At 63.1% G+C, this 166,874-nt stretch carries 160 protein-coding genes and 2 tRNA genes (1 of these 162 only partly in view); 82 read left to right on the forward strand and 80 right to left on the reverse strand.

The genetic code is table 11. The features are described from left to right. Positions 1-261, reverse strand: the 5' end (the start) of a protein-coding gene (locus tag ABD842_RS01000) for an amino acid--tRNA ligase-related protein (protein ID WP_345108762.1). It extends 774 nt beyond the left edge of the window; the window shows 261 of its 1,035 coding nt (coding positions 1-261); the start codon lies at positions 259-261; the stop codon falls past the left edge of the window. A gap of 696 nt (positions 262-957) precedes the next feature. Between ABD842_RS01000 and ABD842_RS01005 the strand changes: the two genes are divergently transcribed. Beyond that, positions 958-1,536, forward strand: coding sequence for a DUF4468 domain-containing protein (locus ABD842_RS01005; RefSeq protein ID WP_345108765.1), 579 nt, complete (start codon positions 958-960; stop codon positions 1,534-1,536). 538 nt (positions 1,537-2,074) lie between these two features. Here the strand turns inward: ABD842_RS01005 and ABD842_RS01010 are convergent. Together ABD842_RS01010 and ABD842_RS01015 are read right to left on the reverse strand one after the other, a co-directional pair. After that, positions 2,075-2,959, reverse strand: a complete 885-nt coding sequence (locus ABD842_RS01010; RefSeq protein WP_345108768.1) for a DNA/RNA non-specific endonuclease — start codon at positions 2,957-2,959, stop codon at positions 2,075-2,077. Positions 2,960-3,465: 506 nt separating this feature from the next. Continuing rightward, positions 3,466-5,688: a hypothetical protein gene (locus tag ABD842_RS01015; protein WP_345108771.1), complete on the reverse strand. Its 2,223-nt coding sequence runs from the start codon at positions 5,686-5,688 to the stop codon at positions 3,466-3,468. A gap of 341 nt (positions 5,689-6,029) precedes the next feature. Between ABD842_RS01015 and ABD842_RS01020 the strand changes: the two genes are divergently transcribed. The 3 genes from ABD842_RS01020 (at position 6,030) to ABD842_RS01030 (ending at position 12,123) form a co-directional block, all read left to right on the forward strand. Beyond that, positions 6,030-7,400, forward strand: a complete 1,371-nt coding sequence (locus ABD842_RS01020) for a sigma-54-dependent transcriptional regulator (protein ID WP_345108774.1) — start codon at positions 6,030-6,032, stop codon at positions 7,398-7,400. Between the two features lie 24 nt (positions 7,401-7,424). Further along, positions 7,425-10,994, forward strand: a complete 3,570-nt coding sequence (locus ABD842_RS01025; protein WP_345108777.1) for a PAS domain S-box protein — start codon at positions 7,425-7,427, stop codon at positions 10,992-10,994. Between the two features lie 64 nt (positions 10,995-11,058). After that, a complete protein-coding gene (locus ABD842_RS01030) occupies positions 11,059-12,123 on the forward strand; it encodes a flavin-containing monooxygenase (protein ID WP_345108779.1) in 1,065 nt (354 codons plus the stop codon). A gap of 379 nt (positions 12,124-12,502) precedes the next feature. On the opposite strand, the gene ABD842_RS01035 is transcribed toward ABD842_RS01030, so the two are convergent. Beyond that, positions 12,503-12,874: a T9SS type A sorting domain-containing protein gene (locus tag ABD842_RS01035; RefSeq protein WP_345108782.1), complete on the reverse strand. Its 372-nt coding sequence runs from the start codon at positions 12,872-12,874 to the stop codon at positions 12,503-12,505. 174 nt (positions 12,875-13,048) lie between these two features. Here ABD842_RS01035 and ABD842_RS01040 point away from each other — a divergent pair, with 174 nt between their 5' ends. The 3 genes from ABD842_RS01040 to ABD842_RS01050 all read left to right on the forward strand — a co-directional run bounded on the left by ABD842_RS01040 (position 13,049) and on the right by ABD842_RS01050 (position 16,035). Further along, on the forward strand, positions 13,049-14,167 hold the full coding sequence (locus tag ABD842_RS01040; RefSeq protein ID WP_345108785.1) for an NAD(P)/FAD-dependent oxidoreductase: 1,119 nt from the start codon (positions 13,049-13,051) through the stop codon (positions 14,165-14,167). Between the two features lie 61 nt (positions 14,168-14,228). Then, positions 14,229-15,341, forward strand: a complete 1,113-nt coding sequence (locus tag ABD842_RS01045; protein WP_345108788.1) for a type III polyketide synthase — start codon at positions 14,229-14,231, stop codon at positions 15,339-15,341. Then, positions 15,334-16,035 (forward strand): methyltransferase domain-containing protein, encoded by a 702-nt coding sequence (locus tag ABD842_RS01050; protein ID WP_345108790.1) that lies wholly within the window; start codon positions 15,334-15,336, stop codon positions 16,033-16,035. The genes ABD842_RS01045 and ABD842_RS01050 overlap by 8 nt, the downstream gene beginning before the upstream one ends. Here ABD842_RS01050 and ABD842_RS01055 read toward each other — a convergent pair. Together ABD842_RS01055 and ABD842_RS01060 are read right to left on the reverse strand one after the other, a co-directional pair. Beyond that, positions 16,032-16,937, reverse strand: a complete 906-nt coding sequence (locus ABD842_RS01055) for a histone deacetylase family protein (RefSeq protein ID WP_345108793.1) — start codon at positions 16,935-16,937, stop codon at positions 16,032-16,034. The genes ABD842_RS01050 and ABD842_RS01055 overlap by 4 nt on opposite strands. A gap of 73 nt (positions 16,938-17,010) precedes the next feature. Then, positions 17,011-17,085 (reverse strand) — tRNA-Val (locus tag ABD842_RS01060). A 202-nt stretch (positions 17,086-17,287) separates the two neighbouring features. Between ABD842_RS01060 and ABD842_RS01065 the strand changes: the two genes are divergently transcribed. Both ABD842_RS01065 and ABD842_RS01070 read left to right on the forward strand, forming a co-directional pair. Continuing rightward, positions 17,288-17,995, forward strand: coding sequence for a porin family protein (locus ABD842_RS01065; protein WP_345108795.1), 708 nt, complete (start codon positions 17,288-17,290; stop codon positions 17,993-17,995). A 77-nt stretch (positions 17,996-18,072) separates the two neighbouring features. Beyond that, positions 18,073-18,591, forward strand: a complete 519-nt coding sequence (locus ABD842_RS01070) for a DUF6992 family protein (protein ID WP_345108798.1) — start codon at positions 18,073-18,075, stop codon at positions 18,589-18,591. A gap of 71 nt (positions 18,592-18,662) precedes the next feature. On the opposite strand, the gene ABD842_RS01075 is transcribed toward ABD842_RS01070, so the two are convergent. The 8 genes from ABD842_RS01075 to ABD842_RS01110 all read right to left on the reverse strand — a co-directional run bounded on the left by ABD842_RS01075 (position 18,663) and on the right by ABD842_RS01110 (position 26,306). Next, positions 18,663-19,235, reverse strand: a complete 573-nt coding sequence (locus ABD842_RS01075) for a type 1 glutamine amidotransferase domain-containing protein (RefSeq protein WP_345108801.1) — start codon at positions 19,233-19,235, stop codon at positions 18,663-18,665. Positions 19,236-19,337: 102 nt separating this feature from the next. Continuing rightward, on the reverse strand, positions 19,338-19,853 hold the full coding sequence (locus tag ABD842_RS01080) for an acyl-CoA thioesterase (RefSeq protein ID WP_345108804.1): 516 nt from the start codon (positions 19,851-19,853) through the stop codon (positions 19,338-19,340). A gap of 115 nt (positions 19,854-19,968) precedes the next feature. Further along, positions 19,969-21,072, reverse strand: coding sequence for a DUF3616 domain-containing protein (locus ABD842_RS01085; protein ID WP_345108807.1), 1,104 nt, complete (start codon positions 21,070-21,072; stop codon positions 19,969-19,971). A gap of 97 nt (positions 21,073-21,169) precedes the next feature. Beyond that, positions 21,170-22,399, reverse strand: coding sequence for an efflux RND transporter periplasmic adaptor subunit (locus ABD842_RS01090; RefSeq protein ID WP_345108810.1), 1,230 nt, complete (start codon positions 22,397-22,399; stop codon positions 21,170-21,172). Between the two features lie 43 nt (positions 22,400-22,442). After that, on the reverse strand, positions 22,443-23,717 hold the full coding sequence (locus ABD842_RS01095) for an ABC transporter permease (RefSeq protein WP_345108813.1): 1,275 nt from the start codon (positions 23,715-23,717) through the stop codon (positions 22,443-22,445). Between the two features lie 70 nt (positions 23,718-23,787). Then, positions 23,788-25,029: an ABC transporter permease gene (locus tag ABD842_RS01100; RefSeq protein ID WP_345108815.1), complete on the reverse strand. Its 1,242-nt coding sequence runs from the start codon at positions 25,027-25,029 to the stop codon at positions 23,788-23,790. A 58-nt stretch (positions 25,030-25,087) separates the two neighbouring features. Beyond that, positions 25,088-25,591, reverse strand: coding sequence for a DUF2059 domain-containing protein (locus tag ABD842_RS01105; RefSeq protein WP_345108818.1), 504 nt, complete (start codon positions 25,589-25,591; stop codon positions 25,088-25,090). 46 nt (positions 25,592-25,637) lie between these two features. Next, entirely contained in the window at positions 25,638-26,306 is a 669-nt protein-coding gene (locus ABD842_RS01110; RefSeq protein ID WP_345108820.1) for an ABC transporter ATP-binding protein, read from the reverse strand. Between the two features lie 303 nt (positions 26,307-26,609). On the opposite strand from ABD842_RS01110, the gene ABD842_RS01115 reads away from it, so the two are divergent. Beyond that, the gene (locus ABD842_RS01115) at positions 26,610-26,855 is read left to right on the forward strand and encodes a hypothetical protein (RefSeq protein WP_345108823.1); all 246 of its coding nucleotides are present in this window, start codon (positions 26,610-26,612) and stop codon (positions 26,853-26,855) included. 15 nt (positions 26,856-26,870) lie between these two features. On the opposite strand, the gene ABD842_RS01120 is transcribed toward ABD842_RS01115, so the two are convergent. The 3 genes from ABD842_RS01120 to ABD842_RS01130 all read right to left on the reverse strand — a co-directional run bounded on the left by ABD842_RS01120 (position 26,871) and on the right by ABD842_RS01130 (position 31,102). Then, on the reverse strand, positions 26,871-27,290 hold the full coding sequence (locus tag ABD842_RS01120) for a hypothetical protein (RefSeq protein ID WP_345108825.1): 420 nt from the start codon (positions 27,288-27,290) through the stop codon (positions 26,871-26,873). Positions 27,291-27,394: 104 nt separating this feature from the next. Then, complete coding sequence (locus ABD842_RS01125) at positions 27,395-29,437, reverse strand: FAD-dependent oxidoreductase (RefSeq protein ID WP_345108828.1); 2,043 nt, start codon at positions 29,435-29,437, stop codon at positions 27,395-27,397. Between the two features lie 219 nt (positions 29,438-29,656). Then, positions 29,657-31,102 (reverse strand): aldehyde dehydrogenase family protein, encoded by a 1,446-nt coding sequence (locus ABD842_RS01130; RefSeq protein WP_345108831.1) that lies wholly within the window; start codon positions 31,100-31,102, stop codon positions 29,657-29,659. 196 nt (positions 31,103-31,298) lie between these two features. Here ABD842_RS01130 and ABD842_RS01135 point away from each other — a divergent pair, with 196 nt between their 5' ends. After that, positions 31,299-32,447 carry an acyltransferase family protein gene (locus ABD842_RS01135; RefSeq protein ID WP_345108834.1) on the forward strand — a complete coding sequence of 383 codons (1,149 nt, stop codon included), beginning with the start codon at positions 31,299-31,301 and terminating at the stop codon, positions 32,445-32,447. 51 nt (positions 32,448-32,498) lie between these two features. After that, the gene (locus ABD842_RS01140; protein WP_345108836.1) at positions 32,499-33,974 is read left to right on the forward strand and encodes a DUF5723 family protein; all 1,476 of its coding nucleotides are present in this window, start codon (positions 32,499-32,501) and stop codon (positions 33,972-33,974) included. Between the two features lie 9 nt (positions 33,975-33,983). Here ABD842_RS01140 and ABD842_RS01145 read toward each other — a convergent pair whose 3' ends face one another. Beyond that, positions 33,984-35,231, reverse strand: coding sequence for a tol-pal system protein YbgF (locus tag ABD842_RS01145; protein ID WP_345108838.1), 1,248 nt, complete (start codon positions 35,229-35,231; stop codon positions 33,984-33,986). 211 nt (positions 35,232-35,442) lie between these two features. Between ABD842_RS01145 and ABD842_RS01150 the strand changes: the two genes are divergently transcribed. From ABD842_RS01150 to ABD842_RS01160, 3 genes are all read left to right on the forward strand, one after another. Then, positions 35,443-36,615 carry a DUF922 domain-containing protein gene (locus ABD842_RS01150; RefSeq protein WP_345108840.1) on the forward strand — a complete coding sequence of 391 codons (1,173 nt, stop codon included), beginning with the start codon at positions 35,443-35,445 and terminating at the stop codon, positions 36,613-36,615. A 337-nt stretch (positions 36,616-36,952) separates the two neighbouring features. Next, on the forward strand, positions 36,953-38,017 hold the full coding sequence (locus ABD842_RS01155) for a sensor histidine kinase (protein ID WP_345108843.1): 1,065 nt from the start codon (positions 36,953-36,955) through the stop codon (positions 38,015-38,017). Between the two features lie 44 nt (positions 38,018-38,061). Beyond that, on the forward strand, positions 38,062-38,769 hold the full coding sequence (locus ABD842_RS01160; protein ID WP_345108847.1) for a LytR/AlgR family response regulator transcription factor: 708 nt from the start codon (positions 38,062-38,064) through the stop codon (positions 38,767-38,769). 9 nt (positions 38,770-38,778) lie between these two features. Here ABD842_RS01160 and ABD842_RS01165 read toward each other — a convergent pair whose 3' ends face one another. Next, positions 38,779-38,967 (reverse strand): hypothetical protein, encoded by a 189-nt coding sequence (locus tag ABD842_RS01165; protein ID WP_345108850.1) that lies wholly within the window; start codon positions 38,965-38,967, stop codon positions 38,779-38,781. 107 nt (positions 38,968-39,074) lie between these two features. On the opposite strand from ABD842_RS01165, the gene ABD842_RS01170 reads away from it, so the two are divergent. The 3 genes from ABD842_RS01170 (at position 39,075) to ABD842_RS01180 (ending at position 40,576) form a co-directional block, all read left to right on the forward strand. Continuing rightward, positions 39,075-39,284, forward strand: a complete 210-nt coding sequence (locus ABD842_RS01170) for an alkylphosphonate utilization protein (RefSeq protein WP_345108854.1) — start codon at positions 39,075-39,077, stop codon at positions 39,282-39,284. Beyond that, positions 39,285-39,902, forward strand: coding sequence for a pseudouridine synthase (locus ABD842_RS01175; protein WP_345108856.1), 618 nt, complete (start codon positions 39,285-39,287; stop codon positions 39,900-39,902). Positions 39,903-40,120: 218 nt separating this feature from the next. Then, positions 40,121-40,576, forward strand: coding sequence for a cold-shock protein (locus tag ABD842_RS01180; RefSeq protein ID WP_073110927.1), 456 nt, complete (start codon positions 40,121-40,123; stop codon positions 40,574-40,576). A gap of 232 nt (positions 40,577-40,808) precedes the next feature. Here ABD842_RS01180 and ABD842_RS01185 read toward each other — a convergent pair whose 3' ends face one another. After that, the gene (locus ABD842_RS01185) at positions 40,809-41,909 is read right to left on the reverse strand and encodes a M23 family metallopeptidase (protein ID WP_345108864.1); all 1,101 of its coding nucleotides are present in this window, start codon (positions 41,907-41,909) and stop codon (positions 40,809-40,811) included. 181 nt (positions 41,910-42,090) lie between these two features. Here ABD842_RS01185 and ABD842_RS01190 point away from each other — a divergent pair, with 181 nt between their 5' ends. Next, the gene (locus tag ABD842_RS01190) at positions 42,091-42,945 is read left to right on the forward strand and encodes a DUF5694 domain-containing protein (protein ID WP_345108867.1); all 855 of its coding nucleotides are present in this window, start codon (positions 42,091-42,093) and stop codon (positions 42,943-42,945) included. A 127-nt stretch (positions 42,946-43,072) separates the two neighbouring features. Here the strand turns inward: ABD842_RS01190 and ABD842_RS01195 are convergent, their stop codons facing one another. From ABD842_RS01195 to ABD842_RS01205, 3 genes are all read right to left on the reverse strand, one after another. Then, on the reverse strand, positions 43,073-43,333 hold the full coding sequence (locus tag ABD842_RS01195; RefSeq protein ID WP_345108870.1) for a hypothetical protein: 261 nt from the start codon (positions 43,331-43,333) through the stop codon (positions 43,073-43,075). 45 nt (positions 43,334-43,378) lie between these two features. Continuing rightward, on the reverse strand, positions 43,379-43,786 hold the full coding sequence (locus ABD842_RS01200) for a hypothetical protein (protein WP_345108872.1): 408 nt from the start codon (positions 43,784-43,786) through the stop codon (positions 43,379-43,381). 142 nt (positions 43,787-43,928) lie between these two features. Next, positions 43,929-44,516 carry a YdeI/OmpD-associated family protein gene (locus ABD842_RS01205; protein WP_345108875.1) on the reverse strand — a complete coding sequence of 196 codons (588 nt, stop codon included), beginning with the start codon at positions 44,514-44,516 and terminating at the stop codon, positions 43,929-43,931. Positions 44,517-44,586: 70 nt separating this feature from the next. On the opposite strand from ABD842_RS01205, the gene ABD842_RS01210 reads away from it, so the two are divergent. The 5 genes from ABD842_RS01210 to ABD842_RS01230 all read left to right on the forward strand — a co-directional run bounded on the left by ABD842_RS01210 (position 44,587) and on the right by ABD842_RS01230 (position 49,429). Next, the gene (locus ABD842_RS01210) at positions 44,587-46,251 is read left to right on the forward strand and encodes a hypothetical protein (protein WP_345108878.1); all 1,665 of its coding nucleotides are present in this window, start codon (positions 44,587-44,589) and stop codon (positions 46,249-46,251) included. Between the two features lie 204 nt (positions 46,252-46,455). After that, complete coding sequence (locus ABD842_RS01215; protein WP_345108881.1) at positions 46,456-47,001, forward strand: helix-turn-helix domain-containing protein; 546 nt, start codon at positions 46,456-46,458, stop codon at positions 46,999-47,001. A 151-nt stretch (positions 47,002-47,152) separates the two neighbouring features. Then, positions 47,153-47,572: a hypothetical protein gene (locus ABD842_RS01220; protein WP_345108884.1), complete on the forward strand. Its 420-nt coding sequence runs from the start codon at positions 47,153-47,155 to the stop codon at positions 47,570-47,572. Positions 47,573-47,807: 235 nt separating this feature from the next. Further along, complete coding sequence (locus ABD842_RS01225; protein WP_345108887.1) at positions 47,808-48,266, forward strand: DUF2147 domain-containing protein; 459 nt, start codon at positions 47,808-47,810, stop codon at positions 48,264-48,266. A 92-nt stretch (positions 48,267-48,358) separates the two neighbouring features. Continuing rightward, the gene (locus tag ABD842_RS01230; protein ID WP_345108889.1) at positions 48,359-49,429 is read left to right on the forward strand and encodes a DUF6268 family outer membrane beta-barrel protein; all 1,071 of its coding nucleotides are present in this window, start codon (positions 48,359-48,361) and stop codon (positions 49,427-49,429) included. Positions 49,430-49,605: 176 nt separating this feature from the next. Here the strand turns inward: ABD842_RS01230 and lpdA are convergent, their stop codons facing one another. From lpdA to ABD842_RS01245, 3 genes are all read right to left on the reverse strand, one after another. Continuing rightward, positions 49,606-51,012, reverse strand: a complete 1,407-nt coding sequence (gene lpdA, locus ABD842_RS01235) for a dihydrolipoyl dehydrogenase (protein WP_345108892.1) — start codon at positions 51,010-51,012, stop codon at positions 49,606-49,608. Positions 51,013-51,218: 206 nt separating this feature from the next. After that, positions 51,219-51,683: a MaoC family dehydratase gene (locus ABD842_RS01240; protein WP_345108895.1), complete on the reverse strand. Its 465-nt coding sequence runs from the start codon at positions 51,681-51,683 to the stop codon at positions 51,219-51,221. 54 nt (positions 51,684-51,737) lie between these two features. Continuing rightward, complete coding sequence (locus tag ABD842_RS01245) at positions 51,738-53,399, reverse strand: M1 family metallopeptidase (RefSeq protein ID WP_345108898.1); 1,662 nt, start codon at positions 53,397-53,399, stop codon at positions 51,738-51,740. 184 nt (positions 53,400-53,583) lie between these two features. On the opposite strand from ABD842_RS01245, the gene ABD842_RS01250 reads away from it, so the two are divergent. Together ABD842_RS01250 and ABD842_RS01255 are read left to right on the forward strand one after the other, a co-directional pair. After that, a complete protein-coding gene (locus ABD842_RS01250) occupies positions 53,584-54,495 on the forward strand; it encodes an EamA family transporter (protein WP_345108901.1) in 912 nt (303 codons plus the stop codon). Between the two features lie 244 nt (positions 54,496-54,739). After that, positions 54,740-55,129: a group III truncated hemoglobin gene (locus ABD842_RS01255; RefSeq protein ID WP_345108904.1), complete on the forward strand. Its 390-nt coding sequence runs from the start codon at positions 54,740-54,742 to the stop codon at positions 55,127-55,129. A 96-nt stretch (positions 55,130-55,225) separates the two neighbouring features. On the opposite strand, the gene odhB is transcribed toward ABD842_RS01255, so the two are convergent. From odhB to ABD842_RS01270, 3 genes are all read right to left on the reverse strand, one after another. Continuing rightward, positions 55,226-56,926 (reverse strand): 2-oxoglutarate dehydrogenase complex dihydrolipoyllysine-residue succinyltransferase, encoded by a 1,701-nt coding sequence (gene odhB / locus ABD842_RS01260; protein WP_345108907.1) that lies wholly within the window; start codon positions 56,924-56,926, stop codon positions 55,226-55,228. A gap of 118 nt (positions 56,927-57,044) precedes the next feature. Then, positions 57,045-59,960, reverse strand: a complete 2,916-nt coding sequence (locus ABD842_RS01265) for a 2-oxoglutarate dehydrogenase E1 component (protein WP_345108910.1) — start codon at positions 59,958-59,960, stop codon at positions 57,045-57,047. 212 nt (positions 59,961-60,172) lie between these two features. Then, positions 60,173-61,321, reverse strand: a complete 1,149-nt coding sequence (locus ABD842_RS01270; RefSeq protein WP_345108913.1) for an SMP-30/gluconolactonase/LRE family protein — start codon at positions 61,319-61,321, stop codon at positions 60,173-60,175. 622 nt (positions 61,322-61,943) lie between these two features. Here ABD842_RS01270 and ABD842_RS01275 point away from each other — a divergent pair. Next, on the forward strand, positions 61,944-62,366 hold the full coding sequence (locus ABD842_RS01275; RefSeq protein ID WP_345108915.1) for an RlpA-like double-psi beta-barrel domain-containing protein: 423 nt from the start codon (positions 61,944-61,946) through the stop codon (positions 62,364-62,366). Positions 62,367-62,385: 19 nt separating this feature from the next. On the opposite strand, the gene ABD842_RS01280 is transcribed toward ABD842_RS01275, so the two are convergent. Both ABD842_RS01280 and ABD842_RS01285 read right to left on the reverse strand, forming a co-directional pair. Then, on the reverse strand, positions 62,386-63,390 hold the full coding sequence (locus ABD842_RS01280; protein ID WP_345108918.1) for a hypothetical protein: 1,005 nt from the start codon (positions 63,388-63,390) through the stop codon (positions 62,386-62,388). A gap of 176 nt (positions 63,391-63,566) precedes the next feature. Then, positions 63,567-63,968, reverse strand: coding sequence for a hypothetical protein (locus ABD842_RS01285; RefSeq protein WP_345108921.1), 402 nt, complete (start codon positions 63,966-63,968; stop codon positions 63,567-63,569). Positions 63,969-64,106: 138 nt separating this feature from the next. Here ABD842_RS01285 and ABD842_RS01290 point away from each other — a divergent pair, with 138 nt between their 5' ends. Further along, on the forward strand, positions 64,107-66,071 hold the full coding sequence (locus tag ABD842_RS01290; protein WP_345108924.1) for a WG repeat-containing protein: 1,965 nt from the start codon (positions 64,107-64,109) through the stop codon (positions 66,069-66,071). A gap of 69 nt (positions 66,072-66,140) precedes the next feature. Here ABD842_RS01290 and ABD842_RS01295 read toward each other — a convergent pair whose 3' ends face one another. Further along, positions 66,141-66,551 (reverse strand): DUF6799 domain-containing protein, encoded by a 411-nt coding sequence (locus ABD842_RS01295; RefSeq protein WP_345108927.1) that lies wholly within the window; start codon positions 66,549-66,551, stop codon positions 66,141-66,143. 200 nt (positions 66,552-66,751) lie between these two features. Here ABD842_RS01295 and ABD842_RS01300 point away from each other — a divergent pair, with 200 nt between their 5' ends. From ABD842_RS01300 to ABD842_RS01325, 6 genes are all read left to right on the forward strand, one after another. Then, positions 66,752-67,012 (forward strand): hypothetical protein, encoded by a 261-nt coding sequence (locus ABD842_RS01300; RefSeq protein WP_345108930.1) that lies wholly within the window; start codon positions 66,752-66,754, stop codon positions 67,010-67,012. 236 nt (positions 67,013-67,248) lie between these two features. Beyond that, positions 67,249-67,992 carry a hypothetical protein gene (locus ABD842_RS01305; RefSeq protein ID WP_345108933.1) on the forward strand — a complete coding sequence of 248 codons (744 nt, stop codon included), beginning with the start codon at positions 67,249-67,251 and terminating at the stop codon, positions 67,990-67,992. 37 nt (positions 67,993-68,029) lie between these two features. Continuing rightward, complete coding sequence (locus tag ABD842_RS01310) at positions 68,030-68,638, forward strand: hypothetical protein (RefSeq protein ID WP_345108936.1); 609 nt, start codon at positions 68,030-68,032, stop codon at positions 68,636-68,638. 131 nt (positions 68,639-68,769) lie between these two features. After that, positions 68,770-68,988 (forward strand): CsbD family protein, encoded by a 219-nt coding sequence (locus ABD842_RS01315; protein ID WP_345108939.1) that lies wholly within the window; start codon positions 68,770-68,772, stop codon positions 68,986-68,988. Positions 68,989-69,105: 117 nt separating this feature from the next. Then, positions 69,106-69,669, forward strand: coding sequence for a DNA-binding protein (locus ABD842_RS01320; RefSeq protein WP_345108941.1), 564 nt, complete (start codon positions 69,106-69,108; stop codon positions 69,667-69,669). A 61-nt stretch (positions 69,670-69,730) separates the two neighbouring features. Beyond that, on the forward strand, positions 69,731-70,564 hold the full coding sequence (locus ABD842_RS01325) for a DUF1206 domain-containing protein (protein WP_345108943.1): 834 nt from the start codon (positions 69,731-69,733) through the stop codon (positions 70,562-70,564). A 56-nt stretch (positions 70,565-70,620) separates the two neighbouring features. Here ABD842_RS01325 and ABD842_RS01330 read toward each other — a convergent pair whose 3' ends face one another. Further along, entirely contained in the window at positions 70,621-71,835 is a 1,215-nt protein-coding gene (locus tag ABD842_RS01330; RefSeq protein WP_345108945.1) for an NAD(P)-dependent oxidoreductase, read from the reverse strand. 209 nt (positions 71,836-72,044) lie between these two features. Here ABD842_RS01330 and gcvP point away from each other — a divergent pair, with 209 nt between their 5' ends. Beyond that, positions 72,045-74,963: an aminomethyl-transferring glycine dehydrogenase gene (gene gcvP / locus ABD842_RS01335; RefSeq protein ID WP_345108948.1), complete on the forward strand. Its 2,919-nt coding sequence runs from the start codon at positions 72,045-72,047 to the stop codon at positions 74,961-74,963. Between the two features lie 96 nt (positions 74,964-75,059). Here gcvP and ABD842_RS01340 read toward each other — a convergent pair whose 3' ends face one another. Then, a complete protein-coding gene (locus ABD842_RS01340; protein ID WP_345108951.1) occupies positions 75,060-75,353 on the reverse strand; it encodes a hypothetical protein in 294 nt (97 codons plus the stop codon). A gap of 216 nt (positions 75,354-75,569) precedes the next feature. Here ABD842_RS01340 and ABD842_RS01345 point away from each other — a divergent pair, with 216 nt between their 5' ends. Then, positions 75,570-76,169 (forward strand): DUF4136 domain-containing protein, encoded by a 600-nt coding sequence (locus ABD842_RS01345; protein WP_345108953.1) that lies wholly within the window; start codon positions 75,570-75,572, stop codon positions 76,167-76,169. 71 nt (positions 76,170-76,240) lie between these two features. Here the strand turns inward: ABD842_RS01345 and lipA are convergent, their stop codons facing one another. The 7 genes from lipA to ABD842_RS01380 form a co-directional block, all read right to left on the reverse strand. Beyond that, positions 76,241-77,143: a lipoyl synthase gene (gene lipA, locus ABD842_RS01350; RefSeq protein ID WP_425553130.1), complete on the reverse strand. Its 903-nt coding sequence runs from the start codon at positions 77,141-77,143 to the stop codon at positions 76,241-76,243. Positions 77,144-77,317: 174 nt separating this feature from the next. Beyond that, positions 77,318-78,103, reverse strand: coding sequence for a hypothetical protein (locus tag ABD842_RS01355; protein WP_345108958.1), 786 nt, complete (start codon positions 78,101-78,103; stop codon positions 77,318-77,320). A gap of 321 nt (positions 78,104-78,424) precedes the next feature. Continuing rightward, positions 78,425-78,769 carry a bacillithiol system redox-active protein YtxJ gene (ytxJ, locus tag ABD842_RS01360; protein ID WP_345108961.1) on the reverse strand — a complete coding sequence of 115 codons (345 nt, stop codon included), beginning with the start codon at positions 78,767-78,769 and terminating at the stop codon, positions 78,425-78,427. 13 nt (positions 78,770-78,782) lie between these two features. Beyond that, a complete protein-coding gene (locus tag ABD842_RS01365) occupies positions 78,783-79,109 on the reverse strand; it encodes a hypothetical protein (RefSeq protein ID WP_345108963.1) in 327 nt (108 codons plus the stop codon). A gap of 112 nt (positions 79,110-79,221) precedes the next feature. Further along, a complete protein-coding gene (locus tag ABD842_RS01370) occupies positions 79,222-79,542 on the reverse strand; it encodes a hypothetical protein (protein WP_345108966.1) in 321 nt (106 codons plus the stop codon). Positions 79,543-79,639: 97 nt separating this feature from the next. Further along, complete coding sequence (locus ABD842_RS01375; protein WP_345108969.1) at positions 79,640-81,619, reverse strand: alpha-ketoacid dehydrogenase subunit alpha/beta; 1,980 nt, start codon at positions 81,617-81,619, stop codon at positions 79,640-79,642. A gap of 272 nt (positions 81,620-81,891) precedes the next feature. After that, positions 81,892-82,368 carry a hypothetical protein gene (locus ABD842_RS01380; protein ID WP_345108972.1) on the reverse strand — a complete coding sequence of 159 codons (477 nt, stop codon included), beginning with the start codon at positions 82,366-82,368 and terminating at the stop codon, positions 81,892-81,894. A 432-nt stretch (positions 82,369-82,800) separates the two neighbouring features. Here ABD842_RS01380 and ABD842_RS01385 point away from each other — a divergent pair, with 432 nt between their 5' ends. Then, complete coding sequence (locus tag ABD842_RS01385) at positions 82,801-85,311, forward strand: TonB-dependent receptor plug domain-containing protein (RefSeq protein WP_345109239.1); 2,511 nt, start codon at positions 82,801-82,803, stop codon at positions 85,309-85,311. An 88-nt stretch (positions 85,312-85,399) separates the two neighbouring features. After that, on the forward strand, positions 85,400-86,680 hold the full coding sequence (locus tag ABD842_RS01390; RefSeq protein ID WP_345108975.1) for a M16 family metallopeptidase: 1,281 nt from the start codon (positions 85,400-85,402) through the stop codon (positions 86,678-86,680). A 72-nt stretch (positions 86,681-86,752) separates the two neighbouring features. Here ABD842_RS01390 and ABD842_RS01395 read toward each other — a convergent pair whose 3' ends face one another. The 3 genes from ABD842_RS01395 to ABD842_RS01405 all read right to left on the reverse strand — a co-directional run bounded on the left by ABD842_RS01395 (position 86,753) and on the right by ABD842_RS01405 (position 88,430). After that, positions 86,753-87,166, reverse strand: a complete 414-nt coding sequence (locus ABD842_RS01395; RefSeq protein ID WP_345108978.1) for a hypothetical protein — start codon at positions 87,164-87,166, stop codon at positions 86,753-86,755. 258 nt (positions 87,167-87,424) lie between these two features. Further along, positions 87,425-87,769: a hypothetical protein gene (locus ABD842_RS01400; protein ID WP_345108981.1), complete on the reverse strand. Its 345-nt coding sequence runs from the start codon at positions 87,767-87,769 to the stop codon at positions 87,425-87,427. 70 nt (positions 87,770-87,839) lie between these two features. Continuing rightward, a complete protein-coding gene (locus ABD842_RS01405) occupies positions 87,840-88,430 on the reverse strand; it encodes a hypothetical protein (protein ID WP_345108984.1) in 591 nt (196 codons plus the stop codon). 219 nt (positions 88,431-88,649) lie between these two features. Here ABD842_RS01405 and pheS point away from each other — a divergent pair, with 219 nt between their 5' ends. From pheS to ABD842_RS01425, 4 genes are all read left to right on the forward strand, one after another. Then, positions 88,650-89,690 (forward strand): phenylalanine--tRNA ligase subunit alpha, encoded by a 1,041-nt coding sequence (gene pheS, locus ABD842_RS01410; RefSeq protein WP_345108987.1) that lies wholly within the window; start codon positions 88,650-88,652, stop codon positions 89,688-89,690. 83 nt (positions 89,691-89,773) lie between these two features. Beyond that, a complete protein-coding gene (locus ABD842_RS01415; protein WP_345108990.1) occupies positions 89,774-90,214 on the forward strand; it encodes a Rieske (2Fe-2S) protein in 441 nt (146 codons plus the stop codon). A gap of 97 nt (positions 90,215-90,311) precedes the next feature. After that, positions 90,312-90,385: transfer RNA gene (locus ABD842_RS01420), tRNA-Asn, on the forward strand. Positions 90,386-90,560: 175 nt separating this feature from the next. Beyond that, the gene (locus ABD842_RS01425; protein ID WP_345108992.1) at positions 90,561-90,731 is read left to right on the forward strand and encodes a hypothetical protein; all 171 of its coding nucleotides are present in this window, start codon (positions 90,561-90,563) and stop codon (positions 90,729-90,731) included. 548 nt (positions 90,732-91,279) lie between these two features. Here ABD842_RS01425 and ABD842_RS01430 read toward each other — a convergent pair. The 5 genes from ABD842_RS01430 to ABD842_RS01450 all read right to left on the reverse strand — a co-directional run bounded on the left by ABD842_RS01430 (position 91,280) and on the right by ABD842_RS01450 (position 95,647). After that, positions 91,280-91,960, reverse strand: coding sequence for a sterol desaturase family protein (locus tag ABD842_RS01430; protein ID WP_345108995.1), 681 nt, complete (start codon positions 91,958-91,960; stop codon positions 91,280-91,282). A gap of 78 nt (positions 91,961-92,038) precedes the next feature. Continuing rightward, positions 92,039-92,560 (reverse strand): shikimate kinase, encoded by a 522-nt coding sequence (locus ABD842_RS01435; protein ID WP_345108998.1) that lies wholly within the window; start codon positions 92,558-92,560, stop codon positions 92,039-92,041. A gap of 120 nt (positions 92,561-92,680) precedes the next feature. Next, on the reverse strand, positions 92,681-93,736 hold the full coding sequence (locus tag ABD842_RS01440; protein ID WP_345109001.1) for an ABC transporter permease: 1,056 nt from the start codon (positions 93,734-93,736) through the stop codon (positions 92,681-92,683). A 128-nt stretch (positions 93,737-93,864) separates the two neighbouring features. After that, entirely contained in the window at positions 93,865-94,965 is a 1,101-nt protein-coding gene (locus ABD842_RS01445; RefSeq protein ID WP_345109003.1) for a BT_3928 family protein, read from the reverse strand. Between the two features lie 127 nt (positions 94,966-95,092). Next, positions 95,093-95,647, reverse strand: a complete 555-nt coding sequence (locus tag ABD842_RS01450) for a DUF1599 domain-containing protein (RefSeq protein WP_345109004.1) — start codon at positions 95,645-95,647, stop codon at positions 95,093-95,095. A 215-nt stretch (positions 95,648-95,862) separates the two neighbouring features. Between ABD842_RS01450 and folP the strand changes: the two genes are divergently transcribed. Both folP and cdaA read left to right on the forward strand, forming a co-directional pair. Then, entirely contained in the window at positions 95,863-96,687 is an 825-nt protein-coding gene (folP, locus tag ABD842_RS01455) for a dihydropteroate synthase (RefSeq protein ID WP_345109007.1), read from the forward strand. Further along, positions 96,684-97,517 (forward strand): diadenylate cyclase CdaA, encoded by an 834-nt coding sequence (gene cdaA / locus ABD842_RS01460; protein ID WP_345109010.1) that lies wholly within the window; start codon positions 96,684-96,686, stop codon positions 97,515-97,517. The genes folP and cdaA overlap by 4 nt, the downstream gene beginning before the upstream one ends. An 18-nt stretch (positions 97,518-97,535) precedes the next feature. Here cdaA and ABD842_RS01465 read toward each other — a convergent pair whose 3' ends face one another. Together ABD842_RS01465 and ABD842_RS01470 are read right to left on the reverse strand one after the other, a co-directional pair. Continuing rightward, on the reverse strand, positions 97,536-98,378 hold the full coding sequence (locus ABD842_RS01465) for a DUF6671 family protein (protein WP_345109013.1): 843 nt from the start codon (positions 98,376-98,378) through the stop codon (positions 97,536-97,538). 94 nt (positions 98,379-98,472) lie between these two features. Continuing rightward, complete coding sequence (locus tag ABD842_RS01470; RefSeq protein ID WP_345109016.1) at positions 98,473-99,435, reverse strand: L-threonylcarbamoyladenylate synthase; 963 nt, start codon at positions 99,433-99,435, stop codon at positions 98,473-98,475. 295 nt (positions 99,436-99,730) lie between these two features. Here ABD842_RS01470 and ABD842_RS01475 point away from each other — a divergent pair, with 295 nt between their 5' ends. Further along, positions 99,731-99,952 carry a diadenylate cyclase gene (locus ABD842_RS01475; protein WP_345109019.1) on the forward strand — a complete coding sequence of 74 codons (222 nt, stop codon included), beginning with the start codon at positions 99,731-99,733 and terminating at the stop codon, positions 99,950-99,952. A gap of 228 nt (positions 99,953-100,180) precedes the next feature. Here the strand turns inward: ABD842_RS01475 and kbl are convergent, their stop codons facing one another. Continuing rightward, positions 100,181-101,428, reverse strand: a complete 1,248-nt coding sequence (gene kbl, locus ABD842_RS01480) for a glycine C-acetyltransferase (protein ID WP_345109022.1) — start codon at positions 101,426-101,428, stop codon at positions 100,181-100,183. 188 nt (positions 101,429-101,616) lie between these two features. Here kbl and ABD842_RS01485 point away from each other — a divergent pair, with 188 nt between their 5' ends. Continuing rightward, on the forward strand, positions 101,617-102,618 hold the full coding sequence (locus ABD842_RS01485; protein ID WP_345109025.1) for an NAD-dependent epimerase/dehydratase family protein: 1,002 nt from the start codon (positions 101,617-101,619) through the stop codon (positions 102,616-102,618). A 39-nt stretch (positions 102,619-102,657) separates the two neighbouring features. After that, positions 102,658-103,386, forward strand: a complete 729-nt coding sequence (locus ABD842_RS01490; RefSeq protein WP_345109028.1) for a DUF3891 family protein — start codon at positions 102,658-102,660, stop codon at positions 103,384-103,386. Positions 103,387-103,406: 20 nt separating this feature from the next. Here the strand turns inward: ABD842_RS01490 and ABD842_RS01495 are convergent, their stop codons facing one another. Then, entirely contained in the window at positions 103,407-104,222 is an 816-nt protein-coding gene (locus tag ABD842_RS01495; RefSeq protein WP_345109031.1) for a hypothetical protein, read from the reverse strand. A gap of 160 nt (positions 104,223-104,382) precedes the next feature. Here ABD842_RS01495 and ABD842_RS01500 point away from each other — a divergent pair, with 160 nt between their 5' ends. Continuing rightward, positions 104,383-105,351: a YihY/virulence factor BrkB family protein gene (locus ABD842_RS01500; RefSeq protein ID WP_345109033.1), complete on the forward strand. Its 969-nt coding sequence runs from the start codon at positions 104,383-104,385 to the stop codon at positions 105,349-105,351. Positions 105,352-105,358: 7 nt separating this feature from the next. On the opposite strand, the gene ABD842_RS01505 is transcribed toward ABD842_RS01500, so the two are convergent. The 5 genes from ABD842_RS01505 to ABD842_RS01525 form a co-directional block, all read right to left on the reverse strand. Next, positions 105,359-108,460, reverse strand: a complete 3,102-nt coding sequence (locus tag ABD842_RS01505; protein ID WP_345109036.1) for a lantibiotic dehydratase — start codon at positions 108,458-108,460, stop codon at positions 105,359-105,361. A gap of 288 nt (positions 108,461-108,748) precedes the next feature. Then, positions 108,749-109,096, reverse strand: coding sequence for a hypothetical protein (locus ABD842_RS01510; RefSeq protein ID WP_345109039.1), 348 nt, complete (start codon positions 109,094-109,096; stop codon positions 108,749-108,751). A 14-nt stretch (positions 109,097-109,110) separates the two neighbouring features. Continuing rightward, positions 109,111-109,260: a hypothetical protein gene (locus ABD842_RS01515; RefSeq protein ID WP_345109042.1), complete on the reverse strand. Its 150-nt coding sequence runs from the start codon at positions 109,258-109,260 to the stop codon at positions 109,111-109,113. Between the two features lie 133 nt (positions 109,261-109,393). Then, entirely contained in the window at positions 109,394-110,560 is a 1,167-nt protein-coding gene (locus ABD842_RS01520; protein WP_345109045.1) for a sensor histidine kinase, read from the reverse strand. Next, positions 110,557-111,378 (reverse strand): LytR/AlgR family response regulator transcription factor, encoded by an 822-nt coding sequence (locus ABD842_RS01525; RefSeq protein WP_345109048.1) that lies wholly within the window; start codon positions 111,376-111,378, stop codon positions 110,557-110,559. The genes ABD842_RS01520 and ABD842_RS01525 overlap by 4 nt, the downstream gene beginning before the upstream one ends. A gap of 179 nt (positions 111,379-111,557) precedes the next feature. Here ABD842_RS01525 and ABD842_RS01530 point away from each other — a divergent pair, with 179 nt between their 5' ends. Further along, positions 111,558-111,809 carry a helix-turn-helix domain-containing protein gene (locus ABD842_RS01530; RefSeq protein WP_345109051.1) on the forward strand — a complete coding sequence of 84 codons (252 nt, stop codon included), beginning with the start codon at positions 111,558-111,560 and terminating at the stop codon, positions 111,807-111,809. Between the two features lie 125 nt (positions 111,810-111,934). On the opposite strand, the gene ABD842_RS01535 is transcribed toward ABD842_RS01530, so the two are convergent. Further along, complete coding sequence (locus ABD842_RS01535) at positions 111,935-114,067, reverse strand: TonB-dependent receptor (RefSeq protein ID WP_345109054.1); 2,133 nt, start codon at positions 114,065-114,067, stop codon at positions 111,935-111,937. 699 nt (positions 114,068-114,766) lie between these two features. On the opposite strand from ABD842_RS01535, the gene ABD842_RS01540 reads away from it, so the two are divergent. From ABD842_RS01540 to ABD842_RS01590, 11 genes are all read left to right on the forward strand, one after another. After that, the gene (locus ABD842_RS01540) at positions 114,767-115,747 is read left to right on the forward strand and encodes a TOMM precursor leader peptide-binding protein (RefSeq protein ID WP_345109057.1); all 981 of its coding nucleotides are present in this window, start codon (positions 114,767-114,769) and stop codon (positions 115,745-115,747) included. Between the two features lie 3 nt (positions 115,748-115,750). Beyond that, positions 115,751-117,061 carry a YcaO-like family protein gene (locus ABD842_RS01545; RefSeq protein ID WP_345109059.1) on the forward strand — a complete coding sequence of 437 codons (1,311 nt, stop codon included), beginning with the start codon at positions 115,751-115,753 and terminating at the stop codon, positions 117,059-117,061. A 64-nt stretch (positions 117,062-117,125) separates the two neighbouring features. Continuing rightward, positions 117,126-118,004, forward strand: a complete 879-nt coding sequence (locus ABD842_RS01550; protein ID WP_345109062.1) for a SagB family peptide dehydrogenase — start codon at positions 117,126-117,128, stop codon at positions 118,002-118,004. Beyond that, positions 117,991-118,851, forward strand: coding sequence for an ABC transporter ATP-binding protein (locus ABD842_RS01555; protein WP_345109065.1), 861 nt, complete (start codon positions 117,991-117,993; stop codon positions 118,849-118,851). The genes ABD842_RS01550 and ABD842_RS01555 overlap by 14 nt, the downstream gene beginning before the upstream one ends. A gap of 12 nt (positions 118,852-118,863) precedes the next feature. Then, entirely contained in the window at positions 118,864-119,592 is a 729-nt protein-coding gene (locus ABD842_RS01560) for an ABC transporter permease (protein ID WP_345109066.1), read from the forward strand. Positions 119,593-119,597: 5 nt separating this feature from the next. Beyond that, positions 119,598-120,056: a hypothetical protein gene (locus ABD842_RS01565; protein WP_345109068.1), complete on the forward strand. Its 459-nt coding sequence runs from the start codon at positions 119,598-119,600 to the stop codon at positions 120,054-120,056. Positions 120,057-120,101: 45 nt separating this feature from the next. Beyond that, the gene (locus ABD842_RS01570; protein ID WP_345109070.1) at positions 120,102-120,896 is read left to right on the forward strand and encodes a hypothetical protein; all 795 of its coding nucleotides are present in this window, start codon (positions 120,102-120,104) and stop codon (positions 120,894-120,896) included. Between the two features lie 117 nt (positions 120,897-121,013). Beyond that, positions 121,014-121,697 (forward strand): hypothetical protein, encoded by a 684-nt coding sequence (locus ABD842_RS01575; RefSeq protein ID WP_345109073.1) that lies wholly within the window; start codon positions 121,014-121,016, stop codon positions 121,695-121,697. 78 nt (positions 121,698-121,775) lie between these two features. Continuing rightward, complete coding sequence (locus ABD842_RS01580) at positions 121,776-122,927, forward strand: sensor histidine kinase (RefSeq protein ID WP_345109075.1); 1,152 nt, start codon at positions 121,776-121,778, stop codon at positions 122,925-122,927. Continuing rightward, entirely contained in the window at positions 122,866-123,621 is a 756-nt protein-coding gene (locus tag ABD842_RS01585; protein ID WP_345109078.1) for a LytR/AlgR family response regulator transcription factor, read from the forward strand. Before ABD842_RS01580 ends, ABD842_RS01585 begins: the two co-directional genes overlap by 62 nt. Positions 123,622-123,909: 288 nt before the next feature. After that, positions 123,910-124,572, forward strand: coding sequence for a spondin domain-containing protein (locus ABD842_RS01590; protein WP_345109081.1), 663 nt, complete (start codon positions 123,910-123,912; stop codon positions 124,570-124,572). A gap of 31 nt (positions 124,573-124,603) precedes the next feature. Here the strand turns inward: ABD842_RS01590 and rlmN are convergent, their stop codons facing one another. Further along, positions 124,604-125,680, reverse strand: coding sequence for a dual-specificity RNA methyltransferase RlmN (rlmN, locus tag ABD842_RS01595; RefSeq protein ID WP_425553131.1), 1,077 nt, complete (start codon positions 125,678-125,680; stop codon positions 124,604-124,606). A 157-nt stretch (positions 125,681-125,837) separates the two neighbouring features. Between rlmN and moeB the strand changes: the two genes are divergently transcribed. After that, entirely contained in the window at positions 125,838-126,929 is a 1,092-nt protein-coding gene (moeB, locus tag ABD842_RS01600) for a molybdopterin-synthase adenylyltransferase MoeB (protein ID WP_345109086.1), read from the forward strand. Between the two features lie 14 nt (positions 126,930-126,943). On the opposite strand, the gene ABD842_RS01605 is transcribed toward moeB, so the two are convergent. Beyond that, on the reverse strand, positions 126,944-127,426 hold the full coding sequence (locus ABD842_RS01605) for a thioesterase family protein (RefSeq protein WP_345109089.1): 483 nt from the start codon (positions 127,424-127,426) through the stop codon (positions 126,944-126,946). A gap of 45 nt (positions 127,427-127,471) precedes the next feature. Here ABD842_RS01605 and mnmC2 point away from each other — a divergent pair, with 45 nt between their 5' ends. The 4 genes from mnmC2 to ABD842_RS01625 are packed head-to-tail and all read left to right on the forward strand — an operon-like array spanning position 127,472 to position 130,205. Then, on the forward strand, positions 127,472-128,146 hold the full coding sequence (mnmC2, locus tag ABD842_RS01610; protein ID WP_345109092.1) for a tRNA (5-methylaminomethyl-2-thiouridine)(34)-methyltransferase MnmC2: 675 nt from the start codon (positions 127,472-127,474) through the stop codon (positions 128,144-128,146). 34 nt (positions 128,147-128,180) lie between these two features. Beyond that, on the forward strand, positions 128,181-128,423 hold the full coding sequence (locus ABD842_RS01615) for a hypothetical protein (RefSeq protein WP_345109095.1): 243 nt from the start codon (positions 128,181-128,183) through the stop codon (positions 128,421-128,423). Between the two features lie 35 nt (positions 128,424-128,458). Beyond that, positions 128,459-129,673: a DUF2157 domain-containing protein gene (locus ABD842_RS01620; RefSeq protein ID WP_345109098.1), complete on the forward strand. Its 1,215-nt coding sequence runs from the start codon at positions 128,459-128,461 to the stop codon at positions 129,671-129,673. 4 nt (positions 129,674-129,677) lie between these two features. Further along, on the forward strand, positions 129,678-130,205 hold the full coding sequence (locus ABD842_RS01625) for a GDYXXLXY domain-containing protein (protein ID WP_345109102.1): 528 nt from the start codon (positions 129,678-129,680) through the stop codon (positions 130,203-130,205). Positions 130,206-130,305: 100 nt separating this feature from the next. On the opposite strand, the gene ABD842_RS01630 is transcribed toward ABD842_RS01625, so the two are convergent. The 9 genes from ABD842_RS01630 to ABD842_RS01670 all read right to left on the reverse strand — a co-directional run bounded on the left by ABD842_RS01630 (position 130,306) and on the right by ABD842_RS01670 (position 137,582). Next, a complete protein-coding gene (locus ABD842_RS01630; protein ID WP_345109105.1) occupies positions 130,306-130,812 on the reverse strand; it encodes an ExbD/TolR family protein in 507 nt (168 codons plus the stop codon). Between the two features lie 115 nt (positions 130,813-130,927). After that, entirely contained in the window at positions 130,928-131,506 is a 579-nt protein-coding gene (locus tag ABD842_RS01635; RefSeq protein ID WP_345109108.1) for a 5-formyltetrahydrofolate cyclo-ligase, read from the reverse strand. A gap of 79 nt (positions 131,507-131,585) precedes the next feature. Continuing rightward, on the reverse strand, positions 131,586-133,178 hold the full coding sequence (gene bshC / locus ABD842_RS01640; RefSeq protein WP_345109111.1) for a bacillithiol biosynthesis cysteine-adding enzyme BshC: 1,593 nt from the start codon (positions 133,176-133,178) through the stop codon (positions 131,586-131,588). A 197-nt stretch (positions 133,179-133,375) separates the two neighbouring features. Next, entirely contained in the window at positions 133,376-134,692 is a 1,317-nt protein-coding gene (gene rimO, locus ABD842_RS01645) for a 30S ribosomal protein S12 methylthiotransferase RimO (protein ID WP_345109113.1), read from the reverse strand. Between the two features lie 244 nt (positions 134,693-134,936). Beyond that, on the reverse strand, positions 134,937-135,914 hold the full coding sequence (gene ftsY / locus ABD842_RS01650; RefSeq protein ID WP_345109117.1) for a signal recognition particle-docking protein FtsY: 978 nt from the start codon (positions 135,912-135,914) through the stop codon (positions 134,937-134,939). 246 nt (positions 135,915-136,160) lie between these two features. After that, entirely contained in the window at positions 136,161-136,322 is a 162-nt protein-coding gene (locus ABD842_RS01655; protein ID WP_073105196.1) for a DUF4295 domain-containing protein, read from the reverse strand. 7 nt (positions 136,323-136,329) lie between these two features. After that, the gene (gene rpmG / locus ABD842_RS01660; protein ID WP_073105198.1) at positions 136,330-136,512 is read right to left on the reverse strand and encodes a 50S ribosomal protein L33; all 183 of its coding nucleotides are present in this window, start codon (positions 136,510-136,512) and stop codon (positions 136,330-136,332) included. A 342-nt stretch (positions 136,513-136,854) separates the two neighbouring features. Further along, positions 136,855-137,094 (reverse strand): 50S ribosomal protein L28, encoded by a 240-nt coding sequence (gene rpmB / locus ABD842_RS01665; protein WP_044015540.1) that lies wholly within the window; start codon positions 137,092-137,094, stop codon positions 136,855-136,857. Positions 137,095-137,426: 332 nt separating this feature from the next. After that, positions 137,427-137,582, reverse strand: a complete 156-nt coding sequence (locus ABD842_RS01670; RefSeq protein ID WP_345109151.1) for a C1orf53 family protein — start codon at positions 137,580-137,582, stop codon at positions 137,427-137,429. A 161-nt stretch (positions 137,583-137,743) separates the two neighbouring features. Between ABD842_RS01670 and ABD842_RS01675 the strand changes: the two genes are divergently transcribed. The 7 genes from ABD842_RS01675 (at position 137,744) to ABD842_RS01705 (ending at position 143,967) form a co-directional block, all read left to right on the forward strand. Further along, positions 137,744-138,892 carry an acyltransferase family protein gene (locus ABD842_RS01675; protein ID WP_345109154.1) on the forward strand — a complete coding sequence of 383 codons (1,149 nt, stop codon included), beginning with the start codon at positions 137,744-137,746 and terminating at the stop codon, positions 138,890-138,892. A 74-nt stretch (positions 138,893-138,966) separates the two neighbouring features. Further along, complete coding sequence (locus ABD842_RS01680; protein WP_345109156.1) at positions 138,967-139,476, forward strand: DUF2314 domain-containing protein; 510 nt, start codon at positions 138,967-138,969, stop codon at positions 139,474-139,476. 80 nt (positions 139,477-139,556) lie between these two features. Beyond that, entirely contained in the window at positions 139,557-140,813 is a 1,257-nt protein-coding gene (gene rocD / locus ABD842_RS01685; protein ID WP_345109158.1) for an ornithine--oxo-acid transaminase, read from the forward strand. Between the two features lie 242 nt (positions 140,814-141,055). Then, entirely contained in the window at positions 141,056-141,268 is a 213-nt protein-coding gene (locus ABD842_RS01690) for a hypothetical protein (RefSeq protein WP_345109162.1), read from the forward strand. 162 nt (positions 141,269-141,430) lie between these two features. Next, complete coding sequence (locus ABD842_RS01695) at positions 141,431-141,958, forward strand: hypothetical protein (RefSeq protein WP_345109165.1); 528 nt, start codon at positions 141,431-141,433, stop codon at positions 141,956-141,958. A 133-nt stretch (positions 141,959-142,091) separates the two neighbouring features. Then, positions 142,092-143,084, forward strand: a complete 993-nt coding sequence (hemB, locus tag ABD842_RS01700; RefSeq protein ID WP_345109169.1) for a porphobilinogen synthase — start codon at positions 142,092-142,094, stop codon at positions 143,082-143,084. Positions 143,085-143,457: 373 nt separating this feature from the next. Continuing rightward, a complete protein-coding gene (locus ABD842_RS01705) occupies positions 143,458-143,967 on the forward strand; it encodes a GNAT family N-acetyltransferase (protein ID WP_345109172.1) in 510 nt (169 codons plus the stop codon). A gap of 187 nt (positions 143,968-144,154) precedes the next feature. Here ABD842_RS01705 and ABD842_RS01710 read toward each other — a convergent pair whose 3' ends face one another. The 3 genes from ABD842_RS01710 to ABD842_RS01720 form a co-directional block, all read right to left on the reverse strand. Next, entirely contained in the window at positions 144,155-145,252 is a 1,098-nt protein-coding gene (locus ABD842_RS01710) for a glycosyltransferase family 4 protein (protein ID WP_345109175.1), read from the reverse strand. Between the two features lie 155 nt (positions 145,253-145,407). Beyond that, positions 145,408-146,403, reverse strand: coding sequence for an NAD-dependent epimerase/dehydratase family protein (locus ABD842_RS01715; RefSeq protein ID WP_345109177.1), 996 nt, complete (start codon positions 146,401-146,403; stop codon positions 145,408-145,410). A gap of 248 nt (positions 146,404-146,651) precedes the next feature. Next, on the reverse strand, positions 146,652-148,031 hold the full coding sequence (locus ABD842_RS01720; RefSeq protein ID WP_345109180.1) for an APC family permease: 1,380 nt from the start codon (positions 148,029-148,031) through the stop codon (positions 146,652-146,654). A 96-nt stretch (positions 148,032-148,127) separates the two neighbouring features. On the opposite strand from ABD842_RS01720, the gene ABD842_RS01725 reads away from it, so the two are divergent. From ABD842_RS01725 to ABD842_RS01740, 4 genes are all read left to right on the forward strand, one after another. After that, the gene (locus ABD842_RS01725; RefSeq protein ID WP_345109183.1) at positions 148,128-149,060 is read left to right on the forward strand and encodes a cation diffusion facilitator family transporter; all 933 of its coding nucleotides are present in this window, start codon (positions 148,128-148,130) and stop codon (positions 149,058-149,060) included. 54 nt (positions 149,061-149,114) lie between these two features. Beyond that, positions 149,115-150,053: a cation diffusion facilitator family transporter gene (locus ABD842_RS01730; RefSeq protein ID WP_345109186.1), complete on the forward strand. Its 939-nt coding sequence runs from the start codon at positions 149,115-149,117 to the stop codon at positions 150,051-150,053. Between the two features lie 82 nt (positions 150,054-150,135). Further along, positions 150,136-151,353, forward strand: coding sequence for an amine oxidase (locus ABD842_RS01735; protein ID WP_345109189.1), 1,218 nt, complete (start codon positions 150,136-150,138; stop codon positions 151,351-151,353). Between the two features lie 4 nt (positions 151,354-151,357). After that, complete coding sequence (locus ABD842_RS01740; RefSeq protein WP_345109192.1) at positions 151,358-152,083, forward strand: phospholipase D-like domain-containing protein; 726 nt, start codon at positions 151,358-151,360, stop codon at positions 152,081-152,083. 78 nt (positions 152,084-152,161) lie between these two features. Here the strand turns inward: ABD842_RS01740 and ABD842_RS01745 are convergent, their stop codons facing one another. Next, on the reverse strand, positions 152,162-153,667 hold the full coding sequence (locus ABD842_RS01745; protein ID WP_345109195.1) for a PA14 domain-containing protein: 1,506 nt from the start codon (positions 153,665-153,667) through the stop codon (positions 152,162-152,164). A 316-nt stretch (positions 153,668-153,983) separates the two neighbouring features. Here ABD842_RS01745 and ABD842_RS01750 point away from each other — a divergent pair, with 316 nt between their 5' ends. Then, positions 153,984-154,451: a methylated-DNA--[protein]-cysteine S-methyltransferase gene (locus tag ABD842_RS01750; protein ID WP_425553132.1), complete on the forward strand. Its 468-nt coding sequence runs from the start codon at positions 153,984-153,986 to the stop codon at positions 154,449-154,451. A 54-nt stretch (positions 154,452-154,505) separates the two neighbouring features. Here the strand turns inward: ABD842_RS01750 and ABD842_RS01755 are convergent, their stop codons facing one another. Beyond that, complete coding sequence (locus tag ABD842_RS01755; protein ID WP_345109201.1) at positions 154,506-155,384, reverse strand: alpha/beta hydrolase; 879 nt, start codon at positions 155,382-155,384, stop codon at positions 154,506-154,508. Between the two features lie 184 nt (positions 155,385-155,568). On the opposite strand from ABD842_RS01755, the gene ABD842_RS01760 reads away from it, so the two are divergent. Together ABD842_RS01760 and ABD842_RS01765 are read left to right on the forward strand one after the other, a co-directional pair. Then, positions 155,569-156,291, forward strand: coding sequence for a tetratricopeptide repeat protein (locus ABD842_RS01760; protein ID WP_345109204.1), 723 nt, complete (start codon positions 155,569-155,571; stop codon positions 156,289-156,291). A 77-nt stretch (positions 156,292-156,368) separates the two neighbouring features. Continuing rightward, positions 156,369-157,109 (forward strand): outer membrane beta-barrel protein, encoded by a 741-nt coding sequence (locus ABD842_RS01765; RefSeq protein WP_345109207.1) that lies wholly within the window; start codon positions 156,369-156,371, stop codon positions 157,107-157,109. Positions 157,110-157,271: 162 nt separating this feature from the next. Here ABD842_RS01765 and ABD842_RS01770 read toward each other — a convergent pair whose 3' ends face one another. Then, the gene (locus ABD842_RS01770; protein WP_345109210.1) at positions 157,272-159,695 is read right to left on the reverse strand and encodes a M4 family metallopeptidase; all 2,424 of its coding nucleotides are present in this window, start codon (positions 159,693-159,695) and stop codon (positions 157,272-157,274) included. A 283-nt stretch (positions 159,696-159,978) separates the two neighbouring features. On the opposite strand from ABD842_RS01770, the gene ABD842_RS01775 reads away from it, so the two are divergent. Further along, positions 159,979-160,749, forward strand: coding sequence for an SDR family oxidoreductase (locus ABD842_RS01775; protein WP_345109213.1), 771 nt, complete (start codon positions 159,979-159,981; stop codon positions 160,747-160,749). Between the two features lie 230 nt (positions 160,750-160,979). On the opposite strand, the gene ABD842_RS01780 is transcribed toward ABD842_RS01775, so the two are convergent. Together ABD842_RS01780 and ABD842_RS01785 are read right to left on the reverse strand one after the other, a co-directional pair. Beyond that, the gene (locus ABD842_RS01780) at positions 160,980-161,861 is read right to left on the reverse strand and encodes an ATP-grasp domain-containing protein (protein ID WP_345109216.1); all 882 of its coding nucleotides are present in this window, start codon (positions 161,859-161,861) and stop codon (positions 160,980-160,982) included. Positions 161,862-161,932: 71 nt separating this feature from the next. Further along, the gene (locus tag ABD842_RS01785) at positions 161,933-163,234 is read right to left on the reverse strand and encodes an amidohydrolase (protein ID WP_345109219.1); all 1,302 of its coding nucleotides are present in this window, start codon (positions 163,232-163,234) and stop codon (positions 161,933-161,935) included. Between the two features lie 105 nt (positions 163,235-163,339). Between ABD842_RS01785 and ABD842_RS01790 the strand changes: the two genes are divergently transcribed. After that, a complete protein-coding gene (locus ABD842_RS01790; RefSeq protein ID WP_345109222.1) occupies positions 163,340-164,008 on the forward strand; it encodes a phosphatase PAP2-related protein in 669 nt (222 codons plus the stop codon). A gap of 25 nt (positions 164,009-164,033) precedes the next feature. Here ABD842_RS01790 and ABD842_RS01795 read toward each other — a convergent pair whose 3' ends face one another. Next, the gene (locus ABD842_RS01795) at positions 164,034-164,819 is read right to left on the reverse strand and encodes an SDR family NAD(P)-dependent oxidoreductase (protein ID WP_345109225.1); all 786 of its coding nucleotides are present in this window, start codon (positions 164,817-164,819) and stop codon (positions 164,034-164,036) included. Between the two features lie 84 nt (positions 164,820-164,903). Then, positions 164,904-165,719 carry a phytanoyl-CoA dioxygenase family protein gene (locus tag ABD842_RS01800; RefSeq protein ID WP_345109228.1) on the reverse strand — a complete coding sequence of 272 codons (816 nt, stop codon included), beginning with the start codon at positions 165,717-165,719 and terminating at the stop codon, positions 164,904-164,906. 207 nt (positions 165,720-165,926) lie between these two features. Here ABD842_RS01800 and ABD842_RS01805 point away from each other — a divergent pair, with 207 nt between their 5' ends. Further along, positions 165,927-166,730, forward strand: coding sequence for a WG repeat-containing protein (locus ABD842_RS01805; protein ID WP_345109231.1), 804 nt, complete (start codon positions 165,927-165,929; stop codon positions 166,728-166,730). Positions 166,731-166,874: the final 144 nt, after the last annotated feature.

Here is a 166,874-nt window from a genome sequence, read left to right on the forward strand (position 1 = left end):
GAACATTTTCTTGCCGTCGTACCAGTCGATGGTGAACAGCGTATCGGTGTTTTCGCAGGCGCCGGTTACGCCCACAATGTGCGGCATGTTGTGGATGCCGATAAAGCCCTCCGACTCTACGTACTTGCGGGCGCCGCGGATCATGGCATCCCATACTTTGATTACGGCCATCCGCTTGGGGTCCGTGCTCAGGTTCACGTTGCGGGTAGCGACGGGAGCGGCGGCTACCATCTGCTGGGCGAGGGTGGTGGTGTCGTTCATGGGTTTACCAGTATGGGTTGAAGGATTAGAAAAGGCGGGGATGCGAGACTGCCCGGGCCGAACTGGCCGGGCATAAAAAAACCGCTTCGGAAACCGGAGCGGGAGACGGGGCAAAAACCAGAAAAACAGAAAAACTAACGGGGGAAATGACCTTCCGGTCATCTCGCAGGACGTCGTTATGTCGAGTCCCGCGCTTCATTAGTTGTGGGCGTTGAGGTGAAGCACGTCGCAAAAGTACTAATTGTTACCAGCCCTACCCGATTGGTAACATTAACTTTGTGTTACCAAAATGTTACCACCTCCTTTAGGCCGGCCAATCCCAGCTTAGGGATTTTTCTGCCGGCTTCAGATAGTATAGAGCTGACTATCAAATGATTTTGTCTTATTTCAATTTTTCTGATTTATTTCAATAACAGGCACTACCTTTGTATAATACAGTTAATTAACCTCTCCAAAATACCGTTTGTTTCCCGGCTGATACTTGAATAAATTCTATATCAATTTGAATCATCAGAAATTCCTGCCGACGTTTTTGCTCGATTCTCCCTGTTTTCCCGCCCCCACCCGTCTGCATCCTGGATTTTGTAGGTTCTCTCTGACCATAACATATTCATAATTGCCTTTCGGGGGATCCATTATGGCCTGGGTCCTATCTTTGTCACCACACATTGCCTCCTTTTCCAACCTCCTTCGGTTATGAAAAAAGTGTTACTCGGATTCGTTTTTGCCTCTCTGCTGCTGGCGGCTCCGGTGGCCCGCGCCCAGGATGCGGCCTCCGCAACCATTGAGTACAGTGAGCAAGTACCCGCCGACGACCAGGGACGCGACGCCCTGTACCGCCGGGCTCTGGACTGGACGGAAAACCATTTCGCCTACGGCCCCACAACCGAGCTTAAGTTTGATCCAGCCACCGGAAGCGTCCGCGTGACGGGCACTGGCAAGGTAAAGCCCGTTACCCCCGCAGGAAAAGAGCAGGTGCAGGTCGTGCGCTTCACCTTCACTTTCCGCGCTACTGATACGGGTTATACCTACAGCGTCAGCTCTTTCAAGATGGTGCCCGACCCTAAGAAGCCGGACGAGGTTGTGCAGATGGCCGACTATCTTACCCAGCTCAGCCTGGAAAAAGCCAGCAGCCGCACCTTCAACGAGCGGCGGGTAACGGCCCAGGCCAACGCTTTGGCCAGTGAAGTAGCCATGAGCTTCCGGTCTTATATGAACAGTATTCCGGCCGGGGCGGAAGGAACAGTGGGCCTCCCGGCTACCGACAAAGACTAGCTCGCTTGCGTACAAGCAACAAGGCCTGCCGGAAATTCCGGCAGGCCTTGTTGCTTTATGGTCCTGCCCGCCGCCCGAAATCCGGGCTGTAAACAGGCTGCCAGGACCGCTGGTGATACCTCCTGCGCAGCGTCAGGTTGGCACGTTACGGAAGAGCGCGGCACTCACCGGGACCGCGCCGGCAGGGGCAGATACCGGGACTGGCCGGCTACGATAACTGGCTGAAGACTAAACCGGGGCCAAATGCGAATTTGGGGCAGTTTTACCTGCTCAAGCTGAAACAATTGAAAATCAGCGCCGCAGCTGATACTGCCCCAAAACGCAGGAAGCCGCGTTGCAGCGCGACTTCCTCAGTATTGCTCACTTACCTACGGGTTCACTCACTTCTAAATATACGAGTTAGCCCGAACAGATACACTATCAACTCTTATATAAGACTGCATTAATATGAGGCCGGCACCCCAACCAACAAAATGCCCCGGCTGCTAAGCAAGCAACCGGGGCATTTTACAGGCAGCTGAGCGCCTAGCGGGCCAGATTAGTTGGTTGGACCGGTATCGACGCGTGATTCGATAGAGCTCTGCACGGTAGACGACACCGCCGACAGCAGGTTGTAGCCGGTAGCCGCTTCAATGGCATCAACCGTGGTGCGGTACGTGGCCCAGTTGGTGTTTACCGTTTGCGTGTTAGGAGTGTTAATGGCAATGACGCGGGTGGCCGTCGTTACGCGGGCAGCGTCGCCGCTGCCGTTGGGCAGCACTACTACTACTTTCCAGCAGTTGCTGGGCACCGTGATTTTGCCACCGGCAATGGTTGTGGTATAGCCATTGAGGCCCGTGCCGCCGGTACCGTAGCTACCGCAGATGATGTAGAGCTCGTTGCCGGCATCGGCCAGGGTGCGGCAGTAGGTTTCGAGGCCGGCCCAGGTGCGCTGGTTGTTATTGGCGGCCTGGGGCATCATGTTGGTCATCACGAAGGTAGCCGAGTTATCGGCTACTGAGCCGGTGCGGTCAGCCGAAGGGCAGTTGTGGCCCCGGTCGAAGCCGGACCCGGTGTAGCTGCTGCTGGTAGCGCGAAACCAGCCGCTGGGCAGCGTGGCATCAGCGGCGAAATTATCCTGGCGGGGCGTGCTGCCCACCCAGGCGCTGCTCAGGTGCCAGCTCACCCAGTTTGGGATGCCCCGGTCGCGGTGGTAGGAGGCCGAAAACTGGCTTTTGGTCAGCAGGTAGTTGGTGTAGTTGGTGGTGCTGGTAGTGGCCCCACTCGGATTTCCCAAGGCAATGTTACTGTCGCGGGTGGCGGTAGCATCGGCAGTCTGCGAAACGGCCTGCGGGCCCGGCTTCACAGTTTCATCCTTAGCGCAGGACACGGCCAGGGAGCCAACCAGACAGAAACTCAGTACTCGGTAAAGGGTACGCTTCATACGAAAGGGAAATGGAGTGGGAAAGTGAACAAAAGGTAAAAACGGTGAGAAAGCCCAGATCTGCGGCAAAGATGGCCAACAGGCTAATGAAACAGGTTACCGGAATATTACCATTGTCAAACCAACACTCGTATCGACCAAAGCATTAGCAAGATTAGGTTAATACTGGACATTAATTACATAATATTATGTCATTCTCATGGCCCCTCCCAAATCGTCCGGGCTGCTCAATAACAGCACCGGGCGCTACAGTCGACTGCCCGCTAAGTTCAACGGCCGCTCGAATCCGGGCGCAGCCGGCAGGAGAGCCTGGCCCCGCCTGGCTCAGATAAGGGGCTCCGCAATGATGCAGGTCACGGGCTATGTCTGGCTCTGCATCTGTGTCCTTGCTGGCAGAGATAGAGGGCGGCGGCTTGGCAGCAGCGCAAAAAAGCCCCGCCAAACTGGCGGGGCTTTTAGTTGCTACTGCACTCTGCTCTTTATTCTAACTCTGTTTGTGGGCGGCCTTAGCGAGTGGCTACCGCCAGGCGCTGGGTGGCCATCCGGCGGCCGGCCGCATCGGTCAGCACCAAGTAGTACAGGCCGGAGCGCAGACCCGCCGTGGGCAGCACCACGAGCTGCGCGGTAGCCGGCTGGCTGCTTAGCTGCTCACCCCGGACCCCGTACACCTGAAGTCTAGCGCCCAGGCCAGGCTCACCGGGCAAGCGGACCTGCACCGGGTCGGTGCCGTTGGCCGGATTCGGATACACTGCCATCTGCGCCAGCTCCGGGCTTTTCATTCTGACGGCCGCCACCGGCGACACACTTTCTTTCCCATCCGTGTCTACCTGCCGGAGCCGATAATACAGAACGCTCACACCCTGGTCCGCAGCCTGTTCATCAGTAAACTGATAGCTGCGCTGCTGGGCGCTGGAACCGGCACCGGCGACCTTGCCAATGGCCCGGAAAACGGCATCAGTCCCCGCTGCCCGCTCAATAGTAAAGTGGCGGTTGTCCTTTTCGGAAGCCGTGGCCCAGGTCACGCTCACGGCTGCTCCAACGGCTTTGGCCTGAAAGGCTATCAGCTCAACCGGCAAAGGCGCCGGCGCGGTGATAATGGAAGGAAAACCCGTGGGCCGGTCTTCGGCAAAGGCGTAATACACCCGGGTCCGGTCCAGCAGACTCAGAGTATTGTCGACTTCCAGCTCGACCCGGCTGAAGTTCTGAGTTGTTAGAAACGACAGCTCAACCCGGCCATCGACCAGCAACCCCTGGCTGATCAGGTTGGCGCCGCTGGCGGTTTCCAGCAGCTGGTTGCCATCGACGCCGCCGTACGTTTTGATGCGGATAGCCCCGAGCAGCTGCGTATTCAGCAGGCCACTCCCCTGGTTCAGTATCACTCCGGCCGTGTTGCCCGCCAGACCCGGCCCGTTCAGGCTCATGCGCAAAGCAGTGGAAGTCACCGCGCCCAGCAGCCCGGTCCGGATTTCGGCGTAGTCGGTGACAGAGATGTTGCTGTCGGCGGCCCGCTCGGGGTTTTGCACGCTGGCGCAGAGCACGCACAGCAAGCCGTTGGAGTACACATCCGCTTTGTTGGTAGCGTCCGCAAAATTCGACAGCACCGGCATCTGGTCGGCAAAAACCCGGGGCTCGAGACCAAAGCCGTAGAACACGCTCAGGTTGTCCAGCACGCTCAGCAGGCTCGTACGGGTCAGCTCCACCGAATCAAACTCCTTGGAAGTGGCAAAGCTGATTTGCTGCTGTCCGTTGGGCAGCACCGTGAGCCGCAGCAACTGGCGGCCAGCCGCCGACTCCTGCGCCACTCCGTTCTTGTAGGTAGTGACGCGCAGTCCCGCCAGGGCGCTGACATCGAGCAGGCCCTGGCTGCCAATGACAAAGCCGGCGTAATAGCCCGCCGGCGCCGGCGCCTCCAGCCGCGTCCGCAGCGTGGTCGGGCAGCTGATGTTGGCCATGGTCCTGAACGTGGCATGGTTGGTCAGGGTCTGGTCCGTGGCCCGCTCCGGATTGCTTACCTCATTGTTGATGCACACGGTAATGCCATTCTCAACGACGGTGGTGCTGTAGTCGGTGCCGGCCACGGGTGTGTCGAAGCGCGTCAGTACGCCGGTGGCCGTGGTGACCAGGTTGGCATCGATGCCGTAGGCGTAATGTACATTCAGCTGATACCCCAGGCCGACCAGCGAGCCGGCCACGATTTCGACCTGGTCGAAGGGCTTCTTCGTCATGAATTCCACCCGTATTCTGTCGCCGTTACCACCAAGTATAATCTTGGCGACTTCTGCACTCACCAGCATTTCTTCCTGAAACTGGGAGCCGCCGCCTACTTTCTGATAGGTGCGCACCACCATGACGCCGGCTACATTCAGGTTTAGCAAGTCCAGGAGCCGGCCGGCCCGGCTCACTACCACGCCGGCCCGGTAGAAAGCGTCAGCGCGCCGCGACAAGTCCATTCGCAGCCCAATCGAATTCAGGCCCAGCGAAAGGGGCACATTGATAGTAGCGGCCGTTTCCAGGCTGGCATCGGTCGCCAACTCCGGGCGGGTCACGGAGCCGTAGCAGGTAGTGATGAACAGTTCGGTGACGCAGTTCTGAACCACCTTGGAGGCGTCGGAGGCGCCGGTATTGGAATAAATCGGCGCGCTGGTAGCGTGGGCCAGTTGCTGGCTTAAGCCCAGCAGCACCAGGAACAGCGTGGTGCGTACGATACGAGAGTAGTAGTGCAGTTTCATAAGAGCGTAGAGTTTAGACGGCTGTTCGTACAGCCTGGTACCCGCCCTGTGCAATCCGGCACCCAAACTGGCATACCCTATCTAGTATTCTTATTATCAGTTAGTTGTACATATATAATATTCTAAATATCTTCTCATGCCGGGACTTCCCTTCCTAATTTGAGAAAGTTTGGCAAAACCCGATTTTACCTCTATACTCGTAGCCTGGGCAGCATTTACCGGTTTCCCGCGGCCCAAAATCACTTCGCTGAACCTAGATAATTTCCGGCTGGTTGGTTTTTCCCGATTTGATTCTGCCTCGTATTTTTACCGTACATACTAGCCACGCTACTCCCTACCTTATGGCTACTTCTAATATTGTCAGTATTTTTATCGTTGAGGACAATGCCTGGTACGGCGAGCTACTGGAATACCGGCTGGCGCAAAACCCGGATTACCTGATTCGCCGCTTTACCACCGCCCAGGCCTGCCTCGACAACCTGAGCGCCAAGCCCGACCTTATCACGCTCGACTACTCGCTGCCCGACGGGCAGGGCGACCAGGTGCTGCGCCAGATCAAGGAAAAGCTGCCGGAGGTGGCCGTCATTGTGATTTCGGGGCAGGAAGACGTGCGCACTGCCATTGCCCTGCTCCGCCAGGGCGCCTACGACTACTTAGTGAAAGACGAGGAAACGGCCGACCGGCTCTGGAACGCCGTGGGCAACGTGTACCAGCAGCTGCGCCTGCGCCGCGAAAACCGCTGCCTGCGGGAGCAGATCGGGCAGAAGTATGACTCCCAGCAGGCCATTCTGGGGGAAAGCCCGCAGATCCGGCAGCTGCACTCTCTAATTGAAAAGGCGGCCCGGGCCAACATTTCCGTTTCCATCAGCGGGGAAACCGGTACCGGCAAGGAGCTGGTGGCCAAGGCCATTCACTTCCGCTCCGACCGGCGGACCGGACCCTTCGTAGCGGTAAACGTGGCGGCTATTCCGCGGGAGCTGCTGGAAAGTGAGCTGTTTGGCCACGAAAAAGGCGCCTTCACCGGGGCCGTCAGCCGGCGCGTGGGCCGCTTTGAGGAAGCCAACAAGGGCACGCTGTTTCTGGACGAAATTGCGGAGCTCGACCTGAGCCTGCAGGCCAAGCTGCTGCGGGTGCTGCAGGAGCGCGAAGTGAGCCGGGTAGGCGGCGGCGGCGCCATTGCCTTCGACGCGCGCCTGATGGTGGCCACCCACCGCGACCTGACCCAGGAAGTCAGGGACGGCCGGTTTCGCGAAGACCTGTACTACCGGCTGCTGGGGTTGCCCATTCTGCTGCCGCCGCTGCGCGAGCGGGGGCAGGATATCCTGCTGCTGGCCCGTACGTTTCTGAATAATTTCTGCCACCACAACAGCATGATGCTCTGCCAGCTGTCGGAGTCGGCTCAGCTGCTGCTGCTGCAGTACCCCTTTCCCGGTAATGTGCGCGAGCTCAAAGCCGTGGTCGAGCTGGCCGCCGTGCTGGCCGAGGGCGAGGAGATTCAGCCCCAGGACCTGTCGCTGCGCGGCAGCGCCCCGGGCCTGCCCAGCCTGGCGGCACCCACCGCGGATGAGTCGCTGAAAGCTCAGACGGCTCTGATTGTGCAGCGTTACCTCGACCTGCACCAGGGCAATATTGTGCAGGTAGCGGCCCGCCTGCAAATCGGAAAGTCTACCATCTATCGTATGCTTCAGCAGCAAGAGGTACGCATCAATTAATTTTTCAGCTAGCCGTGTTCCCGCATGACCTTGATCAGATATCGACAGCTGCGGCAGCAGCTCCGGCAGGCTCAGCGGGCGCAGGCCGACACCCAGGCCGAGCTGACGGCGCTGCAGGCGCAGGTAGCCCAGCAAACGACGGCCGCTACTCACCAGATAGCGACCCTGCTGCGGTCCATTCCCACGGCGCTGCTGGCCGAAGATGACCAGCAGCGGGTGGTGCTCGTCAACCAGCCCCTGTGCGACATGCTGGGGCTGCCCGGGGCCCCAGCGGCGTACCTGGGCCGGCCCTCCGCCGACATGATGGTCCAGGCCACCGTGCCGTTCCGGGATGAAGCCACCGTTCAGGCGCGCTGCCAGGCCGTGCGGGCCGCCCAGCAGCGCGTGAAGGGCCAGCTGCTCCGGCTCACCAACGGGGTAATCCTGCAGCAGGATTACCTGCCGGTCTTACAGCACGGCGCCACCACTCTGCACCTGTGGAGCTACGAGGACGTCACGCAGCAGCAGCAGCAGCAGGAACGGATGCGGGAGCTGTCGCGGCTGCCCGAGCAGAATCCGCAGCCGATTCTGCGCTGCAACGGGGCCGGTGAGGTGTACTATGCCAATCAGGCGGCCCACTCGGTGCTCACGCTGCTCGAGCAGCCGCAGGAACGGGAAAGCCGGGACTTTCTGCAGCACGAAATCCGGCTGGCGCTGGAAGAGCAGCAGACCCGCATCAGTGAGCGGCCCCTGGCGGGCCAGTTCTACCTGTGGACGGTGGTTCCTTTCGCCCCGCAGAGCCAGTGCAACGTGTACCTGACCGACATCACCACCCGCCGCCGCGTGGAAGTGGAGCTGCGCCGCACCCAGCTCTTCACCCAGCGCATCAACGACACGGTACCGACGCTGGTCTTCGTCTTCGACCTCGAAACGCTCAGCATCTCGTACTGCAACCAGCAGTGCCGGGCACTGCTGGGCTATACCGAAGCCGAAGTCATGGCGGCCGGCCCCCTGATTTTGCCCCGGGTTATGAGCCGGGAAGACTGGCAGAACTGGCAGCACCGCATCCCCAAGCTGGCCAGCCTGGCCGACAGCCAGACGCTGACGGCCGAGTACCAGGCCCGGCACCGCAACGGGCACTGGCGCTGGCTGCACGTCAAGAGCACCGCCTTTACCCGGCATGCTGATGGCACGGTCCGGCAGCTCGTGGTGGTGGGCGAAGACATCACGGACCGCCGCACCACCGAAGAAGCGCTGCGCCAAAGCCGGCTGTTTGTGGAGCGGGTCGCCAACACGGTGCCCAACCTGATTTATATCTACGACATCCAGCAGCTGCGCAACGTGTACTGCAACCGCTACGTCGAAACCGTACTGGGCTACTCGCCCGACGAGATGCAGGCCATGGGCACGCAGGTGCTCACCAGGATGATGCCCGAGCAGGAAGTCGGCCGCCTGCAAGCCCACTTTGAGGAAGTAACCCAACTGGCCGATGGTGAGTCGCGCGACATTGAGTACCACCTGTTTCACCGCAACGGCTCGGTGCGGTGGCTGCGCGTGAGCCACACGCCGTTCGAGCGCGACGCCGAGGGGCGGGTGCGGCTGCTGGTGGGGGCAGCCGAAGACGTGACCAACTGGAAGCTGGCCGAAGAGCAGCGGCGCTCCGCCAACCGGCGCCTGGCCGAGCAAAACCGGCTGTTCCGCCAGGTTATCGACACCACGCCCCACCTGATCTACCTCAAGGACGGCCACGGCAACTACCAGCTGGCCAACCAAGCCACCGCCGACCTTTACGACCTGAGCATCGACGAGGTGCTGCATACGGCCCCGGATAAGCTCCCGGGCCGGGCCGCCGATATCAACAGCTTTATCCAGACCGATCAGCAGGTTATTGCCACCGGCCACGACATTACCGAGGAAAAGGCCTTCACCCGGCCCAACGGGGAAGTAGTATGGTTTTACAGCATCAAGCGCCCCTTTGTGCTGGCCGACGGCACCGTGCAGGTCCTGGGCATCGACAGCAACATCACCGAGCTGAAGGGCACCCAGCAGGCGTTGGGGGCGGCCAAGGACGCCGCGGAGGAAAACACCCGGGTCAAGCAGGATTTTCTGGCCAACATGAGCCACGAGATTCGCACCCCCATGAACGGCATTCTGGGCCTGGCCGGGCTGCTGGCCAAAACGCCTCTGGATGAGCAGCAGGGCCAGTACCTGAGCCATATCCGCCACTCCGCCGAACAGCTGCTGGTTATCATCAACGATATTCTGGCCATGACCCAGCTGAGCTCCGGCAAGCTGCGCGTGGAAAACACCGCTTTCGAGCTGCAGGACGTGCTGCGCGCCTGCCACCAGCTGCTGCTGCCCCGGGCGGCCGAAAAAGGCATTGCCCTGGAGCTGGAGCTGCCACCCGGGGGCCGGCCCACCATCGTGTACGGCGACCCGTACCGGCTGCGGCAGATTCTGCTCAACCTGCTCAGCAACGCCGTCAAGTTTACCGAGCAGGGCAGCGTGCGCCTGCGCTGCCGGCGCCTCACCGACGCCGACGAGCAGGCCATCTTCGAGTTTGGCGTCAGCGACACCGGCATCGGCATTCCCCAGCACCAGCTCGGGCAGATTTTCGAGTCGTTTACCCAGGGCTCGGCCAGCACGGCCCGCGAGTACGGCGGCTCGGGGCTGGGGCTGAGCATTTCCTACGGGCTGGTGCAGCTGCTCGGCGGCGAGATTATCGTGGAAAGCACGCTGGGCGAAGGCAGCAGCTTTCACTTCAACCTGCCCTTCGGCACTGCCCAGGCCAGCGACGTGCCGACCCCGCCCCGCCCCGCGGCTCTGAACTACCGCAGCCTGGGCGCGCGGCGGGCGCTGCTGGCCGAGGACAACGCCGTAAACCAGTTTCTGGTCAAAACCCTGCTCCACAGCTGGGGCTTCCACGTCGATACCGCTACCACCGGACCCGAGGCGCTGGTCTGCTTCCGCCAGAATGCCTACGATGTGGTGCTGATGGACATTCAGATGCCGGGCATGGATGGGGCGGCAGCCACCCGGCTGCTGCGCCAGCACCCCGATCCGCAGCGGGCGGCCACGCCGGTGCTGGCCCTCACGGCCCACGCCATGCGCGGCGAGGCCCAGCGCTACCTGGCCGCCGGCTTCAATGCCTACCTCTCCAAGCCCTTCCGGGAAGAGGAGCTGTTCCGCATTATTGCCGACCTGCTCCAGGGCCGCGCCTTTGTGGTCCCCCCGGCGCTGGCAGCGGCCGAAACGCCCGCCCCGCCCGCCATTGTGCTGCTCTATGATCTGAGCGGTATCCGGCGGCTGGCCAACGGCAACGAGGACTTTGTGGGCCGGCTGGTGCAGCTCTTTATCCAGACTACGCCGCCCATTGTGCGCGAGCTGGAGCAGCACCTAGCCGACCAGCAGTGGACCCCACTGGCTTCTACCGCCCACCACCTGAAAAGCTCCCTCGATGGCCTGCACATCCGCTCCCTGCATGCGGTGGTCCGCGAGCTGGAAGCCTGTGCCACCACCGCAGCGGATCCGCAGCGGCTGGCCCGGCTGGTAACCCAGGTGCGGCTGGTGACGGACCAGGTAATCGGGCAGCTCCAGCAAGAATTCACAACTTAACCCCGCGCTATCCGCTTTAAGGGTGGTGTCAGCGGCAGTTTCCGCGGTTTCTCTACTTTCTTCTATGGCTCCTCGGGTTGAACCTACGGTTGATACCATCGTCATCGGCGCCGGGCAGGCGGGGCTGGCGGCGGCGTATTACTTGCAGCAGCACGGCGTCAGCTTCGTCGTGCTCGACGACCGGCCGGCCGTCGGCGAGGTCTGGGCGGCGCGCTTCGATGCCCTCACGCTGTTTTCGCCGGCCTGGGTTAGTGGCCTGCCGGGCTACGGCTGGTCCGGCAACGCGCTGCGCTACCCCAGCAAGGACGAAGCCGCTCAGTATCTGCGCGACTATGCTGCCCACTTCCGGTTTCCGGTGCACCTGCAGCAGCGCGTGATGCGCGTGGCGGCCCTGCCTGCGGGTGGCTACGCCGTGGATACGGCCGCTGGCCGCTACTACCGAAGCCGCGCCGTCATCATTTGCACCGGCGCCTACAATGCGCCCCGGCAGCCCGCTTTCGCCGCCGAGCTGGCTTCCTCCGTGGTGCAGCTCCACAGCCGCGACTACCGCCGCGCCTCTCAGCTGCCGGGCCACGGACCGGTGGCCGTGGTGGGCAGCGGCAACTCAGCCCTGCAGATTGCCGCCGACCTGGCCGCCACCGGCCGGCCCGTGTACGCGGCCTACGATGAGCAGACGCCGGCCCTGCCCAACAACACCGCCATGTGGTCCTTCCTGACCGTTACGGGCCTGTTGCGGGCCTCCCGCCACTCGTCGCTGGGCCAACGCCTGCTGCACCGCCCCGAACCCGTCGTCAGCAGCGACCTGGCGCGCCTGCACCGGTTTGCCAACGTGCACTTCATCGGCCGCGCCCGGCAGGTGGCTGGCCAGACTTCCCTGCAGGGCACCGAGCTGACCACGCCGCCTTTGGAAGCCGTGGTGTGGGCTACCGGCTACGGCCCCGCTTATTCGTGGCTGGCCGTGCCCGTGCTCGACGCGGCCGGGGAGCCCCGGCACCACCGGGGCCTGAGCCCGGCGCCCGGCCTGGCCTTTCTGGGGCTGCCCTGGCTTAACAGCCGCAGCTCCGCCCTGATGGGCGGCGTGGGCCGCGACGCCCGGTTCGTGGTGGAGAGCCTGCTGAAAACAACATAATTATACTGAAACCCAACCGCTGGTTTTCAGGTTGATAGACTTGTAACCAATGCCTAGACGCCCACTGTTCAAATCCTGGTTGTTGCCGCTGGTTTTCTTTTCGTCTTTAACTCCCTACTCATGTCCTTCCTCCTCTTCACGGGCTTAGTGGCCGCCACCGCGCTGCTCATTCTCAATACGTTCGATAGCCTGAAGAAAACGCTGCAGCCCGTGCCGGTGCGCGTGCGCAACAACCGCTAGGCTTGCCTGTAAACGGCAAAGACGACGCCCCCATTCGGAGGCGTCGTCTTTTTTTGGTAGCCCACGACTTTCGGCAGCCCCGTAAAAACTAAAAGCAGCCCTGACGAGCTGCTCTTGCTTATTTTCAGGTCGTAGCCTTTCAGTGAATGACCAGCTTGCGCATTTCACTGGCGTTTTCGGCTTCCAGCTTGACATAGTACAGGCCGCTGGCAAACTTGGAGAGGTCCAGCGTTTTGGGGCCGTTCAGCTCCGTGATGGTTTCGCGGTAGATGACGGTACCGATGACGTTGAGAATGCGCAGCTCCATCTTGCGGCCTTCGAAACCGTTGATGGCAATGTGCACGATGCCGTTGCTGGGGTTCGGATACACCAGAAACGACTTCTCATCGGCCGGACGGGCCACGGCGGGACGCGGAGTAGCCACCTGCGCCGAGGCCGCCGACAGCGGGGTGGATATGGCTCCCAGGCAGAAAAGCGAGAGCAGGAAAGTCAGGCGTAAGCGTTGTATCATAGCGTACTGTAGCGTGAAGTCGGAGCCAGGGTCGAATAAATTGCTTAACGACAGGCACCGGATTAGGTTTGCAAAGATAATACGGAATATTAAGCAGAATCGATAAATATAACTGGTCTGCTTTAAATAAATCATCTACTCGCTGTTTCTCACCTTCTTACTACCTGAATCAAGTTGGACGTTCTCATTATTGGCGGCGGGCTGGGCGGACTCACCGCGGCCCTGGATCTGCGGCAGCGCGGCTACGCCGTGACGCTGGTGGAGCGCAAGCGCTACCCCTTCCACAAGGTCTGCGGCGAGTACGTCTCCAACGAGGTGCTGCCCTACCTGCGCCGCCTGGGCGCCGACCCGGCCGCGCTGGGGCCGGCGGCCATCACCCGCTTCCTGCTCAGCTCGCCCCAGGGCCGCACGCTCACCGCGCCGCTCGATCTGGGTGGCTTTGGCGTCAGCCGCTACGCCCTCGATTATTTCCTCTATCAGCAGGCCAGCGCCTTGGGAGTGGAGTTTGAGCAGCAGGCCACCGTGACGGACGTAACCCTCGATGCGGCCACCGACCGGCACGAGGTAACGCTGGCGGATGGCCGCCGGCTGCGGACCCGGACCGTGCTGGGGGCCTACGGCAAGCGGGCCAACCTCGACCGGCAGCTGCAGCGCGACTTTTTTCAGCGCCGCTCCCCTTACCTGGGCGTGAAACACCACCTGCGCCTGCCCGACTTTCCCCGCAACCTGATTGCCCTGCACAACTTCGCCGATGGCTACGCCGGCATCTCGGCCATTGAGGACGACAAGCTCTGCTTCTGCTACCTCACCACCCGGCAAAACCTAAAAACCCACGGCACCATCGCCCAGCTCGAAGCCCGGGTGCTGGCCCGCAACCCCCACCTGGCGCACATTCTGGACGCGGCCGAGATGCTGTACCCGCAGCCTGAGGTTATCAACGCAATTTCGTTTGCGCCCAAAAGCTGCGTCGAAAACCATGTGCTTATGTGCGGCGACGCGGCCGGGCTGATCACGCCGCTCTGCGGCAACGGGATGGCCATGGCCATGCACGGCGCCGAAATAGCGGCCCGCCACCTCCACGAGTTCCTGGGCCGCCGCACCACCCGCCCCCAGTTGGAGGCTGCGTACCGGCGGGAGTGGCAGCACCACTTCGGGCAGCGCCTGCGCGTGGGCCGGGCGGTGCAGGGCTTGTTTGGGCGCCCTATTCTGAGTGAAGCGGCCGTGGGCGGGCTGCGCTTTCTGCCGGGCGTGGTGCGGGGCCTGATGCGCCAGACGCACGGCCCGGTATTTTAACCCTGATTTTGTACTCCTCCCCAGCAAGCCGCAGCCGCGGCAATTGCGTATACTGCGCTCAATGACCAGCTACCTGTGTGCCATTGGCACCGCCACCCCACCCCACCGTATTGCCCAGCCCCAGATTGCCAGCTTTATGGCCCAGGCGCTGCAGTTTGACGACGATAATGCCCGCCGGCTCCGGGCGCTGTACCGCGTCACCGGCATCGGCCACCGCTACTCGGTGCTGCCCGACTACGCCCGCGAAAACGGCGACTTCACGTTCTTTCCCAATACGCCTGGCCTGGAGCCTTTTCCCGGCGTGGGCCAACGCATGGCCGTGTACCGCGAGCATGCCCTGCCCCTTTCCGTAGCCGCCGCCCAGAATTGCCTGCGCCAGCTGCCCGAGGTAACCATGGACTCCATTACCCACCTGGTCACGGTGAGCTGCACGGGCATGTACGCCCCGGGGCTGGACATCGAGCTGGTGCAGGCGCTGGGCCTGCCTTCGAACATCCGCCGCACCTGCGTCAACTTCATGGGCTGCTACGCGGCTTTCAATGCCCTGAAGCTGGCCGAAGCCTTCTGCCAAGCCGATGCCCAGGCCCGGGTGCTGATTGTGTGCACCGAGCTGTGTACCATTCACTTCCAGAAAAACCCCGAAGACGACCACCTCGTTTCCAACGCCCTGTTCGGCGACGGGTCGGCGGCGGCGCTGGTGCAGGCCGTGCCAGCCCGGAGCGGGCCCAGCCTGGCGCTGGCCGCCTTTCACTGCGGCCTGGAGCCCGACGGCCACGCCGACATGGCCTGGCATATCAACGACTTCGGCTTCGAAATGACCTTGTCGTCGTACGTGCCGCGCATGATTCAGAAGGGCATCCGCAAGCTCACCGAGGATCTGCTGCAGAACCTGCCGGTGCAGCTGCGCGACATTCACTCGTTTGCCATTCATCCGGGGGGACGCAAGATCCTGGAAACCATCGAGAAGGAGTTGGGCATGAGCCCCGAGGACAACCGCTTTGCCTACCAGGTGCTGCGCGAGTACGGCAACATGTCGTCGGCCACGGTGCTGTTTGTGCTGCGCGAGCTGCTGGCGTCCCTGACCCCGGCCGACGCGGGCGCGCCGGTGCTGAGCTTTGCCTTCGGCCCGGGCCTGACGCTGGAAGCCATGCTGTTGCAGGTGCAGTATGCCTGATTTCACCACCCGAGCCCGCGAGGAGGAGCTGATGGACGACCTGACGCTGGCCTCCGACGCGCTGCGCCAGAACCTCGACGAGCTGGAAACCATCAACACCTGGCTGGGTGGCTACCGGGTGGTGCTCAACGCGCTGAGCCGCCTGCAGCCCCGCTTCCCGGCGGGCCGCGCCCTGCGCCTGGCCGACCTGGGCAGCGGCGGCGGCGACACGCTCCGCCACATTGCCCGCTGGGCCCGGCGCCGGCAGGTGCCCGTGGAGCTGGTGGGCATCGACGCCAACGCTTTCATGATCGGCTACGCCACCGAAAAAGCCCGCGACTTTCCCACCATCAGCTTCCGACAGCAGGATATTTTCTCGCCCGGGTTTCGTCGGCAGCCCTTCGACGTCATCACCTGCAGCCTGTTCTGCCACCATTTCAGCGACGCCGACTTAGTGACCCTGCTGCGCCAGCTCCGGGAGCAGGCCGGGCTGGGCGTTATCATCAACGATCTGCACCGCCACCCGCTGGCCTACTACAGCATCAAGTGGCTGACCCGGCTGCTGGGCGGCTCTTACCTCGTGCAGAACGATGCGCCCCTGTCGGTAGCCCGCGCCTTCACCCGCGCCGACTGGACCGCGCTGCTGGCCCGGGCCGGCATTGAAAAGTACGAGCTGCGCTGGCAGTGGGCGTTCCGCTGGCAGGTTATCTTTTAGAAATACAGCTCCTGGGCTACCCGAAACGTGTTGGCGTGGGCTTCCACGATGTCAGCAATCCGTTCGGAGTAGCCGCCGCCCATGCCCACGACCACCGGAATTTCGTGGCGGTGGCAGAGGCCCAGGACCAGCTCGTCGCGCTGCCGGCAGCCGGCCCGGGTGAGGCCCAGGTGGCCCAGCTTGTCGGTAGCCAGCACGTCTACGCCGGCCAGGTAGAACACGAAATCGGGCTGCACCTCGTCGAGCAGGCGGGGCAGGGTGGCGCCCAGCAGCCCCAGGTACGCCGCGTCGTCGGTGCCGTCGGCCAGCGCCAGGTCCAGGTCCGACTGCTCCTTGCGGTGGGGGTAGTTGCGGGCTCCGTGCATGCTGAAGGTGAACACCCGCGGCTCGTGCCGGAACAAGGCCGCCGTGCCGTTGCCCTGGTGCACGTCGAGGTCCACAACCAGAATTTTCTGCACCGCCGGCTCGTGGGCCAGCAGGTAGTTGGCCGCTACGGCCTGGTCGTTGAGCAGGCAGAACCCTTCGCCCCGGTCGGCAAAGGCGTGGTGGGTGCCACCGGCAATATTGAGGGCAATACCGTGCTGCCGGGCCCGGCGCACGCACTCCACGGTGCCTTCCAGAATCGTTATTTCCCGCTCAATCAGCGGCGCCGACCACGGGAAGCCGGTGGCCCGCTCCTCGGCGCGGGTAAGCTGGCCCAGCTTCAGCCGCTGGTAGTAGTCGGCCGCGTGGGTGCGCAGGATTTCGGCTGCGGGCAGCGGCGGCGGCCGGAACAGGCTGGCTTCGGTGATGGTGCCTTCGCGCAGCAGCTGCTCGGGCAGCAGCTCGTACTTGAGCATCGGAAAGCGGTGGCCGGCGGGCAGCGGGTGGGCGTAGAGCGGGGCCCAGGCAATGGAAAGCATAGGCAGGTGGTACGGCCCGGACGCCAAAACAGCCGCCCGGCAAGGCAGCTGTTTTGGGGTTGGGTACTTGATGTGGGACATACTGGGCTCGAACCAGTGACCCCTACCTTGTCGAGGTAGTGCTCTGAACCAACTGAGCTAATATCCCATCATACGCTTCTGGTGGCGGCCGGAAAGGGCCAAAGATACGGGCCGCCTCCAAATATTCGACTTATGCCCGTAAGTTTTTTTTAAGCCTGTGCGGCTTCGGGCGCAACTTTCTCTGCGGGGCAAAGTATAGCGCCTTACCAATGCACGATACCGCGGCTATTCTCGCGGCCCTATCTCTGACCAAACCACTGCTTGCAGCCATGAAAAAAATCACTCTACTCTTGGCCCTGGCTCTGACCAGCGTTGCCGCCTTCGCCCAGGAAATTGACAAAATCGGCGCCCGCGCCTCCTCCGACTACGCCGGCGGCTCCGGCGGCCACGACTCCCGCAACACCGGCTTCGGCATCAAAGGCGGCCTGAACTTCGCCGACATCTACGGCGACAATAAGAAGAACTATACCGACGGCTCCAACTACAAGTCCTTCCACGCGGGCATTTATGGCCAGTACGGCTTCAGCGACAAGTTCTCGATTCAGCCCGAGCTGCTGTACACCCGCCAGGGTTTCAAAGGCGGCTCCACGTACACCAACGGCACCACGACCACAACCGTAAACGAGCGGCGCCTGGACTACGTGCAGGCCCCCGTGCTGCTCGTGTACAACATCCTTGACAACGTGAGCATCCACGCCGGCCCGCAGTTTTCGCTGCTGACCAAAGTTGTGGAAGATGGCAAAGAGCGGAAGATTGCCAATGAAGGCAACACCTATGGCTACAGCTACAGTAGCATCGACTACGGCGTTTCGGCCGGCGCCGAAGCCCGGGTAGGCCCGGCCCGCGTGGGTGCCCGCTACACGGCCGGCTTTGCCGACGTAATCAACAACCAGATTGCCGTAGCCGGCAACAAAGCCATTGAGGACGTCAAAAACAGCGTTTTCCAGGTATATATCGGTGTGGGCTTCGCCCGCTAGCCTCCTGGCTTGAGCACAAAAAAAGGAAGCCTGCGGGCTTCCTTTTTTTGTGTCCGGATTCTGCCACCTTTGTCCGTATGCTGACGTTTCTGCCTTTCTCCCTAGCGGCCGTGCTGCCCCTGATCAACCACGACCGGGAACTGCTGGCCGAGCGCGGAATGGCCGTGCTGGCCACCTGGGCTCTGCTGAATCTGGTGGTAAGCGGCTATTCCCTGGCCCGCACCAACGGCCGCACGCCCGCCCACTACTTCCACCAGATGAACGTGGGCTGGAATTTTGTGAATGCCGTGCTGGCCGTGGTCGGCATGGTGCGCGCCCACCCCAACCAGGTGGCCGGCCTGACGCTGGCCGACAGCCTGACGGCGCAGTTTGACTTCGAGAAGATCCTGCTGCTGAATGCGGGGCTCGACGTGGCCTACCTGTGTATCGGGAGCTGGCTGCGGGCGCGGGGGGCCGTAGCTGCTCAGCGACCCGAGCGGCTGCTGGGGTTTGGCCGCTCCCTGTGGCTGCAGGGAGGCTTCCTGCTGCTGTTCGACCTCAGCCTCTACTTTGTCTACCACCAGTATGCCGCCCCACTGCTGAAGCTGGTGCCGTAATCTTCGGGCACAAAAAAGCTCCCCGCCGGCCGTGCAGCCAGCGGAGAGCTTACGGATAGTAGTGCCGGCCTCTACGCCTGCACCGCCGCCTTGGTCAGGGCTTCTTTGATCTTCTCATTGAAGTTGGGAATATCCTGCGGGTTGCGGCTGGTGATGAGGTTGCCGTCGACAACGACGGTTTCATCCACCCAATGGGCGCCGGCGTTGGTGAGGTCGGTTTTGAGGCTGGGCCAGCTCGTCATTTTCTTGCCGCGCACCACGTCGGCTTCCACCAGCGTCCAGGGGCCGTGGCAGATGGCGGCCACGGGCTTGCCGGAGCGCACAAACTCGCCGATGAAGCTTACCGCTGCCTTCTCGGTGCGCAGCACGTCGGGGTTCATCTGCCCGCCGGGCAGCACCAGCGCGTCGTAGTCGGCTACCTGCGCGTCGCCGATAACCTTGTCGACGCTCACTTTGTCGCCCCAGTCTTTGGCCGGGCCGTCCCAGCCCTTGATGGAACCGCTTTTCAGGGAAATAACGTGGGTTTCGGCGCCCTCGCCCTCAAGGAATTTCTTGGGGTCGTCCAGCTCGGACTGCTCGAAGCCGTCGGTGGCGAGGATGGCTATTTTCTTGCCTTTGAGGCTGTCACTGCTGAAGATACTCATGTCGTCGGGGTTTGGGAAAGAATAGAACGGAAAGCGAAAAGCCAGCTTCGCGCGGCGAAACTGGCTTTCTCTTAACGTAGCCCGCCGACCCGGGTTGGTACATTATTCCTCCTTCCGGTCGCGCTTAAGCTGCTTGCGCAGGTGCTTCACCCGCTCGTCGAACCCATCGGGGTCGTAGCTCACGCCCTCCACATCGAGCTGGTCGAGCAGGTCCATCACGGCGTCGGAGTGGTCGGTGCGGGTACCGGACTGCACGCGCACAAAGGCCATTTCCGACCACAGCACCGCCTTCAGCCGGCTGCCGTCCTCGCTGAACATCAGCATCTCCACGACCAGGTTGGAGTTGTCGAAGTGGATAAGCTGGGTGCGGATCCGCACGGTTTCGCCGTGGTTGGCAGGCCGCAGGTACGCTAGGTGGTGCTTGGTAATCACCCAGCCCGCGCCTTCTACCTGCGCCATCTTCCCCAGATTCAGGGCGTAGTGCTGGGTGGTATGGTCCTCGCGGGCATTAAGGAAATAGTCGAGGTAGCGGGCGTTGTTGAGGTGGCCCAGCATGTCGCAGTCCTGGAAGTGGATGCGGTGCGTGGTTTCGGGCGTCTGGAGCAATGGGGTGGTCATGGGCAAGGCAGGAGCAGAGAACCGCAAAGCTCGCGGTATTGGTCCAGAGTAACAGCCAAGCCCCGGAGCGGTTTTACGGTCCGGGGCCATAAGCAGGCCGGATGGAGGAATCAGGCTACGGCTTCGGGAGCCGGAAGGAATCGGCTACCACCTGCTGGGCGGCAGGCTTGCGGGCATCAGCCGGGCTGTCGAACACGATGAGCACCTGGTTGCCGTCGAGCACGGCCATGCCCTCGGCCCGGTCTTTACCGGCGGCAGACCCATGCCCGTGGGGCACGTCGAAGTAGCGGTGAATTTTATCGGGCCCGATCAGGCTGTCCTCGGCCTGGTTCAGGGCATTGGGCCAGCAGAACACGGCAATGGTGCCGTCGAGGTCCATGGTGGGGCCGGCCAGCAGGTAAAGGTCGTCGCCGGCCAGGCGCAGCTCGCGCAGGCCCATGCCGCCCAGGTCCAGGAAGTGCTTTTTGTAGTAGTGCTGCTCGCCCCCGATTTTGCCCAGGCGCAGGCGGCCGTGCTTATCGAGCTCGGGCAGCAGCTCCAGCACCAGGGCCCAGCCACGCAGCACGGGGCCGCGCAGGCCCACAAACAGGCGGCCATCGGGTGTGGCGGCCAGCCCCTCGATATCGAAGCCGTTGTCTTTGCCGGGCAGGGCCATAAAGGGCTTTAGGTGCGGGTCCTTAACCAGCAGGTCCATCAGCTCGTTGGAGTCGTCGTCGCCGTGGAGCTGGGCAGCCTGCAGCGTCACGTCGGCTTTGGTGGGGTGGGCAGCGGTTTTGTGCAGTTCAAAGTCGCCGGTTTTCTCGTTCAGCAGCAGCGGAATGCGGGCCAGCAGGTAGCGGTTCGGGTCGCTTTCCACCTTCGCCAGCTTGGCAATCTGCTTGGCCACGTTTTCGTGGTCGGGGTCGGGCTGCTTGCGCTTGAGGCTGTGCGAGCCAATCAGCCATAGGTAATGGTCGGTGGAGGCTAGCCCTTCGATATCGATTTCACTTTCCGCGTCAGCGGGCAGGTCGAGCAGCTCCGTCAGCTGATACGAGGTGTGCTGGCCGTATTCCCGCAGGCCGGTCAGGCGCAGGCGCTCCACGCTGGTGCGCTCGTCGCAGCTCAGCCACAGGTTTTCACCGGTGCAGAGCACGGTGGACAGGCCGTCGCGCACGTGTTTGCCGGCCGCGTTGAGGCTGAGCTTGGAGTTGAAATGCAGCGTGTAGGATTGGGGGCGCATAAGCTGGATCGGGACGAAGGGTAGAAACCGTAACGGCCCCGCCCGGGGCAGGGTTGGGCCGTTGGCAAGGTAAGACAGGCTTCGGAAAATTTGCCGGCTACTCTTTCTTTTCCCCGTCGGCGGGCGGCCCCAGCACCTTCACCTTGTCGGCTTTCGCCAGGCCCGAGGTTATTTCCACGTTGATGCCGTCGGAGAGGCCGGTCTTGACCAGGCGCTTCTGGAATTGCTGGGGCGCGGTTTCGACCTCCACAAATACGCTGTCCTTGTTCACCTTGCCGAACTGCAGCAGACTTTCGCGGATGGCCAGCACTTGGTTGCGCCGGCCCAGCACGATGTCGCCGTTGGCCGAGTAGTTGGCGCGCAGAAACTGGCCGGGCTGGAGCCTGAGCCGGGCCCGTACCTGAAACTTGATGGCGCCTTCCTCGGCCAGGCCCTTGGGCGCAATGTATTCGAGCGTGGCCGGAAACGACTGGTTTTCCAGCGCCCCGATGGTCAGATTCAGGTCCATACCTTCACGCACCTTGCCCACTTCGCTCTCGTCGATTTTGCCCTCAAACACCAAGCTCTGCATGTCGGCAATGGCGGCTATGGTGGTGCCCTCGTTGAAGTTGTTGCGCTCCACCACCGACGAGCCCACCTTGATGGGCACATCGAGCAGCAGGCCGGTGATGGTGGAACGGACCATGTTGGAGGCGCCGCCGGTGTTGCGGGAAGCCCCGCGCTGGGCAATCTGCAGGTCATTTTCGGCCGCGTTCAGGGCCTGCTTCCTGGCCCGCACGTCGGCCAGCAGGCGGTTGAATTCCTGGGCGGCAATAACCTTCTGGTCGAACAGCGGGCGTTGGCGGTCCAGCTCCATCTGGCTGGTTTCCAGGGCCACGCGGGCGGCCTGGATGCTGTTTTGGGCGTTGTTCACGTTGCCCGCGTTGGCCACGGTGCGGATGCGGGCCAGCAGCTGGCCTTGCTTTACCGGCTGCCCGGCTTCCACAAACAGCTCCTCCACAATACCCGACACCTGGGGCTTGATCTGCACCTCGCGCCGGGGCACGATGCTGCCCGTGGCCACCGTCTTCTTCACGATGTCCGTCACGAAGGGCGTTTCGGTTTTGTAGGTGATGGGGTCGGTGTGGGCCTGTTTCCAGAAATAGCGGGCCAGCCAGCCGAAGCCGGCGAGCAGTGACAAGAGCAGCAGGCCGAGAAAGATTCGTTTCATAGTAATGCGGGGTGGTTTGGGCGGCTGATAGGGCACGTGGTAGGCCTGCCCCGGACGAGCCATGACCTGCACGGGCTCCACGTCGATGGCTTCTTCAGGTAGGGCTTGGTGGTTCATAGCCGGCCCCTTGCGGGGATTAAGGTGAGAGAAAACAGTCGGATTATTCATCTTTCAGCGCTACCACGGGCTGCACCTGCGCGGCCTTCATGGCCGGCACCAGGCCGGCCACGGCGCCGGCCACGACCAGCAGCGCCACCGCCGTGGCGGCCACGCCGATGTCGACCTGCGGATTAGCGAAAAAGCCCACGTTCTGGCCCGCAATCAGGGCGTTGATGCCCGCCATCAGGGCCGTGCCGAACAGCAGCCCCAGCAGGCCCGCGGCGGCCGTGATGACGATGCTTTCCTGCACAATCAGGCTTACGATGCTCCAGGGCGTGGCTCCCAGCGCCTTGCGAATCCCGATTTCCTTGGTGCGCTCCTTCACCACGATGAGCATGATGTTGCTCACCCCGATGATGCCGGCCAGGATGGTGCCGATGCTGACCAGCCAGCTGAACCCCGAAATGCCGGTAAACAGCCCCTGTACCCGCGCGTACTCCTCCTCCACGTTGGCCGAGCCGAAGGCCCGCTCGTCGGTGGGTGCCACCTTATGCTGCCGGGCCAGCACCTGCTTGACCTTGGTTTCGACCAGGGCCGCCGGTACGCCGGTCTTCGGCAGGAAGGCGAAGTAGCCCACCTGGTTGACCTGGTTGAAGGTAACCTGCAGGGCCGTGAGCGGAATAATGATGGTCTGAGCCCGCTCCTGGGCATTTTCGGGCTTGCCTTCGCCCTTGAACAGGCCCACCACCCGGAAGAAGATGCCCTTGATGCGGATTTGCTGGCCCATCGGGTTTGCCGCGCCGAACAGCACCTCCGCCACCCGGTCGCCGATGACGGCCACCTTGCGCCGGTCCCGGATGTCGATGTTATTGATAAACCGCCCGCTGGTCAGGTGCAGCGCCTCCACCGCGGGGTAGCCCGGGTACTCGCCATTGACGGAGAAAGACGAGCTTTTGGTGCCGTACTGCACCGTGAAGGTGCCGTCGAGGGAGCTGCGGGGCAGAATAACGGCGGCCTCGGGCACTTCGCGCTCCAGCGTGGCCACGTCGTCGTTGGTCAGCTGAATGAAGCGGCCCACCTTCAGGCCGGCGTAGGGCACGCTGGTGCGCTGGGTCCAGACGAACACCGCGTTTTTGGCCACGTTGAACTCGCCTTCCACCCCGTTGCGGAAGCCCTTGCCCGCGCCCAGCAGTACCACCAGCATAAAGATGCCCCAGAACACGCCAAACGCGGTGAGCCCCGTGCGCAGCTTATGCCGCCGCACCGTGGCCCAGATTTCGCTCCATTTATCGAGGTCGAACATTGCGGTAGCACGAAGTTTCACTTCGCGGGTCATTGAACAGAATTAGAACAATTAGGTAAAGAGGGGCCGACGGCGCGGGGGCTTTGCGAAGTAGAACTTCGCGCTACTCCGCCCTCAAGGCCTCGATGGGTTTCACATTGGCCGCCTTCATGGCCGGAATCAGCCCGGCCACGGCCCCCGACACGACCAGCAGCGCCGTGGCACTCAGTGCCACGCCCAGGTTCACCTCCGGGTGGTCGAAGTAGGAAGTGGTGCCGCCGGCTTTTTCCAGGGCGTAGCGCACCGCATCCAGCAGGGCCACGCCCGCCAGCAGCCCCAAGTAGCCCGACAGGCTGGTAATGACCACCGACTCCTGCACGATCATGCTGATGATGCTCCAGGGCGTGGCCCCCAGCGCCTTGCGCACCCCGATTTCGCGGGTGCGCTCCTGCACGATGATGAGCATGATGTTGCTGACGCCCACCACCCCGGCCACCAGCGTGAGCACCCCAATCACGCTCACAAACAGCTTGATACCGCTGAACAGGCCCTCGAAGCGCTGCACTTCCTCCTCGTTGTTGTCCATTTCCAGCGCCTGCTTGTCGGCCGGGTCGAACTGGTGGCGGCGCGCCAGCAGCTCCCGCACCTGGCTCTCCAGCTGCTTTACCGGCGTGCCTTTGGTGCTGCTCATGCCGATGCGCTGCACCTGGTTGTACTGGTTGAACACCGTTTGAAAGGTGCTGAAAGGCACGAAGGCGCGCTCCTCGTTGCGGCCGTTGTTCTGGGTGTTGGTGAAGGTGCCCACCACTTTGAAGAACACGCCTTTCACCTGCACGAACTTGCCCAGGCCGCTGCTGTCGCCGAACAGCACCTTGCGCACCTTCTCGCCCAGCAGCATCACCTTGCGCTGCTCCATGCCGTCGAGCGGGTTGAGCAGGCGGCCCGAAGCCAGCTTCTCGCCGTTGAGCTGGAAAAACTCGGCGTTGGCCCCGAACACCTGGTAGGAGCCGTTTTTGGGGCCATTCATGATAGTATACTCGCCAAACAGCCGGTTGCGCGAGGCCAGCAGCTCCACGCCATCCACGTGGCGGCGGATGGCCTCCAGGTCGTCGTTGGTGAACTTGATTTCGCGGCCCGGCTTGAGCCCCTGCCAGGGCAGGGACGTTTTGCCGGCACTCACGAACAGGCTGTTCATGGCCCCGCCGCCAAACTCCTTCCAGATTCCGTTTTCCATGCCCTTGCCCGCGCCCAGCAGCAGCACCAGCATGAAGATGCCCCAGAACACCCCGAAGGCCGTCAGAAACGTGCGCAGCTTGTTGCGCTGCATCGTTCCCAGAATCTCCTGCCACTTATCGAGGTTGAACATGAGGCTGTAGTAGTACTTGATATTTGGATAACCAATCCGGGCTTCGCCGCGGAGCAGCTTAGCGGCCGCAGCTCTGGCGCAGCTTTTCCAGGCGGCGCACCACGTCTTTTACCGTGGCTTCATTGGTAGTGTACAGCGCCAGGTCGAAGCTCATGCTGCTGCCTTTGCGGCTCTTTTTGATCTTGATCTGGTAGTGCTTCTGGCCGTCGTCATCGGTGTCGGGCGCGTAGGTCAGCGAGGTCACGTCGGCCCACTCGAAGGCCAGCTTCATTTCAAACACGCCGTCGTCCATCTTCACGGCCCAGCCCGAGCTGCCGCTGTTGTAGCTCACGGCCAGGGGCTTGCTGGTCTGCACGTCGGCGTCCCGGTCGCGAATGACCTGCTCGGCGTGGCAGCCGCTGAGCTTCAGGTACACGTCCTGCCTGGGCTTGTGCGGGTTGTGCATCAGCTGGGCCAGCTGCTTGGCCAGGGCCTGGGTTTCGGCGGCCGATACCTGGGCGGAAGCGGCCGGCCCGAAGCAAAAGCCGGCCAGCAGGGTGAGCACAAACAAGGTCGTTTTCATAGCCGAAGGAACAGGAGTGAAAAGGTATGGGGAGGCCCGGAGGCATTTACTCATTTACAATCAGCCCGTCGCGCACCCGGATCATGCGCTGGGTCTGGGCGGCAATGTCGTTTTCGTGGGTCACGATGACCACCGTCATGCCCTGCTGGTGCACCTGCTTGAAGATGTCCATCACCTCCTGGGTGGTCTGGGTGTCGAGGGCGCCGGTGGGCTCGTCGGCCAGAATCAGCTTGGGCTGGCTGATCAGGGCCCGGGCAATGGCCACGCGCTGCTTCTGCCCGCCGCTCAGCTCACCGGGCAGGTGCTCGGCCCGGTCGGCCAGCCCTACCCGGTCGAGGTATTCCAGGGCCAGCCGGTTGCGCTCCCGCCGGCTTACTTTCTGGTAGTACAGGGGCAGGGCCACGTTTTCGAGGGCGCTTTTGAAGCTCAGCAGGTTGAACGACTGAAACACGAAGCCCAGAAACTGATTGCGGTACTGCGCCGCCCGGGTTTGCGACAGGTTGCGGTCGATGCGGGTGCCGGCCAGGGTGTAGTCGCCCTGATCGAAGTCGTCGAGGATGCCCAGAATGTTGAGCAGCGTGCTTTTGCCCGACCCCGACGAGCCCATGATGCTCACCAGCTCCCCCTGCCGGATGTGCAGGTCAATACCCTTCAGCACTTCCAGCCGGTTGGTCCCCACCTCGTAGCTTTTACGAATGTTTTGCAGCTGAATCATACTCGGCAGTGGCTTGATGCGCTTAAATGTTTCACCTGGTAGTATGCAATGCAAACATACCATTGCACTTATATTAACAACCCGGCAGGAGCAGTTTTTCAGGGCACGAACCACGCCGGCAGCAACAGGCGAATAGATGCGGGCGGCTTGTAAAGGGTTGCCTGCCCACCGTAAAGTGCGCCAAATGACGCACCTCGGCTTTCGGGCCGGCCCGGTCAACCCACCCGGCCGGCGGTGGTCGCCCTGGCCGGTAGCCAAGCCGGCCGGCCCCGATCTGCGGCCGGCGCTTCTCTGTTCTCCGCTATGCTCTCCTTCTTTCGCTCCGTGGTGTTGCTCCCCGCACAAGCCCGCTACCGGGCGCTGGGCCGGCTGACGGCGGTGCTGGTCGTGTGCAGCTTCAGCTTTTTTGTGAATGCGGCGGCCCCCGACATCAGCCAGCTTCCGGCGCGCTGGCGCCACCGGGTACGGCTGGCAGTAGTCGACAGCTTCTATCCGGAATCGGAGGGCAAAGGGGGCCGCTGGTTTCTTGCGGTGCCGCAGCCCCGCTAGGCCGGCGTCCACGGATTAGTTGGCGGCGCGCTTGGCCTGCATCTGGGCCTGCATAGCCCGCTTCTTGGTCTGGTACTGCTTGTACTGGGTAGCGGTGAGCACCGTGCGCAGGTCGCTTTCGGCCGAGGTATTGATTCTGCGCAGCTCCGCGGTCAGGGCGGTTTTATCGGTACCGAAGCGCTGGCGGGCCCCGTTTACCTGTTCCACGGTGCTACGCAGAATAGTCCGCACCCTGGTCTGCTGCTCCGGGTTCAGCGCCAGCTCATCGGTCATCACGTCGGTCAGGTCGCGGGCGGCGGCTTTGGGCACGGGCGGGGCCGTCGGGGCCACCGTTACGGCTTTAGCCTCCGGAATAATCACCTTATTGCGCCGGGCGCAGCCGAACATGAGGGTACCGAACAAAGCCAGAAGAAGCAGCGGACGAGCAGAAAGCATAGAGCGCAAAAGTTGAGAGTGCGCCCTGATTACGGCAAACGCCCCCGGTACGGCTACTTTATCGGCGGCAAAGGCCACAAAACGGGCGCAAAGCGCGGCTGGGCCTACAACGTCAGCTCCACCGCCCGGCCCGCCACCGCGGCCGACGTGCTGCTGGCTTTCAGCTGCTGGGCAGTGTAGTGGGCCAGGGCCATGATGGTCAGCATCGGGTTTACGCCGCTGCACGCCGGAAACGCCGAGGCGTCGGCCACAAACAGGTTCTTGACTTCGTAGGTTTCCCCGTTGGGGCCCACCGGGTGGGTGGCCGCGTCGCCGCCCATGCGGCAGGTGCTCATCTGGTGGGCGCTGTAGAGGCTGAACTGATTGGGCTTCCAGCCCAGATGGGGCAGCTGATCCAGCACTGCCGGGTTCTGCAGCTGGCCGTCTTGGGCGTAGAGCGTGGGCAGCGTGCCGTGGGGCAGATACACTTCGGTAGCCCCCGCGGCGGCGTGAATTTCGGCGGCGGCCCGCACGCCCTGTAGCATGCTGGCGCGGTCGAAGTCACTGAGCTGGTAGTCGATGAGGGGCGCGCCGTGCTTGTCGATGCTGACCCGGCCGCCGTCCCGGTCCCGGGTCAGCACGATAAAGCTGCCCAGGTTGGCGGCCCGCTGCATCATCTGCTTGTGCTGCTCGCCGCTGAGCCACGGCAGCACCATGGCCATCAAGCCCGTGTGCGCGGGCGGCGTTTCAATCTTGGCGCCGAAGTTGGTGCCGTTGAGCATCGTGAAACAGTCGTTTACCACCGACATGCTTGGGCCGTGCCAGGGGTCCATCCGGTGCGGGTACAGGGCCGAAACCACCACCGTGGGGTGCAGGTGCAGGTGCAGGCCCAGGTGCGGATGCCGCAGCCCGCTGCGCAGCAGCAGCGCCGGCGACTGAATGGCGCCCCCGGCCACCACTACGCGCCGGGCCCGCACCGTCACGCGTACTTGCTGCCCGGCGGCGGTGGTATGCACGGCTTCGGCCCCGGTGGCGTGCCCGGCCTGAATCGTGACGCGCTCCACGTGGGTGTCGGCCAGAATCCGGGCGCCGTGCTCAAAGGCCCGCAGCAGGTAGGTATTCAGCGTGCCCTGCTTGATGCCGTACCGGTCGCCGAGGGTGCTGTAGCCCAGGCCCTGAAAGTGCGGCTCAGCGTCGGTGAGGCCTTTTTCGTTGCGGGGAATGAGCTTTACCTCCTGCCCCAGCCTCGTCGAGCCGTCCCACAGCGCCTGGTTCTGGCCGTTGTGCCGCGGGTAGTCAATATTCACGCTCAGGGCCCGGGATACGGTGTCGAGGCTCTTTTTAAACTCCAGAGAGGCAAAGTGGGGCACCTGATGCTCCCGGGCCCATTCCTGCAGCACGTAGTCGGGGGTGCGGAAGGCCCCGGCCCAGTTCACGGTGGTGCCCCCGCCCAGGCAGCTGCCGGCCAGGATGCCCACGCCCCCATCCTGCGTGCTCAGCGCGCCCTTAGTGTCGTAGAGCTTGCCCAGCATGTCTACTTCCCGCTGGGTGAAGTCGCAGCCGTGGCAGTAGGGGCCTTTTTCCAGCACCAGCACGCTTTGCCCGGCCGCGGCCAGCTCCCCGGCAATAACGCCCCCACCGGCCCCGCTGCCAATGACCAGCACGTCGCAGTCGTAGGTCACGTCGGCGGTCGGCTGCAGGGTGCGGATGGGCTTGGGCGAGTCGACCACGTCGGCGGGCCGCGGGCCGGGGTAGCCGATGGATTCCCAAGCGGCGTTGGTCTGATCGGCGCCGGAATTGCCGTAGTACAGAAACACGAGCAGCTTGCGCAGGGCGTTGAAGCCTTTGCGCAGCTGGGGCAGGTTGCTCTGAGCCCAGCTGCGCAGCAGCTGCTCCCGCTGCTCCGCCCCGAGCCGGTGAAACGGCTTCAGCGGCCCCAGCCAAGTGAGGCCCAGCATGGGGCTGTCGAGCAACCCCAGCAGCTTCTGAAACTCCCGCTGGGCGCCCTGGGGCTGCCCCGCAATTACTTCAAAGACCAGCTCCACGTTCATGCCCTCCGAGCCGGTGCGGCGCCAGAATTCGGCGTGGTCGGCCTTGCCCTCGAAGCCGGGGATAAACGTATCGGCCAGGGCACGGAGGGTAGTGCGGTGAGCGTCGGTGGGAGTCATACTATGCTGATTCAGACGGATTTTGCGCCTGCTCCGGATCAGAAGCCTACGCTTCCGAAAATATCGGGATTTTTCCGCAGATAGTCGGCATGCAGCTTAGTTTTTCAGTTGGTCACAGCCCCGTAAAAGTATCCGCCGGCGCGCAGCTCACGCTTGAGCCGCAGGGCGGGAGCTAAGGGCTACCTTCCGGCGGGCAGCAACCACCAGAATGAGACGGAGCTAAAACCACTTCATCACCAGCTCAATCATGCGCTTCACGGCCGGCGTGTAGGGCGGGTAGAGCAGCTTGACGGAGGTTTTGCCGATGCGCTGCTGCAGCACACCCTTCAGGTTGGAAAACGCGTCGAAGCCGTAGCGGCCGTGACAGCGGCCCATGCCGCTGTTGCCCAGTCCGCCGAAAGGCAGCTCCGGGTGCATCAGATGGACTATCGTGTCGTTGATGGCGGCGCCGCCCGAGGGCGCATGCTGCAGAATATAGCGGCGGTTTTCGGCGCTGCGCGAAAACAGGTACAGCGCCAGCGGCCGGGCCCGGCCGTTGACGAAGGCCACGGCTTCGGGCAGGGTGCGGTACGTACGCATGGGCAGGATGGGGCCGAATATTTCCTCCTGCCACAGCCCGGCATCGGCGGGCACGCCGTCGATGAGGGTAGGCTCGATAAAGCACTCCGAGGAATCGACGATGCCCCCCATTTCCAGGGTACCGCCGCGGCGCTGTCCTTCCTCCAGCAGCCGGCTCAGGCGCTGGAAGTGACGGCTGTTGACGATGCGGGCAAACGAGTCGGACTGCTGCACGCCCTCCCCCTTCGGGTCGTGGAGGCGGCGGGTGGCACTGCGGATTTCCCGCACCAGCTCGTCGCGCACCTGCTCCTGCACCAGCAGGTAGTCGGGAGCCACGCAGGTCTGCCCGGCGTTCAGGCACTTGCCCCACACGATTTTCTCGGCTGCGTCGCGCAGGTTGGCGGTTTCATCCACCACCACCGGCGACTTGCCCCCCAGCTCCAGCGTGACGGAGGTAAGGTGCTCGGCGGCGGCGCGCATCACCACTTTGCCCACCTCGGGGCTGCCGGTAAAGAAAATATGGTCGAAGGGCAGCGTGAGCAGAGCCGTGGACACTTCTTTGTCGCCTTCGCAGACGACTACCTCGCTGGCGTCGAAGGTTTCCTCCACCAGCTGCCGCAGCAGGCGACTGGTAGCGGGCGTCATTTCCGAGGGCTTCAGAATGCAGCAGTTGCCGGCCGCCAGGGCCGAAATCAGCGGATCGATGGCCAGGTAAAACGGGTAGTTCCAGGGGGCAATGATGAGCACCACGCCCTTGGGCTCGGGCTGCACCCAGCCCCGGGCGCCCAGCAACGACAGCGGCGTGGGCACACGGCGCCGGCTGGTCCACTTTTTCAGGTGCTGCAGGGTGTGCTTGAGCTCAATCTGGGAAGTATAGATTTCCGACAGGTCGACCTCGGCGGCAGGCTTGCGAAAGTCGGCGTACAGCGCCTGCTGAATGCGGGCTTGGTGGGTAGCCAGCCAGGAGGCCAGCTTTTGCAGGCGGGCGGCCCGCGGCTCCCAGCCTTCCTGCCGCAGCGCTTCACTGCGCGTCTTCAGCCGGTCGAAGGTGGCTTGCAGCGTTGGGGCGGTTACCGGAGCCGCGGGGGCCGAAGGGGAAGGAGACATAGCGTGGGGCATGGTGGCTGGGAAGAGCAGGCTCTCAAGTTCGGGAAGGAGCAGAGGAAAACCAAATCATATGATTTAACTGATAAATTATTTAATTATGTAAATAATCAATATGTTTGATATATCACCGGGTCCGGGTTGCTGGCCGGGATGGGTACGGTTTCCAACAAATCTGGCCGGGCTTCGGCATTAGCATATGGGTATCATTCGGCTGTTGCTGGCTATTGCGGTGGTCATTGCGCACTCAACTTCCATTTTCGGCTTTCGCATGGTGGAGGGGGCCATTGCCGTGCAGGCCTTTTACATCATCTCGGGCTTTTACATGGCGCTAGTGCTCAACGAGAAATACGTGGGACAGGCCCATTCTTACCGGCTGTTTATCACCAACCGGCTGCTGCGCCTCTACCCCATCTACTGGGTGGTGCTGGCCCTGAGCGTGCTCGGCAGCGTGGGCGGCTACTGGCTGACGGGCAACCCGTTTAAGCTCTCGGCCTACTTCGACGCGCTGCCCTACATCCAGCCGGGTGCCCTGGCCTACCTCGTGCTGACCAACCTGGTGGTGGTAGGGCAGGACGCGGTATTTTTTCTGGGCCTGAATCCGCAGACCGGCGGGCTGTTTTTTGCGCCCGACTTTCACGCCACCAAGCCGCCGGTGTACATGTTCATGTTTTTGCCCCAGGCCTGGACGCTGGGCGTGGAAATCCTGTTTTATCTGGTGGCGCCGTTTCTGGTGCGCCGCCGCGTGAGCGTGCTGGTGCTGCTGGCCCTGGGCAGCCTGGCCATCCGGCTGGGCCTGCACCAGCTGGGGCTGTCCAACGACCCGTGGAGCTACCGGTTTTTCCCGTCCGAAATCCTGTTTTTCCTGGTGGGCGCCATCTGCTACCGGGCCTATCTGGTGCTGAAAACCCGGCCGGTAGACTGGCGCGTGTACCAGGCCATGCTGGGCGCGGCCCTGCTGGTGCTGCTCAGCTACCACTGGCTGCCCACCGATCTGCCCAAGCGGGTGCTGTACTACCTGTTTTTTGCCCTGTCGGTACCCTTCCTGTTTATCCTGACCAAGAAAAGCCGCCTCGACTACCGCCTCGGCGAGCTGTCGTACCCGGTCTACATCTCCCACATGTTCACGGGCTCCGTCGTGAAGCTGGTCCTGGATAAGGCCCACGTGCCCGAAGCTTGGTTCGGGCTGGTGCTGGTGGTCGTCACGGTGCTGTTTTCGCTGGTGCTGGTGCGCTTTATTGCCGAGCCCGTGGAGCGCTACCGGCAGCGGCGGGTTCGCCGGTTCCAACAGCCCGAACCGACTCCGGAAGCCCACTTGGGTCCTACTGTAATGGTCTTGCCGGCCTGAGCCGAACCCATCGATAGCACATGAGTACCCAGCCTGACTTACCCCACACCTATGCTTAAATCCTTACTCACCATCAGCCTGGCGCTGACGGCCGGCCAAGCTGTAAGCCAGCAAATGTTCAACAGCTCCCGCAGCAACTACTCCGGCCTGACGGGCGTGAGCTGGAACCCGGCCACGGTGGCCGACAACCGCTACGTGGTGCAGCTGCAGCTCTGGGGTATCGATGCCCACGCTACCAACACAGCCTACCGCTACACCGGCGCCTGGAGTATGACCAGCCCCGACACCGACCTGGACCTGGATCAGAAGTTTTTGACCCGCCGCGTCGACGACAAGACCAGGCGGGTGAGTGCCGGGCTCAACGTGCGCGGCCCGGGCCTGCTGGTGCGGGCTGGGGCCAAAGGCGGCCTGGCCTTCGGCACGCGGGTCCGCTCGGCCATGCAGGCCAACGAGGTAGCCGATCCGCTGATTCAAAGCGCCGTGGATGGCTTCAAGACCCGCGGCCGGTCGGCCGACAACACCTTTAATGTGAACCTGAACCTGCTGGCCGAATGGGACCTCACCTACGGCCGCGTGGTGGTCGACAACGGCTCGCACTTCCTCAAAGCGGGCCTGACCGCCAAGCGCCTCATCGGCTTCGGCTCGGCTTTCCTGCAGAGTCGCAAAACAGATTACGAAATCGTGCCCCGCACCGCGGCTACCGGCGACTCCACGTTTCGGCTCAACCGGCTGGAAGCGGCTTTCGGCTATTCCAACCCCAAAGCTTTCGATGACCTGACGGCCAACAAGCTCACCGAGATGCTCACGGGCGGCGGAGCCCCGGGCGGGGGCTGGGGCCTGGACCTGGGCGTGGTGTACGAAAAGCGGTCTGCCTCGGAGCAGTATCGCTACATCGACAAAAAAGGCGTGGAGAAAATCGACAACTCCCGCAACAAGTACCGCTACCGGCTGTCGGCCGCTATTACCGACCTGGGCAGCGTGCTCTACGATAAGGAAGCCGTGGCGTACAACGACATCAAGGCCACCAACACCAGCGTGAGCGAGGCCGACCTGGAAGACATCGACTTCGATAACTTCGATACCCGCCTCAACCGCATCCTGCGCACCCAGACCCACACCCGGGAATCCCGGTTTCGCGCCGGACTGCCCACGGCCCTCAACCTCGACGCCGACTACCGGCTGAGCCGGCACCTGTACGCCAACGCCTCCCTGAGCCAGGGCCTGCGCGGCCGCTACGCCGTTGGCATGCGCGCCTTTTCCTTCGTGGCCCTCACGCCCCGCTACGAAAGCAACTGGCTGGAGCTGGCGGCGCCCATCTCGCTCATCAACGGCTATTCTACCTTCACCTACGGGCTGATGCTGCGGGTGGGCGCCATCACCATCGGCTCCAATGATTTGTCGCCCCTGTTTGGCTCCAGCAGTCCGTACGGGGCCAATGCTTACGCGCAGGCAGCATTCAGCCTGGCCAACAGGGGGGCGAAAACGAAAAAGCACGGTCCGGCGCGCCTGCCGAACGCCACCAAGTAGCGCCGCCCGCTACGACTGCTTGCGGTGGGTTTTGAGATACTCCTTCGCCTCGCGGTACTGGGGCGTGTCGTGGTCGGCCTTGTCTTCGACCTCGGAGTAGTAGCGCAGGGCAGCCGGAATATCGTGAGCGTCCTCGGCCAGGCGGGCCAGGCTCAGCAGGGCCGCCTGGCAAAAGCCGCTGCTGGCTTCGCCGGTGCTTTCGGCAAATACCACGCAGCGCTGGAAGTATTCCTTGGCCTGGGCGTCCTCGTGGCGCTGCAGCATGAGCGTGCCCAGAAAGTAGGTGGCGTACCGCCCGCTGATGGCCTCGAAGCCGACGTACCCCTTGTTCAGCTTATCCAGCATTTCACGGCTGATTCGCTCGCACTCTATCTGGTCGTTCTGGTGAAAGCACAGCAGGGCGTAAAAGCGCTGGAAGTAGGCGTTGTCGGGGAAATTGTTGGCCAGGTAGCGGGCCGTGGGCAGGGCGGCCCCCGTGTTTTTCTCCTCGTCGAAGAGAATCTTCATCAGAAAAAACTTGGCCTCCGGACCCGTGTAGAAGCCGTTGGCGGCCACGTTGCGCAGCTGCCCCAGGCCCAGCTGCTTGTTGCCCTTCGGAAAGAACAGCATGATGGGCCGCAGCAGCGGGTAGTTGTCGGCAATCCAGATCTGGTAGTAGTTGATCAGGGCCTGCCCGAACAGGAACTCGGGGCTCAGGCCGTTGGCTTCCTTGCTTTTCTGCAGGTAGTCGAGGGCGTGGCGGCTGCTGAAGGTGGCCCGGCTCCAGTTTTTGCGCTCGGCATTCAGGCGGGCATCGAAGCCATAGCCGGCCGACAGGAAAAACAGCGCCTCATAGTTGCGGGCGTCCTGCTTGTAGAGGCCCTCGGCCTTGGTGATGGTAGTGTCCATGTAGGCGAAGAAGATCTTGTCGTACTTCTTCTCCTGCAGGTTGGTGGGCATGATTTTCCACCACTGGCTCAGGCCCATCAGCAGGTAGGGCAGCGGGTGCTGGGGGTAGCGGCGGCGCAGGGAGCGAAACTGCCGCTCAGCCTTATCGAACTTGAAGTTATAGAGGTTGCGCACGGCCCCGTCCAGCTCCAGCTGAATGTCCTTGTCGAGCAGCAGCCAGCCCTGGGTGTTGGCGGTGGGCGCCACGTCCACGTTGCCGAGGTCCACGCTGGGCATAGCCGGCACCCGCAGCGTGTCCGGGCGCTGGGCGTAGCTGAGCCAGGGCGTCAGCACGAGCACTATCACCAGAAGAAAACTGTTTCGAACCATGCTACGGAATTTCACTACCACTACCGCGAAGATAGCAGCGGCCCGGACTTAGCCCGTCGCGGCCGGGCCGGCCACTGCTTGCTGCTGAAGGACAATATTTTGGGCAAACCTGTTCGTGGGGCTACACTAATTCTTGGCCGCCGGTGTTAGCGCAGAGCCCCGCCGGGTCGGCCCCAACCGGCGGCGCTACTCCATTTATTGCTTTTGCTGCATGCTGCACCGCTTTATCCAGTCGCTTCGCCCCCTGACTCAGCGGCGGCGGTCGGTTTTTGACGGGGTCCGGCGGCGCGGGCTGCTGCTGGGGCTGAGCTTGGGGGTGGCAGCCCTGCCGCCGCCGCTGCCGCCTCTGCCGCCCCTGGTGCTGCGGGCCGCGCCCCTGCGGCTGAGCGCCCCGCAGTTTTACGTGGCCGCGGTGGTCGATGCCCGCGCCGACCGCAAAGCCGTGGCCTACCTGCTGCTGCCGCCGGCCCGGGCCGGGGCGGCGGCAGCAGCCCAGCCCGTCGATTTTGCCGGCGGCGGCCGGGCCGCCATTCAGCAGTTTATGCAGCAGAGCGGACCACAAGCAGCGGCAGGGCGGCGGGCCGTGACGGTGCGCCTGACCAAGTGCCTGGTCACGGAAGCCGCCGGGCCGGGCGCCGCCGGGCAGGTGCAGGGGCAGGTGACGGTGGCCCTGGCCTTTGAGTGGCAGCGCAACGGGCAGCCCGTGTACCTGACCGAGTACCACGCCTCCGCCCGCTACGGACGCCCGGCCGGGCAGCTGACGGTGGTGGAGCCCACGCTGCGCACGGTGCTGGGCAACGGCCTGCGCTACCTCAACGCCTGGCTGCTGGCCGCCGACGGCCACAACCCCCGGGTAGCGCAGGGAGTGCGCGTCACGTTCCGGGACTACACCACCAACACCGACCCGGACACGCTGTTCTACGCTCCGGACCATCGCCTGATCCGGGCCGACTTTCAGGGGCCACAGCGGCCGGGGCGGTTTGTGGCGGCCGTATTTCCGAGCTTTTCCTTCAGCGCCCGCCCCACGTTCGAGCAGGGCTTCGTGCACCTGGCCGTGCAGACCAAGGTGTTTGTGGTGCGCCAGTCCTCCTGGATTTCGCCGGCTGCCAGCAATGAGGCCGAGGTGCTCAACCACGAGCAGCGGCACTTCGACCTGGTGAAGCTGGTGGCCGAGCGGTTCAAGCACAAGATTCAGTCCGCCCGCCTCACCGTAGACGACTTCAACGCCACGATTCAGCTGGCTTACTTCACTTCCTTCCAGGAAATGAACCGCCTGCAGGAGCAGTACGACCGCGAAACCAGCCACGGCACCAACGCCGCCGCCCAGCAGGCCTGGAACCGGCGCCTCGATGCCGAGCTGCGCGCCCTGCCGCCCCTGCGATAGTCGGCCGGGGCTATGAGGACGCGGCACCAGCCACAAAAAAGCGGCGCCAACCCGAGGGTTGGCGCCGCTTTTTATAAGATAGGGATAAACGCTTTCTTTCGATCGAAAAGGAGGATAGGAACCAGGGTTTTGTTTCGGAGCGAAGCCCGCCGTTTTGCGACTGGGAATGATACAAAACAACTACATTGAGCTGGCACCCCCGCAATTACTCGACCAGCCGACCGATAAATCCGACCAGTGCCGGCCGTGGGTTTTTTAGTCGAAAAAAAAACCCATTTGGTCGAAAGCGGCGGGCTGAAAACTCGCCAGCTGGCCGAAAAACTCCCACCTTGCAGCTATGCAACCAGAAGACTCTGACCGGCCCAGCCGTTTTCCGCTGGCCTTTGAGCTCCTGCTGTGGGTGGTATACGTCGGCCTGTACAAGTACTCGTGGTACATCGAAAAAGTACCGGGCCACCCCCCCGGCCGCTCCGACTTTCCCTACCCGCACCTGGCCGTTTTTGCGGTGCTGGCCACGCTCTACGTTATTCCCTACTACCGCTGGGTGCTGCCGGCGCTGTTGCAGCGCCGCCGCTACTTTCTGCTGCTGAGCGCCACGCTGCTGTACTTCTGGCAGGCTTCCCGGATTGATTACCAGCTCACCGTCCGGCTCTTCAGCTTTCTGGCTACCCGCAGCCCGGCGCTGGCCGGCCTGACTGCGCTGCCGCCCTGGTGGAACCTGGAGCTGCCGGTATTCGATTTGATCAGCTTTAGCTGCGTGGCCTTCGCGCGGCTGTCGTTCAGCCACGAAACGCGCCGTCGCCACCTGGAAAAGGACAACCTTGCCCTGCAGCTCGAGCAGCTCAAGGGCCAGCTCCAGCCCCACTTCCTGTTTAACACGCTCAACAGCATCTATGGCCTGAGCCTGACCGGCTCGCCGGAAACGCCGCGCTTTATCCTGCTGCTCTCGGAGCTGATGCGCTACGTGCTCTACGACAGCGGCAAGGAGTACATTGCCCTGCCCGAAGAAGTCACGTTCATGGAAAACTACTTCGAGATTGAGCAGCGCAAGTACCCCGATGCCCGCATCCGCTTTACCACCACGGGCACGCTCACCCGGCTGCAGGTACCGCCGCTGCTGCTGCTGCCCCTGGTCGAAAACAGCTTCAAGCACGGGCGCCACCACCACTCCGACCAGGGCTGCGTGGAAGCCACGCTCATCACCTCTGCCCACCGCCTGCAGTTCACCATCGAAAACGACATGCTGCCCGAGCCGCCCCCGGCTACGCCCAGGCGCAGCGGCGGCATCGGGCTGGTCAACATCCGCCAGCGCCTGAACCTGTACTACCCCGACGCCCACGAGCTGCTGCTCATGACCCTGCCCAACGGCCGGTTCCGGGCCCAGCTCACGCTGCAGGTATAAGCAGCCGGCGGCACTGGTATCTTTGCTTTTTGTTTTTGCTTTCTATGACCAATAGCCCGGCCCCCGTCCGTTGCCTGATCGTTGATGATGAGCCGCTGGCGCATCAGGTGCTCACCCAGTTCATCAGCCAGACGCCCGGCCTGACGCTGGCGGGCAAGTGCCGCAACGCCATGGAGGCCTTCGAGCACCTGCAGCAGCACCCCGTAGATCTGCTGTTTCTGGACATTGAGATGCCGCTGGTCACGGGCCTGCAGTTTCTGAAAAGCCTGGGCAAGACGGCCCCCAAGACCATCCTGACCACCGCCTACCGCGAGTACGCCTACGAGGGCTACGAGCTGGACGTGCTCGACTACCTGCTCAAGCCGTTTTCCTACGAGCGGTTTGTGAAGGCCATCAGCCGGCTGCCGGCCGCCCAGCCCCGGCCGCCGGCCGACTCCGCCGAGGAGAAGTTTGTGCTGGTAAAGGAGCGCCAGGGGCTGCTCAAGGTCAGCCACCGCGACATTGTGTACGTGGAGGGCAGCAAGGACTACGTCAAAATCACGGCGGCCACCAAAACCTACCTGCTGCACCAGACCATGAAGGAGATGGTGCCGCTGCTGGGTCCGGGCTTTCTGCGCGTCCACCGCTCCTTTATCGTGGCCGCTTCGCACATCAAGCTGCTCCAGCTCGAACACGTGGTGCTCAACGACGGCACCCTGATTCCCATCAGCAACTCCTACAAGGCCGAGCTGCTGGCCTATTTCAGGAAGTAGCGCCGCCCGCTAGTCATTCACCGGCATTTCGGCCAGGCTGCCCAGCTGGAGCTCCAGCACCGTGTAGCCGCCGGTAGTCCGCTTGCTGCGGTCGGCGGCGTCCTGGGGGCTGAGGCGGCGGCGGACCTCCCAGGCGGCGGGCATGCCGTCGTGGTCGGCGGCGGGGGCCGGATTTCTTTGCCCAAACGATGCCGGCAACGTTGCCGGCGGGCTACTTTGGGGGAAGGTCTCCGGATGAAATGCCGATATTTGGGGCCGGCGCCCAGTGGCCCCGCCCGGATTTTCCTATTCTGCACCCGTATTCCATGGACGTAAAAGACAGCAACGGCACCCCGCTTACCGAAGGCGACTCGGTCACGCTCATCAAAGACCTGAAGGTGAAAGGCTCGTCGCTGACGCTCAAGCGCGGCACGCTGGTCAAGAACATCCGCCTGACCAACAGCGCCGAGGAAATCGAGGGCCGCGCCGGGGGCACCACGATGGTGCTCAAAACCCAGTTTCTGAAAAAAGCCTAGGTGGAAGCTGCCCGGACCACCACGGCCGAAGCCGTCGTCCGCCCCGAGCCGCACCGCCACTTTCTGGTGCACAAGCCCTTCGGCTACCTCAGCCAGTTTGTGTCCGACCTCAAGAAGAAAAAGGTGCTGGGCGCGCTGCACGACTTCCCGGCCGGCACCATGGCCATCGGCCGCCTCGACGAGCACAGCGAAGGCCTGCTGCTGCTCACCACCGACGGCCGCATGAGCGAGCAGGTGCGCAGCAGGAAGATCGAGAAGGAGTACTACGCCCAGGTCGACGGCCTGATTACCGACGCGGCCGTGGCCCGGCTGCAGCAGGGCGTCGAAATCGGGATTCGCGACGTGAAGTACCAGACCCTGCCCTGCCGGGCCTGCCGCCTGGCTACGGCGCCCGACTTTCCGGCCCGCACCCGCAAGATCCGCGACGACCGGCACGGACCGACCAGCTGGGTTTCCATCACCCTGACCGAGGGCAAAAACCGGCAGATCCGCAAGATGACGGCGGCCGTGGGTTTTCCGACCCTGCGCCTGCTGCGCGTGCGGGTCGGGACGCTGGTGCTGGGGACGCTGGCGGCGGGCGAGGTGCGCGAGGTAGCGCATTTTTCGCTGCCTGCGTAACAAGCAACTGCCGAAGCTTTGGTATATTCGTCCCTGGCTAGGTTTTGCCGCCTGCCGCCACCGGATTTCTGCGCCGGGAATTCCGGGCCATCTTCATACTGAATATGGCCTGAACTTTCACCCCGGCGTAGCTGTCTTAAACTATCCACCGGTTCTCTGCGCTGCTTCTACGTTTTGGGAAGCCCCGCAGATCGAACAACTAACTACATCCACCCAGCATGGCCAGGTCCCAAGCCTCCTTCGGCAAGAAGGAAAACGAGAAGAAACGTCAGAAAAACAAAAAAGAGAAGGAAGAGCGCAAGGAAGAGCGCCAGGCCAACGCCAAGAAGGGTCAGAACCTGGAAGAGATGCTGGCCTACGTGGATGAGAACGGCAACATCTCCACCACCCCGCCCGACCCTACCAAGCGCAAGGAAATCAACGCCGAGGACATCCAGCTGGGCGTGCCCAAGCAGGAAGACATGGACCCGGCCGACCTGATCCGCAAGGGCACCGTCACGTTCTTCAACGACTCGAAAGGCTACGGCTTCATCAAGGACTCGGAGACCGGGGAAAGCATTTTCGTGCACGCCAACTCGCTCAGCGGCCCGATCAAGGAAAACGACAAGGTGACTTTCGAGGTGGAAATGGGCCCGAAAGGTGCCAGCGCCACCGGCGTGAAGATGGCCGTTTAGCCCTTCTACGCTCCCAGCATGCCAAGAGGCCGAAGCTCCCGCAGCTCCGGCCTCTTGGCGTTCAACGGCTCCCAAGAACCTGGAGCACAACCCGGCGGACATTGCCAGATCGGGCCGGAAGACGCACTAGGCCGGACGCATACGGCCGGGAAGCACACGCCGACCCGCGCCGGCGGCGCTGCCGTACCCAGCCGGCTAGCCCGAAGGAGCCGGAGCTGGTGGCGTGGCGCTTCTACCGGCGCGGCTGCACCAGCAGGTCGCCACTGTCGACGGCGCCCGTGCGGACGGTCCGGCGGCGGCTCCCGCGCACGAGCTCAAACCGGGTGAAGTAGGCCGGCAGCCCCTCCACGTTCATCGTCGCGCCCGTGCGCAGCTCATAGTGCAGGTGGGGGAAATAAGAGCTGCCCGACGAGCCCAGGCGGGCTACCACCTGGTCGGCCCGCACCTGGTCGCCGACTTTCACCACCACGCTGTTCTGGCGCAGGTGGCCCAGCAGGCTGAACTCCCCGTTGCCGTGGTCGAGCACCACGTAGTTGCCGTAGAGCAGCAGCGGATCCTTGCCCACCATGGCGCGGGGGTCGAAGTAGTCCTGGCCGTTGTCGTTGTCGGGCTGGGCACTGTAGGCGGCTACTACACGGCCCGCGGCCGGGGCGTGCACGGGCTGGTCGAAGCCGGGGTAGTCGGTGTTTTTCCTGCCCTCGCCCGAGTGGGTTTCCCCTTTTTCATTCACCACCACGAAGTCGTGGGCGTAGCGCATGAAGTTGGTGCGGATGCCGACCTGCCGGGCTACGGGGTGCAGGTAGTCGAGGCGGCGGTGGTGGGCATTTTCGTCGTGGCCGTCCCAGACCAGCAGGCGGCCCGAAACCGGGATTTTCAGGGCGGCCCGGGGCTGGTACCGCTCGGGGCGCACGTCCAGCTGCTGGGTGACCTTCCGGCGCCGGGCATCCTGAAACTCGAAGGTGTAGGCCAGCCGGGCCACCTCCACATCGGGGGCAAAAAAGTGGAAGGGGTTAAATACCAAAGCCGTTTGGCCCGGCGCAAACACGCGGTGCGACAGGCTGCTCACCGCCGGGCTGAAGCCGTTGTTGTCCACGAACTTGCGCACCACCAGCGCCCCGGCCTGATCGTAGACCGACACCTCCACCTTGGCCAGCCACAGCGAGTCGGGGCCGGCCTGCACGGCAAAGTCGAAGTTGAGGTGGGAGCCGGCCCGCTCCTCCAGAAACACGCGCGTCGGCGCGACGGTCACGCTGACGGGGCCGGGGCCGGAGAGAAAAGCAGCGGGCAGCAGGGCGGCGGCCAGGCGGCCGGCCCAGAAAAGAAAGAGAAGCATAGCCAAGGGTTGAGTACGGCGGGGCAGACACCGGCCCGGCCGGAACCGTTGCCCGGGGACCCGCAAAATATTCATTATCGGCTATACCCCGGCAGCCGGGCCAAAGCCGTAGTTCAGCGCCCGGCCCGGGCGTACTGCCGGCGCCAGGGGCCACTGCTACGCCACTATCCCAGTTCTTCTTATGAAATACCTGCTGCTGTTGCTGGCGGTGCTGGCGGTGCTGGCTGCCCCGGCCGCCCGCGCCCAGACCAAGCCCGCCGAGCTGCTCCTGCTGGGCACCTTCCACTTCCACAATCCCGGCCTGGACCTGGTCAAAACCAAGTCCTTCGATATCCTGGGGCCCAAAGCTCAGGCCGAGCTGGAAACCATGACCGACAAAATCAGCCGGTTTCACCCCACCAAGATCTTTGTGGAGGCGCCATGGGACAAGCAGACCGAGCTGGACACCCTGTACCGGCACTACCTGCGCGGGGATTACGAGGCCTACATCCAGGGCCGGTTTCCGGAGCAGCGGCGGGCCTTCTACCGTAAGAATGAGATTATGCAGCTGGCCTTCCGGGCGGGCAAAAAGGCCGGCGTGCCCCGCATCTACGGGCTCGACTACACCAAGACGGCATTTCCCTACGACAGTGTGATAAAGGCCATGCAGGCCGCCCACCAGCAAGGGCTGATTCAGGCAATCGAGGCCACCTTCAAAGCTGTGGAGGCCGACCAGAACCGGAAAATTGCCACCTTCTCGCTCACCCAGCTGCTGCTCGACTTCAACACGCCCCAGAGCCTGACGGCCAACAAGCGCGTGTATATCGACAAGCTGAACCGGGCCGGGGCCGTGGGCGACTTCGCCGGGCCCTACCTCGTGTCGGAGTGGTACCGCCGTAACCTGTACATGTTTTCCATTGTGCAGAAAACCATGACGCCCGCCGACGGCAAAGCCGTGGTGCTGGTAGGCGCCGGCCACGCGGCCATGATGCGGGAGTTTGCCGAACTGGACCCGCGCTTTCGCCTGCGGGAACTGAAGGACGTGCTGGGCAAGTAGGCCCGGCGGCTCCGCGCCCGGGGCGGAGAAGCCCAACGACCAGACCAGCGCCCCACGGGCCCGAACGCACCACGGCCACTGCCTGTCCGGGCAGTGGCCGTGGTGCGTGGAAGTGGCAAGCAGCCGGCTAGCTGCTGGCTTCCATGGCGGTCAGGTGCTCTTGGGCGCTGGCGGCGTCAGTGGCTGGCACGGCGGCCGAGATGCTCTGGGTCCGCTTGGCCAGGTAGCTCAGGCCCAGGGCCACCAGGGCCGTGCCGCCCACTACTTTCTGGGTGGTGCTCAGCCGGCTCAGGGTGCCGCCTTTGCCCAGCTTGCGCAAGGACTTGGCGGCCCGGCCGAGCAGACCTTTCTTACCGGCTTTGGCTTTGTTGTTTTTCGTCTTTTTCATGGCAGGGGGGCAGTAAAGTGAAAAGGCAGATATCAGTGGGGGCCGCTACGCGTCCTCGTCGGGGCGGGCAGACGGCGGGCGGGAAGCGTTGCGGGCTTTGCCGGGCTTGAGGCCGGCTTTGGCATGTTTGTGACCCTTGTTGGACGCGGGCCGGGCCGGAGCGGTTTCCCCCGCCTCATCGTCGTTGGGCTCCACTACCTGGGCGGTGGCAACCTGGGGCAGCCGGAAGCTGAAGCCCGAGCCGGCAGCATCCTGCTTGAGCTTGTTGAGGTAGAGCAGGCCGGCGGCCAGCAGGGCCGTACCGCCCACCAGCTTCTGCCCGGTGCTGAGCTTGGCTATTTCCCTGGTCACTTTCCGAAACTGCCGCACCGACTGGGCCGCGATGCTGAACAGGTCGTCGGCCACGTCGTCGGCAGGCTTGGAGCGCTTCTTTTTATGCTTGTTCTTGGCCATGGCGTAATGCAGAATAGCGGGCGGGAGGAGGACCGATGCCGGGGTAGGGCGCGAAAGAAGGTATTCGCAAGCGGCGCCCGAAAGGTTACCATCCGGCGGGCAATACCCGGCGGTTGATACCCGGCCCGGCCCCTACCCCCGCTCACTCCCGGTCGAAGTTGGCCCGCTTGCCCAGGGCGGCCAGCCGCACGGTTTCGGCCACGCGGCGGGCGCGGGTTTCGGGCTGCCGGGCGCCCAGCACCCAGGTCAGAATCATTTTGCGGGCCGAGAGCGAGAAGGCCGCAAAGCACCGGTCGGCCCCGGGCTCGGCGGCCAGGGCCGCGGCCAGGTCGGGCGGGACGGCGCCGGCTTCGGCCGCGTCGAGGCTTTCCCAGGAGCCGTTTTGCTTGGCCGCTTCGATGGCGGCCCGGCCGGCGGGCAGCAGCCGGCCGGCGGCGTCGAGGCGCGCCAACCGCTCCTTGTTGACGCGGCTCCACCCGCTGCGGGGCTGGCGCGGGGTAAACAGCAGCTGGCTCCGCTCGTCGTCCAGGCGGCGGGGCCAGGAGTCGATCCAGCCGAAGCACAGGGCCTCTTCCACCGCCTCGGCATAGCGCACGCTGGGCTGGGCGGCGGCCTTTTTGCAGTAGACCAGCCACACTCCGGGGCTGCCGGCGTGGTGGTCGATGAGCCACTGCCGCCACTCGGCACGGCTGGCGGGCTGGGTCTGGACGTAGGTATCGGGGCGGGCCATAGGATGAAGATAGCGGGTCGGCGCCGGCAAACCCGTACTTTACGCCCTGCTGCTTTCCTTATCCCGCTATATGCTTTCCGTATCTATCAAGGCGGTGCTGCTGGCCGGCCTGCTGCTGCTGCTGACGGGCGCCGCCCAGGCCCAGGCCCCGCCTGCCGACGCCGCGCTGAGCTCGTTCTACGACCAGCTCAACGCCTACCGCACCGCCCGCTACCAGCCCCTGCCCGACCTGGAAGCCCTGAGCCTGCCCTCCTCCTTCTCGGGTGCCGACCTGCGGGCCCTGAACCTGCAAAGCCGCCACATCGTGCGCGTGGATCTGGTCTACACCGCCTTTCGCCTGAACCCAACGTTTAACCAGCGCCAGCTCAACCTGAGCCGCATCCGCAACCTGGCCGCGGGCGTGCCGGGGCTGCTCCAGGATGAGTCGGTGACCTGGACGCTGGTCGAGCAGACCGGCTGCGGCAGCCCGGCCGAGTGCCAGCCGTTTTTCCACGGCTTCGTGGTGTACGTGGCCCGGCACGCCACGGCCGCCGCCAGCCGCGCCGACCTCGACAGCCTGACCCGCAAGCTGCGCCTGCTGGACAGGAAGCTCCCCAAAAAGAAGAAAGGCCAGGGCAAGAGAGTGGCCTGCAACCTGCCCATGAGCCGGTTTACCGTTCGCCAGATGGCCCACCACCTGCGCCAGGCCTACACCTGTGCCGAGCGCACCCCGCAGATTGTGAAGTTTCAGCTTACGGTGGATGAGCACGGCAAAACCCGGCGGGTGCAGGTGCAGCCCCCCCGCACGCCCCTGTGCGCGGAGGCGCTGGAGGAGGCCATCCGCCGGAGCGTGGTATTTGCCTCGGGCTTCCCCATTAACCGCCGGCAGTTTGGCTTTACCGTGAAGGGGGCCGTGCGCCTGCCGGTACGGGGGTGGCGGCCGTTGGCCGGGCCCGACCTGGCCATCACCAGCTTCGCCCTGCCCGACTCGGCCGCCCGGCTCTACCGGGTGTTTCTGAGAAAGCGCAACCGCCAGCACAAAAACGACTATTGCGAGGCCCGCATCACCCGGACCGGAGAGCTGCTGGCCGCCGCCGACACCACCGGCGACGAATTGCCGCTGCCCGCTGACGCCAACGTGGTGAGCCGGGTGATGCAGCGCCACCCCGAGTGGCCCAAGGAAGTGGTGGTGACCGACGTGACGGGCAGCATGTTCCCCTACACCTACGACCTGCTGGCCTGGCTGCAGCTCAGCGCCCTCGACGAGCAGAAAACCTTCGTCTTCTTCAACGACGGCAACGACGCGCCCGACAAGGACAAGCGGGTGGGCAAAACCGGCGGCCTCTACCACGTGAAGACCGACAGCTATGAGCCCATCAAAAACAAGCTCATCGAGGCCATGAAGGGCGGCGGGGGCGGCGACGCGCCCGAAAACGACGCCGAGGCCCTGCTCTACGCCCACCGCCTCACCTCCGACTCCACCGACGTGATCCTGATTGCCGACAACTACACCTTCCCCCGCGACGCGAAGCTGCTCAAAAACACCACGGCCCACGTGCGCATCATCCTCTGCGGGGTGCGCGACTACATCAACCCCCGCTACCTGGCCCTGGCCCGGCAGCACGGCTTCACCCTGCACACCATCGAGGGCGACATCAAGGACCTGAGCAAGCTGGTCGAGGGCCAGATCATCACCATCCAGGGCCAGCAGTACGAGGTGACCAAAGACGGGTTTAAGCTGGTGCAGAAGACGTAGCGGCCGCCCGGCCGCCGCCCCGCCCAAAACCGGATACCCTAGCCGGGGCGGCTACCCGGCCCAAGGCTGTACCAGTGATTTCAGCAAACCAAAAACGCTCCTACAGGAGTTGTATGAGTGTTTTCAAAAACACATAACTGCTCATACAAGACTTGTATCGGTGATTTGAATATTCTATACTTAGTCATACAAACTCCCCGGCCCATGCTTCCTCCCCCGGCTGATTCTCTGAACGTGCTGGCGCGCATCCGGCGCTGGTTTGGCCTGCGGCAAGACGAGCTAGCCGAATACCTGGGTATCAGCCCGGTGCTGGTGCATAGCGTCGAAACCGGCCGCCGCCCCCTGAGCCAGGCCGTGGGAGAGGCCATGCTGCCCCTGGCCCGGCAGCTGCCCGAGCCCATTGCCCTGCTCGATGCGCCCCTGCCCACCACCCTACCCCCGAACGCCCCGGCCCCCGATGCGGGAGAGTTGAGCTTCCGCCGCCGCGTGTGCCTGCAGCGCGCCGCCCGCCTGCGCGCCCAGGCCGGCAAGCTGGCGCACCGGGCCCACCACGCCCACCGCTGGCAGCAGGCCCTGCCCGCCCTGCTGCCCCCACCCACGGCCCCCGCCGCCGAGCACGCCGCCTGGCTGACCCGCTGGCTGCACCGCCGCGCCCGCCCGCTGTCGGCCACCGATGTCACGCGCTGGCACCGGCTGCTGGCCCAGGCCCGCGCCTGTGAGGCCGAAGCCGCCGCCCTGGCGGGCCAGTAGCGAGTGCCAGTGGGAAAAGCGGGCCGCCAACGGCGCTTGTCAGCAGCCCGGGCTCGCCTTTGGTCATGTCACAAAAAAAGCCTCAATGGCCTTTACCCAAGCCGTCGGCCTTCCTATGTTCGGGTATCTCTAACCTTAACCATTTTTACCAATGCCACTAGATTACACCACCCTCACCACCCGCGCCGAGTGCGACGCGGCCACCGTCGAAGTCGACTTCGAGCTGCTCTCCTACACGGTGCGCGATGCCAACATCGACCTGTCGGAGGAGCGCGCCGACCGTTCCCAGGCCAGCATTGCCGCCCAGCTGAGCGTGCTGGACACCCGCATTGCCACGGCCGAGGCCATCCTGGGCCTCACCACCATCGACGCCGAAACCCGCGAGCAGAAAACGCTGGAGCGCGACACGGCGCTGGCCCAGCGCAAGAAGCTGCTGAAGCGCGCCAAGCAGACCACCAGCGTCACCCACTTCCTGGCTGACGTGGGCGTGGAGCAGATTGCCAGGCAGGTCGAGGTGCTCACCGCCGTGAAAGCCGGCATCGCCCAGCACCGCACCACGCTGCCGGCGTAGGGAGGTGCTGAGTAGCTCTAAGCCGCCCGTTGCGGATGCAGCGGGCGGCTTTTTGGTGGAATGCTGCCCACGGACTCCGCCGCCACCCGGCCGGCGGCGGCGGCACAGACTACCGGGTTTGCTTTTTACTTCCGGGGCCAGCTTGCAAAATGATTTCCGGTTATGCCGAATACCAGACCTTTTTGAATACTTTTAGCTTCCTCAACTCATTTCCCACTCTTCTCCCGAATTCCCCATGATCAAGCGTCTTCTCAGCTTCCTTCTGTTGGTTGGCTTACTGCTGACCGCCACCACCACTATCCAGGCCGCGCCCAACCCCGATGCCGTCATCGGCGTCTGGAAAAACGGGGAAGGCACCGGCATGGTCCAGATTTATAAGAAGGGCAACAAGTACTACGGCCGCATTGTGTGGCTCAAGGTGGCCAACAACCCCGACGGCACGCCCCGCACCGACGTCAACAACCCTGACGAAACCAAGCGCAAAAACAAGCTGAAAGGCCTGGAAAACATGCGCGAGTTCACCCAGACCGAGGAGAACAAGTGGGAGAACGGCAAAATCTACGACCCCAAGAACGGCAGCGACTACAGCTGCGAAATGACCATGACCGACCCGAACACCCTGGAGGTGCGGGGCTTTATCGGCGTGTCCCTGTTCGGCCGTACCGACGTGTGGAAGCGGCAGGTGAAGAAGTAGTAGCCCTGCCCTTCTGACCGGCCCCGGCGGCTCCGCTCCGGCGGGCCGCCGGGGCCGGTCTTTTTGTTTATTTTCCACTTCTTTCCTGCTGCATGAATCAACGCTACCTTTCGCTCCTGGCCCTGCTGCTGGCCACGGCTCCCGCCCTGGCCCAGGTTACGGACACCACCACGACGGCCCCGCCGGCCCTGGAAAACTTCGACGAGTTTGGCGACGTCAGCGCCGGCGGCGGCACCTACAACACCCAGAAGGTGCTGTATATCTCGCCCACCAAGCTTATTTCGGTGGGCTACGAGGCCCAGCTGCCCTACACGCTGACCTCGACGGGCCAGCACACGCTTATCAACAACGGCGAGCCTTCGGTGGCCGAGACCAAGATCAACTCGGCCCGCGGCCTGCGGCTGGCGTTCAACGCGCCGGTGATTTCGCGCAACAACCTCATCGTGAACCTGGGCCTGACGTACTGGAACACCGGCCTGGACGTGGCCAACCCCGAACGTTCCCTGTATTTCCGGCAGCTGGAGGACGGCCTGCGCACCACCGGCTTCAACGCCACCGTGTTCAAGCCCTTCGATATCAAGCATTTTGCCCTGGTGCAGCTTAATGCCGATGCCAGCGGCAACTACCGCAAACCCGGCGACATCAGCTCCAAAAACCTGACCTACAGCGGCACGGCCATCTACGGCTGGAAACCCAACGACAACCTGCAGTGGGGCCTGGGCCTGAGCCGCACCTACCGCGCCGGGCAGCTGCTCTACATTCCGGTGGTGCTCTACAACCGCACCTTCTCGCCTAAGTGGGGCTGCGAAGTGGTGTTTCCGGCCCGCGCCGAAATCCGGCGCAACTTCGGCACCAATGCCCTGCTGAAGCTGGGCTACGAGCTGGAAGGCAACGCCTACTACCTCGGCAACGCCGGCCGGGGCGACGTGTACCTGCGCCGGGGTGAGCTCAAGCCCCGCGTCACCTACGAGCGGAAGCTGGCGGGCTTCGTGTGGCTGTCGGCCCAGGCCGGGCTGCGCTACAACTACCGCAACGACGCCTTCCGCGACCAGAACCCCACCGGCGAGCGGGAAAGCCTGCTCGGCTCGGAGCCCTCGCTCTACCAGAACGAGCTGACCAACCCGCTCTACTTCAACCTCAGCCTGAACCTGGTTAGCCCGTAGGGCGCGTCGGGTAGCACTGCGCCCCCAATGAAAAGAGGCTGAAGCTCCGGGAGCTTCAGCCTCTTTTTTATTCTTGCCCAACGAAGCGGTAGAGATGCTTCGGCAAGCGGACGCCAGATCAAGCATGACAATAGTGTTGCACGCGAGATGCTTCGGCTGCGCCTCTGCATGACGTTCTACATGTGAATCGCCCGGTTCTCGGTGGCGGCCAAGCAGGCTTCCTTCATGGCTTCGGCGTAGGTGGGGTGGGCGTGGCTCATGCGGGCCACGTCCTCGGCGGAGGCGCGGAACTCCATGGCCGTCACGGCTTCGGCAATCAGGTCGGCAATGCGGGGCCCGATCATGTGGACGCCCAGGATTTCGTCGGTTTCCTTATCGGCCAGCACCTTCACGAAGCCGTCGAGGTCCATGCTGGCGCGGGCGCGGCCCGAGGCGCGGAAGGGGAACGAGCCGGTTTTGTAGGCCTTGCCCTGCTCCTTGAGCTGCTCCTCGGTGTAGCCCACGGCCGCCACTTCGGGCCAGGTATACACCACGCCCGGAATCAGCAGGTAGTTGATGTGGGGCTTCTGGCCCACGATGGTTTCGGCTACGAACACGCCTTCTTCCTCGGCCTTGTGGGCCAGCATGGCCCCGCGCACCACGTCGCCGATGGCGTAGATGCCGGGCACGGAGGTTTGCATGTGCGCATCGACCTTGATGCGGCCGCGCTCCTCCAGCTGCACGCCGGCAGCTTCCAGGTTGAGGCCCGCGGTGAAGGGCGAGCGGCCCACGGCCACCAGGCAGTAGTCGCCCTCGAACTTCACTTCCTCGCCCTTGGGGTTGGTGGCGGTGACGGTGACGGCGTCGCCTTCGCGGGTGGCGCCGGTGACCTTGTGGCTGAGAAAGAACTCGATGCCGATTTTACCCAGGATACGCTTGAGCTCCTTGCCCAGACCGCGGTCCATGGTCGGGATGAGCGAGTCCAGGAACTCCACCACCGATACTTTCGCGCCGAGGCGGGCGTAGATCGACGCCATTTCGAGGCCGATGACGCCGCCGCCAATCACAATCATGTGCTTGGGCACTTCGCGGATGTTGAGGGCCTCAGTGCTGGTGATGATGCGCTCCTTGTCCTGGCCGATGAAGGGCAGCACCGTGGGCTTGGAGCCGGTGGCGATGATGACGTTCCTGGTTTCGATCTGCTGGGCCTCGCCGCCGGCGGTGGGCGCGATGCTGATATGGTTCTTGTCGACGAACGAGCCCACGCCGTGGATGACGTCAATCTTGTTCTTCTTCATCAGGTAGATGATGCCGTCGGTATTGGCCTTGACCACGCCGTTCTTGCGGTCAATCATCTGGTTCATGTTCACCTGCAAATCACTCAGCTCGATGCCGTGCTCCTTGAAGGTGGTGTGGGCGTTGTGGTAGTGCTCGGTCGAGTCGAGCAGAGCCTTGCTCGGGATGCAGCCCACGTTGAGGCAGGTGCCGCCGAGCGTGTCGTACTTCTCGATGAGGGCGGTTTTGAGGCCCAGCTGGGCGCAGCGGATGGCCGCCACATAGCCGCCGGGGCCGGAGCCAATGACGGTAACGTCGTATTGATTCATAGGGGGTGAATTCGGTGGAAATCAGCAGGGCGAAGGTACGGGCTAAAAGCTAGTTCCCCTCCTTTTTTCAAGGAGGGGCCAGGGGTGGTTAACCAGCGCTAGAAACCGCTCAACGATTGTCAACCACCCCTGGTCCCGGTCTGCCTGATGCGCAGAGTCAGCTGAGCAATGAACCAGCTTGCCAGCTCTGGCCCGCCGGGCGCACTTTACAGAAAGTGGTAGAGAAACGTAATGACGCCGGTGTACGCCGACTTTTTGGCATCCCGGATTTCCAGCGCTACCTCAATGCGAGCCTTGGCAATGCCGCGCAGATCCTTCACCGACAGCAGCCGGGCCCGCAGGCGCACGTCGCTGTTGACCAGCACGGCCTGGTTAAAGCGCAGGCTTTCGATTTCGTAGTTGACCTGCATCTTCAGGTTTTCGATGTGCACAATCTGCGTCCACAGGTAAGGCAGCAAAGCCACGGTGAGGTAGCCGTGGGCAATGGTGCCGCCGAAGGGCGACTCGGCTTGGGCCCGCTCGGCGTCGAGGTGAATCCACTGGTGGTCGAGGGTGGCTTCGGCGAAGCGGGTAATCTGCTCCTGGGTGATGGTGTGGTATCCGGAAAGGCCCAGCTCCTGGCCTTCGTACTGCTCCAGCTCTCTCAGGCTGCGGATGGTAATGCTGCTCATGCGGGGTGTTGGTGGGGATGAAGAAGGGGAAACGAAGGCGAAACGCAGCGCTCCTTAATCGACCAATACGCCAATGTAGTAGTTGAAGGTGTCGATATCGATATTATCCTTCGTGGCGCCGATCAGCTCGATGGGCTGAAACTTGGTGGTCAGCGGCACCAGCCGGTACTCCGAGCCGCGCACCCGCATGCGGATGGGCACGTTGAAGCCCGCGGCATCGGCCACCCAGCGGCCCATCAGCTGGCCTTTATCCTGGCGCAGCTCCAGCGTGGGCAGGCCGCGGTGGCGCAGGTACTGGTCGAACACCGGCGTCAGGTTTTTGCCGCTCTGCTGGTTGATATAGCCGATAATCTGGTCGGTGGTGACGGTCTGGTGGTAGAACGTCTGGCCCAGGCCGCGCAGAATCTGCCGCCACTTCTCGTCGTCGCCGATGATGGTGCGCACCATGTTGAGCATGTTGCTGCCCTTGTCGTACATGTCGCCGGAGCCTTCCTTGTTCACGCCGTAGGCCCCGATGATGGGCCCGTCGTTCTGGATGTTGCGCCGCTGCCCGTGCACGTATTCCTGCCCGGCGAGCTTGCCAAACTGGCTTTCCGTGAACAGCGCCTCGGAGTAGGTCGTGAAGCTTTCGTGGATCCACATGTCGGCAATGTCCTTGCTGGTGATGTTGTTGCCGAACCACTCGTGCCCGCTTTCGTGGACGATGATGAAGTCCCACTTCAGCCCCCAGCCCGTGGCCGACCGGTCGTGGCCGAGGTAGCCGTTGAGGTACTTGTTGCCGTAGGCCACGGCGCTCTGGTGCTCCATGCCCAGGTGGGGCGCATCGACGAGCTTGTAGCCGTCCTCATAAAACGGGTAGGGCCCGAACCAGTGCTCAAACGACTTGAGCATGGGCTTCACGTTGGCCCCGAACTGCGCTTTGGCCTTGGCCAGGTTCTCGGTCAGCACCCAGTAGTCGAGGCTCAGCTTACCCTTTTCGCCGGCGTAGGAGTCGCTGAAGTGGGTGTAGTCGCCCACGTTCATCGCCACGTCGTAGTTGTTGATGGGGTTGCGCACGGCCCAGTCGAAGCGGGTGGTGCCGTCCTTGAGCGGCGTGACTTTGCGCAGCCGCCCGTTCGAGACGTCCTTCAGCCCCTTGGGCACGGTGATGCTGATGAGCATGCTGTCGACCTCGTCGGACTGGTGGTCTTTGGTGGGCCACCAGATGCTGGCGCCCACGCCCTGGCAGGCCGTGGCCACCCAGGGCTTGCCGTTGGAGTCCTTGGCAAACACGAGGCCGCCGTCCCAGGGAGCCCGCTCGGCCACGGTGGGCTTGCCGGAGTAGAACACGGTGAACTCGTCGGCGCTGCCGGACTTAATAAGCTGCGGAAACGTGACGAACACGGCGTTGGCTTCGCGGGTGAAAGCCAGGTTCTGGCCTTTGTACACTACTTTCTCCACCGTCAGGTTGGCAAACAGATCGAACTGCAGCCGGCGGAAATCCTGGGTGGCGGTGAAGCGGAACAGGTTGGAGCCGCTCAGGGCGCGCTGGTCGATGTCGAGCTTTACGTCGAGGTGGTAGTAGGTGATGTCGTAGCAGGTGCGCAGCGGCGAGAGGCTGCCGCGCAGGGAGTCGGCGCGGGTAAACTGGGCTTTGGGCTGCATCAGCTGGGCGCTGGCCAGCCGGGGCCAGCACAACACGGCCAGGAGGGCCAGGAACGGGGTACGAAAGCGCATAGAAAGCAGAACGGGGCGAGGGGTAAAGTTACGCTACTGACGCCGGCCCGGCGGCACGGTTGCGCGCCCGGCCCAAGTACCTGACTGGCTTACCGTTTGCCGGCTGGCAGCCCGCTGCCGCAGGCTCCGGGTGGCGGGCCGCCGGGGTTCGGCGTAGCTTTGCCGCTTCATTTGCTGCTTTCCTATGCCTACTCCTGCTCCCGCGCCCAGCCGTGCGGCCATCATCGGGGCCTTTGCCATTGTCTACATCATCTGGGGCTCCACCTACCTGGGCATCCGCTTCGCCATCGATAGTATTCCGCCGCTGCTCATGGCCGGCTCCCGCTATCTGCTGGCCGGTGTGCTGCTCTACGGGTTCATGCGGTTGCGCGGCGCGCCGGCCCCCACGCTCCGCGGCTGGGGCCACGCGCTGCTTATCGGCATCTGCCTGCTCACCTTCGGCAACGGCGGCGTGACGCTGGGCGAGCAGTACATTCCCTCCGGCCTTACGGCACTGCTGGTGGCCGTGGTGCCGCTGTTTCTGGCCGTGCTGGGCTGGCTGAGCGGACTCTCGGGCCGGCCTACGCCGCGCGTCGCGCTGGGCCTGCTCATCGGCATGGCGGGCGTGTACCTGGTGGCCCGCACGCCCGGCGTCAGCCACGTGGCGCGACCGGGCCACGAAAACCTGGGCTTCGGCCTGGTCATGACGGCCGCGCTGATGTGGGCGGTGGGCTCACTATACGCCAAGAAGCACCAGCCGGCCTCCTCCCCGTTCGTGGCCGGCGGCATGCAGATGATGTGCGGCGGGCTGCTGATGCTGCTTATCGGAATCATACGCGGCGAAACCCAGGGCTTCGAGCTGGCGGCGGTTACCGCCCAGTCGTGGCTGGCGTATGTCTACCTGGTTACGCTGGGCTCCATTGTGGCTTTTTCGGCCTACATCTGGCTGCTGCAGGCCGTGGAGCCGGCGCTGGCGGGCACCAACTCCTTCGTCAACCCCGTGGTGGCCGTGCTGCTGGGCTGGGCCCTGGCCGGGGAGCAGCTCAGCGCCCCCATGCTCGGCGGCGCTGCCCTGATTGTGGTGGCCGTGGTGCTGGTGGTGCTGGGCAAGAAGTGAGAACCGCACCCCTGGGCCCAGCAAGCCTTAACCGCTTGTCTGCCCACATCTTACCAGGATTTCACCCGCTGATGCGCCGTCCGGAGGTGCGAATAGCTGCTTTTGTAGCTTTCTGAGTTGAGCCAGATAAATCTTGTTTTTTGATGCTATGGTTATATTAACAATTTCTTTACCTTAGCGAAAAGAGTGTAACCTGCGTAAATTCGCTACGTATTGAAAACCCCACTCTTTTTGCTCCCTCTCTATGAAAACGACTATCCCACTAGCCGACATCCAGACGGAAGGCGACATCAAAACCCTCGTCGACACGCTCTGCCATAAGGCCACCAACGACACGCTGCTGGGCCCGCGCTACGGCGCCGCCGCCCGGATTCACTGGCCCCACTACCTCACCTCCCAATACCGCTACTGGAGCACGACGCTGCTGGGCAAACAGGAAGAGGAAGGTGAGCCGGTACCTTCGCAGCTGGCCATCCCGGCCGGTGGCCCCCACATCGACCATTGGCTGAACCTGTTTTCCTCCACCGTGGAGGAATGCTTTGCGGGCTCTAAAGCGGAGGAAGCCAAGAACCTGGCCCGCCAGCTGGTCGGCCGCCTGCAGGCCACCCGCTCCCGCGAGCTGCCGGTGGATTAGCCCGCTGCCCATACGCTCTCAACTCCCTCAACTCTCCCAAACGCAAAAGCGAGGCCCGGATACCGGGCCTCGCTTTTGCGTTTCTTGGGTTTAAAACTACACGCCCAGCAGCAGGCGGGTCGGATCCTCGAGCAGTTCCTTCACCCGTACCAGGAACGAAACCGACTCGCGGCCGTCGATGATGCGGTGGTCGTAGCTCAGCGCCAGGTACATCATCGGGCGAATCACGACTTGGCCGTTCTCGGCAATCGGGCGCTGCACGATGTTGTGCATGCCCAGAATGGCTGACTGTGGGGCATTGATAATCGGGGTGCTCATCATCGAGCCGAAGATGCCGCCGTTGGTGATGGTGAACGTGCCGCCGGTCATCTGCTCGATGGTCAGCTTGTTGTCGCGGGCCAGCATAGCCAGGCGCACCACTTCCTTCTCGATGCCATCGAAGGACAGCTGCTCAGCGTTGCGGATGACCGGCACCACCAGGCCTTTGGGGGCCGATACGGCGATGCTGATGTCGCAGAAGTCATTGAATACGATGTCGGTGCCGTCAATCTGGGCATTCACCGAGGGCCACTCTTTCAGGGCCACGCACACGGCTTTGGTGAAAAAGGACATGAAGCCCAGGTTCACGCCGTTCTTTTCCTTGAACTTGTCCTTGAACTTGGTGCGCAGGTCCATGATGGGCTGCATGTTCACCTCGTTGAAGGTGGTGAGCATGGCCGTCTCGTTCTTCACCGCCACCAGCCGGCGGGCCACCGTCTTGCGCAGGTTGCTCATCTTCTCGCGGCGCACATTTCTGCTGCCAGTTGCCGGTTGCGAGCTGCCGGTTGGTTGCGGCGCGGACGGCGCCGCGGAGGCTGCCGCTACTGCCGGAGCCGGAGCTGCTGGACGGGCCTGGGCATTCTGGGCGTCTTCCTTGGTGACGCGCCCGTCGCGGCCGGAGCCTTGCACGTCGGTGGCGGCAATGCCCTTCTCGCCGAGAATCTTGCTGGCCGCCGGCGAAGGGGTGCCGGTAGCGTAGCTCGTAGAGGTAGTAGCCGAATTGGCCGGCGCCGCGGCGGCGGCCGGTGCGGCCGGAGCCGGAGCCGCTGGGGCGGCACTTGGCGCCGCGGCCCCGCTGCCGCCTTCGATACGGGCCACCACGGCACCGATGCTGATGGTTTCGCCTTCCTTGGCGCCGTGGCGCAGGGTACCGGAAGCTTCGGCGGGCAGCTCAAACGTGGCCTTGTCCGATTCCAGCTCGGCAATGATTTCGTCGCGCTGCACCGGGGCGCCATCTTCCTTCAGCCACTTAGCCACCGTCACTTCCGTGATGGACTCACCCACGGCCGGAATCTTCATTTCCACGGCTGCGCCACCCGGGCCAGCCGCCGGAGCTGCTGCTGGTGCCGGAGCTGCCGAAGCGGCTCCGCCGGTAGGCTGTCCACCGTAGCCGGCCTGGTCGCTGGCGGCAGGATTCTGCTCGCCTTTAGTTATCGGATCAGCGGCGGGAGCGGCGGGAGCGGGTGCCGGAGCAGCTGGGGCACTGGCAGCCGGCGCGGCTGGCGCGGCCGGCGCGGCACCACCGGTACCGTCGATGTCGGCAATGACGGTGCCGATGCCGATGGTTTCGCCTTCCGCCACCCGGATTTTCAGGATGCCGTCGGCTTCGGCGGGCAGCTCAAACGTGGCTTTGTCCGATTCCAGCTCGGCAATAACTTCGTCGCGCTTCACGGTGTCACCGTCGGCTTTCAGCCATTTGGCAATGGTCACTTCGGTGATGGACTCGCCGACGGCGGGGATTTTAATTTCCAGACCCATAGGGAGGGAGTTGAAGGGTTTCGGTGGTAAAAGTCTGGGCGCTGCTGCCCGGGCTTCCTGATCGGTCAGGGATAAAACGGCTTCGGCGGGGCGCAAACTACGTAGTTCGCACTACTGCTTAGTCCTGCTTCTTGGCTATTTCGGCGGTGTTCTTGATGTTGCTGTCGGCGACCTGCTCTTTGGGCTTGTCGAAGGCGCGGGCCACGAGGTCTTTCTGCTCCTTCACGTGCACCTTGTTGTAGCCGGTAGCCGGCGAGGCCGACGGCTTGCGGGCAATGACATCTTCCAGCTCGCGGCGCATGTAGCGGAGCATGAAGTTCCAGTAGCCCATGTTCTCGGGCTCTTCCTGCACCCAGTACAGCTTGGCCTTCGGATACTTGGCCAGCTCCACGTCGAGCTGCTTTTTGGGGAACGGGTGCAGCTGCTCCAGGCGCACGATGGCCACGTCGGTGCGGTTGGAGGCGCGCTGCTCCTCCAGCAGGTCGAAGTAGACCTTGCCCGAGCATAGCAGCACGCGCTTCACTTTTTTGGCATCGGCAAACGTGTCGCCGAGGACTTCGCGGAAGGTGCCGGAGGTGAACTCCTCCACCGGCGATACGCACAGCGGGTGGCGCAGCATCGACTTCGGCGACATCACCACCAGCGGCTTGCGGAAGCTCCAGGTGAGCTGCCGCCGCAGGGCGTGGAAGAAGTTGGCCGGCGTGGTCATGTTGGCCACGACGATGTTATTTTCGGCCGCCAGCTGCAAAAACCGCTCGGGGCGGGCATTGGAGTGCTCCGGGCCCTGGCCTTCGTAGCCGTGGGGCAAGAGCATCACCACGCCGTTCATGCGCTGCCACTTGCTTTCACTGCTCACGATGAACTGGTCAATCATGGTCTGGGCGCCGTTGGCGAAGTCGCCGAACTGCGCTTCCCACACCACCAGGGCCGTGGGGTTGGCCATGGCGTACCCAAATTCGAAGCCCAGCACCGCGTACTCGCTCAGCAGCGAGTTATAGATGCTCAGCTTTTCCTGGCCTTCGCCGATGTAGTTGAGCGAGTTGTAGGGCGCCGAAGTTTCGGCATCGTGCAGCACGGCGTGGCGGTGGGAGAACGTACCGCGCTGCACATCCTGCCCGCTGACGCGCACAATATGCTTTTCGGCCAGCAGCGAGCCGTAGGCCAGCAGTTCGCCGGCGGCCCAGTTGAGCACCCGCGTGTCGAAGAACATCTTCCTGCGCTCCTCCATCAGCTTTTCGATCTGCTTCAGGGGCCGGAAGCCTTCGGGCAGGGTCGTCAGGGCCTTGCCGACTTGCTGCACTACTTCCTCGCTGATACCGGTTTCCGGCGACGAGTCGAAATCCTCGGGCTTGGAGCGGCGCAGGCTGCGCCACTCGTTTTCGAGAGCCTGGTAGTTGTAGGGCAGCGGCTTCTGCTTCACCATGTCGAGGCGGGCCTGCAGGGTGTCGCGGAACTCCTTATCCATCTGGGCGGCCAGGGCCGCGTCCACGTCGCCGCGCTCCACGAGCATGGCGTTGTAGACTTCCCGCGGGTTCTGGTGCTTGCTGATAATGTTGTAGAGCGTGGGCTGGGTGAACTTGGGCTCGTCCGACTCGTTGTGGCCGTGGCGGCGGTAGCACACCATATCAATGAAGATATCGGCGTGGAACTGCTGGCGGTACTCGGTGGCCAGACGCACGGCAAACACCACCGCTTCCGGGTCGTCGCCGTTCACGTGCACCACCGGCGCATCAATGATTTTGGCCAGATCGGTGCAGTAGATGGACGAGCGGGCGTCCTCGAAGTCGGTGGTGAAGCCGACCTGGTTGTTTATCACGAAGTGAATCGTGCCGCCGGTCTTGTAGCCTTCCAGCAAGGACATCTGGGTCAGCTCGTAGCCGATGCCCTGGCCGGCCAGCGCCGCGTCGCCGTGAATCAGGATGGGCAGAATCTGGTGGTAGTCGTCGGCGTACTGGTGCTCAATCTTGGCCCGCACGAAGCCTTCCACCACCGGGTTCACCGCTTCGAGGTGCGACGGGTTGGGCGCCAGCTTCAGGTTCACCTTCTGCCCGTTCTCGGCTTCCACCTCCGACGAGTAGCCCATATGGTACTTCACATCGCCGTCGCCCATGGTCAGGTCGGGCACGGCCGTGCCTTCGAACTCGGAGAAGATCTGCTCGTAGGTCTTGCCCATCACGTTGGCCAGCACGTTCAGGCGGCCGCGGTGAGCCATCCCGATCATCACTTCCTTCACCCCCAGCTCCGACGACTTGTTAATGATGGCGTCGAGGGCCGGGATGGTCGTTTCGCCGCCTTCCAGCGAGAAGCGCTTCTGGCCCAGGAACTTCGTGTGCAGGAAGTTCTCGAACACCACGGCCTCGTTCAACTTTTTGAGAATTCGCTTCTTGTACTCCACGCCGGGGTTGAAGCTCAGCGAGTCGCGCTCCACCTTCTCGCGGAACCAGTCGAGCACCTGCGGGTCGCGGATGTACATGTACTCGAAGCCGATGCTGCGGGTGTAGATCTTCTCCAGGGCCGCCACGATATCGCGCAGCTTGGCCGTGGTGCCGAGGCCCAGCAGGTCGCCGTTGCGGAACGACGTGTCGAGGTCGGCCTCACTCAGGCCAAAGTCGGCGAGGTCGAGGCGGGCTTTGCGGTCTTTGCGCTCCCGCACCGGGTTGGTTTTGGCGCGCAGGTGGCCGCGGCTGCGGAAGGCGTGCACCAGGTTGCGCACGGCCGTCTCCTTATCGGTCGACTGCCCACTGAGCGGCACGATACCGCCACCGTTATTGGTAGACGCATCGGTAGTCAGCACCCCGGCGCCGTCCTGCTGCTCGGCACTGGCATTGCCATTGGCGGAAGGCTGCGTAATAGGCTGGGCCATGGCGCTGCCCGCCCCCGACTCGCCTTCGGCTGGGTACTGCTGAGCGAAGTCGAAGCCTTCGAAGAATTTCTGCCAGCTCACGTCTACCGACTGTGGGTCGGCCTTATAAGACTGGTAGAGTTGTTCGATGTAGTCGCCGTGGGCGTTGGCGATGTAGGAGTAAGCATCCATAGAGAGAGAGCTGAATGAGTCGGCCGTAAATGTATACGACTTGACCGTAAGGCAAAAACCTGTATTCGCTTATGCAAATACGGCTCTTTATCAACCGTTTGTTCCAGTGGAAGATTCCGCGGGCTCACGGTTGAGCTAGCCAATCTATTCAAAATAATACGCACAGCCCTTCCCGAAAGCAGGAAAGGCTTGGCGTGTTATCAGGAGAGGCATTATTTAGGCAGGGCCATTTTAAAGATGCTATACGGCTGATCCTGCTTGCCTACCCCTTTGTTCCAGGTAGGGGTTTTGTGAATGGCCGATGCCGTAACGTACAGGCTGCCATTGGCAAACGCAAATGTATCCGGCCACTCCAGGCGCGGGTCCTGCACCACAGTTTCGATTTTGCCGGCCGGCGTGCGGCGCACGATGGAGTGGTTTTCGAAGGCCGTCATGTACAGGTTGTTGTTGGCATCAATTTCCATCCCGTCGCAGGCCGGCACTTTGCCCAGGTCCTCGATCTGTTGGGCCAGCTGGGCATCCGAGAGGGCCGGGTTGCGCAGCGCCTCAGTCTTGATTCGGTAGAGCTTGTAGCTGGTCAGCGGCTTCCAGTATAAGTATTGCAGGTCCTGGCTCAGAGCAATACCGTCGGCGTTGAAGCGGGCCCGCTTGCCGGTAGCATCAATCATCTCGTGGCCATCAGCCTTGATGTTGAGCGTCGTGTCGCCCATCATCGAAGGGTGCATGGCCAGCAGCTTCCGCGCTTTGCCCGACTTCAGGTCTACTACCACCAGACTGCCCACCCCGGACTCGGTGATGTAGGCGTAGCTGTTCTGGGTATCGATGCGCACGTCGTTGAGGTAGGACTTGCGGGAGGCCACGCTTTCCGGAATGCTGATGTTTTGCACCACCTTGTCGGTCTTGGGGTCAATCCTGACCAGCTTGGGGCCGCCGGGCACGGTACCTTTCAGGCCCGGCGAGGCGGGGTCGAGCACCCACAGCATGCCGGTCTTGTCGGCGTGTACGCTCTGCGGACAGATCCAGTGCTTCTGCGGCTCATTCCGTACCGATTCGTTCCAGGTACACCAGGCCGCGTCCGGGTAGGGCTTTACCGAGTTGTCAGAGCTGATGATGGCCACGGGCGTCACGGGGTTGTTGTCCCAGCGCGGAAAGTTGGCAAACACGCGGCCATCCGGCGTAACGGCCACGCCCACAAACTGCGGCTCGCGCAGGGCTGCTACCAGCCGCAGCGGCGAGTCGGCGGGCGCCTGCGGGGCGGCGGGGCCAGCGGCAGCCACGGAGTCGGCGGCGGCAGCACTACCGGCGTTGCCAGAGCCGGAATCGGGCGCCGAGCAGCCCACCGAGCAAGTCAGTAGCAGCAAGCTTGCGCCGGCCATCCGGCGGCTGCGGCAGGCAAAAGAAGCGGAATAGTTCATAAGAAGTTGGTTGGTAGAAAAAGCGCACACAATCAGTGCGCCAGGGCACCCGAAGCTTTACGCACCGGTTTAACCCGTGTTCCTGTTTGGTGCGGTTTTATTGCGGTTGGCAGCGTCTCGGCAGCAGGGCTCATCCTAGGCTGCGCCTGGCAGTAAGGCAGGCAAAACCCTATGCTCTCAGGACTTTGGAAATCAACCCGCTAAGGGTCTTAGCCGGCCACTAAAAATATTATCACTAATTTTACAACCCGGTAGAAAATGCCAATATCTTATAAGTACAAGTAATTATACTTAACGTCTATATTTATTTTACCAGATATGCGCTGCTGTAACCAGGTAACTGGCCGGCGGCGCCTAGAATAGTGGGTAACCTTTTTCCCCAAAACCAGGTTTTCCACCTCCCACTTGCCGAGTCGGGCCGGCTGTCCATCCTCTTCGGACAAAAGAAGAGTTCATTAATCCAAACGTCATGTCCCTTGCGTTATTCCTACTAACCTTCCTTTTCCCTCCCCGACCGGTTTTTTCGGCGGCAGCCCTTCCCTCCACCGTTGCGCACCTGAGCCCGCGCATGGTTACTTTAGTTGCCCCCGCTCCTCTGGTCGTTCCCAAGCGGATTTACCCCCGTCAGCCCGTTTATACCGTCACGGCCACCATTTACGAGCCGGACCCGCGGCAAACTGACTCCGAGCCTTTCATTACGGCCGACAACTCCTTCATTACCCCCCAGCATTCCAGCAAAAACCACTGGATGGCCCTCTCGCGCGACCTGCTGAAGCCCTGGGGCGGCCAGTTCAGCTTTGGCGACTCGGTGCGTGTGCGCGGCATTTCGGCCCGGCTCGACGGCGTCTACATCATCCACGACACGATGAATCGCCGCCACCATCACTGCATGGATATTCTGGCCGCCAAGCGCGAGCACCTCAATGAGATGTGGAAAGGCGTGAAAATCGTGAAAGTAGTGAAGCGGGAGCCCGTCTGGCAGGCAGGCTGATTTATTTGCCCCGGCCGGCTTAGGCCGGAAACGATTCCAGCGTAAGTGGATCACCCTGAGCATCGTATAAGTAACTCAGCGGCTGCGCCGGATTCCGCATGATTTCGGTGTACGGAATCTGCCAGCGCTTCCACATTTCCTGCAACGACTGCCCGTAAGCTGCGTTTTCCCACGGATTGAAAATCTCGCGCGTGATGTCGTCGATGAGCGTGTCGTAGACGAGGTGCTCGTCGCCGGGCTGCCCGGGGCGCGGAAAATAGTCGGGCACCACGTTGAGCAGGTGCGCGCCGTAGTACACGCGGGCCTTGAACTCAGCCACCTGCACCGGATGCAGGGGCCGCTGCGCCGCCTCGTACACGCGGCGCATGGCCTGGCGCAGCATCCCGTTGTCGATAAAGCTGGCAATGAGCACGGTCTGATCCAGCTTGATGCTGAACGTCATGGTGGTCAGATCGTCGTCGTACTCAAAGGGAATCGGGTCCTGCCGCGGGTCGGTTTCGAGCAGGAAGATGGACGCGGGCACGAAATCCTCGAACACGATGGGGACGCGCAGGGCCTGAAAGGTCTGGAAGAAAGCCTGCAGGCGCCGCAGCATCTGCCCGTTCTCGGAGAGCGGGTACTGGGGCTTGATCAGCGGATTCAGCTCATTGAGCAGTTCCAGCACGAGGATGCCATAGAACATTTTGCCCAGCCACAGAAACAAGGTTTTCTCGTCCAGCGCCCGTAGGCTGGCGGGGCCGGCGGCCGCTGCCGTAGCCACCTGCGCCTCCAGTGGCGCCACGTACCGGGTACGGCAGCCGGGGCAGCACGGTATGCGCAGGTTCTGGTAGGTCTGCACGCTCTGGTCGAGCAGTTGAATCTGCTGCGCCGCCCAGTTGTAGCGCTCCAGCAGCCACTGGTCGAATACCAGCACGGTTTCGGCCGGCGCCGTGGGCGTGCCGCACAGAAAGCAGTGGTCGGCGAAGTGCTTGTCCTCGAAAGGATAGTACAGCGTGAGGTCGGGAGCGGCGGCGGAAGCAGACATAGAAAACCACGGAAAGCAGCGGAAAAACCAGGGCGCAAAAGTACGCGCCCGGGCCGGGGAACCACCGCAGCGAAGCCTGGTTTTCGGCCGACCCGGTAAATCCGCGCTAGTAAGCCGTCAAAAAAAGCCCCAACCAGCAATTGGGTGGGGCTTTTCAGTACTTATGAACTGCTTGGTTAGCGCGACAGGGCATTGCCCATCTTGATGAGCAGCTTGCCCAGCTGAGTGAGCGGGCCGTTGTAGTCGTCACTGGTTTCTTCGGCTACTTTGCCGGTTTCGGCCCCGAGCGTCGCCAGCGTTTCGGCCAGGTCGTGGGCGGCGGTATCGGGGCGGCTGAGCTGCTCGTTGAGGGTTTTCAGCTCCTGGATGATTTTGGCCAGGCCGGGCCGCTCCGAGGCCCCCAGCACTTCCGCCCACCGGTCAATTTCGCCCAGCCCGCGCGAGTCCGCTTTTTCCGGGACCCCGGCGTTGAGCAGCTTGAGCGTGTCGTCGAGCAGGGCAGAATTTTGTTGGTCCGTTACGGCCAGGGGAATCGTGGGCGTGACGGGGGTTTGCGGCGTGGGCGTGGTCGAATCCATGAGAATAAGCCAAAAAGCGAAAGAAATGTACTGGCTATACTGCCTTGCCCGCGGAAAAGTTAGCCCCGGCGCGGGTATCCACCGTACAAACCCGCCCAGCCGTACTGGCCGGAAAGTTGCGGTGCGCCGCCCCTGTCTATGCTTCACGTTTACTTGCTCGCCCCCTTCGCCAACGCTGCCCGGCATACCCAGTTTGAAGCCGTGCGGGCAGCCCTGGCCGCCGAGCCGCAGGCGCCGGAAACCCTGTTGCTGGGTAACATGGCCCTGCCCGACGGCCGCCGCCTCGATGCCCTCGTCGTGCGGCCCCACGGCATCACGCTGCTGCTGCTGGAGCCCCGCGGCGGCCACCTCGCCATCCGCGACTTTGCCCACGCTGCCTGGCAGCTCGACGGCCGGCCGCTTACCGGGCAGGATGAGGCCGACAACCCGTTTCAGCAGTTCAGCCAGCAGAAAGAAAGCCTGCAGCAGCTGCTGCGGCCCCTGCTGGCCGCCGACCAGGCCAACCTGAACTTTACTACCGGCCTGCTGCTGTTTGGGGAGCCGGTCGTGTTTGGGCGGGAAGTGGAAGAACGGATGGCTGCCGTACCCGCCGCCAGCAGCTTTCAGCTGCTGGCCGACCCGGCGCGCTTCACCCGCCGTCTCGCGCAGCTGGCCACGCCCGACATTGACCTGACCGACTCGGATATTGCCCAACTGGCTCAGGAGCTAGCCCCGGAAAAAACTCCCGCCGAACCGGCTGGGCCACCGCCGGCCGAGCCGGAGTCAATAGCCCAACCCGACGCTGCCTACTCCGCTCAACCGCTGGCGGCTGGCAGCTTCCTGCGGCGCAAAGCCACCGACCTCTGGCACTGGCTGGGCGCCCACGACCTCGACGACCTCGACACGGCACCCTATGGCTACGAGGAAGTAGCGGCCCGGCAGCAGGAGAAGCAGGAGCTGGAGCAGCTGCGCACTGCCATGCAGGCCGACGTGACGGCCCAGCTGCGGGCCATGGAGGCCCGTGAGGCGGAGCGCGAGCAAAGCATTGCCCAGCTGCGCCAGCAGCTGGCCATAGCGCCGGCCGTGGCTCCCGAGGCGGCCGAGCTGCAGGCCCGCATTGCCACCGAAAGTCGTGAAAAAGAGATTTTGGAAGCTGCCATGCAGGCTTCCCGGGCTGAATCGGAGGCCCGCAACCGGGAGCTGGACGCTAAAATTCAGCACTTGAGCCAGCTGATGCAGCAGATGCAGGCCGCGGTGCCTGCTGCTGCGGCCCAGCAAGGCGGCGCTGCTACCGCTTCTGCTGTGCCGGCAGTAGCAGACCCGACGGCCACTAGCAGTGCGCCCCGCCCTACCCCAGCCGATGCTCCGCCCGCCCGGCCGCTCCCCTTTGCTCCCGCCCCGAATGCGTCTTTGACCAAGGTGCGCCTGCTCCGCAAATGGCGCCGCCGGCTGCCGCGCGTGGGGCTGGTGGCGGGGGGCGTGCTGGGGCTGGGGCTGCTAGCGTGGGCACTGCGCTCTGCTACGGCCGGGCCGCCCCAGCGCTTCGAGCAAAACGGGAGCTGGGGCCTGCTGGCTGCCGCTGGCGACACGCTGGTACCCGCCCGCTACGCTTCCCTAACCGATTTTCGCGATGGGCAGGCAGTAGTCGAAAAACAGGGCGCGTTTGGGCTGCTCAATGAGAAGGGCACCGAAACCGTGGCGCCCGCCTACGACGCCGTGAATCCGTACGCCAATGGGTACGCCCGGGTCCGGATCGGGGACCTGTACACGTTTCTGGACGACCAGGGGGAAGAGTTCAGCCACTATTACTTTAACGCCCTCGACTTTTCGGAAGGCCGGGCCGCCGTGCTGGACCGCCGCGGCTGGTTTTACATCAGTGGCCCGGCCGCCGAAACCAAGGAGCCGGTGCTGTTTCAGGAGGCTTACTCTTTTCACGACGGACTGGCCCGGGTAAAGCTGAAGGACGCTTACACCTTTATTACGGCCGACTACCTCACGGATCCGACCGATACCAGTCCCTTTGGCCGCTATGCTGACGCCGCTGACTTCGTTGAGGGCCGGGCCCGCGTGGTACAGGATGGCCGCACCTTCTACATTGACCAAGACGGAGACCCGGTAGAGTAGCATCGTCGTAAGGGCGGGTACGGCTTCCGGCAGCGGTTATGCGCCGCCAGGCACCAACGTCAGGCCAGGCTAATCGTCGTCCTTGTCATGCTTGCGCTTGCCCTTCTTTTTGTAGTGACCCCAGCCTTTGTGACCCCGGCCCCGGGAGCCCAGCAGCTGCTCCAACACGCCAACGTCGCCTCTGCCGCCTACCGGCACTACTTCGACGGTCCGGCTGCCCCCCCCGGCAGACGCCAGCGCCAGTTGGCCGGAGCCGGTTGTGACGACCAGAGAAGGGACGCCCAACAGCGTGCAGCCTCTTCCTTCCGCCAGCTCGGTGCGCTGCCCGGTAGTTTCCACTACAAACCCGTCGCGGGTGATGGTCCGGCCGTTGGGCAGGTGTACGTCGTGTTTCATGGGGCGCTTCTGGCCGTTGCGGATCAGGTACATAGTGCCGTCGCGCCGCTGAAAGCCGTCGTTGTTGGCTACGTTTTGGGCCAAGCCGACCAGGCTGCAAGGCAATAGAGCAAGCAGAAACAGAAAGCGTAAAAGGCGCATTTGAAGGGAGAGTGGTAAGATGGACAGGCTACGAAGGTGGCGGCTCGCAAGTTCTTGGCCATTTTTTACTGCCCGCCGGGTTACTTTCCCATGCGGCCGGTATAAAGGACACACAAACCGATTCACCCTCTTCGCTTTTAGCCATGAAAATCTCCTTCAAATCCCTGCTCCTCCTGTCGGCTTTCGGCGCATTCGCCACTACCTCCTGCTCGGAGAAAACCCAGGAAAATGCCGAAGCAACCGCTGAAAGCGCTGCTGCCGATGCCGCTACCACCACCGAGAATGCTGCTGATGCTACCTCAAACGCCGCTGGCGAAGTAAAGGCTGACATGGCTCCCGAAGCTGGCGACACGGCTGTAGTAGTAGATCAGCCCGCCGACAAAATGGTGGAAGAAACCAAGTAACTATCGGCCTCTGGCCCCACAGAAAAAGCCCCGTCCTGAATCAGGACGGGGCTTTTTCTGTGGGGCTGAAACGGGTCCGGCAGAGTCGACTGATTTTCACATAATTTTCTGTAAAGCAGACACTTAAATCTAGTTAAAGCAGAAAAGCCAGGTCTGTGCGACTCTAAAGTTCGGTAGCATACCCTCCTATCCAGTTGCACCTTTGGGCATCCAGTTCACTTAATCGTCCGAAGCCCATGCAACGTTTTTTACTCCTCGCTTTTTTCAGCCTGCTGACTTGCTCGGCCCAGGCCCAGGATTTGCTGACCAAGCAGAACGGAGAAGAGTTTCAGGTGAAAGTCCTGGAAATCACGCCTTCCGAAGTGCGCTATAAGCGCACTGACAACCCCGACGGGCCGCTGATCAGCGTCCGCAAAGCCGACGTGTTCATGATCCGCTACGCCAACGGCAGTAAGGAAGTGCTGGGTAGTCCGCCGGCGGGGACGCTACCCACCGTGGCGCCCCCGCCACCGCTGCCGCCCGGGCCCACCGTACCAGGGGATGAGAATTCGGCCTACAATGACGTGCACCTGGGTGGCCCCCGCGTGGGCGTCACGGTGCTGATGGCCGGAGCTGCGACCAAAGCTGAAGAGCGCAACATCAAGCCTTTCCTGACGCAGTTCGGGTGGCAGTTTGAAACGCGCGTGTTTCGCCTGCCCAACGGTACGGCCGGCCTGGTGGAGCTCGTACCACTTATCGGCGGTCTGGAGCAAAACAAATTTATTCCCAGCCTGAACGCCCTTATCGGTATACGCGGCCCCAAGGGCTTCGAGTTTGGCATGGGTCCCAACCTGACGCCCATCAGCGCCAACGTTGCTTTTGCCGTGGGCGCCACTTACCGTTCGCACGGCGTCAATTTCCCCGTTAACTTAGCGGTGGTGCCCGGCAACGGCGGGGCCCGGATCAGTCTGCTGCTGGGCTTCAACTCCCGGCGCAACTAAGCCCAACTCACTCTTTCATCCTGTTTTCTTTCCCCGCATGCGACACGTTTACCTTTTGCTGCTGTTTCTCGGCTTGCACACCACGGCCCAGGCTCAGGATGTGATTTTGCGCACCAACGGCGAGGAACTGCCGGCCAAGGTGCTCACCGTGCAGCCCACCAAGATTTCCTACGTGCTGCCGGCCGCTCCCACCGACACGCTCTACCTGAATGCCCCGGAGGTATTTATGATCCGGTACGCCAACGGCACCAAGGAAATAATTCACGCTTCGACCTACGTTGCCGCTCCGGCGCCGGGGCTCACGCCAGAGCAGGCGCGGGCGCAGGGCGAGCTGGACGCCGTTAAGTATTTCAAAGCGCCAGGGGCTTTCTGGGGCACTTTCGGCGCCACGGTCGTCTCAACCCCAGTGTATTGGCTGGGCGGCATTGCTACCGGTGCCGCCGTAGCCGCTACGCCTCCGGCCTCCCGCAATCTGGTAGTTCCAGACGCGGCCTTGCTGAAGAATCCGGCTTACGTGAGTGGCTACAAGCAGCAGGCGCAGCGCAAGAAGCTGAGCAAAGCCGCCGCGGGCTTCGGCGTGGGCGTCGGGACTTCGGTGGCGCTGGTCGTGGTAGCGGTGGTCGTGGCCCTCAGTTCCCAATACTAAACCGGCTGAACAGCCATATCCACTTGTACCTGAGTGGCTTTCAGCAATATAATTAAGTACTGACCTAACCCTACGGCCGGGCTTGCGTATCCAAAGGCAGTACTACCCTCCACTCCCAAAACCACCCTATCATGGACGCCAACCAGAATAACATCAATGACCAGAGTGAACTGCGGGCCCGCGGCAACTGGAACGAGGTGAAGGGCAAAGCCAAGCAGCAGTGGGGCAACCTCACCGACGACGATCTGGAGTATGCCGAAGGCAAGCAGGACGAGTGGTTTGGCAAGCTCCAGCACAAAACCGGCCAGACCGTGGACGAAATTAAAGACTGGTTTCACCGCAACTTCTAAGCATATTATCTGAAGCAGGATAAGCCCCGCACCGCCCGCATGGGAATGGTGCGGGGCTTTTGCCAACCCAGCCCTCCTTGCTTACGCTGACGGTATACCCGCCCAGAGAATTCACCCATGACTATTGCACCCGAAGAACTGCGCCTGCTGGGCAATGCGGCGCTGCTGAAGTTACCCAAGACGGCTTTCTTTTGCTCGCGCGACTACCCCGCCGGCATCGAACACCCCGCCAACCTGTGGGCGCTGGACCAGCGTGCCGCCGGGCATTGCGTGATATCCGGCTTTCACTCGCAGCTGGAACAAAGCATCTTCCGCTACCTGCTCCAAGGCCCCGGGCAGCCCATCATTTACGTGTTGGCCCGGGGTATCCAGCCCAACGTCCGCTCGGAGTACGGCCCGGAAATAAAAGCGGGCCGCCTGCTGTTCGTAACGGCCTTTGAGCCGGATGTAACGACCGCCTCCCAGGAAACCGCCGACATCCGCAACCTGCTGATAACGGATCTGGCCGATGATTTCTTCGTGCCTTACCTCGCCCCCGACGGCACCCTGCAGCAGCTCATGGCAAGCCCCACGGCCCAGGGCAAGCCCATTTACACCCTGGATATTCCCGAAAATCAGGTTTTCCTGCGGTGGGGTGCCACCGTGTACCAGCCCGGCAGCATGCTGGGCCGTCACGGCTAGGTGCACCCTTTCCGCCTGGCGGCCGTACTGTTCTACTTCTCGCTGTTCCGGCTCTTTTCCTATGACTTCGCTTTCCTCCGTCCTTCCCCACGCGGCCCCGTCGCGCGGCATCAAAATACTGGCCCGCCTCGGCTTTGCCGCCAAAGGCGTTGTGTATCTTACCATGGGGGTGCTGGCCCTGCTGGCCGCTACGGGCATGCGGGGCGGGCAGACTGCCGACCAGCAGCAGGCCATGCAAACTATTCAGGAGCTGCCCATGGGCCGGTTTTTACTGGGGCTGGTGGCCGTCGGGCTGGTCGGCTACATCCTCTGGCGTTTCACCCAGGCCCTGCGCGACACGGAAGAGCAAGGATCGGGCGCGAAAGGAATCCTGAAGCGCCTGGGCTACGCCGGCAGTGGCTTGCTGTACGTGGCCCTGGCTTTTTACGCGGGCAAAGCCGCCTGGCAAGATAGCGCCGTTGGCAGCGGCGGGGGTGGAGATGCTAAAAAGTCGGCGGTGGCCACGCTGCTGGCCCAGCCTTTCGGACAGTGGGTGGTGGTAGCTATTGGCCTGGTCATCATCGGGGCCGGCATCTACCAGATCTGGCACGCCTACTCCGGCACGTTTGCCAAGCACGTCAACGACAGCAGCCTGCCCGCCCCGCAGCGGCAGCTGGTATTCCGCATGGGACAGATTGGGTACACCGCCCGGGGCCTTGTGATGACCATCATCGGCTATTTCTTCGTACAGGCGGGCCGCTTCAGCAGCGCCCAGCAGATAGACGGCACGGAAGGTGCCTTCGATCTGCTGAACGCCATGGGGCCGGCCGTGCTGGGTGTGGTAGCCGCCGGACTGGTAGCTTACGGCCTGTACATGGTGGTCCAGGCCCGGTTTCCGGTGCTCAATGGCGTGTAGGCTGATGCTGCTTAACCTGTCCAAAAAGGCTCCGCTTTCCCACGGAGCCTCTTTTTTTAGTCGGCTGCGTAGTCGCGCAGGTATTCGTAGCGCGGGGTAAGTTGGCCCTGACGGGTGATGGTGGCCCGCTCAATCACCTCGTCGGCATCGTCGCGCAGCAGGTGGGAAAACACGTTGTCGAGCAGCTGGCGGCCGAAGTCGCGGCTGGCGTTGCGGGGCAGCTCGCAGGGCAGGTTGTCCACGGCCATGACCGTGATGTTGGCCGGGCGGGAACAGGCGGGCTCCAGCTCGCCGGTCTGCGGATTATAATCAAACAGCGGGTCCTGGATGGTGGTGCTACGCTTGGTGGTGGGCACCGAGCCGTTCACGTCGCAGGTCACGTCGGCAATGGTGTTGATGCGAAAATCGGGGCGGCGCGTGTCTTCCTCCGTAAAGAGCCGGGGCGCGGCCGGGTGCCAGTAGGCGCAGGCAATGAGCAGGTCGGTGACGGGCAGAAACTTGTCGAACGTCGACTGATACAGCTCCGGGTGGTGGTGAAAATCGGGCGTATCCCACACCCGGCCGTCCTGGCGGGCATTGTAGTCGGAGCTGCGGAGCTGGGCGTACACGGGCTCGTTGAAAGTCAGGTACAGAAAGTCGTACACGCTCACCTTGCGGATGCCCATGCGGTCCAGTACTTCCAGCGCGCCCTGGGCTACCCGGCCCGAGCCGGTCACGGCCAGCTTGATCGGCGGCAGGGCCCGCACCTTGAAAAACTCCTCCTGCATGTCGTCCATATCCACGCACTGGTAGGCGGGCTTGAGCTCGTATAGGCGGTGCTTGCGCCCGTAGGCCAGCAGCCCGTTGTAGGCCCCCACGATGCCCGCGTAGCGCCCGAAGGCCACGATGCGCTCCTCGCTGGCGTTGGTCAGCATCTCGTAGTCGATGAGGGTAATGTTTTTCTCCAGCACGGCCCGCAGCAGCTCCCGGTTGGCGGGCTGTTTTTTCACGGTGTGGGAGAAGAACATATAGGTCTTGTTGGGAATGAGCTGCGCCACGGGCACTTCCTTCACGCCCAGCAGCAGGTCGCAATCGGTTACCTCGGCCCGCACCTCGACGCCCAAGTCGCGGTATTCCTGGTCGGAGTAGCTGCGAATCGGGCTTTCCTGCACGATTACCGTCAGGTTGGCAAACGTGGTCTGGGCCTCTACGCACTTCTTGGGCGTGAGCGGCACGCGCTTGTCGGGGGGAGTTTTGCCTTCGCGGATGATGCCGAGGGTGATGGGACGCATAACGGATGGAAGTTCGGAGGGGAAGGTTGGGGGCCCAAAGCTGCGGAAAATAGTTGATGCCGGCTTCGGCCGAGGCTTCACCGTCGGTAGCTCCGGCCCAAACATTTGCCGGCTCCGGGGCTTAGCCGGGAAGCCTTTTCGACTTACCTTTGTTACAGGTTCGGCTGCTCCCGGCGGCCGCATATTCCCGCCACCTCTACCTTTCCCTTATGTTGCTGAAAACCAAGCCCGCCGACGTATTCGTGGACCGCCATAACGGACCTGACGAGACGGCCGTGGCCGAGATGCTGCGCACCATCGGCGTAGAGTCGATTGACCAGCTCATCGACCAGACCGTGCCGGCGGCCATCCGCCTGAAAAAGCCGCTGAACCTGCCCGCGGCCCTCACGGAGCGGGCTTTCCTGGCGAAATTCAAGAAGATTGCCGGCCAGAATAAGCTCTTCAAAAACTACATCGGCCTGGGCTACCACGACACCCAGCTGCCGGCCGTTATTCAGCGCAACATCCTCGAAAATCCGGGCTGGTATACGGCCTACACGCCCTACCAGGCCGAAATTGCCCAGGGTCGCCTCGAAGCCCTGATCAACTACCAGACAATGGTGATGGATCTGACGGGCCAGGAAATTGCCAATGCTTCCCTGCTCGACGAAGGTACCGCCGCTGCCGAGACCTTGCACATGTTCCACAGCCTGAGCAAGAAGAAAAACGCTACTAAATACTTCGTCTCGGAGCTGGTGCTGCCCCAGACCATCGACGTGCTGCGCACCCGCGCCACCCCGCTGGGCATCGAGCTGGTGGTGGGTGACCACCGCACCGTCGACCTTACCGACGAGTCGCTGTTCGGCGCCATACTGCAGTATCCTGCGGCCGACGGCCAGGTGTTCGACTACTCCGACTTCATCCGCCAGGCCCACGACCACGGCCAGTTCGTGACCGTGGCTACCGACCTGCTGTCCCTCACGCTGCTGACGCCTCCCGGCGAGATGGGTGCTGACGCCTGCGTAGGTAGCTCCCAGCGCTTTGGCGTACCGATGGGCTACGGTGGCCCCCACGCCGGCTTCCTGGCTACCAAAGACCAGTTCAAGCGCGTCATTCCCGGTCGTATCATCGGCCAGAGCATTGATGCCGCCGGCAACAAGGCCTACCGCATGGCTTTGCAGACCCGCGAGCAGCACATCCGCCGCGAAAAGGCTACCTCCAACATCTGCACCGCGCAGGTGCTGCTGAGCGTGCTGGCCGGCATGTACGCCGTGTACCACGGCCCGCAGCGCATCCGCCAGTTTGCCACCAACATTCACGCCCTGGCCCGCACGCTGGAAACGGCTCTGCACGGCCTGGGTGTGGAGCAGACCAACGAGTTCTACTTCGACACGCTGAACCTGCGACTGGAAAGCGCCGAGCTGGCCCAGGCCCTGAAGGAGGAAGCCGAAGCCGCCGGCATCAACTTCCGCTACTTCGATCAGGTGCGTGTGGGCATTTCCCTGCACCAGAACACCGAAATCGAGGACGTGGCGGCCATCGTGGATGTGTTTGCCAAGGTGCTGGGCAAAGAGGTAAAGGATACCCTAGAGCTGCCCGCCGAGCTGGAAGTAAGCTGGACCCAGAACTTCGTCCGCCGCAGCGAGTACCTCACCCACCCGATCTTCAACACCCACCACTCTGAGCACGAGATGCTGCGCTACATGAAGCAGCTCGAAAATAAGGACCTGAGCCTGGCGCACTCCATGATTGCGCTCGGCTCGTGCACCATGAAGCTCAACGCCACCGCCGAGATGATTCCGGTGACCTGGCCCGAAATCGGCGGGCTGCACCCCTTCGCCCCGCGTGAGCAGGCTCAGGGCTACGCCGAAATCTTCAGGGACCTGGAGCAGTGGCTGTGCGAGGTAACCGGCTTCGCGGCCGTTAGTCTGCAGCCCAACTCCGGCGCCCAGGGCGAATACGCCGGCTTGCTGGCCATCAAGGGCTACCACGACGCCCGCGGCGACCAGCACCGCAACGTGGCCCTGATTCCGGCCTCGGCCCACGGCACCAACCCCGCCTCGGCCGTGATGGCCGGTATGACGGTGGTGGTAGTGAAAAGCACCGAGGACGGCAACATCGACGTGGCCGACCTCCAGGCCAAAGCCCAGCAGTACGCCGACAAGCTCAGCTGCCTGATGGTGACGTACCCGAGCACCCATGGCGTGTACGAGGAAACTATCATCGACATCTGCGCCACCATTCACCAGCACGGTGGCCGCGTGTACATGGACGGCGCCAACATGAACGCCCAGGTTGGCCTAACCTCTCCCGCCATCATCGGCGCCGACGTGTGCCACCTGAACCTGCACAAAACCTTCTGCATTCCCCACGGCGGCGGCGGTCCCGGCGTGGGCCCCATCGGCGTCGTAGCCGACTTAGCCCCTTACCTGCCCGGCCACGTGCTGGTCGATGCCGATGGCCGCACCTTCGGCGCCGTTAGTTCGGCGCCCTGGGGCTCGGCCAGCATTCTGCCCATCAGCTACGCCTACATCAACATGATGGGCGGCGAAGGCCTGCAGAACGCCACCAGGATTGCCATCCTGAACGCCAACTACATCAAAGCCCGCCTGGAAGAGCACTATCCCGTGCTGTACACCGGCTCCAACGGTCGCTGCGCCCACGAAATGATCCTGGACTGCCGGCAGTTCAAGAAGTCGGGCATTGAGGTAGAAGACCTGGCCAAACGTTTGATGGACTATGGCTTCCACGCCCCGACGGTATCGTTTCCGGTAGCCGGCACGCTGATGGTAGAGCCCACCGAGTCGGAAAGCAAGGAGGAGCTGGACCGCTTCATTGAGGCCATGATTGCCATCCGCATGGAAGTGGCCGAAGTGGAAGCCGGCCGCGCCGATGCCAAGGACAATGTGCTCAAGCATGCTCCCCACACCGCCGCTACGGTCCTGGTGCACGAGTGGACCCGGCCCTACACCCGCGAGCAGGCCGTGTACCCCACCGAGTACGCCCGCACGTTTAAGTTCTGGCCCACCGTATCCCGCATCGACTCGGCCTACGGCGACCGGAACCTGATCTGCTCCTGCACGCCCATCGAGCAGTACGTAGATGCCGAGGAGCAGCTGGTGCCTACCGATAAAGGCCCGTCGTATTAATCAGCCTTTGGCGTAAAGCAGAAGAGGCCCGGAACGTATAGTTCCGGGCCTCTTTTTATTGGCGTTGCCCAGCAGGGTGCGTGCGTGCCGGCGGCCCTACTTCTGTGGGAAGCAGGTGCGGTACATGTAGCCGTTCAGAGTTTTCCCCTCCTTGGTCACGCGGGCCTTCACAAAGTAGGCATCCACGGTATCCATCACCTGTACTTCCATCCCGGAGCCCACCACCGCCAGCTGGGCCGACTGCTTGGTCATACCATCGTAGAGGGGGCAGTCGACCACGGTGGTAAAGGTCACTGGACCTTGGGTGGTGCGCTTGCCGGCTGATTCATCTTTAGCAGCGCTGCAGGAAGCTAGCAGGGCCAGGGTTATTGCGTAAAGTAGTCTGTTCATAGGAGGGATTTGGGCGGGGAAGATAGAGTTATTTCAAGGCCCTAAGGAATTTTACCCGATTTTTTTCTCGCCATATACTCGTCATGCCTACTTCCCGGGAACGTTGCCCTACTCCCGGACGTTAAGTTAGCAGACCAGAAAAGCGGCATTTTTATATCTTCCGGCAAGATTTTCCGTTATTCCCGGGTCGTTCCACTCACGCTTTTTCTCTTCCATATGAAACGCTTCACCCGCTTCCTCGCCCGGCCAGCTGCTTTTGCTGCCGTGGCCCTTTCCCTTCTGTTGGGGGTTACCAGCTGCGCTTCCACTTCCCATGTGGGCGTCACGTCCGATTTCGACCACTCCGTTAATTTCCGCGCCTACAAAACCTGGGCCTGGTATCCGCAACAGCAGACCGACACTGAAGGCGGTCCGGCCAGAGGCTACGAGTCTTTTCTCGATAAGCGCATGCGCGCAGCGGTAGAAGCCGAAATGACCCGCAAGGGTCTCACGCAGGTCGACAAAAACCCTGATGTATTCGTGGCCTACAGCGCCAAGGTTGAAGACAAGCAGCGCGTCAATGGCGGCTACTCTCCCTTCGGCTACCCCTACTACGGGTACGGCTACGGCTACAACCGCGGGCTGAACCAGGTATCGGAGTACAAGGAAGGCACCGTCATCATCGACTTCGTGGATGCCAAGCGCAAGGAGCTGGCTTGGCGCGGTATGGGCGAGGCCCAGGTAAACAACCAGACGATTTCGGAGCCTGAAGTGTACCGTATCGTTGGCAGTGTGCTGGGCTCTTACCCGCCCGGCGCCAAGCAAGCCACCCGCTAGGCCCGGTACGGCCACAAAAAAAGAGCCTCTCCGTAATCGGAGAGGCTCTTTTTTTGTGGCCTTCAGGTTGATCAGATGGGCACATTGACGTGCCGCTCGGCGTGGTAGGAGCTGCGCACCAGCGGGCCGCTTTCCACGTATTTCAGCCCCCGGCGCAGGCCCTCCTCGCGGTAGTGGGCAAACAGGTCGGGGTGGATGAACTCGGCAACTTCCAGGTGGCGCTTGGTCGGCTGCAGGTACTGGCCCAGGGTCAGAATGTCGAGGCCATTGGCAACGAGGTCATCCATGGCCTGATACATTTCGTCTTGGGTTTCGCCCAGGCCCAGCATGATGCCCGACTTGGTGCGCTTGCCGGCATCCTTGGTGCGCCGGATCTGCTCCAGGCTCCGGTCATACTTGCCCTGGGGCCGCACCAGGCGGTAAAGGCTGCCTACGGTTTCGATGTTGTGCGATACCACTTCCTGGCCGCCCGAAATCATAGTGTCCAGCGCGGCCCAGTTGGCCTTCACGTCCGGAATCAGCGTTTCGATGGTTGTCGTCGGGCTCAGCTGCTTGATCAGCACGACCGTTTCGTGCCAGATGCTGGCCCCCCGATCCTTGAGCTCGTCGCGGTTGACGGAGGTGATGACGGCGTGCTTGACGCTCATCAGCTGGATGGCTTCGGCCACCCGGCGCGGCTCATCCGTGTCGTACTCGGTGGGGCGGCCGGTGGCCACGGCGCAGAACGAGCAGGAGCGGGTGCAGATGTTACCCAGAATCATGAACGTGGCCGTGCCGGCACCCCAGCACTCGCCCATGTTCGGGCAGTTGCCGCTTTCGCAGATGGTGTGCAGCTTGTGCTCATCCACCAGCCGGCGGACTTTGGCGTACTCCGGACCCACGGGCAGTTTCACGCGCAGCCAGTCGGGCTTACGCGGCTTGGCTGGAGCCGCTGGGGCGGCCGCTTGGGGTTGAATAATCGGAAGGGTCAGCAACAGTTCGTCCATGCTGCAAAGGTAGTGAGTAGGAGTCGGTACTGGGTAGTCAGTATTGCCTAGTAAGACAACCACGCGGGAAATTTGTTCCCCGCAAACCCGCGCGGCCACCGCTCCTTGCCCGGAGTGCCGCCACCCGAATTAGCGGTAGCAAGGCAGACTGAGGCAGCGGCGCTAGCTGCGGTGTCCCAGGTAGATGGTGAGGTAGACCGAGGGAAAAAACTTGTTGTTGAGCTGTTTGTCGCTGCTCACGGGCGTTTTCAGAATCGTCAGCTCCTTGGGATACACTTCCACCAGGAAGCCCGTTTCTATTCCGGCTACTGCATCTTTGTAGCGGCCGTACTCGAAGCTGAGAGCCCCGCGCAGGTGAGCTCCCAGCTTGGGCTCGGTTTGGCTGATACCCGAAAACAGCGGTGCCCGGTCCACAATAAATTCCTCCTTGGTATGCTTGGCCGGGTCGTACTGCTCAGCGCGGATATCCTGGGGCGGCAGCGGCCGGTTGGCGCCGTCGCGGGCCGTATAATCGTAGTAGATGTAGTAGGGCATCAGCAGCCCGATGGAAGGGCCGGCCCCAAGTCGGGCATTTACCTGCACCCCGGAGTCGGGAGCCTTACGAAACACCACCCGCTCGATGCCGACCGAAGGGCGCAGCACAAACAGGTAGTTGGCCTTGGCGTTGGTGTAAATGCCGCCGGTGGAGCTGGGTCGACGCTGCTCCTTGGGGTGCTTTACTTCCACGCCCTCAATACTCCAGAAGCGGGACCATTTCTCGTCCAGCACCCGCGCCGAGCGTACCGAAACGCCGCCTATCAGCCCCCCGCGGGTGTTGAAGTTGACGCCGTAGGTGAACTCCTTGCGGTAGGAAGGCTCGTCGGAGGAACTTACGCTCTGGCTCCGGGCGCCAGATACAGCTCCCAGCGTACCGAGCAGGAAGCAGCCGAAGGTAAATATGTTGCGCACGGGAGACGAGCTAGGTAAGAAAAGATGAGAGTGCAGGTCAGGAAGCGGCCAGGCTGCCGCCTCATCTAAAGTACGTATTTTCTGCCGGGGCAAACACCCTAATTGTGAGGCCGGTGACGCAGCAGGCGCCCTGTAGCTTAGCAAACCAAATGCATTTCGGCTCCACTTTGCCCTGCCCTGGCAAACCCCGCCCGGCAGGTCTTAATCTGAACCCGGAAATCCGGCAGCGGGTTCAGCTCTTTTCGAGTGATCAGGCAAGCCGAATGCTGACCAGAATGGGGCCTGTCGGCTGCCCGATAGCCGGCTCCGGACCTGGAAGGGTTATACCAGTGCTCCTTTTACGTCGCTGAGGCGGATGCCCATGTGGGAGGCATCGTAGCGGCACTCGCCGTTCTGAATCAGCAGCAGCTGCGGCGACTGGTGCTGGACGCCGAACTTGTCGGCTATTTCGGCCGAGATGGGGCGGAAGCGCAGCAGATCGAGGTAGTAGATTTTCACGTCGGCCAGGTTGGCTTCGGACCACTGGCGTTCCAGCTTGCTTTTGGCCGCCGCGCTGATGGAGCAGGTAGTGCTGTGCTTGAAAATCAGGATAGGCTGCTCATGCGACTCCTGTACGATATCGGTAAGCTGCTCGGCTTGGGTGAGGGGTTGCCAGGGGGTACTCATGGGTGGTAGCGCGTTATTCGGTGGCGGGTTTCTTTTTCTTACCAGCAGGACGCAAACCAAGGCTAATTGGTTCTTTCACGTAAGCCGCGCCGGTGTGGTCGAACCTATAACTGTTGCGCCCGTCATTGGGTTGCGCCACGACCGGACTGGAACCCGTTTTCAGCTCTTCTTTCGATACCGCCAGGTGCGTTTCCTTGTACTCCGCTTTGTACTTGCGGGCATCGCGCAGGGCCCGGCGGTTTTCGGACCGCTGAACGGCCTGGTTGGAGTATTCCGTTTGGGCGCAGGCCGAAGCGGCGGTGAGGGTCAGCAGCAGGACCGATAGCAGGAATACGCGCATAGCAGCGGGGATAAAACGGTGGGAAGACAAGAGCAGAGCAGCAATAGGACGCTGGGGCTGGCAGCCGGCAGATCCGGTTATACGCAACTCCAAGCAATTGGTACTTATTGAGTTAAAAGGGCAGTGGAATACCCAGCAAGCTTCGCTGCCCAACCTTGTGCTTGAGCCGCCGGCGCTTGTATTTGGGCTTTTTCAGCATGTCGTGCCGGTCGTAGCTATTCTTCATCGGCTTGGCTTCGGTGGCCCCGGCCGCGCTGCGGCCGTCGGCCGACTCATCCGCCGGTTTAGCCGCCCTGCTGGCTTTGCGCACCTTCGGCTGCGGCGGGCCGGTTGGGTTGGGAATCCGGTAGGGATGGCAGGTTACGGACAGCAGACAGCTTAGCAGCAGCAGCCCCAGTACCCGCCTCAGACCCCGAAAAACAAAGACAATCATAAAGCAGCAGGAGTCGGAGCGAAGCGTAGTGGTCAGCCCGCAAGATACATAGCGTTCCGGACTCCGGCATTTTTGGCTGCCGGAGTCCGGGTTCGGCCTAGTAGGCCATGAGCTTTTCCACCCGCTCACGCAGGCGCTGGACCGGCAGAAACTGCTTTTCCAGCGGGGGCGCAAACGGAATGGCAGTATCCAGGGAAGCTACGCGCTGCACCGGGCCGTCGAGGTGCTCGAAGCAGTGCTCGGCAATCCAGGCCGCAATTTCGCCGCCGAGGCCGCCGGTGAGCGTGTCTTCATGAAACAGGATAACGCGGCCGGTTTTCTTGACCGTGGCCCGCACGGCTTCTTCGTCCCAGGGCAGCAGGGTGCGCAGGTCCAGAATGTCGCAGCTCAGGCTCAGCTCCTCGGCCAGCTGGGTGGCCCAGTGCACGCCCATGCCGTAGGTGATGATGCTCATTTCCGTGCCTTCCCGTACCAGCGCGGCCTTACCGATGGGCGTGGTGTAGTAGGCATCCGGCACCGGCCCGCTGATGCTGCGGTAGAGCATCTTGTGCTCGAAGTACATAACCGGGTTGGGGTCTTCGATAGCGGCATTGAGCAGGCCCTTCGCGTCGTGCGGGTTGCTCGGAAACACCACTTTCAGGCCCGGCGTGTGGGTAAACCAGGCCTCATTGCTCTGGGAGTGAAACGGCCCGGCCGCCGAGCCGGCGCCGGTGGGCATGCGCACCACCACGTCGGCGTTCTGTCCCCAGCGGTAGTGGCTTTTGGCCAGATTGTTCACGATCTGGTTGAAGCCGCAGGTCACGAAGTCGGCAAACTGCATTTCCATCATGGCCTTTTTGCCCTTGATGCTCAGTCCCAGCGCCGCCCCCACGATGGCCGACTCGCACAGGGGCGTGTTGCGCACCCGCTCCTTGCCAAACTGGGCCACGAAGCCGTCGGTAATCTTGAACACGCCGCCGTAGTCGGCAATATCCTGGCCCATGAGCACCAGCTCGGGATACTTTTCCATGCTCTGGCGCAGGGCATCCGAAATGGCGTCGATGTAGCGCTTGTCGGTGCTGGTGCCGTCGGCGGGCGGGTCCTGCACCGGCGCCGCGAAAGGGCGGTACATATCGGCCACCTCTTCCTCCAGGTGGGCAGTGGGCATGGGCACGGCGTCGGCTACCTTCAGCCCTTCCTCGATTTCGCGCTTGATGGTTTCGCGGAAGCGCATGCGGGCTTCCTCATCCAGGATGCCTTCGGCCAGCAGCCACTTTTCGTAGGTTGAAACCGGGTCTTTCTGGGCCCACTCCTCAAACAGCTCCTGGGGCACGTACTTGGTGCCGCTGGCTTCTTCGTGGCCCCGCATCCGGAAGGTGAGGGCTTCGAGCAGCACGGGGCGCGGGTTCTGGCGCAGATCCTCGGCCAGGCGGCGCACGGTGTCGTACACTTCCAGCACGTTGTTGCCGTCGACCTGCACGGCTTCCATGCCATAGGCCGGGCCTTTGTCGATGAAGTACTTGAAGCGAAACTGCTCCTGGCTGGGGGTGCTCAGGCCGTAGCCGTTGTTTTCGATGATGAAGATGACCGGCAGCTGCCACACGGCGGCCACGTTCAGGGCCTCGTGGAAGTCGCCTTCGGAAGCGCCACCGTCGCCGCTGTAGGTTACCGTAATGGCCGGCTTCTTATCCAGCACGTCGGCCAGGGCAATGCCGTCGGCCACGGCCAGCTGGGGACCCAGGTGGCTGATCATGCCCACGATGTGGTGCTCGTTGGTGCCGAAGTGGAAGCTTCGGTCGCGGCCCTTGGTGAAGCCGGTGGTCTTGCCCTGCCACTGCGCAAAGAGGCGATCCAGGGGCACGTTGCGGCCCGTAAACACGCCCAGGTTGCGGTGCAGGGGCAGAATGTACTCGTCCGGGTGCAGGGCCAGGGTGCTGCCCACCGATATGGCTTCCTGCCCGATGCCCGAAAACCACTTGCTCACCTTGCCCTGCCGCAGCAGAATCAGCATCTTTTCCTCAATAAGGCGGGGCTTGAGCAGGCCCTGGTAGAGGTGGAGCAGTACGTCGTTGGAGTAATCCTTACGGTCGAAGTTCATACGGAGGGAGAGGGTGGGTGTAGCGGGCCAAAAGTACGGGTTTGGGCCGAAGGGCCAGTGCCAACTTCCATAAGGGCTGCCTGCGCCCCGGCTAAGACCATTTCGGTCTTAGCTAACGCCGAAAGGGTCTTAGGTATCACCAAAACAGGCTTAGCTAAGCCTGTTTTGGTGATACCTAAGACCCAGACAGGCTTAGCGAACCCCAAAAAAGCCTTAGCCAGGACCGAAACGGTCTTCGCTAAGGCTGTTTGCGTGTTAGCTAAGGCCGGGCGCTACGCCGGCTTGCTGCCGCCGCCCTTGCGGGCCCCGGGCCGGGCGTAGTAGGCGTTGATCTGCTGGCGCAGCTCGCCCAGGTCGGTGGTTTCGCCCTTGTCCTTCTCAATGTCCTCGTGGATGTTGTTGACCTGGAAGAACACGTCGGAGCCGAGCACGTTGAGGGCGTTGTCGAGGCGGGTCAGCTCGGTACCCAGGTGGTTGCGCAGGGCAACCAGGGCGCGGTAGCTGGCTACTTTGGTGCGCAATTGCTCCGCGTCGGTGGTCTTGCGCAGCACGTCGGGGGCCTGCTCGGCGGCCTGCAGGACTAGGTCGGCCAGGGGCAGCCGCTCGGGCGAGATGGTGGCCGACGTCAGCAGGCTTTCGGGCTGCTGGGGCACGAAGGCCAGCTTGCCCTGCAGGGCTTTGATGGCCGCGCGGGCCGCCGTCAGGTCGGCCTCGGTGATGGGGGCGGTGAAATTGTTTCCTTTCGGCATGGTAAGAAGGGGTAAATGGTGGATACGGCAACGTGCAATAGGGCAGGGTAAGAATGCGGGTAGCGTAGGGCTGAGGGCTGGGCCACAGCTGCATATAGGTATTAATATTCTGCTGCAAATCCGCTGGTTAGGGTAAAATTATTCTTCCGGCGCGGGGCCGTGTGCAATACCGGCGGCCCGGGCATCTATCTTCGACACCGGTGCTGACTTATCCTTATGCGTACCCTGCTACCTGCTAGCTTCCTCTTATTGAGTTCCACGGCCGTTCAGGCCCAGCAAACTGATAAACTAGCTGCCCGCCGACCAGAGCTTGTTCTGGCAGCTCCCGACAGCCTGCCGGCTATGCCTGTCATGGGTGGTTTTCGTTGTGGAGTGCGCGGGGTAACCATTGCAACGGTTTAGTCGTGGTTACCACTCCCCACCATCCAGCCCATCCTCACCCGCGTGGCCGGGGTGCAGGTGACGCCCTACTCCGGGGCGCCGGGGGCCTGGGCCACGGTGCGCATCCGCGGGGTAGCCAACGTGACGGGCAACAGCCAGCCTCTCTACGTAGTCGACGACGTGCCCGTGTACAACCTCGACGTGACCCCGGAAAACTGGAGCGGCACCTACGGCTTCTCCAGCGGCGGCAACCAGTACTACCGCCCCACCCCTACTCCCTTCGCCCCCGGCAGCAACCCCCTGCTCGACCTGCCGGTGGAAGACGTGGCGAGCATCACGGTGCTCAAGGGCGCCGCAGCCACCGCCCGCTACGGCATGCAGGGCACCAACGGCGTTATCCGCATCGTTACCCGCACCGGCGACACGGGCAGCTCACTACCCCAGCCCCTGCGGGTAAACTACGCCGGCTGGGCCGGGGTGCAGCAGGTGCGTCAGCGCTACGACCTGCTCAACGCCCGCCAGTACGCCGATCTGGTCAACGTAACGGCCCGCAACGACGGCCGCCCCGCTCCTTACCCTGCCGCCGAGCTGGCCACTCTGGGCGCCACCGACTGGCAGGACCAGGCCTTCCGCACCGCGGGCCTGCAGAGCCACAACCTGAGCGTGAGCGGGGCCACCACCCGCACCCGCTACTACGCCGCCGCCGACTACCTCCAGCAGGCCGGCGTGCTCCTCAACTCCGGCCTGAGCCGCTACAGCCTGCGCACCAACGTGGAGCAGCAGCTCACCGCCAGGCTGAGCGTGGGCCTGAAAGCCTCGGGCAGCCAGCTCGACCAGCGCCAGCCCGGCTTCGACCCCGACGCCGGCCCGGCGCTGACCAACCTGCTGCTGGCCCCGCCCGCCACACCCGCCCGGGACTCCTTCGGCAACCTGATAACGGCAGACCCGCTGCTGCCGCTCCGGGAGCAGTACCACGCGCCCCGCACGCGCCGTCTGCTGGCCCAGCTCCACGCCGCCTACCAGCTCAGCCCCGACCTGACGCTGCGGGTGCGCGGCAGCCACGAGCGCGCTGCTACCGACGACGACTACCACCGCCCCGACAACGTGGGCATGGGCTACCGCTCCACGTTCCAGGAAGCCTCCACCACCGACGTGACCAGCTGGGTAGCTGCCGCCGACCTGCGCTACCATCGCACCCTGGCCGAAAACCACGCGCTGACCGCCGACCTGAGCTACCTGCGCCAGCAGTACGAGCGGGAGCTGACCAACGAGCAGACATCGACCCTCACCGGCTCCGGCCAGGCGCCGGTTGGCACGGGCACCAGCCGGTCTACGTTCATGACGCGGGTGAAAAGTGTTGCGGCGCACAGCCCTACCGCCCAGCTGGGCTACACCTACCGCAGCCGCTACGAAGTCCAGGCCTCCCTGCGCACCGACTTCGCTCTGGGCCACGACGGGTTTGAGGGGGAGTACTACTGGTTTCCGGGCGCCGCCCTGCGCTGGCACCTGGACCAGGAAGCTTTCCTGCAGAACGCCACGGGCCTGACCCAGCTGACCCTGGAGGCCGGAGCGGGCCGCACCAGCAGCTACTTCAGCCCCGACCGCACCACCCACCTCGACGCCGGGCTGCGCCTGGGGCTGCTGGGCGGCCGGCTGACGCTGGATGCGGCCGTGTACCAGCGTAGCACCCGGCAGGCCCAGGCCTTGCTTTCGGTGCTGGTGCCCGGCTCGGGTAGCCCCGTTTTCATACCCTACGCGCTCAACATGGAACTGCTCAACCGGGGCATGGAGCTGACGCTGGGCAGCACCTGGCAGGCGGGGGCGCTGGTGGGAACCAGCACCCTGGCTTTGGCCAACAACCAGAACCAGGTAACGGACTTCCGCGACGACCAGGGCAACCCCGTCCCCTTTGCTTCGGGGCTGGAAAAAGGCCACAGCATCAGTCGGTTCCAGGTGCTGGCCCAAAACGGCACTTATTCGGCTTCGTCGGCGCAGGCCGGGCAGCGCCGGTTCCGCGACGTGAATGGCGACGGCCGGGGCGACTACTCCGACAGCTACTACCAGGGCACCGGCCTGCCGCGCTACACCCTCAATTTCAGTCAGCACCTCATGCTCAGGCGCTGGCAGCTCGATGCGCAGCTCGACGGTCTGTTCGGCTACCAGATTCTGAACTCCACTCTGGTTGCTCGCGACGCTCCTCACGGCTATACCAACAGCTCTACCCGCGCCCTCGACTACTGGACGCCCGACCACCAGAGTACGTCCATTCCGCGGCCTGCCGCCGCCAACTATCAGACTATCAATTTGCCCGACGCCCAGGATCTGGCCAGCGGCAACCACGTGCGCCTGAGTCAGCTCAGCCTCAGCTACGAGGTGCTGAACACCGATACGCGCAAAGTGAGCGTGTGGGTAGGCGGGCAAAACCTGTTTGTCAGCGGGGCCTACCGGGGCTACGACCCCAACGTGAGCAGTGGCGGGGCCGCCCCCCTGCGGGCCGGGCACGATGCCGGCGTGTATCCCGTGGCGCGCGTGTGGCAGCTGGGCGTACGGGGGCAGTTCTAAACCAGTAGTATACCTTTAGCCCGAACCTGTCACCCGTTTCGTAGGTTAGTACCCTTGCGTACCCACCCTTCCGGCTTCTCCCTCCGCTATGATTCAATTCGAAGAATTCACCCTTGCCAACGGCCTGCGCTGCATCGTGCACGAAGACCATACCACGCCGGTGGCCGTCGTAAACGTGCTCTACAACGTGGGCTCCCGCGACGAGGATGCCGGCCACACCGGCTTCGCCCACTTGTTTGAGCACCTCATGTTCTCGGGCTCGGTCAACATTCCGAACTACGACGAGCCGCTGCAGTACGTGGGCGGCGAGAACAATGCCTTTACCTCGCCCGACATCACCAACTACTACCTCACGCTGCCCGCCAACAACGTCGAAACCGGCTTCTGGCTCGAGTCGGACCGGATGCTGGGCTTGGCCTTCTCCGAAAACGGCCTCGAAGTGCAGCGCAAAGTGGTGGTGGAAGAATTCAAGCAGAACTACCTCAACCAGCCCTACGGCGACGTGTGGCTGAAGCTGCGCCCCCTGGCCTACCAGCAGCACCCCTACCAGTGGCCTACCATCGGCAAGGAAATCGGCCACATCGAAAACGCCGTGATGGACGACGTGCGCGCTTTCTTCCAGAAGCACTACTCGCCCGCCAACGCTATTCTGGTGCTGGCCGGCGACATCACCCGGGCCGAAGCCCAGCGGCTGGCCGAAAAATGGTTTGGTCCCATCCCCGGCGGCCAGCCCTACCACCGCAGCCTGCCGGCCGAGCCCCGGCAAACGGCCCCCCGCCACCTCGACGTGACGGCCGACGTGCCCGTGAATGCGCTGTATAAAGTGTACCACATGCCCGGCCGCCAGGATGAGTCGTACTACGCCACCGACCTGCTCAGCGACGTGCTGGGCCGTGGCAAGTCGTCGCGCCTCTACCAGCGCCTGGTGAAGGAGCAGCCCTTGTTCAACTCCATTTCCGCATCCTGCACCGGCTCGTTTGAGCCCGGCCTGCTCGTAATCAGCGGGCGGCTGAACGCGGATGTGACTATGGAAGAAGCCGATGCGGCCATCGAAGCCGTGCTGGCCGAGCTGCGTACCGCGGAAGTGGAGCCGCTCGAGCTGGAAAAAGTAAAAAATCAGGCCGAGGTCAGCATCGTGTTCGGCGAAATCGAGCTCCTGAACCGCGCTATGAATCTGGCTTTCAGCAAGCTGCTGGGCGGCGCCAATCTGGTAAACCAAGAAAGCGCGAAGGTTCAGGCCGTGACGCCGGCTACCGTTCAGGCGGCGGCCCAGGAAGTGCTGCGCCCCAGTAACTGCAGCACGCTCTACTACCGGGCGGCTGTGCCCGCTACCGCCGGCCAGCTTACCGAAGTAGAAGCAGAGGCCTAAAGTACCCATCCCCACAAAAAGGCCCGAACGGTTATCGTTCGGGCCTTTTTGTGGGGTCATCTTGCGGTAAGCTTACCAGCCGCTGCCACCCGAACCCCAGCCGTCGCTGGCGGCTTTCTTGGCGGGAGCTTTCTTGGCTGCCGGAGCAACGGCCTTCTTAGTAGTCGAGGCACCGGAAGATTTTTTGGATGCCGAGGCATTTACCATTGCCTCAGCCGGAGCCGGCGTTGGCTCTACCGCTACTGGCTCGGGAGCTGGCATGGGCATGGGTGCCGCTACCGGAACAGCCTCGCGCACATTGCGGCGCACGTAGGGAGTGAGAGGACGGCCACGATAGTCGGTGTTGACGCGACGCGAAGGCGCTGCAGTAAAGCCGGGCGCAATGGAAAAGCCTTCCGTCTGCGGAGCCTGAGCATCTACGGCACGGCCGGCAGCCGGGGCCGCAAAGCCGTCGTTGGCCGGGGCAGGAGCAGCCGGTTCTGCCACGGGGGCAGGTTGAGTGGCAGCCGCTGGCTTCACCGATTTCTTACTGTTCTGCTGGGCCAAAGCCGCCGGAGCGCTCAACACAGTAACCAACAGCAGGCTTGAAAAAGCGGAACGTAACATAACGTATGGACGAAGGGTGAGGGTGAAAAACCAGGTCAGAGAACTTGGATACACAAATCTAGGGCGCTTTGTGCCCGAACGGCAAAAAAAGATCGGGCCTGCCCATGAAAATGGGTCATTGCGTGAGCTGCACGCCCCTTATTTTCTTCCCCTGACCGGGCGAGCAGCCGGCTTTCTCGCCGGGGTGGGGGCGGTCTGGCCGGAGGTGAGCGTCGAGTTGGCCGACGCCGGCTTCGGCGCTTTCTTTTTCAGGGGACGCCCCATGTAGTCGGTAGTAGGCGGGCTGGGCATGTTGATCCGCATGCCGGGAGCCAGGCGCATATCTTCCTCATTGCGCCGGCCGGTTCGGTCGTAGCGGGAGTAGGCGCCGGAACGAGCCCGGTTGGGCTTCGCTCTGGAAGTGCGCTGCTGGCCCTGGGCACTGTATTCGGTCAGCAGGCCAAAGCCCAGCACCAGCAAAAGCATGGAACAGCGGTACCACATGCGTGAAGGAGTTACCAGTTTGCGAGACAACACTTTTACCCGCATACGCAGTACCGCCCAAAGCGGATGTTTACCATTCCGGCACTTCGGCCGTAGCTACCGGCGCTTCCGTAGCCACGCGGGCAACCAGGGCTTTTTTAGCCTTTTTCTTCAGCGGCCGGCCGTGGTAGTCGGTGCTCACGCCGCGGTAGGGCGCCGTGTTCATGCCCGGGGCCAGCATCACGCCGGAGGAGCGCATGGCCGGGTCTTCCTCCTGCGTGGCCTCATCGACGGGCGCGGCGGCTACCGCTTTCTTGGCGGGCTTGTTGAGCGGCCGGCCGTGGTAGTCGGTGCTCACGCCGCGGTAGGGTGCCGTGTTCATGCCCGGCGCTATCATCACCCCGGAGGAGCGCATGGCCGGGTCATCGTTTGGTGCGGGCGCCGGCGGGGCCGGGGCGGCGACAGCGGCGGGCTCACTGGCTGGGGTAGCCCACAGGGCATCGTCATCGACCGAGGTAGCCCAGCTAGCGGCGGAAGTGGGCTTGGGTGCCACCGCAACTTTTTTCTTCAGGGCTTTGGCCGTGCGGGCTTTCCTGCGGCCCGGGCCATCGGCAGCCTGGGAAGTAGCAGGGGCGCTGAGTAAGGCAGCAATCAGGAAGGCGGGCAGCAGGAAGCGTTTCATAAGGCGGGAAGACGATAGAAGGAGGAGAAACGAAAGCAGCCCACGGACGGCTGCGGTGGCACTGAGCCAGGCAGGTGGCGCCCCGTGCCCAGTCTTGTCTGCCGTTGTTGGAAGGGGCTTTTGCAGCAATCGTACCAATATTCAAAAGCTGCCCGTGGAGGCTGTGGCCAGCTTTTTTTAAGTACCGGCGGGTTTCGACCGGAAGCGTACCTTTGCAGCATGCAGGATCAAATCAACCGCCTCCGCGCCGAAATTGACGCGTACGACCTCACCGCCCCTGAGCAGCTGGAACAGTTCCGTTTGGCCTTCACCGGCCGCAAGGGCCAGCTGGCCGACTTATTCGACCAGCTCAAATCGGTTGCGCCCGAGCAGCGCCGGAGCGTGGGCCAGGAGCTGAACCAGCTGAAGCAGGCTGCCCTGGAGCGTTTTGAGCAGCGTCGGCAGGAGCTGGAGGCAGCTACCCAGAATGCCCCGGCCGATCCGACGTTTGATTATACGCTGCCCGCCGTACCCAATGCGCTGGGCACCCGCCACCCGCTGAGTCTGGTGCGCGAGGAAATGGTGCGCATCTTTTCCCGCATCGGCTTCAACGTGTCGGAAGGCCCCGAAATCGAGGACGACTGGCATAACTTCACGGCCCTCAACTTCCCCGAAAACCACCCGGCCCGGGATATGCAGGACACGTTCTTCGTGACCCGCGACGCGGCCAACCCCACAAACGACTTTTTGCTGCGCACCCACACCAGCACCGTGCAGGTGCGCGTGATGGAGTCGCAAAAGCCCCCGATTCGCAGCATCATGCCCGGCCGGGTGTACCGCAACGAGGCTATTTCGGCCCGCGCCCACATGATGTTTCACCAGGTGGAAGGCATCTTCATCGACGAAGGCGTGAGCTTTGCCGATTTGAAGCAGACGGTCTATTATTTCGTTCAGGAAATGTTTGGCGCCGATATTCAGATCCGCTTCCGCCCCTCCTTCTTCCCCTTCACCGAGCCCAGCGCCGAAATTGACATCACCTGCCTGATCTGCAAAGGCGTGGGGTGCAATATCTGCAAGCAGACGGGCTGGGTCGAAATCGGGGGCTGCGGCATGGTCGATCCGAATGTGCTGACGCAGTCGGGTATCGATCCGGAAGTATATTCCGGCTACGCCTGGGGCATGGGCATTGAGCGCATCACCATGTTGAAATATCAGATCAAGGATCTGCGTTTGTTCACCGAAAACGACCAGCGCTTTTTGCGGCAGTTTGAGGGAGCTTAATCGGCCGCAGGTTAGTTATGGCTTTCCTAGCTTCCCGGTTGAGGATGCGTTCGTTCCGCGTTACACCTGCTTTTTCTATGACGATGCTTTCAACTTTGCGGGCCGTAGCAGTGCTGTTCGCGTTGGCCTCCCAACTGGCGTTAGCTAGCTGCGGGTCCAGCGGCCCTGACAATGCCCCCCAGATTCCGCTCACCTCCTTCAGCACGCCCATTAACCTGACCAATCAGGAATATGCCGAGCTGCGGCGCGACAATGGCTCGGCCTACGTGAAGGGCGGCGTGCGCGGCCTGATTGTGGTGCGCCAGAACTCCAGCACCTACCACGCTTTCGAGCGAAACTGCCCTTACCGCGCCAACGACACCTGTGCCCGCGTCAAGATTGATCCGTCGCTCCTTTTCTTAAAAGACGCCTGCTGCGGGTCCCAGTTTGACCTGCAGGGCCGCGTGCAGGGCGGCCCCACGGTTTTGCCGCTGCGCCAATACAGCACTTCGCTTTCAGGTAGTATCCTGACAATCACGAACTAGACGAGTAAGCAAATATTTTTTTCAGGACATTGCTTGCACAGCTTTTCATTATGACCTAATATTGCACCCGCAACGATAGATAATCGTGGCCATAACCGCTTCCTTAGCTCAGCCGGTTAGAGCATCTGACTGTTAATCAGAGGGTCCCTGGTTCGAGCCCAGGAGGGAGCGCTACGATCGAAAAAGCCCGCTGGATACCCAGCGGGCTTTTTCGTTTTTGGGCCCAGCCACAAATACCCCGTGGCAGGCGAAAGAAGCAGACTCAACCTTTTTGGGCAAGGGCAAGTATCACCTGAATATTCATTCTCAGGAATTTCTCCTTTCCACCCTTTGGTCCCTCCCCGCCATGACTCGCTTTCAACCGTTTTTCGCCCTTTGCCTCATCCTGCTCACGTTCACGCTCAGCAGTTGCGAACTAGCCGGAGATATTTTCAAAGCCGGTGCCTGGTCGGCCGTAATCGGCATTTTCCTGGTGGTGCTGCTGGTTGGCTTCATTATCCGCAAGATGCGGGGCTAACGTATTTTGCCAGTCAGAGAAAGCAGCAGGCGGCCCCGCAAGGAGTCGCCTGCTGCTCTTTATGCTCATGGAAACTTCTGGTGCTACTGCTCTACCACCCCAGCGTTGGCGGGCCAGTGGGAGTGATAGGTTTTACCAGGTAAACTTAGCCCGGCTGAGCGCTTGGGTTGAGCACCATCCGCTGGGGTGGTAAAGCAGTAGCTTACTGCATAGCTCCGGCAAGGCTGGTCCAGAGTTCGAAGCTGGCGGAGCCCGTTAGCTTCAGGTTGCCAAAGCGGCCCCCGCTCATTATTTGCTTAGCAGGGCCCGCGTTGCTGTACTTCACCACGCTGTGCTGCCTGCTGCGCCCGAAGCCAAGCAGCCCTCCACTCTCTCGCTTTGCAGGGAGGAACCGGAGGCTACGTCTACCGCGCCGAAAATTGTTTCATCCGCGTCTCACAAGTAATCGGGTCTGAACTTCCCGATTTGCCGTTGGTTGCACCCTTCCCTGTCCAACAAAAAAGCCTGGCTCGTTGAGTCAGGCTTTTTTGTTGGACAGGGAAGGGTGCTTAACCTTTGGCGTTCTTCTCGGGCATAGTCCCAATGATATGGTCCCAGAGGGTGCTGGATACGCCGAAAGCAATTTCATCCTGCCGGTAATGGTGCTGGGCATGATGATGCCACCATACTTTCAGAAAGTTCTTCGGTGGCGAGTACATGTGAATGGCATAGTGCACAAACAGGTACAGGGCATACCCGAACGTGAAGCCGGCCAGTACGCCAAAGACATTGCTGCCAAAGGTGAAGCGGAAGACGAAAAACAGCAGGGAGGCTACGAATACCGTGATGATAGGCGGCATGGCCAGCCGCGTCTCGTCTTTGGGAAACTCGTGGTGCACGCCGTGCATGGTGTACTGAAACTTGACCCGCCCGGGCGTGGTAGCCGGAATGTGGTAGAGGTAGCGGTGCATGGCATACTCCGCGAACGAAAACAGGAACCAGCCCGCCAGAAACAGCCCGAAAGCCGAAGCCCCGCTGATAAAGCCGTTGGAGAAGCCGTAGTACAGGCTCACCAGAGCCGTGAGCAGAAAGATGGAAACCGGCAGCGCAATGTGCGTGTGGGACAGGCGTTCCAGCACGGGATTCTTAAACAACACCGCCGAGCCCTTGTGCTTGGGCTTGACCGCGGCCGGCGCTTTGACCGGGGTTGGTTGCAGATCGGGGGCTGGAGCAGCAGGAGCGGAATTCATAGGAATGAGCAAGCTGATTATGACGTAAAAGTACGCAGCACCGCGCAAATGCTGCGCCAAGACCGGCCGGCCAGCCTATCAGGCGCTGGCCTGGTAGGTGGCAAGCAGATGCTGCACGGCTTCCACGGTGCAGGTCGGGGCAGCACACCGCAACGGCGCACGGTCGTAAAACCGCTGACGATAGGCTAAGGTTTCACTGAGCCGGGCTTCCAGTGCGGCGGCATCGGGCAGCCGGGCCAACAGGGGCCGGGCGGCGGCCGCGTGCTGCAGGCGCCGCACCAGCTCGGGCACGGGCACGGCCAGATACAGCGTCAGGCCGGTTTCGAGCAGCAGCTCCAGGTTGTTGTGGAAGCAGGGCGTACCGCCGCCGGTAGCCAGTACCAGCCGGGGCTGCTGGGCCAGCAGCACCCGCAGCACCTCGGCTTCGCGCCGCCGAAAGTACTCTTCGCCGTCGGCCTGAAATACGTCGGCTACGCTGCGCCCTTCCGAGCGCACAATTTCCTCATCCAGGTCGCGGAAGGGCAGCTCGAAGGCCGTAGCCAGGGCGCGGCCCAGGGTCGTTTTGCCGGCCCCGGGCATGCCGATAAGGTGAAGACGCATGGGTTGAAGCACTGGTTAGAAGAGAAGCGGGTTGGCGGAGTGGCGGGATGGCGGCGCGGCTACTTACGGTGGGGGCCGATGATCGGACTGCCCGCACCGGCTTGGCACCGCGGCCAAAGACTACCCCAGCTTCACCCGCGGGTCCAGCAGGGCGTACAGCAGGTCCACGGCAATGTTGACGACCACAAACAGGAAGGCAATGAAGATGGTGGCGCCCATCACGATGGGAAAATCCAGGTTCTGCACGGCCTGCAGCGTCACGGTGCCCAGGCCCTTCCAGTTGAAGATGTACTCGATGAAAAACGCTCCCGCCATCAGCGAAGCCAGCCAGCCCGATACGGCCGTAATAACCGGGTTCAGCGCGTTTTTCAGCGCGTGGCCCAGCACCGTCTGGTAGCCGGACAGCCCCTTGGCCCGGGCCGTGCGGATGTAGTCCTGGCTGAGCACGTCGAGCATGGAGCTGCGGGTAAGCTGGGTGATGACGGCCAGCGGCCGGATGCCCAGGGCGAAGGCGGGCAGCACGAGGTTGCGCAGCACGAGGTGGCGGCCGGTGAAGGGGTCGGTTTCGTAGAGCTGCCCGGTGAGGTTGAGGCCGGTCCAGTGGCTCCAGTAGAAGCCGAACGTCATGGCTATGAGGATACCGGCCACGAACGAGGGCACCGAAATGCCCAGCACCGACGTGGTAATCAGGGTGCGGTCCAGCCAGGAATGGGGCTGCAGCGCGGCCACTACCCCGAACAGAATGCCCAGCGCCGCGGCCAGCAGCATGGCGGCCAGCGCCAGCCACAGCGTGCCGGTAAAATGGTCGAGCAGAATACTGAGCACGTCCTTGTTGCTCTGGAAAGAGCGGCGCAGGTAGGGCGTTTTCAGCACCACGGCTTTGTCGCCCAGCGGCAGCAGGGCCACGCCGCCGTATTTGGCCACCCCGGCCGAGTCGCGCGGGTGCAGGCCCAGCGGCGACACGTCGTTGAGGTAGCTGGCCAGCTGCACGGGCAGGGGCTGGTCGAGGCCCAGGTCGGCGGCGATGGCGGCGCGGGTGGCGGCATCGGAGCGTTGGCCGGCCAGCAGCGCCACCGGGTCGCCGGGCAGCACGGCAAACAGGAAGAACACGGTGAGGGCCACGCCCAGCAGCACCAGGATTCCTTCCCCCAGCCGCCGCAACAGAAAAGAAAGCATGGATTAGGGGCTTGGGGTCTTGGTTTTTGTTCTGCTGAAGCGGTGGTGGAAAGCTGATTCGGGGTTGCCACTTAGGCAAGGCTCCATTTATCGGCATCAACCCAAGTCCCTGGGTCCCCAACTACCTGTTATAGCAGCTCTTCGAGCTTGCCGCGGGTGGGGATGTCGTGGTAGTGGAACTTGCCTTTCACCACGCCTTCCTGCAACAGGATAAAGCCCGGATTCGAGCGAATCATGGACTTGAGCACGGTGGCATCGGCGTAGTAGAAGGGCGCCGACAGGTTCACGTCGTGGCGGAAGGCGTCGAAGTCGGCGGGGCTGCTGCTGGTGATGATAAGCGGCGTAATCTTCTTGCTCGACGAGTCGGCCGACAGCATCAGCTGGTTGATCTGCAGAAACCGGTCCCGGTCGGCCTTGTCGGTGCTCTGGATGATGAGGATCAGCTTGTTGCCCGTCAGCAGCTTCGCGGTGTAGTCGCCGGCGTCGTTCCAGACCCGGAAATCGGTGATTTTGGGGCCGGCATCGGGATTCAGGCTCACCATCTGCTTGTACTTCCAGGTGGTGTCGGTCGGGTACTCGGTAAATTCCTTGGTTTCCCCGTTGCGCTCCATGATGTACTGGTAGCGCATGGGCTCCGAGGCCTTCATCAGCTGGCCGATGTTGTTGCCGACTTTGTAGGGCAGAAAGTCGAAGTAGGGCAGGTGGCCCAGGGCCCGCACGCCGATGCCGATGGCAATGGCTGAGGCCATGGTCATGTACATCACGCCCAGCTGCCCGGTGGCAAACACCCGGCGCAGGTAGCGGAAGTTGAAGAACACCACAGCCCACAGGCCCAGCAGGAACAGGTCCTTGGCAAACGAGGCCCAGGGCGTGAGCTTGATGAAGTCGCCGAAGCAGCCGCAGTCGGTGACCTTGTTGAAGGCGGCCGAGTAGAAGGTGAGGAAGCCGAAGAAAATCAGCAGCCCCAGCAGCACCTTCAGCGTGTTGCGCAGGTGCCAGCGCAGCAGCACGGCCACGCCCAGCACCACCTCCAGCGAGCTGAGCACGATGGATATGGAGCGGGTACTGCCTTTGAACACCAGAAAGAACCGGCCGAAATCCTCGGCAAATACGTCGAAGTATTCCTCCAGCTTCAGCGCCGTCCCGACGGGGTCGTTGAGCTTGATCAGGCCGGAGAAGATGAAAATAGCGCCGAGCAGCACCCAGCAGATACGGGTAATCAGTTTCATTTTGGGGTCTTAGGGGCTTAGGGTCTTGGGGACTTGGATGTTCGCTATGCGGTGCTACTGCCACCCGCCACTGCTTACGAACACAAGGGTACGAGGAGCCGAAGGTAATCAGCCGAAAGCCAAGACCCTAAGCCCCCAAGTCCCCAAGCCCCTTTTTGATCAGCACAAAGACGGCATAATTCAGCATATCCCGGTAGTTGGCTTCCACGCCTTCCGACACGCGGGTGTGGCCGGCCAGGTCTTCAATCTGCTTGGTACGGTGCAGCTTCATCAGGATGATGTCGGTGATGCTGGCCACCCGCATCTGCCGCCAGGCTTCGCCGTAGTCGTGGTTTTTGGCAAACAGCAGGCGGCGGTTTTCCGCCACCTGCTCGTCGTAGGCGCGGGCCACGTCGTCGGCGGCCAGGTCGAGCGGCGCGTCATCGGGCAGGCGCAGCTGCATCAGGGCAATCAGGCAGTAGTTGATGATGGCCACAAATTCCTCATCCACGCCGTCGGCCACCAGCTGCCGGCCCTTCTCCTGGATGGAGCGGATGCGCTGGGCCTTGATGTAAATCTGGTCGGTGATGCTGGGCAGGCGCATAATGCGCCAGGCCGTGCCGTAGTCGTGGGCTTTGGCCAGAAACAGGGTCCGGCACTGCCCGATTACCTGGTCGTACTCGTGCTGGGTTTGGTTACTCAAGATTTTCGGCCTATTTTGTTGAAGAACGAAGTTATTGGCAGATCCTGTCCGGCGGGCTCCCGCCTGCCTGCCGGGCTGAACGAGGCTGTTGCCCGCCCGCCCAGGGTGCCGCTGCGCGCCGCCTACCGCCGAAATAAACGCCCAAAACCATGCTCCAGGCCGCGAAAGATACGTGTTTTTCCCCGAGGCAAACCCTGCGCTGCCCGGGCGGACGCGTGCTGGATCTGCGCCGGCCGCAGGTGATGGGCATCCTGAATCTGACCCCCGATTCGTTTTACGCCGCCAGCCGCGTGGGCGCCGTTGCCGACCAGTCGGACCTGCTGCGCCGCGCCGAAGCCATGCTCACGGCCGGCGCCGCCGTGCTCGACCTGGGCGGCTACTCCTCCCGCCCCGGGGCCGAGCACATTTCCGAAGCTGAGGAAAAGCAGCGCCTGCTGCCGGCCGTGGAAGCCGTGCGCCGCGCCTTTCCCGAGGCGTTTTTGTCCGTCGACACCTTTCGCAGCGGCGTGGCCGCTGCCGCCGTGGCCGCGGGCGCCGACATTCTCAACGACATCAGCGGCGGGGAGCTGGATGCCGACATGTTTGCCACCGCCGGCCGCCTGCAGGTGCCCTACGTGCTGATGCACATGCGCGGCACGCCCCAGACCATGAGTACGCTCACCGACTACCCCGACGGCCTGCTGCTGGACCTGACCCGCTACTTCCGCGACAAGCTGGCCGCCCTGCGCGCCGTCGGCGTGGCCGACGTGGTGCTGGACCCCGGCTTCGGCTTCGCCAAAACCGCCGCCCAGAACCACGAGCTGCTGGGCCGCCTGCGCGAGCTGCACTTATTCGGGCTGCCCATGCTGGCGGGCCTCTCGCGCAAGTCTATGCTGTATAAACCGTTAGGGCTGACGCCGGAAGCGGGGCTGCCCGGCACCGTGGCCGTGAATACCATGGCCCTGCTAAACGGCGTTAGTCTGCTGCGCGTACACGACGTGTCCGAGGCCGTGCAAACCATCCAGCTTGTGACCAACACCTTTAGTCCCTCTTCTTCGTGACCACCTCCTTCAGCATCGGCTTCCTGCGCATTGGCTGGATCGACGTCGTGGACGTGGTGCTGGTCACGGTGCTGTTTTATCAGCTTTATAAGCTGCTGACGGGAAGCGTGGCGCTGAAGGTTTTTCTGGGCCTCATGTCGGTGTACCTGCTCTACCTGGTGGTGAAGGCTGCCGGCATGGAGCTGCTCACCAGCATCCTGGGGCAGTTTATGAGTGTGGGCGTGCTGGCCAGCATCATTCTGTTTCAGCAGGAAATCCGGCGCTTCCTGCTCACCATTGGCAAGGCCACGGCTTTCGACCGGATGCTGAACTTCCCCTGGCGGCGCGAGGAGCCCGCCGAGCGCCTGAACGTGACGCCCTTCGTGGAAGCGGCCAAAAGCCTGGCCGGCAAGAATACCGGGGCGCTGATTGCCTTCCAGCTGGCGTCCGACCTGAAGTTCTTCGCCGACTCCGGCGACCTGATCGACGCCACCGTGAGCAAGCGCCTGCTGCTGTCCATCTTCAACAAAACCAGCCCCCTGCACGACGGCGCCGTCATCATTGCCGACAACCGCCTCCGGGCTGCCCGCTGCATTCTGCCCGTGAGCGAAAACCCCGACGTGCCCGCCTCCCTGGGCCTGCGCCACCGCGCTGCCATCGGCCTGACCGAGGTCAGCGACGCGGTGGTGCTGGTGGTGAGCGAGGAAACCGGCCAGATTTCGCTGGTCCGCGGCGGCGAGGTATTCCGCAACCTCTCGTCGTCGGACCTGCGCACCCGCCTCACCGAGTTCCTGTTCGATCTGCCGCTCAAGGCGGCCACCAATACCAAAACGGCGGAAGTAGTGGCGTAAAGGGGCCTGCCGTTCGACTCAAGGATTACAGCAGTCGCAATACATGGGGTCTTCCGCTGTTTTACTATGCGGATAGACTTCTTCTTTCGCGCAGCCGCAGTGCCGGCACGAGTAGATGTAGCTCAGGACCGAGTTGGTCGGGCTGCCGCACAGGCTGCATTTCAGCCCCCTTCTGGCGTCGGTAATGCCAAAGCCGGGCGTCGCGCACTGCGGGCAGCATGATTGCACTTTGGCTGTTAGTGCCGCGGTTGCTTTTTCTATTACTGCCATGCGCGTTGGGTTGTACAAGGCGCGCATATCCGTTTCGACGTAGGCGGCCGTATGCTCGCCGTAAATCTTCCGAAAGGTGTTCCTGAGCTGCTCCGGGTCGGTAATGCCTTTGACTATCCCGGTTTTATCGTCCTTCGACTGGCGCAGTATCAGGCCGTGGGAAGGGAAAAGCGCGGCTTCGGCAAAAGCCCACAGCTCTTCTTCGCTGGCAACCGTCTGGCCGTTGAAATTTGTGGTCAGGCTTATTTCTCTGACCGTAATTTCCAGGCTGTTTTTCCGGTCGATAAGCATTACGAATTCCTCGTCCGCATTTACGAAAAAGCTGGCCGGATGCGGGCCGAACGAGCCTTCACTGGCCACGCCTAAATCACAGTGGCTGGCTTCCAGCGCCAGCAGGCATTTCTGCCGCACGGTCGTGAGCGGGTCGCTGCTTCTTTCCACCTCCGCCGTAAACGTCCCGAAAGCGTCCGTATCAAACTCCGGATTCGTGAAGCACTGCACGCCCAATACCTGCTCCAGTAAGGGCGCCATTACCTGCTCCTTGGCGTGCTTGGTGGCTATGAGCAGCTTTCTGTTGGCGAAGATTTCCATGATGGCTGGCCGGCAATAAGAACGTCATTCCGAGCTTGCTGAGGAATGATGTTCTTATAGAATGACGTGCTGTTTCCCTGACTTTCTATACGTCCTAGAGCTGTTTCGTAGCCCGCTCCAATCGGTCGTTTATTGATTTTCCCAGCCCCACATCAGGCATTCTTTCCGCGACGATCATATCCAGCTTCAGCTTATCCAGCGCGTGCAGGGCGCCATACAACCCACTGGCCGCCTCTTTCAAATCGCCGGCTTCTGACAACACTATCTGGTGCTCCACAAACGGCGCCTCGATTTTCTTACGGAACAGCAGCAAGCCGATTTTCTTATCGGCTTGGTGTACGATAAAGGCCCCGGGGTCGGCTTCCAGGTAAGTAGGCGTGGCGGGCGCGTAGTGCCGGGTGAGCATTCCCGGCGCATCGGGCGCGGTTTCCTTCTTGTTTTTAATGACAACGGGCCCTACTACCCGCTCTATTTCTTCCACCGCAAGGGAGCCCAGCCGGTACAAAACGGGCTCATCGTCTTCGAAGCCGACGATGGTGGACTCAATGCCTCGTTCACAGTCGCCCCCGTCCAGCACCATGGGCAGCATAGCGCCGAAGTACTCCTCTACGTGAGCCGCCTTGGTGGGGCTGATGCTGCCAAACGGGTTGGCGCTCGGGGCCGCCAGCGGGAAGCCTACCTGTTCCAGCAGGGCCAGCACCAGCGGGTGGTTCGGCACCCGGACGGCCACCGTATCCTTGCCGGCCGTAATCAGGTCGGGAACGGTGGGCTGCTTTTTCAGCACCAGCGTGAGCGGGCCGGGCCAGAACGCTTCCGCCAGCCGCCACGCCTTTTCGGGCACGTACCGGGCCAACTCCTCCAGCTGCCGAATCGACGGAATATGCACGATCAGGGGGTTGAACAGCGGCCGTTGCTTCAGCGCAAAGATCCTGGCGATGGCCGTGGGGCTGAAGATATTTCCGGCCAACCCGTACACGGTTTCGGTGGGAATGGCCACCAGCTCGTCGGCCTGCAACAGGCGGGCGGCTTTTGCCAGGTTTTTGAAAATACTCGTCATGAGGATGGGCCTACTGGGTGGGCCGGCAATTGGCCAATGGGGCCAGCTTGCGGCAGGCTATTTTTTTCGCGCGGCCGGCAAGGTATTTTCCGGACCCGATCGGCACAAAAGCGGGCCTGCCCCGGACGGCTTACGCGGCCCAAATATAGGCGCTACGCGGCCTTGGCCAGCTGTTTTGAAGGCCGAAACCACTTTGGAATGCCTTTGGAATCGGAATCTGCTTTAAAAACCCGCCGCCCCTGCTTGTTTCCAGCAGTGGCGGCGGTTACCCATCAGCTTTCAGAAACGTTACGGCGTGTTCGTCGCCTGGCCCGCTATCGGCCTGACCGCGGTAAGCGACGCGGTGGTGCTGGTGGTGAGCGAGGAAACCGGCCAGATTTCGCTGGTCCGCGGCGGCGAGGTGTTCCGCAACCTCTCGTCGTCGGACCTGCGCACCCGCCTCACCGAGTTCCTGTTCGATCTGCCGCCCAAAGCCGCCAACGCCTCGGCCTCTACCGCCGTCGAAGTAGCAGCGTAGAGTACCAGCCCTGGCTGGACCTCTCTTTCGTCGGCCATCTGGCGTAGGCGGAGCGTAGCACCTGCTTCCGGTAGCGCACCAGCATCACTACAGGTAAAAAGCCTTTCCCGCCGCACGGAGAAAGGCTTTTTACCTGTAGCGGCGTTTGCAGAGACGAAGAGGCAGGTCCTTCGTTGCGCTCTGCTCCACTCAGGATGACAGACGATTTATAGACGTACCGGCTCTCGGTTACGGCGTGTTCGTCACCACCTGGCCGGCCTCGGGCTGCTGGGCCGAGCGGTCCTTGAGTGTGCCCAGCTCCTGCCCGACTTCGATGAAGGCAGCAATGGCCTTATCCAGATGCGCGCGGGTGTGGGCGGCGCTGAGCTGCACCCGGATGCGGGCCTGGCCCTTGGGCACCACGGGGAAGTAGAAGCCGACCACGTAGATGCCTTTTTCCAGCATGCGGGCCGCAAATTCCTGGCTCAGCTTGGCGTCGTACAGCATCACGGGCACGATGGGGTGCTCCCCGGGCTTGATGTCGAAGCCGGCGGCCGTCATCTTCTGGCGGAAGTATGTAGTATTTTCTTCCAGCCGGTCGCGCAGCTCGGTGCTTTCCGTGAGCAGCTCCAGCACCCGGATGCTGGCGCCCACTATTGCCGGCGCGAGGGTGTTGGAGAACAAGTAGGGGCGGCTGCGCTGGCGCAGCATGTCGATGATTTCCTTGCGGCCGGAGGTGAAGCCGCCCATGGCCCCGCCCAGGGCTTTGCCCAGCGTGCCGGTGATGATGTCGACGCGGCCCATGGCGTTGCGGTACTCGTGGGTGCCGCGGCCGGTTTTGCCCAGAAAGCCCGTGCTGTGGCACTCGTCGATCATGACCAGGGCCTGGTACTTATCGGCCAGGTCGCAGATTTTGTCGAGCCGGGCGATGGTGCCGTCCATGCTGAATGAGCCGTCCGTCACGATGATGCGGTGGCGGGTGCCTTTGGCCACGGCATCCTGGAGCTGGACTTCCAGGTCGGCCATGTCGTTGTGGGCGTAGCGGTAGCGCTGGGCCTTGCACAGGCGCACGCCGTCGATGATGGAGGCGTGGTTCAGGGCATCACTGATGATGGCGTCCTGCTCGTTGAACAAAGGCTCGAACACCCCGCCGTTGGCGTCGAAGGCCGCGGCGTAGAGAATGGTATCCTCGGTACCCAGAAACTCGGCCAGCCGGGCTTCCAGCTCCTTGTGAATATCCTGGGTGCCGCAGATAAAGCGCACCGACGACAGGCCGTAGCCGTGGGTGTCGATGGCGTCCTTGGCGGCCTTGATGACCTCGGGGTGCGACGACAAACCCAGGTAGTTGTTGGCGCAGAAGTTGAGCACCTCCCCCGCTTCCCGGGTTTCGATTTCGGCGCCCTGGGCCGAGGTAATCACGCGTTCCTGCTTGTAGAGGCCGTTGTCTTTGATTTCCTGAAGCTGGTGCCGCAGGTCGGGCTGAAGGGTGGTGTACATAGGCTGACGGGGTGAGGTTGGTAAACTGGTGAGCGGGAGACGACAAAGGTAATCGTCTGCGCCGTCTCTGCCGATGTCTTGCGGCCAAGCTACCCTACGGGCGGCGGGCCAGAAAGCAATGCCACCCAAAGCGGAGCGGGCCCGTATCTTTGCACTCCTTCCCCACCCGTTTCCCCAATTCCTCCCGAATGAGCACATCCAGCACTTCCGCCGCCACCCCCGGCGACACCATTCTCGTTATCGGCGCCGGCGGCCAGCTGGGCCTGGAGCTGACCCAGGAGCTGCGCCAGCGCTACGGCGCCTCGAACGTGGTAGCCGCCGACGTGCGGGCGCCCAAAGATGCCGAAACGGCCCAGTCCGGCCCCTTCGAGCTGCTCGATGTGCTCGACAAAAACCGCCTGGAGGAAGTGATGCGCCGCTACCAGCCCAAGCAGGTCTACCACCTGGCGGCGCTGCTGTCGGCCACGGCGGAGAAAAACCCCAAGTTCGGCTGGCAGCTCAATATGGACGGCTTGTTCAACGTGCTCGACGCCTCCGTGGACTTGGGCGTACAAAAGGTGTACTGGCCCAGCAGCATTGCCGTGTTCGGGCCCGATACGCCCCGGGAAAATACGCCCCAGCTTACCATCATGAACCCCAACACGGTGTACGGCATCAGCAAGCTGGCCGGGGAGCAGTGGTGCGAGTGGTACTTCCGCAAGCACGGCCTCGATATCCGCAGCCTGCGCTACCCCGGCCTGATCGGCTACAAGAGCCTGCCCGGCGGCGGCACCACCGACTATGCCGTCGACATCTACCACAAAGCCGTGGCCGGCCAGCCCTACGAGTGCTTCCTGAGCGAAGACACGTATCTGCCCATGATGTACATGCCCGATGCGCTGAAGGCCACCCTGGATCTGATGCACGCCCCGGCCGGGCAGATCAACATCCGCAGCTCCTACAACCTGGGGGCCATGAGCTTCAGCCCGAAGGAAATTACGGCCAGCATCCAGCGCCATGTTCCTGATTTCAAGGTCAGCTACCAGCCCGACTCCCGCCAGCAGATTGCCGACTCCTGGCCCGCCAGCATCGACGACAGCCGGGCCCGCCAGGACTGGGGCTGGCAGCCCGATTTCGACCTGGACAAGATGACCGGCGACATGCTGCTGCATTTGAAGCAGATGCAGGCCGAACCGACGGCAGCCCACTAGCCGTCGGGGCGAGGCCCGAAGCAATGACCCGTAAAGCATATGATTGTAAACCTGACCAAGGCCGGCTGGCAGATCATCTACCAGCAGGCCCACGCGCTGCTGGCGGCCCAGCTGGCCTGGCACTGGCAGCCCTTCGGCCCCTCCGACCGCTGGGTGAGCACCCTGGCCGCCATTGCCCAGCACGATGATGAGCAGCCCACCTGGAACGGCCACTACGGCCTGACGCCCGCCGGCGCCCCCGCCGATTTTACGCTGCAGGAATTCTCGCTGGAGCAGGCCCGGGGCGTGATGAAGGCGGCGCGCTTCCAGGGCCGGTGGCGCAGCCTGCTCACCAGCATGCACCTGAGCACGCTGTATGAGCCCCTGCGCGGCCAGCAGCCCACCACCGACGCCTTTCTGGATGAGCAGCTAACCCAGCAGCAAACCTGGCGGCGGCAGCTGAAAGTCAGCCAGAAGGAAGCCCGCCAGGCCTACGACCTGATGCACTGGTGCGACCGGCTCAGCCTGATTCTGTGCCGCCAGGAGCTGCCCGAAATGAGCCGGTCCCTGGAAATCTATACCGGCACCGACGGCCGCCGCTACGACGTGCTGCGCCCCGCCGCCGACGGCCCGGTAACCGTGACGCCCTGGCCCTTCCGCGAAAAGCAATTCGCAGTGAGCATAGAAGTTAGCACGTTGAGCCAGCTGCAGTTCAAGCACGACGCGGAGCTGGCCGCGGCCCTGCGCGACGCCCCCATCAGTACGCTGACCTGGAAGTTCAGCCAATAACCAAGTCTGATCAGCTGGCGCTACTTCAGCTTTTCTACCGGGGTAGAGCTTTGCATCAGGCCGGTGGGTACGGTGCTGACGACGGCAATATGGTCGAGGCGGCGGCTGTCTTTGCCGTCGGCGCGGTCGGCCGACAGCTGGATGGGACCGTAGGGACGGTACTCGGCCCAGCGGCGGCGGAAGGCGGGCTGGGCGTCGGTAGCCTTGGGGAAGTAGGCCCACTCCTCAACGAGGTTGGTGGCGGGGTTTACCAGCAGCTCGTACTTGTTGTCGGGCGTTACGCCCACATTCTTAAACGTCATGTTCAGCACCTCGGCGCTGGTGCCGTCCATCAGCTTGCCCGGCCCTTTCGAGGTCAGCGTCACGCCCGAGTCTTTAAGTTTGAAGGGCATCACCAGCCACCAGGAGTTGTTGACCCAGGTCGGGTACATCCGGTCGAGCAGCTTCTGGCCTTCCTCGGTGGCGCTGATGTCCTGCCCGGCCTTGTAGGCCTTCCCCTGTTTGGTGTTCAGGTTGTAGTTGGCCACCAGGTCGCCCTTCTGCCAGTGAAAGTCGCCGGTGTACTTGTCCCAGATCTGGTACTGGTCGCCGAAGAAGTCCCAGCCGATGAAGTGGGCGCTCTGCCAGGCTTCGTAGCCACCCATCTGCGCCATGATGCGGTCGGCCAGCGCCTGGGCTTTGGCGTCGGAGCCGGCCTGGTCGAAGCCGCTGCCGGCCGGGTAGGCTTTCACCTTGGCCGGGCGAAACGCGGCCGTTTGGGCCGAAGCCGGAGCCGCCAGGAGCAGGGCCGCGGCCAGCGAGCCCGCGGAAAGGAAACGGAAGACGCGATTTTTCATAGAGCGGAAAGCTAAGCAATGGACCAGAAGGCGGGCCGGCAGCACCAGCAGCGCCCGGCCCGGCGTGTACGCAATTTACGGGGTCGACGCCAGGTTTTTGCCAACGCCCTGCGCACCCGGCCCGTACTAGCTGCTGACACCTCACCTGACCCTCTGCCGCATGGCCACCCATTACTCCTTTGGCAACGTTATCGATATTCTGAAAACCACCGCCGGTGAGTTTATGAAGAACAACTCGCTGCGGCACGCGGCGGCGCTGTCCTACTACACCATTTTCTCGCTGCCGCCCCTGCTGATTATCGTCATTGCCGTGGCGGGCTCGCTGTTCGGGTCCGAAGCCATTACGGGCGAAGTCTACGCCCAGATGAAGGGCCTCGTCGGCGCCGAATCGGCCAAGTTCATTCAGGACAGCATCAACGACTTCAACCAGAAGGAGCGCAGCGGCATGGCGGCCGTCATCGGCATCGGCACCCTGATTTTTGCCGCTACCACGTTCTTCGTTACCCTGCAGGAAAGCATCAACGACATCTGGAACCTGAAGGTGAAGCCCCGCAATGGCCTGTGGCAGTTTATTCACGACCGGTTTCTGTCGTTTGGCCTGATTCTGAGCGTGGCGCTGCTGCTGCTGATTTCCTTCGTCATCAGCGCCGTGCTGTCGGCTTTCACCGACTACCTGCAGCGGCTGCTGCCCGAAGTCACCATCATCTTTATCCACGTCATCGACTTCAGCCTGTCGCTGATTATCACCTCCCTGCTCTTCGCCCTGATTTACCGCTTTCTGCCCGACGCCATCATCCGCTGGCGCGACGTGGGCGTGGGCGCCTTTCTGACGGCCCTGCTGTTTATGCTGGGCAAATACCTCATTGCCGCCTACATTGCCTACGCTGATCCGGGCTCCGCCTTCGGGGCCGCCGGCTCGGCCATCGTGCTGCTGGTCTGGATCAACTACTCGTCGCTCATCATTTTCTTCGGGGCCGAGTTCACCCAGGAGTTTGCCGATGCCTACGGGCAGCGCGTGCAGCCCAAAGCGCACGCCGTGCGCATCGAAACCCGCGAGATTCCCGAAGGCGAAAGCCGGGAAGAAATTACCACCGGCCGCCCCCGCTCCACGGGCCGCTTCAAAAAGTAAGGGCCGGTTATTCGCACACGGCAGCCTTCGCGCCGGTGCGCGACCGGGCCTGCAGCGAATGGTAGTGCTTGGCCAGGCAGTGGTACACAATCAGCTCGTAGGCCCGCTGCTTGGACGGAAACACCCGGTTCGTGAGCATGTGCACCAGGCTGCTCAGCACGTTGGCCAGCTGCCGGGGCTCGGTCAGGCCGCGCTGCAAGTCGCGCAGCGTGGCCTGCTGCTGCTCGTCGTAAGGCCCGGCGGCCAGCGGGGCCTGCATGGTTTCGCTGAACGCCAGCTCGAGCATGGGCCGGTACTGCCGGTATTTGTCGTTGAGCTGCCGCCGCAGGTTGCTGTCGCCCTTGAAGTCCTTGAAAAAGCCTTCCTGCATGGTTTCGAGCAGGGCGTGGCGCTCGGTTAGCGGCAGCTCAAGCATGGTCAGCAGCCGCTCAATCTTGGCCGTGGCAAAGCAGAAGCTGTCGTTTTCCTGGAATACGGCGCTGGTCTGGCTCAGGAAGTGCAGGGTAGAAAGGCTGTCGTAGTGAAACAGTGTCTCGCACAGGCCGATCTGCTGGTAGCCGTAGCGCTCCAGCTCCCGCTGGTAGGTATCGGTCTGGATGCGGTGGACGCTGCCGGCGCGCACGTGCTCCTGCAGGCTTTGCTCCAGCTCCTGAATGACGATGCGGTAAAATCCCAGGTGGGCGTTGCCGCGAAACCGCAGCCGCAGGTGGGGGTCACTGTCGCGGTAGCGCACGAAGAAGAACTGCTCGATGACCTTGCGCGCCAGCAGGCTCTGCACCACGGGGTACAGCGTCTGGGCCAGCAGGGCGTCGGAGGTTTTCTCCCCGGTGTAGACCTTGAAGTACAGCCACTCGCTGCCGACCGAAAAGCGACGCGGGGGCAGGTCCGGCAGGTTCTTGGCCAGGCCGGCAATGACCGGCGCCTCCGGGTTGTAAAAAGGCAGCACCAGCTCATTGGCAAACGTGTGGCGCGGACCGTGGCCCGGCCCGCTGTCGGGCTTCTGCAGCACCTCGTACAGCCGCAGGGTGCGGACTTTGCGCAGCTGCTGCTGGAGCAGGCGCAGCGAATCCGGCACGTGCAGGGACAGGCAGAGCTCATTGTCGCCGACGGCCAGAATGAACTGCTCCGGAACGCCGCGGCGGGTGAGCATGGTGGCCAGGCGCATCAGGTTTTCCGGCTCTACTTCCTCGGCCTGCAGCAGCCAGGTGGCCCGGCTCAGGATGATGTTGCGGTAGCGTACCCGGGGCAGATAGGCCTGCTCGGCCAGCACCGTCCAGTTCCAGTATACGTTCAGCTGGTTGGCCTGCTGCTGCAGGTCGCACAGGAAGCGGTAGATTGGCAGGCCCTGCTGGAAGTTGTGGGCGTTGGAGAGGCGCGGAATCACCCGCTTACCGAGCCGCTTGGAGCGCAGAATAATCTGGCCCTGCCGGATCGACACGAACAGGTCGGCCAGCGGAATCTGCCGGTCGACGGGCACCGAGGCGCGGCCCATGTACGGTATTTCGTAGGTGTAGAGCGTGGGCCGGGTCACCACGTTGCCTACCCGCGACTCGGGGAAGTGCACGATTTCGGCAAACACCACGTCGGGGTGGTGGGCTTCGGTCCGGCGCACGCACTCGGCCACGCCGGCTGCCAGCTGCTCGTCGCCGGCGCAGAAGCGGCCCAGCAGCTGAATGGCCGACGGACCCTTGCAGGCCAGCAGGTTGAACTGGTATTCGTGCTGCTCCAGGGCCCGGGCCGACGGCGTGAGCAGGTTGCCGAACACGTAAAACGTTTCGGGCAGGGTGGCCGGCTCGGTGCGCTGCTGCCCGATGTGGGCCAGGTCGGCATCGGTCAGCTCAATCTCGTCGCGGTTTTCGCGCAGGGCCTGCGAGTATTTTTGCAGCACCAGGGCCTGCCACCAGTCCCAGACCGGGCGCTGCTGGGGCCGGTCCATGGTGGGCAGCGACAGGTCATCGACCATCGGGGCGTAGCCCACGCCCAGCGGGGAGCTGCTGCCGTAGCCGATGCCGTATTCCTGATCCAGGGCCAACGCCAGGGCCACTTCCTCGTCTTCGTAGCGGGTATGAAAGCGGTGCTTGAAGTCGTCCAGGTCGGCGTGGCGGCTGGGCTGGTTGAGCACAAACAGCTTCTGCAGCTGCTCCTGCAGCTCCTGCATCAGCGCCCGGCCCAGCTGCGGGGCCGCTTCGGGGTAAAAGGCATCAACCTGCAGCGGCTCGGTGGCGGGCAGCGGAATCTGCCGCTCGCTCAGCCACTGCTTCACCTGCTCCCCCACCAGGGCCACGTCCGGGTTGGTGGTCACCAGCGTGTGCAGGCGCTGCACCTGGGCTACTACTTCTTCGGTACCGGCAAGCTCGGCCAGCTGCCCGATCAGGGTGGGCAGGTATTCCGGCCCGATAACGGTGGGCTCCAGCGCGGAGCGCAGCAGGCCATCGGCCAGCAGCTCGTCGAGGTAGGGCTCGGCTTCTTCGGCCGCAATGTCGTGGTCGGCGAAGTACTGCAGCAAGGCTGGCAGGGTGGTGCCGGGACGGGCCTGGGCCAGTACGCCGAGCAGAAACTCGTCGGCCTCAACGGCGCTCAGAAAGTAGCGGCGGTGCTGGGCATCGCGCTGCTGCTCCACGTAGCGCAGCTTGTCGCCCACGGCGTACAGAGACGAGTTGGCCAGCAGCGTCACCTGGGTCCGGATCAGGGGCAGCGTCAGCAGCCATTCCTGTATTCCGTGCAGGTATTCGGCATCGAGCCGGGTGTGGCAGTGCGGGGCCACCGGCTTGGCGGCGCCCAGCCGCGACGCGGCCCCGTAGTGGCCGGCCGTGCAGCCGGCCAGCAGCCCGTAGGGGGTGCTGCGGCTGCTCATCCGGATGGCGTACTTGTGCAGGGTATCGAGCAGGCGTGCTTCCTCGCTGATGGTTTCCCCCGCCAGCCACTGGCACAGCCGCTCGTGCAGAAACGAGGACGTGACGTAGATAGCCTGCCGGGAGGCCGCGTCGCTGTACCACTCGCGCATCAGCTCGGCCAGGGGCTGGCTGAGCAGGCGTTGCTGGAGTTGTTGCAGACGTTGTAAGGAGCTGGCCGGGCGCCGGAGCAGGAAGAAGTCAAAGTGCTGAATCATGGAGGCAATAGGCTGAGCGGCCGTGGTCGCAGTATATGCGCAGGATGCTATGCAATATGCGAAATAACTCTTGCCCGCTGGTATAAATCCGGCACTGAACACGAATTTTCCCACGGGCGTCGTAAGCACTCTGCCGATGGCCGGCCACCACTGACGGCCTTCAAAAAGCCGCTAAAAGGCGCAAGCCCCCCAACAAGACGAGTTGTCTCATTGGGGGGCTTGCGCCGGTCGGCACCCGGGCCGGCGCCGGAAGTAGCGGCGGGCTACTTCCGGGCTTGGACGACGGGCTCAAAGGATGCTGTCGAGGTACTGCTGCAGAGCCTGCTGGAATTGATCGAATGAGAAAGGCTCGGTCAGGAAGGCGACGGGGTGCCAGCCGTCCCGAACAAATAATTTTTCCGGATAAGGCGACGTCAATACCAGGTATTTCTGAGCCCGCAGCTCCTGCCAGTATCCTTCCAGCAGCGGATGGTCGGGGGCGGGCAGGCTGGCAAATACCAGGTCCCGCTCCGCCGGCGGCAAAGGAATACGGTTCAGGTCGGAGTAGAGGCCCGACCAGATAAGCTCCAGGCAGCCCGTACGCTCAATGCACTTCAGGAGAAGGTTGGTGGTGCCCCCGCCCGGATAGTAGAGCAATACGCAGCGGTACATTATACTGCCTGCTCAATGACGGTCGTCAGGATGTCGCAGAGGAAGCTGGTGGTGTGGGTCTGGCCTTTGCCGGCGAAAGACACGGCGTTCAGCTGCATGATACGCTCTTTCTTCAGGGCCAGGCGGGGGTTCTTCACGGACGTTTTCATGGGAGTCAGGAAAAGTGGTTGGGATGAGTATGAAGCAAATGTGGCCGGCCGCAGCTCCCTTACCTACTAGTTTAGACGAATGCCCCTTTCCCTTCGATGAACGACAGATCCGGTGCCGGGAATGAAATGGCTCCTACCTGGCCGGCGGCGTATGCAGCTCCATCCGCAGCCGCACGCTATACTCCGCGGTGCCGGCATCGATATCAAGCTGGTGGCGGCCGGGATAGAGCAGCTCCAGCCGCTTGCGCACGTTGACCAGGCCGATGCCCCCGTCCGGGCGCGGACTCTGGGGCCGGACCGCCGGGCAGCTGTTAACGACGAAAAACTCCAGCGTCCCCCCGTGCACCAGGGCCTGCACGTGCACAAAGCTGCCGTCCTTGACCTTGCCTACGCCGTGCTTGAAGGCATTTTCGATAAAGGAGATGAGCAGCAGGGGCGCAATCTGGTAGGCCTCGTTCCCGTCGTGGCGGGCAAACTGGATATCGGCCTGGCTGCCGTAGCGGGACTTTTCCAGCTGCAGGTAGCTGTTGATGTAGTCCAGCTCCCGGGTCAGAGCCACCCAGCGGGTGTTGGACTCGTAGAGGCCGTAGCGCATCAGGTCCGAGAGCTGCAGAACCTGCTCGGCCACCTGCTCGTTGCGCCCTTCCACCTGCACATAAATGCTGTTCAGGGTATTGAAGAGGAAGTGCGGATTGATCTGGGACTTCAGAAAGTTGAGCTCCAGCATCAGGTTGCTGTGCTCCAGGGCAATCTGGTCCCGCTCGAGGCGCAGGTTTTTGTTCTGGTAGATGATAATGTCGCGCACGAACTTGATGCAGAGCAGAATCGTCACGATGAACAGGCTGAAGCCATAGTTCCACAGGGCCAGCCGCGCCGAAGTAAAGCAGCCCAGCAGCCCGCCCGGCCCCAGCAGCTCCTGCCAGATTCGCTCGATATACGTCAGCTCGGCGGCACCAAAGCCGTTGGTTACGGGCTGCAGCAACCGGAATAGCGTGTAGTTGCCCAGGTACACCAGGTAGAACGTCCCGACGATGTGAGCCGCCAGCCACCGGGCCTGCAGGCGGTACAGGTAGCGCGGGAACACATAATGGCCCAGCCAGTAATAAGTAAGCGTGGTCTGGGTGAAGATGGCCACCGTGGCAAGGGCCAGCACCCGGCCGTTGTCCTTGAACAGGCGGGCGGCAAAGTAGTACTCCAGCAGCAGGGGCAGCACCCACCAGAGCATGTGGGTGCGGACGCGCCGCCAGCTAACCGGGGCCGCAACGGAGCCAGGAATCGAAGGCAGGGTCAGCCAGCTCACATCATGTTCTGTTTCATGGCCTCCATCACCCGCTCCCGGTAGGTGACGCCAATGGGCACCCGCTTGCCGTCGGTGGTGGTAATCAGGTTGCCGTCGATTTCCTTGATGGCCCCCAGCCGCACCAGATATGAGCGGTTGACGCGCATGAACTGGTCGGCGGGCAGCATGGCCTCCAGCTTGGTCATGGTCATGTGGGTGGTGATGGTGCGAGCTGCCAGGTGGATGTTGAGGTAGTCCTTCAGGCTTTCGACGAACACAATTTCCTGGGGCACGAGGCGGATGAGCTTTTTGTCTTCCTTGACCAGAAAGAAGCTGGCTTTGCCGGCCGTGGCCTCCTGCCCGTCGCTGGCCAGGGCCAGCAGGGGCCCCAGCGGGGCAATGCTGGCCGGGCCGGTCAGCTCCGGCGCCGCCGGGCCCGGCAGCGCGGCCGGCTCGGCGGCGTGGCGGGGCACCACCCGGTTGATGGCCCGCATAAACCGCTCGAAGGACGTGGGCTTGAGCAGGTAGTCGGCCACCTCGTGCTCGTAGCCTTCCACGGCATACTGCGGGTAGGCCGTAATCATAATCACGGTGGGCAGGCGGGTACCGGCCTTCTGGGCCGCCAGCACCCGGATAAACTCGAAGCCCGTCATCTCGGGCATCTCCACGTCGAGAAACAGCAGGTCGGGCTGCAGGCTTTCGAGAGCGAAAAGGGCATCCACGGCGTTGGTAGCCTGCCCGACCAGCTCCAGGTAGGGAATGCGGCTGATGTATTTGGCAACCAACTCACGGGCGGCGGGCTCGTCGTCGATTATGTAACAACGCAAGGGTGCACTCATACGGCAGAAAAGGCATCGGCGCGGAATATCGCCAAACTCAGATGCCGTAAGTATACAGGTATTCGCCGGTAAAAGCGCGCCATTGGCCGAAACATGTTGCTGCTGCGGGCCTTACCCCGCTATTTCGGATCATCAACGGCCCCAAAGCCTTCCGTTCCACCGTTCTCACCTCTTTTCTTATGAACTCATTCATCCTCAAAGTGCGCAAGCTGCGGGAGATTCACGGCTACCCCCAGGAATACGTGGCCTTCCAGATGGGCATCAGCCAGGCCGCCTACAGCAAAAAGGAGTCGGGCCGCACTCAGCTTTCCATGGGGTGCCTCACCAAGATTGCCGAGCTCTACCAGATGAGCCTCACCGACCTGATCAGCCTGACGGCCCAGGAGCTGATGCTGCGCTGTATTCAGAGCAACCAGCAGCTGGCAGCCTGAGGCGGCCGGACGGCGCCGGGGGCCTCACACCACAAGGCCGCCCCACTGAGCAGCTGCGCTGCCAGTGGGACGGCCTTTTCCGTCCAGAAGTTATCGACCCTACCAGGACGGAATATCGGGTGGCGCTACTTGTTGATGCTCAACGAGACGCCGGCGAAGACGGTGCGGTAAGCCGGGGGCTGCAGCTCGGTGCGCGACTTGCCATCGGCCGAGTAGCGGAAGCCATACACATTGCGGGTGCCCAGCACGTTGTCGACGGTAGTATAGAAGACCACGTAGTTGCGGTTCACGATGACAACCTTGCTCAGCGAGAGGCTCAGGTTGTGGAAATCCTTGATCCGGTCACCCAGGAATTGGGCCGACTCGGCGGCGTAGTAGGAGCGGCCGCTGGCGTAGCGGTAAGTACCGCCCAGGGACAGGCCCGCTTTGGGCAGATACTGCTTGTAGACCAGGCTCAGGTTGTGCTTGGAGGCGAAGGTGGGCGTGGCCAGAGCGACGAAGTTGCCGGCCAGGCGCTTGGTGTCGAGCAGGGAGTACGAAATCCAGAAGTCGCCGTGCTTGATGGTTTTCTGGTCGCGGAAGAACAGATCCAGGCCCCGGGCGTAGCCCCGGCCGCTGTTGTCGGTGTTGCCCGTCACGAGACGGTAAGGGTCCGGATCGAAGCCCACCAGTCCTTTTTCGCGCACCAGCTGAGCATACTGCTTGTAGTAGGTCTCGACGCGGAAGGTGCGCTCATTGCGCATGTACTGGTAGTTGAGGATGAAGTGGTTGGCATGCTCGAAGTTCAGATCCTGGTTGCGGTAGATGTAGTTCTTGTCGGGGGTCTGGTAAAACTGCCCGCCGGCTATGGACACCTGGCTGTTGGAGCCCGTCTGGTAAGCCAGGGACAGGCGGGGCGCCGCGTTGGAGCGCCCAATCACGCCGGCCTGCTCGGCCCGGACGCCCACCCGGGCGGCCAGCTTAAGGCCCAGGTGAAACTCGCCCTCGGCAAACGCGGCCCGGTAGGTATCGTCGAGCACATATTTGGCCGTTATCAGCTCGTTGGTGATGCGGATGTCGTGCACTTCGGCGCCGGCCAGCAGCACGTGGCCCCCGCTCAGGTAGCGGGTCAGCACCCCGCGGTACTGCACGCGCCGGTCGTAGCGGTCCAAAGACTTCACGTCGGCAGCGTTGATGTGGTCGTAGTTGTGGCTGTAGGAGAAGCCGGCGTTGAGCTGCCACTTGCCTTCGTCGAACAGGTGCTGGTAGGAGTTGGTGGTGAAGTAGTTGCGGTTGCGCAGGTGCAGGGCATACACTTCCTTGGGCCGCTCGTAGGTGGGCAGGTTCACGCTCGAGACGCTGCCGCTGGTCATGGCGTAGGCTTTCAGGCTGCTGTTGGCCGAGAGCTTTTCCTTGATGTTGATGGAGGCGTCGAGGCCTTCCGGGGCCTTGTTCCAGCTGCGGGTCTGCTGCATCAGGGCAAAGTAGGGCTGCATGTTGGTGTAGGAAACGCGCCCCGTCACGGAGCCGCGGTGGGTGTAGCCCAGCGCCACGTTGGCCAGGTTGGCATCGAGGGTGACTTTGTTGAGCTCGTTTTCCTTGTCCTGGGTGTCGAGCAGCAGCACCGACGACAGCGCCTGCCCGTACTGGGCCGAGTAGCCGCCCGTGCTGAAGGCCGTACCCTTGAACATGCCCGGCTCGAAGCGCCCGCGCTGGGCCATATCCGGAATGCTGCTGTAGAAAGGGTTCTGCACGATCATGCCGTCGATGAGGGTGTTGGTTTCGGTGGCCGAGCCGCCCCGCACAAACAAGCCTTCCTGCTCCCCCACCTTGGCCGTGCCGGGCAGGTTCTGCATCACGCTGGTAATGTCGGCGCCGGCACCGGCCGTCGAGACAATGTCGAGCGGGTTGAGGGCCGTCATGCGCTTCTCGTCGCCGGCGGCAAACATACCGGCCGAAATGGTCACGCCGCCGAGCAGGTTGGCGGCCTCGGGCAACGCCAGGCGCAGGGCGGTAGTGTCGGTGCCCAGGCGCAGCAGCCGCTCCTGGCTGCCGTAGCCCACCGAGGAAGCCACCAGCGTGTGGGGGCCGGAAAGAGTGGTGCGCAGCACGAAGCGGCCCAGGCTGTCGGTGGAGGTGCCTTCGAAGTTGCCTTTCAGGTAAATATTGGCGCCGGGAATGGCTTCGCCTTTTTTGTCGGTGACGGTGCCGCGGAGCTGGTTCTGGGCCTGGCCCAGGGTGGCCGTGAGCAGGGCGGCGGAGAGGAAGAGTGCTTTCATTTGGTAGGGTCGTTTGAGGATGTCGATGGGCCGAAACTACCGGCCCCCTCCGCCCCCTACCAGGCAATTCGGGCAAACCGCCCCCGGGCCGGTACAGACCGCCCGAAAACGTGTATGAACTCAGCGCCCCGATTTCGGATCCGGCCCCAAAATCGGGGCCTGCGCCGCCGCTAACCGGTTAAAACACCGCCTTTTTTGCCCCGTTTGGGCCGGATATAACCGCTGGGCATAAAGTAGAACCGCGGGTTATTGAAGCCGGGCCGCCAGCCCCCCACCTTTGAATCATCAACCCGGCCATAACAAGCCGCCCCGGCTTCGGCCCGGCTGCTTGGCCGCCCCCCGGGGCGGGTGGCCTTTCAACCACCGCATATTGTGAGCCATGGCACAATAGAGGGACGTCGCCGAAAATCCCATTCAACAGAGTAGGCAAACCAACACCCTAATTCCTTTTCCGATGAAAATCACCAAACTCTCCTCGAACCTGATGGATGGCCGCAGCATCGTAGCCGCAGGCTGCTGCAACTGCTGCTGCAACACGTGCTGCTGCTGGGGTATGTTCAGCGAAGAGATAGTCGCTGAGTAGCAATTAGAATCAGCAGGCGGCAGCACGTCGCCTGCTGATTCTGCTTTGCTGCCCCGCCTAGAGTTTGAATCTCATCGGCAAAAAAATCCTGGTGCCCTTAACCCCGTCAGCCCATCATGTTACACCATTTCGACATCTACGAAGACCGTAAGAATGGCATGTTTCAGGTCCGTACCAAAACGGACGTGTACGCCATCGAATTTCAGGACCCGGAGAAGGCCGCCTTGTTTGTCGCGCTGGCCGCCATCCTGAACAAAGACCCCGACCTGGCTCTGTCCGAGCTGGTCAAGAAGCTGGAACGCACCTACCCCAAGGAGAAAGTCCTGGACGTGCTGCAGGAGCTGGACGCCAACAACTTTCTCTCCTTCGACAACGCCCGGGAGCTGAGCAAAACCCTCGGCATCAAGAAAGACAACCCCTACGGCCCCTCCAGCAGTGAGCCCCAGAAGCCGGCCGCCATCACCTTCGTGGGCGACAAAAGCCTGGGCCGCCTCTTTATCAAGAAGGCCGAGCAGTACGGCTTCGACCAGGTGAACCTGTTCTCGGCCCTCGGTGAGGCCGACGACCAGCAGATCCGCAAGCTACTGGCCGACAGCGACTTTCTGGTTGTGGACGGCCACCACTGGAACCCGCTGTTCCTGGAGCGCTTCAACGAGCTGGCCGTGGAAGCCAACAAGCCCTGGCTGTATATCGGCGGCATTGAGGGCGGCAACCTGAAAGTGGGTCCCATCTTCTGGGGCGAAGAGTGCGGCTGCTACCACTGCCTGAAGCTGCGCCTGAAAAGCCACGACACCTACCTCAACTACTCCGACGAGTACGAAACCCACCTGAAGGCCAACTTCCAGACCGCCAAGCCCGACCGCCTGCCCGGCTACGACATCCTGGTGGATATGATTGCCTCCTACGCCGTGCTCGAAACCAGCAAGTACCTGCACTGCTGGAGCGTGCCCGAAACCTGGAAGTCCTACATCAGCGTGGACGTGTTCACCTACGGCGTGACCAAGCACCACCTGCTGAAAGTGCCTTTCTGCGAAGTCTGTCAGCCCGAGCTGGCCTACTCGCCGGCCCCCTGGCTCGAACCCGTAACCCTGCGCTAAGCCATGAACATCATCGAAACCAGCGTCAACAAGGCGCTCCACAGCATCTCCTCCGAAATCGGGCTGCTCTCGCGCATCTCCAAGATGCCCATCATGAACAAAGACCCCAACCTGATGAGCTTCGGCATCTGGCCGGGCAGCACCAAGGTGATGGGCGGCGAGGAATTCGGCGGGCGCAGCAGCGGCTGCGGCGCCACCTGGCAGGAGGCCCTGATGGGCACCATCGGCGAGACGGTGGAGCGCTACGCCTGCGCCTTTTACAACCTGCGCGAGGGCGTGAAGTCGCCGTACCGCGGGCTGGGCAGCCTGGGCAAGAAGGCGGTGGCTCCGAGCGAGTACGCCTTGTACCACGAGCAGCAGTACGCGTTTCTGAAGGGCAAAACTCCCATCGAGCCCTTCACCGAGGACACCGACCTGTACTGGTTTCCGATGACTGACCTGGTGACGGGCGAGGAGAAGTGGGCCCCCGGCGGGATGATCTACCTGCCCTGGTCGCACGAGCTGCCCTGGATCAACGCCAACACCTCCACGGGCCTGGCCGCGCACACCGATCCGCACAAAGCCATCCTCACGGGCCTCTACGAGGTGATTGAGCGCGACAGCTTCGTCATCACCTGGACCCAGAAGATAGTGCCGCCGAAGATTCGCATCTCGGCCGAAATACAGGCCCACATCGACGCGAACTTCCCCACCTCCTACGAGTGGCACTTCTTCGACATCCGCTACGACCTGGACGTGCCCAGCGTGCTCGGCATCTGCTTCGGCGAGTCGGAGTTCGGCAAGTTCGTGGCCGTGGGCACCTCTACCCGCGCTACCTACGGGCAGGCCGTGCAGAAGGTCATCAAGGAAATCGGGCAGGCCGTGAGCTACTTCCGCTACCTGCTCAACGAGAAGAAGGACTGGGTGCCGACCGACAACTACAACCAGCTCATGAGCTTCGAGGACCACTCGATTTTCTATGTGAAGCGCCCCGACATGTGGTTTGTGTTCGACGAGTACCGCGCGGCCCTGGAAACGGTGGACATCGACCTGCACGAAAAGCAGACCCGCTCCGACGTGGACGAGGTGCGCCACATCGTGCAGACCCTCAAGGACGCCGGCTGCGACGTGCTCTTCAAGGACATTTCCACCCCCGACGTGCGCCAGCTCGGCTTCTACAGCATCAAGGTGCTCGTGCCCCAGCTCATTCCGCTGGCCGGCGGCTACCCGCTCTACTACCACGGCGGCAAGCGCCTGTATGAAGTGCCGGCCAAGATGGGCTACACCGCCCACGACTACGACCACCTCAACAAGTACCCCCACCCCTTCCCATAAGCGCCGGCTCCGGTCCCGCCCGACCACAGCCCTGATCTACCACGCATTCAAACTCGCAACCCTTATGAAACGGATTTCTACGGCTCAGCAAAGCCTTGACACCATCGAGCGGGGGATGTACGGCGCCAAGAACCTCAAAGACTCGCTGGCCCTGCTCTACCACCAGAACACCAAGCTCACCAAGTTTGACCAGATCAAGCTCTCGCACAGCATCCGCGGCTTTTTCAGCCCCTACGTGACGCAGCGGGCCGTGCAGCCCTACAAGATTTACCCGGGCACCAAAACCGTGGCCCTGGCCGACTACCGCGACGTGCCGGCCCCCGCCGTCGACTTCGTGAACCTGGTGCGCAGCCGCCAGAGCACCCGCAACTACGAGCCCGGCTACCAACTGTCCCTCTACGAGCTGTTTGTGCTGCTGAACTACTCCTACGGGGTAAGCCGGCAGGAGCAGACGCCCGAGGGTACGAACATGTCGTTCCGCTACATCCCGTCGCCGGGCGGCCTGTACCCGCTGGAAATCTACGTCGTGCTCTTCGACAGCCACGTTGCCCCCGGCCTCTACCACTTCCGCCCCGATACGCTGGAGCTGGAGTGCCTGAAGGAAGGCGACTTCCGGGCCGAGATGAAGCAGCACATTCAGGCTGAGCCTTATATCAACATCAACGCCGCCTCCGGCCTGGTCATCACCACCGGCATCTTCGAGCGGGTCATGATCAAGTACGGCGAGCGGGGCTACCGCTTCATGCTGCACGAGTCGGGCTTCGTGGGCCAGATGATGACGCTGCTCAACGAGGCCCTGGGCCTGGGCTCCTGCATGGTGGGCGGCTACGACGACCAGAAAATCAACCGCTTCCTGGGCGTCAACGGCGTGTTCGAAACGGTACAGAACATCCTCATCCTCGGCAAGAAACTTCCAACCCCCGCCTGCCATGTTGACAACTGAGCTAACCGACGTCCACTACCGCGTAGCGGAGCGTGACATCCTGAAAGGTATTTCCCTGCGCATCGCCGACGGGGAAGCCGTGGCCCTGCTGGGCAGCAACGGCTCGGGCAAATCGTCGCTGCTGGCCGTGCTGCTCGGCGACGTGCACCCCACCGCCGGCGCGGCCACCTTCAACGGCCAGCCCTTCGCCGCCATGCGCCGGCACATCGGCGTGGTGTATGACCAGGTGCCGTCCTATGGCCTGCTCAAGGTGAAGGAGATTCTGAACTACTTCTCCTCCATCTACGGCCTGCGCTACGCCGAGCACAAGGAACTGCTGCACGTGCTGAACCTGGAGCCGCTGCTGCCCAAGTTTATGCAGGTGCTTTCCAGCGGCGAGCGGCGGCGGGTGGGCCTGTTTCTGGGCCTGATGCACCGCCCCGATCTGCTGGTGCTCGACGAGGCCACCTCCGACCTCGACCCGGCCACCCGCGAGATTCTCTGGACTAAGGTCTTCAAGCGCTACGCCCGCTCCATTCTGTTTGTGACCCACGACTGGGAGGAAGCCACCACCCACGCCGACCAGGTGGTATTCCTGCACGAAGGCCAGCTGCTGCTGCCGCCCGAGTCGCCCACCAGCCTGCTGTCGGAGCGCTACATCACGGCCGAGAAGAAGATCATCATGAGCAAGCGCGAGTGCGACTCGGCCTTCCTGACCGACGAGGTGTACGTGGAAAACGACGAGTCCTACCACGTGTACGTGGCCGACGTGAAGGCCTTCTTCGCCAAGATGAACGGCCGCATGCCCAGCTTCTCCTTTGCGCCCAAGCGCCTGCAGGACGTGTACCAGTATCTCATCAACGCCTAACGCCTCCCCGCCATGATCCGGACGCTCCGCTTATCCATTTACTACCAGCTGCTGATGTCGCTGCGCATGAAGCAGGCGCTGTTTTTCACGCTGGCCTTCCCCATGTTCCTGTTCGTGCTCTTCGGCAACCTCTGGGGCCAGGGCAACCCCGAGTACGTGCCCTTCATTCTGACCGGCATCCTGGGCATGAACGTGGCCACCGAAGGCATCTTCGCCATCGGGCCGGCCCTGAAGGACTACTACTCGTCGGGGGTGCTGCGCTACTTCAAGAAGCTGCCCTTCAACATTCTGACCCACTTCTTCGGCCTCATCACCAGCCAGCTGATCATGATGCTCATGTCGACGGTGCTGCTGCTGCTCACGGCGGCTTTGCTCTTCGGTATGGAGCTCACGCCGGCGCTACTGGCCCGGGTGGTGCTGGGCGTGTCGGCCGGCATCGTGGTCTTCGGCTTCATCGGCCTGTCGGTGGCTTTTCTGAACGTGAAGAAAAGCAGCGGGCCGGTCCAGAAAGGCGGCCTGGGCAACGTGGTCTACTACGTGCTGGTGTTCCTCAGCGACGCCTTCTACCCGCTCGGCGACATGAACGTGGTGCTGCGCTACGTGACCAAATACTCGCCCATGAACCCGGTGCTCAACATCATGCGCGGCGAGCCCGTGGCCTGGCTGCCGCTGGTGGCCTGGACGGTTATCGGGATGAGCCTGTTCGTGGTTCAGTTCCGCCGCTTCACCTCGACCCGCTAAGCGCCATGGAACTGCTATTGCTGCCGCTGACCATGCTGGTGCTGCTGTTCGTGCACGAATCCGGGCACGTGGGCGCCGCCAAGCTGCTGGGGTTGCGCCTGACCCACGTGGGCATTCAGAGCAAGCCCATTCCCCACCCCTACGTGGCCATCCGCTGGTCGCCGGTGCGCTGGAAAGTGCTCATCTTCTTCTTCGCCGGCGTGGCCCTCACCGCCCTGCAGTTCAGCCTGCTGCTGACCACCAGCTTCTTCCACCAGCCCTTCGTGTACTTCGGCTTCTGCGCCCAGCTGATCCTGGAAACCAACCCGGTGTACTCCGACTTCACCCTGGCCCAGCAGTTTGTGGCCGGCAAGGGCCGCACCAACAACCAGTACACCTGGCAGTGGTACCTGCACCTCACGCTCTGGCTGGCCCTGATTGTGCTGCTGCTCAGCCCCCGCTACCTCTACGGCCTGCTGTTTTAGCCGCCGGCGCCCGGTGCGCTTCGCCCCCTTAACCTTTCTGAGACTATGAAACTCATGCTCGCAAAACTCCCGGTCATGACCGGCCTGTGCCTGGTAATGCTGGGCGGCAGTGCCCCGCGGAGCAAGTTCCCCTCCCTGCGCCCCCCGCTGGAAACCCGCCAGGTCAGCGCCCAGGTAGAGATTGAAAAAGCCCTCGGCGAGGCCCTGCGCGACCATACCACCGGCCCGCTGCTGCACGTGCGCCAGCGCATCCGCCGCACGGCCACGCCCTACTCCCGCTACTGGTTGAGCTACCTGGCCCTGCACGAGTCCGTCTACTACCTGCGCCAGGCCGACCGCCCCCGGGCCGAGCAGGCCATCAAAGCCGGACTGGCGCTGTTTGAGGCCACGCCGCCCCGGCACGCCGAAGACTATGCCCTGCTGGCCCACCTGCAAAGCTTCGCCATCCAGTTTCACTACGGCATGGCCGCCGCCGTGGCTTCGTCCCGGGTCAAGGAAAGCGCCGCCCAGGCCCTGAAGCTCGATGCCCGCAACCTGCGGGTGCATTACGTGCTGGGCAGCAACGACTTCTACACGCCGGCCCGCTACGGCGGGGGCAAAAAGGCGGAAAGCTACCTGCTCAAAGCCCTGGCCCTGCCCGACCAGACCCTCAAAAATACCCAGGCGCCGTCCTGGGGCCGCGAGCAGACCTACGGGCTGCTCATCAAGCTCTACCAGCGCGACAACCGGCCCGAGCTGGCCCGCAGGTACTACGCCGACGCCCGCCGGCTGTTTCCGGCCAGCACCCAGCTGCCGGCCGCGGCCAAAAGCGGCGCCAAGCCCGTGGCCACCAATAACTAAAGGGCATAAAGTATAACCGTAGGTCATTGATTCTCTGGCCCTGGCCGCCCCACATTTGCTCACCGACTTCCCCAACTCATAAACCTTTTTCCTTCACTTCCCTAACCCCCTTTTTCCATGAAACGCATTACCCTTACCCTCGCCCTGCTGCTGTCCTTCACCTTCGCCGGCCTGGCGCAGCAAGCCCCCCAGCCCACTGCCAAAGCCGCGCAGACGCCGCTGGAAGCCACGGTTACCAAGTTCACCACGGCCCGCTCCATTGCCGAAGTGCAGCTCACGGCCAACGACTTTGAGCGCCTGAGCCTGAGCGAAACCAGCAACTGGCTGCCCTCCTACTACGCCTCGTTGGTCAACACGCTGATGGCCTTCACCGAGAAGGACCTGGCCAAGAAGGATGCCCTGCTCGACAAAGCCGAGAAGTTCTACGAGCAGACGGCCAAGCTGGAGCCTAAAAACGAGGAAGTGGAAGTGCTGCACGCCAACATTGCCAACGCCCGCATCACCGTAGACCCCAACAAGCGCTGGAAGAAATACGGCGAAATCGTGGAGTCGAGCCTGCGCAAAGCCGAGAAGCTCAACCCCAACAACCCCCGCGTGACCCTGCTCAAGGCCCAGAACATCTTCTACACGCCGAAAGAGTACGGCGGCGGCACCGACAAAGCCCTGCCCATCGTGAAGGAATCTTTGGCTCAGTTCAAAACCTTCCAGCCCGCCTCCTCGGTGCATCCGAGCTGGGGTCAGGACCAGGCCAAGCAGATCCTGCTGGCCTGCCAGAAAACCACCTCTACTACCACTAAGTAGTTCGGTTCCCCCGGCCGCCGGTTCCGCCTCCGGGTGGGGCCGGCGGCTTCCCGGATTCACTGCTTTGCCTTTCGTGCCATGAACACCTTCACGCGTCATCTGTTTGCTTACTCGCTGCGCGGCATTCTGGGCTCCTTGGCCGTGTGCGTGCTCATGGCCTACGGCATCAGCAGCATCATCTACTTCACCACCGAGTTCGTTTACCTGACCGAAGACAGCTCGCTGTACACGGTGGGCATCATCAGCGGCAACATCATGGATGCGCTGATGGCGCTGCTGGCCTGCCAGATGGTGATGCGCTACCGCCAGCACTGGCTGCCCCAGCGCTGGCAGCAGTACACCGTGGTGATGCTGGTCACGCTGGTGCTGGCCGGCATTATGGAGTGGGTGCTGTGGCTGGTGCTCACCCGCGCCGGCGGCGGGCAGCTGCCCTTCAGCGCCGAGTCCTCGCTGCCGTTCAAGGTTTCGCCGGTGGCGGTGGCCGCGCTCTACTACTTTCTGTGGGAGCGGTACACCCAGATGGGCCAGACCATCAGCGACCAGGCCTACCAGCTGCTGCAGCTCGATAAGCTTCGCACCAAAGCCCAGCTCGACGCCCTGCAGGCCCGCATCAACCCGCACTTTCTCTTCAATGCCCTCAACAGCATTGCCGGCCTCGTAACCCTGGACCCCGTGCGGGCCGAGGAAATGACGCTGCTGCTGGCCAAGCTGTTTCGCTACACCACCAGCATGGCCAACTCCCCGCTCAACTCGGTGCACGAGGAGCTGGACGTGGTGCGCACCTACCTCGACATTGAGCAGGTGCGCTTCCAGGAGCGGCTGACGTACTCGGTGCAGGTGGCGCCGGGCCTGGAGAAGCTGCAGATTCCGCGGTTTCTGCTCCAGCCCCTGGTCGAAAACGCCGTCAAGCACGGCATCTCCCGCCTGGCCAGCAACGGCCACATTCACGTGGGCATTGCCCGCCGCGGGGCCGAGATTGTGCTGGCCGTGCACGACAACGGCCCCCCTTTTCCCGATGAGTTTCTGCCCGGCTACGGCCTGCAGAGCATTCAGGAAAAGCTTCAGCTGCTGTACGGCGCCCAGGCTACGCTCAGCGTCAATTCCCAAGAACGGAAGCAGGTGGAAATTGCCTTTGCGGGCCACCTGCTGACCACAACCGACCTTACTCATGGAAGCAATCCTGATCGACGACGAGCCCCTGGCCCTGCGGCGGCTGGCGTCGCTGCTTAGCCACTACCCCGCCGACGTGCAGGTGGTAGCCCAGGCCGCCAACGGCGCGGAAGGGCTGGCGCTGGTGCGGGCTATGCGGCCCGACGTTATTTTTCTCGACATCGAAATGCCCCTGCTCAACGGCTTTGAGCTGCTGGCCCAGCTCGAGGAAATGCCCAGCGTCATCTTCACCACGGCCTACGACCACTACGCCGTGCAGGCCTTCGAGCAGCGCTCCATCGACTACCTGCTCAAGCCCATCGAGCCGGCCCGGCTGGCCAAGACCATTGCCCGGCTGCGGCAGGCCCACCAGGAAAAGACGGCCGGCTTCAACATCAACGACCTGGGCCAGTTTCTGCAAAACCTGAAGCCCACCGAAACCCTGCGCAGCCTGTCGGTAAAGTCCGGCGACAAGATCCTGCTGATTGCCCTCAGCGACATCAGCTACTTCGAGTCGCAGGAGCGCTACGTGTTCGTGCGCACCGTGCAGGGCGTGCAGCACCTGACCAACTACACCATTGCCGCGCTGGAGGAAAAGCTGCCCGACCAGTTCGTGCGCATCAGCCGCTCCTGCATCGTCAACACGGCCCACATCAACAACCTGCAGCGCTATTTCGGGGGCAAGTTCCTGGTCACGCTCACCGACCGGCCCGCCTCCTGCCTGGAAACCGGCACCGCCTACGGCAGCAACCTCAAGCGCCTGATGGAGCTCTAGCCGCCGGCAGTCTGCTTCCCCACGGCAAGCCCTTTGGAGCAGTTCCAAAGGGCTTGCCGGTTGATTTTCCCCTGTGCTGCGCCGGTTTCCATCCGCTTCCGTCAGCGGCGGCGCGGGGCCGATGCGCTGCGCCGCGCCGCCCGCAAACTCCCCGGGGCCGAAAGCACGGCGGGAGTTTCCATCGGCGCAGCACCCGCCAGGAGCCCGGCGCGCCGTATTATTTTCACCCGAATACAATCCGGCCGCTATAGTTCAGCGTTAGTGCTACATACGCCGTCCGGATCTGCCATGAAAACACTACCGCTGTTTGTGAGTCTGCTGGGTTTGCTGGCCTGCGGCCGGGATGCTGCCGATGAGGAGTCGGGGCGCCCCGTGCCGGCGGCCACGGCCCTGTACCGTGTCACGTTTGAGGCCACCTGGAGCCCGGCTACCCACCCCGGCAGCTACCCGGCCGGGGCCCATTTCTCACCCTTGATGGGGGCTTCCCACCATGCTATGGATGCCGCCCGCCTGTTCCGGGCCGGCGCCCTGGCCAGCAAGGGCATCAAGGATATGGCTGAAATCGGCAACAACACCGCGCTGCGCACCGAAATCAATGCCCTTATCCAGCAGGGCCACGCCTTTCGGCTGCTCGATGGCCGCCGCGCCACCGCCTCACCCGGCACCCTCACCGACACCATCCGCCTGAGCCGCGACCATCCGGCCCTGTCCGTAGTGACGATGGTGGCCCCCAGCCCCGACTGGTTTGCCGCCCTCGACGCCGAAGTGCTGCTGAGCGCCGAAGGCTGGGCCCCGACGCGCCGCGTGCCGGCCCTGTTCTACGATGCCGGCACCGACAGCGGCCCCGACTACGCCTCCCCCGACCAGCCCACGACGCCCGCCGTACCCGTTCGGGCGGCCATGCCGGGGGCGGCCCCTTTCGGCTACTTCGTGCTGGAGCTGGTGAAATAGTCCCTAAAAAGACTTTCGAATACCGCAGCCGCTATTCGGCTTCCACGCCGGCCGGCTGCTGCTTCACTGCCAGCTGCCCGCAGGCTGCGTCGATGTCTTTGCCGCGGGAGCGGCGCAGGTTGGTTTGCACGCCCCGGTCGGACAGGTACTTATGAAAAGCCATCAGCTTGGCCTCGCCGGTGTTCTTGTAGTCGGCGTTTTCGATGGGGTTGTACTCAATCAGGTTCACCTTGCAGGGAATCCACTTCGAAATCTGAAACAGCTCCTCGGCATCCTGCAGCGTGTCGTTGAAGCTCTCGAAGACGATGTACTCGTAGGTTACCTTGCGGCCCGTCACCTGGTGATAGTGCTTCAGCGCGTCCTTGAGCGAAGCCAGGGAGTTGGCCTCGTTGATGGGCATGATTTCGTTGCGCTTGGTGTCGTTGGGCGCGTGCAGGCTCAGGGCCAGGTTGGCCTTCACGCCGTCGTCGGCCAGCTTCTTGATCATCTTGGCAATGCCGGCCGTGCTGATGGTGATGCGGCGCGGGGCCATGTTCAGCCCCTCGGGGGAGGTGATGCGCTCCACGCTTTTTACCACGTTGGCATAGTTGAGCAGCGGCTCGCCCATGCCCATGTACACGATGTTGGTGAGCGGGGTGCCGTACTCACTCTCGCACTGCTCCTTGATGCGCACCACTTGGTCGTAGATTTCGGCCGCGTCAAGGTTGCGCTTGCGCTCCATGTAGCCCGTGGCGCAGAACTTACAGGTGAGCGAGCAGCCCACCTGCGAGCTGATGCAGGCCGTCATGCGCGTATCGTGGGGGATGAGCACGCCTTCGACCACGTTGCCGTCGTGCAGGCGGAAGGCCGACTTGATGGTGCCGTCGTTGCTGAGCTGCTGGTTCTGCACCGTTACGCCGTTGATGACGAAGTGCTTGGCCAGCAGCTCGCGGGTGGCCAGGGAGATGTTGTTCATCTCCTCAAACGTGGCGGCCGTATTCTTCCAGAGCCACTCCAGCACCTGCTTGGCGCGGAAGGGTTTCTCGCCCTGTTCCACCATAAAAGCCTTGAGCTCCTCGGGGGTGAGTTTGCGGATATCGCGCTTGGAAACGACGGGCAGTTCAATCATCATAGCGCAAAGATACAACCTGCGAGGCAGTTGGGTTCCGGCAAAGTGCAGATTCGTAGCGGCCGGGCCCGGGTTTCGGCGGCGGCCGGCTTCGGGCCGAAACATCTGCGGGCGTAGCTTTGTAAATCCCGGCCACCGCCGCCCTTATTTCTGCCCCATGAGCCCCACCGACGAACTACTCCCCGAGGAGCATAAGCGCTACAGCCGCCACCTGCTGCTGCCCGAAATCGGCTTAGCGGGGCAGCAGCAGCTCAAGGCGACCCGGGTGCTGGTGGTGGGCTGCGGGGGCCTGGGCTGCCCGGTGCTGCAGTACCTGGCCGCCGCCGGCGTGGGCACCCTGGGCCTGCTCGACTACGACACCGTGGACGAGTCCAACCTGCAGCGGCAGGTGCTCTATTCCACCGCCGACGTGGGCCGGCCCAAAGCCCTGGTAGCCGCCGAGAAGCTGCGGGCCCAGAATCCGTTTATCACCGTACTGGTCCACCAGCTCCAGCTCGCGGCGGCCAATGCCCTGCCGCTGTTTGCCGCCTACGACGTGGTGGTGGACTGCTCCGACAACTTCGCCACCCGCTACCTCGTGAATGATGCCTGCGTGCTGCTGGATAAGCCGCTGGTGTTCGGGGCCATCTTCAAGTTTGAGGGCCAGGTGTCGGTGTTCAACTACCAGCAGGGCCCCACCTACCGCTGCCTGTACCCGACCCCACCCACGCCCGGCGAAGCGCCCAACTGCTCCGAAATCGGCGTGCTGGGCGTACTGCCTGGCATTATCGGCACGCTGCAGGCCACCGAAACGCTCAAGATCCTGACCGGCATCGGGGAGGTGCTGCGGGGGCGGCTGCTGCTGCTCGACGCGCTGGCCATGCGCTTCCAGACCATCCGCTTCGCGCTGGTGCCCGCCAACCGCCAGCTGCCCGGCCTGATCGACTACGCGGCCTTCTGCGGCGACGACCAGCCCGCTGCAACGGCGGTGGCCGAAATGCCGGCCGCCGAACTCAAGCGCCGCCTGCTGGCCCACGAGCCTCTGCTGCTGCTGGACGTGCGCGAGCCCCACGAGCACGCCGCCCGCAGCATCGGCGGCCGCCTGATTCCGCTGGGCCAGCTGGCGGCCAGTCTGGCGGAGCTGCCGCCCGGCGTGCCCATCGTGGTGCATTGCGCCAGCGGTATCCGCAGCAAAAAAGCGGCCCGGCTGCTGCTCGACCACGGCTTTGGGCCGGTGTACTCCCTGCAGAACGGCCTAGCCGATTTCTGAGGCGTGCCGGGCAGCTACGGCCGGGCTTCCCGGCCCAGCTGCCCGGCTACGGCCGGCTCCATAACGCGCAGCTTGCGGGTGTTGTAGTCGAAGAGCAGCATGCCGGTTTTGGCGCGCGCAATTTCTTTGTCCACCTGGTTTTTCACCCAGTACACCACGTCGAAGCCGTACTTGTGCAGCTCGGTGGCAGCCAGCTGCACCTGGAGCACGTCGCCGTAGAAGGCTTCGCCTTTGTACTCGATGGCCACGTCGGCCATGATGGTGCCCAGGCCGGTGGCCGGATCGACTTCCTGCAGGCCCAGGTGGCGCAGAAACTGCACCCGGGCCTCGTGCAGCAGGCTCAGCAGCGCGTCGTTGCCGAGGTGGCCGCCGTAGTTCAGATCGGTGATGCGCACGGGCAGCTGGATGGTGAGGGCGAAGGTGTGGGGCAGCAGGATTTTTATGCGGGCCATGGCCGGAATGTTTACTTGTTGGAGGAAGCCTCGTATCTTAACCATTCCCGCAGGAAAGTGCCTGTTCCTCATTCTTGAAAACCAGCCGCTATGATTGAAGTAGAAGTTCGCACCACCGGCGACGGTTCGAGTACCCTGTACGTTCCCGCCCTGGATGAGCACTACCATTCCATGCACGGCGCGGTGCAGGAGGCCCGGCACGTGTACCTGCAGGCCGGCCTGGAGCCCATGCTCACCCGTAGCAACGTACCGCTGTGGGTGCTCGAAGTCGGGTTTGGCACCGGCCTGAACGCCCTGCTCACCCTGCAGCGCAGCCTCACCGCCGAGCAGCCCATCTTCTACGACACCATTGAGAAAAACCCGTTGTCCAAAGCCGTTATCGGCCAGCTGGGCGCGGAGCGCTACCTGCTGAACCCGGAGCTGCTCGACTACCAGCAGCAGCTGCACGCGGCGGCGTGGTCGGTGCCCGTGGCCCTGACCACGCGCTTTGCCCTGCACAAAATCCCCGGCGCCCTGCAGGATACGCCGCTGACGGAGGAAACCTACAACGTCATCTACTTCGACGCCTTTGCCCCCGAAAAGCAGCCCGATATGTGGACCGACGAGGTATTCGCCCAGCTCTACCAAGCCACGGCCCCCGGCGGCGTGCTGGTGAGTTACTGCGCCAAAGGCAGCTTCCGCCGCAGCCTGAAAGCCGCCGGCTGGCACGTGGAAAAGCTGGCCGGTCCCGTGGGCAAGCGCGAAATGACCCGGGCCCGCAAGTAAAAGCCGCTCACCTACCACTCCGCTTTTTTTGCGCATGCCTGCTCCCAAAGCTATCATTGCCTGCCCCCAGTGCAGCTGGGAGCCCACCGGCGCCGAACAAGACTGGCAGTGTAGCTGCGGCCACGCCTGGCACACGTTCGATACCGCCGGCCGCTGCCCGCGCTGCCGGCACCAGTGGCTTACCACCCAATGCCTGCGCTGCGGCTGCACCTCGCCCCACTCCGACTGGTACCGCGCCACGGCGGTGCAGTGGTACCAGCAGGTCAGCCCCAACTGAGCGTTTGCGCCTTTCTACGTAAGTTGAGCCTGATTATGAGTCGGAAGCTACTGGAAACGGAAGGCCCCCAATGGGTCGCGCAGGGCATTATTACCCCCGGGCAGCAGCAGCAGTTGCTGGCGCTCTACCCCGATGAGGGCCGCGTGGTGGGCCTGCTGCCGCTGCTGGGCTCCCTGCTGGTGGGACTGAGCGCGCTCAGCCTGATTGCCGCCAACTGGCAGGGCCTGCCCGAGCTGGTCCGCCTGGGGTTGCTGCTGGGCGCGATGAGTGGGGCCTATGCCGCCGGCGAGTACTTCCTGCGCCGCGGCGGCAACGACTCGCTCGGCATCGGCTTGGTGGGGCTGGGGCTGATTCTGTTCGGCGTCGGTATTGTCCTCACCAGCCAGCTGTACCAGCTCATCGGCTACGACGTGACGGGGCTGCTGGCCTGGGCCGCAGCGGGCACGGCGCTTACGTTTCTTTATCAAAGCCGCTTTCTGTTTGCCCTCACCGTGGCCATCGGCGGCATTGTGCAGGCCTACAGCACCGGGCAGCTCAGCGGCTTCAGCTACCTCACGGCCGCCCTCACCGTGCTGGGGCTGGGCTGGTACTGGTGGCGGCGGCCCGACGCCGTGCTGGGTACCATCCTGGCCACCGGCATCCTGTGGCAGGCGGGGCTGCTGATTAGCTTCCTGCACGCCAAAGTCACCTGGTTCTTTATTCCGGCCATGCTGGTTTACGCCGTCGGCGACTGGCAGCAGGACCGGCCGGCGGGCCGCGCCCTGCAGGCGCCGCCCCTGGTTGCCGCCTTTCTGTTTGCCTTCGGGCTGGCCCTCTACGGCGAAACCGATACCTACGCCGGCTTGCTGCGGCCGCCGTTTCTGGCGTATCTAGGCGCGCTGCTGGCGGTGCTAGTGGGGTCGGTGGCCGGCAAGCGCGCCCGGGGCCGGCTGGGCAGCCTCACCGACTGGCTGCTGCTGGTTCCCGGGTTTTATCTGCCCAGCGGGCTGGCCCTGGCCGTGGCTACGCTGGTGGTGCTCTACGCCTACTCGGGGGCGGTGCTGTGGCGGGCCCAGCAGGAAAATAACCCCGACCGGGTAACGCTGGGCATCACCCTTTTCATCCTGACCACGATGGCCGCCTACTTCAAGCTGACCTGGGCTTTCATGGATAAGTCGCTGTTTTTCCTTTGCGGCGGCGCCCTGCTGCTGGGTTTGAGCTGGTATCTGCGGCGCACGACCAAGGCCGCCCTGCCCCCAAAACCGGAATAGCAGCATGGCTACTCCCCTGCCTCTCGTCCGCCGCCACCGGCTCGTGCTACTAGCCGTAGCCGTGCAGATTCTGTTTATCCTCGGCGTGGCAGCGGCCGGCTATGCCACCACCGCCTGGGGCCGCACCATCAGGCTGCGCACCACTCCGGTCGACCCGCGCGACCTGCTCTACGGCGACTACGTGCGCCTCACCTACACCATCAGCCAGCTGCCGATCCGGCTGTGGCGGGAGCCGGGCCGCGGGGCCAAAGCCAACGAGCCGGTGTACGTGGTGCTGCAGCCCGCCGGCGGGGCCTATGAGGCGCTGGGCGTGTACGTGGCGGCCCCGCCCATCGAGCCCCGGCAGGTGATTCTGCGCGGCTGGGTGACCAACAGCTGGCGGCACGGCCTGCGCCTGCGCTACGGGCTGGAGCGCTACTACGTGCCCGAAGGCCTGGGGCGCGCGCTGGAAAAGCGGCCTTCCCTGCTGGTACAGGTCAGCATCGCGCCCTGGGGACAGGCCCGCATCACGGAGGTAAAACCAGATAACTAACCCGGGCAACCATACCCATGGGTCGGATCGGGCCCGGGCAGAAAGCCACCTGGACTCAGCGCCAACTATCCAGTCTGCGCTGTCTGCAGCGGGAGCGGTTCTACAGCCGGTGGGTAGCCAGCAGCCGCTGGTCGGCCTGGTCCAGGTCGACCAGCGCGTATTTCTGCTGGCCGGTGATGTTCATTTCGTCCAGGGCGTCTACCATACTTTGGTAGGTGGCAGCGTTGCTGGGCTTGATGAGCACCATGCCAGCAGGATTTTGGCGGAATTTCAGCAGCACCTGCCGCAGGCCGCCGGCGGCAAAGGTGGTGGTATGCAGCCGGCTGGCGTCGGCGCCCGGATTCAGGCCAACGAAGTAGTGCACCTGGTGGTTTTTGCCCAGCAGCAGCGTCAGAGCCCCGCTCGGCGGCACCGTCGTCCGGGGTCCTTTGGCGTCGGGCATGGCTACCTGCAGCACGGTGGGCTTGTTGAAGGTGGTGGTGAGCATGAAGAAGGTCAGCAGCAGAAAGGCCAGGTCCACCATCGGGGTCACGTCGAGGTGGAAAGCCTTTCTGTGGGCCCGGGGCTTGGAGCCCTTGGCGGCGGGAGCATTTGAAAGCATGGCCATAACGTTGCTGGGGTTAGGTGAATACGATTGTGTATTCGGGCAACGCTACCGCGGCAGCCGGTATTGTCCGCGGCCGGCAATTGCGGCGGGCGGCAATTGCGGCAGGCGGCGTCAGCTACTTATCAAAGTGCCACACCCGCTCCGGCGTCAGGCAGGCGTGCAGGCGTACGTCGCCGGCCCACACATCCTCAATAGCCAACACGGGCGGCTCCAGGCTCACGCCAATGCGCAAGGCGTCGGGGCGGCACTGAGCCAGAAAACGGTCGTAGAAGCCCTTGCCATAGCCCACGCGATGCCCTTGCTCGTCGAAGGCCAGCAGCGGAATGAGCACCGCGTCGAGGGCGGCCGGCGCTACCTCGGCGGCGTTTAGCGGTTCCGGAATGCCCCAGCGGTTCGGAACCAGCTCCGTGTCGGGCGTAAGCTCGAAATGCCGCAGCGTGTGGCCATCGGTCTGCACCACGGGCACGGCCAGGCGTACCGGCAGCTGCTGCCGCCAGATTTCCTGGATGATCGGCCACAGTGCGGGCTCGTGCTGCCGCTCGATGGGCAGAAACACGTGCAGCCACTGCCAGTCGGCCACGGCAAAGCTGCCGAACAGCTGCCGGCCCAGCGCGGCGCTGCCCTGCGCCACCGCCTCGGCCGACAGCTGCCGCCGGTGAGAAAGTGCCCTCTGACGCAGCTCAGCCTTTTTCATGGGTTTCGGGTTAGTAGTTACTCATTGTCAGTGTGATCAATCGGGGCTAAAAACCAAAAACCACCACCCAAGAACCAGTTTACTCCTCTTCCAGCACCGTAAACTCCAGGGCCAGCGGCTCAAAGGCCGCTACCAGCTGCCGCAGGAATTCGGGGTTGTTGATCAGAATGCTGAGCACATTGTCGGCGCGCTCCTGCAGCTCGCCGCCGGGGAAGAGCCGATCCTTGAGGGCCGTGAGCTGGGAGTAGGCAGTTTCGTGCTTGGCTTCGGCGGCTTTGCTGAGGCGCTTTTCCAGGCCGGCCACGCCGCCGGCCACCTTCTGCTGCTCGGCGGCTACGGTTTTCACCAGCGTCGGGTCGAGGCGCTGGGCCAGGTCCGCAATTTCCTGGAACGCCGCGGCCATGGTCTTTTGCTGGGCGGCCAGACTAACTTCCTCCTGCCCCAGCGTGGCGCCCACCTGCTTTTTGAGCTCGGCCAGCGGCTTGAAGATATCCGTCGGACTAAGGCCCAGCTTGCGCAGCTTGCCCGCGTTGGCCTTGCCCAGGTACAGGGCTGAGTTGCGCAGCAGCACGATCGGGAAGGGCACACCATAAGTGTCGAACACCTGCTTGAGCTGAAACCAGTACGCCACCTCGGCCCCGCCGCCGATGTAGCAGAGGTTGGGCAGCAGCAACTCCTGGTAGAGCGGGCGCAGCACCACGTTGGGGCTGAACTGCTCGGGGTGCTGCCGGGCCAGGGCCAGCAGCTCGTCCTGGGTGTGGCAGTGGTTGGTGTTGCGGATGGTTATCTGCACGCAGTCGGCCTCGGGGTCGGGCTCCAGCCGCTCCCGCTTGCCGGCATCGGTCAGGAAAAACAGGTTCAGCGGCCGCGAATACACCTGGGGCTTGTAGCCGATGGCTTCGAGCCGGATGTTGGTGGCCTGCACGGCCTGGTTGGAGGCCTGCTCGGTGATTTCGCGCTCCAGCACCGACACCAAGGCCTGCTTGAGCTGGGGCTGGTCGGCATCGAGGCTGACCAAACCAAACTCGCCGAACAGCTGGTGGGTGAGGCGCTGGGTGGCTTCAGTCAGGGTGGCCGACTGCCGGTAGGCCTCCTGAAAAGCGGCGGGAATGTCGGCCGGCAGCTGGTCGAGCAGCTGCCCGGCCAGGCCGTCGAGCTTCAGCCGGCCGACGGGGCCGCCGGTTTCGGCCGCATCCCAGGCGTAGCGCTTGTTGAAGAGCTGGAAGTGGTTGATTTCGGCGAAATCGTGGTCTTCGGTCGCCATCCAGTACACGGGCACGAAGTCGTAGTGCGGGTATTTTTCCTTGAGCTGCCGGCACAGCTTCACCGCCGAGGCAATCTTGTAGACGAAGTACAGCGGCCCGGTGAACAGGTTGAGCTGGTGCCCGGTCACGACGGTAAACGTGGAGTCTTTTTCGAGCAGGTCGATATTGGCCCCCACGGCCGGATTTACATTTTGGACCCGGGCGTACTGCTCGCGCAGGGCCGCCACCAGCCGCTGCCGGGCGGCGGGCTGGTAAGAAGCTTTTTTCTCCTCCAGCTGCGCCGCAAATTCCTCCAGAGCCGGAAAGCGGTGGTAAAAGGGGGCCAATTCGGGGCGCCGGGCTACGTAGTCTGCCAGGAATGGCGAGAAAGCGCCGGTAGCGGCGTAGCTGAGGTGGTGCAGGGGCATACGAGGGGGAAAGCAGTCGGGGGTGGGCACAAATAACGGCATAGGTCCCGAATGACTGGCTCAACAGGGCACCGGGGGGATTGTTAGATACCCGACGGCTTTATACGGCGCCCGGCCGGCCACCGCCCGGGCCATTGCCATCAAAACGGCCGGCTTCCTCACGAAAGCCGGCCGTCGGAATACTTTTCTGGCATTGATTACTGCACCAGCGTGCCGTACAAATCGAAGTCCGAGGCGTCGGTAATCTGGACCGTGGCGAAGTCGCCGAGCCGCACGTGGGTGTCGGGCGTCGCGGGCACCAGCACCTCGTTGTCCACTTCCGGGGAGTCGTACTCGGTGCGGCCCACGAAGTAGCCGCTTTCCTTGCGGTCAAAGAGCACCTTGTAGGTCTGGCCCACTTTCTCCTCGTTGAGCTCCATCGAGATGCCCTGCTGCAGCTCCATGATGCGGTCGGCGCGCTCCTGCTTCAGCTCGGCCGGCACGCTGTCTTCCAGGCTGTAGGAGTGGGTGCTTTCCTCGTGGGAGTAGGTGAAGATGCCCAGCCGCTCGAAGCGGGTCTGCTCCACGAAGTCGTAGAGCTCGTTGAAGTCCTGCTCGGTTTCGCCGGGGTGGCCGGCAATGAGCGTAGTGCGCAAAGCAATATCGGGCACGCGCTGCCGGATCGTATCCACCAGCTCCACCGTGCGGCGCTTGCTGATGCCGCGGCGCATGGTCTTGAGCATGTTATCCGAAATGTGCTGCAGCGGCATGTCCAGGTAGTGGCAGATGTTGGAGCGCTCCACCATTACGTCCAGCGCGTCCATCGGAAACTGCGAGGGGTAGGCGTACTGCATCCGGATCCAGTCGATGCCGTTCACGTCGGACAGGTTGCGGAGCAAATCGGCCAGCTTCCGCTCGCCGTAGTGCTGCAGGCCGTAGTAGGTCAGATCCTGGGCAATCAGAATCAGCTCCTTGGTACCCTGGGCGGCCAGGCGCTTGGCTTCCTTCACCAGGTCTTCGATGGGCCGGTCGACGTGCTTGCCGCGCATCAGCGGGATGGCGCAGAACGAGCAGGGCCGGTTGCAGCCCTCGGCAATCTTGAAGTAGGCAAAGTGGCGGGGCGTGGTCAGCATCCGCTCGCCCACCAGCTCGTGCATGTAGTTGGCTTCGAGCGTCTTGAGCAGCTGGGGCATTTCCAGCGTGCCGAAGAAGGCATCGACCTGCGGAATCTCCGCCTCCAGGTCGTCCTTGTAGCGCTGCGACAGGCAGCCCGTCACGTAGAGCTTTTCCAGGCGGCCGGCATCCTTTTCCTCGGCGTAGCGCAGAATGGTGTCGATGCTTTCCTGCTTGGCGTTGTCAATAAAGCCGCAGGTATTGATAATCACGATGTTGGCGTCCGACGTATCGGCCTCGTGGGTCACGTCGAAGCTGTTGGCCTTGAGCTGGCCCATCAGCACTTCCGAGTCCACCAGATTCTTGGAGCAGCCCAGGGTGATTACGTTGACTTTATTAGCCAGCTGGCTTCTTACTTTCATGCGAAGGAGGTAGGCGGCGAAGCGGGCAATTTCTTAGAAGTGAGAAGCTTGCCCGCGGTGGCCGCGACGTAAATTGGAGCGCAAAGGTACGCAGGAGCCAACGCCTTTTCCTACTGTGAATGTTCCTTTAGTCCTAACATGCCCGGGCCCGGACCAGCCCCGGCTTCACACGCCGCACAAAGCCCGGCCCACTAAACCGGGGCAGGTTCGGCGGGCCGGGCTTCGGGTAGTCTTTCCGGCCGGGCTACTTCTTAAACAGCGAGTTGACGAACGTGTGCCGGTCGAACAGCTGCAGGTCGGTCATCTTCTCGCCCACGCCGATGTAGCGCACCGGGATGCTGAGCTGGTCGGAGATGCCGATAACCACGCCGCCCTTAGCTGTGCCGTCGAGCTTGGTGACGGCCAGGGCCGTTACTTCGGTGGCTTTGGTAAACTCCTTGGCCTGCAGAAAGGCATTCTGCCCGGTGCTGCCGTCGAGCACGAGCAAGACTTCGTGGGGGGCGTCGGGAATCACCTTCTGCATCACGCGCTTGATTTTGCTCAACTCGTTCATCAGATTCACCTTGTTGTGCAGGCGGCCGGCCGTGTCGATGATGACCACGTCGGCCCCCATTTCCAGCCCTTTCTGCATGGCATCGAAGGCTACGGCGGCGGGGTCGGTATTCATGCCGTGCGAAATAACGGGTACACCCACGCGCTGCCCCCAGATGATGAGCTGATCGACGGCGGCGGCGCGGAAGGTGTCGGCGGCACCGAGCACGACTTTCTTGCCGGCCGAGTGGAAACGGTGGGCCAGCTTGCCGATGGTGGTGGTTTTACCCACCCCATTCACGCCAACCACCATAATCACGAAGGGCTGGCCGGGGCGGTCGGCGCGGTCGAGGATAGCTCGGGAGCCGGTGGCGCCGCTGTTGGCGTCGAGCAGCTCCACGATTTCCTCACGCAGGATGCGGTCCAGGTCCGCGGTGCTCACGTACTTGTCGCGGGCCACGCGCTTCTCGATGCGGTCGATGACTTTCACGGTCGTGTCGATGCCGACGTCGGCGTGCACGAGCAGCGTTTCCAGGTCGTCGAGCACGGCTTCGTCCACGGTCGACTTGCCGACCACGGCCTTGCTGAGCTGGTCAAAAAAGCTGGTTTTCGACTTCTCCAGCCCTTTATCCAGCGACGCCTGCTGCTCCTTGCTTTCCTTGTCCTTCTTGAAAAAATCGAAAAGTCCCATATGGGGTCTTGGGGTCTTGGGGTCTTGGGGACTTGGTTGAGCGGGCTGCGCCATCCCCAGCGGTAACGTAAGCCAGGTAAACGGTTGACAAGTTAGGGTGCTGGCCGGCAATGTGGTGCCCCGCCGCCAATCCAAGACCCCAAGACCCTAAGACCCCAAGCTCCCAAAAGGCCTGACACGCAAAAAAGTCCCACGCTGGCGGGACTTCTTCACGGTATGCGGTACGCCACCCGAAGGGGCGCGGAATTACTTCGTGCCCGAGGCAATGAATTCCTGCACTTTATCAACGGGCACCATTTCCTCGCGGAACGTGTAGGCACCGGTTTTGGGCGACTTTACAGCGCGGATGACCTTTGCCCAGTCTTTGCCGCCTGCTACTTTCAGGGTTGCTACTACTTTCTTAGCCATCGTTCAGTTACTTAATTTCCTTGTGAACGGTCATTTTACGCAGCACCGCGTTGAATTTCTTCAACTCAATACGCTCAGGCGTGTTTTTGCGGTTCTTGGTGGTAATGTAGCGCGAGGTGCCCGGCTGACCCGAGTTTTTGTGCTCGGTGCACTCGAGGATTACCTGCACCCGGTTTCCTTTCTTAGCCATCTCGACTTGGGGGTTTTTGGATTAAGGACTGCAAAGGTACAAGTGTTTTCGGAATCACCAAGCGGTCAAGACAATGAAGCGGGAAGTTTTGTGACTTCAACCCTTTTTTCATGGTCCAGGGCTGGTTTTATGCTCACGAACATGAGCTGATTCGCAAAACCACCTGCACCTCCTGGTTTAGCCGCCCAACAATGGCACGGCCGAAACCAAAAGACAAAATAACAACGGAGCAGGCAGCAGCTTTCGGGCGCAGCCTACTCCGTTGCCGGAAAATTCAGGAAGCAGCGGCCGACCGGCGGCGCAGTATTCCTGACGGAAACCCGAGGGGCCTCCGCCGAAAAGCTAGTAAACGATGAAGCCCTGCTCCTTGGCCTTCTTCAGGACCGACATGATGCCGTTCTTGTTGATGGTGCGGATGGTGCTGGTTGCCACTTTCAGGGTAACCCAGGCATCCTCTTCCGGGATGTAGAAGCGCTTCTTCTGCAGGTTGGGGTAGAATTTACGCTTCGTCTTGTTGTTGGCGTGCGAAACGTTGTTACCTACGCGGGTACGCTTGCCGGTCAAATCACAAACTCGGGCCATGATATCGGGGGACTTAGAGGTTTCAATGCAAAAAGGGACGCAAATATCGGTATAACTCCGGTAATACCAAACCGGAAGGCTGAAAAATAGCGGGTTAGCTTCCCGAAGCTGCCCAATCAGCCGAAATTAGCGGGGTGGCCCGGCCGGGCTCACTCTCGTATCGGCCCCGGCCAGCGCAAAAGCAGCGCGCTATTGCCTCTATTCAGAGGATCGGCTGCTCGGCCCGCAGCAGCCGGCAGGGCGCCGCCAGCCTACCCAGGGGCCCGGCATGAGCGCACCAAGCCAGCTCTGCCGCGCCGGCTTTGAAAAAACGAGCTGTGACCTCCGGCAGCTTACTTCTTGGGCTTGGGCGGCGGCCACGGACAGTGACGGCAGCCGCTTCTGCAGCAGGAGCCGCGCCGCAGATGGTACTGCTCGGTGAAGACCATGAAGCCTTCGGGCGTGAGGTAAAAATCGCCGGGCTGGAGGGCTTGCGGTTTGACGGCCATACGGCCGCAAGATACGCAGTCGGCTGCTGATGAGCAGGAGTAGGCATAAAGTTGCGGTTTCTACAGGACCTTGGCGCCATTACTTAAATAAATAATTATATTCATTCTTATTTTAAGAGTATTGAATGATTCAATACCCCACCTTTCCTACTTCCTGATCTATGGAACCGAAGAAGTACGCTTACATCGACGCCCTGCGCGGGATTGCCGTGCTGGCAGTGCTGCTGGTGCACTGCGCGCTGGTGGGCGTCAACACACCAACGCACCCGGTTTTTGCCGCCGTGGTGCAGCAGGGCGCGCGCGGGGTGCAGCTGTTCTACGTGCTCAGCGCTCTGACGCTCTACCTCTCGATGCGCAATCGGACCACCCAGGAGCAGCGGCCTACGCTCAACTTCTTCCTGCGGCGCTTCTTCCGCATTGCGCCGCTGTTTTACTGCGCAATGCTGTACTTTCTGTGGCAGGAAGGCTGGGGGCCGCGCTACTGGCTGGGCAACCAGCCGGGTATCACCGGTACCCAGCTGCTGGCCACGGCCACGTTTACCAACGGCTGGAACCCGCGCTGGATGAACAGCATCGTCCCGGGCGGCTGGTCCATTGCGGTGGAAATGAGCTTTTACCTGCTGCTGCCGCTGCTGTTTGTCACCATCACTACCCTGCGCCGGGCCGTCGGGCTGGCAGTGCTGACCACGCTGGTGGCCGTGGGCTGCTATGCCCTGCTCAGCCGCTACCCCCTGATTCCGGAAACCGACCTGTGGCACAACTACCTGTTCCTGTCTTTTCCCATCCAGCTGCCGGTCTTTGCCATGGGCATCGTGCTGTACTTCCTGCTGCGGGCTGCCCCACCGGCACTGGCCGCGGCGCCCGACCCGGCGCGGGCCGGGCTGTTGCTGCTGACGGGAGGACTGCTGCTGGCGCGGTTCACGCTGGATACGCTGGTGCCCAACTACCTCTGCTTTGGGGCTGTGTTCGTGCTGCTCACGTACGCGCTGGCCCAGCATCCGGTGCGCGGGCTGGTCAACCCGTTTACCGAGTACGTAGGCAAAATCAGCTACAGCATGTACCTCACCCACCTGGCCGTGCTCCGGCTTATGGAGCAGTTTGGCCTCGCAGACTTTATCCTGGCCCCTGAGCTGGCCCCGGGGCTGGCCAACTACGCGCTGCGCTACCTTACGCTGCTGGGGCTGGACCTGGCAGTGGCTACGCTCACCTACCATCTCATCGAGCAGCCGGGCATGGCCCTGAGCCGGCGGCTGATAAAAAGGCTGGAAAAGATGCCGGCGCCCGTGGCTTCCGTCCGGGCGGCCGTGTAGCAGCCGGAAAACCAAATCCAGCGTTTCCAGTATCTTACGGCTACCGGCCGTTTGGCCCCGCTTCGCTTTTCGCCATGCTTCTTCGCTCCGCTGTACGCCTTGTTTTGCTGCTGCTGGCTTCGGCCGCGGCCCGGGCCCAGCAGCCGCTGCCCGCCGCGCCCGCCGTCGTGGCCGCGCCGGCCGACGCAGTTTCCGTGGACCCGGCCCAGTCGCTGTTGCTGTTTGATCAGCTGATTGCCGCGCCGGTCCAGGAAGCCTTGCGCACTTTGCCCCAGGCTCAGCAGCGCTACCAGGCCGGGCTGAAGCCGGGCGAGACGTTCTTTCTGACCACCCGCCTTGTGGACCCCGACGGCCGGTTTGAGCAGGTATTCGTGCTGGTGAAACAGTGGGAAGGCGCCTACGTGCAGGGCACCATTGCCAACAAGCTGGAAACGGTGACCAGCTACACTACGGGCCAGGAAATCGAATTCACCACCAAAGCCGTGCTCGACTGGACCCTGATCCGGGCCAATGGCTTCGAGGAGGGCAACTACGTGGGCAAGTTCCTCGATATTCAGAACCGCCTTGACGCGCTGGAGCGCTGAGCCCCGGCGGCCTCTTCCCGCCCTTTTTCCGTATTTTTGAGGCAGTTGCCCCTATCCGGCTTAAACCCTGCTTTTGCCTTATGCACGCTACGTCCCCCCACCCCACCGACACCGCCAGCCGCAGCCAGGAGCTGATGGCCCTCGAAGACCGCTATGGCGCCCACAACTACCACCCGCTGCCCGTGGTGCTCAACCGCGGCGAGGGCGTGTTCCTGTGGGACGTAGAGGGCAAGCGCTACTACGACTTTCTCTCGGCTTACTCGGCCGTCAACCAGGGCCACTGCCACCCCCGCATCGTCGGGGCCATGGTGGAGCAGGCCCAGAAGCTGACGCTGACCTCCCGCGCCTTTTTTAACGACCAGCTCGGCGCCGCCGAGAAACAGCTCTGCGAGCTGTTCAACTACGACAAGGCCCTGCTGATGAACTCCGGCGCCGAAGCCGTGGAAACGGCCCTGAAGCTGGCCCGCAAGTGGGGCTACCAGGAAAAAGGCATTGCCCCCAACCAGGCCCGCATCCTGGTGGCCGAGCACAACTTCCACGGCCGCACCACCGGCATCATATCCTTCAGCACCGACGGCGACAGCACCGGCGGCTTCGGCCCCTACATGCCCGGCTACCAGGTGGTACCCTACGACAACCTCGAAGCCCTGGCCGAAGCGCTGCAGGACCCGCACGTGTGCGCCTTCCTGGTTGAGCCCATTCAGGGGGAGGCGGGCGTGATGGTGCCTTCCGAAGGCTACCTGGCCAAGGCTTTTGCGCTGTGCCAGGAGCATAAGGTGCTCTTCATTGCTGACGAGATTCAGACCGGCCTGGGCCGCACCGGCCAGCTGCTGGCCTGCTGCTACGAAGGAGTGCACGCCGATATTCTGGTGCTGGGCAAGGCCTTGAGCGGCGGGGTGCTGCCGGTATCGGCGGTGCTGGCGCGCGACGAGGTGATGCTCACCATTCAGCCCGGGCAGCACGGCTCCACCTTCGGTGGGAACCCGCTGGCCTGCGCCGTAATGCGCGCCGCGCTCGACGTACTTCACGACGAGCACCTGATCAGCAATTCCCGGGCGCTGGGCGAAGTATTCCGGGAGCGGATGCGCCGGGTAATGGCCAAGCGCCCCGAGGTGGTGACGCTGGTGCGCGGCAAGGGCCTGCTCAACGCTGTCGTCATCAAGCCGGCCGAGGACGGCCGCACGGCCTGGGATGTGTGCGTGACGCTGATGGAGCGCGGCCTGCTGGCTAAGCCCACCCACGGCGACATTATCCGCTTTGCCCCGCCCCTGGTGATTACCGAGGAGCAGATGCACGAGGCCTGCGACATCATCGAACAGGTGATTCTGGCATTCTAACCCAAGCCGCCGGGCCGGGCTGCTCTACTCCGGAACAGCCCAGCCCGGCGGTAGCCCGGCGGTAGCCCGGCGGTAGCCCGGCGGTAGCCCGGCGGTAGCCCCAACTGCCGCCAACAGTACTGTAGTCCGCAGGGGGTTGGTCCAGGAAATTGTCCGGTTGGAACGGCAAAAGGCGGCATTAGCCGAATAAAAGAAACGAAAGCAAGGATCAGGCTGTAGCTTTGCAACCTAATCACCTTGTTATGAACGCCATGCTGCGCCGCCTGTCTTTGTTTTTTGGCATTATTTCCCTATTCACCAGCTGTCAAACCTCCCGGCTGGTCCTGGGCACTCCGCCGCAGCCGGCCGGTGCGGAGGCCGCTACGCAGGAAGTACTGCTCCACGACTCGCAGGGCCCGCAGGCTACCCGGGTCACGCTGACGGCGGCCGAGGCGGCCGTGTTTCGCCAGCAATAGCCTTACCTTTGGGGGCGCCCTGACTGGTTCGGCGCCTTTCCGCTCTTTTCACACGCGTATTGCCCAGCGCCGCGCTTCTGCCTTTTGGGGCCGGACGCGGCGTTTTTGCGCGCTGCCCCCCCGCCGATTTCCATGCCGCCGAAAGTCGGTTTACTTTTAGGCATGTATACCTTTCCGGGCCGCCTGCTGCTGGCCTCCCTACTCCTGACAACCGGCTGCCGCAGCGAAAAAGTGGCGTTTGACTTTTCCCCCGCCGGCACGCCGGCGCCGTTGGTCGTAGCAACGGTGCCGGCTCCTGTGCCGCCTGCGGGCATTCCGGGCGCAGGGCACCCGGTCCGACTCAGTAGGGCTGAAGCGCCGGCAGCATCCCCGGCCCCGCGACCAGCCGGGTGGCGCCTGCTGAAGCGGCCCGCGGGCCACCGCGAAGCGGCGGCCCGGCGCAGCCGGAAAACGCAGCCCCGGCCACCGGCCGCCCGGCCCGCCGACGATGGCCTTGAGCACCAGACCCGGCATTTTGTGCTGGCCGCGCTGCTGGTAGCGGGCGGCGTGGTGGGCGGTATCCTGCTGGGCGGCTGGCTGGGGCTGGGCGTAGGCGCGGCCCTGGTGCTGGGCGGCTACTACTTTCTGGGACTGGCTTTCGGCGGGCAGCACGGCTGGCGGGAAGTGTTCCAGGAGTTCTTCAATCTGTAGCTTTCGGCCACCCGGCGACCGGTAGGGCTACAGCCGTTATCTTTGCCCGCCCGCGGCTCGGCACTCCAGGGGCGTCCGCAACCTTACCTTTGCCCCGGTTGTTCTTCTTTGTCTTATCCCCTGAAAGCCTCCTATGCCTCAGCTCCCTACGCACCGCCCGCGCCGCAACCGCAAGTCCCAGGTTATCCGCGACATGGTGCAGGAAACCCGCCTGACCACCCACGACTTCATCTACCCGCTCTTCCTGATTGAGGGCCAGAACCAGCAGCTCGAAATCCACTCGATGCCGGGCATTCACCGCTTCACCGCCGACCGCCTCATCGACGAAATCGGGCGCTGCGTGGAGCTGGGCATCCATACCTTCGCCCCGTTTCCGGCCATCAACGACGCGCTGAAGGATCGGCTGGCCAAGGAATCGGCCAACCCCGAGGGGCTGTACCTGAAGACGATAGCCGACATCAAGCGGCAGTTTCCCGACGTGGTGCTGATGACCGACGTGGCCATGGACCCCTACTCCTCCGACGGCCACGACGGCGTGGTGGATGCCGAGTCGGGCGAGATTCTCAACGACGCCTCGCTGGAAGTGCTGGGCCAGATGGCCCTGGCCCAGGCCCGGGCCGGCGCCGACATCATCGGGCCTTCCGACATGATGGACGGCCGCGTGGCCTGGATCCGGGAGGTGCTCGACCAGAACGCTTTCGGCCACGTGAGCATCATGAGCTACACCGCCAAGTACGCCTCGGCCTTCTACGGCCCCTTCCGCGACGCGCTGGACTCGGCCCCCAAACGCGGGGATAAGAAAAGCTACCAGATGAACCCCGCCAACCGCCGCGAAGCCCTGCGCGAGCTGGCCCTGGATGAAGCCGAAGGCGCCGACATGGTGATGGTAAAGCCCGCCCTGAGCTACCTCGACGTGATCCTGGACGTGAAGAACCACACCAACCTGCCCGTGACGGCTTACAACGTCTCGGGCGAGTACGCCATGGTGAAGGCCGCCGCCCGGAACGGCTGGCTCGACGGCGAGAAGACCATGATGGAAGTACTGACCAGCATCAAGCGCGCCGGGGCCGACGCCATCCTGACCTACTTCGCCAAGGAAGCCGCTGCCGTGCTGCGCCGCGGGTAACGCCGGCTTTCCCGTCCCCTAACAGCCTCCCCGCTGCTGGTTCCGGCCGGAGCGGGGAGGTTTTTTTTAGCCGCTTCCGTACCTTCCGAAGGCACCTGAATGGGTTCGGAAGGCGTTCGGGTGAGTTCGGAACCCCGATGCCTGGGTTCGGAAGCTGCCTGGATAGGTTCGGAAGACAACAGCCTCCCTTCTGAGCCTCACCCGCCTGGTTCGGAAGTGGTAGGTATCCCTTCCGAACTCCGACTGACCACCTCGGAACCCCGACCGTCCCCTTCCGAACCTCGACCGAAGCGTTCCGAAGGGGTCGGTTGGGTCTTTCAACGCCGGCCTATCTTTGCCACGCTCCTTTCTGCCTTCTAGTACTGCCTTGCCCATGCATCTCCGCTCCGCCACCGCCGCCGATCTGCCCGCCATTCTGGATCTGGTGCGCCGGGTGGTGCCGCTGATGCAGGCCGCCGGCAACCGGCAGTGGACCCTGGACTACCCCAACGAAGAGGTTTTCCGGCACGACATCAGCCAGGGCCACCTCTGGGTGGCGGAGCGCGAAGGCCACGTAGCGGCCGTGGCCGCCCTCACCCACAACGCCCAGGACCCCGAGTACGCCCAGGCCGACTGGGACTACGCCGAGCCCGCCCTGGTCACCCACCGCCTCGCCGTGGACCCCGCCCAGCAGGGCCACGGGCTGGCGGCGGCTTTGCTGGAGCAGGCCGAAGTGCTGGCCCGGCAGCAGGGCCTGCGCGTGCTGCGGGTGGATACCAACTCCGAAAACGCGGCCACCCAGCGGCTGTTTCCGAAGCTGGGCTACCGCTTTGCGGGCGAAATAACGCTGGCGTTCCGGCCCGGCCTGCGGTTTTTCTGCTACGAGAAGCGGCTGGCGGACTAAACCGGCTGTCATCCTTACCTGGCGTCCGCTTGCGAAGGACTTTCCTCTGCGTCTCTGTAAAGTCTTTTCAACGCACAAAGCCCTTTACCGCCGCAACGGTAAAGGGCTTTGCTCATGTAATACCGCCTCCGGGAAAGCAGAGGAAGGTCCTTCACTCCGCGTTGCTCCGTTCAGGATGGCAAACGCGTTACTTCGTCACGGCTTCCGGGGTGGTCAGCTCGGTGAAGAGCTCCACGTAATGGTCCCGCTCGGAGAGGACGGAGAACTGGTCGAGCACGGTTTTGCGGCCCTGACGGCCCATTTCCTCGCGCTTTTCCTTGTCCTTGATCAGCTGGCCGATCTTGTCGACCCACTCGTCCACGCCGTCGGCCAGGAAGCCGTTGACGCCGTCCTGGATGATGTCGGAGTTGACGCCCACCGGCGACATGATGGTGGCAATTTCGAGGGCCATGTACTGCAGGCCCTTCAGCCCGCACTTGCCCTTGGCCCACTCGGTATCGGGCAGGGGCATGATGCCCACGTCGATTTCGGAGAGGTCCTTGATTTCGGTGTCCTTCTTCCAGGGCAGGCCCACAATGTCCAGTTCGGCGTTGCGGTAGGTGCCGTCGCCGATAACCTTGAAGTAGACCTTGTCGCCGTAGAGCTGCTTTACCTTGCGCAGGGCGGGCAGGGAGGTTTCGAAGTGCTCGATGGTGGTAAACGAGCCGCTCCAGCCCACGCACACCTTGTCGCGGGGCGGCAGGGCCATGCGGTGGTACTCGTCGGTGTCGATGGTGGTGGGCACGATGCGCACGTTGCCGTTGAACTGCCGGGCGTAGTTGGCCAGGTACTCGTTGCCGGCGAAGATCATGTCCGACACCTTGATGATGTCCTTGGTCTTGTCGGCATTCTTGAGGAAGGACAGCATCTTGTTGCCCGCCGACACGTTCTGCAGCCAGATGGAGTCGTCGAAGTCGAACACGACCTTGGCGCGGGAGTTGGCAAACAGCTTCTCGAAGAAGGTGGTGCCCGTCATGAACGCCTCGCGCTGGATAAAGATGATGTCGTACTTACCGGCATTCACGGCGTTGCCCAGGCGCTTGAGGCTGCTCTTAACAAAGATACTGAGCTTGCCCACGTAGTTGCCGGGGCTGTAGAGCACCTTGTCGTCCTCGGGCGAAATCAGGTGGGAGTACTCGCACTCGAAGCCGTGCTGGCGCAGGTAGTCGAGGTACTGCTCGAAGCGGAAACGCTGGGACGGCGACCGGTCGGGCCGGTGCATGGCAACAAAAAGAACTCGCTTCATGGCAAAAACTGTCGGTTATAAAACTGTCATCCTGAGCAGAGCGAAGGACCTTATTGCGGCTGAACGATGCGTTGTAGCGCGGGTCGTTCTAATCCCATAAGGTCCTTCGCTTTGCTCAGGATGACAGCGATTTTAAAGGCTCAGGCAGGTCAGGATCAGTCTTCCAGCCACACGGGCGGCAGCTTCTCCATCACTTCGATGTTCTCGAACTTGCTGCTTTTCTTGATGCCGGTTTCCTTGGCCCAGTCCACCATCTGGTCGAGGCCCTCGCGCAGGGTGGTGGCGCGGTCGGTACCGAAGATGCGGTGCGACTTGGAGTGGTCGGCCCAGGCAATCTGGACTTCGTTGCGGGCATCCACGTGGCGGATCATGCCTTCGAGGCCCATGCTCTCCATGACCGTCGTGGCCAGCTCGTTCACGGTGTACTCCTGGTCGGCCCCCACGTTGATGACCTGACCGTAGGCGGCCGGCACGTTTACGCAGTTGGCAATGTGGGGAGCAATGTCGCCCACGTAGCTGAAGGCGCGCTTCTGCCCGCCGTCGCCGAAGATGGTCAGCGACTTGCCCTGCATGAGCTGGTTCATGAAGATACCGACCACGTTGCGGTACCGGTCGCCAAGGTTCTGGTACTCGCCGTATACGTTGTGGGGGCGGAAAATCACGAAGTCGAGGCCGAACATCTCGTGGGCGCACTTCAGGTCCAGCTCCACGGCGTACTTGGCCACGCCGTACGGGTCTTCGGGCTGGGGCGTCATGTCTTCGCGCATCGGCGGCTCCAGGGCGCCGTAGGTGGCAATGCTCGACGTGAACACGAAGCACTTGATCTTGTGCTTGATGGCCTCGTTGATGAGGTTGACGCTGCCGACGAGGTTGTTGTTATAGTTGAAGCGGCGGATGAAGTGACTCAGGCCCTCGGCGGCGTAGGCGGCCAGATGGTACACGTAGTCGAACTTGTGCTCATCGAACAGCTTGCTGAGCAGGTCGTGGTCCAGGATCGAGGCCTTCACGAAGGTCGCTTCGGTAGGCACGTTTTCCTCGAAGCCCCCGCTGAGGTCGTCGAGGACGACCACTTTGTGGCCGAGTTTGAGCAGTTCGCGGGCTACGTGAGCACCAATAAAACCGGCACCACCGGTTACGAGAGAAGTCGTCATTGAGTAAATGAGTAGTGTTGTCAGTCAGCATTCGGCCCCGGCCGGAAAGCGGCACCCCAGTTGGGCGCGGTGCTTTTCCCTACGGAAAACGGGCTTAGTCCGGCCAAAGCATGTCGGGCAGCTATACTGCCCGAAGCCGGTTAAGTTGCCGCAAATATCGGGATAAATTGACGAAAGTGGATAACCCACCCGGGAAAAGGCTGGAGCGGCCGTTTGGGCTACCAGGCTAAAAGTCAACCGAAACCCGGCTATTTCCGGGCAAACGGCCATTGCTGCCGGCGGCGGCTCCACAGCAGAAACACGAGGATACCGGTGCCGATAACGGTGAGGCCGGAGAGCATAAACGTGGGGCCCGTGCTCCAGAACACGAGCAGCCACACCACCACTGCCAGCACCACCGGCAGCGGGTAGAGCGGCATGCGGAAGGGCAGGTGGGCCGTACCTTGCCGACGCCGCAGCAGCACCAGCCCCACGGCCTGCCCCACGAACTGCACCAGAATCCGCATGGCCAGGATGGCGGTGATGACCTCGCCGAGGCGGAAGAGCAGGCTGAACACAAAGCCCAGGCCGCCCAGAATCAGCAGCGACACGTGGGGGAAGTGCTTGGTAGGGTGGGTTTTGGCAAACAGCGGCAGAAACTCGCCGTCGGCGGCGGCGGCGTAGGGAATCCGGGAGTAGCCCAGCAGCACGGCAAACAGGGAGGCAAACGCCACCCACAGCACCAGGGCCGTGGCCCACTGTGCCGCCAGGGGCCCATAGAGCTTCTCGACGAAGGTGCTGACGATAAACTCGGAGTGCTGGGCCTGCTGCCAGGGAATAACGGTGCCTACGCTCCAGTTGAGCAGCAGATACAGCGCGGCAATGCCCAGAATGCTCAGGAAAATGCTGCGCGGAATGACTTTCTGCGGATTCTTGATTTCGCCGCCCAGGTGGCACACGTTGTAGTAGCCCAGGTAGGAATAGATGGTCTTGACGGCGGCCTGCCCCATGGCCGCCGACAGCAGCAGGCCCGGCAGCGCCGAAAAGCCGCCTGCCGGCAGCCAGGCTACGGTATGCTCGGCGTGGGTGAGGCCGCCGAAAATCAGCCAGCCCATCAGGCCCAGCACGCCCACCCACAGCATGACGCCCAGCTTGCCGATGTCCTCGATGCGGCGGTAGAGCAGGGCAATGAGCAGCAGCACCACGATGCCCGACACCAGTTTGGGCTGCCACCATTCCGTCAGGGGCACAAGGTAGCCGAAGTACTGGGCAAAGCCGATGGCGCCCGAGGCTACCACCAGCGGGGCTTGCACCAGCGTCTGCCACACGTAGAGAAACGACATCAGCCGGCCCCACTTCTTTTCGCCGTAGGCCAGCTTCAGAAACCGGTAGGAGCCGCCGGCCTCGGGGTGGGCCGCGCCCAGCTCACTCCAGATCAGGCCGTCGACCAGGGCCAGGCCCGCGCCCACCAGCCAGGCCAGCAGAAAGTAGGGGCCCATCATGCCCATCACCAGCGGCAGGGTCACGAAGGGGCCGATGCCGACCATGTCAATCATGTTCAGGGCCGTGGCCTGCACCAGGCCCAGGTTGCGGCGGAGCGGAGCGGCGGTAGGCGTGGTCGTGGCAGCTTCGGTAGGGGTGTCGGTCATAGGGGCGTAAAAGTCGGATAAAAGCCGATTGTTCCATGCCCGCTGCCAACTTCCCTTTGCCCAGGCCCGTACCACGGGCAACTAACTCCCTTTTCTATGGCCGGAACTTCTTCTTCAAAACTAGTCGTGTACGGGGCCATCGGAGCTAATCTGGCCATTGCCGTTGCCAAGTTTGTGGCCGCCTTTTTCACCGGCAGCTCCGCCATGCTCTCCGAAGGCATCCACTCAATGGTGGATAGCGGCAATGGGGTGCTGATCCTGTGGGGGCTGAAACGCGCCGAGCAGCCGGCCGACGCCACCCACCCCTTTGGCTACGGCAAGGAACTGTACTTCTGGACGGTTATCGTAGCCGTGCTCATCTTCGCGGTGGGCGGCGGCATGTCGCTTTACAAGGGCTGGCAACACATCCAGGCCCCTACGCCCCTCTCCGACCCCACCTGGAACTACTGGGTGCTGGGCCTGTCGGTGGCTTTCGAGTGCATTGCCTGCTTCCTGGCCTTCCGCGAGTTCAACAAGACGCGCGGCGACGCCGGCTTCTGGCGGGCACTGCGCGCCAGCCGCGACCCGGCCGTGTACGCCATTCTGCTCGAAGACCTGGCCGCCCTGGTCGGGCTGGTTATTGCCCTGGCCGGCGTGTTTTTCGGGCATCTGCTCGGTAATGTCTACCTCGATGGGGCCGCCTCCATGGCCATTGGCGTACTGCTGATTGGCATGGCCGTCTTCATGCTCAAGGAAACCCGGGGCCTGCTGGTGGGCGAAGGCGTAGACGCCACCACGCTGGCCAGTCTGCAGGCCCTGGCCGCCGCCGAGCCAGCCGTGGCCGGCATTCAGCCGCCGCTTTCCATGTACCTTGGGCCCCAGGACGCCTTTCTGGCTCTGGATGTGCGTTTTCGCAAAGATTTATCGGCCCAGCAGATGGAAGATGCGGTACTGCACCTGGAGCGGGCCATTCGGGCCAAGCACCCCGAGTTCAAACGCATCTTCGTGGAAGCCGAGTCGTTTGCGCCCGAGCACCGCACTGCTTCCTAGCCGCGCTTTTGTCCGTGCCATCCCGTTTCTTTACGCTTCACCTTCGCCTGTTCCATGTCTGCCGGTTCTTCTAAAATTGCCATTTACGGGGCCATCGGGGCCAATATTGCCATTGCCATTGCCAAGTTTGTGGCGGCCTTTTTCACCGGCAGCTCGGCCATGCTGTCCGAAGGCATTCACTCCCTGGTCGATAGCGGCAATGGCGGCCTGATCCTGTACGGGGTGAAGCAGGCCGAAAAGCCCGCCGACGCCCGCCACCCGTTCGGGCGCAGCAAGGAGCTCTACTTCTGGGCCCTTATCGTGGCTGTGCTGGTGTTTTCGGTGGGCGGCGGCATGTCGTTCTACGAGGGCATCGAGCACCTCAAGCACCCTGCACCCATCACCGACCCCACCTGGAACTACTGGGTGCTGGGCCTCTCGCTCGTGTTCGAAAGCATTTCCTGCTACCTGGCGTTCAAGGAATTCAACAAGAGCCGCGGCGACTCCGGCTTCTGGACGACCCTGGGCCGCAGCAAGGACCCGGCGGTGTTTGCTATTCTGATGGAAGACCTGGCCGCGCTATTCGGGCTGGTCATTGCCCTGGCGGGGGTATATTTCGGGCACCTGCTCAACAACCCCTACCTGGACGGGGCCGCCTCGATCTGCATTGGCGTCCTGCTGGTGACCGTAGCCATCTTCCTGATCTACAAGACGAAGGGGCTGCTGATCGGTGAGGGCGCGGATGCCGAAACGCTGGCCTCCGTCAACGCTATTTCGCAGGCCGAGCCGGCCGTGGAGCACATCCGCACGCCGCTGACCTCCCACCTGGGGCCGGCCGACGTGGTGCTGGCCCTGGACGTGCAGTTCAAGCGTGACCTGACGGCCGTGCAGGTGGAGGAAGCCGTGGACCGGCTGCAGGATGCCATCCGGGCCAAGCATCCGGAGTTTAAGCGTATTTTCATCGAAGCCAAATCCATTGGCCACAAGCAGCGGCACACCGAATCCGCCCGCTGATTCTGCTCCGCTTGCTACTCTCCCACCCCCGCCTACCCCCGATGCTCAGGCGTCGGGGGCTCACCTATGAAAACCCGTGCGTATGAGTTCTGCCAGTCCCACTACCCGCTTGCCGTCTGGTAATCCCTTCCGCTCGTTCTGGATGGGGGGCTACGAGTGCACCGACCAGCTCAACACCTTTGGCAACCGGGTTGATTTTCTGACCCTGACCGGCCACCTGCAGCTTATTGACGAGGATTACCAGGACCTCGGCCCGTTCCACATCCGCACCGTGCGCGAAGGCATTCGCTGGAGCCAGGTGGAAAAGACGCCCTACCACTACGACTGGAGTACCGTGCAGGTGCTGCTCGACGCCGGCCGCCGCCACGGTATCCAGCAGGTCTGGGACCTGTGCCACTTCGGCTACCCCGACGACCTGACGCCGCTGCACCCCATGTTTGCCCGCCGCTTCGCCCACCTGTGCCGGGCTTTCGTGGACTTCTACCGCCAGCAGCGCCCCGACGAGGTGCTCATCGTGACGCCCATCAACGAGGTGAGCTTTATGAGCTGGCTGGGCGGCGACGTGCGCGGCACCTCGCCCTACTGCGTGGGCCAGGGCTGGGAAGTGAAGCGCGGCCTGATGCGGGCCTACATCGAGGGCGTGGCCGCTCTGCGCGAAGCTGATCCCGGTATCCGAATCCTGACCACCGAGCCGCTGATTCACATTGTACCGGCGCCGGGCTCATCCCGCACCCACCGGCAGCGGGTCGCGGAGTTCGACAGCAACCAGTTTCAGAGCGTCGACATGCTGGCCGGGCGGCTCTGCCCCGAGCTGGGCGGGCGCGAGGAGTACCTGGACCTGCTGGGCTTCAACTACTACTACGACAACCAGTGGCAGCTGGAGCCGCGCCAGACCCTGGGCTGGGCCAATGAGGACCACGACCTGCGCTTTCGCCCCCTGAGCTTTCTGCTGACCCGGGCCTGGCAGCGCTACCGCCGCCCCGTGGTGCTGACCGAAACCAGCCACCCCGGCGTCGACCGACCCGCCTGGATAGACATGATCGGGCGGGAGTGCGCCGCTGCGCTGCGGGCCGGGGTGCCCCTGTTCGGGGCCTGCCTCTACCCCATCATCGACCGGCCCGACTGGGATTATCTGGACCAGTGGCACCGTTCCGGCCTCTGGGATGCCGACCTGCAGCCCGACGGCTTTCCGCAGCGGGCGTTGTACCAGCCCTACGCCGACGCGCTGCACAAGGCCCAGCGGACGGTAGAGGTGGCCCTGCCGGTTACGGTTGGGTTCCCGGAGGTTTCGCTACTTTAGCCTCATGTCCCAACCCACCGCCGCCGATACCGCCGCCCTGCTGCGCCACTTTGAGCGTTCCTTCGCCGACTCCACGCTCACCACGGCCGAAGCCCAGGACCTGCGCCGCCGGCTGGCGGCCCACGGGCAGCAGGGCGCGGCCCTCGAGCAGCTGCGCCACCAGGTATTCGCCATGGCCCGGGAGCGGTTCAACTCATTTCAGGACAAGGCCGCCGTTCAGTGGCTGGAGGCGGCTAGCGCCCTGCTGCTGCCCACGGTGGTGCCCTCGGGGGAGCAGGGCGCTCTGCCGCACACGGAAGTTTTTTTCAGCCCCGGCGACGCGTGCGTAGACGCCATCCGGCAGTTTGTCGGGCGGGCGGCCCACCGGCTGGAAATCTGCGTGTTTACCATCTCCGATGACCGGATTACGGAGGCGCTGCTGGACTCCCACCGCCGGGGCGTAGCCGTGCGCCTGCTCACCGACAACGACAAGCTCCTCGACAAAGGCTCCGACATTGAGCAGCTGCAGGCCGCCGGGCTGCCCGTGCGCGTCGACCGGACGGCCAACCACATGCACCACAAGTTTGCCCTGGCCGACAACCGCCGCGTGCTCACCGGCAGCTACAACTGGACCCGCTCGGCCGCCCTCTACAACATGGAAAACCTGCTCATCACCGACGACCGGGACGTGGTGCGCCGCTACACCGAGGAGTTTGAGCAGCTGTGGGGTAGGATGGCCGAGCTGACCTAACCCCGGAAAACGGATTTATTGGCCACAAAAAAAGCCGCTCTGTATGCACAGAGCGGCTTTTCTGGGATGAACATCAGCCTATTTGGCTTCTTCCTGCACGGCTGGCGCCACGGCCGAAGGCCGGCGAATAAGCAGCTGCTGCTTGGTGGTGGTAGCGCCCACGGTCAGGTTCAGGTTGTAGTCGCCGGCGGGCAGGCTGGAGAAATCCAGGGTCTGGTGGTGCTGGCCCGACGCCTGGCGGCGATAATCCGACACTTTTACGGCAATGCCGCGCTGGTCGTAGAGCACCCAGCCCAGGGGCATGTCCTGGTTGAGCTGATAGGCCATCTGCAGCACACCGTTGCTCGGGTTTGGGTACACGCTCATCTTGTTGGCACCCACGGCAAGTACATTGCTCATGTTGGCCAGCAGCGGCGGGGCCGTTTCTACCACGGGCGTAAGCTTCCACTGCTGGTTGTCCTTGCCCGAGTAGCGCCACTGCTGCAGCCCGCCGTCCGTCGAGTCTTTGTAGGTCAGGCTTTTCCGGCTGTGCCGGGCAATGACCTTCACAAACCCTTCGCCGGTGTCTTCGATCTGCCACATCTGGTTGTTGCCGCTGTAGTAGGGCCACAGCTCCATCTCGGCCCCGTTGGAGGTCGAGCTGCCCAGCACTTCCAGCACTTTGTTGCCGCCGGGCACCATCAGCCGGTAAAAGCCGCTGCCGGCATTCTCCACGCGCCACTGCGCCGCTACTTTGGGCCCGCTCTGCTGACCGGGAATGCGGCCGGTGCGCGTTTCGTCGGTTATTTCCAGGGTTTTACCGCTGGAGCGCACCGACAGGGTGTATACTCCCGGCGTTATCACCACCGGTCCTACGGGCGCGGGTTTGGGAGCCGGCTCGGGCTTGGGCTCCGGCACGGGCTTGGTGCGCTTTACTTTGGCGGGGGCCGCGGCTACTACCGGGGCCGGGGCCGGGGCCGCCTTGGGCTTGGCGGCTACGGGGGCCGCCGGGGCGGCGGCCGCACGCGGGGCCGGAGCGACTTTAGCCGCCGTAGGCGTGCTGGTTACGATGGGGTCGGGGGTGAGGGGCGAGCCAACGGGGTACAGATGCTCGGAGGGAATAATCTGGGGCGCCTGCCCGGGCGGAATCCATTGCAGCTCCACGCGGGCGTCGCCGTCCTCGTCGTAGTACTCCAGCTTGATAGTGGTTTTCTCGCCGGCGGCCATGCTCACGCTGCCGCCCACGTTATTGCCGCCACCGTTGCCATCCCAGGTATCAATAACCTTCTTACCGTTCACCCACAGCCGCAGTCCGTCGTTGGAAAGGATAGAAAAGCTGTAGCGGCCAGTGGCCGGCGCCGAAATCAGGCCTTCCCACCGCACCGAGAAGTTATCGACGGGCAGGCCGGGCGCCGGCGAGCCCAGGCCCCACTGAAAGTCCACCGTGGAGTCGAGGCGCTTGAGCACCGGGGCCCCGGCCAGACTGCCGTTGGCAAAGTAAATGGCCGTCAGGCCAGTGCCGGCGCTGGCTACCGGGGCGGCCGCTACTGCCGCCGAGGTGCTGGCCGGGCCCGAGGCGGCCAGCGAGGCGGAGCCCGCCAGCATCCCGCCGGTAAGGCTCAGGCCAAGTACAGAACAAAGTAGAGCGTGTCGCACGGGATGGGTAGAGTTGGATGAACGAATCAGGCGAAAGTTACAACAGTTCGGCGCGGGTTGCCAGCTATTGCCCCGGCAATTGGAGTTTTATCGGACCGATACCAGGACAATATAAACCATTCCGGCCGTATATGTCGCACGCCCCAGCAGTTCCGGTTTTTCCGGGGGAGGGGGCTCCGACGGCGGCAGGCGGCCGCAGCAGCGGGCGGGGCGCCCGGATTTTGGCTACCTTTCCCGCCCTACGTCCGCCCCTGCCGCTGCTATTCTGCTTTCGCCCCTGGGCCCGGTGAGTCTGACCGGCACCGACGCGGGTCTGGCCGCTGTTACCTTCCTCGAGGAGGCCGTAGCGGCTACTCCCGCGGCCCACGTTCCCGACTGCCTGCGCGAAGCCCGGCAGCAGCTGGCCGCTTACTTTGGCCGGGAGCTGCGCGCGTTCCGCCTGACGTATGATGTGGCCCGGGGTACCGACTTTCAGCGGCAGGTGTGGGCGGCGTTGCGGGACGTGGACTACGGGCACACCGCTTCGTATCTGGAAGTGGCCCGACAGCTGGGCAACCCCGGGGCCGTGCGCGCCGTGGGGGCCGCCAATGGGCAGAACCCATTGGGAGTTGTCTGGCCCTGCCACCGCATCATCGGGGCCAACGGCACGCTGACGGGCTACGCCGGTGGGCTATGGCGCAAGCAGTGGCTGCTGGCCTTCGAGCAGCCCGCCCAGCAGGCCGAGCTGTTTTAGCGGCGCCCGCCCAAGCCCGGTTCCCCGGCGGTTCCTGCTCTTGGGTAGCAGCTGTTAGGCCCCGACCATTTTCAGCAGCTCCTGGTAGATGACGTTGTGCTGCCAGTATAGCTGCAGGACCATGGGTGCATGCTTTTTGCCGGGCAGCACCGTGAACTTGGGCTCCCGGCCCAGCTGCCGCAGCCGCTGGCGGAACTTCTCGCTGCTGTGGCTGATGGACGGGTAGGTTTCGCCGCCGATGAACAGCATAAAGGCCGGACTGGCCGCCGTGACGTGGTACAGCGCCGACGTGGCTTTCCAAACTGCCGGGTCCTTACCGAAGGGAATCAGGTACTCTTCGTCGCCAGCGTACTGTAGCTTTTTGAGGTAGTCGTACATGTCGAGGCCGGCGGGGTCGTCGAGCAGGACGCCGCGCACGGGGTTCGGAGCCAGGCCCCGGCGGGCCAGCAGCGCGTTGTCGGTAGCCAGCAGCGCGGCCAGCCCGCCGCCCGCCGAGTGCCCCATCAGGAACAGCCGCTGCGGGTCGCCGCCATAGTCGGCAATATGCTGCACCACCCAGGCCACGGCGCGGGCGCAGTCGTCGGCCATGGCGGGCACCTGCACCTGGGGCGCCAGCCGGTAGTTGATGACCACGGCCACCACGCCCTGCTTGGCCAGCCGCCGCCCGATGAAGGAGTAGAAGTCCTTGCTGCCGCTGTTCCAGCTGCCGCCGTGAATAAAAACCACCACCGGCCGGGCCGTCGCCGACTTGGCCCGCGGGGCATATACGTCGAGGCGGTGACGCTCGGTATCGAAGTCCGGATCGGCGGCGGGCACGTAGGCGAGGTCGGCGGTGCGGCGGCTGGGCCGGGCCACCGCGTATTCGTTGGTGCCGAGCAGCACCACCACCACCAGTAAGAAGGCTGGCAGCACCAGCAAACGAGGAAAACGCATAAAGACGGCGAAAAGACCACGGACCGGCACCCGGCCCGGGGCATATACCGGCCAAACCGCCGAAACGGATTGCCCGCGCCCAACACCCGCGCACGGCGCCGGTTGCCGCCGGCCCTGTTATATTTGTCGGGGGCCCGCCCGGGGCGGCTCCGCTTCCCTGTTTTTTTTCGTTTTAGCCGTTTTCATGAAATATTCCCTGTTGGTGCTGGCTCTGCTGCTGGGGCTGGGCAGCCACTCGGCGCAGGCGCAGCGCAAAACCAAGGTCAAGGTGAAGAGCGGCGCACCTGCCCCCGACAAGGCCAGCCGCCTGCTGCCGCTGTTCGGCGGCCTGAGCGCGGCCGAAGCCGAAAGCGCGCTGGGCACCGCCTTCCTCGACAACGTTGCCCGCAGCTTTGCCTCCCGCACCGAGGCCAGCGCCTTTTTTGCCCGCAAAGGCTACGAGTACCTCAGCGAAAACCAGCCCGACACGGCGCTGTACCGCTTCAACCTGGCCTGGCTGCTCGACCAGAAAAACCCCGACGTCTACCGCGGTCTGGGCATCATCAGCAGCCGTCAGCCCACCCCCGACGAGTCCATTGGCCTGCTGGCGCAGGGCCTGGCCCTGGCGCCGACCAGTGTAGCCATCATGAGCGACCTGGGCGCCAGCTACCTGATCCGCTACGAGCAGACCAAGAAGAAAAAGGACCTCGACCAGGGCATGACGCTGCTCACCAAAGCCACGGCCGCCGACCCCGGCAATGCCAACGCCTGGCAGCAGCTGGCCCGCGGCTATTTTTTCCGTGAGCAGTATCCTCAGGCCTGGGAAGCCGTACACAAGGGCCAGAACCTGAACATGGCCAGCATCGACTTCGAATTTATCAGCGAGCTGCAGGCCAGGCTGCCCGACCCGCAGGGCATGTTCAAATAAATCTGGAGCGCGCCCGTTAGGTATCGGCACAAGCCGGTTCGGGCGCTGGTCCCGTGTCTCACCTTTTGCCGCCGCCCGTGAAGTACCGTCCTATTCTGCTCAGCACGCTGCTGCTGACCCTGCTCTCGGCCCACGCCGCCACCGCCCAGGAAGGGGCCGAGCGACGAAAGCGCTACTACAACTCCCAGGCCCGCCCCTACTACCGCGGGCCGGTACGCTTCACGGTGGGCGGCGGCGTGGCCCTGTACAATGGCGACCTGGCCGAAAACGTGGCCAATAACTTTCCCGGTCCCAGCGTCAGCCTGGGGCTGCTGTACCTGGTGCGGCCGCACCTGGTGGTCGGCGGCGAGTTCACCTACTTTCAGATTGGTGCCAAAGACCAGGCGCCCGAGCGGGGCCTGTCGTTTCAGGGCCGCAACGAGTCGCTGGTGGCCTTCGTGCGCTACGAGCTGCTGCGCGACGAAAGCGAGTTTGCCGGGGCCCGCCGCCCGGCGGCCCTCGTGAAGCCTTACCTGAAGGCCGGCGCGGGCTTTCTGCTCTACAACCCCAAAGTATACCTGGGCAACCAGCGGCCCGCGGGCAACACCGTGTACCTGACCCCGGAAGTAAACGACTACCCCGCCACGGCCCTCGTGGCTCCCGTCGGGCTGGGCTTCGACTTTCGGCTCACCCCCAAAATCGGGGCGGCCCTGGAAGCCACCTACAACTTTACCTCCACCGACCGGCTCGACGACGTCAGTGCCCGGGGCAACCCTAACTTAAAGGATGGCTACGGGCTGGTGGAGCTGAAGCTGGAATATTCGCCCTGGGGCCGCTAAGCAGCCGGCCAACCGGGTTGCACTTAGACACCCAAAAGCCGCGAACCTGTCAGCAGGTCGCGGCTTTTGCTTTACCGGCCGGCAGGCTTACCGGAGCGGCCAAAAAAAAAGGCCCGTCATCATCTGACGGGCCTTTTCTGATTTAGCGGAGCAAGCTGCTGGCTATTCCTTCACGAAGCGCTGACGGAAGGTCGTCAGGCCGTCGCTTACGGTCAGCGTATACATCCCCTTGGCCAGGCTGGTTACGTTGAGCTGGCCGTTTTCGAAGCGGGCTCCGTTTACCACGGCGCCGCGCACGTCCATCACCTGCATCGATACCACAACCGCGTTGTTGGGCAGCGTGATGTTCAGGCGGTCGGTAGCCGGGTTTGGATACAGCTCAAACTGATTCGAGACAGTGGCCGAGCCGCCGCTGATGCTGGCAAAGGCCGCCCCCCCGGTGATGGTCACGCTGTAATCTTCGGTTTCGCCGTAGCTGTAGGAGTTGCAGCTGGTGGTAGCCGAGTTGTCACTCATCACCACGCGCAGGCGGGTTTTGCCATTCTTGGCCGACACCGGTACCGTAAAGGAGCCCGTGCGGGTAGCCGCCGAAGTGCTGGCGGCGGCGTTTACCACCAGTTCCCCAGCATCGGTGAACAGGCCGTTCTGGTTGTAGTCGATGTAGACTTTGAAGTACTCCGAGTAAGCCGAGCCTACGAAGCCCGCGCTGAAGCTGATAGTCTGCAAGGTACCCGCCGTCAGGCTTGGAGCCGTCAGAGCCGTGCCGTTGTAGTAGCCGGCATCCGCGGCCGAGGTCCGGACCAGGGTACCGAGCTTCACGTAGTCGATGAACTCGTAAGCTACGCTCGTGCCTTTCGAAGCGCAGTACGTTACGCTGGTGGGAGGAGGCGTGCCGCCGCCATAGCCAGCGCCCACGCCTACGGCGCTCCACGCATTGGTCACCGCAATTTCCTGGGTCGAACCCGCCCCGTAGAGGTCTTTGGCCGACTGAATAGAAGAGGTCCGGGCGGCGGCGTAGTTGCTGGAAGCCGTCAGGTACACGGTTTCGGTGCGGTAGGCAATCTTAGCCGCAGCGTCGATACCGATGCCGGCTACGCTGAAGGCAGTGCCTTTGTCATTGGTGCCGCTGCCACCAACCGACAGGCGGTAGAACCAGTGGTTGAGTACGCCCGAGTTGGTATGCACTCCGCCGTTGTCGCCGGAGCCGGCGTACCAGTACGTGCCCTGGTAGGTGTCGGGCTGGCTTTCGGCGTTGGGGTTGCTCATCGAGCGCAGCGAAGCCCGCACTTTGTCGATGTCTTCGCCAATGAGCCAGGTTTGCTTGGTGGGCGCCTTGTAATATTCCACGCAGGCGCCCCAGATATCGGAGAAGCCTTCGTTCAAAGCCCCCGACTCGTAGGAATACGTTAGGTTAGCCGTGCTGGAGCAGACGGCGTGGCCGATTTCGTGGGCGGCCACGTCCAGGGCCGTCAGCGGGTCAAAGCGGCTGGCCCCGTCGCCGTAGGTCATGCGGGTGCCGTCCCAGAAGGCATTTTCGTAGCCGGCGCCGCCGGGCACGTCGTCGAAGTGCACGTAGCTCCTGATTTTTGCGCCGGCGTTGTCGTAGGAGTTGCGGGCGTGCACGTTTTTAAAGTAGTCGTAGGTGCCCTGAGCGCCCCAATGCGCGTCGAGGGCGGCGTTGTCGAAAGCTGTGTTGTTGTACTCCGTCCAGCTGTTGTCGGCATCAATGAAGTCGACAGCGGCGGTGTAGCTATTGCTTTTGCGGCAGTTGTAGGTTTCAATGCCCAGGCCGCGGGTCAGCTCCCGCAGTCGGAAGCCGCCGGTGGCGGTTTCCGTAGCCCCGGTTTGGGTGCCCGAGTACTTGGTGGCAAACGTGCCGGTAGCGGCGACGTGCTTGATGATATTGTCCTGCAATACCACTTTGCCCGAGTGGGCGTCCACGTAAATGTAGGCGCGGCTCACGGGCTGCTGGGCGTAGACGTTAAACTTCCAGGCCAGCGTGGGCTTACCTTGCAGGGCCGCGTCGCGACTCAGCTCGTTGCGCACGATGACCAGCTCACCGTGGGGCCGGTAGGTGGCGCCGGGGTCATTGCTGGTAGCTTTCAGCCCGGCTTCCTCGGCCGCGTCCTGCCACATGTATTTTCGGGCGCCGACGAACGACAACGCGCTTTTCAGGGCGGCGTCGGCGCTCAGGGAAGGTGTTACGTTCAGGTTGTTGACCCGCTCAAACTCCCCACTGATGCTTTCCACATTGCCCTGACGGGCGTGCAGCGTGTAGGTACCGTGCTCTACTTTCACGCCTTTGTAGTACTGCTCGTACTTCTCGTGCACAAAACCTAGCTCGTCGGCGTCCGTTTTAGCCTGCACCATCTGGTCGTTCTTGGTCAGCTGCAGCTGCTCCCGCAACACGGTGGTGGCCTCGCTCAGCTTGTAGGCGTTGCCCCCACTGCGAAACTGCACCAGGAAAGGGGTGCCGTTGTCATTCATGGTTTTCGTTTGGACCCGGGAGTAGTCCTGGGCATAAGCACCGGAAGTGGCCAAGCCACCAAGCAGCAGCAAGGCTGCAGCAGAGTATTTTTTGGTCATAAGAAGTGAGGTTGGGCTGTGGGAAAGAAGTGAGTGACGACTCAAGGTGAGCCGAGGACATCCAAGGTAAGTAATTTGCAATTTTTACCTTGTATCAATTCGATATTGTTTGTTAACCACAATAATAATTGACAATATTTTAAAATATATACAAAACAAGATAATATATAATTTAGCTCCAGATCAAACAATCCGGTAATACTGCACCCTGCCAGAAGCGTCGGACTACCCCCAAATCTTACACCTTCTCACAGCTGAGCTTCGGCTCTTACTATTTCGCCACATGAACAACCGCTGGAATCTGAAAGGAAAAACTGCGCTGGTAACGGGCGCTTCCAAGGGCATCGGGGCGGCGGCGGCGGCCGAACTGCTGGGCTTCGGCGCTACCGTGGTGGCCGTGGCCCGCACCGCCGCCGACCTGGAGGCTCAGGTAGCCGACTGGCGCGCCCAGGGTTTCGACGCCCACGCCCTGGTAGCCGACGTGAGCCGGCCCGACGAGCGGCAGGCGCTGCTGCACGCCTTCAGCCGGCAGTGGCCCAGGCTGGATATCCTGGTGAACAACGTGGGTACCAACATCCGCAAGGCAACGACGGCCTACAGCCCGGAGGAGTACCAGCACATTATGAGCACCAACCTCGAATCGGTGTTTGGCATGTGCCAGGCAGCCTATCCGCTGCTGCAGCAGGCCGGGGGCGGCAGCATCGTCAACGTGGCCTCGGTAGCCGGCCTCACCCACGTGCGCACCGGCGCCCCCTACGGCATGAGCAAGGCCGCCATGGTGCAGCTGGGCCGTAATCTGGCCGTGGAATGGGCCCCGGACCACATCCGGGTGAACACCGTGGCGCCCTGGTACATCCGCACACCGCTGGTAGCGGGCGTGCTCAGCAACGAAGATTTTCTGCGCGACGTGCTGGCCCGCACGCCCCTGAAGCGCATCGGGGAGCCGGAGGAAGTTGGCGCGGCCGTGGCCTTTCTGTGTTTGCCGGCGGCGGCCTACGTTACCGGCCAGTGCCTGAGCGTCGACGGCGGCTTCACGGCCAACGGCTTTGGGTGAAGTCCGGCGCCTTGTCATTGTAAGCACACAAGACGAAGCCCGGCCCGACCGGCATTGCAAGGTCGCGGGCTGAAGCAATCCAGTCGGAGCAGCAACGCAAGCCCTGGCAAAGCAAAAAGCCCCGGCGTGCACGCACGCCGGGGCTTTTTGCTTTGCCAGGGCTTAGTACATAGCAGCGGATGGAGTACTTCCCTGCGTTTGCACCGACAGCTGCCCTGCCCGCACTAACATTACGAAACGGCAACGACGCGCTGCAGGGCTTCTTCGTAGCGGGCGAAGGAGCCTTCGGCGGAGGCCAGGTATAGGAAGGGCTCAATCAGCTCCAGCTCCATGAGCAGCAGCTCGCCATCGGCTTCCACGCCATCGACGCGGGCGTAGAGGCAGTCGGGCGCGAACCGGGCCGCTAGCTGGTCGGCGGTGGCCAGCAGGTGGGGCGGCGCCGCGTGCGGCTCGATGTGGCCGCCCAGGTAGTGCTGCACCCGGAAGTCGCCGGATTTGGGCGTCTTGAGCACGCAGTGGCTGAATTGCCCGCCGAGGTAGATAAACGACCATTCGCCTTCGGTCTGGATCTGGGGCAAAAAGGGCTGGGCCAGAAAATCCTCTTCCTGCAGCAGCAGCTCCAGGCTCTCCACGGCGGCGTGGGCCTGGGCCCGGTCGAGGGAAAACGTGTTTTTGGCCCCGCCGCTCACCGCCGGCTTCACAATCAGCTGGTCGGTGCCGAGGGCGGCAAACAGCGCGTCGGGCGCAAAGCGGCTGCCGCGCGGGAGCCAGTGGGTGGGTACAATACGGGCCCCGGCCTGCGCCATTTCCAGCAGGTACTTCTTGTCGGCATTCCAGCGCACCCGGGCCCCGGGATTCAGCATGGGCACGCCCAGGGCCGCCATCCGGTCCAGCCAGGCGTAGAATTCCTGCACCCGGTCGAAATAGTCCCAGGGCGACTTAAGTACCACCACGTCGTAGCCCGGCCAGTCGACGGCGGCATCGGTCCAGATTTCGGGGGTGACGCGGTGGCCCTTCGCGCGCAGAAAGCGGGTGAGCAGGGCATCCTCATCTTCGACCGTGGGCGCGGCGTACTGGGCCAGGCTCTGGCAGGTAACCAAGGCAATATTCATGGGCAAAGTGGTAAAGCAGGCGGCAGTAGCCCGCCAGGAAATCAACTGATACGGTGGAGGGCGCCGGGGGGCTAGCGGGGCAGGACCAGGTAGTCGGCGGCCAGGGTGGCCAGGGTTTTCACGCCCAGCGTCAGCCCGCTTTCGTCGATGAGGAAGCCGGCCGTGTGGTGGTCGGCGGTGGTAGCCGGGTTCTGGCCCTTGGGCATGCCGCCCACGAACAGGAACAGGCCGGGCACTTTTTCCTGGTAAAAGGAGAAGTCCTCGGCCCCGGTTACGGCTTTCTGCTCACTCACCTGCGCGGCCCCGGCCACGGCGCGCAGCGTGGGCAGCATCCGGGCCGTGAGCTTTTCGTGGTTGAAGGTCACGGGCACGTAGGGCTCGATGGTGACCTCGGCGGTAGCGCCGGCACTTTCGGCAATGCCCTTGGCAATGCGCTGCACCGCGGCCCAGATCTGCTTCTGCACCGTGGGGTTCAGGGCCCGGATGGTGCCGGTCAGCTCGGCATCGGGCGGAATCACGTTGTAGCGCACCCCGGCGTGGATGGTGCCCACCGTCACCACGGCCGCGTCGTCGATGAGCTTCACCTCCCGGCTGACGATGGTTTGCAGGCCCATGATGATCTGGGCGGCCGTCACCACCGGGTCCACGCTGTTCCAGGGGTAGGCGCCGTGGGCGCCTTTGCCGCGGACCTTGATGGTAAACCGGTCGGAGCTGGCCATTTCGCCGCCGGGACGATAGCGCAGGGTGCCCACTTCCGTCTGAGCCTGAATGTGGACGCCGAAAATGGCGTCGACTTTGGGGTTGTCGAGCACGTTTTCCTTGACCATGAGCTTGGCGCCGCCTTCCTCCCCGGGTACGGAGCCTTCTTCGGCGGGCTGAAAAATGAATTTCACGGTGCCCGGCAGGTCCTTTTTCACTTGGCTCAGCACCTCGGCCGCGCCCATGAGCATGGCCACGTGGGTGTCGTGCCCGCAGGCGTGCATCACCCCCACCGGCTGGCCCAGGTAGGTGGTTTTGACTTTCGAGGCGAAGGGCAGGCTGTTGGCTTCGGTGAGGGGCAGGCCGTCCATGTCGGCGCGCAACGCCACCACGGGGCCGGGCTTACCCCCGCGCAGGATGCCGACCACGCCGGTGTGGGCCACGCCGCTCTGCACCTCCAGCCCCAGGCTCCGCAGATGCGCCACCACGATGCCGGCCGTCCGGATTTCCTGGTTGCCCAGCTCGGGGTGCTCGTGCAGGTCGCGGCGCCAGGCTATTACCTTAGCTTCTTCCTGGGCCGCGAGCCTGGCAATGCGGGCATTGAGGGCGGCATTCTGGGCCCGCAGCGGAGCCGCAGTGGTCAGCAGCAGAGCGGTGGCAAGGAAAATCTTCATCGGGAGCAGGGTAAAAGCGCGGGTAAAAGGTACGACGCCGGCCGCCATTCGCCGCATCCGGCCGCCAGCCGCTATTTTTGCCTTACTTTCTCCTGACTTCCCCGCATGCTGCTTTCCCGCCGGGCTCCTCCTGCTTTGCCGACTGACTTTCTGCGCTGGCCTGCGGCCTGGGCCCGCCCGGCGTTCCGGCGCCGGCTGCTGCTGGGCGGGCTGCTGCTGCTGGCGCTGGCGGCCTGGGTACCCTCCTACTTCGCCTACCTGCAGGCCCGCCCCGGCGTGGTGCTGCCCGACCCGCTGCTGGCCGGCCTGCCCGCCCACGACGTGTCGGTGCCCACGTTTGCCCTGATTTACCTGAGCATCGGGGCCACGCTGGGCTACCTGCTGCGGCGCCCCGGCCTGCTGCTGCACAGCCTGTGGGCCTACCTGCTCCTGCACGCGTTTCGCACGCTCACGCTCTGGCTGCTGCCCCTCGACCCGCCCGCCGGCCTGCTGCTGCTCCACGACCCGTTTGTGGACCGTTTCCTCTACGGCGGCCCCACCCCGATTACCAAGGATCTGTTTTTCTCCGGCCACACGGCCACGCTGTTTCTGCTGGCGCTGTCGGTGCGGGGGCGCGGGAAACGGGGGCTGCTGCTGGCGGCTACCGTGGCCGTGGGCGGGCTGGTGCTGGTGCAGCACACCCACTACACCTACGACGTGCTGGCCGCCCCGTTTTTTGCCGGCCTGAGCTACTGGCTGGCCGGGCGGCTGGTGCGGCCGGCTACCGCGGCCTGACGCGGCGGTAGCCGGCCGCGGTATTTTACTTTAGATACTTCTCGTAGATGCCGGCGGCAATCTTTTCCGTCATGGCTTTGGGCACGAAGCTGGTGAGCTTAGCCGAAATCAGGTTCAGGGCGCCGGGAATTACCTCGGCCTCACCGGCCAGCAGGCCCGCCACCCCGATTTTGGCCACCTCGGCGGGCGTCATGGAAAGCTTGGCGGCTTTTTCCTGCAGGCCCGCGCTCATCCCGGCGCGGTCGGCGAAGTCGGTGGTAGTGGCCCCGGGGCTCAGGCACGTCACCGACACGGGGGAGTCGCGCAGCTCGTAGCGCAGGCCGCGGCTGAAGGTGAGCAGAAACGCCTTGCTGGCCGCGTAGAGCGTGAGCGTGGGCACGGCCTGGTAGGCGGCCGTGCTGGCCACGTTCAGAATATAGGCCTGGGGCTGCCGCCGCAGCTGGGGCAGCAGGTGGTGGGTCAGCTCGGTGGGCAGCAGCATGTTGAGCTGGAGCATGTTCTGCTGCTGAGCCAAAGAAAGCTCCTCAAACCGCCCCCACAGGCCGTAGCCCGCGTTGTTGACCAGTACCGCCAGCGCCGACGTGCGGGCCTGCGCCCACTCGGCGAGGCGGGCAGCGGCCCCGGGCACGGCCAGGTCGGTGGCCAGTACCTGGGCCTCTACTTTATAGCGCTGCCGCATCTCGGCGGCCAGCTGCTCCAGCTGGTCTTCGGAGCGGGCCACGAGCAGCAGGCTGTAGCCGCGGCCGGCCAGCTCCAGGGCCAGGGCCCGGCCAATGCCGCGGGAAGCCCCGGTAATAAGCGCGTAGGACATGGGGAAGCGTTGATTATGAAAAGCGGAAAAGGATGAAGACGGGACAGAAGCAGTGCGCTTCTCATGCTTTCCGCCTCCCTGTATTTATTTCACCAGGTGCAAAAACCGCAGGTAAAACGGCGTGGCGCTGCCCGCGTGCTTGGGGTCGTACTTGCCGCTGATGATGGGCACGTACATCACCCGGCGGCGCGACACCTCGCCCACCAGCGGGGAGCGGGCCACGCGGTGCCACATGCGGCCGTCGTGCACGGTCAGGTCGCCGGGCTCGGTCTCGACGGCTATTTCCTGGTCGTCGGGGCCCACGTCCTTGTAGTACTTCTTGCGAAACAGCATTTCGCGCAGCGGCTGCTGGTGGGTGCCGGCCAGCAGGCGCAGCCCGCCGTTGGTGGCCGGCGTGCCGTCGAGGTGGACGCCCACATTCAGCATGGGGCCGATGCGCTTGCCGTAGAATACGTCGCGGAGCGAGTCAGTATGCCAGCCCATCTGGCTGAACTCCGAGCCCGTCACGTTCACGTAGTGGTTGATAACCAGGCCGTCCTTTTCGTTTTCGCCCACGCGGCCACCGGGGGCTTCCAGCAGCGGAAACAGCGACTTGAAGCGCGGGTCCTGCAGGAATTCGTGCAGCACGGGGCTGTAGTGGGAGGCAAAGGCAAAGCGCTGCACGATGGGCGTGCCGTCCACGTCCCGGCCGTACTTGATGGGCACGCCGTTTACTTTCTCCAGGCCCGCGGCCAGCCACTGCGCCTGCACTTCCTCGGAAGCGCGCAGAATGGCCTGAACCTGCTCGGGGGTGAGAAAAGGGCGGAAATGCAGAAAGCCGTGCTTGCGAAAAAACACCCGCTGCTCTTCCGTAAGGCTGCTGCCGAGGGTAAAGCGGGGATAATCCGAGTGTGGTGACATAGAGCAAAGGCGGTTATTACATAACGCCTATCGGCGACAAAGATACGATTGCCGCGCCCGTACCAGGCACGGATGCGCAACAGGTTGTGAACATAGACGCTGCCGGGCGCCCGAAACTTTAATAAATGGCCGGCCGGCCGGGCCGAATGCGGGAACCAACCGCCAATCGTGGCCCCGGGTTTACGGCAGTTGCGTATCTTAGGGGCAATGCCCCGCCTTCCGCCGCCCCGAATCTGTCTTCAGCGCACTGCCCGACTGGCCCTGACCGGCCTGCTGCCCCTATTGTTGGGCGCCGCCCAGATTACCACGGCCCGCCTCGTCCCCTTCCGCCGCGGCGACAAGTGGGGCTACGCCGACCCCAGCCGCCGCCTGGTGCTGCCCCTGCTCTACGACGAGGCCGGTCCTTTCGTGAATGAGGTAGCCTGGATCCGGCAGGGCCTGCTGTACGGCTACATTGATGGGGCCGGCAACGCCATTACGCCCGTGCAGTTCAGCCGGGCCGGCAACTTCCACCGCAACCGGGCGACCGTGGCGCTCAACGGGGAAACCTACGACCTCGACACCAGCGGCAACCGCCTGCGCACGCCGCCCGAGCCCGAGCCCGAAAGTGACTTCCTCACCCAGGGCGACGTGACCCATAAAGATGGCAAGGTCGGCTTCCGCTTCACGGTGGGCACGGCCGTGGTGCCGCCCATCTACGACGAGATTCGCGAAAACTACAACGGACTGCTCTTCGTGCGCCAAGGCCCGAAGTGGGGCGTGCTCAACGACAAGGGCAAAGCCGTGCTGCCGCTGGAGCTGGACGCCATCCGGGCCACCGAAGCCACGGGCTTCGAGCAGCCCGTGGTGGAGCAGCAGGGCCGCTTCGGCTACCTGGCCGCCGACGGCCACCTGCTGGTGCCACCCAAGTACCAGGCCGCCGAGCCCTTCGTGGAAGGCGTGGCCCGCGTAACCACCGTCGATGGGCAGGTCGGCTACGTGGACGACCGCGGCCGGGAGTTTTTCGAGTAAGCTGGCCTGGTTGTCAACCGGCTGACGCTCGAAGACTATATGTATAGTCCCAGCGTGAGGTGGGTCGGGTCCTGGGTAAAGTTAACGGGGTTTTTCTGCCACTGGGCACACACAAATTCATGTGGCGTGAGGCCGCGTAAGGTC

The sequence above is a fragment of the Hymenobacter algoricola genome, assembly GCF_039539525.1.
Classification (GTDB): Bacteria; Bacteroidota; Bacteroidia; order Cytophagales; family Hymenobacteraceae; genus Hymenobacter; species Hymenobacter algoricola.

What these genes read in the sequence shown, in the direction of transcription:
- ABD842_RS01525 (WP_345109048.1), bottom strand. Translation starts at nt 111,378, where the DNA reads ATGAGTGCACCCTTGCGTTGTTACATAATCGACGACGAGCCCGCCGCC.
- ABD842_RS01155 (WP_345108843.1), top strand. Translation starts at nt 36,953, where the DNA reads ATGCAACCAGAAGACTCTGACCGGCCCAGCCGTTTTCCGCTGGCCTTT.
- ABD842_RS01795 (WP_345109225.1), bottom strand. Translation starts at nt 164,819, where the DNA reads ATGTCCTACGCGCTTATTACCGGGGCTTCCCGCGGCATTGGCCGGGCC.
- ABD842_RS01715 (WP_345109177.1), bottom strand. Translation starts at nt 146,403, where the DNA reads ATGACGACTTCTCTCGTAACCGGTGGTGCCGGTTTTATTGGTGCTCAC.
- ABD842_RS01375 (WP_345108969.1), bottom strand. Translation starts at nt 81,619, where the DNA reads ATGAACTTCGACCGTAAGGATTACTCCAACGACGTACTGCTCCACCTC.
- ABD842_RS01015 (WP_345108771.1), bottom strand. Translation starts at nt 5,688, where the DNA reads ATGAAACTGCACTACTACTCTCGTATCGTACGCACCACGCTGTTCCTG.
- ABD842_RS01245 (WP_345108898.1), bottom strand. Translation starts at nt 53,399, where the DNA reads ATGCGCTTTCGTACCCCGTTCCTGGCCCTCCTGGCCGTGTTGTGCTGG.
- lpdA (WP_345108892.1), bottom strand. Translation starts at nt 51,012, where the DNA reads ATGAATCAATACGACGTTACCGTCATTGGCTCCGGCCCCGGCGGCTAT.
- rlmN (WP_425553131.1), bottom strand. Translation starts at nt 125,680, where the DNA reads ATGATTGAACTGCCCGTCGTTTCCAAGCGCGATATCCGCAAACTCACC.
- ABD842_RS01565 (WP_345109068.1), top strand. Translation starts at nt 119,598, where the DNA reads ATGGAACTGCTATTGCTGCCGCTGACCATGCTGGTGCTGCTGTTCGTG.
- ABD842_RS01025 (WP_345108777.1), top strand. Translation starts at nt 7,425, where the DNA reads ATGACCTTGATCAGATATCGACAGCTGCGGCAGCAGCTCCGGCAGGCT.
- ABD842_RS01340 (WP_345108951.1), bottom strand. Translation starts at nt 75,353, where the DNA reads ATGAACAGACTACTTTACGCAATAACCCTGGCCCTGCTAGCTTCCTGC.
- ABD842_RS01080 (WP_345108804.1), bottom strand. Translation starts at nt 19,853, where the DNA reads ATGACCACCCCATTGCTCCAGACGCCCGAAACCACGCACCGCATCCAC.
- gcvP (WP_345108948.1), top strand. Translation starts at nt 72,045, where the DNA reads ATGTTGCTGAAAACCAAGCCCGCCGACGTATTCGTGGACCGCCATAAC.
- ABD842_RS01580 (WP_345109075.1), top strand. Translation starts at nt 121,776, where the DNA reads ATGAACACCTTCACGCGTCATCTGTTTGCTTACTCGCTGCGCGGCATT.
- ABD842_RS01790 (WP_345109222.1), top strand. Translation starts at nt 163,340, where the DNA reads ATGCTGCTTTCCCGCCGGGCTCCTCCTGCTTTGCCGACTGACTTTCTG.
- ABD842_RS01020 (WP_345108774.1), top strand. Translation starts at nt 6,030, where the DNA reads ATGGCTACTTCTAATATTGTCAGTATTTTTATCGTTGAGGACAATGCC.
- ABD842_RS01730 (WP_345109186.1), top strand. Translation starts at nt 149,115, where the DNA reads ATGTCTGCCGGTTCTTCTAAAATTGCCATTTACGGGGCCATCGGGGCC.
- ABD842_RS01390 (WP_345108975.1), top strand. Translation starts at nt 85,400, where the DNA reads ATGATTCAATTCGAAGAATTCACCCTTGCCAACGGCCTGCGCTGCATC.
- ABD842_RS01310 (WP_345108936.1), top strand. Translation starts at nt 68,030, where the DNA reads ATGCGACACGTTTACCTTTTGCTGCTGTTTCTCGGCTTGCACACCACG.
- ABD842_RS01195 (WP_345108870.1), bottom strand. Translation starts at nt 43,333, where the DNA reads ATGAAAAAGACGAAAAACAACAAAGCCAAAGCCGGTAAGAAAGGTCTG.
- ABD842_RS01085 (WP_345108807.1), bottom strand. Translation starts at nt 21,072, where the DNA reads ATGCGCCCCCAATCCTACACGCTGCATTTCAACTCCAAGCTCAGCCTC.
- ABD842_RS01805 (WP_345109231.1), top strand. Translation starts at nt 165,927, where the DNA reads ATGCCCCGCCTTCCGCCGCCCCGAATCTGTCTTCAGCGCACTGCCCGA.
- ABD842_RS01110 (WP_345108820.1), bottom strand. Translation starts at nt 26,306, where the DNA reads ATGATTCAGCTGCAAAACATTCGTAAAAGCTACGAGGTGGGGACCAAC.
- ABD842_RS01300 (WP_345108930.1), top strand. Translation starts at nt 66,752, where the DNA reads ATGAAAATCTCCTTCAAATCCCTGCTCCTCCTGTCGGCTTTCGGCGCA.
- ABD842_RS01330 (WP_345108945.1), bottom strand. Translation starts at nt 71,835, where the DNA reads ATGCGTCCCATCACCCTCGGCATCATCCGCGAAGGCAAAACTCCCCCC.
- ABD842_RS01545 (WP_345109059.1), top strand. Translation starts at nt 115,751, where the DNA reads ATGAACATCATCGAAACCAGCGTCAACAAGGCGCTCCACAGCATCTCC.
- ABD842_RS01800 (WP_345109228.1), bottom strand. Translation starts at nt 165,719, where the DNA reads ATGTCACCACACTCGGATTATCCCCGCTTTACCCTCGGCAGCAGCCTT.
- ABD842_RS01500 (WP_345109033.1), top strand. Translation starts at nt 104,383, where the DNA reads ATGGCCACCCATTACTCCTTTGGCAACGTTATCGATATTCTGAAAACC.
- ABD842_RS01265 (WP_345108910.1), bottom strand. Translation starts at nt 59,960, where the DNA reads ATGGATGCTTACTCCTACATCGCCAACGCCCACGGCGACTACATCGAA.
- ABD842_RS01230 (WP_345108889.1), top strand. Translation starts at nt 48,359, where the DNA reads ATGAATCAACGCTACCTTTCGCTCCTGGCCCTGCTGCTGGCCACGGCT.
- ABD842_RS01415 (WP_345108990.1), top strand. Translation starts at nt 89,774, where the DNA reads ATGCTTTCAACTTTGCGGGCCGTAGCAGTGCTGTTCGCGTTGGCCTCC.
- ABD842_RS01620 (WP_345109098.1), top strand. Translation starts at nt 128,459, where the DNA reads ATGAGTCGGAAGCTACTGGAAACGGAAGGCCCCCAATGGGTCGCGCAG.
- ABD842_RS01220 (WP_345108884.1), top strand. Translation starts at nt 47,153, where the DNA reads ATGCCACTAGATTACACCACCCTCACCACCCGCGCCGAGTGCGACGCG.
- ABD842_RS01250 (WP_345108901.1), top strand. Translation starts at nt 53,584, where the DNA reads ATGCCTACTCCTGCTCCCGCGCCCAGCCGTGCGGCCATCATCGGGGCC.
- ABD842_RS01405 (WP_345108984.1), bottom strand. Translation starts at nt 88,430, where the DNA reads ATGAAACGCTTCCTGCTGCCCGCCTTCCTGATTGCTGCCTTACTCAGC.
- ABD842_RS01065 (WP_345108795.1), top strand. Translation starts at nt 17,288, where the DNA reads ATGAAAAAAATCACTCTACTCTTGGCCCTGGCTCTGACCAGCGTTGCC.
- ABD842_RS01655 (WP_073105196.1), bottom strand. Translation starts at nt 136,322, where the DNA reads ATGGCTAAGAAAGTAGTAGCAACCCTGAAAGTAGCAGGCGGCAAAGAC.
- kbl (WP_345109022.1), bottom strand. Translation starts at nt 101,428, where the DNA reads ATGTACACCACCCTTCAGCCCGACCTGCGGCACCAGCTTCAGGAAATC.
- rpmB (WP_044015540.1), bottom strand. Translation starts at nt 137,094, where the DNA reads ATGGCCCGAGTTTGTGATTTGACCGGCAAGCGTACCCGCGTAGGTAAC.
- ABD842_RS01050 (WP_345108790.1), top strand. Translation starts at nt 15,334, where the DNA reads ATGCCTGATTTCACCACCCGAGCCCGCGAGGAGGAGCTGATGGACGAC.
- ABD842_RS01605 (WP_345109089.1), bottom strand. Translation starts at nt 127,426, where the DNA reads ATGGTTAAGATACGAGGCTTCCTCCAACAAGTAAACATTCCGGCCATG.
- ABD842_RS01200 (WP_345108872.1), bottom strand. Translation starts at nt 43,786, where the DNA reads ATGGCCAAGAACAAGCATAAAAAGAAGCGCTCCAAGCCTGCCGACGAC.
- ABD842_RS01440 (WP_345109001.1), bottom strand. Translation starts at nt 93,736, where the DNA reads ATGCTTTCTTTTCTGTTGCGGCGGCTGGGGGAAGGAATCCTGGTGCTG.
- ABD842_RS01075 (WP_345108801.1), bottom strand. Translation starts at nt 19,235, where the DNA reads ATGAGTATCTTCAGCAGTGACAGCCTCAAAGGCAAGAAAATAGCCATC.
- ABD842_RS01690 (WP_345109162.1), top strand. Translation starts at nt 141,056, where the DNA reads ATGAACGCCATGCTGCGCCGCCTGTCTTTGTTTTTTGGCATTATTTCC.
- ABD842_RS01290 (WP_345108924.1), top strand. Translation starts at nt 64,107, where the DNA reads ATGCTTCACGTTTACTTGCTCGCCCCCTTCGCCAACGCTGCCCGGCAT.
- ABD842_RS01160 (WP_345108847.1), top strand. Translation starts at nt 38,062, where the DNA reads ATGACCAATAGCCCGGCCCCCGTCCGTTGCCTGATCGTTGATGATGAG.
- ABD842_RS01185 (WP_345108864.1), bottom strand. Translation starts at nt 41,909, where the DNA reads ATGCTTCTCTTTCTTTTCTGGGCCGGCCGCCTGGCCGCCGCCCTGCTG.
- ABD842_RS01030 (WP_345108779.1), top strand. Translation starts at nt 11,059, where the DNA reads ATGGCTCCTCGGGTTGAACCTACGGTTGATACCATCGTCATCGGCGCC.
- ABD842_RS01495 (WP_345109031.1), bottom strand. Translation starts at nt 104,222, where the DNA reads ATGAAAAATCGCGTCTTCCGTTTCCTTTCCGCGGGCTCGCTGGCCGCG.
- ABD842_RS01445 (WP_345109003.1), bottom strand. Translation starts at nt 94,965, where the DNA reads ATGAAACTGATTACCCGTATCTGCTGGGTGCTGCTCGGCGCTATTTTC.
- ABD842_RS01090 (WP_345108810.1), bottom strand. Translation starts at nt 22,399, where the DNA reads ATGAACCACCAAGCCCTACCTGAAGAAGCCATCGACGTGGAGCCCGTG.
- ABD842_RS01225 (WP_345108887.1), top strand. Translation starts at nt 47,808, where the DNA reads ATGATCAAGCGTCTTCTCAGCTTCCTTCTGTTGGTTGGCTTACTGCTG.
- ABD842_RS01530 (WP_345109051.1), top strand. Translation starts at nt 111,558, where the DNA reads ATGAACTCATTCATCCTCAAAGTGCGCAAGCTGCGGGAGATTCACGGC.
- ABD842_RS01145 (WP_345108838.1), bottom strand. Translation starts at nt 35,231, where the DNA reads ATGGTTCGAAACAGTTTTCTTCTGGTGATAGTGCTCGTGCTGACGCCC.
- ABD842_RS01485 (WP_345109025.1), top strand. Translation starts at nt 101,617, where the DNA reads ATGAGCACATCCAGCACTTCCGCCGCCACCCCCGGCGACACCATTCTC.
- ABD842_RS01745 (WP_345109195.1), bottom strand. Translation starts at nt 153,667, where the DNA reads ATGCTGGCGGGCTCCGCCTCGCTGGCCGCCTCGGGCCCGGCCAGCACC.
- ABD842_RS01045 (WP_345108788.1), top strand. Translation starts at nt 14,229, where the DNA reads ATGACCAGCTACCTGTGTGCCATTGGCACCGCCACCCCACCCCACCGT.
- ABD842_RS01625 (WP_345109102.1), top strand. Translation starts at nt 129,678, where the DNA reads ATGGCTACTCCCCTGCCTCTCGTCCGCCGCCACCGGCTCGTGCTACTA.
- ABD842_RS01755 (WP_345109201.1), bottom strand. Translation starts at nt 155,384, where the DNA reads ATGCGTTTTCCTCGTTTGCTGGTGCTGCCAGCCTTCTTACTGGTGGTG.
- ABD842_RS01205 (WP_345108875.1), bottom strand. Translation starts at nt 44,516, where the DNA reads ATGGCCCGCCCCGATACCTACGTCCAGACCCAGCCCGCCAGCCGTGCC.
- ABD842_RS01555 (WP_345109065.1), top strand. Translation starts at nt 117,991, where the DNA reads ATGTTGACAACTGAGCTAACCGACGTCCACTACCGCGTAGCGGAGCGT.
- ABD842_RS01760 (WP_345109204.1), top strand. Translation starts at nt 155,569, where the DNA reads ATGAAATATTCCCTGTTGGTGCTGGCTCTGCTGCTGGGGCTGGGCAGC.
- ABD842_RS01505 (WP_345109036.1), bottom strand. Translation starts at nt 108,460, where the DNA reads ATGATTCAGCACTTTGACTTCTTCCTGCTCCGGCGCCCGGCCAGCTCC.
- bshC (WP_345109111.1), bottom strand. Translation starts at nt 133,178, where the DNA reads ATGCCCCTGCACCACCTCAGCTACGCCGCTACCGGCGCTTTCTCGCCA.
- ABD842_RS01465 (WP_345109013.1), bottom strand. Translation starts at nt 98,378, where the DNA reads ATGGAAATCTTCGCCAACAGAAAGCTGCTCATAGCCACCAAGCACGCC.
- ABD842_RS01535 (WP_345109054.1), bottom strand. Translation starts at nt 114,067, where the DNA reads ATGAAAGCACTCTTCCTCTCCGCCGCCCTGCTCACGGCCACCCTGGGC.
- ABD842_RS01570 (WP_345109070.1), top strand. Translation starts at nt 120,102, where the DNA reads ATGAAACTCATGCTCGCAAAACTCCCGGTCATGACCGGCCTGTGCCTG.
- ABD842_RS01325 (WP_345108943.1), top strand. Translation starts at nt 69,731, where the DNA reads ATGACTTCGCTTTCCTCCGTCCTTCCCCACGCGGCCCCGTCGCGCGGC.
- ABD842_RS01305 (WP_345108933.1), top strand. Translation starts at nt 67,249, where the DNA reads ATGCAACGTTTTTTACTCCTCGCTTTTTTCAGCCTGCTGACTTGCTCG.
- moeB (WP_345109086.1), top strand. Translation starts at nt 125,838, where the DNA reads ATGAGCCCCACCGACGAACTACTCCCCGAGGAGCATAAGCGCTACAGC.
- ABD842_RS01435 (WP_345108998.1), bottom strand. Translation starts at nt 92,560, where the DNA reads ATGCGTCTTCACCTTATCGGCATGCCCGGGGCCGGCAAAACGACCCTG.
- ftsY (WP_345109117.1), bottom strand. Translation starts at nt 135,914, where the DNA reads ATGGGACTTTTCGATTTTTTCAAGAAGGACAAGGAAAGCAAGGAGCAG.
- ABD842_RS01780 (WP_345109216.1), bottom strand. Translation starts at nt 161,861, where the DNA reads ATGAATATTGCCTTGGTTACCTGCCAGAGCCTGGCCCAGTACGCCGCG.
- ABD842_RS01345 (WP_345108953.1), top strand. Translation starts at nt 75,570, where the DNA reads ATGAAACGCTTCACCCGCTTCCTCGCCCGGCCAGCTGCTTTTGCTGCC.
- rimO (WP_345109113.1), bottom strand. Translation starts at nt 134,692, where the DNA reads ATGAAAGTAAGAAGCCAGCTGGCTAATAAAGTCAACGTAATCACCCTG.
- ABD842_RS01670 (WP_345109151.1), bottom strand. Translation starts at nt 137,582, where the DNA reads ATGGCCGTCAAACCGCAAGCCCTCCAGCCCGGCGATTTTTACCTCACG.
- ABD842_RS01590 (WP_345109081.1), top strand. Translation starts at nt 123,910, where the DNA reads ATGAAAACACTACCGCTGTTTGTGAGTCTGCTGGGTTTGCTGGCCTGC.
- ABD842_RS01120 (WP_345108825.1), bottom strand. Translation starts at nt 27,290, where the DNA reads ATGCTTTCTGCTCGTCCGCTGCTTCTTCTGGCTTTGTTCGGTACCCTC.
- ABD842_RS01695 (WP_345109165.1), top strand. Translation starts at nt 141,431, where the DNA reads ATGTATACCTTTCCGGGCCGCCTGCTGCTGGCCTCCCTACTCCTGACA.
- ABD842_RS01380 (WP_345108972.1), bottom strand. Translation starts at nt 82,368, where the DNA reads ATGCCGAAAGGAAACAATTTCACCGCCCCCATCACCGAGGCCGACCTG.
- ABD842_RS01785 (WP_345109219.1), bottom strand. Translation starts at nt 163,234, where the DNA reads ATGAAGATTTTCCTTGCCACCGCTCTGCTGCTGACCACTGCGGCTCCG.
- ABD842_RS01680 (WP_345109156.1), top strand. Translation starts at nt 138,967, where the DNA reads ATGCTTCTTCGCTCCGCTGTACGCCTTGTTTTGCTGCTGCTGGCTTCG.
- ABD842_RS01585 (WP_345109078.1), top strand. Translation starts at nt 122,866, where the DNA reads ATGGAAGCAATCCTGATCGACGACGAGCCCCTGGCCCTGCGGCGGCTG.
- ABD842_RS01035 (WP_345108782.1), bottom strand. Translation starts at nt 12,874, where the DNA reads ATGATACAACGCTTACGCCTGACTTTCCTGCTCTCGCTTTTCTGCCTG.
- ABD842_RS01575 (WP_345109073.1), top strand. Translation starts at nt 121,014, where the DNA reads ATGAAACGCATTACCCTTACCCTCGCCCTGCTGCTGTCCTTCACCTTC.
- rpmG (WP_073105198.1), bottom strand. Translation starts at nt 136,512, where the DNA reads ATGGCTAAGAAAGGAAACCGGGTGCAGGTAATCCTCGAGTGCACCGAG.
- ABD842_RS01140 (WP_345108836.1), top strand. Translation starts at nt 32,499, where the DNA reads ATGCTTAAATCCTTACTCACCATCAGCCTGGCGCTGACGGCCGGCCAA.
- pheS (WP_345108987.1), top strand. Translation starts at nt 88,650, where the DNA reads ATGCAGGATCAAATCAACCGCCTCCGCGCCGAAATTGACGCGTACGAC.
- ABD842_RS01710 (WP_345109175.1), bottom strand. Translation starts at nt 145,252, where the DNA reads ATGAAGCGAGTTCTTTTTGTTGCCATGCACCGGCCCGACCGGTCGCCG.
- ABD842_RS01470 (WP_345109016.1), bottom strand. Translation starts at nt 99,435, where the DNA reads ATGACGAGTATTTTCAAAAACCTGGCAAAAGCCGCCCGCCTGTTGCAG.
- ABD842_RS01365 (WP_345108963.1), bottom strand. Translation starts at nt 79,109, where the DNA reads ATGCGCGTATTCCTGCTATCGGTCCTGCTGCTGACCCTCACCGCCGCT.
- odhB (WP_345108907.1), bottom strand. Translation starts at nt 56,926, where the DNA reads ATGGGTCTGGAAATTAAAATCCCCGCCGTCGGCGAGTCCATCACCGAA.
- ABD842_RS01735 (WP_345109189.1), top strand. Translation starts at nt 150,136, where the DNA reads ATGAGTTCTGCCAGTCCCACTACCCGCTTGCCGTCTGGTAATCCCTTC.
- ABD842_RS01115 (WP_345108823.1), top strand. Translation starts at nt 26,610, where the DNA reads ATGCTCTCCTTCTTTCGCTCCGTGGTGTTGCTCCCCGCACAAGCCCGC.
- ABD842_RS01125 (WP_345108828.1), bottom strand. Translation starts at nt 29,437, where the DNA reads ATGACTCCCACCGACGCTCACCGCACTACCCTCCGTGCCCTGGCCGAT.
- ABD842_RS01170 (WP_345108854.1), top strand. Translation starts at nt 39,075, where the DNA reads ATGGACGTAAAAGACAGCAACGGCACCCCGCTTACCGAAGGCGACTCG.
- ABD842_RS01010 (WP_345108768.1), bottom strand. Translation starts at nt 2,959, where the DNA reads ATGAAGCGTACCCTTTACCGAGTACTGAGTTTCTGTCTGGTTGGCTCC.
- ABD842_RS01775 (WP_345109213.1), top strand. Translation starts at nt 159,979, where the DNA reads ATGAACAACCGCTGGAATCTGAAAGGAAAAACTGCGCTGGTAACGGGC.
- ABD842_RS01770 (WP_345109210.1), bottom strand. Translation starts at nt 159,695, where the DNA reads ATGACCAAAAAATACTCTGCTGCAGCCTTGCTGCTGCTTGGTGGCTTG.
- mnmC2 (WP_345109092.1), top strand. Translation starts at nt 127,472, where the DNA reads ATGATTGAAGTAGAAGTTCGCACCACCGGCGACGGTTCGAGTACCCTG.
- ABD842_RS01275 (WP_345108915.1), top strand. Translation starts at nt 61,944, where the DNA reads ATGGTTACTTTAGTTGCCCCCGCTCCTCTGGTCGTTCCCAAGCGGATT.
- ABD842_RS01560 (WP_345109066.1), top strand. Translation starts at nt 118,864, where the DNA reads ATGATCCGGACGCTCCGCTTATCCATTTACTACCAGCTGCTGATGTCG.
- ABD842_RS01430 (WP_345108995.1), bottom strand. Translation starts at nt 91,960, where the DNA reads ATGAATTCCGCTCCTGCTGCTCCAGCCCCCGATCTGCAACCAACCCCG.
- ABD842_RS01490 (WP_345109028.1), top strand. Translation starts at nt 102,658, where the DNA reads ATGATTGTAAACCTGACCAAGGCCGGCTGGCAGATCATCTACCAGCAG.
- ABD842_RS01615 (WP_345109095.1), top strand. Translation starts at nt 128,181, where the DNA reads ATGCCTGCTCCCAAAGCTATCATTGCCTGCCCCCAGTGCAGCTGGGAG.
- ABD842_RS01255 (WP_345108904.1), top strand. Translation starts at nt 54,740, where the DNA reads ATGAAAACGACTATCCCACTAGCCGACATCCAGACGGAAGGCGACATC.
- ABD842_RS01100 (WP_345108815.1), bottom strand. Translation starts at nt 25,029, where the DNA reads ATGTTCAACCTCGATAAGTGGCAGGAGATTCTGGGAACGATGCAGCGC.
- ABD842_RS01180 (WP_073110927.1), top strand. Translation starts at nt 40,121, where the DNA reads ATGGCCAGGTCCCAAGCCTCCTTCGGCAAGAAGGAAAACGAGAAGAAA.
- ytxJ (WP_345108961.1), bottom strand. Translation starts at nt 78,769, where the DNA reads ATGAGTACCCCCTGGCAACCCCTCACCCAAGCCGAGCAGCTTACCGAT.
- ABD842_RS01130 (WP_345108831.1), bottom strand. Translation starts at nt 31,102, where the DNA reads ATGTCTCCTTCCCCTTCGGCCCCCGCGGCTCCGGTAACCGCCCCAACG.
- ABD842_RS01285 (WP_345108921.1), bottom strand. Translation starts at nt 63,968, where the DNA reads ATGGATTCGACCACGCCCACGCCGCAAACCCCCGTCACGCCCACGATT.
- ABD842_RS01370 (WP_345108966.1), bottom strand. Translation starts at nt 79,542, where the DNA reads ATGATTGTCTTTGTTTTTCGGGGTCTGAGGCGGGTACTGGGGCTGCTG.
- ABD842_RS01550 (WP_345109062.1), top strand. Translation starts at nt 117,126, where the DNA reads ATGAAACGGATTTCTACGGCTCAGCAAAGCCTTGACACCATCGAGCGG.
- ABD842_RS01515 (WP_345109042.1), bottom strand. Translation starts at nt 109,260, where the DNA reads ATGAAAACGTCCGTGAAGAACCCCCGCCTGGCCCTGAAGAAAGAGCGT.
- ABD842_RS01630 (WP_345109105.1), bottom strand. Translation starts at nt 130,812, where the DNA reads ATGGCCATGCTTTCAAATGCTCCCGCCGCCAAGGGCTCCAAGCCCCGG.
- ABD842_RS01240 (WP_345108895.1), bottom strand. Translation starts at nt 51,683, where the DNA reads ATGAGCAGCATTACCATCCGCAGCCTGAGAGAGCTGGAGCAGTACGAA.
- ABD842_RS01005 (WP_345108765.1), top strand. Translation starts at nt 958, where the DNA reads ATGAAAAAAGTGTTACTCGGATTCGTTTTTGCCTCTCTGCTGCTGGCG.
- ABD842_RS01705 (WP_345109172.1), top strand. Translation starts at nt 143,458, where the DNA reads ATGCATCTCCGCTCCGCCACCGCCGCCGATCTGCCCGCCATTCTGGAT.
- ABD842_RS01635 (WP_345109108.1), bottom strand. Translation starts at nt 131,506, where the DNA reads ATGAAAAAGGCTGAGCTGCGTCAGAGGGCACTTTCTCACCGGCGGCAG.
- ABD842_RS01425 (WP_345108992.1), top strand. Translation starts at nt 90,561, where the DNA reads ATGACTCGCTTTCAACCGTTTTTCGCCCTTTGCCTCATCCTGCTCACG.
- ABD842_RS01190 (WP_345108867.1), top strand. Translation starts at nt 42,091, where the DNA reads ATGAAATACCTGCTGCTGTTGCTGGCGGTGCTGGCGGTGCTGGCTGCC.
- ABD842_RS01215 (WP_345108881.1), top strand. Translation starts at nt 46,456, where the DNA reads ATGCTTCCTCCCCCGGCTGATTCTCTGAACGTGCTGGCGCGCATCCGG.
- ABD842_RS01055 (WP_345108793.1), bottom strand. Translation starts at nt 16,937, where the DNA reads ATGCTTTCCATTGCCTGGGCCCCGCTCTACGCCCACCCGCTGCCCGCC.
- ABD842_RS01400 (WP_345108981.1), bottom strand. Translation starts at nt 87,769, where the DNA reads ATGTGGTACCGCTGTTCCATGCTTTTGCTGGTGCTGGGCTTTGGCCTG.
- ABD842_RS01095 (WP_345108813.1), bottom strand. Translation starts at nt 23,717, where the DNA reads ATGACCCGCGAAGTGAAACTTCGTGCTACCGCAATGTTCGACCTCGAT.
- ABD842_RS01070 (WP_345108798.1), top strand. Translation starts at nt 18,073, where the DNA reads ATGCTGACGTTTCTGCCTTTCTCCCTAGCGGCCGTGCTGCCCCTGATC.
- ABD842_RS01675 (WP_345109154.1), top strand. Translation starts at nt 137,744, where the DNA reads ATGGAACCGAAGAAGTACGCTTACATCGACGCCCTGCGCGGGATTGCC.
- ABD842_RS01150 (WP_345108840.1), top strand. Translation starts at nt 35,443, where the DNA reads ATGCTGCACCGCTTTATCCAGTCGCTTCGCCCCCTGACTCAGCGGCGG.
- rocD (WP_345109158.1), top strand. Translation starts at nt 139,557, where the DNA reads ATGCACGCTACGTCCCCCCACCCCACCGACACCGCCAGCCGCAGCCAG.
- ABD842_RS01320 (WP_345108941.1), top strand. Translation starts at nt 69,106, where the DNA reads ATGACTATTGCACCCGAAGAACTGCGCCTGCTGGGCAATGCGGCGCTG.
- ABD842_RS01135 (WP_345108834.1), top strand. Translation starts at nt 31,299, where the DNA reads ATGGGTATCATTCGGCTGTTGCTGGCTATTGCGGTGGTCATTGCGCAC.
- ABD842_RS01720 (WP_345109180.1), bottom strand. Translation starts at nt 148,031, where the DNA reads ATGACCGACACCCCTACCGAAGCTGCCACGACCACGCCTACCGCCGCT.
- ABD842_RS01740 (WP_345109192.1), top strand. Translation starts at nt 151,358, where the DNA reads ATGTCCCAACCCACCGCCGCCGATACCGCCGCCCTGCTGCGCCACTTT.
- ABD842_RS01540 (WP_345109057.1), top strand. Translation starts at nt 114,767, where the DNA reads ATGTTACACCATTTCGACATCTACGAAGACCGTAAGAATGGCATGTTT.
- ABD842_RS01315 (WP_345108939.1), top strand. Translation starts at nt 68,770, where the DNA reads ATGGACGCCAACCAGAATAACATCAATGACCAGAGTGAACTGCGGGCC.
- ABD842_RS01280 (WP_345108918.1), bottom strand. Translation starts at nt 63,390, where the DNA reads ATGTCTGCTTCCGCCGCCGCTCCCGACCTCACGCTGTACTATCCTTTC.
- ABD842_RS01210 (WP_345108878.1), top strand. Translation starts at nt 44,587, where the DNA reads ATGCTTTCCGTATCTATCAAGGCGGTGCTGCTGGCCGGCCTGCTGCTG.
- ABD842_RS01725 (WP_345109183.1), top strand. Translation starts at nt 148,128, where the DNA reads ATGGCCGGAACTTCTTCTTCAAAACTAGTCGTGTACGGGGCCATCGGA.
- hemB (WP_345109169.1), top strand. Translation starts at nt 142,092, where the DNA reads ATGCCTCAGCTCCCTACGCACCGCCCGCGCCGCAACCGCAAGTCCCAG.
- ABD842_RS01105 (WP_345108818.1), bottom strand. Translation starts at nt 25,591, where the DNA reads ATGAAAACGACCTTGTTTGTGCTCACCCTGCTGGCCGGCTTTTGCTTC.